The organism is Bradyrhizobium sp. 195 (genome assembly GCF_023101665.1).
Lineage (GTDB): Bacteria > Pseudomonadota > Alphaproteobacteria > Rhizobiales > Xanthobacteraceae > Bradyrhizobium.
Genome location: NZ_CP082161.1, coordinates 2283223 through 2508429, shown reverse-complemented (window position 1 = coordinate 2508429; position 225207 = coordinate 2283223). Strand labels below are relative to the sequence as shown.

212 protein-coding genes, 2 other RNA genes, 2 pseudogenes and 1 riboswitch (2 of these 217 cut by a window edge) are annotated in these 225207 nt (G+C 65.0%); of the genes and pseudogenes, 95 read left to right on the top strand and 121 right to left on the bottom strand.

Features of this window, described 5'->3' with window-relative positions; all coding sequences use genetic code 11:
• From IVB26_RS11620 to IVB26_RS11610, 3 genes are all read left to right on the top strand, one after another.
• On the top strand, positions 1-129 hold the end of the coding sequence (locus IVB26_RS11620) for an NUDIX domain-containing protein (RefSeq protein ID WP_247971778.1). The gene continues 453 nt to the left of window position 1, outside the view; only the last 129 of its 582 coding nucleotides appear in the window; the start codon falls outside the window, past its left edge; it ends in the stop codon at positions 127-129.
• 273 nt (positions 130-402) lie between these two features.
• Positions 403-1332 carry a glycine/sarcosine/betaine reductase selenoprotein B family protein gene (locus IVB26_RS11615; RefSeq protein ID WP_247971777.1) on the top strand — a complete coding sequence of 310 codons (930 nt, stop codon included), beginning with the start codon at positions 403-405 and terminating at the stop codon, positions 1330-1332.
• 136 nt (positions 1333-1468) lie between these two features.
• Positions 1469-2662 carry a CaiB/BaiF CoA transferase family protein gene (locus tag IVB26_RS11610; protein WP_247971776.1) on the top strand — a complete coding sequence of 398 codons (1194 nt, stop codon included), beginning with the start codon at positions 1469-1471 and terminating at the stop codon, positions 2660-2662.
• 202 nt (positions 2663-2864) lie between these two features.
• Here IVB26_RS11610 and IVB26_RS11605 read toward each other — a convergent pair whose 3' ends face one another.
• Positions 2865-3629 carry an SOS response-associated peptidase gene (locus IVB26_RS11605; protein ID WP_247971775.1) on the bottom strand — a complete coding sequence of 255 codons (765 nt, stop codon included), beginning with the start codon at positions 3627-3629 and terminating at the stop codon, positions 2865-2867.
• A gap of 63 nt (positions 3630-3692) precedes the next feature.
• Between IVB26_RS11605 and IVB26_RS11600 the strand changes: the two genes are divergently transcribed.
• From IVB26_RS11600 to IVB26_RS11580, 5 genes are all read left to right on the top strand, one after another.
• The gene (locus IVB26_RS11600) at positions 3693-4193 is read left to right on the top strand and encodes a hypothetical protein (protein WP_247529697.1); all 501 of its coding nucleotides are present in this window, start codon (positions 3693-3695) and stop codon (positions 4191-4193) included.
• A gap of 18 nt (positions 4194-4211) precedes the next feature.
• A complete protein-coding gene (locus IVB26_RS11595) occupies positions 4212-4646 on the top strand; it encodes an NUDIX hydrolase (RefSeq protein ID WP_247971774.1) in 435 nt (144 codons plus the stop codon).
• A 227-nt stretch (positions 4647-4873) separates the two neighbouring features.
• A complete protein-coding gene (locus IVB26_RS11590; protein ID WP_247971773.1) occupies positions 4874-5251 on the top strand; it encodes a TIGR02301 family protein in 378 nt (125 codons plus the stop codon).
• A gap of 277 nt (positions 5252-5528) precedes the next feature.
• Positions 5529-5795 (top strand): hypothetical protein, encoded by a 267-nt coding sequence (locus IVB26_RS11585; protein ID WP_028134933.1) that lies wholly within the window; start codon positions 5529-5531, stop codon positions 5793-5795.
• A 238-nt stretch (positions 5796-6033) separates the two neighbouring features.
• Entirely contained in the window at positions 6034-6339 is a 306-nt protein-coding gene (locus IVB26_RS11580; protein ID WP_247971772.1) for a hypothetical protein, read from the top strand.
• Positions 6340-6612: 273 nt separating this feature from the next.
• On the opposite strand, the gene IVB26_RS11575 is transcribed toward IVB26_RS11580, so the two are convergent.
• The 10 genes and pseudogenes from IVB26_RS11575 to IVB26_RS11530 form a co-directional block, all read right to left on the bottom strand.
• A complete protein-coding gene (locus IVB26_RS11575; protein WP_246926491.1) occupies positions 6613-6768 on the bottom strand; it encodes a hypothetical protein in 156 nt (51 codons plus the stop codon).
• An 89-nt stretch (positions 6769-6857) separates the two neighbouring features.
• The gene (locus IVB26_RS11570) at positions 6858-7376 is read right to left on the bottom strand and encodes a septal ring lytic transglycosylase RlpA family protein (protein WP_247971771.1); all 519 of its coding nucleotides are present in this window, start codon (positions 7374-7376) and stop codon (positions 6858-6860) included.
• A gap of 158 nt (positions 7377-7534) precedes the next feature.
• Positions 7535-8704 (bottom strand): serine hydrolase domain-containing protein, encoded by a 1170-nt coding sequence (locus IVB26_RS11565; protein ID WP_247971770.1) that lies wholly within the window; start codon positions 8702-8704, stop codon positions 7535-7537.
• 13 nt (positions 8705-8717) lie between these two features.
• Positions 8718-8873: a hypothetical protein gene (locus IVB26_RS11560; protein WP_247971769.1), complete on the bottom strand. Its 156-nt coding sequence runs from the start codon at positions 8871-8873 to the stop codon at positions 8718-8720.
• A 6-nt stretch (positions 8874-8879) separates the two neighbouring features.
• Positions 8880-10130 (bottom strand): DUF1501 domain-containing protein, encoded by a 1251-nt coding sequence (locus IVB26_RS11555; RefSeq protein ID WP_247971768.1) that lies wholly within the window; start codon positions 10128-10130, stop codon positions 8880-8882.
• A 2-nt stretch (positions 10131-10132) separates the two neighbouring features.
• Positions 10133-11599: a DUF1800 domain-containing protein gene (locus IVB26_RS11550; RefSeq protein WP_247971767.1), complete on the bottom strand. Its 1467-nt coding sequence runs from the start codon at positions 11597-11599 to the stop codon at positions 10133-10135.
• A gap of 289 nt (positions 11600-11888) precedes the next feature.
• Positions 11889-14408 (bottom strand): M56 family metallopeptidase, encoded by a 2520-nt coding sequence (locus tag IVB26_RS11545; protein ID WP_247971766.1) that lies wholly within the window; start codon positions 14406-14408, stop codon positions 11889-11891.
• Positions 14405-14797 (bottom strand): BlaI/MecI/CopY family transcriptional regulator, encoded by a 393-nt coding sequence (locus IVB26_RS11540; RefSeq protein ID WP_247971765.1) that lies wholly within the window; start codon positions 14795-14797, stop codon positions 14405-14407. Before IVB26_RS11540 ends, IVB26_RS11545 begins: the two co-directional genes overlap by 4 nt.
• A gap of 330 nt (positions 14798-15127) precedes the next feature.
• Positions 15128-16723 (bottom strand): NAD-dependent malic enzyme, encoded by a 1596-nt coding sequence (locus tag IVB26_RS11535; RefSeq protein WP_247973137.1) that lies wholly within the window; start codon positions 16721-16723, stop codon positions 15128-15130.
• A 217-nt stretch (positions 16724-16940) separates the two neighbouring features.
• Positions 16941-17887 (bottom strand): annotated as a pseudogene (locus IVB26_RS11530) (Bug family tripartite tricarboxylate transporter substrate binding protein).
• On the opposite strand from IVB26_RS11530, the gene IVB26_RS43510 reads away from it, so the two are divergent.
• Positions 17869-18063 (top strand): hypothetical protein, encoded by a 195-nt coding sequence (locus tag IVB26_RS43510; protein ID WP_458309385.1) that lies wholly within the window; start codon positions 17869-17871, stop codon positions 18061-18063. The pseudogene IVB26_RS11530 and the gene IVB26_RS43510 overlap by 19 nt on opposite strands.
• A gap of 133 nt (positions 18064-18196) precedes the next feature.
• On the opposite strand, the gene IVB26_RS11520 is transcribed toward IVB26_RS43510, so the two are convergent.
• Positions 18197-20521, bottom strand: a complete 2325-nt coding sequence (locus tag IVB26_RS11520) for a mechanosensitive ion channel domain-containing protein (RefSeq protein ID WP_247971764.1) — start codon at positions 20519-20521, stop codon at positions 18197-18199.
• Positions 20522-21456: 935 nt separating this feature from the next.
• Between IVB26_RS11520 and IVB26_RS11515 the strand changes: the two genes are divergently transcribed.
• Complete coding sequence (locus IVB26_RS11515; protein ID WP_247971763.1) at positions 21457-22359, top strand: MBL fold metallo-hydrolase; 903 nt, start codon at positions 21457-21459, stop codon at positions 22357-22359.
• 302 nt (positions 22360-22661) lie between these two features.
• On the opposite strand, the gene IVB26_RS11510 is transcribed toward IVB26_RS11515, so the two are convergent.
• From IVB26_RS11510 to IVB26_RS11470, 9 genes are all read right to left on the bottom strand, one after another.
• Positions 22662-23699: a patatin-like phospholipase family protein gene (locus tag IVB26_RS11510; protein ID WP_247971762.1), complete on the bottom strand. Its 1038-nt coding sequence runs from the start codon at positions 23697-23699 to the stop codon at positions 22662-22664.
• Positions 23696-24625, bottom strand: coding sequence for a polyphosphate kinase 2 family protein (locus IVB26_RS11505; protein WP_247971761.1), 930 nt, complete (start codon positions 24623-24625; stop codon positions 23696-23698). Before IVB26_RS11505 ends, IVB26_RS11510 begins: the two co-directional genes overlap by 4 nt.
• On the bottom strand, positions 24585-25604 hold the full coding sequence (locus tag IVB26_RS11500; RefSeq protein ID WP_247971760.1) for a branched-chain amino acid ABC transporter permease: 1020 nt from the start codon (positions 25602-25604) through the stop codon (positions 24585-24587). Before IVB26_RS11500 ends, IVB26_RS11505 begins: the two co-directional genes overlap by 41 nt.
• Positions 25601-26482 carry a branched-chain amino acid ABC transporter permease gene (locus IVB26_RS11495; protein ID WP_246929923.1) on the bottom strand — a complete coding sequence of 294 codons (882 nt, stop codon included), beginning with the start codon at positions 26480-26482 and terminating at the stop codon, positions 25601-25603. Before IVB26_RS11495 ends, IVB26_RS11500 begins: the two co-directional genes overlap by 4 nt.
• Positions 26483-26487: 5 nt before the next feature.
• Positions 26488-27192, bottom strand: a complete 705-nt coding sequence (locus IVB26_RS11490) for an ABC transporter ATP-binding protein (protein ID WP_247971759.1) — start codon at positions 27190-27192, stop codon at positions 26488-26490.
• A gap of 2 nt (positions 27193-27194) precedes the next feature.
• Positions 27195-27962: an ABC transporter ATP-binding protein gene (locus tag IVB26_RS11485; protein WP_247971758.1), complete on the bottom strand. Its 768-nt coding sequence runs from the start codon at positions 27960-27962 to the stop codon at positions 27195-27197.
• Positions 27963-27977: 15 nt separating this feature from the next.
• Positions 27978-29288, bottom strand: a complete 1311-nt coding sequence (locus IVB26_RS11480; RefSeq protein WP_247971757.1) for an ABC transporter substrate-binding protein — start codon at positions 29286-29288, stop codon at positions 27978-27980.
• 93 nt (positions 29289-29381) lie between these two features.
• Positions 29382-30086: an NUDIX hydrolase gene (locus tag IVB26_RS11475; protein WP_247971756.1), complete on the bottom strand. Its 705-nt coding sequence runs from the start codon at positions 30084-30086 to the stop codon at positions 29382-29384.
• 29 nt (positions 30087-30115) lie between these two features.
• Positions 30116-31141, bottom strand: coding sequence for an ABC transporter substrate-binding protein (locus IVB26_RS11470; protein WP_247971755.1), 1026 nt, complete (start codon positions 31139-31141; stop codon positions 30116-30118).
• Between the two features lie 136 nt (positions 31142-31277).
• Here IVB26_RS11470 and IVB26_RS11465 point away from each other — a divergent pair, with 136 nt between their 5' ends.
• Positions 31278-31727, top strand: coding sequence for a cupin domain-containing protein (locus IVB26_RS11465; RefSeq protein ID WP_247971754.1), 450 nt, complete (start codon positions 31278-31280; stop codon positions 31725-31727).
• 172 nt (positions 31728-31899) lie between these two features.
• On the opposite strand, the gene IVB26_RS11460 is transcribed toward IVB26_RS11465, so the two are convergent.
• Positions 31900-32688, bottom strand: coding sequence for an ABC transporter permease (locus tag IVB26_RS11460; protein ID WP_247971753.1), 789 nt, complete (start codon positions 32686-32688; stop codon positions 31900-31902).
• Positions 32688-33506, bottom strand: coding sequence for an ABC transporter ATP-binding protein (locus IVB26_RS11455; protein WP_247971752.1), 819 nt, complete (start codon positions 33504-33506; stop codon positions 32688-32690). The genes IVB26_RS11460 and IVB26_RS11455 overlap by 1 nt, the downstream gene beginning before the upstream one ends.
• A 106-nt stretch (positions 33507-33612) precedes the next feature.
• Between IVB26_RS11455 and IVB26_RS11450 the strand changes: the two genes are divergently transcribed.
• Both IVB26_RS11450 and IVB26_RS11445 read left to right on the top strand, forming a co-directional pair.
• Positions 33613-34395 carry an ATP-binding cassette domain-containing protein gene (locus IVB26_RS11450; protein WP_247971751.1) on the top strand — a complete coding sequence of 261 codons (783 nt, stop codon included), beginning with the start codon at positions 33613-33615 and terminating at the stop codon, positions 34393-34395.
• Entirely contained in the window at positions 34392-35951 is a 1560-nt protein-coding gene (locus IVB26_RS11445) for a glycine betaine ABC transporter substrate-binding protein (RefSeq protein ID WP_247971750.1), read from the top strand. The genes IVB26_RS11450 and IVB26_RS11445 overlap by 4 nt, the downstream gene beginning before the upstream one ends.
• Positions 35952-36146: 195 nt before the next feature.
• Here IVB26_RS11445 and IVB26_RS11440 read toward each other — a convergent pair whose 3' ends face one another.
• The 3 genes from IVB26_RS11440 to IVB26_RS11430 form a co-directional block, all read right to left on the bottom strand.
• Complete coding sequence (locus tag IVB26_RS11440; RefSeq protein ID WP_247968116.1) at positions 36147-37094, bottom strand: IS110 family RNA-guided transposase; 948 nt, start codon at positions 37092-37094, stop codon at positions 36147-36149.
• A 315-nt stretch (positions 37095-37409) separates the two neighbouring features.
• Positions 37410-39122: a sulfatase-like hydrolase/transferase gene (locus IVB26_RS11435; protein WP_247971749.1), complete on the bottom strand. Its 1713-nt coding sequence runs from the start codon at positions 39120-39122 to the stop codon at positions 37410-37412.
• Between the two features lie 187 nt (positions 39123-39309).
• Entirely contained in the window at positions 39310-39963 is a 654-nt protein-coding gene (locus IVB26_RS11430; protein WP_247971748.1) for a TetR/AcrR family transcriptional regulator, read from the bottom strand.
• A gap of 107 nt (positions 39964-40070) precedes the next feature.
• Between IVB26_RS11430 and IVB26_RS11425 the strand changes: the two genes are divergently transcribed.
• On the top strand, positions 40071-40691 hold the full coding sequence (locus tag IVB26_RS11425; protein ID WP_247971747.1) for a hypothetical protein: 621 nt from the start codon (positions 40071-40073) through the stop codon (positions 40689-40691).
• A 10-nt stretch (positions 40692-40701) separates the two neighbouring features.
• Here IVB26_RS11425 and IVB26_RS11420 read toward each other — a convergent pair whose 3' ends face one another.
• From IVB26_RS11420 to miaA, 8 genes are all read right to left on the bottom strand, one after another.
• On the bottom strand, positions 40702-41550 hold the full coding sequence (locus IVB26_RS11420; protein ID WP_247971746.1) for an SDR family oxidoreductase: 849 nt from the start codon (positions 41548-41550) through the stop codon (positions 40702-40704).
• Positions 41551-41699: 149 nt separating this feature from the next.
• Entirely contained in the window at positions 41700-42719 is a 1020-nt protein-coding gene (ilvC, locus tag IVB26_RS11415; RefSeq protein ID WP_194403842.1) for a ketol-acid reductoisomerase, read from the bottom strand.
• A gap of 133 nt (positions 42720-42852) precedes the next feature.
• Positions 42853-43455: a LysE family translocator gene (locus tag IVB26_RS11410; RefSeq protein ID WP_247971745.1), complete on the bottom strand. Its 603-nt coding sequence runs from the start codon at positions 43453-43455 to the stop codon at positions 42853-42855.
• Positions 43456-43462: 7 nt separating this feature from the next.
• On the bottom strand, positions 43463-44350 hold the full coding sequence (locus tag IVB26_RS11405) for an EamA family transporter (RefSeq protein WP_247971744.1): 888 nt from the start codon (positions 44348-44350) through the stop codon (positions 43463-43465).
• A gap of 169 nt (positions 44351-44519) precedes the next feature.
• On the bottom strand, positions 44520-45215 hold the full coding sequence (locus tag IVB26_RS11400; RefSeq protein ID WP_247971743.1) for a class I SAM-dependent methyltransferase: 696 nt from the start codon (positions 45213-45215) through the stop codon (positions 44520-44522).
• 3 nt (positions 45216-45218) lie between these two features.
• A complete protein-coding gene (gene ilvN / locus IVB26_RS11395) occupies positions 45219-45761 on the bottom strand; it encodes an acetolactate synthase small subunit (protein ID WP_247971742.1) in 543 nt (180 codons plus the stop codon).
• A gap of 24 nt (positions 45762-45785) precedes the next feature.
• Entirely contained in the window at positions 45786-47561 is a 1776-nt protein-coding gene (locus tag IVB26_RS11390) for an acetolactate synthase 3 large subunit (RefSeq protein ID WP_247971741.1), read from the bottom strand.
• A gap of 329 nt (positions 47562-47890) precedes the next feature.
• Complete coding sequence (gene miaA, locus IVB26_RS11385; protein WP_247971740.1) at positions 47891-48847, bottom strand: tRNA (adenosine(37)-N6)-dimethylallyltransferase MiaA; 957 nt, start codon at positions 48845-48847, stop codon at positions 47891-47893.
• Between the two features lie 11 nt (positions 48848-48858).
• On the opposite strand from miaA, the gene serB reads away from it, so the two are divergent.
• A complete protein-coding gene (serB, locus tag IVB26_RS11380) occupies positions 48859-49764 on the top strand; it encodes a phosphoserine phosphatase SerB (RefSeq protein WP_247971739.1) in 906 nt (301 codons plus the stop codon).
• A 137-nt stretch (positions 49765-49901) separates the two neighbouring features.
• On the opposite strand, the gene IVB26_RS11375 is transcribed toward serB, so the two are convergent.
• The 12 genes from IVB26_RS11375 to IVB26_RS11320 form a co-directional block, all read right to left on the bottom strand.
• The gene (locus tag IVB26_RS11375) at positions 49902-51395 is read right to left on the bottom strand and encodes a Do family serine endopeptidase (protein WP_247971738.1); all 1494 of its coding nucleotides are present in this window, start codon (positions 51393-51395) and stop codon (positions 49902-49904) included.
• A 142-nt stretch (positions 51396-51537) separates the two neighbouring features.
• The gene (locus IVB26_RS11370) at positions 51538-51744 is read right to left on the bottom strand and encodes a DUF2065 domain-containing protein (protein WP_246921794.1); all 207 of its coding nucleotides are present in this window, start codon (positions 51742-51744) and stop codon (positions 51538-51540) included.
• 69 nt (positions 51745-51813) lie between these two features.
• On the bottom strand, positions 51814-52710 hold the full coding sequence (gene hflC / locus IVB26_RS11365; RefSeq protein ID WP_247971737.1) for a protease modulator HflC: 897 nt from the start codon (positions 52708-52710) through the stop codon (positions 51814-51816).
• Positions 52707-53843 carry an FtsH protease activity modulator HflK gene (hflK, locus tag IVB26_RS11360; RefSeq protein WP_247971736.1) on the bottom strand — a complete coding sequence of 379 codons (1137 nt, stop codon included), beginning with the start codon at positions 53841-53843 and terminating at the stop codon, positions 52707-52709. Before hflK ends, hflC begins: the two co-directional genes overlap by 4 nt.
• A gap of 152 nt (positions 53844-53995) precedes the next feature.
• Positions 53996-54508 carry a dihydrofolate reductase gene (locus IVB26_RS11355; protein ID WP_247971735.1) on the bottom strand — a complete coding sequence of 171 codons (513 nt, stop codon included), beginning with the start codon at positions 54506-54508 and terminating at the stop codon, positions 53996-53998.
• The gene (locus IVB26_RS11350; RefSeq protein ID WP_247971734.1) at positions 54508-54993 is read right to left on the bottom strand and encodes a GNAT family N-acetyltransferase; all 486 of its coding nucleotides are present in this window, start codon (positions 54991-54993) and stop codon (positions 54508-54510) included. Before IVB26_RS11350 ends, IVB26_RS11355 begins: the two co-directional genes overlap by 1 nt.
• Before the next feature lie 5 nt (positions 54994-54998).
• A complete protein-coding gene (locus tag IVB26_RS11345) occupies positions 54999-55793 on the bottom strand; it encodes a thymidylate synthase (protein WP_246921783.1) in 795 nt (264 codons plus the stop codon).
• 173 nt (positions 55794-55966) lie between these two features.
• Positions 55967-56947: a tripartite tricarboxylate transporter substrate binding protein BugD gene (locus IVB26_RS11340; protein WP_247971733.1), complete on the bottom strand. Its 981-nt coding sequence runs from the start codon at positions 56945-56947 to the stop codon at positions 55967-55969.
• 119 nt (positions 56948-57066) lie between these two features.
• Positions 57067-58584: a tripartite tricarboxylate transporter permease gene (locus IVB26_RS11335; protein ID WP_247971732.1), complete on the bottom strand. Its 1518-nt coding sequence runs from the start codon at positions 58582-58584 to the stop codon at positions 57067-57069.
• 4 nt (positions 58585-58588) lie between these two features.
• Positions 58589-59350 (bottom strand): tripartite tricarboxylate transporter TctB family protein, encoded by a 762-nt coding sequence (locus IVB26_RS11330; RefSeq protein ID WP_247971731.1) that lies wholly within the window; start codon positions 59348-59350, stop codon positions 58589-58591.
• Between the two features lie 95 nt (positions 59351-59445).
• On the bottom strand, positions 59446-59976 hold the full coding sequence (locus tag IVB26_RS11325; protein WP_247971730.1) for a chromate transporter: 531 nt from the start codon (positions 59974-59976) through the stop codon (positions 59446-59448).
• Entirely contained in the window at positions 59973-60581 is a 609-nt protein-coding gene (locus IVB26_RS11320; RefSeq protein WP_247971729.1) for a chromate transporter, read from the bottom strand. Before IVB26_RS11320 ends, IVB26_RS11325 begins: the two co-directional genes overlap by 4 nt.
• 84 nt (positions 60582-60665) lie before the next feature.
• On the opposite strand from IVB26_RS11320, the gene ssrA reads away from it, so the two are divergent.
• The 10 genes from ssrA to IVB26_RS11270 all read left to right on the top strand — a co-directional run bounded on the left by ssrA (position 60666) and on the right by IVB26_RS11270 (position 68722).
• Positions 60666-61032, top strand: a transfer-messenger RNA (tmRNA) gene (ssrA, locus tag IVB26_RS11315).
• Positions 61033-61147: 115 nt separating this feature from the next.
• Complete coding sequence (locus IVB26_RS11310) at positions 61148-61666, top strand: SspB family protein (RefSeq protein WP_247971728.1); 519 nt, start codon at positions 61148-61150, stop codon at positions 61664-61666.
• Between the two features lie 88 nt (positions 61667-61754).
• Positions 61755-63188 carry a class II fumarate hydratase gene (gene fumC, locus IVB26_RS11305; protein ID WP_247971727.1) on the top strand — a complete coding sequence of 478 codons (1434 nt, stop codon included), beginning with the start codon at positions 61755-61757 and terminating at the stop codon, positions 63186-63188.
• A 282-nt stretch (positions 63189-63470) separates the two neighbouring features.
• Entirely contained in the window at positions 63471-63659 is a 189-nt protein-coding gene (locus IVB26_RS11300) for a DUF4169 family protein (protein WP_018640859.1), read from the top strand.
• Positions 63656-63907, top strand: a complete 252-nt coding sequence (locus IVB26_RS11295; RefSeq protein ID WP_025038043.1) for a ribbon-helix-helix domain-containing protein — start codon at positions 63656-63658, stop codon at positions 63905-63907. Before IVB26_RS11300 ends, IVB26_RS11295 begins: the two co-directional genes overlap by 4 nt.
• Before the next feature lie 117 nt (positions 63908-64024).
• Positions 64025-64300 carry a FeoA family protein gene (locus tag IVB26_RS11290; protein ID WP_018319701.1) on the top strand — a complete coding sequence of 92 codons (276 nt, stop codon included), beginning with the start codon at positions 64025-64027 and terminating at the stop codon, positions 64298-64300.
• 37 nt (positions 64301-64337) lie between these two features.
• On the top strand, positions 64338-66209 hold the full coding sequence (feoB, locus tag IVB26_RS11285) for a ferrous iron transporter B (protein ID WP_247971726.1): 1872 nt from the start codon (positions 64338-64340) through the stop codon (positions 66207-66209).
• A gap of 373 nt (positions 66210-66582) precedes the next feature.
• Positions 66583-66930, top strand: a complete 348-nt coding sequence (locus IVB26_RS11280; protein WP_346732873.1) for a hypothetical protein — start codon at positions 66583-66585, stop codon at positions 66928-66930.
• Between the two features lie 62 nt (positions 66931-66992).
• A complete protein-coding gene (gene cax, locus IVB26_RS11275) occupies positions 66993-68096 on the top strand; it encodes a calcium/proton exchanger (protein WP_247971725.1) in 1104 nt (367 codons plus the stop codon).
• 107 nt (positions 68097-68203) lie between these two features.
• On the top strand, positions 68204-68722 hold the full coding sequence (locus tag IVB26_RS11270) for a GNAT family N-acetyltransferase (protein ID WP_247971724.1): 519 nt from the start codon (positions 68204-68206) through the stop codon (positions 68720-68722).
• Positions 68723-68792: 70 nt separating this feature from the next.
• Here the strand turns inward: IVB26_RS11270 and IVB26_RS11265 are convergent, their stop codons facing one another.
• Positions 68793-68966 (bottom strand): hypothetical protein, encoded by a 174-nt coding sequence (locus IVB26_RS11265; RefSeq protein WP_247971723.1) that lies wholly within the window; start codon positions 68964-68966, stop codon positions 68793-68795.
• A gap of 488 nt (positions 68967-69454) precedes the next feature.
• Here IVB26_RS11265 and IVB26_RS11260 point away from each other — a divergent pair, with 488 nt between their 5' ends.
• Both IVB26_RS11260 and IVB26_RS11255 read left to right on the top strand, forming a co-directional pair.
• Positions 69455-70954, top strand: a complete 1500-nt coding sequence (locus IVB26_RS11260) for an ATPase domain-containing protein (RefSeq protein WP_247971722.1) — start codon at positions 69455-69457, stop codon at positions 70952-70954.
• Positions 70951-72657, top strand: a complete 1707-nt coding sequence (locus IVB26_RS11255) for an ATP-binding protein (protein ID WP_247971721.1) — start codon at positions 70951-70953, stop codon at positions 72655-72657. The genes IVB26_RS11260 and IVB26_RS11255 overlap by 4 nt, the downstream gene beginning before the upstream one ends.
• Positions 72658-72696: 39 nt before the next feature.
• Here IVB26_RS11255 and IVB26_RS11250 read toward each other — a convergent pair whose 3' ends face one another.
• From IVB26_RS11250 to IVB26_RS11235, 4 genes are all read right to left on the bottom strand, one after another.
• Entirely contained in the window at positions 72697-72939 is a 243-nt protein-coding gene (locus IVB26_RS11250; protein WP_247971720.1) for a hypothetical protein, read from the bottom strand.
• A 28-nt stretch (positions 72940-72967) separates the two neighbouring features.
• Positions 72968-74092 carry a DUF2336 domain-containing protein gene (locus IVB26_RS11245; RefSeq protein ID WP_246929990.1) on the bottom strand — a complete coding sequence of 375 codons (1125 nt, stop codon included), beginning with the start codon at positions 74090-74092 and terminating at the stop codon, positions 72968-72970.
• Between the two features lie 349 nt (positions 74093-74441).
• A complete protein-coding gene (locus IVB26_RS11240; protein ID WP_247971719.1) occupies positions 74442-78056 on the bottom strand; it encodes an AsmA family protein in 3615 nt (1204 codons plus the stop codon).
• A gap of 143 nt (positions 78057-78199) precedes the next feature.
• On the bottom strand, positions 78200-79432 hold the full coding sequence (locus IVB26_RS11235) for a cytochrome P450 (RefSeq protein ID WP_247971718.1): 1233 nt from the start codon (positions 79430-79432) through the stop codon (positions 78200-78202).
• Positions 79433-79563: 131 nt separating this feature from the next.
• Here IVB26_RS11235 and IVB26_RS11230 point away from each other — a divergent pair, with 131 nt between their 5' ends.
• On the top strand, positions 79564-80175 hold the full coding sequence (locus tag IVB26_RS11230; RefSeq protein WP_247971717.1) for a TetR/AcrR family transcriptional regulator: 612 nt from the start codon (positions 79564-79566) through the stop codon (positions 80173-80175).
• A gap of 60 nt (positions 80176-80235) precedes the next feature.
• Here IVB26_RS11230 and rpsU read toward each other — a convergent pair whose 3' ends face one another.
• Complete coding sequence (rpsU, locus tag IVB26_RS11225) at positions 80236-80511, bottom strand: 30S ribosomal protein S21 (protein WP_247971716.1); 276 nt, start codon at positions 80509-80511, stop codon at positions 80236-80238.
• A 436-nt stretch (positions 80512-80947) separates the two neighbouring features.
• Here rpsU and IVB26_RS11220 point away from each other — a divergent pair, with 436 nt between their 5' ends.
• The 3 genes from IVB26_RS11220 to IVB26_RS11210 all read left to right on the top strand — a co-directional run bounded on the left by IVB26_RS11220 (position 80948) and on the right by IVB26_RS11210 (position 81770).
• Positions 80948-81157: a cold-shock protein gene (locus IVB26_RS11220; protein WP_247971715.1), complete on the top strand. Its 210-nt coding sequence runs from the start codon at positions 80948-80950 to the stop codon at positions 81155-81157.
• A 97-nt stretch (positions 81158-81254) separates the two neighbouring features.
• Positions 81255-81497: a transcriptional regulator gene (locus tag IVB26_RS11215; protein WP_247971714.1), complete on the top strand. Its 243-nt coding sequence runs from the start codon at positions 81255-81257 to the stop codon at positions 81495-81497.
• Positions 81498-81548: 51 nt separating this feature from the next.
• Complete coding sequence (locus IVB26_RS11210) at positions 81549-81770, top strand: hypothetical protein (RefSeq protein WP_247322401.1); 222 nt, start codon at positions 81549-81551, stop codon at positions 81768-81770.
• Positions 81771-81786: 16 nt separating this feature from the next.
• On the opposite strand, the gene IVB26_RS11205 is transcribed toward IVB26_RS11210, so the two are convergent.
• On the bottom strand, positions 81787-84372 hold the full coding sequence (locus IVB26_RS11205) for an EAL domain-containing protein (protein WP_247971713.1): 2586 nt from the start codon (positions 84370-84372) through the stop codon (positions 81787-81789).
• Positions 84373-84759: 387 nt separating this feature from the next.
• Here IVB26_RS11205 and IVB26_RS11200 point away from each other — a divergent pair, with 387 nt between their 5' ends.
• Complete coding sequence (locus tag IVB26_RS11200; protein WP_247971712.1) at positions 84760-85158, top strand: YybH family protein; 399 nt, start codon at positions 84760-84762, stop codon at positions 85156-85158.
• Between the two features lie 43 nt (positions 85159-85201).
• A complete protein-coding gene (locus IVB26_RS11195) occupies positions 85202-88573 on the top strand; it encodes an adenylate/guanylate cyclase domain-containing protein (protein WP_247971711.1) in 3372 nt (1123 codons plus the stop codon).
• Positions 88574-88576: 3 nt separating this feature from the next.
• Here IVB26_RS11195 and IVB26_RS11190 read toward each other — a convergent pair whose 3' ends face one another.
• Both IVB26_RS11190 and IVB26_RS11185 read right to left on the bottom strand, forming a co-directional pair.
• Entirely contained in the window at positions 88577-89878 is a 1302-nt protein-coding gene (locus IVB26_RS11190; RefSeq protein WP_247971710.1) for an MFS transporter, read from the bottom strand.
• A 104-nt stretch (positions 89879-89982) separates the two neighbouring features.
• Positions 89983-92373 carry a bifunctional diguanylate cyclase/phosphodiesterase gene (locus IVB26_RS11185; protein ID WP_247971709.1) on the bottom strand — a complete coding sequence of 797 codons (2391 nt, stop codon included), beginning with the start codon at positions 92371-92373 and terminating at the stop codon, positions 89983-89985.
• Between the two features lie 330 nt (positions 92374-92703).
• On the opposite strand from IVB26_RS11185, the gene IVB26_RS11180 reads away from it, so the two are divergent.
• Complete coding sequence (locus tag IVB26_RS11180) at positions 92704-93870, top strand: ABC transporter substrate-binding protein (RefSeq protein ID WP_247971708.1); 1167 nt, start codon at positions 92704-92706, stop codon at positions 93868-93870.
• Here the strand turns inward: IVB26_RS11180 and IVB26_RS11175 are convergent.
• The 3 genes from IVB26_RS11175 to IVB26_RS11165 are packed head-to-tail and all read right to left on the bottom strand — an operon-like array spanning position 93867 to position 97764.
• Positions 93867-94844: an NAD(P)-dependent oxidoreductase gene (locus IVB26_RS11175; protein WP_247971707.1), complete on the bottom strand. Its 978-nt coding sequence runs from the start codon at positions 94842-94844 to the stop codon at positions 93867-93869. The genes IVB26_RS11180 and IVB26_RS11175 overlap by 4 nt on opposite strands.
• Before the next feature lie 12 nt (positions 94845-94856).
• On the bottom strand, positions 94857-96731 hold the full coding sequence (locus tag IVB26_RS11170; RefSeq protein WP_247971706.1) for a TRAP transporter large permease: 1875 nt from the start codon (positions 96729-96731) through the stop codon (positions 94857-94859).
• 1 nt (position 96732) lies between these two features.
• On the bottom strand, positions 96733-97764 hold the full coding sequence (locus tag IVB26_RS11165; protein ID WP_247971705.1) for a TRAP transporter substrate-binding protein: 1032 nt from the start codon (positions 97762-97764) through the stop codon (positions 96733-96735).
• A gap of 426 nt (positions 97765-98190) precedes the next feature.
• Between IVB26_RS11165 and IVB26_RS11160 the strand changes: the two genes are divergently transcribed.
• Positions 98191-99672, top strand: a complete 1482-nt coding sequence (locus IVB26_RS11160; protein ID WP_247971704.1) for a caspase family protein — start codon at positions 98191-98193, stop codon at positions 99670-99672.
• Positions 99673-99855: 183 nt separating this feature from the next.
• Here the strand turns inward: IVB26_RS11160 and IVB26_RS11155 are convergent, their stop codons facing one another.
• The 3 genes from IVB26_RS11155 to IVB26_RS11145 form a co-directional block, all read right to left on the bottom strand.
• Positions 99856-100227 (bottom strand): hypothetical protein, encoded by a 372-nt coding sequence (locus tag IVB26_RS11155; protein ID WP_247971703.1) that lies wholly within the window; start codon positions 100225-100227, stop codon positions 99856-99858.
• 35 nt (positions 100228-100262) lie between these two features.
• Positions 100263-101546, bottom strand: a complete 1284-nt coding sequence (locus IVB26_RS11150) for a Spy/CpxP family protein refolding chaperone (RefSeq protein WP_247971702.1) — start codon at positions 101544-101546, stop codon at positions 100263-100265.
• A gap of 101 nt (positions 101547-101647) precedes the next feature.
• Positions 101648-103072 carry an FAD-binding oxidoreductase gene (locus IVB26_RS11145; protein ID WP_247971701.1) on the bottom strand — a complete coding sequence of 475 codons (1425 nt, stop codon included), beginning with the start codon at positions 103070-103072 and terminating at the stop codon, positions 101648-101650.
• Between the two features lie 84 nt (positions 103073-103156).
• Here IVB26_RS11145 and IVB26_RS11140 point away from each other — a divergent pair, with 84 nt between their 5' ends.
• Complete coding sequence (locus tag IVB26_RS11140) at positions 103157-103663, top strand: thioesterase family protein (RefSeq protein WP_247971700.1); 507 nt, start codon at positions 103157-103159, stop codon at positions 103661-103663.
• Positions 103664-103702: 39 nt separating this feature from the next.
• Here the strand turns inward: IVB26_RS11140 and IVB26_RS11135 are convergent, their stop codons facing one another.
• Positions 103703-103876 (bottom strand): DUF1328 domain-containing protein, encoded by a 174-nt coding sequence (locus tag IVB26_RS11135; RefSeq protein WP_008556598.1) that lies wholly within the window; start codon positions 103874-103876, stop codon positions 103703-103705.
• A 240-nt stretch (positions 103877-104116) separates the two neighbouring features.
• On the opposite strand from IVB26_RS11135, the gene IVB26_RS11130 reads away from it, so the two are divergent.
• From IVB26_RS11130 to IVB26_RS11090, 9 genes are all read left to right on the top strand, one after another.
• The gene (locus tag IVB26_RS11130; protein WP_247971699.1) at positions 104117-106732 is read left to right on the top strand and encodes an ATP-dependent helicase; all 2616 of its coding nucleotides are present in this window, start codon (positions 104117-104119) and stop codon (positions 106730-106732) included.
• A gap of 9 nt (positions 106733-106741) precedes the next feature.
• Positions 106742-107029, top strand: coding sequence for a type II toxin-antitoxin system HicB family antitoxin (locus IVB26_RS11125; RefSeq protein WP_247971698.1), 288 nt, complete (start codon positions 106742-106744; stop codon positions 107027-107029).
• An 88-nt stretch (positions 107030-107117) separates the two neighbouring features.
• On the top strand, positions 107118-107531 hold the full coding sequence (locus IVB26_RS11120) for a hypothetical protein (protein WP_247973136.1): 414 nt from the start codon (positions 107118-107120) through the stop codon (positions 107529-107531).
• Positions 107531-108202, top strand: a complete 672-nt coding sequence (locus tag IVB26_RS11115) for an OmpA family protein (protein WP_247971697.1) — start codon at positions 107531-107533, stop codon at positions 108200-108202. The genes IVB26_RS11120 and IVB26_RS11115 overlap by 1 nt, the downstream gene beginning before the upstream one ends.
• A 170-nt stretch (positions 108203-108372) precedes the next feature.
• Positions 108373-108891: an Mpo1 family 2-hydroxy fatty acid dioxygenase gene (locus IVB26_RS11110; RefSeq protein WP_247971696.1), complete on the top strand. Its 519-nt coding sequence runs from the start codon at positions 108373-108375 to the stop codon at positions 108889-108891.
• Between the two features lie 28 nt (positions 108892-108919).
• Positions 108920-109951 (top strand): NAD-dependent epimerase/dehydratase family protein, encoded by a 1032-nt coding sequence (locus tag IVB26_RS11105; protein ID WP_247971695.1) that lies wholly within the window; start codon positions 108920-108922, stop codon positions 109949-109951.
• 27 nt (positions 109952-109978) lie between these two features.
• Positions 109979-110605, top strand: a complete 627-nt coding sequence (locus IVB26_RS11100) for a methyltransferase family protein (RefSeq protein WP_247971694.1) — start codon at positions 109979-109981, stop codon at positions 110603-110605.
• Positions 110606-110928: 323 nt separating this feature from the next.
• Positions 110929-111138 (top strand): hypothetical protein, encoded by a 210-nt coding sequence (locus tag IVB26_RS11095; protein ID WP_247971693.1) that lies wholly within the window; start codon positions 110929-110931, stop codon positions 111136-111138.
• Between the two features lie 141 nt (positions 111139-111279).
• Positions 111280-112584: a PQQ-dependent sugar dehydrogenase gene (locus IVB26_RS11090; RefSeq protein WP_247971692.1), complete on the top strand. Its 1305-nt coding sequence runs from the start codon at positions 111280-111282 to the stop codon at positions 112582-112584.
• Between the two features lie 207 nt (positions 112585-112791).
• Here the strand turns inward: IVB26_RS11090 and IVB26_RS11085 are convergent, their stop codons facing one another.
• Together IVB26_RS11085 and IVB26_RS11080 are read right to left on the bottom strand one after the other, a co-directional pair.
• Positions 112792-113607 (bottom strand): aspartate dehydrogenase, encoded by an 816-nt coding sequence (locus tag IVB26_RS11085; protein WP_247971691.1) that lies wholly within the window; start codon positions 113605-113607, stop codon positions 112792-112794.
• A 38-nt stretch (positions 113608-113645) separates the two neighbouring features.
• Positions 113646-114563 (bottom strand): LysR substrate-binding domain-containing protein, encoded by a 918-nt coding sequence (locus IVB26_RS11080; protein WP_247971690.1) that lies wholly within the window; start codon positions 114561-114563, stop codon positions 113646-113648.
• 149 nt (positions 114564-114712) lie between these two features.
• Here IVB26_RS11080 and IVB26_RS11075 point away from each other — a divergent pair, with 149 nt between their 5' ends.
• Positions 114713-115786 carry a tartrate dehydrogenase gene (locus tag IVB26_RS11075; RefSeq protein ID WP_247971689.1) on the top strand — a complete coding sequence of 358 codons (1074 nt, stop codon included), beginning with the start codon at positions 114713-114715 and terminating at the stop codon, positions 115784-115786.
• A 189-nt stretch (positions 115787-115975) separates the two neighbouring features.
• Here the strand turns inward: IVB26_RS11075 and IVB26_RS11070 are convergent, their stop codons facing one another.
• Positions 115976-116920, bottom strand: coding sequence for a LysM peptidoglycan-binding domain-containing protein (locus IVB26_RS11070; RefSeq protein WP_247971688.1), 945 nt, complete (start codon positions 116918-116920; stop codon positions 115976-115978).
• A 167-nt stretch (positions 116921-117087) separates the two neighbouring features.
• Entirely contained in the window at positions 117088-117567 is a 480-nt protein-coding gene (locus IVB26_RS11065) for a MarR family winged helix-turn-helix transcriptional regulator (protein ID WP_247971687.1), read from the bottom strand.
• A gap of 111 nt (positions 117568-117678) precedes the next feature.
• Here IVB26_RS11065 and IVB26_RS11060 point away from each other — a divergent pair, with 111 nt between their 5' ends.
• Positions 117679-118884, top strand: a complete 1206-nt coding sequence (locus tag IVB26_RS11060; RefSeq protein ID WP_247971686.1) for an ABC transporter substrate-binding protein — start codon at positions 117679-117681, stop codon at positions 118882-118884.
• Positions 118885-118903: 19 nt separating this feature from the next.
• The gene (locus IVB26_RS11055; RefSeq protein WP_247971685.1) at positions 118904-120082 is read left to right on the top strand and encodes a cytochrome P450; all 1179 of its coding nucleotides are present in this window, start codon (positions 118904-118906) and stop codon (positions 120080-120082) included.
• Here the strand turns inward: IVB26_RS11055 and IVB26_RS11050 are convergent.
• On the bottom strand, positions 120079-120795 hold the full coding sequence (locus IVB26_RS11050) for a hypothetical protein (RefSeq protein ID WP_247971684.1): 717 nt from the start codon (positions 120793-120795) through the stop codon (positions 120079-120081). The genes IVB26_RS11055 and IVB26_RS11050 overlap by 4 nt on opposite strands.
• 288 nt (positions 120796-121083) lie before the next feature.
• Here IVB26_RS11050 and IVB26_RS11045 point away from each other — a divergent pair, with 288 nt between their 5' ends.
• On the top strand, positions 121084-122007 hold the full coding sequence (locus tag IVB26_RS11045; RefSeq protein ID WP_247971683.1) for an ABC transporter ATP-binding protein: 924 nt from the start codon (positions 121084-121086) through the stop codon (positions 122005-122007).
• Positions 122004-122765: an ABC transporter permease gene (locus IVB26_RS11040; RefSeq protein WP_247971682.1), complete on the top strand. Its 762-nt coding sequence runs from the start codon at positions 122004-122006 to the stop codon at positions 122763-122765. The genes IVB26_RS11045 and IVB26_RS11040 overlap by 4 nt, the downstream gene beginning before the upstream one ends.
• A 115-nt stretch (positions 122766-122880) precedes the next feature.
• Here the strand turns inward: IVB26_RS11040 and IVB26_RS11035 are convergent, their stop codons facing one another.
• Entirely contained in the window at positions 122881-123204 is a 324-nt protein-coding gene (locus tag IVB26_RS11035; RefSeq protein WP_247971681.1) for a hypothetical protein, read from the bottom strand.
• 314 nt (positions 123205-123518) lie between these two features.
• Here IVB26_RS11035 and IVB26_RS11030 point away from each other — a divergent pair, with 314 nt between their 5' ends.
• Both IVB26_RS11030 and IVB26_RS11025 read left to right on the top strand, forming a co-directional pair.
• Positions 123519-124316, top strand: coding sequence for a L,D-transpeptidase (locus IVB26_RS11030; RefSeq protein WP_247971680.1), 798 nt, complete (start codon positions 123519-123521; stop codon positions 124314-124316).
• A gap of 72 nt (positions 124317-124388) precedes the next feature.
• Positions 124389-125372, top strand: coding sequence for a glycerophosphodiester phosphodiesterase (locus IVB26_RS11025; RefSeq protein WP_247971679.1), 984 nt, complete (start codon positions 124389-124391; stop codon positions 125370-125372).
• A gap of 145 nt (positions 125373-125517) precedes the next feature.
• Here IVB26_RS11025 and IVB26_RS11020 read toward each other — a convergent pair whose 3' ends face one another.
• Positions 125518-127797, bottom strand: a complete 2280-nt coding sequence (locus tag IVB26_RS11020) for a class I SAM-dependent methyltransferase (protein ID WP_247971678.1) — start codon at positions 127795-127797, stop codon at positions 125518-125520.
• 238 nt (positions 127798-128035) lie between these two features.
• Between IVB26_RS11020 and IVB26_RS11015 the strand changes: the two genes are divergently transcribed.
• Positions 128036-129646 carry a phytoene desaturase family protein gene (locus IVB26_RS11015; RefSeq protein ID WP_247971677.1) on the top strand — a complete coding sequence of 537 codons (1611 nt, stop codon included), beginning with the start codon at positions 128036-128038 and terminating at the stop codon, positions 129644-129646.
• 280 nt (positions 129647-129926) lie between these two features.
• Here IVB26_RS11015 and IVB26_RS11010 read toward each other — a convergent pair whose 3' ends face one another.
• Positions 129927-130082 carry a Flp family type IVb pilin gene (locus IVB26_RS11010; protein WP_404979164.1) on the bottom strand — a complete coding sequence of 52 codons (156 nt, stop codon included), beginning with the start codon at positions 130080-130082 and terminating at the stop codon, positions 129927-129929.
• 163 nt (positions 130083-130245) lie between these two features.
• Between IVB26_RS11010 and IVB26_RS11005 the strand changes: the two genes are divergently transcribed.
• Positions 130246-131148, top strand: coding sequence for a 50S ribosomal protein L11 methyltransferase (locus tag IVB26_RS11005; RefSeq protein ID WP_247971676.1), 903 nt, complete (start codon positions 130246-130248; stop codon positions 131146-131148).
• A 119-nt stretch (positions 131149-131267) separates the two neighbouring features.
• Here IVB26_RS11005 and IVB26_RS11000 read toward each other — a convergent pair whose 3' ends face one another.
• Positions 131268-131447, bottom strand: coding sequence for a hypothetical protein (locus IVB26_RS11000; RefSeq protein ID WP_247971675.1), 180 nt, complete (start codon positions 131445-131447; stop codon positions 131268-131270).
• Positions 131448-131633: 186 nt separating this feature from the next.
• On the opposite strand from IVB26_RS11000, the gene IVB26_RS10995 reads away from it, so the two are divergent.
• Positions 131634-133463, top strand: coding sequence for an aminopeptidase P family protein (locus tag IVB26_RS10995; protein ID WP_247971674.1), 1830 nt, complete (start codon positions 131634-131636; stop codon positions 133461-133463).
• A 309-nt stretch (positions 133464-133772) separates the two neighbouring features.
• Positions 133773-135116, top strand: a complete 1344-nt coding sequence (locus tag IVB26_RS10990) for a multidrug effflux MFS transporter (protein WP_247971673.1) — start codon at positions 133773-133775, stop codon at positions 135114-135116.
• Positions 135117-135278: 162 nt separating this feature from the next.
• Here IVB26_RS10990 and ligA read toward each other — a convergent pair whose 3' ends face one another.
• Complete coding sequence (ligA, locus tag IVB26_RS10985) at positions 135279-137426, bottom strand: NAD-dependent DNA ligase LigA (protein WP_247971672.1); 2148 nt, start codon at positions 137424-137426, stop codon at positions 135279-135281.
• 114 nt (positions 137427-137540) lie between these two features.
• Here ligA and IVB26_RS10980 point away from each other — a divergent pair.
• Positions 137541-137827: pseudogene (locus tag IVB26_RS10980) on the top strand (GIY-YIG nuclease family protein).
• Between the two features lie 93 nt (positions 137828-137920).
• Here the strand turns inward: IVB26_RS10980 and recN are convergent.
• From recN to rsmH, 18 genes are all read right to left on the bottom strand, one after another.
• Positions 137921-139594, bottom strand: a complete 1674-nt coding sequence (gene recN / locus IVB26_RS10975) for a DNA repair protein RecN (RefSeq protein WP_247971671.1) — start codon at positions 139592-139594, stop codon at positions 137921-137923.
• A gap of 13 nt (positions 139595-139607) precedes the next feature.
• Positions 139608-140498 carry an outer membrane protein assembly factor BamD gene (locus IVB26_RS10970; RefSeq protein WP_247971670.1) on the bottom strand — a complete coding sequence of 297 codons (891 nt, stop codon included), beginning with the start codon at positions 140496-140498 and terminating at the stop codon, positions 139608-139610.
• A 244-nt stretch (positions 140499-140742) separates the two neighbouring features.
• On the bottom strand, positions 140743-141705 hold the full coding sequence (gene lpxC / locus IVB26_RS10965) for a UDP-3-O-acyl-N-acetylglucosamine deacetylase (RefSeq protein ID WP_247971669.1): 963 nt from the start codon (positions 141703-141705) through the stop codon (positions 140743-140745).
• A 361-nt stretch (positions 141706-142066) separates the two neighbouring features.
• Entirely contained in the window at positions 142067-143860 is a 1794-nt protein-coding gene (gene ftsZ / locus IVB26_RS10960) for a cell division protein FtsZ (protein WP_247971668.1), read from the bottom strand.
• 90 nt (positions 143861-143950) lie between these two features.
• Positions 143951-145273: a cell division protein FtsA gene (ftsA, locus tag IVB26_RS10955; protein ID WP_247971667.1), complete on the bottom strand. Its 1323-nt coding sequence runs from the start codon at positions 145271-145273 to the stop codon at positions 143951-143953.
• Positions 145270-146286, bottom strand: coding sequence for a cell division protein FtsQ/DivIB (locus IVB26_RS10950; protein ID WP_247971666.1), 1017 nt, complete (start codon positions 146284-146286; stop codon positions 145270-145272). Before IVB26_RS10950 ends, ftsA begins: the two co-directional genes overlap by 4 nt.
• A 350-nt stretch (positions 146287-146636) precedes the next feature.
• Positions 146637-147623, bottom strand: a complete 987-nt coding sequence (locus tag IVB26_RS10945) for a D-alanine--D-alanine ligase family protein (RefSeq protein ID WP_247971665.1) — start codon at positions 147621-147623, stop codon at positions 146637-146639.
• Between the two features lie 122 nt (positions 147624-147745).
• Entirely contained in the window at positions 147746-148666 is a 921-nt protein-coding gene (gene murB / locus IVB26_RS10940) for a UDP-N-acetylmuramate dehydrogenase (protein WP_247971664.1), read from the bottom strand.
• A gap of 208 nt (positions 148667-148874) precedes the next feature.
• The gene (gene murC / locus IVB26_RS10935; protein WP_247971663.1) at positions 148875-150278 is read right to left on the bottom strand and encodes a UDP-N-acetylmuramate--L-alanine ligase; all 1404 of its coding nucleotides are present in this window, start codon (positions 150276-150278) and stop codon (positions 148875-148877) included.
• A 166-nt stretch (positions 150279-150444) separates the two neighbouring features.
• Positions 150445-151545, bottom strand: a complete 1101-nt coding sequence (murG, locus tag IVB26_RS10930; protein ID WP_247971662.1) for an undecaprenyldiphospho-muramoylpentapeptide beta-N-acetylglucosaminyltransferase — start codon at positions 151543-151545, stop codon at positions 150445-150447.
• 144 nt (positions 151546-151689) lie between these two features.
• Complete coding sequence (gene ftsW / locus IVB26_RS10925; protein WP_247971661.1) at positions 151690-152841, bottom strand: putative lipid II flippase FtsW; 1152 nt, start codon at positions 152839-152841, stop codon at positions 151690-151692.
• A gap of 235 nt (positions 152842-153076) precedes the next feature.
• Positions 153077-154477: a UDP-N-acetylmuramoyl-L-alanine--D-glutamate ligase gene (murD, locus tag IVB26_RS10920; protein WP_247971660.1), complete on the bottom strand. Its 1401-nt coding sequence runs from the start codon at positions 154475-154477 to the stop codon at positions 153077-153079.
• A 7-nt stretch (positions 154478-154484) separates the two neighbouring features.
• A complete protein-coding gene (gene mraY, locus IVB26_RS10915; protein WP_063202105.1) occupies positions 154485-155588 on the bottom strand; it encodes a phospho-N-acetylmuramoyl-pentapeptide-transferase in 1104 nt (367 codons plus the stop codon).
• A gap of 168 nt (positions 155589-155756) precedes the next feature.
• Positions 155757-157136: a UDP-N-acetylmuramoyl-tripeptide--D-alanyl-D-alanine ligase gene (locus IVB26_RS10910; RefSeq protein WP_247971659.1), complete on the bottom strand. Its 1380-nt coding sequence runs from the start codon at positions 157134-157136 to the stop codon at positions 155757-155759.
• Positions 157133-158590: a UDP-N-acetylmuramoyl-L-alanyl-D-glutamate--2,6-diaminopimelate ligase gene (locus tag IVB26_RS10905; protein ID WP_247971658.1), complete on the bottom strand. Its 1458-nt coding sequence runs from the start codon at positions 158588-158590 to the stop codon at positions 157133-157135. The genes IVB26_RS10910 and IVB26_RS10905 overlap by 4 nt, the downstream gene beginning before the upstream one ends.
• Before the next feature lie 85 nt (positions 158591-158675).
• Positions 158676-160418, bottom strand: coding sequence for a peptidoglycan D,D-transpeptidase FtsI family protein (locus tag IVB26_RS10900; RefSeq protein WP_247971657.1), 1743 nt, complete (start codon positions 160416-160418; stop codon positions 158676-158678).
• Positions 160415-160807, bottom strand: a complete 393-nt coding sequence (gene ftsL / locus IVB26_RS10895; protein WP_247007354.1) for a cell division protein FtsL — start codon at positions 160805-160807, stop codon at positions 160415-160417. The genes IVB26_RS10900 and ftsL overlap by 4 nt, the downstream gene beginning before the upstream one ends.
• 3 nt (positions 160808-160810) lie before the next feature.
• Complete coding sequence (rsmH, locus tag IVB26_RS10890; RefSeq protein WP_247971656.1) at positions 160811-161800, bottom strand: 16S rRNA (cytosine(1402)-N(4))-methyltransferase RsmH; 990 nt, start codon at positions 161798-161800, stop codon at positions 160811-160813.
• Positions 161801-162324: 524 nt separating this feature from the next.
• Between rsmH and IVB26_RS10885 the strand changes: the two genes are divergently transcribed.
• On the top strand, positions 162325-163107 hold the full coding sequence (locus IVB26_RS10885; protein ID WP_247971655.1) for an N-acetylmuramoyl-L-alanine amidase: 783 nt from the start codon (positions 162325-162327) through the stop codon (positions 163105-163107).
• A 118-nt stretch (positions 163108-163225) separates the two neighbouring features.
• Here the strand turns inward: IVB26_RS10885 and IVB26_RS10880 are convergent, their stop codons facing one another.
• Positions 163226-164458, bottom strand: a complete 1233-nt coding sequence (locus IVB26_RS10880) for an RNA polymerase sigma factor (protein ID WP_247971654.1) — start codon at positions 164456-164458, stop codon at positions 163226-163228.
• A 19-nt stretch (positions 164459-164477) separates the two neighbouring features.
• Positions 164478-164831 carry a YciI family protein gene (locus IVB26_RS10875; RefSeq protein WP_247971653.1) on the bottom strand — a complete coding sequence of 118 codons (354 nt, stop codon included), beginning with the start codon at positions 164829-164831 and terminating at the stop codon, positions 164478-164480.
• A gap of 150 nt (positions 164832-164981) precedes the next feature.
• Between IVB26_RS10875 and rnpB the strand changes: the two genes are divergently transcribed.
• Positions 164982-165398: RNase P RNA component class A (gene rnpB, locus IVB26_RS10870), an RNA gene on the top strand.
• 182 nt (positions 165399-165580) lie between these two features.
• On the opposite strand, the gene IVB26_RS10865 is transcribed toward rnpB, so the two are convergent.
• Complete coding sequence (locus tag IVB26_RS10865) at positions 165581-166294, bottom strand: alpha/beta fold hydrolase (RefSeq protein ID WP_247971652.1); 714 nt, start codon at positions 166292-166294, stop codon at positions 165581-165583.
• 72 nt (positions 166295-166366) lie between these two features.
• Complete coding sequence (locus IVB26_RS10860; RefSeq protein ID WP_458309346.1) at positions 166367-166822, bottom strand: DUF983 domain-containing protein; 456 nt, start codon at positions 166820-166822, stop codon at positions 166367-166369.
• Positions 166823-166871: 49 nt separating this feature from the next.
• Between IVB26_RS10860 and IVB26_RS10855 the strand changes: the two genes are divergently transcribed.
• Entirely contained in the window at positions 166872-168242 is a 1371-nt protein-coding gene (locus tag IVB26_RS10855) for an aminotransferase-like domain-containing protein (protein ID WP_247971650.1), read from the top strand.
• Position 168243: 1 nt separating this feature from the next.
• On the opposite strand, the gene IVB26_RS10850 is transcribed toward IVB26_RS10855, so the two are convergent.
• Positions 168244-168507 carry a hypothetical protein gene (locus IVB26_RS10850; RefSeq protein WP_247971649.1) on the bottom strand — a complete coding sequence of 88 codons (264 nt, stop codon included), beginning with the start codon at positions 168505-168507 and terminating at the stop codon, positions 168244-168246.
• Positions 168508-168732: 225 nt separating this feature from the next.
• Here IVB26_RS10850 and IVB26_RS10845 point away from each other — a divergent pair, with 225 nt between their 5' ends.
• Entirely contained in the window at positions 168733-169476 is a 744-nt protein-coding gene (locus IVB26_RS10845) for a sulfite exporter TauE/SafE family protein (protein WP_247973135.1), read from the top strand.
• On the opposite strand, the gene IVB26_RS10840 is transcribed toward IVB26_RS10845, so the two are convergent.
• The 5 genes from IVB26_RS10840 to IVB26_RS10820 form a co-directional block, all read right to left on the bottom strand.
• Positions 169435-170745 (bottom strand): O-antigen ligase family protein, encoded by a 1311-nt coding sequence (locus IVB26_RS10840; protein WP_247971648.1) that lies wholly within the window; start codon positions 170743-170745, stop codon positions 169435-169437. The two genes, IVB26_RS10845 and IVB26_RS10840, sit on opposite strands and share 42 nt — an antisense overlap.
• Positions 170746-170811: 66 nt before the next feature.
• Entirely contained in the window at positions 170812-172218 is a 1407-nt protein-coding gene (locus IVB26_RS10835) for an MATE family efflux transporter (protein ID WP_247971647.1), read from the bottom strand.
• Between the two features lie 55 nt (positions 172219-172273).
• Positions 172274-174073, bottom strand: coding sequence for an ABC transporter ATP-binding protein (locus tag IVB26_RS10830; RefSeq protein ID WP_247971646.1), 1800 nt, complete (start codon positions 174071-174073; stop codon positions 172274-172276).
• Between the two features lie 522 nt (positions 174074-174595).
• Entirely contained in the window at positions 174596-176179 is a 1584-nt protein-coding gene (locus tag IVB26_RS10825) for a DHA2 family efflux MFS transporter permease subunit (RefSeq protein ID WP_247971645.1), read from the bottom strand.
• Positions 176180-176209: 30 nt separating this feature from the next.
• Positions 176210-177511: an HlyD family secretion protein gene (locus IVB26_RS10820; protein ID WP_247971644.1), complete on the bottom strand. Its 1302-nt coding sequence runs from the start codon at positions 177509-177511 to the stop codon at positions 176210-176212.
• Positions 177512-177708: 197 nt separating this feature from the next.
• Here IVB26_RS10820 and IVB26_RS10815 point away from each other — a divergent pair, with 197 nt between their 5' ends.
• A complete protein-coding gene (locus tag IVB26_RS10815) occupies positions 177709-178344 on the top strand; it encodes a TetR/AcrR family transcriptional regulator (protein ID WP_247971643.1) in 636 nt (211 codons plus the stop codon).
• A gap of 55 nt (positions 178345-178399) precedes the next feature.
• Positions 178400-178735 (top strand): DUF6665 family protein, encoded by a 336-nt coding sequence (locus IVB26_RS10810; protein WP_247971642.1) that lies wholly within the window; start codon positions 178400-178402, stop codon positions 178733-178735.
• Positions 178736-178754: 19 nt separating this feature from the next.
• Here the strand turns inward: IVB26_RS10810 and IVB26_RS10805 are convergent, their stop codons facing one another.
• The 4 genes from IVB26_RS10805 to IVB26_RS10790 form a co-directional block, all read right to left on the bottom strand.
• Positions 178755-179336, bottom strand: coding sequence for a histidine phosphatase family protein (locus tag IVB26_RS10805; RefSeq protein ID WP_247971641.1), 582 nt, complete (start codon positions 179334-179336; stop codon positions 178755-178757).
• Between the two features lie 102 nt (positions 179337-179438).
• On the bottom strand, positions 179439-180653 hold the full coding sequence (locus IVB26_RS10800; RefSeq protein WP_247971640.1) for an extensin family protein: 1215 nt from the start codon (positions 180651-180653) through the stop codon (positions 179439-179441).
• Positions 180654-180676: 23 nt separating this feature from the next.
• Positions 180677-180934: a hypothetical protein gene (locus IVB26_RS10795; protein WP_247971639.1), complete on the bottom strand. Its 258-nt coding sequence runs from the start codon at positions 180932-180934 to the stop codon at positions 180677-180679.
• A gap of 70 nt (positions 180935-181004) precedes the next feature.
• Positions 181005-181859, bottom strand: a complete 855-nt coding sequence (locus IVB26_RS10790) for a DUF2147 domain-containing protein (protein WP_247971638.1) — start codon at positions 181857-181859, stop codon at positions 181005-181007.
• 195 nt (positions 181860-182054) lie between these two features.
• On the opposite strand from IVB26_RS10790, the gene IVB26_RS10785 reads away from it, so the two are divergent.
• Positions 182055-182837 carry a DUF2147 domain-containing protein gene (locus tag IVB26_RS10785; protein ID WP_247971637.1) on the top strand — a complete coding sequence of 261 codons (783 nt, stop codon included), beginning with the start codon at positions 182055-182057 and terminating at the stop codon, positions 182835-182837.
• Between the two features lie 298 nt (positions 182838-183135).
• A complete protein-coding gene (locus tag IVB26_RS10780; RefSeq protein WP_458309366.1) occupies positions 183136-184596 on the top strand; it encodes a FecR domain-containing protein in 1461 nt (486 codons plus the stop codon).
• 310 nt (positions 184597-184906) lie between these two features.
• On the opposite strand, the gene IVB26_RS10775 is transcribed toward IVB26_RS10780, so the two are convergent.
• Together IVB26_RS10775 and asd are read right to left on the bottom strand one after the other, a co-directional pair.
• The gene (locus IVB26_RS10775; protein ID WP_247971635.1) at positions 184907-185473 is read right to left on the bottom strand and encodes an NUDIX hydrolase; all 567 of its coding nucleotides are present in this window, start codon (positions 185471-185473) and stop codon (positions 184907-184909) included.
• A gap of 66 nt (positions 185474-185539) precedes the next feature.
• Positions 185540-186403 carry an archaetidylserine decarboxylase gene (gene asd, locus IVB26_RS10770; RefSeq protein WP_247971634.1) on the bottom strand — a complete coding sequence of 288 codons (864 nt, stop codon included), beginning with the start codon at positions 186401-186403 and terminating at the stop codon, positions 185540-185542.
• A 35-nt stretch (positions 186404-186438) separates the two neighbouring features.
• Here asd and IVB26_RS10765 point away from each other — a divergent pair, with 35 nt between their 5' ends.
• Positions 186439-188103, top strand: coding sequence for an aminotransferase class III-fold pyridoxal phosphate-dependent enzyme (locus IVB26_RS10765; protein ID WP_247971633.1), 1665 nt, complete (start codon positions 186439-186441; stop codon positions 188101-188103).
• Between the two features lie 242 nt (positions 188104-188345).
• Here IVB26_RS10765 and IVB26_RS10760 read toward each other — a convergent pair whose 3' ends face one another.
• The 3 genes from IVB26_RS10760 to IVB26_RS10750 form a co-directional block, all read right to left on the bottom strand.
• Positions 188346-189005 carry a hypothetical protein gene (locus tag IVB26_RS10760; RefSeq protein ID WP_247971632.1) on the bottom strand — a complete coding sequence of 220 codons (660 nt, stop codon included), beginning with the start codon at positions 189003-189005 and terminating at the stop codon, positions 188346-188348.
• A gap of 126 nt (positions 189006-189131) precedes the next feature.
• Positions 189132-189821, bottom strand: a complete 690-nt coding sequence (locus IVB26_RS10755; protein ID WP_247971631.1) for a class I SAM-dependent methyltransferase — start codon at positions 189819-189821, stop codon at positions 189132-189134.
• Between the two features lie 35 nt (positions 189822-189856).
• Entirely contained in the window at positions 189857-190909 is a 1053-nt protein-coding gene (locus IVB26_RS10750) for a glycosyltransferase family 4 protein (protein WP_247971630.1), read from the bottom strand.
• 274 nt (positions 190910-191183) lie between these two features.
• On the opposite strand from IVB26_RS10750, the gene IVB26_RS10745 reads away from it, so the two are divergent.
• Entirely contained in the window at positions 191184-191900 is a 717-nt protein-coding gene (locus IVB26_RS10745; protein WP_247971629.1) for a L,D-transpeptidase, read from the top strand.
• Positions 191901-192013: 113 nt separating this feature from the next.
• Positions 192014-192436, top strand: a complete 423-nt coding sequence (locus tag IVB26_RS10740; RefSeq protein ID WP_458309345.1) for a c-type cytochrome — start codon at positions 192014-192016, stop codon at positions 192434-192436.
• 38 nt (positions 192437-192474) lie between these two features.
• Here IVB26_RS10740 and IVB26_RS10735 read toward each other — a convergent pair whose 3' ends face one another.
• Complete coding sequence (locus tag IVB26_RS10735) at positions 192475-192738, bottom strand: hypothetical protein (RefSeq protein WP_247971627.1); 264 nt, start codon at positions 192736-192738, stop codon at positions 192475-192477.
• Positions 192735-193529 (bottom strand): DUF899 domain-containing protein, encoded by a 795-nt coding sequence (locus IVB26_RS10730; protein ID WP_247971626.1) that lies wholly within the window; start codon positions 193527-193529, stop codon positions 192735-192737. The genes IVB26_RS10735 and IVB26_RS10730 overlap by 4 nt, the downstream gene beginning before the upstream one ends.
• Positions 193530-193673: 144 nt before the next feature.
• On the opposite strand from IVB26_RS10730, the gene IVB26_RS10725 reads away from it, so the two are divergent.
• The 8 genes from IVB26_RS10725 to IVB26_RS10690 all read left to right on the top strand — a co-directional run bounded on the left by IVB26_RS10725 (position 193674) and on the right by IVB26_RS10690 (position 203526).
• Positions 193674-194894: a helix-turn-helix domain-containing protein gene (locus IVB26_RS10725; protein WP_247971625.1), complete on the top strand. Its 1221-nt coding sequence runs from the start codon at positions 193674-193676 to the stop codon at positions 194892-194894.
• 28 nt (positions 194895-194922) lie between these two features.
• A complete protein-coding gene (locus tag IVB26_RS10720; RefSeq protein WP_247971624.1) occupies positions 194923-195576 on the top strand; it encodes a Vgb family protein in 654 nt (217 codons plus the stop codon).
• Between the two features lie 121 nt (positions 195577-195697).
• Positions 195698-197260, top strand: a complete 1563-nt coding sequence (locus IVB26_RS10715) for a DUF4403 family protein (RefSeq protein WP_247971623.1) — start codon at positions 195698-195700, stop codon at positions 197258-197260.
• Between the two features lie 125 nt (positions 197261-197385).
• On the top strand, positions 197386-198495 hold the full coding sequence (locus IVB26_RS10710) for an ABC transporter ATP-binding protein (RefSeq protein WP_247971622.1): 1110 nt from the start codon (positions 197386-197388) through the stop codon (positions 198493-198495).
• 66 nt (positions 198496-198561) lie between these two features.
• Positions 198562-199620, top strand: a complete 1059-nt coding sequence (locus IVB26_RS10705; protein WP_247971621.1) for an ABC transporter substrate-binding protein — start codon at positions 198562-198564, stop codon at positions 199618-199620.
• Between the two features lie 264 nt (positions 199621-199884).
• The gene (locus IVB26_RS10700) at positions 199885-201147 is read left to right on the top strand and encodes an ABC transporter permease (RefSeq protein WP_247971620.1); all 1263 of its coding nucleotides are present in this window, start codon (positions 199885-199887) and stop codon (positions 201145-201147) included.
• Positions 201144-201971, top strand: coding sequence for an ABC transporter permease (locus IVB26_RS10695; protein WP_247971619.1), 828 nt, complete (start codon positions 201144-201146; stop codon positions 201969-201971). The genes IVB26_RS10700 and IVB26_RS10695 overlap by 4 nt, the downstream gene beginning before the upstream one ends.
• Positions 201972-202314: 343 nt before the next feature.
• Entirely contained in the window at positions 202315-203526 is a 1212-nt protein-coding gene (locus IVB26_RS10690) for an ABC transporter substrate-binding protein (RefSeq protein WP_247971618.1), read from the top strand.
• 128 nt (positions 203527-203654) lie between these two features.
• Here the strand turns inward: IVB26_RS10690 and IVB26_RS10685 are convergent, their stop codons facing one another.
• A complete protein-coding gene (locus tag IVB26_RS10685; protein ID WP_247971617.1) occupies positions 203655-204185 on the bottom strand; it encodes a PRC-barrel domain-containing protein in 531 nt (176 codons plus the stop codon).
• 216 nt (positions 204186-204401) lie between these two features.
• Positions 204402-204971 carry a hypothetical protein gene (locus IVB26_RS10680; RefSeq protein WP_247971616.1) on the bottom strand — a complete coding sequence of 190 codons (570 nt, stop codon included), beginning with the start codon at positions 204969-204971 and terminating at the stop codon, positions 204402-204404.
• A 180-nt stretch (positions 204972-205151) separates the two neighbouring features.
• Here IVB26_RS10680 and IVB26_RS10675 point away from each other — a divergent pair, with 180 nt between their 5' ends.
• Positions 205152-205925, top strand: a complete 774-nt coding sequence (locus tag IVB26_RS10675; protein WP_247971615.1) for a response regulator — start codon at positions 205152-205154, stop codon at positions 205923-205925.
• A gap of 12 nt (positions 205926-205937) precedes the next feature.
• Entirely contained in the window at positions 205938-207257 is a 1320-nt protein-coding gene (locus IVB26_RS10670; RefSeq protein WP_247971614.1) for an ATP-binding protein, read from the top strand.
• 9 nt (positions 207258-207266) lie between these two features.
• Here IVB26_RS10670 and IVB26_RS10665 read toward each other — a convergent pair whose 3' ends face one another.
• Complete coding sequence (locus tag IVB26_RS10665; protein WP_247971613.1) at positions 207267-207467, bottom strand: hypothetical protein; 201 nt, start codon at positions 207465-207467, stop codon at positions 207267-207269.
• Between the two features lie 238 nt (positions 207468-207705).
• Here IVB26_RS10665 and IVB26_RS10660 point away from each other — a divergent pair, with 238 nt between their 5' ends.
• From IVB26_RS10660 to IVB26_RS10630, 7 genes are all read left to right on the top strand, one after another.
• A complete protein-coding gene (locus IVB26_RS10660; RefSeq protein WP_247971612.1) occupies positions 207706-208254 on the top strand; it encodes a lytic transglycosylase domain-containing protein in 549 nt (182 codons plus the stop codon).
• A gap of 178 nt (positions 208255-208432) precedes the next feature.
• A riboswitch (TPP riboswitch) is annotated at positions 208433-208561 on the top strand.
• Positions 208549-209571 (top strand): FAD-dependent oxidoreductase, encoded by a 1023-nt coding sequence (locus tag IVB26_RS10655; RefSeq protein WP_247971611.1) that lies wholly within the window; start codon positions 208549-208551, stop codon positions 209569-209571. It overlaps the preceding riboswitch by 13 nt.
• The gene (gene thiS / locus IVB26_RS10650; RefSeq protein ID WP_247971610.1) at positions 209562-209759 is read left to right on the top strand and encodes a sulfur carrier protein ThiS; all 198 of its coding nucleotides are present in this window, start codon (positions 209562-209564) and stop codon (positions 209757-209759) included. The genes IVB26_RS10655 and thiS overlap by 10 nt, the downstream gene beginning before the upstream one ends.
• A 153-nt stretch (positions 209760-209912) precedes the next feature.
• The gene (locus IVB26_RS10645) at positions 209913-210695 is read left to right on the top strand and encodes a thiazole synthase (RefSeq protein ID WP_247971609.1); all 783 of its coding nucleotides are present in this window, start codon (positions 209913-209915) and stop codon (positions 210693-210695) included.
• Positions 210682-211287, top strand: a complete 606-nt coding sequence (locus IVB26_RS10640; RefSeq protein WP_247971608.1) for a thiamine phosphate synthase — start codon at positions 210682-210684, stop codon at positions 211285-211287. The genes IVB26_RS10645 and IVB26_RS10640 overlap by 14 nt, the downstream gene beginning before the upstream one ends.
• A gap of 182 nt (positions 211288-211469) precedes the next feature.
• Complete coding sequence (gene thiC, locus IVB26_RS10635; protein WP_247971607.1) at positions 211470-213368, top strand: phosphomethylpyrimidine synthase ThiC; 1899 nt, start codon at positions 211470-211472, stop codon at positions 213366-213368.
• Positions 213369-213858: 490 nt separating this feature from the next.
• Entirely contained in the window at positions 213859-214371 is a 513-nt protein-coding gene (locus tag IVB26_RS10630) for a mismatch-specific DNA-glycosylase (RefSeq protein ID WP_458309365.1), read from the top strand.
• A gap of 284 nt (positions 214372-214655) precedes the next feature.
• Here the strand turns inward: IVB26_RS10630 and IVB26_RS10625 are convergent, their stop codons facing one another.
• The gene (locus IVB26_RS10625) at positions 214656-215201 is read right to left on the bottom strand and encodes an HD domain-containing protein (protein WP_247973134.1); all 546 of its coding nucleotides are present in this window, start codon (positions 215199-215201) and stop codon (positions 214656-214658) included.
• A 327-nt stretch (positions 215202-215528) separates the two neighbouring features.
• On the opposite strand from IVB26_RS10625, the gene IVB26_RS10620 reads away from it, so the two are divergent.
• Positions 215529-216179 carry a glutathione S-transferase family protein gene (locus IVB26_RS10620; protein WP_247971605.1) on the top strand — a complete coding sequence of 217 codons (651 nt, stop codon included), beginning with the start codon at positions 215529-215531 and terminating at the stop codon, positions 216177-216179.
• A 103-nt stretch (positions 216180-216282) separates the two neighbouring features.
• Here IVB26_RS10620 and IVB26_RS10615 read toward each other — a convergent pair whose 3' ends face one another.
• Positions 216283-216717 carry a hypothetical protein gene (locus IVB26_RS10615; protein ID WP_247971604.1) on the bottom strand — a complete coding sequence of 145 codons (435 nt, stop codon included), beginning with the start codon at positions 216715-216717 and terminating at the stop codon, positions 216283-216285.
• A 452-nt stretch (positions 216718-217169) separates the two neighbouring features.
• On the opposite strand from IVB26_RS10615, the gene IVB26_RS10610 reads away from it, so the two are divergent.
• From IVB26_RS10610 to IVB26_RS10600, 3 genes are all read left to right on the top strand, one after another.
• Positions 217170-217553 (top strand): RidA family protein, encoded by a 384-nt coding sequence (locus tag IVB26_RS10610; RefSeq protein ID WP_247971603.1) that lies wholly within the window; start codon positions 217170-217172, stop codon positions 217551-217553.
• Positions 217554-217700: 147 nt separating this feature from the next.
• Complete coding sequence (locus IVB26_RS10605; RefSeq protein ID WP_247971602.1) at positions 217701-217961, top strand: hypothetical protein; 261 nt, start codon at positions 217701-217703, stop codon at positions 217959-217961.
• A gap of 236 nt (positions 217962-218197) precedes the next feature.
• On the top strand, positions 218198-218449 hold the full coding sequence (locus IVB26_RS10600) for a hypothetical protein (RefSeq protein ID WP_247971601.1): 252 nt from the start codon (positions 218198-218200) through the stop codon (positions 218447-218449).
• A gap of 209 nt (positions 218450-218658) precedes the next feature.
• On the opposite strand, the gene IVB26_RS10595 is transcribed toward IVB26_RS10600, so the two are convergent.
• Positions 218659-219156 (bottom strand): J domain-containing protein, encoded by a 498-nt coding sequence (locus tag IVB26_RS10595; protein ID WP_247971600.1) that lies wholly within the window; start codon positions 219154-219156, stop codon positions 218659-218661.
• 111 nt (positions 219157-219267) lie between these two features.
• On the opposite strand from IVB26_RS10595, the gene IVB26_RS10590 reads away from it, so the two are divergent.
• The 3 genes from IVB26_RS10590 (at position 219268) to IVB26_RS10580 (ending at position 221255) form a co-directional block, all read left to right on the top strand.
• Positions 219268-220035 (top strand): SDR family NAD(P)-dependent oxidoreductase, encoded by a 768-nt coding sequence (locus IVB26_RS10590; protein ID WP_247971599.1) that lies wholly within the window; start codon positions 219268-219270, stop codon positions 220033-220035.
• 337 nt (positions 220036-220372) lie between these two features.
• The gene (locus IVB26_RS10585; protein WP_063201937.1) at positions 220373-220621 is read left to right on the top strand and encodes a helix-turn-helix domain-containing protein; all 249 of its coding nucleotides are present in this window, start codon (positions 220373-220375) and stop codon (positions 220619-220621) included.
• 112 nt (positions 220622-220733) lie between these two features.
• Positions 220734-221255: a collagen-like protein gene (locus tag IVB26_RS10580; RefSeq protein ID WP_247971598.1), complete on the top strand. Its 522-nt coding sequence runs from the start codon at positions 220734-220736 to the stop codon at positions 221253-221255.
• 150 nt (positions 221256-221405) lie between these two features.
• On the opposite strand, the gene IVB26_RS10575 is transcribed toward IVB26_RS10580, so the two are convergent.
• Together IVB26_RS10575 and IVB26_RS10570 are read right to left on the bottom strand one after the other, a co-directional pair.
• Entirely contained in the window at positions 221406-221627 is a 222-nt protein-coding gene (locus IVB26_RS10575) for a hypothetical protein (protein ID WP_246930336.1), read from the bottom strand.
• 96 nt (positions 221628-221723) lie between these two features.
• Positions 221724-221990 carry a DUF2277 domain-containing protein gene (locus IVB26_RS10570; protein ID WP_246930334.1) on the bottom strand — a complete coding sequence of 89 codons (267 nt, stop codon included), beginning with the start codon at positions 221988-221990 and terminating at the stop codon, positions 221724-221726.
• A 129-nt stretch (positions 221991-222119) separates the two neighbouring features.
• On the opposite strand from IVB26_RS10570, the gene IVB26_RS10565 reads away from it, so the two are divergent.
• The 3 genes from IVB26_RS10565 (at position 222120) to IVB26_RS10555 (ending at position 224374) form a co-directional block, all read left to right on the top strand.
• Positions 222120-223181 carry an alpha/beta fold hydrolase gene (locus IVB26_RS10565; RefSeq protein WP_247971597.1) on the top strand — a complete coding sequence of 354 codons (1062 nt, stop codon included), beginning with the start codon at positions 222120-222122 and terminating at the stop codon, positions 223179-223181.
• 165 nt (positions 223182-223346) lie between these two features.
• Positions 223347-223700 carry a hypothetical protein gene (locus IVB26_RS10560; RefSeq protein WP_247971596.1) on the top strand — a complete coding sequence of 118 codons (354 nt, stop codon included), beginning with the start codon at positions 223347-223349 and terminating at the stop codon, positions 223698-223700.
• Positions 223701-223771: 71 nt separating this feature from the next.
• Positions 223772-224374 carry an MSMEG_1061 family FMN-dependent PPOX-type flavoprotein gene (locus IVB26_RS10555; protein ID WP_247971595.1) on the top strand — a complete coding sequence of 201 codons (603 nt, stop codon included), beginning with the start codon at positions 223772-223774 and terminating at the stop codon, positions 224372-224374.
• 198 nt (positions 224375-224572) lie between these two features.
• On the opposite strand, the gene bfr is transcribed toward IVB26_RS10555, so the two are convergent.
• Entirely contained in the window at positions 224573-225061 is a 489-nt protein-coding gene (bfr, locus tag IVB26_RS10550; protein ID WP_011089420.1) for a bacterioferritin, read from the bottom strand.
• Between the two features lie 133 nt (positions 225062-225194).
• On the bottom strand, positions 225195-225207 hold the 3' portion of the coding sequence (locus tag IVB26_RS10545; RefSeq protein WP_247006817.1) for a (2Fe-2S)-binding protein. Its footprint extends 260 nt past the window's final position; only the last 13 of its 273 coding nucleotides appear in the window; its start codon lies beyond the right edge, outside the window — the gene reads right to left on this strand; the stop codon is at positions 225195-225197.

Genomic DNA, 225207 nt, shown 5'->3' with positions numbered 1-225207 from the left:
GAGGGCGAGGACATCGAGGTGCTGGAGCTCTCGATCGACGAGGCCCTGGCGATGATCGCCGACGGCCGCATCATCGACGCCAAGGCGATCATGCTGCTGCAATACGCAGCGCTGCATGTGTTCAGGTAGGTTTGCTTTCTTCCTTCTCCCCTTGTGGGAGAAGGTGGCGCGAAGCGCCGGATGAGGGGTTGTCCGCGAATTCGAAAGCGCGGGTCGTGGAGATATACCCCTCACCCGTCTCGCCGCTACGCGGCGAGCCACCCTCTCCCACAAGGGGAGAGGGAAGACCGCGCGCCGCTCCATCCTCGTCTGCAATTCAGCCCTGCGCCGCCGCTCCCTCCATTGAGCACCCCCAAAACTATCTCTAGTCTGGCCCCAACCAAGAACCAGGAGACGCGCCCCATGTCCGCTCCGCGCGACGACGAATTCGGCTTTGCGCCCGACTACGATGCCCCAGTCCCCTACATGCAGCGCACGCGCGATTATTACGCGGCGATCGGCTACACCACGGCGTATCGCTGGGCGCATTACACCGAAGCGCCGTTCCAGCCGCTGAAGAAGCCTCTGGCAAAGTCGCGCGTGACGATCATCACGACGGCTGCGCCGTACGATCCCGCCAAGGGCGAGCAGGGGCCGGGCGCTGCGTATAACGGCAGCGCGAAGTTCTATGAAGTCTATGACGGCGACACGGCCAAGCAGCACGACCTTCGCATTTCGCACATCGGCTACGACCGCAAGCACACGAGCGCGACCGACAATGGCACCTGGTTTCCGCTGCCGCAGCTCCTGAAGGCGTCCGCCGCCGGGCGCATCGGCGAAGTCGCCCCGCGCTTCTTCGGCGCGCCGACCAACCGCAGCCATCGCGTCACCCTCGACACCGACGCGCCGGAGATTCTGGCGCGGGCCGTCGCCGATAAAGTCGATGTCGCGGTGCTGGTGCCGAACTGCCCGGTCTGCCACCAGACCACCGCGCTGGTGGCGCGGCATCTCGAAGCGGGCGGCATCCCGACCGTGATCATGGGCTGCGCCAAGGACATCATCGAGCACGCCGCTGTGCCGCGCTTCCTGTTCAGCGACTTCCCGCTCGGCAATTCCGCCGGCAAGCCGCACGACGTCGCCTCGCAGGCGCAGACGCTCGAACTGGCGCTCACGCTGCTGGAGACCGCGAGCGGCCCGCAGACCACGATGCAGTCGCCGCTGCGCTGGAGCGAGGACGCCTCCTGGAAGCTCGACTACAACAATGTCGCGCAGCTTTCGCCGGAAGAGCTGGCGCGCCGCCGCGCCGAGTTCGACAAGCAGAAGGAGATCGCGCGCGGCAACCGCGCCGCCTAAAGCGCGATGAGATTCGGATGGATCGTCATCGCGCTTTAGGTTGTTGTTTGCGCATGATCTTTCCGGAAAACCGCTTCGCACTTTTCCGGATCATGCTTTGACGTCCTCCGACAGCGATAACAATGAGGAGAGCGACGTGACGCGACCGTTCGATGGCGTGAAGGTCCTGGACTTCACGCAAGTGCTGGCCGGTCCTTATGCCAGCTACCAGCTCGCGTTGTTGGGGGCAGACGTCATCAAGGTCGAGCGGCGCGAGGGCGAGGACATGCGCCGCACGCCGCTGTCACGCGAATGGGCCGAGCGCGGGCTGGCCCCCGCGTTCCAGGCCATCAACGGCAACAAGCGCAGCCTGACGCTCGATTTGCAGAAGCCCGAGGCGATCGCGATCGTGAAGAAGCTTGCGAGCCGGGTCGACGTCATCATGGAGAATTTTCGCCCGGGCGTGATGGACAAGCTCGGCATCGGCTACGAAGCGCTCTCCGCGATCAATCCAAAACTGATCTATTGCGCGGTGTCCGGCTTCGGTCAGACCGGCCCGGATCGCTTGCGGCCCGGCTATGACGGCAAGATGCAGGCGCTGTCGGGCATCATGGCGATCACGGGCCATCCCGAGACCGGGCCGACGCGGGCAGGCTTTGCCGTCTGCGACGTGCTCTCGGGCGCCACCGCCGCGTTCGGCGTGTCGAGCGCGCTGTATCAGCGCGACCGCACCGGCAAGGGGCAGCTCATCGACGTCTCCATGCTGGAGGCGACGATGGCGTTTCTGTCCGGGCAGATCGCGGACTGGTCGGTCGCCGGCCATCGCCAGCAATTGTCGGGCAACCAGGCGGTCAGCCGCAGGACCACGGCGAATTTGTTTCGATGCGGCGACGGCCACATCTTGCTCGCCGTCAACAACGAGAAGCAGTATCGCGCGCTGATGAGCGCGCTCGGCCGCGAAGACACGCTCGCCGACCCGCGCTTTGCCGACTGGTTTGCGCGCAACGAGAACGAACCTGCGCTGCGCGCCATCATCGAGGAGGCGTTGGCGGCAAAACCTGCGCGCGAATGGGAGACTTTACTGGAAGACGCCGGCGCGCCCTGCGCCAGCATCTGGAAGGTCGAGGAAGTCATCGACCATCCGCAAATCAAGGCGCGCGGCGCGATTCAGGAGCTCGACACGCCCTATGGCCGTCTGCGCTTTGCCGGCAGCGGTTTCAAGCTCGCCCATGGCGGCGGCAGGCTGGACCGGATGGCGCCGGAGCTCGGCGCGGATACGGAGGCGGTGTTGGACGAGCTGGGGTTCGATGCGGCGGAGATCGCGGGGTTGAGAGCGAGGGAGATCGTGTGACGATAGCGTCGCATACTCTCCTCGTCGTCCCGGGGCGCGCGTAGCGCGAACCCGGGACCCATAGCCACAGGGTCGCGTTTGACGAAGACTCGTGGTGACCGGCTCGCGCCATAACCTCTCCCTGTGGCTATGGGTCCCGGATCTGCGCGCGCTTGGGGCGCGCTTGTCCGGGACGACGGCGGAGTGGGTGGCGGCACCGCAGCTAGAACAGCGAGCCCTGTCCGTCATCCGGCGAGCTGGCCGCCACCTTCCGCGCCACCTTCTTCGGCTTGGCCGCCTCTGCTTCCGCCGCCATCTCCTCCGCGCTGATCGGCAACAACAACTGATCGTCGTCATTGGCGACGCGGTTGACGCGGGTGGAGACCGGGTGCCAGGCGAATTCGCCGCGGCGCGGGGTCGTCATCAGCGGCAGGATCGCGTCGACCTCGTCGCCGCTGATGTCGAGCCAGCGCTCGAAATCGCGCTCGCCGATGGTGACGGGGACACGATCATGTAGCGCGGCGAGATCCTCGCCCGCCGCGGCCGTGACGATCGCGACCGTGTCGAGCTCCTCGCCGTTCGGCCCGGCCCAGGTCTCGAACAAAGCAGCGAAACCGAGCGGCGCACCGTCGGCACGGTGGATGAAGAAAGGCTGCTTGCGGCCGTCCTCCACCTTCCATTCGTAATAGCCGTCGGCCGGGATCAGCCCGCGCCGCCGGCGAATCGCTCGCTTGAACGCGGGCTTCTCCAGCACCGTCTCGGAGCGGGCGTTGATCAGGAGCGTAAAGCCCTTGGGGTCCTTGACCCATCCCGGCAAGAGGCCCCAGCGCATCAGCCGGAAATGCCGCGCGCCGTTCTCGATCAGAACGACCGGAATCGGTTGTGTCGGCGCCACGTTGTACCGAGGCGGGAAATTCGGCTGCTCGACATAGCCGAACAGTTGCCGCAAGGCCGCGGGGGCCGAAGTTATGACGAAGCGTCCACACATCCCAAGGCGTCTATATAGGGTCCGTTCAGGTCCTTTTAACCCCGAACGTTAACACTGCGGCGAATGAGCTCAATGGCCTCCCAACCCGCGCGGACGCACGTACAGACGGGCCCCGAGGCCTCCGCCTGGGCCGAGCGGCTGCGCGTGGCCAACATCAACCCGCGGACCGGGCTTGCCACCGACTATCTCAACCATTTCAATGAAGCCGTGATGCTGCTGGAAATGGTCCCGGACATGCCCGAATGCGCGGAAGATTTTCTGACCTGGTCGCCACTGTCCTATGCCGAGCATTTCACGGCCTCCAACTTCAAGGCGCGCGACCTCGCCATCGAAGCCTATGAGAAGGCCGATCCCAACGTCCGCGCCCAGTTCGACCACCTCACCGATACCATGACCTCGATCCTGACAGCGGTCGGCTCGGCCATGCGTGAGGTCGAGAAGGACACGACGCGCATCCGCCTCGCCGAGCAGGCCGCGCTCTGGGTCAAGCCGCTGATCGCGGCTTGCGGCGGCATCATCCATGGCGGGGCCGAAGCGGACGTCGATACCATCATGGCGAACTGAGCCAGGTCCTCTGAGAAAATGGTTTCAGCCGTCCAGCCCACCCATCCCCAGCTCGCCGTCAGCGCCGCCATTTTCCACGACGGCAAGGTGCTGCTGACCCGCCGCGCCCGCTCGCCCGCCAAGGGCTTCTATTCGCTCCCGGGCGGCCGGGTCGAATTCGGCGAATCGCTGCACCAGGCACTGAGCCGCGAGGTCGACGAGGAAACCGGGCTCGACATCGCGATCGTCGGCCTCGCCGGCTGGCGCGAGGTGCTGCCGGCTGCGGGCGGAGCCGGCCATTATTTGATCATGTCGTTTGCTGCCCGCTGGGTGGCCCGTGAGCCGGTCCTGAACGACGAGCTCGACGACTACCGCTGGATCGCGCCCGACGCCCTGGCCAGCCTCGGAGACCTCAAGCTGACCGGGGGGCTGGACGAGGTGATCCAGTCCGCCGCGCGGCTGATCGGGGCATAGAAGCGGCCGCGAACTCCGCTGCACCTCTCCCGTCTGCGGGAGAGGTCGGCGCGTTCGGCAGCGCAATTGCGCGCCGGTGCGCGACGGGTGAGGGCTTTCTCCTCTTGGGGGATTCTCGCCCGCGGAGACACCCCCTCCCCAACCCTCCCCCGCAAGCGGGAGAGGGAGCGCACCATCCGATTGCCCCGCCTTGCGTCCCCAGCCTTGAAGAGGCATACAGCCCGCCGATGTCCACGCGATTTCTCGCCATTTTTGCTCTCATTCTCGCCTGCGCCTCCGGGCCCACGAGGGCCCAGGACGTGGCGGCGCCGTTTGACGGCGATTTGCAGCGACTGGCGGAGATCCTCGGCGGGCTGCACTACCTGCGCGGCATCTGCGGAGCCAACGAGGGCAACAAATGGCGCAACGAGATGCAGGCGCTGATCGATGCCGAAACCCCTTCCGGCGAGCGCCGCACGCGCATGATCGCCGGCTTCAATCGCGGCTATAACGGCTTTCAACAGACCTACCGGAGCTGCACGCCGGCGGCGACGGTGGCGATCCGCCGCTATATCGAGGAAGGCTCGAAGATCTCGCGCGATCTGACGGCGCGCTACGCGAACTGATCTCTCTCCACGTGTCATTCCGGGGCTCGCGAAGCGAGAGCCCGGAATCCATTCATCCACCGACTCTGTAGCGCGATGGATTCCGGGTTCGCGCTGCGCGCGCCCCGGAATGACGAGAGAGAGGATCGACGCGTGCGCGCGCCGGGAACTCTGTCATGGAGTTTGTTCACAGCCGTTAACCGTTCTTAAAGATGTGGCCTAGCGGCCGTTAACGCCCGTGCTACACCTCTCGCACAGCGCATCGCCGTGGATCGCGCCCCAGCCCTGATCGAGTTTCATGAGCCAGCCGATTTCCTACGCCCCCGCACGCGCGCCGCTGCCCGATCACGAGCAGAAGCAGGCCGCACTGAGCTATCTCAACGAGGCCTGGGCCGAGGCGCGCCATGACGGCGTCGACGGCGACTGCCTGGCGCAGGCGAGTCTGTTTGCAGCCTTTGCCGAGCTCGTCGGCACCTATGGCGAGGACGCGGTCGCCAAGTTCGTCGAGGGCTTTCCCGGCCGCATCCGCAACGGCGAATTCTCGGTCGACATCTGCAGGCAGTAGGCACTGCCGAAAAATGACCCCGCCACGCGGGCGGGGCCAGTCGACGGATGAATGACTTTGCGAACAGGATTTGGCGAACAGGTTCGCGAAGTCTGCCGCTTTTATCGCACGGAAGCAGCTTTCCGCGGACAAGCATTAGTCTCGCGATCGCCGGGAGATATTCCCGCGCTGCGATTGGAACCTTTGTCCGGTTTTTCCCGTTGTCGGAAGATCGGAAGCCAAGGCGTGAGTGCCTCAGATGCTTGAAGTTGGCGTGCCCCCTCCTGTCGTGCCCTATGGCGCAGATCAGACCCTGTTCGTGGTCATCGATCGCCTCGACGAGGCGACGGAGATTCGCATCGAACGGAGCGATCTCGAAGCCACGATCGGCGAGCTCGTCGCTGGCTGCTTCAACGACCCCATCAAGGTGATTTCGTTCAACACGCTCGAACACTGGATGAAGGACATCTCGACCGATGTCGCCGGCGAGATCCGGGCGCGCTGCGATATCGACGGCACGACGATGCCCGACTATCTCAGCGACTTCGTCGAGAGCCACAGCTGATCGCGCGTCGTCGCACCAACGACACTCAGATCGCAGGCAACAAAAAGCACCGCTTCCGCGGCGCTTTTCGTGTGAATCGCCTAATGCTCAATGGTGCCAGAACAATGCCAGGAGCAAAACGATCGGCAGCGGCACGCCAAGCAACCAAAGCAAAGCACCTCGTCCAAAACCCATGATGTCCTCCTCTCGTATCGCCGGGAATGACGCCCGGAGAAAAGAGAAGTTCCGCGCCTCGCAGCGAAGGCGAATGCAGTCAGAGCATGGAACGCGGGGTTATGCGCTGCGGTGCTTGCCGGCGATGACCTCGATCTCGCGGCGGCGCTCGCCGGCGAAGCTCAGGAGCTTTTCGATCGTCAGCGTATCCGTGATCCGTTTGGCGAGCCGCTCGGCGCGCGCCGCCTGATCTTCGAGATACTGGATCGTGTTCAAGCGCCGCCTCCCCGAAAGCCCAGAATTGTTGGACAGGTATGGTGCGACAGAGCAACTAACAGCCGGTTAAGCGCCGCGCTGGCGGGAGCTCATTGCACGACGTCCAGCCTGACATTGGTGATGCCCTTGTCGACCATGCCGAGCGCCTCGGCCGCGGAGGGAGAAACGTCGACCACACGCCCGCGAACATAGGGACCGCGATCGTTGACCCTGACCGTGACGAAGCGACCGGAGTTGGTATCGGTGACGCGCAACTTGGTGCCGAATGGCAGGGTGGGATGCGCCGCGGTCAACTCGTTCTTGTCGAACCGCTCGCCGCTCGCGGTCTCCGTATCGGAATAGAAGCTGGCGACGCCATGCGACGCGGTCTGCTTTGCGTCACGGACGGGGACGCGCGCCCGGCTGATCGGGCGTGGGTGCAGCGCCGCCACACGGTGCGGGCGCTCGACCGCGGCCTGCCGGCTGGCGCCGGCGAGATCGGCCTTCTGGCGGCCGACCGGCGATTGCGCGCAGGCGGCAAGCGAGGCGGCGCCGGCGATGGCGAGCAACAGCCGGCACGAGGTTGCGAAGGAAATCCGGGCAGTTTCGGCACGTGCAATGCGAGACATGGTACGCCCCTCCGAACGACCCGATTTTCGGTGGGCAATGAGGGCAGAACCTTGTCGGAACAAAAGCAGGCCTGGGGCCGCCGCCGTTTCGCGTCAGCTGTGACGATTCCATCACAGTCCCTGTCCTGAATCGGCACAGAGAGGGCGACCGGCCCAGCTCAGGCCGGTGGCGGGATCGCGCGCAAGGCGTCGCGGAATACGCCGAACTGCAATCGAAACGCTTGCGGGCTGTAGTCCTGATAGTAACCCGCAGTCACCGCGACGACGAGATCGAGTTCGGGGACGATGCGGATCGACTGCCCGCCACGACCCAGCGCGCCGATCCAGTTCACCTTCCGGTCGTTGAGCCGCGCCTGGCCACGCCACCATAAATATCCGTAGGATTGATCGTCGGTCGCCTTGATCTTCTCTGCCGTGGAAGCGTCGATCCATGCCTTGGAAACGATCTGGCGGTCGTGCCAGCGGCCGCCCGCAAGGACGAGCTGGCCGATCTTGGCCATGTCGCGTGGCCGCAGGCGCAATCCCCCTCCGGCGTCGGTATCCCCCCTGTACCGACCCCACGCCGTGCCGGTGATCCCCAGAGGTTCGAACAACGTCTCACGCGCAAAGTCATCGAGGGGACGGCCGGTCGCCTTGCGGATGATGGCCGACACCAGCGTGAGCGCGCCGGTGTTATAGAAGAACTCCTTTCCCGCCGCGGCAGTCATGGGAAGACCGAGAACGTAACGGCACGGATCCCATGCCATATGCATGCGCTGCTCGTCGTTGTCGTCGTCTCCCGTTGTGGGCGTCGCTTCGATCCACTTCAGCCCCATCGACATGGTGAGCGCGTGTGCCAGCCGGATGCGGTCCTTTTCGGGGGAACGCAAGTCGGACAGCTCGGGAAAAAAGCTGAAGATCGGTTCGTCGACGCTGCGTATCAGCCCCCGGTCGATCGCGATCCCGACTGCGAGTGACGCAACGCTCTTCGACACCGATTTCATGTTGTGCAGCGTATCGGCATCAAAGGCGACGTTCTCCACGCGGCGGCCGAAAATACGGCCGGGTATCTCGTCGGCTCCCCTGAAGTAGTGCTCGAACACCAGCTTGCCATTGCGGGCGACCAGCACGGCATGGATGTTGGCATCGCTCGAGGCGAGGCGATCGGCCATCCCGCACAGCGCCTCGCGATTGACGAGACTGTTGTCATCGACGGAACCGACCGGCCAGCCGTCGTCCCGCACGAGCGGACCGCCGCAGCCGGCGGATGGGTTCGCGCCGACCGGCAAGGCCGAAAGCGGCGCCAGTGCGGCTCCCCCGAGGAGCGAAATGAATTGGCGCCGCCTCATTCGAGCCTCCCGCTTACATCCGCTCCGATGCCCGGCAGATCTCGGCACGAGCCTCGCCGGACTCGGCATATTCCCTGAGGATGCGCGCGAATTCGCGCCAATAGAGCTTTCGCCAGCTCGTCTTCAAGCTGGCGAGGAAATCGAGCTCGCGTTGCGTCAGTGTGCACATCGCTCTCTAGGCCACGAGGCCTCCCATCGGTTTGAGGTCGGCGCTGCCGGGGAAGACCGTCTCGGCGAGGACCTTTTCCTCAACGCGCAAATGATCCCTCAACAGGCCCTTCAGCACCGCGCGCAGATCGGTGGTCGGCTTGAGGTCGCGATCCTCGAACAGTTGCGCCGGCTTCAGCCCTGGCCAGTCCGCAATGACGCGACCGCCGGCGAGCCCGCCGCCGATCAGGAAGGCGACCGTACCCGTGCCGTGATCGGTGCCTTGCGTGCCATTGATGCGCGCAGTGCGCCCGAACTCGGTGACCACGGCGACCACAGTCTCCTTCCATGCCTCGCCCATGTTGGTCTCGATCGCGGCGAAAGCGCCGTCGAGCGCTCCGAGCAGATTGTAGAGCTGGCCCGAGGCCGCGCCTTCCGCGATGTGCGTATCCCACCCCACGAAGCCCATCGCGCCGACGCGCGGGCCGTCGGGCTTGGCGAGATAGCGCGCGGCGGTGCCGGCGGCTTCGGCGAAGTAGGCGCGCACGCGCGCGATCCCCGGCGGCGCCAAGGTCGGATCGTCCGACGTCGCTTCGCCCATGCTGGGTGCCGCGCTGAGCGAAGCGAGCTTCATGCGCGTCTGGAGCACGGTGGCAAGCTTCGGGTCGGTGTGCTGGTATAGATCGAGCAGGCGGCTCTGCGTGTCCTCACTCGCCGGCAGAAGCCTCTGCGGGACCCATGTCATCACAGGCGCGGAGCCGCGCACCACCAGCGGCGTCACCGAGCCGATGCCGAGCGCACGGCTGCCGCGCGGATCGACGCGGCCACCCCCTTCCAGCGAAAGCAGCGCGCGGTTGAGCCAGCCTGACGCGGTCGCGCCCGGCTTGCTGAAGCCGCTCTCCAGCACGTCCTGGCCGTCGAAATGCGAACGCTCTCGATAGGGCGTCGCCGTGGCATGGACGATCGCGGCCTTCCCGCTCTTGTAGAGCCGGTGCAGGTTCGGCATCGCCGGATTGAGCGCGAAGAAGGCATCAAGCGGCAGCGCCGGCGGCTTGCCGTCCAGCACCAGCGCGCGATCGCCGCGCAACGAGATCCAGTCGGGATCGCCGACCGGTGCGACTGCGCCGAGGCCGTCGAGCGCGCCGCGCAGGACGATGACGAGCAGGCGCGGATCGCGTCCTTCGGCGCGCGCGATCCTGGGCATCTGGCTCCACGCGAACAGCGCGCCGGAACCGACCAGAAGCTCGCGTCGCGTCGGCAGGTGATTGACGAAGCCCATGCTCACCTCCTCTGAAAATCCGCCGACATGAACAGCAACGCCAGCGCCTGCTGCCGGCTCTCGGCGCGGCCGACGGCCTGCTTCACCTCGCTCGCGATCTGCGATGCGAAGACATCCTCGATGATGGCTTGCGGATCGGCCATGCCGCTGATGCGCTCGGCAACATTGTTGGCGACGTCGAGCCGCCGGCCGACGCCGTCGATCCAGCTCGCCTCGTCATCCGGATAGCCTTTTGGCGCGGACGGACGCCACAGCGGTTCGCCGAGCAGCTCCTGGCCGCCGGTGAAGCGGACCGGATCGACCTGGGTGATGCCGGTCGCGCGCGCCAGGCCGACGACCCATTCGCCGGGACGCTTCAGCTTCGACGGCGGCGCGCGCCAGGACTCGTCCGACGACACCATCGCGATCGCGACCTGCTTGAGATCGCCCTCGGTGTCGCGAAAAGTCTTCGCCATCTGCTCGACGAGCGCCGGCGGCGGCTCGTCGGCGACGAAATGGCGCGCGAGCTTGGTCGCGACGTGGGTCGCGGTCGCCGGATGCGCTGCGAGGTCGCGCAGCACGGCGCGGCCCTGTTCGGCATCGTCCTGCTCGTAGCGTTTGCCGAGCACGGTCTGTCCGCCGGGCTCATGCAGCCGCGGATTGAAGGTGAACTCCCCGCCATGCTGGGGATCGGCGCCCGGCGGCACCAGTGTCCAGCCGGTCATGACGTTGGCGAAGCTGATGACGTCGTCCTGGGTGTAGCCCGTGCGCACACCGAGCGTGTGCAGCTCCATGATCTCGCGTGCGATGTTCTCGTTGAGACCGCGGTTGCGATTGATGCCTGCGACCGAGTTGGCGCCCATCGATTCCAGATTATCGAGATAGAACAGCATGGCCGGGTGGCCCTCGACGGCCTGCAGCAGGTCGACAAAGCGGCCGAGCGTATTGGCGCGGACCGCTTCGCGCTCATAGGCGCCGGACATGCTCTGGATCTTGTTGGCCGAGATGCAGAAATGATTGGACCAGAACCAGACCAGCCGCTCAGCAAAGCCGCTCTCGGCCGCGAGCGCGGCTTCCGTGCGCAGCTTGGCCTCCTGCAGATAGATCGGACGTCCGGGATCGGGAATGGCGTCAGCCGCCTGCTTGGCCGCCATCTCGGCAGCATCCTTCTCCTGGGCATAGCCCTGTGCTTGCCCCTCGGGCTGCGCCTGGGCCTGATCGCTCGATGCCGACGCCATCTGCTGCTTCTTGGCCTGCTGCTGCGCCTGCTTGGCCCGCGCCGTCCGCCGGGCATTGGCGTCGGCCACGGTGCGATAGGCCTTTGCGCTGGCGGGAAGGCTGGCTGCAGCACTCAGCGTGAGCGGCCGGTCGAGCTCGGCGATCAACGCCCCGCGCGGGTCGCTCCCGAGCGCGGCAATCGATCCCGGCCGCGGTCCCAATCCGAAGCGATGCAGCGCCAGCACAGCGTCGGCCTTTGCGGAATTGCTCATGGCGAATGCCCGATTATAGGCTACGATCTGTAATGCTACGTATCGTAGCATTCATGATGCGAGCCGACAAGCGGAGATTGCAGGACCTTCGTCAAGCCGTCGGAAGCCGCCGCTGCGCCCACGGAAGAATGCCCAGGTTGAATTCGTTGCCGCGGCTCGTTCACCTCTCCCGCTTGCGGGAGAGATCGCGCCGGAGGCGCGGGTGAGGGCTTTCTCCTCTTGGGGATTGTCCCATCGCGCAGAAACCCTCTCCCCGACCCTCTCCCGCAAGCGGGAGGCTCCGTTGTCCCTAGAAATTCGGCCCGAGCGCAATCTTCGTGATCGTGCCGTTCCTGACACCGATGCGCCATTCCGCCGAGCCGTTGGCGAACTGGGCGACGTAGATGTCGCTGTCGAGCGCGGTGACGCCGCGGAAGGAGACCGCACGCAACGCACCGAGCCGCGCCAGGATCGCCTGGTCGAACGGCAATTGCTGGCGCGTGATGTCGGCCACTTCCGACGTCATCTGCTCGTAGTCGGGCTGCCCCTTGCCGACGCCCTCGATATAGCGGCGCAGCATCTCTTCGCCGTTGGCGATCGGAACGGCGCGGCGCGCGGCGCGTCCCGGACGTGCACCGATATTCGAGGCTTCCACATTATGAAAGCGGGTCTGCCGCCCCGGCACCACGATCTCCAGGCACCGTCCCGACTTGTCGGCAATCATCCAGGGATTGTTCACGGTGGTGGTGGTGGCCCAGGTCATGTTCGGCCTGACGATCTGGGTCTTGCGATTGCCGTCCGCATCGAGATTGGACACCTGGATGTCGTCGCCCATCTCGTTATAGAGCATGATCCTGATCGGCGAGGTGCCGGCCCGGCCGCGAACGCTCACCTCCTCCGTGCAAGGCACGATGCCGCCGAGCTCGTCATTGCCGTCAGCCCGGAAGATAACGTCGCCGACCTTGCCGTCGGGCTCCAGCAGAAGACGGAATTCCGCCGTGCCGTTCTCGAATTTGGCACCATAGATGTCATAGCCGCCGGGGCCGACGCCGCGGAAGAAGATAGACTCGAGAGCGCCGAGCGCCACGAACGTGGCCTGCGTCTCGTTGAGCTGGCGGTGAATCTTTGTAGCCAGTGGCGCGCTCATGCGCTCGTAGTTCGGCGTGCCATGGCGCAGATCTTCGATGCCGTGCAGGATCATCTCCTTGCCGCCGGCAACCGGAACCTGCTCCCGGAAACGATCCGGGACTTCCGCAACACGGCGCGCGAAGTCGGCCTCGATCGCCTGCGCCACCGCCGCGTCGACCCGTGGGGCGAGGCGCGCACCGGAGACTGCGTTCTGAACCAGCACGCGCGAGACCTTGCCCTGCTCGTCGCGCAGGAAGATCAGGAGATTGCGGCCATGGATCGAGAAGGCGTCCACCCCCTCAGGGAGAAGGGGCGCCGGGCCTTGCAGGGTTTCCTGCACCAGGAGGCGATCCCCCTCATGGCGCACGGTGAGCACGCGGTTCGGCGCAACCTTGTACCAGCCGACATATTGATCGAACGCGGCGGAATCGGCTGCCGTCGTCGGCATCTCAGCGACGCGAACCGCGCGCACGTCGCGACCGTTCATGCGCAGCTTCAGCTCGGACGACCGGCGCTCCGCATCCAGCGCAAACGTGATCTCGCCGGACGTGGCCGCATAAGACGCCGTGCCGTCGCTCCCAACAGTCAGGCGCAATTTGCGTTGCCCGGTCAGCTGGCCGAAGAGATCGTCGCCCTCGCGGAAGATGGCGAACACCGAGGCCGGGCCCATGGCGTAGAAATTGACGAAGGGGCGGTAGTGCTGAACGGGTACTTCGCCAGCATCCGCCGCAACAGGCACCGGGTCCGGCGTGCGATAGGCGATCATGCCGGCGGACACGACCACTACCGGAACGATGGCGGCCGCGATCCACACTCGCTTGCGCCAGCTGACCGCAACGGGCATTGCGGCAGCCGCGATGATGCGCTCGACGCGCGCACGCACGGTCGAGGCCCGCGCCATCGCGAGCTCGGCCGGCCTCGGCTTCACGGTGCTGGCGAAATCGAGCAGGATCTCGGCATAGGAGAGCCGGTCGTCGATGATCTCGATCGCCTCTGCGTCGCTGATGATCTCGGCGAGCTCGGCGAGGCGCGCCAGCTGCCACCACGAGAACGGGCTGAACCAGAACACCGCGCGGTTGAGCGACGCCAGCAGGAGGACATAGAAATCCCGGTTGGCGACATGCGCGCCTTCATGCGCGAGCACGGCGAGGCGCTTCTTGGCGTCCCAGCTGGTGAATTGCGGCGGCACCAGAATGGTCGAGCCGAAGGTGACGGGGCCGCCGACATCGCGGCTGACGCGCACGTCGGCCTCGAGCATCTGCGGGCCCTTCATCGGCTTTGCCGCGCGCGCAAGACGCCAGGTCAGGCAGAGACCGATCGCGAGCCGCAGCAGCAACAAGCCGGCGATGCCGGCATAGACGATGGTGGCGATCAGCCACCAATTGATCGACAGCCCAGCTTTCGGCGGCGGCGGTGCGACGGCGACCCCGGGCGCCACGGGCAGCGCGGGCTGCGGCATCTCCAGCATCGAGATGTCCGCCGGCAGAAAATCAGTCGGCACGGAGACCGGCAAAGGCAGCCGGCTGATCGTGAGCGTCGGCCAATGCATCACGAAGGGCATCGCCAGCGACGCCAGCAGCACGACGACCCAGGCCGTCATGTGAACGTGCGGATTGCGCACGCGAAACAGGTTGAGACCGAACCAGACGACGCCTCCCAGCACAAGGGAGCGCAGTGCCGCCTCCGCCAGAGTTGCGATCATTCTTTCTTCACTCCCCTCGCCTTCTTCGCCTTGGCCACCTGATCGGCCAGCTCGCGCAATTGCTGCTGGTCGAGCATCTTGTTGTCCACCATGCCGACGAGGACCTCCTCGATCGAGCCGTTGCAGAACCAGTCGACGATGCGCTGCACTGCCTTGGCCGCCACCTTCGCGCGCTCCTCGGCGGCGTGATAGACATAGGTGCGGCCGTCCACGGTGTGGCGAGCATAGCCCTTTTCCTCGAGCCGGCGCAGCACGGTGCGGACCGTCGATTCCTTCAGACGCCGCGGCAGACGTTCACGCACGATCTCGGCCGTGACGGGACCATGGGCCCAAACCAATTGCATGACCTCGCGCTCGAGGTCGCCCAGTTCGGGCAAACGATCGTCCATGGCACCTGACCTTGCGGCTTGAGTTCTTCTTGTAACGCTACAGACTGTCGCATATGGGACCGCGCGGCACAACGGCGTTTCCACCTGAGATGGTGGCGCGATGCTGACCTAACGTGGAATGAGCTTAGGTTGGATCAAGAGCCCGCGGGCTCGGTGCACCTCTCCCGCCTGCGGGAGAGGTCGGCGCAACGCGCCGGGTGAGGGTTCTCTCCTCTTGGGGGCGCTCGATCGCGGAGATACCCTCTCCCCAGCCCTCCCCCGCAAGCGGGGGAGGGAGCACACCACCCTCGACGTCAGCGGGCTAACCGAGCCGTTTGGGATGTACAAGCCCTAGTAATGCGGCTCGTACATCTGGGACTGGACCAGGGCCTTGACGTCGTTGGGCGCCGGTCCGTCGGCGAGCCCGCGCTGATAGGCGACGTCGGCGACGGCCGCGGCGATGCGAACCGAGACCTCGCGGATACGCGGCAGCGCCGGATAGAGACTGCCTTGCGCGAGGTCGTCCTTGCCGACGCAATCGGCAAGCGTATGGGCGGCCGCCATGAACATCTCGTCGGTCACCAGCTTCGAGCCACTGGCGATGACGCCGAGCCCGACGCCGGGGAAGATGTAGGAATTGTTGCCCTGGCGCGGCACGAAGCTGCGGCCGTTGAGCTTGACCGGATCATACGGGCTGCCGCAGGCAAACAGCGCACGGCCCTCGGTGTAGCGATAGGCATCCTCCGCCGAGCATTCGGCCTTCGAGGTCGGGTTCGAGAGCGCGAACACGATCGGCTGTTCGTTGAGCGCCGCCATCGTCTTGAGCACCTCGGGCGTGAAAGCGCCGCCGACCGCGGCAACGCCGATGATCGCCGTCGGCTTCAGCGTCTTGATCGCGGTGAGGAAGTCGGCGATCGGCGCCTGCTCGGTGTGGGCGTAGCGGAGCTTGTGGCCGGACAGGCCATCACGACCGCTGACGACGAGGCCGCGGGAATCCACCAGCCAGTTGCGGCGGAGCGCGTCCGCCTCGGAAGCGCCCTCCGCCATCATCGCGGACACCACGAGATCGGCGATGCCGGTTGCCGCCTCGCCAGCACCGAGGAAGAGGATGCGCTGGTCCCTGAGCTTGCCGCCGGAGACGCGCAAGGCCGAGAACAAGCCGGCGAGCGCCACCGCCGCGGTGCCCTGGATGTCGTCGTTGAAGACGCAGGCTTCATCCCGATATTTGTGCAGCAGTTTGAACGCCGAATGGTTGGCGAAATCCTCGAACTGGATCAGCACGCCCGGAAACGTCTGTCGCGCAGCTTGCATGAACTCGTCGACGAAGCTGTCATAGGCTTCGCCCGTCAGCCGCCGCTCGCGCAGGCCAAGATAATAGGGGTCGTTCAGGAGCTCTTCGTTATTGGTGCCGACGTCGAGCACAATAGGCAGGCACGATTCCGGATGCACGCCGGCGCAGGCCGAATAGAGCGAGAGCTTGCCGACCGGAATGCCCATGCCGTTGGCACCGAGATCGCCAAGTCCCAAAATGCGCTCGCCGTCGGTGACGACGATCAGCTTGGCCGGATAGGGCCAGTTCTTCAGGATCTCCGCGATCTGACCGCGGTCGCGCGAGGAGATGAACATGCCGCGCGGCCGCTGGAAGATCAGGCCGTATTTCTGGCAGGCGAGCCCGACCGTCGGCGTGTAGATGATCGGCTGGATCTCGTCGATATTGTCGACGACGACGCGGAAGAACAGCGCCTCGTTGCGGTCATGCAGCGCGTTCAGCGCGACATATTTTTCGAGGTCCGTCGGCAGCGTGCGCAAATTGGTGAGGACGCGCTGAGCCTGCGTCTCCATCGTCAGCACGCAAGGCGGCAGGAGGCCGCGCAGGCCGAGTGCGTCGCGCTCGGATTCCGTGAAGGCGGTGCCCTTGTTGAGCAAGGGATCGCGCAGCAGCGCCATGCCTTGCGGCGGATTGGACGACGTCGATTGGGCAACGACCCGGGCAGGTCTATTCACGAATTCCCCCAAGAAGCTTCACATTGAACCGCGTACATTGTCGGCCAGCGCTCCAACGAGATCAAGGACGTAGAGACCGAAGCGCCGATTGTGATCTCGCACCGCAGCGAGATTGTCGCGAACGACAGGCGGCGCGCGAGAGAAGGTTAACGCGGCGAGGCTATTCAGGCTTGATGTTCGCGGCCTTCACGATCGGCCACCATTTCTCGGTCTCGGCCTTCTGGAAAACGGCGAGCTCTGCGGGTGTCTGCTGCTCCGGCGGCGGAATCTCCTGGCCCAGTTCGGCAAAGCGCTGCTTGACCGCGGCATTGGCGAGCACGGCGACGATTGCCGCGTTGAGCTTGGCGACGATGTCCTTCGGCGTGTTCTTCGTGCCCAGATGCCGTGCCAGTAGGAAATATAGAGCCCGGGCAAGCCCGCTTCGTCGACGGTCGGGATATCCGGGGCGGACGCAAGCCGCGTCGGCGAGGTCACTGCGAACGCCTTGATCGCACCGCTCTTGGCATGTGCCAGCGAGTTCGCCGCCTGGTCGAACATGATGTCGATCTGCCCTGCCACGAGATCGATCATGGCGGGCCCGGCGCCGCGATAGGGTACGAACTGGAAGTCGGTGCCGGTCTTGTCCTTGAAGAAGACGGCGGCGACATGCGCGCCTGTGCCCGCCCCTGAGGTCCCCGCGGTGGCCTTGCCGGGATTGGCCTTCAGCCACGCGATCAGCTCCTTCAGATCATTGGCCTCGAGCGACTTGCGGCCGACGATGAGCTGCGTGCCCATCGCGATCAACGCGATGGGTTCGAAATCACTTACGACGTCATAAGGCAGGTTGAGGATGGCGCCGTTCAGCACATGGGTGCCCCAATGGCCGATCGTGATGGTGGTTCCATCCGGCGTTGCGCGTGCGACGCGGGCGCCGGCGATGCTGCCGGAGGCGCCGGCGACGTTCTCGACCACGACCGTGGTGCGCAGCTCGGCGGCGATCCGCTCGGACAAGATCCGCGCCAGCGTATCGGTCGGGCCGCCCGCCGCGAACGGTACGATGAGGGTAATGGGGCGCGAGGGAAACGGCTGCGCCTGACCCGGCGTCGTCCATGCCGCAGATCCGGCCAACGCGGACCGCGATCAGCGCGACCTTCGAGGTCTCGAAGATGCCGAGCCAGAGGATGAACAGCGGCACCCAGGCCAGCGAGGGGATCGCGCGCCTGGGCAATGGTACCGTCGATGTCGGCGGTGTCGGTGTTGGTCATCGACTGCACGACGATCGGCGCACCGCCGCCGTCACATGACGGCGCAAGACGGCCCACAGCCCTCGTATCATTCCACCCACCCATTGTCGTCGCCCGCATTTTGGCAGCGAGCTGGAGGCAGAGTGAACGCTGCCGGGTCGATGGAGGCAAGCCGGAAATTTCCGCCGGGCGACTATCCGGCCGCGCGCCGCGGCGTCAGATGGGCCGAGCCATCTGCCGGCGGGGCGATATGCATCAAGATGGTCTGGGTGGCGGATGCGACGTCGATGCCGTTCTGCTGGAAGCGCAGCTTCATGCGGCGGTTGAATTCGCGCTGGACCGGCCAGCGGCCGGCCTCGGTGCAACGGATCTGGCCGACGATCGACACCATCGCGCCGTCGACCTTGTCGATGCCCCACAGATCGAGGTCGCCGCGGATCAGCGCGCGGAATTCGGGTTCGCGGCGCATCTCGTCGACGATGTCCTTGAGGATCTGACCCGCGCGGTCGGTATCTTCCTTGTAGGCGACGTTGACGCTGACCGAGGCGTTGCCCGCGCCGCGGCTGGCATTGGTGATGGTCGTGACGGCGCTGAACGGCACGATGTGCACGGCACCGTCACCGGCGCGCAGGCGGATGGTGCGGATCGAGACGTTCTCGACCACGCCCGAGAGCCCGGAGACGCTGACATTGTCGCCGACCTGAACCGTGTTCTCCAGCAGCAGGAACAGCCCGGTGATGAGATCCTGCACCAGCTTCTGCGAGCCGAAGCCGATGGCGATGCCGACGATGCCGGCTCCCGCGAGCAGCGGCGCGACGTTGACGCCGATCTCGCTCAGCGCGGTGAGGCCGACCACGGTTGCGATCAGGCAGAGCAGCGCGGTGCGCAGCATCGGCTGGAAGGTGCGCAAGCGCGCGGCGCGGGCATAGTGCCCGTCCCGCGACAGCGTGTTGATCTGACGGTCCAGCAGCGCGTTGCTGGCTTCCCAGATCGCCGCGGCGACGAGAACGGCGACGCCGATCGTCACCACGGCCGAGATCAGCCGGCTGCCGATCTGGCCGCCATAGAACCAGACGATGGCGTCCACGCCCCAGACTTCGAGCACGGCCACGAAGCCGATGAAGACGATCACGCCTGATACGATCTTGCGCAGCAGCGGCAGATAACGGTTGGCGCGGATTTCGAGGCCCGGAAAGCGCTGCAGGATCTCCGGCTTGATGCGGAAGCCCCGGTCGATCAGGCTCAGCGTCAGCATGATGGCGACACGCGTGATCACTGCGACCACGATGGTGCCGACGAAATATTGCAGCAGCAGCGAATAGCCGTTGCGGATGTTGAGCGCCCACACCGCCCAGAGTGCAAGATCGAGCGCGATCGCAAGATAATGCCAGCCGCCGGCGACGCGGTTGCGCAGCCGCGCCGCGATTCCCGCCTGGTCGGCGGGCGCGCGAATGGCGTCTGCGACCTGGCGGCGACACTGCAGGATGATGACGACGATGAAGAGATGCACGACCAGCATCACCATGCGGAGCAGCGCGGCGTAACCGGCACGATGCAGACCCAGCAGCAGCGCCACATTGGCGAAGGCGATGCCGGATACGCCGACGCCGACGATGCGGCGCGCCCAGATCTCGACATAGGCCGCCGTCTCGGCTCGAACGGGAAACAGGCCGAACGGCCCCGCCAGCGCACGGACCACGCAGATGAGCCCGCGCGAGAACGCATAGGCGTTGGCGACCGCGAGAATCACGAGGCGAACGGTCGTGGGCTCGCCGATCTCGGTGCCGAGCAGCGCGGTGGCGACGCCCATGAAGACGAACACCGGAAGCAGCTCGAGCACGAGGCGCCCGACCACGAAGGGCAGCCGCAGCAGGACCTGCCAGATGCGCGCCAGGCTGTGCCGGCGCTTTTGCAATTCAGGTACCGGCGTCACGTCGGCGACTGACGAGGGCGGATCGGCGATGGGCAGCGCCTGCGCCGGCAGGCGCGCGGCATGCGGCACGCGTCCTTCCAGAAACGCGACCGGACGCCGGATCAGCCGGAACAGCACCCATTCGGCGGCGAGCGCGCAACCGAGCACCAGTGCGAGCTTCCAGGCGATCTCGATCAGGAGATTGTAGGCCGCCGGATCGTTCGCGGTCCGCACGATCCAGTAATAGAACGCCGGGAAATGCGTGAGCGTCCGCGCCACACTGGCGATCTCGCTCGAGATCGCGCCGATCTCCTCCGACACGGTGAGCAGGAGCTGCGCGCCGAGGCCGTCGGCAGCGAGCGGGATCGGCGACTTCTGCTCGGGCGCTGGCGCTTGCGGACCAGACGCATTGGCGATCGTGCGCAGCGTGTCGATCATCTGCGCACGTTTTTTGTCGTCCTGGAGCGTCTCCAGCGCACGCTTGGCTTCCTCAGGCGACAGCGCGGCAGCACTGTTCGCGGCCGGCGGCTCGGCGCGGGCCGCGGAGAGAGATGAGATCGCGAGGAAGAGAGCGGCGAGGAGCGCCGGGGCAAGCTTATGCGACACGCTGTTTCCCTGAAAAAAATGAATGCGCCCGCGGTGTCGTGGCCGTCACCGCCGAAGCACATGCGTCATGTCGGATGGCTGCTATTCGCCCGTGGCCTGTGTCGGAAGTGGGCCTTTGAGGCGACATTCTCTTGGCATTTGCCGCAATGCGAAGATGGGGAACCGGGCGTCAGTGGGGCTAAACGCAACAGAACGCGATCCGTCTTTCCGTAGAATTCTCGCAGCTCGACTCACGAGAGGGCGTTATGCCCGGGCTTGTCCCGCCTGCGCGGCCGAGGCCGCTTCGGCGCGAAGGCCCGGGCATCCACATTCTTCGCACGGTGCGGCAAGTCGTGGATGGCCGGGACAAGCCCGGCCACGACGGCGTGACACACGTACCCTGCATGCCATGACTCCGTCATTCCGGGCGTTGGCCCGGAATGACGGCGAGGAGGAAGGAGGACAAAGCAGGATGTGAAAACACGCCTGTCACGGGGCCGCATCACGGCCACCCGACATGATCAACGTGATGCAAAATACAGCGCCGGGAAGGTAGGGGCTCTGCCTTACTGATGCAGCCCGCTAAACCTTGACCCGGCGTGCCGTTCGCGGTTTCTGCCGCTATGCGATAGTCCGAACGAGCTCCGTCGCAGTTAACGCGGCTGGATTTGCGGAGGTGGAGTCATAGACCTCCCCTTGCTCATGAGGTGGACGTTGCGCGTCGCTTTGTTTGCGACCATCGGTATGCTCCTCCCGTGCCACAAAACTGTCAAGCGGGATCAATCGGGTGAGAGATCACAATTGCGCGCCGGACCTTGGGGCGGCATGGGACCGCATCGTGCGTGTCGACCGCGATACCCTGCGACTCAATGCAGCGGAATAAAGTCTTCCCGCCAGCGTTTGTGACGGCGAGGATACGCCGTTCTCCTACCCTCGTTCATTTCCAGAAAGCCAACATGAAGATATCGATTTGCGTGACTGCTTGCGTGACTGCGCTCGCCGCACTCGTGGCCGGGCTCGGATCCGCCGCCGCACAAAATCCGCCGCAGACTTCGACCAGGAAGGTCGAGGGGACCGAGAATGTCTACGTCTTCCGCTATGGCGGCCATCAATCCGTGTTCGTGGTGACGCCGAAGGGCGTGATCGCGACCGACCCGATCTCGTACTTGCGTCCCGCAAAGCCTTATATCGACGCGATCAAGGCGGTCACAGACCAGCCGATCAAATACGTCATCTACAGCCACCATCATTACGACCACATCGCCGGCGGCCAGCCTTTCAAGGATCTCGGTGCCACCTTCATCGCGCACCGGCGAACCAAGGAGCGCTTCCTCGAACTGAAGAAGCAGAAGTCTCTGCCCGCCGACGTCGTGATGCCGGACCAGGTGGTGGACGACAAGAAGAGCATCACGCTCGGCGGCACCACGCTGGAGCTGAACTATGTCGGCCGCAACCATTCCGACAATTCGCTGGTGATGCGGCTGCCGAAAGAGAAGCTCGTGTTCGTGGTCGACTTCGCGCCGATCGAGCAGGTTCAGTTCCGCAACATCCCCGACAACGCCTCGCCGCTGGAGTACATCGCCTCACTGAAGAAGCTGGCGTCACTCGACTGGGAACGGATGATCCCCGGCCATCCGTATGCCGGCGGCCGCTTCGGCACCAAGAAGGACATCGAGGACGACATCGCCTACATGGAGGATCTTTCCGCCGAGGTGAAGAAGGCGGCGGACGCCGGCAAGTGCTTCGACACCGCGATGAAGGAGGTGAAGCTGCCGAAATACGAGAAATGGGCGAACTACGAGACCGCCCTTCCCGCCAATGTGGAGCGCTTCTGCTACTGGTGGGCGCGCGGGTATTGAGGGGGCGGCTTGCTCGCAGATCGTAGGGTGGGCAAAGGCGCTCTTGCACCGTGCCCACCATCTCTCCCGGATGAAGATGATGGGCACGCTTTCGCTTTGCCCACCCTACGGGATCGGAGATGGTGACATCATGCCCCTGTTTTGCCCGACGGGTCAAACGGCTTCGTAAAATCCGCAAGTACTCGCGGCGACCGCCAAGCCATTGATTCCGCTATTCCCGGCTACTGTGCATGGGGTTGTTTTCGCAGTTTTGTCCGCGACCACGTGCGCCGCGGGCCACAACGACTTGAGAACAAAGTCGCCTAGAGAAACATGTCTGTCAGATCGACCGTCGAGGACTCTCCGACCCGGTCGAAGTTTCGCGCCAGCCAGCTTCGCGCAGCCTCGCGCCCATCATCGCGCAGGCGGCACAACAGGCTCCATTCGGGATGGAATTGCGTGGCCGTGCCGAGTCGCGACATCAGCTGGTCGTTGCCGATCCAGTGCATGTACATGCGGCTATGTCTGTCGCTGTCGAGCTCGCCATTGTCGATCAGCCGCGTGGCAAAGGCGATCGCGCGCATCTCGCGCATCAGGGACGAATTGAAGCTGATTTCGTTGATGCGGTGGAGGACGTCGGCTGCACTGGCCGGCAGTTCGTCGCGCCGGATCGCCGTGACCTGCACGATGATGACGTCGTGACTGCCCCTGCGGTAGATCAACGGATAGATCGCGGGATTGCCGAGATAGCCGCCATCCCAATAATGCTCGCCGTCGATCTCGACGGCCTGGAAATAGGGCGGCAGGCAGGCCGAGGCGAGCACGGTTTCCGCGGTGAGAAGCGGGCTCTGGAACACCTTGATCTTGCCGGTGCGGACGTTGGTGGCGTTGAGAAACAGCTGCGGCGCCTCCGGCGAGGAATTGAGCCGGTCGAAATCCACCACGCGCTGCAGCAGCGATCGAAGCGGATTGAACTGGAAGGGATTGAGCAGGTTCGGCGGCAGCGTGTGCGTCAGCGTGTGGATGAAGGCGTGGACCGGATGATATTCCGGCGGCAGCTTCAGGGCCTGGATCCACTGGTTGAGCGGCGAGAACAGATCGTACGCCATGTCCATCCGCGACACTTCGTACCAGAATGCGTGCAGGTTCTGCCGCGCAGCCTCCGCGCCTCCGTTCGCCATGCCGGAGGCCATCGCCACCGCATTCATCGCGCCGGCGCTGGTGGCGCTGATCGCCTCGATCGCGAGCCTGCCATCCTCGAGCACCTGGTCGAGCACGCCCCAGACGAAGGCGCCGTGCGCGCCGCCGCCCTGGAGCGCGAAGCTGACGTTCTTCCGGTTCGCGGTCTCGTTCACTGTCACTTGGCTCGCTTCCTGCCCCCCTTCTCCTCTTTCTCCAGCGCCTTGCGCACCTCGTCGAATTCGCCCAGCGAGGCCTTGTCGGCGCGGGGAAAGCGCAGGTCCAGCTTTTCGAGCGCCGCATTGATCACCGAGCCGATCACGACGCGCGCGAACCATTTGTGATCAGCCGGCACGACGTACCACGGCGCATGAGACGTCGCCGTGTGCCGGACGATGTCCTGGTAGACCGCCTGGTAGCGCGGCCACAGCGCGCGCTCCTTGATGTCGTCCATGGAAAACTTCCACTGCTTGGCCGGCTCCTCCAGCCGGTCGAGGAAACGCTCGCGCTGCTCCTCCTTGGACAGATTGAGGAAGAACTTCAGCACCACGGTGCCGTTGCGGGAGAGGTAGCGTTCGAAGGCGGAGATGTCCTCGAACCGCTCCTTCCAGATGTTCTTGGTCACGAGCTTTTCCGGCAGTTTCTCCTTGGCAAGGATCTCCGGATGCACGCGCGTCACCAGGCATTCCTCGTAATGGGAGCGGTTGAAGATGCCGATGTGGCCGCGCTCCGGCAGCGCGATCACATGGCGCCACAGGAAATCGTGGTCGAGCTCCTTGCTGCTGGGCGCCTTGAAGGCGCTGACTTCGCAGCCTTGCGGATTGATGCCCTCGAAGATCGCCTTGATCGCACTATCCTTGCCGCCGGCGTCCATGGCCTGGAACACGATCAGCAGCGACCAGCGGTCCTGGGCGTAGAGCTTCTCCTGAAACTCGACCAGCCGCCTCTTGTTGGCGTCGAGGATCGCTTGCGCCTTCTCCTTGTCGAGGTCGCCCTTCTCGTCGGTCTTGTGGTCCTTGAGATGAAACTTGCCGGAGCCATCGTAGCGGAATGGCGTGATGTAACGGTCAAGTTCCTGGGCGAGCGATTTGGACGGCTTGTTGCTCATGAGCGCGGGGCACCTTGCGTTGCGGCTTCAATCGGTCGAGCACGCTACCAAGGATGCCCTTGGGAAGGAATATGATGAAAAGCACGAGCAGCACGCCGTAGACGAGATTGTCCCAGCCGACCGCCTTGGTGCCGAAGCCGATGCGAAGGGTTTCCGCCAGCAGGATGGTGATCACGGCACCGAAGGTCGGGCCGAGCGAGACGAACAGGCCGCCGACGATGGCCGCGAACACCATCTGGAGCGACACCGCAATGCCGCTGACCGTGTCCGGCGTGATGAACATCTGGTACTGGCAGTAGATCGCGCCCGCCAGAGCCGTCATCACCGCACTGAGCAGCGTGATCTTCAGCTTCTCCGCGGTGACGTCGACGCCGGCGGCGGCCGCGGCGTCCTCGTCCTCCGAAATCGCCTCCAGCGCGTAGCGTGCCATGCTGCGATCGACCCAATGCCAGACCACGATGCCGAACAACCAGACCCCGAGCGCGATCAGGTACCAGGTCGTCTTGTCGTCGAATTGCAGCGCCAACAGCTTGTTTCCCGAGGTCCGGTTCGGCGTATAGCCCAGCGAGCCGCCGGTATAGTCACGCGTTGCCGTGATGACCTGGAGCACGATGCCGGAGAGCGCCAGCGTCACCAGCACGAAATAGTGCCCGGTGATGCGGAAACGGAAGCAGGGATAACCGACGATCAGCGCCAGCGCGCCGGCCGCGACCATGCTGAGGGGAATGCCGATCCAGGGCGACACGCCGAGATGATTCCAGAGCAGCGCGGTGACATACGCGCCGATCCCCATGAAGCCGCCATGGCCCAGCGAGACGAGGCCGAACCGCCCCATCATCGACCAGGAGGTGTAGGCGAACGACCAGATCAGGATCAGCACCAGGATGTGCAGATGATAGGGATCACGATAGACGAAAGGCAGCGCGACCAGCGCCGCCAATCCTATCCCCCAGGCAGCAAGCCGCCCCTGCCCCATCATCGGCGCCTCGCGAGCAGGCCCGCAGGCCGGATGAACATCATGACGATGAAGAAGGCGAAGGCGAGCACATAACCCCATTCGAGATCGGAGAACAGGCCGCCGAGCGAGATGATCTCGGCGAAGACGAAGGCGGCAATGAAGCCGCCGATGAAATTGCCGAGGCCACCGAGCACGCAGATCAGGAAGGTGATCGGCCCGAAGGAGAGGCCGACGAAGGGATGCACGTCATATTGCAGCACCAGAAGGCAGGCGGCGAGCCCCGCCAGCGCGCCGCCGAGCGCCGAAGTGATGAGATAGATCCGCCTGGTGTCCACGCCCATCAGCGCCATGATCTGGCGGTCCTGCGAGATGGCACGGATCGCGGTGCCGGTGAAGGTGCGCGTCATGAACAGATAGACGGCGACCATGCCGACCAGCGCGGCCAGGAATGACAGGAGTCGCGCGTAGCTAAAGTTCATGTCGCCGAAGGCGAGCACCGGCAGGCGGATGCCGAGATTGCGGAAGTCGATGCCGAAAGCGACGGTGGCAAAGCTCTGCAGTACGAACAGCACCCCGCCGGTCGCGAGCAACTGGTTGATCGGCGGCGCGGTCAACAGCGGCGCGATCACGAGGTAATGCAGCGCCGCGCCGAGGACCGCGACCAGCAGAATGGTGAGAGGGGCCGCAACGAAATAGCTGATGCCGTAATACTGCACCATGAAATACATGGCGTACATGCCGATCATCACGAGCTCGGCATAGCAGATCCAGGTCACGTCGATGACGCCGAAGATCAGGTTGAGCCCGAGCGCCAGCAGCGCCAGCACGCCGCCGAGCAGGATGCCGTTGATCACGGCCTCCAGCAGATAGATGTCGAATATGTCCAGGAACGCCTGCATGCCCATCATACCCCGAGATACGCTTCCTTGACGGTGTCGCTTGCGAGCATCTCGGCCGAGGTGCCGGACGCCCTGATCGTGCCCGCCTCGATCAGATAGGCGCGATCGACCACTTTCAGGACCTGCTGCACGTTCTGCTCGACAATCAGCACCGTCAGCCCGCTGGCGCGGATCCGCTTCACCAGCTCGAACACCTGCTGCACCACGACCGGCGCCAGCCCCGCCGACGGCTCGTCCAGCAGCAGCAGTTTTGGATTCGACATCAGCGCACGGCCGATCGCGCACATCTGCTGCTCGCCGCCGGACATGGTGCCGGCCATCTGGTGGCGCCGTTCCTTCAGGCGCGGAAACAGGTCGAAAACGACTTCGATCCGCTCGGCATAATGACCGCGCGCCTCCTTCATGAAGGCGCCCATCTTGAGATTGTCGTCGACCGAGAGCTGCGGAAACAACCGCCGGTTTTCCGGCACATGCGCAATGCCGAGGCTGACGATCTTGTGCGGCGGCGTTGCCACGACGTCGACGCCCTCCATCCGGATCGACCCGCGCGAGGGCCGGATCAGGCCGGAGATGACGCGCATCAAGGTGGTCTTGCCGGCGCCGTTGGGGCCGATGACACCGACGGCCTCGCCGGCCTTCACGTCGAGATTGACGTCGAACAGCGCCTGGAACGTGCCATAGCCGGCATTGACGGCGCGGAGCTCCAGCATGCCTAGCCTCCCGCGCGGCGGCGCGCTTCGGCGGCCGCGGCCTGCGTGGTCTCGGCATCGGTGCCGAGATAGACCTCGATCACGCGCGGGTCGCCCGCGACCGCGCTCGGCAGGCCTTCCGAGATCTTCTCGCCGTGATCGAGCACCATGACGCGATCGACGACGCGCATCAAGACGCCCATGATGTGCTCGACCCAGATGATGGTGATGCCGAGCTCGTCGCGGATGTTGCGCAGCATGTTGGCGGCCTGATCCATCTCGGCCTCGTCGAGACCGCCGAGGCTCTCGTCGGCGAGCAGGAGCTTTGGCGAAGTGGCGAGCGCCTTGGCCAGCTCGAGCTTCTTCAGGCCGGCCGCGCCGAGGCCATCGACGCTGGCATGGCGATCGGTCGGCAGGCCGACCATCGCCAGCGATCGTTCGGCCGCCTCCTCCGCCCTGGCCCGGCTGTGGCGGCCCTGGCCGTAAAAGCCGGCGAGCGCGACGTTCTCGAAGATGGTCAGGCGGCGGAACGGCCGCGGTATTTGGAAGGTACGGCCAATGCCACTGTTGATGATCCGGTGCGGCGCGAGGCCTGCGATCTCGGAGCCGCCGAACATGATCGAGCCCGATGTCGGCGCCAGCGTGCCGGAAAGCATGTTGAAGATCGTGCTCTTGCCCGAACCGTTGGGACCGATCAGGCCGAGGATCTCGCCCTGATCGACCTGGAACGACACGTTGTTGACGGCGGTGAAGCCGCCGAACCGCTTCACCAGCCCGCTGACTTCCAGCACCAAAGCCCTCCGCTGCTACTGGTTGCTGTAGGTGGTGCCTTTCGGCAGCGGCAGCACGGCCTCGCGCTGCGCCTGGCTCTTCGGCCACACCACATGAGACTTGTCCTCGAGATACTGGATCACGACGGGGAACGAGCGCTCGTTCTGCCCGGCCATGGGCGTGCCCTCGCCGTAGAACTTCACGCCGAAGCCGAGCATGGTGCCACCCTCGGGAATGTCGGTGTCGAGCGCCGCCTTGCGCAGCGCATCGGGATCGACGCCACCGTACTTCTTGATCGCCCGCGGCAGCACATCCGCCATGAACACGTAGGTGTTGGACGCGCCGATGCCGACATGGGCGGAGCGGATGGCAACGCCGGGCCGGATCTTGTCGAACTCCTCGCCGACCATCTTGATGACGGGCGAGAGCTTCGGATCCATGGTCTTCTGGTTGGCCAGCCAGATCGAGATCGGGTCGGCGTTGAAGATATAAGTGGCGTCGGCCCCCATGCCTTCCTTCAGCTTCTCATAGACACCATAGCCCGCGCCATGCCCCATCAGCGCGCCGAACCTCAGGCCTTGCTCGCGCGCCTGGCGCAGCAGCAGGGTGATGTCCGGATTGTAGCCGGTGTGGAAGATCACGTCGGGCTTGGCGCGTTTCAGCTTGGTCACCAGCGGGGACAGATCAGGCGCTGTCGCCGAATAGCCTTCCTTGAGCACGACGTTGAATCCGGCTTTCTTCGCACCGGCCTCGTTGCCCTTGGAGACGTCGACGCCATAGGCGCCGTCCTCGTGGATGATGGCGACGCGCAGTTCCTTCGGTTCCTTGCCGAACTTCTCCTTGGCGTTCTGCGCGATGAAATCCATCGTCATCAGGCCGAACTGGTCGCCGCTCGCCTGCGGCCGGAACACGTATTTGTAGCCCTTCTCGTTGAACACGGCCGACGAGATGCAGGTCGTCATCCACATGAACTTCTTGAGCTGCTCGACGCGGGCGGCTACGGGCACGCACTGCGCCGAGGAGAAGAAGCCGAGCACCATGTCGACCTTCTCCTGCTCGAGCAGGCGAACGGATTCGTTGATGGCGATGTCGGGCTTGCTCTGCGCGTCGGCATAGACCGCCTCGATCTTGTAGCCCTCGACGCCGGACTTGGCGAAATGGTCGAGGATGATCTTTGTGCCGACATAATTGAGTTCGGAGCCACCGCCGGCCAAAGGCCCGGTCAAATCAAAAACGACGCCGATCTTGATCTTCTTGTCCTGAGCCTGGGCGGACACCACCAAGCCCGTCGCCGATATCGCGACCACCAGCCCACGTACCAACCGGGCAGCCATGCGCAGGCGCATCAAAACCTCCCTGGACGATTGTGCATTGCATTCGTCTTGCTTTTCGTTGCCCCCATCACATGGGCTGCGCGCAGCGATGTCAAGCCTTGCGCATCAGCGCGAAGCGAACTGCTGCTCGATAAAGGCCGTGACAAATCGCGGCATGGTCTGCGTGAGATCACTCATCCCGCGCACGAGATGAATGGCCGACAATTCAGGCTCGTCCTCACGGGCGAGATTGGCTTCGATCAGAGCGCGAGCCTGATCGCCGGGCATGTCCAGATTGAGCACCTGCATCATCGCAATCGTGGGGCCGCTGACGATGCAGTGCCAGTCCGGCTCGGCCCGATAGTCCGCCGCGGTCAGGCCGGTCTCCTCCTCGATTTCGCGGACGACGCTGCCGGGAATGTCCAGCCTGCCATCCCTGACGTCGTCGAGATCGGGCGTGCCCGACGGGAAATAGATGCGGCCTGCGTTGGCGGTGTGCTGGGCCATCTCGCCCATCACGAAGGCGCCGTCTGACGTGCGCAGCGCGCCCATGCCAAAACCGTTGAACACGGCGGGACCGGGAAAGCCCCAGTCGCGCCAGGCGAGGAAGCTTGCGAAATCGGTCTCGAAATAGGTCGAAGCGAAATGGCCGTCCGTGAATACGGGATCGCACCCGAGCAGCACGGGGCCATTCCAGATCTTCGGCCGTTCGTGCTGCTTTTCGGCGAAATGCGCCGCGATCTCGGCGCGCCGCTCCTCGGCGAACGGCCAGACGATCGGCCGCACGGCAAGATCGAGCGTCGTGACGCGATGAATGATTGGTGACGCCATGAGGGACGACTACCGCATCTTCGCGTCAGCTATTTGGCATTCCCCGTCGTCTTCTTGGCCTGCTCGACGAACTTGTTGGTGAAGGTCTTGCTGACGTCGATCTTGGCATTGGCCACCTCGGGCGAGCCGACGCTGAACACCGAAAGCACGGCGTCCGCGCCCTTCGGATCCATCTTCCCGGTCTCGGAGTACATCGGGATCGTGTTCTTCAGCGCGGCGAGATAGAGGTCCTTGTTCTTGCCGACCGTCTCTTCCGGCATCTTCGCCATGATCTCCTCAGGGCTGTGCGAATGGATCCAGGCGAGCGTGGCGAGGATCGCGTTGGTGAGCCCCTGCGTCTCCTTCTCGTGGCTATTGACCCAGGCCGCCGTCGAGTACAGCGCCCCGCCGGGATATTCGCCGCCGAAGGTCTCGAGCGTGTCCTTCTGCGTGCGGGTGTCGGAGAGGATGCGCAGATCCTTGTGGCTGCCCTGGAGCACGGTGACGGAGGGATCGAGCATCACGGCCGCATCGATCTGGCCCTGCTCCATCGCGGCGACGGCGGTGGCACCGAGGCCGACGCCGATCACAGCGGCGCTGGTGGGATCGATGCCGTTCTTTTTGAGCATGTACTTCAGGAAGAAGTCGGTGGAGGAGCCCGGCGCACTGACGCCGACCTTCTTGCCGGCGAGATCCTTGACCGACTTGATGTCGTTGGTTCGCGAGGGCGCGACCACGAGCACGAGGCCGGGATAGCGGTCATAGACCACGAAAGCCTGCAGCTCCTGCTTCTTGGCGGCCAGATTGACGCAGTGGTCGAAATAGCCGGACACCACGTCGGCGCTGCCGCCGAGCACGGCCTTGAGCGCGTCCGAACCGCCCTTGAGGTCGACCAGCTCGACATTGAGGCCGGCCTTCTCGTATTCGCCGAGTTGCTTTGCCAGCACCGTCGGCAGATAGCACAGGCAGGAGCCGCCGCCGATCGCGATGGTGACCTTGCTTTGCGCCGCGGCAAAACCGGTGGTGAGCGTCAGCGCGAGCAGCGCGCCGGCGAGCCTGGCAATCGTGTTCTTCATTGGTTTCCTCCGTTCGGCCGGCGGCACCATAAAGCAGCAGGGCTGGCTTGAGAAGCGCTGCCGGAGGCACTGGCCATCGGCCATTCGGCGCAATAGCATGCCCAGACAAGAATAATTCTCGATGGGAGGATCATCCATGAATCGCTTTACAGCCGGGCTGTCGATTGCCGCCGCCTTTGCCGCCGGATGCGGCGCGACCCATTTGCTCCGGCCGGCACTCGCCGCCGAAAATATCACCGCGCAGATCATCCATACCGGCGAGATGGAGGGCGATGCGCTCGGGTCTGCCAATGCCGTTGGCTTCCGCTCCAAGATGTTCGCCAGCGCGGACGGCGCCACCATCTCGATCCAGGTCGGCAACGTGCCCAAGCACATGCATCCCAACACCAACGAGATCCAGTACATCCTGGACGGCACCGGCACGATCTGGCTCGGCGACAAGGAGGTCACGGTGAAGCCCGGCGACCTCGTCATCATCCCCAAGGGCACGCCGCACGGCGGCACCAAGCCGATCAGCGGCCAAGTCAAGGCGATCGCGATCAAGACCCCGCCGCAGGCGCCCGACGATACCAAGCTGCTGGATTGAGCTTCCTTCACCTCTCCCGCTTGCGGGAGAGGTCGCGCCGAAGGCGCGGGTGAGGGCTCTTTCCTCTTGGAGGCTCTCGCAAGTGGAGACACCCTCTCCCCAACCCTCCCCCGCAAGCGGGGGAGGGAGCGCACCCTGGGTGCGGCTCGCAATCCGAAACCAACTTGCGCCCCTACCCCCGCCCGTCCGTCGCGGCCGGCCGCCACACCAGCAGCCGCCGCTCGACCAGCGTGACGCCATAGTCGATCAGGATCACGAACGCCGACAGCACGAACATGCCGGCGAACACGCCGGCGACGTCGAACACGCCCTCGGCCTGCTGGATCAGGTAGCCGAGCCCGGCCGCCGATCCCAGATATTCGCCGACGACCGCGCCGACCACGGCAAAGCCGACCGAGGTGTGCAGCGAGGAGAACATCCAGGACAGTGCCGAGGGCCAATAGACGTGCCGCATCAACTGCCGCTCGCTCATGCCGAGCATGCGGCCGTTGTCGAGCACGGTGCGGCTGACTTCCTTGACGCCCTGATAGACGTTGAAGAACACGATGAAGAAAACCAGCGTGACGCCAAGCGCGACCTTCGACCAGATGCCAAGCCCAAGCCACAGCGCGAAGATCGGCGCCAGCACGACGCGCGGCAGCGCGTTGACCATCTTGACGTAGGGGTCGAACACGGCGGCCACCAGCGGCTGGCGCGCGAACCAGAAGCCGACCAGCACGCCACCGGCTGATCCGATCACAAAGGCCAGGATCGATTCCGTCAGCGTGATGCCAAGATGCTTCCAGATCACGCCGGACGAGAACCACTTCACGATCTGGCTGAACACGTCGAACGGATTGGAGAAGAAGAACGGCGGCAGCAGGATCTTGCCGAACACCGGAACGGTCGACAGCACCTGCCACAGCACAATGCAGACGACCGCAACCAGAATTTGCAGCGCAAGCAGCGTCGGGCGCGACATCAGACCGCCTCCGCCGCGTGCGTGGACTGGGCGTAGCCCTTCATCACCTCGTCCTTGAGCACGCTCCAGATCTCGCGATGCAGCGCATGGAACTCCTTGTCGAGCCGCACCTCGAAGATGTCGCGCGGGCGCGGCAGGCTCACGCGCCAGTCGCCGATGATCCGCGAAGACGGCCCGGCCGACATGATCACGACGCGGTCGGCGAGCGCGATCGCCTCTTCGAGATCATGGGTGACGAACAGCACCGCCTTGCGGTCGGCGTTCCAGAGATCGAGCAGCAGATTGCCCATCACCTGGCGCGTCTGCGCATCGAGCGGCCCGAACGGCTCGTCCATCAGCAGGATCTTCGGGTCGCGGATCAGCACCTGCGCCAGCGCCACGCGCTTGCGCTGGCCGCCGGAGAGCATGTGCGGATAGCGACCCGCGAATGCGCCGAGGCCGACGGAGGTCAGCCATTTCTGGGCGCGCGGCAGCGCCTCAGTGCGCGGCGTGCCCTTGATCTCGAGCCCGATCGCGACGTTGTCGAGCGCGGTCTTCCACGGGAACAAGGCGTCGGCCTGGAACAGGTAGCCGGCATCCCGGTTCAGCCCCGCGAGCGGCCGGTCGAATATCTTGACGTTGCCGGCGGCAGGCTTCAGCAGCCCGGCCGCAACGTTGAGCAGCGTGGATTTCCCGCAGCCGGTGGGGCCGACGATGGCCACGAACTCGCCCTGCGCCACCGCGAGATGGGCTTTCTCCACCGCCGTATAGACCCGACCGTCCCCGAGCCGGAACGCGACCTTGGCATCTTCCAGCGCCACTGCCGTGGGCGTCGACATCTGTTTCCTCCGAAATTCGCTTGATGCCTTAGCCGCTCGCGCGGCCAAGTTCAATCAAGCCGCCAAGCGTGCTAGGCATGGGTAAGGAAAAAATGAGCCCCATCCAATGCCCTCGAAGCTGGCGATCAGCTACCACCACGTCACCAAGAGCTTCGGCCCGCTCAGGGCCGTCGACGATGTGTCGCTCGACATCGCCGAGGGCGAATTTCTGGCCGTCGTCGGCGGTTCGGGCTCCGGCAAGACGACGCTGCTACGGCTCGCCAACCGGCTGATCGAGGCCGATAGCGGCACGATCACCGTCGAGAGCGAGAACGTGCGAGACGTTGATCCGGTCGCGCTGCGGCGCCGGATCGGCTACGTGTTCCAGGCCGGCGGGCTATTTCCCCATTTGAGCGTCGCCGACAACATCGGGATCACGCCAAGGCTGCTGGGCGCGCCGGCAGCGGGTATCGCGACACGCGTCGACGAGCTGCTGGAGCTCGTGCAGCTCGATCGTGATGCGCACCGCGACCGCCTGCCGGAGGCGCTCTCGGGCGGTCAGCGCCAGCGCGTCGGCGTGGCGCGGGCACTCGCGGCGAAACCCCGCATCGTGCTGATGGACGAGCCCTTCGGCGCACTCGATCCCCTCACCCGCGATGCGCTCGGCGACGACTATCGTTCCCTGCATCGCAAGCTCGGCCTGACCACCGTGATGATCACCCATGACATGACCGAGGCGATCCTGCTCGCCGACCGCATCGCCGTGATGCGTGGCGGACAATTGCTCGCGCAGGGCACTCCCACCGAGCTTTCGAACAGCAGCGACGCTTACGTGCTGGAGCTGCTGCGTACGCCGCGGCGCCAGGTCGAGCGGTTGAACGCGCTGCTGCCAACGAGCGGTGCGGCATGAGCCTGCTCGCCGATCCGCGCTGGGGCGAGGCGCTGGCGCATCTGCCCGATTATCTCGGCAACCATGTGCGGGTAAGTCTCGCCGCGCTCGCGCTCGGTCTCGCGGTCAGCCTGCCGCTGGCGATCCTGACGCGTAACCGCCCGGCACCGCGAGCCATCCTGCTCGCAATCGCCAGCATCGTGCAGACGGTGCCGGGGCTGGCGCTGCTCGCGCTGTTCTATCCGCTGCTGCTGCTGGCCGCATCCGTCACGCTGGCCTGGTTCGGCGTATCCTTCTCGGCGTTCGGCTTCCTGCCGGCGATGCTGGCGCTGGCGCTCTATTCGATGCTGCCGGTGCTGCGCAACGGCATCACCGGGCTCAACGGCATCGATCCCGCGCTGATCGAGGCCGCCAAGGGCGTCGGCATGACCGCGCGGCAGTCGCTGCTGATGGTCGAGCTGCCACTGGCGCTTCCGGTGATGATGGCGGGCATCCGCACCGCCGCGGTGTGGGTGATCGGCACCGCGACGCTGTCGACGCCGATCGGGCAGACCAGCCTCGGCAATTACATCTTCGCCGGGCTTCAGACCCAGAACTGGGTGTTCGTGCTGTTCGGCTGCTTTGCCTCGGCCCTGCTGGCGCTTGCCGTCGATCAGCTGCTCGGCCTGATCGAGGCCGGCCTGCGTCACCGCAGCCACGCCCGCACCGCGCTCGGCGCGGCCGGCATCGCAGCGCTGGTCGCCGCAACGCTGGTCCCCTCGATGGGGCGCTCGTCGCAGGGTTATGTCGTCGGTGCCAAGACATTCGCCGAGCAATATGTGCTGTCGGCCCTGCTCAGGGACCGCCTTCAAGCCGTCGGCCTGTCCGCGACAGCGCGCTCGGGCCTCGGCTCCAGCGTGATCTTCCAGGCGCTGAAGGCCGGCGACATCGATCTCTATGTCGATTATTCCGGCACGCTTTGGGCCAACCAGCTGCATCGCACCGATATCAAGCCACGCGCCGAGCTGGTCGCCGAGCTGAAGACGGCGCTGGCCAAGGACAACATCACTTTGCTCGGCGAGCTCGGCTTCGAGAATGCCTATGCGCTGGTGATGCCGAAAAAGCGCGCCGAGGCGCTTGGCGTCCGTACCATCGCCGATCTCGCGGCACATGCATCGAGCCTGTCGATCGCGGGCGACTATGAATTCTTCTCGCGCCCGGAATGGGCCGCGCTGCAAAAGGCCTATGGCCTCTCCTTCCGCGCCCAGCGCCAGATGCAGCCCGATTTCATGTATGCGGCGGTTGCCAGCGGCGAGGTCGACGTGATCGCCGGTTACACCAGCGATGGGCTGATCGCGAAATACGATCTCGTCGCGCTCGAGGATCCCAGGCACGCGATCCCGCCCTATGATGCCATCCTGCTGCTCGCGCCGAAGCGCGCCGCTGACGAGAAGCTCGAGGCAGCGCTCAAGCCCCTGCTCGGCAAGATCGATATCGCCACCATGCGTGAAGCGAATTTGCGCGCCAGCGGCAACGACGCGAACTCGTCGCCGGATGCGGTGGCGAAGTGGCTGTGGGAGAAGGTAGGCGGGCGATAAATGCGCGACCCGTCATCCTGAGGTGCGAGTGATGGGGCGCGGAGCACCCCATCGGGGGCCTCGAAGGATGCACGGCCCCGTTGCCGATACAGCCGGGCTGTCGCCCTTCGAGGCTCAGCAAGCGGCTTACGCCCTGCTGAGCACCTCAGGCTGACGGTCGGAGCGCGATGCAGAACTCGTAGCAACCATTAAAGGCTAGGCGACTTTTTCGGTCCAGGGCGTGCCGCGTTGTACGACAGTATTGGCGTAGATCAGGAGTTTCCTGGCGCAGGCGATTAGTGCTGCGTTGTGGACTTTGCCCCTTGCCATGAGGCGTGCATAGAGCGCGATCAAGGCCTTGTTCCAGCGGAAGGCAGCTGGAAGGGCCGCGGCGAACAGGGAGCGCCGTAGGCGGCTGCGGCCTCCGGCGATCTTGCGCTGTCCTCTGTGCTGTCCGCTGTCGGAATCGAAGGGAGCCAGCCCGGCCAGGGCTGCGGCTTGCTCCCGGCTGACGCGTCCGAGTTCGGGCATGCGGATGACGATCGCCAGCGCCGTCCGCTCGCCGATGCCGGGAATGCTCAGCACCAGCTTGAGCCGCATGGCTAGGGCGTCGTGGGCACGAAGGCGCTTGGCAATGTCACGAATCTGCGCGGCCTTGCGTGCCTTCAACCGGGCGATGTCGCTGTTGACGATGCGTCGCAACGCAGGCTCGTCGATGTGCTCGAGACGCGTCTTGAAGCGCCGGATATCTTCCTCGATCTGCTCAAGGAAGGTCAGATAGTCGGCCAATTCCGTCAATCGCGGATCCGGCGCGATCTCAGGGGGATCGAGCGCCGCAGCACAGGCGGCGATCAATACGGCGTCGAGCGCATCGTTCTTGGCCCGGCGCAAATGGACCTTGGCGAAGGCCTTGACCTGAAGCGGCTGCAGCAACAGCACGGTAAAACCGGCCGATCGCAAATGCTCCACCACGCCACGTTCATAGCCGCCAGTGGCCTCGATCCCGATCCGCGTGACGCCGGCCTTGGCCAGGTTTGCTGCCAGAGCGCGCCAACCCGGTAAAGCATTGGCGACCTGCCAGCGTTCGGTTCGACCATGAACCGCGATGTCCAGTTTAGCCTTGGACGTATCGATCCCGGCCGTCGTTATGTTAGTCTGTGTCATCTTCGTCGACCCTGCCTTGTGAAGCGAACCAAGTTGTTCCGGCAACCATCCGGGTCCGATGAAGGTGCTGACGCGATCACGCTACGGGGCAGCCACAAACTGCTCTGGGTGGGCTCGATCCGATCGCCAGCGGCCTGTCGCGGGGTGCAAACCGCGGCAGGCCATTCCTCATGGAACGGGTCGAGAATAAACGATCGCGCTATTACAAGGGTGGGCAAAGGCGCGTAAGCGCCGTGCCCACGATCTCTTCAATGCGGTGAGAGATGGTGGGCACGCTCCGCTTTGCCCACCCTACAAGCTACGTAGCGATCGGGACTACAGCCCTCGGATCATCCCCGCGTCGATCAGCAGCCGGTTCAGCCGCCGCGCTTCGGCGCCGTCCTTGCAGCTGTAGAACATGCCCTTGCAGCGGAGCATGATCTCTCGCTGCTCGGCAAAGGACGGATCGAGCGGGATGCCGGCGGCCTCCTGGATGACCAGCGGCAGATAGGGGCCGTCGATCGTGTCCATCACGGCTTCGCTTCTGACTGGCGCGAAATTGACGGCGTCGATCGCATAGTAAGTCGCATAGAGGCGCGGATCGTAGGCGTCGAGCTTCTTGCCGATCGCGCCCTCGTCGAGCCCGGGCTCGAGTATAGCAGGCGCGAACTCCGGCTGATGATCGCCGTAACGCACGATCAGGAATGGCTCGCCGGGGAACGTCTTCTTCAGCCCCGCGACGAACGCCTTGTACTGCTCGGCGCTCATCGCCTGCCGGCGCAGATATTCGTCGATGGAGGGCACGTTGCCCGGCGCGCGCCAGTTCGGCAGCAGGTCGGGGCGGAAGCGTGTCTCCCAGGGGAAATGATTGGCGCCGAGATAGATGAAGGTGAAGAGCGGCTTGTTCGGCGGCTGCTGGCCGATCAGCTGGAGCACCTTGTCGTAGAAGAAGCTGTCGGGCTCGACATCCTTGGCACCGAGGTCCTTCGAATCGAGGAAGCGTTCGATGCCGGTCGTCAACTGGAAGCTGCGGGCGGCCATGAAGCCGCCATGGGCGGGATAGAGCGACATCGTGTCGTAGCCACAGCGGCGCAGCGCCAGCGGCAGCCCGCGCTCGACCCGGCTCGAGGCGATGCGCGTCACGAAATAAGCGAAGCGGCCGAACGAACGCGAGGAAAGTCCCGCGAGCACGTTGTATTCGGTGAACCAGCTCGGCCCGCCGTTGCTCTCGGCGAGGAACGTGCGCTGCTTGCCGTCCCAGGACCTGAAGTGATCGCCATAGCGCGGCGGCACCTTGATGCCCCGTGCGGCGCGGATGTCGAAGCTGGATTCATCATGGATCATGATGATGTTCGGCCGGCGGCCCGCGGGATGGCAGGAATCGAGCAGCGGCATGTTGAGCCGCTCATTGGTCGAAGCGGCCGATTCCATGAAGCCGTATTGCACGAAGTCGGAGACCGAGCTGACGCCGGAGCGGAAAAATTTAGACAGATAGCCATCGTCGTAATAGCCGCGCCAGGCCTCGTCCGGATGATAGAGCGAATAGCCGACCAGTGCGGCAAGACAGGCGAGCTTGCAGGCGAACGCCGGCAGGCGGCGGATACGGAACGGATCGAGCCACCACAGCGCATACATCAGCGGCAGCGTGACGAGGCCGGCCAGGATCACCGACCAGCGCAAATTCGGGAAGATCGTGAACAGGAATGCGACGGTGTCGCGGTCGATCATCATCAGATCGATGAAGTTGACCGTCATCTGCACCACGTCGTGCTTGAGCCGCGACAGCAGCACCAGCACGACGACCATGGTCAGCGACAGCGCGCCTGATAGCGCCGGCCGGCGCAGCAGCGTGATCCAGAAGAAGTTGAGGATGCCCCAGGCGAGCGCAAAGGAGAGGCGCGAGCCGAAATCGGTCTCGGTCTGGTACATCAGCGCGAGTGCGGCCAGATGCGGCGCGGCAACGGCGAGCAGCCGCCAGATGCCGAGCGCGGCGACGCTGGCGAGGGCGGCGGTGGCGGCAGAAGGACCTGGATTAGGCGCGGACGCCATCGACGACACGCAACAGCTGGTCCGGCGCAATTTTACCTAGCCGTCTGGCCGGCCTAGCGACGGCGAGGGCATCCGGCGCAGCCGGAAGCCTGCACCGTGTCATAAAACTGTAACGGAACCATCAAGCACAAGCAACGCGTGCCGTGATCCGAGTTTCGCTTATTGTTAGTGAGCGGCAGCAGCGACGCTAGGGTTTGGCAATCCCCGCGATGAAGAGGTCGAGCACCCCCTCCGCCATCCGCTCGATCTCGCCCTCCTCCACCCCCCAACGTGGAAAGTGGCCATCGAGGTTCATCCGGGCGAAACCGTAGACCAGGGCGCGGCCGGCGATCTGGATGCGCTTGAGGTCGGCCGACCGCAGCAGGCCCTGGTCTGCCGCTTCAGCCAGCATCTGCTCCGTCAGACCGATCAGCTCGGCATTGTCGCGGGTCAGCTCAATGGAGCTGCCATGGGCGAAATAGCGTCCAGTAGAGATGATCTCGAAATGCGAAGGGTTTCGCATCGCCCAGCGCAGGTAAGCGAGACCGAAGGCGCGGAAGCGGCCGAGCGGGTTGGTGGCCGATGCCTGGTCCAGCGCCACCTCGATCTCCACGCGAAAGCGCCGCTGCGCCTCCTCGGCCACCGCGGCCATCAGCGCGTCGCGGTTGGGGAAGTGCCGGAACGGTGCCCCCGGCGAAACCGCGGCCCGGCGTGCGGCCTCACGCACCGAGATTTCGGCACCCTCGGCGGCGAGTTGCAGCGCAGCATCGATCAACACGCGGCGGAGGTCGCCGTGATGATAGGGCCGGGCTTCGGAGCTGTTGCGGCGGGCGCGCGGCTTGGCCGTTTGTCGGGCGGGCATGGAGGGTTTCTAGCATCACCCGAACGTGAATGTAAGCAGCGATTACACCATTGACCCCGCCGCCATCCCGAAATGTAATCGATGATTACATCAGGGAGGAGATTGCCATGTCACAACGTCAAGGCTGGTTCGAGGGCTGGCGGCTGCTTGCCGTCCTCTCATTGAGCCTGATCATGCTCAGCCTGTGGATCGCCTCGATGCGGCAGTTCGAGGTCGAGGGCGTGCGGATGGTGATCCGTTTCACTGCACGAAGCTCGCTGCTGCTGTTCTGCCTTGCCTTCAGCGCCGCGGCGCTGGCGCGGCTGTGGCCCAATGCCTGGACGCGCTGGCAGCGCCGCAACCGCCGCTATCTCGGCTTGAGTTTTGCCGCTTCCCACGCCATCCACGCGGTCGCGATCGTCGCCTTCGCCAGGATGGATCCAGCCGGCTTCGCTGAGGCCACTTCGCCCGTCTCCTACATCTTCGGTGGCATCGGCTATGCCTTCATCATCGCGATGAGTGCGACCTCGTTCGATCGCTCGGCCGCACTGATCGGACCCCGCGTCTGGCGCGCGCTGCACCTTGCGGGCGGCTATTACCTCTGGTTCCAGTTCATGGTCTCGTTCGGCAAACGCGTGCCGGCGATGCCGCTCTACACCGCGTTCCTCATTCCGCTCCTCATCGTGATGGCGTTGCGCATGATCGCAATGGCCCGCCACCCGCGTGGACAGACCGTTGCGGCGGGCTGAAGAGCCTGCCTTACTGTGGCAATAGCCCGAGCCGCTTGGCGATGATCCGGTCGATCGTCCGTTTCGGCAGCACGGCCCCGATCAGATGGCGAACCGGGTCAGGCGTGATCTGGTAGCGCACCTTGGGGCTTGTCGCAGTCAGTGCCTCGAACACGATTTCGGCGATCCGTTCCGCCGGAAGGCCCTTCGCGCCGAGGTCCATCATGAAGGCCATGACCTTGTTCAGCGCCGGTAGATAGGGCGAGTTCTGGTAGACGGACAGATCGATCTGTTCGGCCTTGCTCCAGATCGGCGTCTTCACCGCGCCGGGGGCGACGATGATGACGTCGATGCCGAACAGCATCAATTCGCGGCGCAGGCTTTCCGACAGTCCCTCGACAGCGTGCTTGGAGGTGCAGTAGGGCGCCGATAGCGGATTGCCGTTCTTGCCCGCGACCGAGCTGATCATCACGATCCGCCCCTTCGGCCCCTTCAACGACGGATCGGCCCCGAGCAAGGGCCCGAACGCCTGGGTCGCGATGACGGGACCCATGACGTTGATGTCCATCTGGCGGCGGAAGTCATCGGCCGACAATTCGAGGACGGGACCGGCGACGGCGATACCGGCGTTGTTGACGAGACCCGCCAGCGTCTCGCCGCCCAGCGCCTCGCGCACCTCTCGTGCCGCGGCGAGCACGGCGGCCTCGTCGGTGACGTCGAACAGCAGCGGCGCGAAGTTCGCGCCGAACTCAGCCTTGAGCTTCTCGGCATCGGCCTGCTTGCGGACGCTGCCGAACACGCGAAAACCGCGTCCGATCAGAAATTTTGCAATGGCCCAGCCGATGCCGGTGGATGCGCCGGTGACGACGACAGATCGCATGGTTGCCCTCCCCTCAAGGTTCCCGCGATCATGTCGGAAAACGGCGGTGGTGCGAAGGGGGAAGCGCAGAGCCGGATCCAGAAGCCGCACTGGACCCCGGATCAGCAGCGCACCACTGACGTGATGCGCTGCGTCCGGAAAACGGCGACTTAGTTCTTCGACTTGTCGACCAGCGCGCCCTTCTTGATCCAGGGCATCATGTCGCGCAGCTTGGCGCCGACTTCCTCGATCGGATGCTGGGCGAGCTTGGCGCGGGTCGCCTTGAACGAGGTCTGGTTGACCTTGTTCTCGAGCATCCAGTCGCGGGCGAACTTGCCGCCCTGGATGTCGGCGAGAACGCGCTTCATCTCGGCCTTGGTCTCGGCGGTGACGATGCGGGGACCGGTGACGTACTCGCCATACTCCGCGGTGTTGGAGATCGAGTAGTTCATGTTGGCGATGCCGCCTTCGTAGATCAGGTCGACGATCAGCTTCACTTCGTGCAGGCACTCGAAATAGGCCATCTCCGGCGCGTAGCCGGCTTCGACCAGGGTCTCGTAGCCGCCCTTGATCAGCTCGACCAGGCCGCCGCAGAGCACGACCTGCTCGCCGAACAGGTCGGTCTCGCACTCTTCCTTGAAGGTGGTCTCAATGATGCCGGCGCGGCCGCCGCCGACAGCGGAGGCGTAGGACAGGCCGAGGTCATGGGCGTTGCCCGAGACGTCCTTGGCGATCGCGATCAGGCAGGGCACGCCGCCGCCGCGCTGATATTCGGAGCGAACGGTGTGGCCGGGGCCCTTCGGCGCGATCATCAGCACGTCGAGGTCGGCGCGCGGATCGAGCAGGTTGAAGTGGACGTTGAGGCCGTGCGCGAAGACGAGGGCGGCGCCCTTCTTCATGTTGTCGTGCAGGTGATCGCGATAGATGTCGCCCTGGAGCTCGTCAGGGGTCAGCATCATGACGAGGTCGGCCCATTTGGCGGCTTCGGCAACTTCCATCACCTTGAAGCCGGCGGCCTCCGCCTTCTTGACCGAGCCCGAGTCTTTGCGCAGCGCGATGGCGACTTCCTTGACGCCGGAATCCTTCAGGTTGAGCGCATGGGCGTGGCCCTGGCTGCCATAGCCGACGATGGCGACCTTCTTGCCCTTGATCAGGTTCAGGTCGGCGTCGCGATCGTAATAAACACGCATGGTCGTTTCCTCGTTCAGGGCCGAAAATCGGCCATTGGTCAGTGTCCGAAGGGTGAAATTTGCGGATTTCGGGGGCTGTCTAGAGCATTTTCAGCCCTTAGGGAAACCCGTTTCTGCATGGAAATCCGCGACATCATGCATCCATGAAAACGGGGTAGAGGGAGGCCAGCAGCAGGATCGCCATCAGGATATTGAAGGCGCGGACCAGCCGCTCCGAGGTCAGGACCGGCCGCAACGCGGAGCCGAACAGGGCCCAGACCACGGTCGAGACCGTGCCGACGATCAGGCTGATCAGGGTCTGGATCGCGATGTTGAGCGGGAATTGGGCGATCGCCGCATAGGCGGTGATGGTGCCGATCACGATCACCCAGCCCTTCGCGTTGATCCATTGGAACATCGCCGCGCCCCAGAAGGTCATCGGGCCGCGGCCGTCCCCCTCCCCCGACTTGGTCGGGCCGGACATGGCAATCGCGGCGGCAAGATAGATCAGGTAGGCGGCACCGGCATATTTCAGGATGGTCTGGAGGATCGGATAGGCCAGAAACACGGAGCCAAGCCCGAGACCGACAGCGCCGACCATGAAGGCGAAGCCGAGGACGATGCCGACGATGTGAGGGATGGTGCGCCGGAAGCCGTAGGTCAGGCCCGACGACAGCAGCATGATGTTGTTCGGCCCGGGCGTGAAATACATCACGACCATGAAGATGAGGAAGGCGTAGAACAGCGACTGGGACATGTTCACCTCACGCCGTCTTCGGCAGCGGTTTGGCTAACGCCTTGGGCCGGTTCGCCAGAACCATCACCGCGATACCAACGATCACGGTGAGCATGCCGGCGAGCCGCAAGGGCCCAAACCGCTCGCCGAACACGATGCTTGAGGCAGCCGAGCCGACGAACGGCACCAGCAGCGCGAACGGCACCACTTGCGCGGCGGGATAGTCGCGCAGCAGCCGGCCCCACAGCCAATAGGCGATGCTGGTGGAGATGGCGCCGATCGCCAGCAGGCAGATGAGGCCGGTGAGCGACATGTGGATGAGCGATTGGAAGGTCGGCGCGGGCCCATCGACGATCAGCGCGAGCGCGAATAGCGGCACCGCGGCGGTGAGGCAGAGCCAAGCAAACAAGTCGAACATCGGCGCACCGCGGGCGCCGCGCAGCAGGAGATTGCCGATCGCAAAGCAGATCGGAGCGATCATCAGCACCGCGAACGCACCGACACTGAAGTCATAACCGACGGTGCCGCAGATCATGAGAAGTCCAGCCGCCGCGATGACGATGCCGAGCGTCTGCACCGGCGTCGGCCGCTCCCCGAATGCGATCGCGGCAAAGCCTATGGTGAACAGCGCCTGGCTCTGCACCACGACGCTGGTCAGCCCCACAGGCACGCCATGGGCGATGCCGTAGGCCTGCGACAGGAACTGGCCGAGGAACAGCGTGAAGCTGATCGCGACCAGAAGCGACCAGGCGACCTTCGGCTTTGGAATGAACAGGCACGGCACCGCGGCGATGGCAAAGCGCATCGCCGTCATCAGCTCCGGCGAGAATTCGTCGAGCGCGATCCGACTCGCCACGAAGGCAAGCCCCCAGATAATCGCCACCAGGATAGCGATGAGGATATCGGCCGGCTTCATTCCACCCCCTAACCTCTCCCGCTTGCGGGAGAGGTCGCGCCGAAGGCGCGGGTGAGGGCTTTCTCCTCTGAGGGGCTCTCGCTTGTGGAGACACCCTCTCCCCAACCCTCCTCCGCAAGCGGGGGAGGGAGCGCAGCGACGTTGTCGTTGCAGCTTGCACTCACAGTTTCTAGCCTTGCTCGCCGGCTTTCGGTTTCCGCAACAGATAAGTCCCGTGCATCGGTGCGTGGTAATCGACCGAGACCAGGGTGAAGCCGACGTCGGTCAGCATCCGCTCCATCACCCAGCCGAAGGTGGAATATTCGTCGCGCATATGCGTCACCACGCTGTCGCGTGCGAAATCGTGGTTCTTGATCTGGAAGTCGGCCCATTGCTCGACGTCGCGCTCGACGGCATCGGGCATCGAGGCGTAAACGATGTCGCGCAGGTAGAAGCTCGCACCGGGCTTGAGCGCACGATAGATCCTCGACATCGCCACCACCTTCCAGAAATCCGGCAGATGATGCAGCGTGAATTCGCTGACGATCAAATCGTAGGATTCCGGCCGATAGGCGAAGCTGAGCAGGCCGGCCGATTGCGTGCGCACCGGCGCCTTGCGGTCGCGGGCGTAGATCTCGGCAAGCGCCAGCATCGCCGGCGAGATGTCGATGGCGTCGACCTCGGCGCCCATCAGGGCGGCTTCGGTGGCGAGCACGCCGTTGCCGCAGCCGATGTCGGCGATGCGCCAGCCGCGCTGCACCCCGAGCATTTTCAACGCGGCGCGCGCCCGCAGGTCGGCGTCATCATGGTTGTCGTAGATCGACGCCACTGCGGGCCCGATCCCCATCCGGTTCCGCTCGTTATAGTACCAGTCGCGCGCCAGCATGGTTTACATCCCTTCAGGCCCGCGACCGATCGCGGCAACGCCGGTGCGCGACACCTCGACAAGGCCGAGCGGGCGCATCAGGTCGATATATTGATTGATCTTGTCGGTATTGCCTGTGATCTCGAACACAAAGCTCTCGGTGGTGGCGTCGATCACCCGGGCGCGGAACGCATCCGCGAGCCTGAGCGCCTCGACCCGATGCTCGCCCTGCCCGCGCACCTTCACCATCGCGAGCTCCCGCTCGATCGAGCGCCTGGTCAGGGTCATGTCGACGACCCGGTAGACCGGGATCATGCGATCGAGCTGGTGCTTGATCTGCTCGATCACCATCGGCGTGCCCGTGGTGACGATGGTGATCCGCGACAGATGTTTCTGGCTCTCAGTCTCCGAGACCGTGAGGCTTTCGATGTTGTAGCCGCGGCCCGAGAACAGGCCGATGACGCGCGCGAGCACGCCCGGCTCGTTCTGCACGAGCACCGAGAGCGTATGCGTCTCGTTCGGATCGTGGCGATCCTCGATGAAGTAGGCGGATGCGGGCTGGTTCATTGTCGTCCCCTCAAATCTCTCTCGTCACACCAGCGCCTTGCCGCCGGCGAACGCCTTGGCGGTGGCCTCGTCGTTGGCCTGCTCCGGCAACAGCATCTCGTTGTGCGCCTTGCCGGACGGAATCATCGGGAAGCAGTTTTCGAGCGCCGCGACGCGGCAGTCGAACAGCACGGGCCGCTTGACCGAGATCATCTCCTGGATGGCGCCGTCGAGGTCGCCGGGCTTGTGCACCTGGATGCCGACGCCGCCATAGGCTTCCGCGAGCTTGACGAAATCCGGCAGCGCCTCCGAGTAGGAATGTGACAGGCGGTTGCCGTGCAGCAGCTGCTGCCACTGCCGCACCATGCCCATGTACTGGTTGTTCAGGATGAAGATCTTGATCGGCAGCTCGTACTGCACCGCCGTCGACATCTCCTGCATCGTCATCTGCACCGAGGCATCGCCCGCGATGTCGATGACGAGACTGTCGGGATGGGCCACCTGCACGCCCACCGCGGCCGGCAGGCCGTAGCCCATGGTGCCGAGACCGCCCGACGTCATCCAGCGATGCGGCTCCTCGAAGCCGAAGAACTGTGCCGCCCACATCTGGTGCTGGCCGACCTCGGTGGTGATGTAGGTGTCCTTGCCGCGCGTCGCCTCGAACAGGCTTTGGATCGCGTGCTGCGGCAGGATGACGTCGTTGCTCTTCTTGTAATAGAGCGAGTTGCGGGCACGCCACTGCGCGATCTGCTGCCACCACGCCTTGATGTCGGGCTTCTTCGCCTCCGCCTTGAACACCTGGAGGATGTCGCCGAGGATGTTGCCGCAATCGCCGATGATCGGCACGTCGACACGGATGTTCTTGTTGATCGAGGACGGGTCGATGTCGATGTGGATCTTCTTCGAGCCGGGCGAGAACGCATCGACGCGGCCGGTGATGCGGTCGTCGAAGCGCGCGCCGACGCACAGCATGACGTCGCAATCGTGCATCGTCATGTTGGCTTCGTAAGTGCCGTGCATGCCCAGCATGCCGAGCCAGTTCTTGCCCGACGCAGGGTACGCGCCGAGGCCCATCAGCGTGGAGGTGATCGGGAAACCGGTGACCTCGACCAGCTCGCGCAAGAGCCTGGTCGCCTCGGGGCCGGAATTGATGACGCCGCCACCGCTATAGATCACCGGGCGCTTGGCGTTGGCGAGCAGCGCGATGGCTTTGCGGATCTGCGTCGCATCGCCCTTTACGCGCGGCGCGTAGGAGCGGTGCACGTCGGACTTGCGCGGCGGATGATAGGTACCGGTCGCGAACTGCACGTCCTTGGGAACGTCGACGAGCACCGGGCCCGGACGGCCGGAGGTCGCGACATAGAAAGCTTCGTGCAGGACTTTTGCGAGATCGTTGACGTCGCGCACCAGCCAGTTGTGCTTGGTGCAGGGGCGCGTGATGCCGACCGTGTCGCATTCCTGGAACGCGTCGTTGCCGATCAGATGCGTCGGCACCTGGCCCGAGATGCAGACCAGCGGGATCGAGTCCATCAACGCGTCCGTCAGCGGCGTCACCATGTTGGTGGCACCGGGTCCGGAGGTCACCAGCGCGACGCCCGGTTTGCCGGTCGAGCGGGCATAACCCTCGGCGGCGTGGCCCGCGCCCTGCTCGTGACGAACCAGGATGTGCTGGACCTCGCTCTGCTGGAAGATCTCGTCATAGATCGGAAGCACGGCGCCGCCGGGATAGCCGAAAATGTCGGTCACGCCGTGATCGATGAGCGCGCGAACGATCATCGCGGCGCCGGTCATCTGGTTCGGATCGTGGCTCTTGTCGCTCATTGGCTTGCTCCGGATGCGCTGTTGTCAGCGGCTTTGGTCGTGTCGGGTTCGGGAAATAAAAAAGGCCCCGAAGAGGGCCCATGCACACCGCCTGTCATGTGGATGGCAGCTAGCCATCCCCGGCGGTGTGCCTGGGTACGACGGCGATAAGGAGTTTGGTAATAATGTTACGCATTGCAGGCGCTCGGCTTCCCAAAGGTTGCGCGAAACATAGCGGCCAAAGCTTGGATGTCAAGGCAATGCGGCCATTCCCACGCGATTTTGGCAGTGTAGCGGTGTTCCCTGAGTTCGGCGAGAGGTAAATTGTGGAACCCGGGCGGAAAAGGGCGTCAGTCTGGGTCGCGGGCAGTGCTCACAATGGCGGCGAGCCATGCCCTCGCCTCCTCCGGCTTTACCCATTCGAACTCCGGCAATTGATGCCGGAACCAGGTGAATTGCCGCTTGGCATAATGGCGGGTGTCGGCACGCCCGATCATGGCGGCCTGCTCCAGGCTGAGCTCACCGCGCAGGTGCCGGATCAAGGCCGGCACGCCATGGGCTTTCATCGCCGGCAGCAGCGGATCGAGGTGTCTGGCGGCGAGGTGCTCGACCTCGCTCAACGCGCCGGCTCCCAACATGGCATCGAAACGGGCATCGATCCGTGCATAGAGCTCATCACGGACGGGAGCGAGAAATACCGCGCGAAAACTGTCCTTCGGCAGCAGCGGCGGCTGGCCCTCCCGATGCCAGTCGAGCAGCGAACGGCCGGTCGCCTCGACCACTTCGAGCGCGCGCGCGATCCGGGTGCGGTCACGCGGGTTCAAGCGCTCGGCGGCGCGCGGATCGCGACGCGCCAGTTCCGCATGCAGCGCCTCCGCGCCGTTCAGTTCCAGCCGCGCGCGCACGGCCTCGCGCTCCTCGGCGGGAATCGGCGGCACCACGGAGAGGCCCGCCGTCAGCGCCTTGAAATAGAGCCCGGTGCCGCCGATGAAGATCGGCAGGCGGGCTTCCGCCTTCGCCTCGCCGAGCGCCTTTGCCGCGTCAGCCACCCAGGTGCCCGCCGAGAAGTTCACGGCCGCATCGACATGGCCATAGAGACGGTGCGGCGCGCGGGCCTCCTCGCCCTGTGTCGGCCGTGCCGTGATGATGCGGAGGTCACGATAGACCTGCATGGAATCGGCATTGATGACGATACCGCCGGTGGCGAGCGCAAGCTCCAGCGCCAGCGCCGACTTGCCGCTGGCGGTCGGGCCTGCGATAAGCACGGCCTCGCCAATAGGCCCTCTGCTGACCTGCTCCTCGTTCACGAAAACCTCAAATGTCCCTCGTCGCCACGCTGATCTGCAACCCTGACAATCCTGCGCTCGACTCGACCATCGTCGACGGCGCCCGCGCCGTGCTGCCGCAGGCAGCTCCCGCGCACTGGCTGTTCGACGGGGTCGCGGTCGACATCCCCTTCGGCGCTGACAGTAACCTCGAAGGCGACCGTCACGCCATCGAGCAGCGGCTCCGCGAGCTGCGCGGCGACCTGCCCATCGACATCGTCGTGCAGCCTGTCGGCGTCCGGCGCAAGAAGCTTTTTCTCGCCGACATGGATTCCACCATGATCGGCCAGGAATGCATCGACGAGCTCGCCGATCTCGTCGGGGTGAAGACGCATGTGGCCGCCATTACCGAACGCGCCATGCGCGGCGAGATCGAGTTCGAGCCGGCGCTGCGCGAGCGCGTCGCGCTGCTGAAGGACCTGCCCGCCAGCGCGGTCGACGAGGTGCTGGCCAAGCGCATCACGCTGACCCCGGGCGGCAGCACACTGGTCGCGACCATGCGCGCCAATGGCGCCTACACCTGCCTCGTCTCCGGCGGCTTCACGCTGTTCACGACCGCGGTCGCCGCCAAGATCGGCTTTCAGGAGAACCGGGCCAACGAACTCGTCGTGCGCGACGGCAAATTCACCGGCGAAGTGAAGGAGCCGATCCTGGGCCGCGCGGCCAAGCTCGCGACGCTGGTGGATTTGATGGAATCGTTCGATCTCGACGACATCGACTCGGTCGTGGTCGGCGACGGCGCCAATGATCTCGCCATGATCCAGGCGGCGGGGCTTGGCGTCGCCTATCACGCCAAGCCGGCGGTCGCCGCTGCGGCAGCTGCGCGGATCGATCACGGCGATCTCACCGCGCTGCTGTATGCGCAGGGATATCGGCGCGAGGAGTTCGTGGAGGGGTAGGCTCTTGCCGCACACTCCGCGGCCGTAGGGTGGGCAAAGGCGCACTTGCGCCGTGCCCTCCACCTGTCTCCGCAAGCGAATTTTGGTGGGCACGCTTCGCTTTGCCCACCCTACGGCACTACGGGACTGCCCAGGATTTACTGCACGCTCAGCGCAACAAACCGCAGCTCGCCGTCGGCATTCGAGACCAGCAGCAGCACCGACTTCTTGCCATCCTTCTTGAGCTGGTCGACCCGCTTCTGGATGTCGGCGCCGCTTGAAACGGCCTCCTGTGCGACCTCGACGATGACGTCGCCGGCGGAGAGCCGCTTCTCGGCGGCGTCGGAATTGGCGTCGACATTGGTGACCACCACGCCCTTCACGCTCTCCTTGATCTTGTAGCGCGTGCGCAGATCCTTGCTCAGCGCTGCCAGATCAAGGCCGAGCGCCTTCTGCGTCACCAGCTTCTCGGGCGCCGGCTCGTCGGTCTTCACCGCGGCCTGCACCTTTTCGGGATCCTGGAGGCGGCCGAGCGTGACCTTCTTGGTTTCTTCCTGGCCCTTGCGGATGATGACGACGTCGACCTCCTTGCCGACCGCCGTGTCGGCGACGACGCGGGACAGGTCCTTCGGGTCCTTGACGTCCTTGCCGTCGAACTTGATGACGACGTCGCCCGGCTCGATGCCGGCCGGCTTGGCCGGCCCCTTGTCGTCGACGCCGGCAACCAGCGCACCGCGCGGCGGCTTGATGTTGAGGCTTTCGGCGATCTCGTCGGTGACGCCCTGGATGCGCACGCCGAGCCAGCCGCGGCGCAGCTCGCCGAACTGACGGAGCTGGTCGACGACGCCCACCACCGTCTTCGACGGCACGGCGAAGCCGATGCCGATCGAGCCACCGGAGGGCGAGATGATCAGCGTGTTGACGCCGATGACGTCGCCGTCGAGGTTGAACAGCGGACCGCCGGAATTGCCGCGATTGATGGAGGCGTCGGTCTGGATATAGCTGTCGTAGGGCCCCGAGGAGATGTCGCGGTTCTTGGCCGAGACGATGCCGGCCGTCACGGTGCCTCCCAGGCTGAACGGGTTGCCGATCGCGACCACCCAGTCGCCGAGGCGAAGCTTGTCGCTATCACCGAACTTCACCGCGACCAGCGGCTTCGTCGGCTTGATCTTGAGCACGGCGAGATCGGTCTTCTTGTCGACCCCGACCAGCTCGGCCTTGATCTTGGTGCCATCGTTAAGGATGACGTGGATCTCGTCGGCGTCCGCAATGACATGGTTGTTGGTGACGACCACGCCTGCGGTGTCGATGATGAAACCGCTTCCGAGTGAATTGGTCTTGCGCGGCGCCGGACTATTTTCACCGCCCTTGCTGCCGCCGGGGCCCTTCCGGTTCTTGAAGAAGTCGTCGAAGAACTCCTCGAAGGGCGAGCCGGGCGGCAGTTGCGGCATGGTATTGCTGCCCCCGCCCTTGGCCTCGACGGTCTGCGAGGTCGAGATGTTGACGACCGCGTCGATCACCTTCTCTGCAACGTCGGCGATGCCATCCGGTCCACGCGCATGGGCCGGCGTGCCGAACACACTGAATGCACTGACGGCGAGCGCGGCCAGCCCTAAACGCAAGCGGGTCGGGGCAACGGTGGCAGCGGACATTGGTATCTCCAGGAAAGGGGTTCGGCGTCCAGACTGCGCTCGAACGGGGGGACGGCGCAAGCACGGAGCTTAATGGGCCTCAAGACCCCGACAATACGGCGAAAACCGGTCTTTCGCCTTCACTTTGGCGTTGGCGCGAGGACTAAACGGGGCGCCGCATAACCCAGATCAGGATCAGGCCGGCGATGGCCGAACCGATCCCGACCACCCGCAGGATGTTGTCGGGCGTGGCGATGGCGCTCTTCATGGCCTTGCGCATCCAGTTCGGACTGGCCGCGAACATCAAGCCTTCCAGCACGAACAAGATGCCCAGGCCGATGAGGAAGTCGGCGAACGCAATGGACCTCATCGGATTGGAACCTCCCGTGTGCTGTTCTTGTCTGGACGAAGGGCGGCAGACCTGCCGCCCTTGTCTAGCTTACGGTTTCGCCGGCGTCTCGGTTGCCGACTTGCCGGACGGGTTACCGAAATACCGGAAGAAATCCGAGTCCGGTTGCAGCAGGAAGCGGGTATCGCTCGACTTCAGCCCGTTCTCATAGGCCGTCATCGACCGGTAGAACGCGAAGAAGTCCGCGTCCTTGCCGTAGGCTTCCGCGAACAGGCGGTTGCGCTCGGCGTCGCCCGCACCGCGGGTCTGCTCCGCCTGCGAGTTGGCCTCCGCGATGATCACGGTCGCCTCGCGGTCAGCCTTGGAGCGGATCTCCTGGGCCTTCTGGCCGCCCTGCGCGCGGAACTCGGCGGCTTCGCGCTCGCGCTCGGTCTTCATGCGCAGGTAGACCGCCTGGCTGTTCTGCTCCGGCAGGTCGGCGCGCCGGATCCGGACGTCGACAACCTGGATGCCGTAGCCGTCGGCCTCACGATCGAGCTGCTCGCGGATGCGCTGCATCAGCTTCTCCCGATCGTCGCGCACCACGTTGATGAAGGTGACCTCGCCGAGCACGCGGCGCAACGCCGCGTTCAGGAGCGTGGTGAGCTGGATGTTCGCAGCCTGGATCGAGCCGACGCTCTGATAGAAGCGCAGCGCGTCCTTGATGCGATAGCGCGCGAAGGCATCGACCACGAGCCGCTTCTGGTCGGACGCGATCGCTTCCTGCGACGGGTTCTCGAGGTCGAGAATCCGCTTGTCGATGTTGATCACCGAATTCCACGGCGCCTTGAAGTGCAGGCCGGGTGCGGTGACGACGTCGACGGGCCGGCCGAACTGCAGCACGATGGTCTGCTCGGTCTGCTGCACCGTGAACAGCGACATGTAGCCGACGACCACGACGAGCAGGAGGGCGAGCAGCGTGACGATACCTGTGACCGGAGACCTCATCGGTTGCCTCCGCCCGACTGCGGACCGGTGGTAGGTGGCCGCTTGGTGGTCAATTCGTTCAGGGGCAGATAGGGCACGATACCTTGGCCCGAGCGGCCGCCGTCATAGACGAGCTTGTCCGCGCCGCCGAGCACGCGCTCCATTGTCTCCAGATAGATCCGTTCACGCGTCACACCGGGCGCCTTCTTGTATTCCTCGTAAACCTTCAGGAAGCGCGCGCTCTGGCCCTTGGCCTCGGCGACCGCCTGCTCCCTGTAGCCTTCGGCATCCTGCTGGATCTTCGCCGCGCGTCCGCGCGCCTGCGGCACGACCTGGTTGGCGTAGGTCTGCGCTTCGTTCTGCAGCTGCTCGAGATTGGCGCGCGCAGCCTGGACGTCGCGGAAGGCGTCGATCACCTGGGCCGGTGGATCGACCTTCTGCATCTGCACCTGGCTGATCTGAATGCCGGCGCCGTAGCTGTCCAGGGTCTTCTGGATCAGTTCCTGCACGCCCTGCTCGGTCACGTTGCGCGCGCCGGTCAGGATCGGCTGGATCTGCGAGCGGCCGATCACCTCGCGCATCGCGCTCTCGGCAACCGCCTTCACGGTGCCCTCGGGATTCTGGATGTTGAAGAGGAAGTCGCCGACACCATCCGGCTTGATACGCCAGAGGACGGTGAAGTCGACGTCGACGATGTTCTCGTCGCCGGTCAGCATCAGGCTCTCTTCCGGGACGTCACGAATGGAGCGGCCGCGCCGTGCCGGATCGTCGATCAGCGTCATGCCGATGGAGATCGTGGAGACGCGCAGCGCCTTGGGCAGCAGCACTGTCTCGATCGGATAGGGCAGATGATAGTTCAGGCCGGGCTGCACGGTGCGAACATGCTTGCCGAAGCGCAGCACCACGCCGAGCTCTTCGGACTGCACGCGGAAGAAGCCCGACAGCAGCCAGAACGCGACGATCAGCAGCACGATCAGCGTGATGCCGATGCCGGAGAAATAGCCGCCCGGCATGATCTGCTGGAGGCGGTCCTGGCCGCGCCGCAGAAGGTCTTCCAGATCCGGCGGCCTCGGCCCGACCGGTTGCGGGCCTGAGCCCCATGGTCCCTTTGGACCCGAGCCCCATGGGCCACCGCCCTGATTCTTCCACGGCATTCGACGCTCTCCTCGGCAGGGTGGAATTGCCCCGCCCGCTTTATCCGGTCCGGCTTTATAGGGGACAGGCAGGTCCCTTACAACGTAACCTCAGCCGCCTTTCGAGCTAAGCTCGGGGGCAGAAAAGTCAATGTTAACATTGGCGAATGCGGTTAATGGCGGGGCCGCCGACGATATGTCACATAGGAGAAATCGGCGCTGTCGGCGCCTCCGGCAGGATGGCGGACACGCGCGACCTCGTCCCACTCCGCCTTGTCGATGTCGAAATGCGTATCGCCTTCAGGCCGCGCGTGGACCTCGGTGATTTCGAGGCGATCGGCGCGATCGAGCCATTGCCGAAAGATCTCGGCACCGCCGATCACCGCGATCTCGGTGACCGAACGCCGCAGGGCATCGCCCCGCGCGACCGCGTCCGCATCCGCCGCCGATGTCGTGACGATGGCACCTGCGGCGCGATAGTCCGCATCGCGCGTGATCACGATATTGGTGCGGCCCGGCAGGGGACGGCGGGGCAGCGATTCGAAGGTCTTGCGGCCCATGATCACGGGCTTGCCGATCGTGAGCGCCTTGAAGCGCACCATGTCGGATTTTAGGCGCCACGGGATCGCGTTGCCCGCGCCGATGATGCCGTTCTCGGCGATCGCGACGACGAAGACGATCTCCATCAGGGTGCACTCCCAGCAAGCTGCGTCAGCGCTGGCCCGGTGACGCGGCACAGCGTCCAGTCGTCCATCATGACGGCGCCGAGCGATTTGTAGAACGCGATCGACGGCGCGTTCCAGTCGAGCACCGCCCATTGCAGGCGCGCCCAGCCATTGTCGACGCACTCCTTCGCGAGATGGACCAGCAACGCCTTGCCGAGACCCCTGCCCCGATGCGACGGCCGCACGTAGAGATCCTCGAGATAGATGCCGTGGCGGCCGCTGAAGGTGGAGAAATTCGTAAACCAGACCGCGAAGCCGACGGCGTCACCATTCCACTCGGCGATCGCGCAATGGACTTGCGGCCGCTCGCCGAACAGCGCTTCAGCGATGTCCGCCTCGGTCGCCTCGACCTCGTGCGAAAGCTTTTCGTACTCGGCAAGCTCGCGGATGAAGGAAAGAACGAGCCCGGCTTCTCCGGGCTGCGCGCGACGGATGCTAAGCGACATCTGCGTCAGACCGCGACTTCCGCCTTGATGTGCGGATGCGGGTCGTAGCCGACGAGCTCGAAATCCTCGAAGCGGAAGGAGAAAATGTCCTTCACGTCAGGATTGATCCGCATCACCGGCAGCGCACGCGGCGCACGGGTGAGCTGGAGCTTTGCCTGCTCCAGATGGTTGGAATAGAGATGGGTGTCGCCGAACGAATGCACGAAATCGCCGGGCTTCAGGCCGGTGACCTGCGCCACCATCATCGTCAGCAGCGCGTAGGAGGCGATGTTGAAGGGCACGCCGAGGAAGACGTCGGCCGAGCGCTGATAAAGCTGGCAGGACAGCTTGCCGCCTGCGACGTAAAACTGGAACAGGCAATGGCACGGCGGCAGCGCCATCTTGTCGACCTCGGCCGGATTCCAGGCCGAGACGATCAGGCGGCGCGAGTCCGGATTGCGCTTGATCATGTCGATCACGTTCGCAATCTGGTCGATGCTGCGGCCGTCAGGCGCCGGCCAGGAGCGCCACTGATGGCCGTAGACCGGGCCGAGATCGCCATTGGCATCCGCCCATTCGTCCCAGATGGTGACGCCGTTGTCGCGCAGATATTTGATGTTGGTGTCGCCCTTCAGGAACCACAACAGCTCGTGCACGATCGCCTTCAGCGGCAGCCGCTTGGTGGTCAGCATCGGGAAGCCGGCGGACAGATTGAAGCGCATCTGATGGCCGAACACCGAGAGCGTGCCGGTGCCGGTCCGATCGGTCTTCTCGGCGCCGTCTGAAAGAATCCGCTCGAGCAGGTCCTGATACTGGTGCATGTGCGACTGAGCCTTTGGGGAGACGGCGAACTTAGCGGCCGCCCCCGCGCTGCAACAGCGGCGATTCGCTGTGCGCACTGATTATACCCGGAAAAAGTGAGCGCTCCCGGCGCAAACGACAAGGGGGCGGAACTTGCGTCCCGCCCCCTTGCCTATCGGCTTGATAGCATTGCCTAAGTTGCCGGCTTGAGCACCGGGGTCCACTTCGCGATCTCGTTCTTGACGAGGCTCGCCAGCGCCTCCGGCGTCCGCTCGGCAGGGCCCGGGATGACGCTGCCGAGCTCGAGCAGGCGCTTGCGCACGGTCTCGTCGTCGAGCGCCTTGCTGGCCGCAGCGTTCAGGCGGGCCACGATCGCAGGCGAAGTTCCCTTGGGCGCGAACATCGCATTCCAGGCCTGGGCCTGGAATTTCGGCAGGCCAGCTTCCGCCGTGGTGGGCACGTTCGGCAGCGACGGATTGCGTTCGGGCGTTGCGATCGCATAGGCCTTGATGGTGCCGGCGTTGATCTGCGGCACGGCGTTGACGATCTGGTCGCACATGTAGTCGACCTGCCCCGCCACCAGCGCGTTCATCGCGGGTCCCGTGCCGTTGAAGGGTACGCCGACCGGCTTGACGTCGAGGATCGAGTGCAAGAGCTCGCAGGAGACATGCGAGACCGAGCCGACGCCGGCATGCGCGGCATTCACTTTCTCGGCGTTGGCCTTCACATAGGCCACGAACTCCTTCAGGTCCTTCGGCGGAAAGTCCTTGCGCGCCAGGATCAGGATCGGTGTGCCCGCGAGCAGCGCGATCGGCTCGAAATCCTTCTCGGGATGATAGGCAAGCTTCGGATAGAGCGGCACGGAGGCGGCATGCGTGCCCATATGCCCGGTGATCAGCGTATAGCCGTCATTGGCGGCGCGCGCGGCGCGCGTTGTGGCGGTGGTGCCGCCGGCGCCGACCACGTTCTCGATGATGATGCTCTGCCCCAGCGTCTGCGCCATGTGCGCGGTGACGATACGCGCGACGACGTCGGTCGGGCCGCCGGCCGCGAACGGCACGACCATGGTGATGCTGCGCGTAGGGTAGGTTTGCGCCTCAACTGGCGCGATGAAGGTGCTCAGCGATGCGAGCGCTGCGGCACATGCGCCCGTGAGCGCGCGAATGAAGGTCATGTCGATCCCCTTGGACACACACAAAAATGCCGGCCCAATGGCCGGCATTTTCATTTCATGAAGCCGTAACACAAGTCGATTCGACTTCTGAATGCGGCGCGCCGACGCAGGACGCGCCCTCAGTTCTCGGATTCGGTGAACACCTCGTCGCGCTTGGCGCGCAACGCCGGTAGCACCGTAAGGACAAGGAGGCTCGCCGCAACCGCAAGCAGCACCGCCGACAGCGGACGCGTCAGGAATACGCTCCAGTCGCCGCGCGAGATCAGCAGCGCGCGGCGCAGATTCTCTTCCATCAGCGGTCCCAGCACCATGCCGAGCAGCAGCGGCGCCGGCTCGAAATCGTGCTTGATCAGCCAGTAGCCGACGAGACCGAACACGCCGGCGAGGATCACGTCGACCGGTGCGTTGTTCACCGAGTAGATGCCGATCGCGCAGAAGATCACGATCGAGGGGAACATCAGCCGGTAGGGCACGCGAAGGAGACGGACCCAGATGCCGACGAGCGGCAGGTTGATGATGATCAGCATCAGATTGCCGATCCACATCGAGGCGATCATGCCCCAGACGAGGTCGGGTTGCTTCTGCATCACCTGCGGTCCCGGTACGATGCCGTGGATGGTCATCGCGCCCACCATCAGCGCCATCACCGCGTTCGGCGGGATGCCGAGCGTCAGCAGCGGGATGAAGGAGGTCTGCGCCGCAGCGTTGTTGGCGCTTTCCGGCCCCGCCACGCCCTCGATCGCGCCGCGACCGAACCGCGATGGGTTCTTGGCGAGCTTCTTCTCGAGCGTATAGGCGCCGAACGATGCGATCGTCGCACCGCCGCCGGGCAGGATGCCGAGGATCGAGCCGAGCACGGTGCCGCGCAGGATCGCGGGCGTCGAATCGACCAGGTCCTTCCTGGTCGGCATCAGGCCGGTGATCTTCTGCTGCACGAGATCGCGGCTCATTTCGGCGCCGGCGTCGAGATTGCGGATGATCTCGGCAAAGCCGAATACGCCCATCGCCACCGTCGCAAAGCCGAGACCGTCGGCGAGCTCCGGAATGTTGAAGGCCATGCGCGAGGCGCCGGTCTCGATGTCCGAGCCGACCATGGAGAGCAACAGGCCGAACACGATCATCGCGATCGCCTTCAGCACGGAGCCCTTGGCCAGCACCACCGCGAAGATCAGGCCGAGCACCATCAGCGAGAAATATTCGGCCGGGCCGAACGCCAGCGCGAGTTTTGTGAGCGGTGCGCCGAGGACGGCAATCAAGACGGTCGCGACGCAGCCGGCGAAGAACGAGCCGATCGCGGCGATCGCCAGCGCGGGGCCGGCGCGGCCTTGCCTCGCCATCTGGTGGCCGTCGATGGCGGTGACGACCGATGTCGCCTCGCCTGGTATGTTGACCAGGATCGACGTGGTCGAGCCGCCATATTGCGCGCCGTAATAGATGCCGGCGAGCATGATCAGGGCGCCGACCGGGGGCAGTCCGAAGGTGATCGGCAGCAGCATCGCGACCGTCGCGATGGTGCCGATGCCCGGGAGCACGCCGACCAGCGTGCCCACGAGGGCGCCGATCAGGCACATCAGAAGATTGATCGGAGTGAGCGCGACGGCAAAACCGTGAGCGAGGTTGGCAAAGATATCCATCACACCCTCACTGGATCAGGAAACGCGGAAACATCGGCATCGGCAGCCCGAGCACGTAGGGAAAGAGGATTGCGCAACCGACCGTCAGGCAGGCGCCGACGATGGCTGCTTCCAGCCAGCGCGTCTCCTGCGACCCCGTCGCCGCGATCATGAAGCTCGCAAAGGCCGTGACCACGAGGCCGAGCGGCCGGATCGCCAGCGCGAAGAACAGAATCGCCGCCACCACGAACAATGGCCCCCGCCAGGAATAATGAGCCATTGCCGGCCCATCGGCCACAAGGCCGGTCAAGGCGATGCCGGCGGACATGGCGACCAGCAGTCCGCCGAACATGCGCGGCGCGGTGCCCGCGCCGAACGAGAAGCCGCGCATGCCCTGCAAGTCGCTCCCTGCCCACAGCGCGAACAGGGCAACCGCCATCAGGACGACGCCGCCGACATAGTCCTGCGCCGACCGGATCGTCATGAACACCGTCAGGATCGCCACCGCGAACAGCGGATAGGAATAGATCAGCGCCAGCAGTACCTCGGACGACATCTTCTTGGTGCCGCCACCGAACGATCCGAAGATCGCACTGGGCGCGCCTGCGAGCAGCGCCGTCACGTGGCTGGTGATCACCGTCACCGGGCCGCGGCCGGCTCCCCAGCCGAAGATCGTCCCGATCGACCAGATCAATTCGAATATCTGCGGCGCAATCGCCAGCAGACAAAAGCCGAGCGCCAACCGGGTATTTCGGGTGGCTGTCGCTGAGTGGCCCATCGTGTCGGCCATGCATGTCTCCTCCGCGACCCGTAAGTCACGAGCACTGTTGTTCTAAATCGGCTGGAACTGGATCCCCCGCCCGGATCACTGCCTAGCGATTTTCATTACACAATGCCAGCAAAACCCAACAGCCCGCCGGCGAGCAGGAGCCAGAGTGGATTGATGCGCGAAACGGATGCGATCACCGCAACCATTGCGGTCAGAAGCACTGCAACAATTGTGCGATCGGTCGACTGGGCCAGGATCAGAGCACTCGCCGCCATCAATCCGATCGAGAGAGGAACCAGTGCAGCCTGAATCAGGCCGGGCCAGCGCGATTGGCTCGGCCGATTCAGCAGCCGGCTGACATAATAGGCAAGCAGCGCCGTTGGCAGGCACATCGCCAGCGTCGCCGCCAGCGCCCCGGGGATCCCGGCGACGGCATAGCCGATTAACGTCACGATAAGCACGTTCGGACCTGGCGAGAGCTGCGCGATCGCATAGGCATCCGTGAACTGCTTCTCGGTCATCCAGTGATGCACCTCGACCGCGATGCGCTGCATCTCGGGCACCGCCGCCGCGGCGCCGCCGACCGCGAACAGCGACATCAGGCCGAAGGTGGAGATCAGCACCCAGACCGGGTTCTCGGCGTTCATGCTGCTACTTTCCGCCGCAGGAAAAAAGTGGCGCCGATACTCACGGGGATCGCGACCAGCAGCACCACCTGGAGCGGCAGACGGAACACGCCAATGGCGGCGAACACGCCGAGCATCAGGGTGAGCGCGACGGCGTCCATCCGCTTCAACAGCGGGGTCATCATGCGGAAGACCACCGCGATCAACAGACCCACCGCCGCGCAGGAGATGCCGGCGAGGCTGCGGCGCAGCAGCTCCAATTCGCCGAACTGGGCGTAGATGATCGCAAGCACGGTCATGATCAATGTCGGCGGCAGCAGCAGCCCGGCAAAGGCGGCAACTCCCCCGGCAATCCCGCGTAGCCGCGCGCCGAACACCATCGACAGATTGACGATGTTGGGCCCCGGCAGGAAATGGCAGAGCGCGAAGGTCTCGTTGAACTCGTCCGCGGTCATCCAGCGGTGCTGCTCGACGATGGCCCGGCGGGCAAACACCAGCACGCCGCCGAAACCGGCCAGCGACATCCGGGCAAACGCCAGGAACAGCGCGGCCAGGCCCGGCGGCGCGGTGACGGGATCCGGCTCTTGATCTGATTCTTGGACGGCCGGTACTGAATCCGAGGACATCTCAGGAGCTTAGAACAGGGGTCGCGCCGCGGCCAAGACGGTCCGGAACCTATCCAAAGGGAACCGCACCGACCTCACGCGAAACCTCTGTTTTTCGAAACCTTTGCCCCCTATATTGGGGGTGCCGGTTCGCCGGCTATGGAAATAAACGGTCGTCGCAATAAACCATTCGGACCCGGGGGCGGTACCCGGCGCCTCCACCAAAGCCCACTCGGGGCATGCCCAAGAAGCGGGTTTTGGCGGGGGCGAAATAGGATCGACGAGGGCGTAAAGGGCGTACTTTTTCCCGGTATTGTTCCGCCGTTATCGGGCTACTGCAATAGTTGCCAACGACAACTTTGCTCCGGTTGCTCAGGCTGCGTAACGCAGTTTGAAAGACCATCTTAAAGTCCTAACGGGTTAAGCTCCGTTAGGCGGGGTTCGGAGGCACCTGGCAACAGAAGCCTCCACTTTACTCTTGATTTCTTCTCCGGCGGGGACTCCTGCTGACCCGTCAGGCGCGGTACTATTGCGACTTGGCGAGTCGGGGCGGCACGGTCCGGCTTCGGGGATGCAACAGGACCACCATGGCGACCGATCATATCCGATACGATGTGCTGGCCCGCGACGCGCTGCGCGGCGTGCTGCGGAAGGTGCTGACCGATGCCGCGGCCCATGGCCTGCCGGGCGAGCACCATTTCTTCATCACCTTCGTGTCGAAGGCCGAGGGCGTGAAGCTGTCGTCGCGGCTGCTCGCGCAATATCCGGAAGAGATGACGATCATCCTGCAGCACCAGTTCTGGGATCTGACCGTGCTCGAGGACCGCTTCGAGGTCGGCCTGTCCTTCGGCGGCATTCCGGAGCGGCTGATCGTGCCGTTCAGCGCCATCAAGAGCTTCCTCGACCCGTCCGTGAAGTTCGGCCTGCAGTTCGACACGTCCGACGTCGCCGAGGTCGCGCCCGAGACGCTGCCGACAGCTCCCGCGCCGTCGGCCGTCGCAGTGCAGACGCCTGCCCCTGAAGCGGCGGAAAGCACGGAGGAGCCGACGGCCCCGAACCAGGGCGGTGCCGAGGTCGTGCGGCTCGATCGTTTCCGCAAGAAATGATCTAGGTTGGGCGCGAAGCCATCGCGCCGGCCAGACTGCCTGTATAGAAGAGCACATGAAGAGGCCGTGCGGCGTTTCGCGCGGCAGAATGGATGTGCTCATGGCCAAAGCTTCCCGCTCGAAGACCGCCCGCCCCGCGACCCGCACCGAGACCGACAGCTTCGGTCCCATCGAGGTCGCCGCCGACCGCTATTGGGGCGCGCAGACCGAGCGCTCGCGCCAGAATTTTCGTATCGGCACGGATCGCATGCCGATCTCGCTCGTGCACGCGCTCGGCATCGTCAAGCTGGCCGCGGCGCAGTCCAACCTCGAGCTCGGCCTGCTCGACCGGCGCCGCGCGGGCGCCATCATCCGCGCCGCGCGCGAGGTGATCGAAGGCAGGCTGGACGATCATTTTCCGCTCGTCGTGTGGCAGACCGGCTCCGGTACGCAGAGCAACATGAACCTCAACGAGGTGATCGCCAACCGCGCCAACGAACTCCTGGGCGGCGAGCTCGGCGCCAAGAAGCCGGTGCATCCCAACGACCACGTCAACATGAGCCAGTCGTCGAACGACTCTTTCCCGACCGCGATGCACATCGCGGCCGCAAGCCGCATCAATGCCGACCTCGTCCCTGCGCTCGGTGAACTGCTCCGCGCGCTGCGCAAGAAAGAGAAGGCGTTCGCGAAGATCGTCAAGATCGGCCGCACCCACACCCAGGATGCGACGCCCCTGACGCTCGGCCAGGAGTTTTCCGGCTATGCCGCGCAGGTCGAGAGCGGCATCGCCCGGCTCAAGGTCGCGGCGAAGGATCTCCATCCGCTGGCGCAAGGCGGCACCGCCGTCGGCACCGGCCTCAATTCCAAGCCGCGCTTTGCAAAGCTGTTCGCAAAGCACGTCGCCGGCATCACGAAACTCCCCTTCACCAGCGCCGCCAACAAGTTCGAGGCGCTGGCCTCGAACGATGCCTATGTGCTGGTGCACGGCGCCATCAATTCGGTGGCGACCGGCCTGTTCAAGATCGCCAACGACATCCGCCTGCTGGGATCGGGCCCGCGCTCTGGCCTCGGCGAGCTGATCCTGCCAGAGAACGAGCCGGGCTCCTCGATCATGCCGGGCAAGGTCAACCCGACGCAGTGCGAGGCGATGACCATGGTGTGCTGCCAGGTGTTCGGCAATCACACCACGATCACGGTGGCCGGCAGCCAGGGCCATTTCGAGCTCAACGTCTACAAGCCCGTGCTCGCCTACAACATGCTGCACTCGATCCGCCTGATGGCGGATGCCGCGCGATCCTTCACCGAGCACTGCGTCAGCGGCATTCGCGCCGACGAAAAGCGCATCAATGAGCTGATGCAGCGCTCGCTGATGCTGGTGACGGCGCTCGCCCCGAAGATCGGCTACGACAACGCCGCCAAGGTGGCTAAGACGGCCCATGCCAACGGCACCACGTTGAAGGAGGAGGCGCTGCGGCTCGGCTTCGTCTCGGCGGATGAGTTCGATCGCCTGGTGCGGCCCGAGAAGATGACCAGCCCGGGATAGAACTCCGAATTCCGATAGCCATCCGTAATGATACGGACGCTCGACGCCTCAGAAATGTGCGGCTTTGGGGGCGGGATTTGATTACCGTCAATGTTCCGGCGGGACGGCGTGCTACGCAGCCTTTCCGCCCCCCTCGACGGGGCGAAATTCATCGTTTGATGGCCCAAGGGGCCGATTGACGAGGACGAGCGAATGGCGATCAAGTCTTGTGGGGCGCAAAGCGGCACCCTGTTTCTGAATGTTTCATCCAACCTGAAGAGGAGCGGATGATGGAGACTCGGCATGGGGAACGTCATCAACCTGAATCGCTTCAGGAAGCGCGCCGAGCGGGAAGCCTCGGCGAAACAGGCGGACGCCAACCGGACGAAGTTCGGCCGCACGAAGGCGGAACGGTCGGCGGAGGAGACGCGCGCGGACAAGGCGAAGGCGCACCTGGATCAGCATCAGATCGATCGCGAGGAGCAGCCATGAAGTCGCCCGTCGTGAAACGGTCGATCGTCGTCGCCGGGCACAAGACCAGCGTCAGCCTGGAAGAGGCTTTCTGGAACGGCATGAAGGAGATTTCCGGCCTGCGCAACATGACGTTGTCGGAGCTGGTCGGCGAGATCGACAACAATCGCCAGCAGGGCAACCTGTCGTCGGCGATCCGTTTGTTCGTCCTGGACTACTTCAAGAGCCGGGCCATGGCCGCCCAGCCGGACAAGGTCCCGGCCCAGTAGCCAACCCTCGGGGCGCCTTCGAGGCGTTCCGCGATCCGCACTTTAAAATCACTCTAAGGTGCGGTTTCGGCGAGCGTGCGCGCTTGACCTCCCTGCCCTGCGTTGAAAATACAGGGCATGACCGACACCAATGACACGCGCCCGCACATGCCGCTGGGTCTGGCCCAGCGCGGCTATACCGGCGTCATCCAGCATCTTTCCGCTCGCGAGGCGGGCTCGGCGCTCTCGGACATCGAGCTCGAGAGCCGCCTGATCGAGCTCGGCTTCGTCGAGGGCGCCCGGGTCGAGGTCCTGCACGAGGGGCTGGTCGGGCGCGACCCCATCGCCGTGCGGGTCGACAGCATCACGATCGCGGTCCGCCGCCGCGAAGCCATGGCCATCATCGTCGCCTAGACCGCGACCGGACTTCTGATCCCGGACCAGTGATTCCATGGAATTACCTCTGCTGCATCTCGCCCTGGTGGGCACGCCGAACAGCGGCAAGACTTCGCTGTTCAACGCCCTGACCGGCAGCCGGCAGAAGGTCGCGAACTATCCCGGCGTCACCGTCGAGCGCAAGGAAGGCTTCTTCGTCACCCCCTTGGGACGCCAGGTCTCGGTGGTCGACCTGCCCGGCACCTATTCGCTGCGCGGCCGCAGCCCGGACGAGGAGATCACCCGCGACTTCGTGCTCGGCAAGGCCTCCGGCGAGACGGTGCCCGATCTCGTGCTGTGCGTGGCCGATTCGACCAATCTGCGGCTGACCATCCGCCTGCTGCTCGAGCTCAAGCGCACGGGACGGCCGATGGTCCTCGTGCTCAACATGTTCGACATCGCCGCCCGCCGCGGCATCACCGTCGACGTCGAGCGGCTCGCCAAGGAGCTCGGCCTGCCCGTGGTCACCTCGATCGCGGTGCGCAAGGGCGGCACCGCCGACCTCTTGAGACTGACCGACGAGATCTCGGCAAAACTCGCCGCCGAGGCGGAGGCGAACAGCTGGCGCGCGCTCAGCGTCTCCGAATTGCGCGCGACCCAGCGCGAGGCCGACCGCATCATCGCCGACTGCGTCAGCCTGCCTGCTAGACCCGACACCTGGACCGCGCGGATCGACGCGGTCGTGCTGCATCCCGTCGGCGGCCTCATCGTGCTGACGCTGATCCTGTTCGTGATGTTCCAGGCGGTGTTCGCCTGGGCGCAACCGGCAATGGACGTGCTCAAGTCCGGCTTCGACGCGCTCGGGGAGCTCGTGCAGGCCACCCTGCCCGACGGCCTGTTGCAGAGCTTCCTGCAGAACGGCGTGATCTCGGGCGTCGGCAGCGTCATCGTGTTCCTGCCGCAGATCATCCTCATCTTCCTGTTCATCCTGCTCCTGGAAGATTTCGGCTACATGGCGCGCGCCGCGTTCCTGATGGACCGCATCATGGGCGGCGCGGGGCTGCACGGGCGCGCCTTCATTCCGCTGCTGTCGAGCTTTGCCTGCGCCATTCCCGGCATCATGGCGACGCGCGTCATCGACAACAAGCGCGACCGGCTGACCACGATCCTGATCGCGCCGCTGATGACCTGCTCGGCGCGCATTCCGGTCTACACGCTGATCATCTCCGCCTTCATCCCCGCGAAGGACGTCTGGGGCTTCATCAACCTGCAGGGCCTCGTGATGTTCGGTCTCTACGCCGCCGGCATCGTCAGCGCGCTTGCCGTCTCGTTCCTCATCAAGTTCTTCATGCTGCGCGACTATGCGCCGGCGCCATTCATGCTGGAGCTGCCGGACTACAAGATGCCGCGGCTGAAATCGATCGTGATCGGCATCTACACCCGCGCCAAGATGTTCCTGGTGCGCGCCGGCACCACGATCTTCTCGATGATGGTGCTGATCTGGTTCCTGGCCTCGTTCCCGCAGCCGCCGGCAGGCGCCACCGAGCCGGCCATCGACTTCAGCCTGGCTGCGATCATCGGCAAGGCGCTCGAGCCCCTGCTCGCTCCCGTCGGCTTCAACTGGCAGATCGCGGTCGCGCTGATCCCGGGCATGGCGGCGCGCGAGGTCGCGGTCGCGGCGCTCGGCACCGTCTACGCGATCGAGGGCGGCAAGGAAGCGGCCGAGCAGATCGGCCAGGTGCTCGCGACGAAATGGTCGCTCGCAACCGCGCTGTCGATGCTGGCCTGGTACATCTTCGCCCCGCAATGCGCCTCGACGCTGGCCGTGATCCGGCGCGAGACCGGAAGCTGGACCTGGATGGTCGTGACCTTCACCTACATGCTGGTGCTGGCCTATGCGGCGAGCCTTTTGACCTACAACGTCGCTGTGGCGCTCGGCGCAGGCTAGCGTCTCTCTCAAACTAAAACTGCGAAAACAACCCCATGCACAGTAGACGGGGGTTGAGAAATCAATGGCTTACGTGCGGGCAAGAACCATCCGGCAATAGCCCGGACCGAGCGCAGCAGGCGTCGCGCTCCAAATGCAGTGTTTCCCGGATTGCGCCGAATTCCATCCAAGAGACCGCCCTTGCCGGAATTCGGAAAATCAGTTGACCCGTCGGGCAAAGCATCGGCACAATGGCATTGTGGGAAAGCAAGGCAGGATGTGCCCACGGCGCGATGCTTGCGATCCCCAGGGAACTGCGACCATTGATGTCGATCAATGGTCCACCTCGTCGGCCTGTCACGCTTTCTCCTCGTCCTGCGAAGGGAGTGTCGACATGACGAGACATGCCAAGCTGATCGGACTGTTCGTAACGGCCGCGGTGTTCACGGCAGCGCCCCTGTCGTTCCGCTACGCGCCGGCGGATGTACTCGCCGTGTCCGTTGATACGGCCGAGGCCCGCGTCGGGCGCCCGCTTACGCCCGGGAGCGTTGCAGGCGTCAACCGCAGGGTCCATCGGCGCGCTTACTACGGTGCAGCAGCGGCAGGCGCTGCAGCCTATGGTGCTATGGTTATCGCCGGGCTTGTGGGTATTACCCCTATCGGCCCTGCTATTGAGGCGAAACTGCGCCAGGTCGAACTCGTCAACTCGCTGCACCATCCGCCGGGCGCGCAAAGCCATTGAGCTGGATCAATACCGGTCGTGTCTGCGGCGGCAGCCTCGTGCCTGACCGCGAAGGACGGCCCATGAATGCGCTGCTCAAGGAGATCCGGCACAGCCCGCTTCTGTGGACGCTGGTCTTCGTGCCGGTGGTGATCGCGCTCGCGCACATCATGCCGGAGGCGCATACGCTGCTGTTCGTGTTGGCGGTGATTGCCATCGTGCCGCTCGCGAGCCTGCTCAGTCACGCAACGGAGGCCGTGGCCGAGAAGACCGGCGATGCGGTCGGCGGGCTGTTGAATGCAACGCTTGGCAATCTCACGGAGCTCATCATCGCCGTCACGGCGTTGCAGGCCGGTCAATACATGCTGGTCAAAGCCTCAATCGCCGGTGCGATCGTGACCAACTCGCTCTTCATGCTGGGCGCATCGCTGTTTCTGGGCGGATTGAGACATCGCGTGCAGGAGTACAACCGGGCTGGCGGCAGGCTCCATTCCGCGCTGCTGCTGATGGCCACGATTGCCCTGTTGTCGCCCTCGGCCGTGGCCGACCTCAACTTTGCCGGACACGAGGCGACCGTGCAGCGCTTGAGCGCCGCCTTGGCGGTCCTGCTGATTGCGGCTTACGGTCTCAGCCTGCTGTTCTCGCTGAAGACGCACAAGGAGCTGTTTGCGAGCGGCGATCATGGCGAGGCAGGCGGCCCGGTGCTGCCGGTTGCGGTCGCCGTTCCGACACTGGGGGTCGTCACCGTGCTGGTTGCGCTCGTGAGCGAGATCTTCGTCGAGTCGGTGCAGAAGGCCGCCGAAACGCTCGGCATGACCCCGGCATTCGTCGGCTTCATCGTCGTCGCCCTGGTCGGCGCTGCGGCCGAGATGGCCGTGGCGTTTTCCGCGGCACGCCGGAACCGGCTCGACATGAGCGTGAGCATCGCGCTCGGAAGCGCAAGCCAGATCGCCTTGTTCGTCGCACCCGTTCTCGTGCTGCTGAGCTACGTTGTCGGGCCGCACCCCATGGACCTTCAGTTCTGGCCGGGAGCTGTGACCATGGTCACGATCGCCGCCGTGGTGACGAGCTTCATCACCAACGGCGGACGATCGGCCTGGTTCATCGGCGCGCTCTTGCTCTGCATCTACGCGATCTTCGCCATGACGCTTTACATGGTCCCGCCCGGCTCGCACGGCCCGGTCTAGGCTACGGGCTGCGAGCCGGTTGACCCGCCGGGCAAAACGGGAGCACGATAACATCATCGCCCTCAACGACGTCCAGATCGCGGCCAACTCTCCTGGCGACACCCTACATGAATCACTTCAGCACCAAGCGGCTCACCGCCGAGAGGCTGAACGAAAGTCACCTCGCCGACCTCGTCGCGCTGCATCTCGATGCCGAAGTCTCCCGCTATCTCGGTGGGGTGCGGACGCCCGAGATCACGAAGACCTATCTTGCGACCAACATGGCGCATTGGGACCAGCACGGCTTCGGACTCTGGACGCTACAAACCAAATGCGGGGCGTTCGCGGGGCGTGCGGGCATCCGGTACATTCTCGTCGATGACATCGACGAGATCGAGATCTTCTACGCGTTCAAACGTGAGTTCTGGGGCCAAGGATTTGCAAGCGAGATCGCGGCCGCGATGACAGACATCGGCCTGTCGCATTTCGAGCTGCCGTCCCTCATCGGCATCGTGAATGTCGGGAACGGTGCATCCCGCCGCGTGCTGGAGAGATCGGACTATCTCATCGACCGGAGTACGATGCGTCACGGCAAAGACGTCGTGATCTACCGCAAGGCGAAAGCCGCGCGTCCTCCTGCGCGGTGACGGCGACAGCACGCCACCGCGCAAGAGGTTGAGCCGCCCAGCCCTCAGTGCGGCCCAATGCGTGCCGCGATCACCACGCGTAACGCAACCGCGCGCTGCCGGCATAGGTCAGCGACCGCTCGGCGAACTCGCCATCGAACTTCGCCATGACCGAGATGCCGCTGCGGAACTTCCATTCCGCGCCGGCGGTGACCAGCGCCAGGTCACGGGCCCGCGTCGCGCCGTTGACCGCGAAGCTCGCCACCGGAAGGCCGACGAAGCTGACGTTCAGCCGGGGATCTGTCCCGAAATCCGGCGGCTTCGTTCCGCGGGTATGGGCCGAGAGCTTCGCGGCGATGCGCCAGGTGGTGATGGCGAGCGACGCGGTCGGCTGGGCGCCGATCCCGCTTCTGGAGCCGTACTGGCGCAGGCGCGAACTCGCCCATAAACACGCCGGATTGGCGGGTCAACGATCCGGATGCTTCGTCCAATTTTGGACCGACACGGCCCGACTGACGTCGCATCCTCAAGCATTGGCCCCTGAGCCGAGGAACGAGTGCGGTAAGCCGTTGCCACTCCCGGCCCCGACGTTCTTCTTCATTCAACCCATCCCGGGCGGCCGCGCTGACGGAACTCAATCCGAGTGTGTGAGTTCCATAGACGGACTTTGTCCGGTCCAGGGGGCTGCGCAGCCCTAAGACAAAGACGAGCCTTGTGGGATTGCTTTGAGGGGGTGCAATGACCGGTACGTCCATGGGTGCTTCCGACAGCAGCCCCAAAGATTTGCCAAGAGTTTCCACCGGCAGCGACGGTTTGGATGACATTCTGGGCGGCGGCCTCGACCCTAACCGGATGTACCTCTACGAGGGCCGGCCCGGCACCGGCAAGACCACCATGGCGCTGCAATTCCTGCTGCGGGGCGTGCATGACGGCGAACGCGTGCTCTACATCTCGCTGTCCGAAACGAGGCGTGAGCTCGATCTGGTCGCGCAACGGCACGGCTGGTCGCTGCAGGGGGTCGACATCTTCGAGCTGGTCCCGCCTGAGACGACCCTCGATCCCGACCGGGAGCTGACGGTCTTCCATCCCGCCGAGATGGAGCTGACCGAGACAACCAACCTGATCTTCAAGGAGGTCGAGCGGATCAATCCCACCCGCATCGTGCTCGACAGCCTGTCGGAATTGCGCCTGCTAGCCCAGAACCCACTGCGCTACAGGCGCCAAGTCCTGGCCCTCAAGCATTTCTTCACCAATCGCAACAGCACGGTCGTCCTGCTCGACGACCTTTCATCGTCCCAAGACGATTTGCAACTGCACTCGATCGCGCATGGCGTGGTCATGCTCGAACAGCTTGCCATCGACTACGGTTCGGAGCGGCGGCGGCTACGCGTGATCAAGATGCGGGGCATCCGATTTCGCGGTGGATTTCACGACTTCATCATTGAGCAAGGGGGCCTCAAGATCTTCCCTCGCCTGGTGGCGGCCGAACATCACAAATCCTTCGTCGGAGAGTTCACGCGGAGCGGCAACGCCGAACTCGACCAGCTCCTCGGAGGGGGCCTCGAGCGCGGCACCAATGCGCTTTTCATCGGTGCGGCCGGCGTGGGCAAATCGTCGCTTGCGCTGACGTACGCGATAGCAGCGGCAGAGCGCGGCGAGCACGCCGTGTTCTTCGCCTTCGACGAGGGCCGCGGCACGGTTGAGGCACGCGCGCGGACACTTGGTCTGCCCCTGCAAAGACACCTCGACTCCGGAAATGTCCGGTTTCAACAGATCGATCCAGCCGAGCTTTCACCGGGCGAGTTCGCTGCCAACGTGCGCCGGAGCGTCGAAATCGACAACGCGCGCGTCGTCATCATCGACAGCCTCAATGGCTATCTGAGCGCGATGCCGGACGAACGGTTTCTCGTCCTGCAAATGCACGAGCTGTTGACCTATCTAGGGCAGCAGGGGGTGCTGACCATCCTGGTCCTCGCTCAACATGGCCTCGTCGGCCCGATGGATACGCCTCTGGACATCAGCTATTTGAGCGACGCGGTGCTGATGTTGCGCTATTTCGAGGTGGGCGGCACCGTCCGGCGCGCCCTGTCGGTCGTCAAGAAGCGCAGCGGCCAGCACGAGCATACCATCCGTGAGTTTCGCCTCAGCAGCGAGGGCATCAAGCTCGGTCCCCCACTCAGGCACTTCAGCGGCATCTTTTCCGGCAATCCGCATTATACCGGCATGGAAATCCCGGAAGGACCAGCCGAATGAGCGCCGACCGGGACTATCGGGTTCTCATCTTTGCTCCGATCGGGCGCGACGGACCGGCATCGGCCGAACTCTTCCGCAACTCGAGCCTCGACGCGATCAGCTGTCGAAGCCTGCCCGAACTCGTCAGCGAGATGACTTCCGGCGCGGGTACCGTTTTCCTGGCCGAGGAAGGCCTGTTCGGGAGAGACACGGCGCCGCTGGCACAATGGATCGAGCGCCAGCCGCCATGGTCCGACCTCCCTTTCGTCGTTCTCACCAGCCACCGAGAGCAGCCCGCCGTCGTGGCGTGGCGACGCAGTATCGTCGAGCTTCTTCGTAACGTTTCGCTGCTCGAACGGCCGGTTCAGCCGATCACGCTGACCAGCGCCATCCAATCCGCGATGCGGGCACGCCGACGTCAATACGAGATTCGCGCGCTGCTCGCCGCACGCGAGCAAGCCGCGCAGGAGCTCGAACAATTGGTGATCGAGCGGACGCGAGAGCTGGAAGAAGCCAACGCCCAACTTCGCCTCGAGATGGAGGAGCGTGCGCGCGTCGAGGAGACGCTTCGCCAAGCCCAGAAAATCGAGGCCATCGGCCAGCTCACCGGCGGTGTCGCTCATGACTTCAACAACCTGCTGATGGTGATCTCCGGCGGCCTCGACATGCTCGACCGCCAGACGGATGCGAACCGCCGCCGCCGCTTGATGGAGGGGATGATTCAGGCGGCGCAGCGCGGTGCCAGCCTGACCAGGCAGCTTCTGGCATTTTCCCGCCGGCAGAAGCTTCGGCCGCAGCCCGTCGACGTCGCCGCTCAGATCGGCGGAATGCGTGAACTGCTCGATCGTAGCTTGCGGGGCGACGTTCACGTCGAGTTCGACTTTCCGGACTCGCAGTGGCCGGTGGAAGTCGACCCCGGAGAGCTCGAGCTCGTCATCCTCAATCTGGCCGTCAATGCCCGCGACGCCATGCCCAATGGCGGCACGATCGTCGTGCGCGGGGAAAACCTGCCTGGTTTCAACGACGAGCAGATCGCGGGCGACTACGTCCGGCTGTCCGTCATCGACACCGGTGTCGGCATGTCTCCCGAGATCCTGGCGCGCGTGTTCGAGCCGTTCTTCACGACCAAGGACGTGGGAAAGGGGTCGGGTCTCGGGCTCGCGCAGGTCCACGGATTTGCGACCCAGTCCCGGGGCACCGTGCGAATTCGATCGGAGGTCGGCCGAGGCACGAGCATCGAGCTTTACCTGCCGCGATCGTACGATCTTCCTTCCAGCGAGCGACATCTGATCGACCTCACCCGGGTGCGGCCGAAAAGAAGCAACCAGGGCCAGGTCTTGCTGGTGGAAGACGACGACGAAGTTGCCGCACTGGTCAGCGAGATGCTCGGTCAGCTCGGTTACGAGGTCACGCGTGCCGCCAGCGCTGCAGCGGCTCTCGGCGCTTTGGCTGACGGCCGCTCCGTCGATGTTGTTTTTTCGGACATCATGATGCCGGGCGGCATGAACGGCGTCGAGCTCGCACGCGAGATCAGAAATCGGCGAAGCGACATCCCGGTACTATTGACCAGCGGATATGCCGAAGCCTCAGCCCACGACGCCCACGCAGCGGGCATCCAGATCCTCGCGAAGCCCTACCACATCGACGAGCTGGCGGCAGCATTGAGCGCGGCGAGATCAAGTCTTCAGCTCGATGCAGGATCCAAGCGCTCCAATTCCGGCTGAGAGCGGTCCAGGATTCGCTGCACCATCCAGTACGAAGTCTTACCGAAAATATCCCAGCACGAGATCGATGTCCGAGCCGCCGGCCACCGTGCCGTTCAGCTCGGCGTCGATGACGCGGCGGCAGGCTTCGATCGCGGCGTGGTCGCCGAGATCATTTGCGGCTTCCAGCACGAGCCAGGCCGCGTCCACCGACGCCTTGTCCGGCGCTCCGCCGCCGATATCGGCGGTGACAACATTGTTGAGGTTCTTCTTGCGAACGGCGGTGCCGAATTGAGGCAACATTGCAAATACTCCCCTGTCGAATTCCCGCTCAGTGGACCTGAAGCTCGGGCTGACGGCCCGTAGCGGAATCGGCACCCGCGCTGTTCTTGCGCGACTGGTAGAACTTCAGAACGCTGCGCGAGGTCTCGATCTTGAGCCGGCCGAAATCGCGCTCGTTGTCGTGGAGCTCACGCGCCGTGATCAGATGATCCTTGGCGCCGAGGAACAACAACGACATGGTCGTGTCCCAGGAGAAGTCGAGCGCCTTGCACAGCACCAGAATCATCTCGCGGTTGCGGTCCATCATCGCGCGCTCGATCACGTCGACCGGCAGCGACGAGAGCAGCGACAGGCCGATCTGCACCTCGTCGAAGCGATGCTGGCGCGCATAGTTCGAGATCGAATCCTGATTGAGGTTGCCCTGGCGATACTGCGTCGTCACCACGCGCTTGGCGACGAAATAGCTGCGCGAGGACGGGCCGAACTTGGACTGGAGATCGCCGGTGACCTCGGTCACCGAGCTCTGGATCTGCGCCATCATTTCGGGCCGCTCGGTCTCGAGGCGGCGGCGGACGTCTTCCGACGCCTTCGAGATCAGCTGCTGGAAGATGTGGCGCGGCACGTCCTTGCGCAGGCCAAGCTGCTCGGCGAGGATCGAATCGCCCTCGGCGCGGCGGACCATGTGCAACAGGCCGGAGCCAGAGAAGCGCGCGCCCTCGTTCCTGGCCACCGATGTCACGACCTCCTGATCGCCGCGCTTGACCAGCACGTCGGTCACGGCCTCGCCGATCGACTTGCGCTGGGCGATCGCGAGCAGATGCGACTGTCCCTTGGTCATGGCGCTCTCGAGCAACATCTTCTCGTCGAGACGATTGGAGTCGCGCAGCACGGGGCCGGCGACCTCGATCTCGTCGTCGAGGGCGAGCTTTTCGATGACGTTCAGGGGAGCGTGATCGCACGCCGACATCAGCTCCGAGAGCTGCGCCCGCGCGGCGACCTCGATCTCTTCGGCGAGCCGACCGATGACCTCGCCGAACATGCTGATCTCGTCGTCGCTGTAGCGGCCGGTAATCAGAATGTCAGTCGCATGCCATAACGCCTTGGCCCGGCTTTCGTCGGTGCCGCGCGCGATCGCGTCGTCCAGATCCTGCAGAAGCGATTTCGCCCCGTTCATCTCGATTACCCCAGTTCTTGGCCGTTCTTACCGTTGCGCCTCGGTTGACGCGACGCCGAATTCCTCTGGAAACGACGCTAGAGATGAAACGCGAGAATTCAGTAAAATCGGCAAATCAGTTTTGCCGGGCAAAATTCATTCAAATGCGAGGGAATGCGTTAAGGGGCGCGAAAGGCGCTGCGCAGGAGGTGCGCTCCCTCTCCCGCTTGCGGGAGAGGGCTGGGGAGAGGGCTATCTCAATAGAGGGACTCCCTAAATGGAGAGAGCCCTCACCCGCGCCTTGGGCGCGACCTCTCCCGCAAGCGGGAGAAGTGAGCCCGCACGCGGCCCAATTCGCGCAAACCCAGCCTCACGGATTTTGCGGCGTCAGCACCAGCGGCGGCTTCGGCTTGGGCTTTGCGGGCGCAGGGCCCGGAGCAGGCTTGACGTCGATGGCCGGCGGCAGCGGCGCAAGCTGCTGGCTGGCAAGCGGCGGGCTCGGCGCGGCGGGAGCGGCCTGCGGGGCCTTCGGAGCCGGCGCGGCTTTCGGCTTTGCCGGCGCGCGGCGCGGATCCTGGCCCGGCAGCGGCACATTGGCCGGCGCCTGCTCGGGCGCTGTGTCCGGAGACACCAGCGTCGGCAGCGCCGCGGTCGCCGGTGGCGGCTCGCCGCGCTCGATGGCATCGAGCCGGCGCGTCTCGCGGTCGATCGTGCGCACCGCAAGCCACGAGGACAGCGGCGCGAGATCGATCGTGCGATTGAGCCTGTCGGGAGGTCCCGCCGCGAACAGCTGGATCTCCGGCGGGGCGCCGGAAAGGCCGGTCATGATCGGCGTCAGGCTGGCGCGGATGTCGGCCTGGTCGGCGGGAATGTCGTAGCCGCCGGAGACGATGGCGCGGGCGTTCTTCGCTTCCAGCGGAGTCGCGCCGACGCGCAGCCGTCCGTCGCGGATCGTGAACGGGATTTGCGCCGAGGCCACCGCGATCGGTGCGGCGGCGAGCGCGGGCTCGACGAGCTGCCGCAAGCGGTTGTCGTCGGCGACCTGGCCGCCGTCACTGGCGCGGATGGCGATCTCGAATGCGCGCGGATTGAGGCCGCTGATCTCCGCGGAGTCCAGCGTCACCGTGCCGTTGCCGGCGAGCGCGCCGGTGAGCGCCGCGACGCTGCGGCCCTGGCTGGTCAGCGCCATCTGCACCGAGACGCGCCCCTTCGGCAGCGCCAGATCGCGATAGCGCAGCGTCGCCGCATCGACATTGCCGAGCTCGATACGCGTATTCAACGCAAGACCACCCGCACCATTGCGCGCGTCAAAACTCGCCGACATCTCGCCGCCGCCAACGCCGCCTTTCAGCGCATCGAGCGCGAGCGACTGGCCGTCGCCGCGGATCGTGCCGCCGAAGGGGCGAAGCTCGATGCCGCCGGGCAACATCCCGCGCAACGCCTGGAACGCGATCCGGCCTCGCCAGCCCGTGATGAGCCCTGCGCTCAGCGGTTCGCCCGTATCATGCCCGGCCGCGCCGATCGCCATTGCGAGCGCCGGCGCAAGATCGAGCGTATCGAGACCGACTTCGCCGTCGACGCTCTTCTCCGGATCAAGCGTCACCGCCAGATGGCCGCGCAGATGCGAGCCGGCCGCATTGCCGTCGAGATCGTCGAAGGTCAGGCGATTGCCCGTCAGCCCGACGCGCGAGGACAGGCTGACGTTCCGCGCCGATTTGTCGGTCGGGCTGGTACCGAGCAGCGGCGCCAGATTGACGTTGCGCACTCGCAAATTCACGCTGCCTTTCGGCTCCGACAATTCGACGCTGCCCTGCGCATCGGCATCCAGACCGCCACCGCTGAGCTTTGCGTTCAATTGCAACGGCCGCCGCCATGCGCCGGTCAGCCTGCCCTCGAATTGCGAAGCGCCCTCGCCTGCGGCCACCACGCGATCGAGCCCGAGCAGCGCCAGCAGTGCGCCGGCCTGCGGCGTCGAGACCTTCGAATCCAGAGTGAAGTCGCTGCTGCGCAGCCGGTCGAGATCGATGCCGCCGATGGCGGCTGCTGGCATCTGCGCGGCCAGCGTCGCGGTCGCCTTGAGCTGCGGCGCGTCGAGGTCGAGCACGGCGCGGGCATTGCTGCGATCGGCATGCTCGGCATTCTTGTCGAGGCTGAGATCAAGCTTGAGGCGGGTCGTGCCCGGCAGTGCCGAGATGGCATCGAAGCGCGCGCGCACCGCGGGCGCAAACGGCTCGATCAGCGCGGTGAGCTCGCGCAGCGAATTGGCCGAGGATTTCAGCGCGAGCTTGCCGGTGGCTTTGGTGCGGTCGAAGCTGCCGCTCGCCTCGGTGGTCACGCCGCTGGCCTGGCCGAAGCGCAGCTGCTCCAACGACAGCGATGCGGGGCCGAAAGCGAGCTTCGCAGCGAACGGCCGCAGCTCCTGGCCGGCGGAGATCGCGCGGCCGATATCGAGCGAGAGTTTTGCCTCGTCCGGCCACTCGCCTTGCGGTCCCGCGAGCGCGCGCACGAAGCTTGCGGCGGCGTCGAGGTCGAGCCGGTCGGCCTTCAGCTCGGCGTCGATCCGCGAACCCTTGCTCGCGCCTGTCTGCACGAAGGCGATGCGCCCTTCGACGGCACCGCCTTCGATGTCGGCCTTGAGCCTGTCGATGGCGAGATGGTTGGCGGCGATCGTCACGTCGCCGGCCAGGCGCAGCGGCCGCGTGCTGCGGCGGTTGATCTCGCTGCGGCCCTGGAGCCAGGCCATCAGCGTATCCGGGTCGGACGATTCGACGCTGAGACGGCCGCTGAAACTGTCGGCGCCGGGCGTCGCGCCATTGAGCGAGAGCTGCGTCATGCCGGGTGCGCGCAGCTCGAGCCGCTGGAAGGTCCAGGATCGTCCGTCGGTTTGAAGCTCGGCGGAGATGTTCTGCAGTGGACGGCCGCCGAGCATGATCTGGTCGGAGTTGAACTCGATCTGCGCCGGGATCGGCGCCTGCGGAATTGCAGCGAGCCCTGCGCGCAGCGCCGGCAGGATGCGGAGCGGCTCGGCATCGCCCTTGGCCGTCAGCCTGTCGGCATCGACCTGGCGCGCCGACAGCACCGCGCGCAGCAGCGGCGAGGCACCGAATTTGAGGTCGCCGACACCGCCGAGCTTCAGCGCGGAGTCCTCAGTGCCGAAGCTCGCGTCGATCTGCTCGAATTTCGCGCCGGCCGGATCCGCCCTAAGCTTGGTCGTGAGCTTCCACGGCGTCGGCCCCGCCTCGCCGGCCTTCTTGACCGGCGGCACGGCCAGGGTCAGCGCGCCGTCGAATTTCGGCAGGCGGTTGTCGAAGGCGAGCACGCCTTCGAGATCGGCGAGGATGGCGCGCTCGCCCGGATCGATGTTGAGGTGCAGACGGGTGGCGTTGCCGTCGGCACTCGGGCCGGAGGAGACGCGGAACGGATAGCGCACCCCGGCGACGGTGAATCTGCCGTCGCCGCGCACCGAGCCCGCGAGCGAGCGGACGTCGCCGGAGAAGGCGATGTCGTTCAGCTCCAGCGTCGAGCGGCTGGCGGCATCGTGCAGGGCGATGCGGCCGGTGAGATTGAGCCGCTCGATGGCGAGGGATGCCAGATTGAAGGTGCCGCTCGCGGTGGAGGGCAAATCGACCCGTCCCCTCGCATCGAGGCCGAGATCGACCGCCATGCCGCCCACCGAAAGCTCAGTGGCGCGCCACTCGCCGCGCATTAGGGAGCTGAGGCTGAACTCGACGTCGAGCTTGTCGGCGCGCAGGCGGCCGAGATCGTTGTTGCCGCCGAAGGTGACAGAGCGCAGCCGCAGGGTCGGCGCCGGCAACAGCCGCGCGTCGAGCTCGCCCGCGACCCGCACCGGCACGCCGATGATCTTGCCAGCCTCCGCCTCGAACTGGGGCCTGAACTGGTTCCAGTCGACGTAGTAAGGCCCGATCAACGCGGCCAGCAGCGCAATGATGAAGGCAATCGCCAATCCGAGCAGCGTCGTCTGCACGGGTCTCCCCTCGGCCAAACCGGCAACCGGACCAAACCCTGGCCTTAGTGGACTTCAGGCGTGCCGGAACAGCCCCTTATATAGGGGGAAGTGTGGCGAAGTCACAGCGACTGTTGCGCGCGGAGGTTAACGCTGGGACGCCTTTACCAGCTCGCCGGCAGCCTCTTGAGGCCGCGCAGCACGAAGGTCGGCCGCCATTCCGGGTTTTCGACGTCGTCGATGCGCAAGTCGGGCAACCGCCGCAGCAGCGTGGCAATGGCGATCTCGGCCTCGATGCGCGCCAATTGGGCGCCGAGGCAGAAATGGATGCCGCCGCCGAACGACAGCGGCTTCACGTTCTGGCGGGTGACATCAAGCCGGTCCGGCCGATCGGGATAGACCGCCGGATCGCGGTTGGCCGAGCCGAGCAGGCACAGCACGGTCTCGCCCTTGGGGATCCTCTTGCCGCCGAGATCGTCGATATCCTCCAGCGCGACGCGTCCGGTCATCTGCACCGAGGAATCGTAGCGCAGGAATTCCTCGATCGCGCCTTCCATCAGCTCGGGCCGCGCCTTGAGCAGCGCAAGCTGGTCCGGATTGCGGTGAAGCGCCAGAAGGCCGTTGCCGATCAAGTTGACGGTGGTCTCGTGGCCGGCGCCGAACAGCAGGATGATGTTGGCGGTCAGCTCCTCGTTGGTGAGCTTGTTGCCGTCCTCCTCGGCCTGCACGAGCTGGGTGGTGAGATCGTCCCCGGGATTCCTGCGGCGCAGCTCGAACAGCTGTTGGAAATACATCTGCGCCATCAGGTTGCCCTCGTTGCCCTTCTTGATCTCCTCGGCTGACAAGGGCACGGGGTCGAGCAGCCGCCCGCCGTCGCGCGAGCTCTTGTAGAAGACCTCGCGATGATCTTCGGGGATGCCGAGCATCTCGCAGATGATGGTGACGGGCAGGCGGAAGGCGAAATCCTCGATCAGGTCCATGTGGCCGCGGTCGATCACGGCGTCGATGGCCTGGTCGACGATCTCCTGGATGCGCGGCCGCATGTCCTCGACGCGGCGGGCGGTGAAGGCCTTCACCACGAGGCCGCGCAGGCGGGTGTGGTCGGGCGGATCGGCCTGCAGCATCCAGTGGCTCATGCTGCGGAACACCGGCTCGTCCATGATCTTTTCGCTATAGCGGCGCTTGGAGCGTTCGACGAAATCCTTGCCGAAGCGCTTGTCGCGCATCACCAGGCTGACGTCGGCATGGCGGCTGGCAACGAACTGGCCGAACGGCGTCACATGGACCGGATCGATCGTGCGCAGCCGCTCATAGTGCGGATAGGGATCGCGGATGAAGTCCGGCGAGAGCGGGTTGAACAGCGGTGCGCCGCCGGCGCCTTGCACGTGCTCGTTCATGGTGACCTCAAATCGGTTGCCGCATGATACGAATACGCCGATCGCAGCCCCACTGCCCGGCGTAACCATCCCTGAATTTATCAACTCGATACATTATTGTATCGAGTTGCATTCTGCCTTAACCTCGTCCGATGTCAAGGGCGAGAACCAGGCCGACCAGGGACGACACGCGCGACAAGCTGTTCGAGGCGGCCGCGCGCGTGTTCGAGGAGGACGGCATCGGCGGCGCCAGCATCGAGGCGATCGCGGCGGCGGCAGGCTTCACCCGCGGCGCGTTCTATTCGAACTTCAGGAGCAAGGACGAGCTGATCATCGCCATGCTCGAGGACCATGTCGAGCAGTCGATCCGTCGCAACCTCGAGATCCTCGCCGAGCACGACAATCTCGATGATTTCATCGCGGCGCTGAAGACGATGGACCGCAGCCGGCAGGACCCGCTCGGCCGCTCGCCGCTGCTGCACATGGAGATGATCCTGTTCGTCGCGCGCGCCGAGAAGCGCCGCCCCGAACTTGCAAAACGCCTGCGCGCGCGGCGCAAGCTGGTGGCCGACATCGTCGAGGCGACCTTGAAGAGCAACGGCAAGAACGACAAGCTGAACCCGCCGTGGATGGCCTCAATCGTGCTCGCGCTCGAAGACGGCTTTCGCCTGCACCGGCTGATCGATCCGGAGACGACGCCGGCCGACAGTTTTCTGCGCGCGATCACGGATTTGCGGCGCAGGACGGGATTGGCGTCGGACTAGCGTCTTGTCTTCGTCAAGCGATCTCGGGGCGCATGATCGCAGCCAGTCCCAACGTTTTCTCTACTCCGTCCGTGCTTTGATCTCCGGCAAGGGCGCTTTGCGTTCAAAGGGCTTCTTTTTCGGCGGCGCGGGCAGCAACCCCTCTCTGATCGCCTGTTTCCTGGCAAGCTTGCGGGCGCGACGAATAGCATCGGATTTCTCGCGGGTCTTTCGCTCCGACGGCTTTTCATAGGAACGCCGTTGTTTCATTTCGCGGAAGACGCCCTCGCGCTGCATCTTCTTCTTGAGAACGCGGAGTGCCTGCTCAACATTGTTGTCTCTGACGAGTACTTGCAATTGATCCTCCGAGCTGGGGGCTGCGAATGCGACACGTCCTGCAGGGCAGCCAATTGCGCAGGAGCTTCATTGCGATGTTTGAGGATGGGTGCGGCGACACTCGTCGCGGCTTCGGACGAGCCGATCTGCTTGTCACAGCGATGCAGCTTGGCGGCGTGAACGTGACCACTGTCGTGCAGCGCTGTCAATCGCTAACGGCCCGCTTGCAGGTCGATGAACACAAAGCGTCTCGATCGGAACAGAAGAACTGCCTCGCAAGAGCCAGACTGGCTTAGCTCCTTGCAAAATCGTGAAAGTCATATATATTGAGCTGGTTCGATTAGCCGCTGTGCCTTGTTGAATGCGCCCGCGGGCTCCTTTTCCAGAGACATCGACGAAGTTGAAGATGGCCGCGTGATTGTCACGCGGGACGCGCTTGCGCGCTTTGGAGAAGAATATGACGACAGGTACTGTCAAGTGGTTCAATGGCCAAAAGGGCTTCGGTTTCATTCAGCCGGACGACGGTAGCAACGATGTGTTCGTTCACATCAGCGCCGTTGAAAGGGCCGGTCTTGCAGGTCTCGGAGAGGGCCAAAAGGTCAATTTCGAGATCAAGACCGATAAGATGCGAGGCAAGGTCAGCGCCGAGAACCTCTCGCTGGCTTGATATCGTGGCACCGTTTCACGGATGTACTGAAACGGTCGCCCTGCCCGCTCAATCCCAGGATTGAGCGGGTTTAATCGTTTTCGGAGCCGGGGGAACGATGAGCACCAAGAAGCCGGCAGAGCCGTCACCCGAAAGCGTCGCGCGGTCCGATCGCCGGCGCTTGGCCGCCGAAGACGGAGCGCAGGCATTGGCCGATGCCGAAAGGCAGGCCGTCGAGGTTCGCAAGAACATGGCGCGGCTCCGAGCGGCGCGCGAGGCCAAGGAAGCGGCTGACGAAGCTCTTCGACTCGCTTTGCCTACGCCGGCGCTCAAGAAGCGTTCACGGAAGCCGGCGCGATAGTCGTCTTCAGACTGCCGCCGAAATTTTGGGGGGCCGATCACATGCCGGAGAGTGCAGATCGTGCCTAGAATTAAACCAGATCACGGAACCATCACCTTTTTTCTCGCATCCGGTGCAGATCGGCAGATGTGCCGGCTTGCCACGACATTCAACACGCAGAAACAGGCCTTCAGCTATTTGCAGAAGCACCGAACCGAGTTCGAGCGCATGGCACGGGCGCGCCTTGCTTCAGGAGAGCTCGAAGACGGGATTGTCGTGCTTTCGATGCTCTAGCCGGAGCGAAGACGGACTATGCCGACTGCTTCACAGCAACCGCACCGACCGACTTGACATCAAGCCGCCCCAGCGTCGCCCTCGCCTGCTCGGCGCAGTGCTCGATCAGCCAGCGCTCAAAGGCGACGGGGGGAAGCGCGGGGGCGTAGAGGAAGCCTTGCACGACGTCGCAGCCGAGTTCGGCCAGCGTCTTGCGCTGGCCCTCGGTCTCGACGCCCTCGCCGACGACGTTCATGCCGAGGCCCTGGCCGACGCGCACCACGGCGGTGGCGATCGCGAGCGCGCCCGCGTCTTTCTCGATGTCGCGCATGAAACTGCGGTCGATCTTCAACTCGCGGATCGGCAGATGCGCGAGCCGGCTGAGGCTCGAATAGCCGGTGCCGAAATCGTCCACGGAGAGGCCGACGCCGAGTTCGCGGATCGCGTTCATCGTCTCCAGCGCCGCGACGCTGTCCTGCATGAACACGCCCTCGGTGATCTCCAGCATCAAAGCGTCCGCCGACAGATCGTATTCGGCGAGGATGTCCTTGAGCCGCGCGGCCAGGGTGACGTTACGGAAATTGATCGGCGACAGGTTCACCGAGACGCAGGGAATGTTGAACCCGGCGCGGCGCCAGCTCGCCATCTGGCGGCAGGCCTCGCGCACCGACCACAGGCCGATCTGCTCGATCAAGCCGCACTCCTCGGCAAGCGGGATGAACTTTGCCGGCGAGACGTCGCCGAGCACGGCATCACGCCAGCGCGACAGCGCCTCGACGCCGTGGATGGCGCCGTCGCAGCTGCGGATCTGCGGCTGGTAACTCAGGCTCAGCGCGCCTTCCGCGATGGCGCGGCGGAGCGCTGCGATCAGCGCCAGCCGCTGCTCGGTGAGTCCATTCATCTCGGCACTGAAGATGCGATGGGTCGAGCGTCCGGCCTGCTTGGCCATGTACATGGCGGCGTCGGCCTGCTGCATCAACGTGTCGATGTCGGTGGCATGGTCGGGATAGAGGCTGATGCCGATGCTGACCGACATCGGCATCAGCTTCGATCCGAGCCTCAAGGGTGCGGCCAGCGCTTCGGTGATTCCTGCCGCGACGCGCTCGGCACTCTCGGCGTTGCGTTGCGGCAGCAGAATGACAAACTCGTCGCCGCCGAGCCGTCCCAGCATATCTTCAGGGCCAATCCGCTCGCGCAGCCGTTGCGCGAGCTGGATCAGGAGCTCGTCGCCGGCGGCGTGACCCAGCGTGTCGTTGACGTCCTTGAAATGATCGACGTCGAGGAAGGCCAGCGCGACATGGCTGCCGGTCGGGCAGGCATCGATCGCGGTGGTGATGAGGTGCCGCAGCTGCGCGCGGTTCGGCAGGCCGGTGAGGATGTCGTGATAGGCGAGCCGCGCGATCTCGGCGCGCGCTTCCTTGCGCTCGATCGCGAAGGCGCCGAGATTGACGCAGGCCTCCACGATGCGCCGGTGCCAATTGCTCGGCGCGCGGGACTCCCGATAGTAGAAAGCGAACGTCGCGATGACCCGGCCGTCCTTGGCCTTGACCGGGGTCGACCAGCAAGCCCGCAGGCCGATCGACAGCGGCATGGCCTTGTAAGGCTGCCAGCGGGGATCGGTGTCGAGATCGGTTGCCAGCACCGGTTCGCCATAGAAGGCGGCGGTGCCGCAGGAGCCGACATTGGGGCCAATCGCAACACCGTCCAATGCGCGGGAATAATCCTCGGGCAGGCTGGGACCGCCGAGCGGGTGGATCAGGCCCGCGGCATCGACGTGAAGCAGCGAGCAGACCACGTCGGGCGCGATCTCCTCGACACGGCCACAGAGCCGGTCGGCGATCTCGCCGATCGGCACCTCGTCGGCGAGTGCGCCCATGATGAGCTGCTGGAGCGAGCGCAGCTGCTTGGTCTCGGTGATGTCGTCCAGCAGCGCGAAGATGTGCTTGACCCGGCCCTTCCTGTCGCGGAAGGCATCGATCCGGGCGCCAACCCAGATCTCCTCGCCGTCCTTGGTATAGATCAGGACCTCGGTCTCACCGCCCGGACCGCCCTTGACGAGACGCCGTCCGATCGTCGTCAGCGCTTTGCGGTTGGTGTGACGGCCGGCCAACAGATCGGTCGCCCGCCGCCCCTCAGCTTCCGCGGCGGAATAGCCGAACAGCGAGGTGAACGCTGCATTGGTGTAGCGGATGTCGAGCTCGGTGTCGGTGATGAGCACGGCGCGGTTGGTCTGATCCGAGACGGCGTCGAGCAGCGCGATCCGCGCGCGGCGTTCCGCTTCGGTGGTAACGTCGCGCGCGAACACGACGCGATGGGTCACACCGCCGCTTGCGAAAGACGAAAGCGAGACGGCCGCCCGAATCCGGCTGCCGTCGGGCCGTATGAGGCTGATCTCGTCGCGGCACTCTGCGATCGAATCGTCTTGAAGACACTTCAAGGTGAGAATGTCGACATCGCGGCCGAGCACGTTGGTGCGCGCAAGCTTCCAGATCCGCTCGGCACCGGCGTTGAAATGCGTGACGCGCCGCGCGCTGTCGACAATGACAATGGCGTCGTCGACGCGTTCCAGGGCGGCCAACAGCACGTCCGGCATTTCCGTTACAGCACAATCGGAGGCAGACATGGTTGGACCGGAGACATCGGGAAGTTGCGGCAATCCGCCGACGCTAGCGCTGCGATGGTGTCCAAGACGTTTTTGCAGACCCACCACACCCCGCCAAGACGCAACATACTTAACGGTCTGCGACAAAGGCGACGGTAAGTTAGCGCGTACGGAACCTTTCGGCGCCAGTTTCGCCCCGAACTCGTTCAGCCGCGCTCCCACACCGGCAATCCCGCCACAGCGCGCGGTCGACAGCTTCTACGTACGGTCACGGCGCTGAAAGCTACCGGGGGTGTCCTCATATGCGCGAGACGTTCGCTCCGCATGGTTCCCCACTTTCCAGATTTTCCCACCGTTTAGTTGGAGTATGATCCGGTGGTTACCAGGTTAACTTTGAGGGAGGGAATTATGACGAACTTGGCCTCCTCGACGAGCTTCGACGTCAAGGCCGGAATCATTGAAGCTTATGCTGCCTGGGATTCGGCATTCAACAAAGCCGACGCTAGAGCGGTTGCCACGGCGTACGTTTCGGACGCTAAAGTGCTGCCTCCAAACCATCAGGTCATATCGGGTCCAGCAGAAATCGAGAAATTCTTCGCCGGGCTTTTTTCGAGCGGATTCGTCGATCATAAGCTGACAATCATAGATGCGGGCGGAGACGACAAGATCGTCTACGGCACGGCGAGATGGAGCGCCAACGGCAAGGGAGCGGATGGGTCGCGCCAAGCTGCCGGCGGGATTGCTACGCACGTGTTTGAGCGTCAGGCGGACGGTTCGCTGAAGCTGAGGTTGCATACCTTCAACTAAGCTTGCCGTACGCGTCGCCTGACAGCTAGCGAGGAGGCGTCGCGTGAACATCGCGGAATGGCTTCGTGGTCTTGGGCTGGAGCGCTACTCCCAGGCCTTTCAGGATGCGGAAGTCACGCCTGAGGTCCTGCCAGAGCTGACCGAAGACGATCTGCGGGAACTTGGTCTGCCGCTCGGCCCGCGCAAGACCGTGCTGAAGGCGATCCACGCACTCGCGCTGCCGAGCGATCCCATACCTGTGGAGGTTCGTGCCTCGGCAGCACAGCCAATACTGCCACTGCCGTCGGAAGCAGACCGGCGGCAGCTCACAGTCATGTTTGTCGATCTGGTCGGATCGACTGCGCTCGCCTCGGGACGTGACCCCGAGGAAGTGCGGGACCTGATACAGGCCTACCACAACACCGTAGCGAGCGAGATCACCCGGTTCGAGGGACACGTTGCCAAATTTCTCGGCGACGGGGTTCTCGCTTACTTCGGCTGGCCGCGGGCGCATGAAGATGAGGCGGAGCGTGCAGTTCGCGCCGGGCTTCGGATATCCAAGGCAGTCGCGGCGCTTACCGGGCCGACCGGTGCAGCCCTTGCCGCTCGCGTCGGCATCGCAACCGGTCTGGTTGTCGTCGGCGAACTGATTGGCGAGGGAGAAGCCCGCGAGCGGTCGGTCATTGGAGAGACCCCGAATCTGGCGGCCCGCTTGCAAGGGCTCGCCGAACCCGGCGGCGTTCTCATCGCCGATTCAACGCACCGCCTGATCGGCGAGGCCTTCATATACCAGGACCTGGGGACAGTGCCTCTCAAGGGTTTCCCGGGGCCGGCGCAGGTGTGGCTCGTCACCGGCGAGGGCGCAGCAGAGAGTCGATTTGACGCCCAGCACGGGATGTCGACGACCGCGCTTGTCGGGCGCGACCAGGAACTTGCTCTTCTCCTGGACCGCTGGGAACAGGCGAAAGGGCAAGAAGGACAGATCGTCCTGCTCGGCGGCGAACCCGGCATCGGCAAATCCCACCTCGTGCGAGCGCTGCGCGACCGGCTCGCAGGCGTGCCGCACACGCGCCTCAGCCATTTCTGTTCGCCATTCCACACCAACAGCGCCCTGTATCCAATCGTAGGGCTCCTTGAACGGGCAGCGGGAATACGGCGGGAGGACCCTTCCGAAGAACAGCTCGATAACCTTGAGGCGATGCTCACGCTTGCGACGGACGACGTACGTGGCAGTGCGCCCGTTCTCGCGGATCTGTTGGCCATCCCGACGGGTAAGCGCTACTCTCCGCTGGAGCTAAGTCCACACCAAAAGAAAGAGCGAACGTTCCAGGCCCTGTTGGAGCAGATAAAGGGCTTAGCGGCAAAGCAACCGGTTCTTGCCATTTACGAGGACGTCCACTGGGCCGATCCCACCACGCTCGAACTCCTTGATCGGGCCGTTGACGAGGTGCAGCGTCACTCGATCCTGATGGTCGTTACTTTCCGATCGGAATTCGTTCCGCGCTGGACCGCGCATGGACATGTGGCAGCAATCTTTTTGAGCCGGCTGGGCCGCAGGCAAGGTGCGGCCGTGGTCGACCGGATAACCGGCGGCAAACTGCTTCCGCAGGAGGTGCTCGAGCAGATCTTGGCCAAGACGGACGGTGTGCCGTTGTTCGTCGAGGAGCTCACCAAGACCGTCCTCGAATCCGGGCTGCTTAAGGATCGGGGGAGTTGCTACGAGCTTATCGGTCCGTTGCCCCCGCTCGCGATCCCGACAACGCTCCAAGATTCGTTGATGGCGCGTCTTGATCGGTTGGCACCCGTCAAGGAGGTCGCCCAGATCGCGGCATGCATTGGGCGTGAGTTTGGGCACAACCTGCTGAAGGCAGTAACACCGCTCGATGAAGATGCCCTCCAGCGCGCGATCAATGAACTGCTGGAGGCGGAACTCATCTTCCGGCGTGGAGTGCCTCCGGATATCAGCTACAGCTTCAAACATGCGCTGGTCCAGGACATCGCGCACGAGAGCCTCTTGAAGAGCAAGCGACAGCAGATCCACACTCGGATCGCCGCAGCTCTAAAAGAACATTATCCTGCCCGCGCGGAGATGGAGCCGGAGACGATAGCTTTGCATCTCGCGGAGGCCGGACTTGTGGCCAACGCGGTCGGCTATTGGCTGCAGGCCGGTCGAAATGCCGCCGGGCGTTCCGCCAATCTCGAAGCAATCACTCACCTCACGAGGGGGCTGCAGGCGCTCAACGCCTGTCCAGAAGGGCCGGAGCGGGATCGCCAGGAACTCGCGCTCCAGACCGCAATTGGAGGTCCGCTGATCGCCATTCACGGATACACGGCTCCTCAGCTTGGCACTGCGTTCAGCAGGGCGCATGCGCTCTGCTACGAGCTCGATGACACGGATGCGTTGTTCGCGACGCTTAGCGGCAAGTATATTTTTCATTTCGTGAGAGGCGACTACGGCGCCATGCAGAGGCTGGTTGCCGAGGCACGCCATGCCGCCGAGCGTACCGGGGACACGGCACTGGAATTGGGTGCGCATCGTTTGGCGGCTCTCACAGCCATGCACGCGGGCGACTTTCTTACGGCCCACTCCGAGTTCGAGGCGATCCTAAGCCGCTATGACCCGGACGCCCATCGGCCAGCGCCTGTGCACTATGTCCATGACCCGAAGGCCTCCGCGTTACCTTACCTGGCCATCGTGCTCTGGGTTCTTGGCTATCCCGATCAGGCCCAGGGAACCAGCCGCGCGGCGTTTGAATACGCCGCGGAGCTGAATCAGACGAACCTTACCGCCCACGTCGCGGTCTATGGCGGAGCAGGACCTGCCGAGCTGATGGGTGACGTGGCAGCCGCGCATGCGCACGCTGACGCCATCATCAACCTCGCCGATCAGCACAGCTTGAACTACTGGCGGTTGAGCGGCCTCATCCTTCGGGGTTGGGCCATGGCGCAGGAAGGTGACCCGGAGGGCGGCCTGGCGCTCATGCGCCAGGGTTTGAATGATCGGGCCGGGCTCGGAGCCAGTTGGTACCAAGTCCGCTATTTGTGCATGCTGGCATCGGCCTATTTGCAACTTGGCGATGGCGAGAAAGGGCTCATTGCGCTGGCAGAGGCAAAGGATCTCGCCGCGCGCAATGGCGAACATATGTGGGAGGCAGAAGTTGCACGCATCGGCGGCGAACTGCAGCGCATTCGTGGAGCTCCGGCGGATGAGGTCGAGGCCTGTCTGCAAACTGCACTTGATGTGGCACGCAGGCAAGCCGCGAAGTCGTTCGAACTGCGTGCAGCCATGAGTCTGGCTCGGCTCTGGCGCGACGAAGGCAGGCTTATCGAAGCGCGAGCCCTCCTTGCCTCAACGTACGGATGGTTCACGGAAGGCTTCGAGACGTCCGATCTGCTTGCCGCCAAGGCACTCACCGCAGAATTGGCCGAGCACTAGGGCTTATCCGGCGCTGGTACCCGCCTGGAGCTCGTGCAGCCGGCCGGCCACAGCCCGCACCTTGCGCGGCGCAGCCTGCCAGATCGAGAGCGCCGACAATCCGCTCACGACCATCGCGATACCAAAGGCGAGCGTATAGTCGCCGGCGCGATCGTAGAGGAAGCCGGTCATCCAGGGACCAGCGGCACCGCCCGCCAGCGCCGCCAGCATGATCGTTCCGAAAATGCTGCCCTGGTGCCTGCCCTGGAAAATCTCGAACACCACCGCGCCCATGATCGAGGTGAGGCCATAGCCGAGCGCGCCTTGCGCGAACACCATCACATAGACAAGCCACAGCGACGGCTGGAACTTCAGTGCCATCAGCGCCGCAAAGCAGATCGCAAAGCCCGCGCAGCTGATCGCCCACACCCATTCCCGCCCGATCCGGTCGGAGACGTGGCCGAGCAGGATCTGGCCGGGAATGCCGAGCAGGCTGACGATGCCGAGCGCCCACACCGCGACGCCGGAGCTGAAGCCGATGTCGAGCAGGAATTTGGTCTGGTGCACCTGCACCGCATACCAGATGTACAGACCGCAGAAATAGCCGAGTGCGATCCACCAGAACCGCGCGGTTGCGACGGCGCGCTTCAGAGTCCAGTCGATATTGACCCAAACGGGATCGACAATGTTGGAGATCGGTTGGGCGCCGCCAACAGTCGGGGCGGCATCGCCATCGGGTTCGAGGCCGACGTCCTGCGGGCGCTTGTGCAGCAACAAATTGATCGGCGCCAGCACGATCAGGACGAGCAGTCCCATCGCGGTGCAGGCCGTGCGCCAGCCGGTCTGTTCGATCATGTGCTGCACCCAGGGCAGCAGCGTCACCGAGCCGATGCCGACGCCCGCAAAGGCGATGCCGATGGCGAAGCCGCGCTTGCGAATGAACCAGTTCGGCAGGAACAGCGACTGGCCGGAATAGCCAAGACACACCGAGCCGGCGCCGACCATGACGCCGATGGTGACATAGAGATGCCAGGGCGTGCTGGTGAGCGGCGCAAGCAGCAACCCGCCGCCCATCAGCACGACACCGAGCTCCATCACAGCGCGCGGCCCGGCGCGGTCCATCAGGCGGCCGATCAGCGGACTGACCACACCCGACACCACGAAGCCGAAGGAGAAGGCGCCGGCGGTGACGCCACGCTCCCAGCCGAATTCGGAGATGATGGGAGGAAAGAACAGTGAAAAGGCGGTACGCGCGTTGACGCCGATGGCCATGGTGACGAAGGTCACGACGACCACGACCCAGCCGTAGAAGAACGGAAGCCGCATGTTTTTGCTTATTTCATCCCTAGACGGTCTTTCCGACCATCTGAGGGTGTCCGGGTCAAGGGCTTTTCGCGCATGCCACTTGAGCGCGATGCTTCAGCCCGCCCTCAGGCGGCGTCGCGGCGTGACGATTTGACGGGCGCATCGAACAGGATCCGCTCGATCGGCTGCGGACGGCCGAACAGATAACCTTGCGCGAAATTGACGCCGAGCGCCTTCAGCCGGTCGAACTCCTCGCGGGTTTCGACGCCCTCCGCGGTGACCGACATGTCCAGCCCCCGCGCCAGCGTCACGATCGCGGAGATGATGGCAGAGCTGCGAGGCTGATGTGTGAGGTTGCGGATGAACGACTTGTCGATCTTGATCTTGTCGAACGGGAACGCCGTCAAATAGCTGAGCGAGGAATAGCCGGTGCCGAAATCGTCAAGCGCCAGCTCGATGCCGAGCTGCTTCAACCGCTGCATGAAGGCGTGGTTCTCGCTGCCGCGCTCCAGCAGCACGGATTCCGTGATCTCGATCTCCAGCCGCTGGGGCGGCAGACCGGAATCGGCGAGCGCCGCACAAATCATTTCGAATAGCTCGGCTTCCTTGAACTGGATCGGCGACAGGTTGACGGCGACCGCGAGGCCGGCGGGCCAGCCGGCCGCGTCCGCGCAGGCGCGCCGCAGCACGAACTCCCCGAGCGGCACGATCAGCCCGGTCTCCTCCGCAAGCGAAATGAACTGGTCCGGCGGAATCAGGCCGCGTGTCGGATGCCGCCAGCGCACCAGCGCCTCAAAGCCGCGCCGCTCGCCGCTGAGGGCGTCGACGAACGGCTGGTAATGCACCTCCAGCTGGCAGCGCGCGATGGCGTCGCGCAGATCGCCTTCCAGCGTGTTGCGGGCCTCCAGCTCGGCCGACATCGCCTCGTCGTAGATGGTGAAGCAGTTGCGGCCCGCCGATTTCGAACGATAGAGCGCAAGGTCCGCCTTCTTCAGGAGCTGCTCCTGGTCGCGGCCGTGATCCGGCGCGACGGCGATGCCGATGCTGGTGCCGATCTCGACGCGGTGACCGGGCAGGAGGAACGGTTCGGTCAAGAGCTTGGCGATCCGCGCCGCCAGCTCGGTCGAGCAGGCGCGCTGGTCCTGGCACCGCTCCTGGATGATGGCGAATTCGTCGCCGCCGAGCCGTGCCAGCACGTCGCTGGCGCCCACCGCCGATTTCAGCCGCTGCGCCACCTGGCGCAGCAGCGCATCGCCGGCGCCGTGACCGAGGGAGTCGTTGACGTTCTTGAAGCGGTCGAGGTCGAGCATCAGGATCGAGAAGGTCGACCCGCCGTCCTCCAGCCGGCCATTGAGCTCGTCGAGCCGGGCGAGGAAGAAGGCGCGGTTCGGCAGGCCGGTCAGGATGTCGGTCTGGGCGAGCTCGAGCACCCGCCGGTTAGCCAGCGACAGCCGCCGCGAATTGCGGCTCGCGAGCATGAGATAGGTCGACAGCGACAGCGTCAGCAGCATGCCGACGATCAGCACCGCGCCCGCGCGATCATAAGTCGTCTCCAGGGGGCCGCCGGCAGTTGGCACCGCCCGCACCTGCCAATCGGTATCGCCGATCTTGAGACTTCCCGACCAGTGCAGCGCCCGCGCGACGTCCCGCATCGACTGCGGCGCCGTGGCCGCCGACGAATAGTCCGGCAGCATCTGCTCCAGGCTGACGATCTGCGCGGTGAAGGGCGGATAGACGTTCATGCTGACCGCGGGGCTCGCTCCGGTGGTCACGCGAATGGTCTGGATCAGCAGCGGCAGGTCGAAGACGCCGACCACGAAGCCCGCGAGATTGCGGCGCCGGTCCGCGTCCGTCTCGCGCGACGTTCCCTTGGCGTAGACGGGAACGGCAACAAGGACATCGGGCAACCGGCCCCCTTCCCTCGGCTCGAACAGCCGCGTGCGAATGGCTGCGACCTTGTCGTTGTCGCGTGCACGCTCCAGAAACGCGCGGCGCTCCGGAACGGTGGCGTAATCCATGCCATAGACCGCCGAGGTCTTCGGCTGCGTCGAGTAGAACACCGGAAAATATTCATCGCTCTGCGGCGCAGTCGCGAAGCTCTCGCCCTGGAGCGACTTGATGCGATAGCCTGAAACGCCGTCCGTGATCGCCGCGGCCTCGTATTCGGAGCGCTCCTTGCGGTTGACACGCGGCAGCCAGGCGATGCGCAGCATGCCCGGATGGCGCTCGAACAGGCGGGCGCTGAAGGTCTCGAATTCACTACGGGTGACTTCGTCGTTGGTCGATTCGAACAGCGTGCGCAGCGCGATGAGTCTGGAGATGTATTCGCCCATGCCGTTCTGCATGACGATCGCTTCGGTTTCGGCCGCGTTCTCGAACTCGATCCTGTTGACGCGATCTTCCCACCGCGCCACGGCGGCCGCGCCCACGAGCGAGAACAGAAGACCGACGCCGGCCGCGACGAGCGCAGGGCGATAGAGTCCGAGCAGCGGCGCGGCACGCCACCATCCGGTCATGCGCCTCCGATCCTGATCGTTCTGGTCGCGATCGCCCATCCTGAAGCCGCCGTCCCCCATCTGCGACGAGCCGAACCTCTGGTTGAAGCACCGGCGCTGCTATCGGAACAAGACCGCGGTTAAGAACTGCACAATTTCGGAACCGGATCCGTTATGCAACGCGTGAATTAGTTAACGAAGTCCGTGAATGACCCGGCATTGTGGAAACAACTTGCCGGTTTTGCCCGGAGTACTACGGGCGGCCGATACGCCGCCGGTTAGCGAGCTATTCAGGCTGCGGGAGATATCTTGCAGAGGTCTTCTTCCATCCCTCCGGCAAGACCTCCCCCGATGTATCGATTTCGATCGGCGACATCCGTCGTCCTGACCATCGTGCTCCTGGCCGCGACCATGCTTCCGGCGAAAGCCGATGAAGCCGGGGTCAGCGAGGATGCGATCCTGTTCGGCCAGGCCGCCGCGCTGGAAGGCCCCTCCTCCGCGCTCGGACAGCGCCTACGGCAAGGCATCATCGCAGCGTTCACCGAGATCAACGCCAAGGGCGGCGTTTACGGCCGCAAGCTCCAGCTCATCAGCCGCGATGACGGCTACGACCCCGATCGTTCGGTGGCCCAGACGCTGCACCTGATCGAGGACGACAAGGTGTTCGCGCTGATCGGCGCGGTCGGCACGCCGACCGCGATGGCGACAATTCCGATCACCAGCGCCAGGAACGTTCCCTTCATCGGCCCGTTGAGCGGCGCTGAATTCCTGCGCGACCTCGAACTTGCAAACGTCGTCAACATCCGCGCGAGCTATGGTGCGGAGGCCGAAGCGTGGATCAAGCACCTCACCGAGGATCGCCACTTCACCCGCATCGGCATCTTCTACCAGGACGATTCCTTCGGCCGCGACGGTCTGACCGGCGTGAAGCGCGCGCTCGCCAGGCGCGGCCTGGAGCTGGCCGCCGAAGGCACCTTCGAGCGCAACACCCGCGCGGTCACGGCTGCCTGGCGAATGATCAAGCGCGCCGAACCCGAGGCCATCGTCATGGTCGGGACCTATGGTCCCTGCGCGGAGTTCATCAAGCTCGCGCATCGCCGCGGCTTCTATCCGACTTTCGTCAACATCTCCTTCGTCGGCGCCAATGCGCTCGCCAGGGAGCTCGGCCCCGACGGCGAAGGCGTCATCGTCTCGCAGGTCGTGCCGTTTCCGTGGGATCGCTCGCTCAAGCTCGTCGCCGACTACCAGGCGGCCCAGAAGGCGTTCGATCCGACGCTGACACCGGACTTCGTGTCGCTGGAAGGCTATCTCTCCGGCCGCCTCGCGGCCGCGGCGCTGGAAAAGGCCGGGCCGAAACCAACGCGCGCAAGCCTTCTCCGCGCCATCAACGATGTCGGCCGCTTCGACATCAGCGGCAGCATCGTCAGCGTCGGCCTACGCATGCTCGACACGCCACCGAAGGTGTTTTTGACCGTGATCCAGAAGGACGGGACGTTCAGGGCGGTGGATCGGCTTTAGGGCCGCCGCGTCCAGCGCTCGGCGTTGACGGCTCCCGGCGGGACCTCGCCTTTGACGATCGCCTCGACCTGCCGCACGGTTTCCAGCGACTGATATTCGATCGCCTGCGGCGTCAGGCCTCCGACATGCGGAGTCGCGATGACGTTGGGCAGCTTCGCCAGCTCCGGCGTCGGCATCTGGTCGGGCGCGCGGCCGACGTCCATCGCGGCGCCGGCGATGCGGTTTTCGCGCAGCGCCTTCGCAAGCGCCGCTTCGTCGACAAGATTGCCGCGCGAGAGATTGATGAACACGCCATGCTTCTGCATCCGTGCCAGCGCAGCCTCGCCGATCAGGTTCTCGGTCTGCTCGTTGGCGATCGCAAGGCAGACGACATAGTCCGATGCGGCGAGCAGCTCGTCGAGACCGACCTGCCGGATCGCGGCATCGCTGACGACGGCGAAAGGATCTGAGACCAGCACCTCCATACGCAGCACTTTTGCGACCTCGGCGAGATAGCGGCCGATGCTGCCATAGCCGATGATGCCAATCTGGCTGCCGGCGAGCTGGCGGCCCATCCGCGCCTCCGCCTTGCGGCCGGCCTGGTAGTCGGCGGTGGACCGCGAGACGCCGCGGGAGAGATTGACCATGAAGCCGAGTGCGAGCTCGGCGACGGCCTGAACGAAGCCGGGCCCGGCGCGGGTCACGAGCACGCCGGCCGCTGAAGCCGCCTCGACGTTGACGTTACGGATATCGACAGCGCAGCGGACGAAGGCCCGCAGATGCGGCAGCTGCGCAAAGATCTCGCCGCGTCCTTCCGTCATGCGGTCGGCGACGATGATGTCGACGTCTTTCGCCGCGCGCACGAGGCCGGCGGCGTCAAGGGGCGCGCCGCCCTCGTGCAGGATCACCTCCGCGGCCGCGCGAAGGCCGTTCAGGCTGCGATCGCCGTAATAGTTCCGCCGCATCTCCGGCGTGTGAGCCAACAGAACCTTCACGGCAAAACTCCTTCAGTAGCCGAATGCCCGCGGCAGCGCGGTGCTCAGCCACGGCACGAAGGCGATGACGAGCAGGCAGAGGAACAACAGGCCGAGATAGCCCATGATCGGCTTCACCGTCTGCTCGATCGGCACGTTGCCGATCAGGCAGGCGCCGTAGAGCCCGAGCCCGAGCGGCGGCGCGAACAGGCCGATGCCCATGGCGATGACCAGGACGACGCCGAAATGCAAGGGATCGACGCCGAGCTGCACCGCGACCGGCAACAGCAGCGGCCCGAAGATGATCAGCGCGGCCGCGCCTTCCAGCACCGAGCCCATCACGATCAGCACGGCGATCGCCAAGAGAATGAACAGCCAGACGCCTGAGGTCTTTGACAATCCGAGCATGAAATCGCCGACCGCATGCGGCACCTGCTGCAAGGTCAGCGTGAACGCCAGCGACTGCGCGGCGGCGACGATGAACAGCACGAGACCTGCGCGCGTCGCGGCCTGCACGAAACTGTGCGCCGCCGACTTGAAGCTGAGCTCGCGAAACACCACGCTGCCGACGACGAGCGCATAGGCCACTGCGAAGGCGGAGATTTCGGTCGCGGTGGCAAAGCCACTCTTGAAGCCGAAGAAGATCATGAAGATCAGGCCGAACGAGGCGATCGCGCCGCTCCACAGGCCCGACACCGGCATCTGCGGCTCGACCTCCTCGACCTGCGCCGGCCGCTTGCCGAAGATGATAGACACCGCGATCAGGACGGCCGCCATCAGCGCCGACGGCAGCAGGCCTGCGACGAACAGGCCGCCGATCGACAGATTGGCCACAAACCCGAGGATGATCAGGTTGATGCAGGGCGGGATGGTCTCCGCCATCACCGCGGAGGCCGCCAGCAGCGCCACCGCGCCGCCCGGATTCTGCTTGGAGCGGCGCGCCGCCGGAATCAGCACCGAGCCGACCGCGGCGACATCGGCCATCTTCGAGCCCGAGATGCCGGAGAACAGCACCATGGAAGCGACCATCACGACGTTCAGCCCGCCGCGCATGCGCCCGACCGCGCGCTGCAACAGCTCGATCAGCCGCACCGACATGCCGTTGGCTTCCATGAGGTAGCCGACGAGGATGAAGAAGGGGATCGCGAGCAGCACGAAATTGTCGATGCCGCGCGCCATCTGCTGGGCGAAGATGACGCCGGGCAGCGCGCCTTCGACCCAGATGAAAACCAGCGCGGCGAGCGCCAGCGCAAAGCCGATCGGCAAGCCGCCGAACAGCGTTGCGAAGAAGCCGATCAGCATCAACGTGCCCGCCGACGGCACCGAGGACGGCGACAGATAATCCCAGGCGAGATAAAGGCCGGACACGACGACGATGGCGACGAGGCCCCTGACGATGTCAGGGAGCGGCCGCGCGCAGAGATAATCGATCGCGAACACCGTCATGAAGAGCGCGCCGACGCCCATCGGATAGAACGTCAGCTCCAGCGGCAGGCCGGATCCGGTGGTCTGGCCCGCCGTGAGCGAACCCAGCTTGATCGCATGGTAGGCGACATAGCCGGAGATCAGCACGACGAGCAGGGCGCTCGCGGCATCGACCAGCGCACGCAACCGCACCGGCAGCAGGTCGCGGAAGAAGGACACGCCGACATTCTCGCCGCGCGCGAGCGCACTCGCCGCCCCGAAGAAGGCCGATCCGACCATCAGCCCGCGCGCAACGTCATCGGACCATTCGACCGGCGCGTTGAAGAAGAAGCGCAACAGCACGGAGGCGCAGACCACCACGAGATCGGCGGCCAGCAGGATGGCCGCGATCGCGTCGCTGGCGCGCAGCAGCAGAGCGATGCTCCCGTGGCGGCCGCCCGAGACGGGCACGGCGGCTGTCATCGCCAGCTCAGATTTGGTCATCTCAGGCTTGCGTCGCGCGGATGATGTCGATGACGGCCTTCGATTCAGGCCGCGCCTTGATGAAGTTCTCGGTCTGCGGCGCCACGCGCTTCCTGAACGCCTCGCGGTCGCATTCGGCCACCGTCACGCCCTTCTCGGTCAAAGCCGCCAGCGCCTCTTTCTCGACCGCAAGTCCATGGGAGCGCGTGTCGGCCGCGGCCTTCTTGGCGGCATCGAGAAACCCCTCGCGCAGCTTCGGATCCATGCGATTGTAGGTCACGTCGCTGAAATAAATCGCGAGCGGCGAGAAATTATGCTGCGTCAGCGCGTAGAACTTCGACGTTTCGAAGAACTTGCTGGCCAGGATCGTCGGCGGATCGTGCTCGAGGCCGTCAAGCACGCCGGCCTGCAACGCGGTGTAGATCTCGCCGAACGCCAGCGGCGTCGCCGCGGCGCCCATCAGCCGCAGGCATTCGGTGATGACGGGGTTCGGCAGCGTCCTGATCTTGAGGCCGGCGAGATCCTCCGGCGTCTTCACCGGCTTCTTCGCCAGCACGCTGCGCGAGCCGAAATTATAGGCCCAGGCGATGATACGGATGTTGCCGCCCTTGAGCAGAGCGTCTTCGATCGGCTTTGCGGCGCCGGCATCGAAGGCCTTGGTCTGCTGCGGAAAGCTCGAGAACAGGAAGCCGAGGTCGAAGGTGCCGACCAGCGGCACTAGATTCGCCGAGATCGACGAGCCCGACACCATGAGGTCGATGACGCCGAGCTTCACCGAGTTGATGACGTCGATCTCCTGGCCGAGCTGGTTATCGGGAAAGAAGGCGACCTCGATCTGCTCACCAAGCCCGTTCGCCTTCAGGCTCTTGACGAGATTGTCGTAGTAGACGCGGCCGTTGGCGAATTTGGGATCGTTCGGCAGCGAGGACGAGCATTTCAGCTTCAACGTCGCGGCTTCGGCGCGGCCGATGATGGCGGGGGAGAGCACGAGACCGGCGGTGACCGCCGCCGATGACTTGATGAACGCGCGACGGTTCACGGGCACGATGGTCATGGTGCGGTCTCTCCCACATTGTCTTTTTTGTTCGCCGCGGTCGTTGCCGCAGCCTGTTGCGTGGACTGTATGGCCAAAGCGACGACGCAGGCAAGCGTGGCTCCATCGCCTTCGACATGCCGCGCGAGACGGGTAGGGGCGTCCGCAAGCACGGCGAAACGATCAGGATTCCTGCGGACTTACGACGAGGATCGGCCTGCGGCCACACCCGCGCAACGGGGCGGTCGCGCAGGATCGACATCAATCCAATTGGAGCATGGATCAATGCGCAATTCACATGGGTGAACCTAGAACGATGCCTTCCGGTCCCAGCAGAGACCCTGCCCCATTTTGCCGCACGACGAACGTGATCCAGTGCACAGACGGCCTTCTGGCGGCCCCCTAGAAAAAGTGACATCATCGCGCATTGCCGATGGAGGTGACACCATGCGCCGTCCAGTCTTTTCCAATTTGCTGCTTGCATCCAGTCTTCTTGCGCTCACGCAAATGATGACGCCGACGGATGCCGCCGCCGAAGCGCGGCTCGCGCTGGTGATCGGCCAGTCCGCCTATCGCACTGTGCCGGAACTGCCCAACGCCGCCAACGACGCCAAGGGCATGACCGAGCTGCTCGGCAATGCCGGCTTCACCGTCACCACGGCCGCCAATCTGGCGCAGACCGAGATGCGGGCGGCGATCTCGGATTTCGCCGGCAAGGTCAGCGCCAGTGGCGCCGACACCGTGGCGCTGGTGTTCTATGCCGGCCATGGCCTGCAGATCGACGGCGAGAACTATCTCGTTCCTGTCGATCTCGACCCCAAGCGCGAGGCCGACATTCCGCTCCAGGGCGTCCGGCTGAACGACATGCTCAACACGCTCGGCGCGCTGCCGACGCGGGCGCGCATCTTCATGCTCGATGCCTGTCGCAACAATCCATTCCCCGCGCTGAGCGGCGCCGGCCACGGACTTGCGATCGTCGACACCAAGGCCGGTGCGCCCGGCTCCTTCATCTCCTATTCCACCTCGCCCGGCGCCGAAGCCGAGGACGGCTCCGGCATCGACAGCCCCTACACCACCGCAGCACTCACGGTCGCCAAGCAACCAAACCTTCCGATCGAGGAGGTGTTCAAGCGTATCCGCGTCGCCGTTGCGCAATCGACCGACGGACGGCAGATCCCATGGGAAAGCTCGTCGCTGACCACCGACTTCAAGTTCTTCGGCGAGAGCAGCGGCAGTCAGCCTTCCCTTCCGGGCGCAAATTCGATGGCGCTCGCCAGCGGCACGCGCAGCGTCGAGGAGTGGCGCAGGGACTTGCAGGGCAAGCCGGCCATGGTCGCCTATGAACTCGTCATCACCGACGACACGGTGCCGGCGTATCAGGCCTATATCGAGCTGTACGCACAGGACACCCGTACGCCGCGTCTGCGCACGGTGCTGGAACGACGGCGCCAGATGCTGGCCTGGGAGCGCGCAACCGCGATCAACACCCGCGCTTCGTTCGAGGCCTATCTCGCCAACTGGGACAACAGCGACCTCGCCGCGACCGCGCGCCGGCTGCTGCTCCGGGTGCAGAACCGCAATTATGGCGTGCCTGTTGCCGCAGCGGCGACCCCAGTTGCCGTCGCGATGGCCCCGACCTGCCCGTGCTCGACGCCGTCACCGCCGGCAACGCCGGTCAATCCGAGCGTCGCGCCTGTGATCAAGAAGCGTGTCGACGACACGCCGCCGAAGCGCAAGGTGGTCGAGACGCCGCCGAAGCGTCGCCCGCCGTCTGACCAAGTGGTCTACGAGCGCGCGCCACCGCCGGATCGCGGCCCGCCGCCCGAGGCTGTCATGCAAGGCATCGGCATCGGTGTCGGTATCGGCCTCGGCATGGGAATGGGCGGCCGAGGCGGCGGCGACCATTATCGCGGCGACCGCAGATACTGAGCCGCTTCCAGGCCACAATCCCGTTGGAGGATTGCACGAGGTCGTCATGCCCGGGCTTGTCCCGCCTGCCCAGGCCTTCGCCTCGCCGAAGCGGCTTCGGCCGCGCAGGCGGGACGAGCCCGGCCATGACGCTGTTGAGATGCCGGTGCTCACAGCACGCCTTACGTACGGCCGCCCTGCTCTCTATTGCGCCAGCGCCGGATGATCCCGCTGCACGGCCTCCCGGACCCAGCCGGCCTGGATCGCGCGAAACAGGATCTGCGCGGTCTTGAGATCATTGGCCTTCATGCAGAGTTCGACGATGCGGCGCACTGCATCGTCGCGCATCAGGTCGTCGGAAATCTTCATTGCGATTTCCATCGCGACGCGGGCGGCACGTTCGTAGCGTTCACGCTCGCGCTCAGCAGTCCGCGCTGAGGCTCCGACGGCCTCCGCGCCTGCCCTCGCAGCCTGGCAAATGTTCCGAATTCGCTCCGCCGCATCGATGTCGCCGATCGGCCCCTCGATCGGCTCGTCCCAAACGTCTGCAGGCTGCCGCCTTGCGAACCACTTCATCGCCCCCACCAATGGTCTCGTCAGCCTCGCGCCGTTCAGGAGATGCGGCGCGGCCCAATCGCTTCGAACTGCGCTTTCTGCTCGTCGTTCAGCGTGGCATAGAAATCATCGAGCGCCGCGCGCACCGACTTGATCCCCTCCAGCATCACGTCGAGGCGTTTGCGAATCGCGGCCATGCGTGCCGGCGGTGTCATCACGTCGTTGGGCTCGCAGGCCGCCTTGAGCGATGTGCTGACCTTGGCGCTGGTATCCTGGAGCACCTGGAGCGCCGCGCGCTGGGTATCGTTCGGACGAAGCCTCTCCTCGATCGTGGCGCCGGGCCAATCGAACGCGGCGGACGCGCTGCAAGTCTGCACCGACGGGCTCGCATTGCTCGACGCCGTCGCCCGACGCTGATCGTCAGCCAGCGCATTGAAGCGCGCTTTCTGTTCGTCAGTGAGCGAACCATAGAACTTGTCGAGCGCAGGCTGGACCAGATCGACCGCCTTCTGCATTGCTTCGACGCGCAGCTGCATCGCCGCGAGCCGGCCGGGGGCCGTCGCTGCGGCCTGCGTCGGGCAGGATGTGCGGATCAGCGCCGCGGCGTCAATCGAAGCATTGCCGAGCGCGTCAAGATCGGCTCCTTGCGCATCGCTTGGCTGCACCGCGGCTGCAATCTGGTCAATCGGCAGACCGACGATTGCGCGGCGGTCGCTGCCGCAGAGCTGATCGAGCGGCGCGCTGCGCGCCCGCCGCCGTCCCTGCGGCTGCTGTGGCAGATAGGCCGAGAGGCGATCATAGCCATAGGGACCAAACATGCCGGCATAGATGTCCGGATAGCCGTAACCCCAGAAGCCGAGCCCGTCGCCCCAGATCGTGTAGTCGTAGAGGTCGTTGTAGGCGAACGGCCAGAACAGCGGCCCGACCCAGCCGTAGCCGCCACCCGCATGTTGCCACCATCCGCTGCTTGCGCCGCTCCAGCCGGCCAGTGCGGCCGCGGCTACGAACTGCGCGCGCGCCGCCGGATTGCTGATCAGCCGGCCGCTGCGGAATGCGCTGGAGTTCAGGGCGTTGCGAAAGTTCGCCGGCCGTACCGCTGCATTGCGGATCTGACCGAAGTTCGGGCCGCCACGCCGGGCACCGGCCGTGAACCGCATCCCGCGATGATGCCGTCCGCCATGCACATGCCCACCGCCGTGGCCACGGAAATGTCCGCCGCCGTGATGGCCGCCGCCATGTCCACCCCCATGGCCACCACCATGCCCTCCCTTCGCCAGCGCCGCGCCCGCCAGCATGCAGGCAAATACCAGCGCCGCAATTCCGATGACCGGTCGCACCATCGCACCCTCCCGCGCAAAGCTCTGCCATTGAGGCATCGGAACTTGGCGGGAATTGGAACCGACAGGATTGCTGAAAGTTCCCGGTTCGGGAGTGTTGGGTGCTAGGCCTCCGGTACGATCTTGCCGGGGTTGAAGATATTGAGCGGATCGAGCGCCTTTTTGAGCGCCCGCATCGCATCCAGCGCTTCAGGGCCGAGTTCCGCCTTGAGATATTTCTGCTTGCCCTGGCCGATGCCGTGCTCGCCGGTGCAGGTGCCGTCCATCGCCTGGGCGCGCTCGACCAAGCGATGCATGAACTCCTCGCCGCGCGCCATCTCGCCCGCGTCGTTGGTGTCGCAGACCAGCGAGCAATGGAAATTGCCGTCGCCGACATGGCCGACGATCGGCGACAACAAATTGAGCCGCTTGAGATCCTCCTCGGTCTCGCTGACGCACTCGGCGAGCCGCGAGATCGGCACGCAGACGTCGGTCGCGACCACGCCGATGCTGTCACCGGGACGCAGCGCCTTCACCGACCAATAGGCGTCGTGCCGCGCCTGCCACAGTTTTGTGCGGTCCTCCGGCTTGGTGGTCCAGGAGAAATCACCGCCGCCGCAGTCCTTTGCGATCTCGCCGAAGGCCTTGGACTGCTCGGCGACCTCGATCTCGCTGCCGTGGAATTCCATCAGCAGCAGCGGCGTCTCCGGCAAGGTCAGCTTCGAATAGGCGTTGCAGGCCTGCACCTGCGCGGCGTTGAGCAACTCGATGCGGGCCACGGGAATGCCGGTCTGGATCGCCAGGATGACGGCCTGACAGGCCCCATGGACGCTCTCGAACGACACCGCGCCGGCCGCGATCGTCTCGGGGATGCCGCGCAGACGGATGGTCAGCTCCGAGATAATGCCGAGCGTGCCTTCGGCGCCGACGAACAGATGCGTCAGGTCGTAGCCCGCGGATGACTTCTTGGCGCGCGTGCCTGTCGTGATGATCTCGCCGTCGCCGCGCACCACCTTCAGCGCCAGCACGCTCTCGCGGATGGTGCCGTAACGCACCGCGTTGGTGCCGGAGGCGCGGGTCGAGGCCATGCCGCCAAGCGAGGCATCCGCGCCGGGATCGATCGGAAAGAACAGGCCCTGGTCACGCAGATGCTCGTTCAGCGCCTTGCGGGTGACGCCGGGCTGGATCACGCAGTCGAGGTCCTCGGCATGCACCGCGAGCACCTTGTTCATGTCGCGCAGATCGATCGAGATGCCGCCGGCGGGTGCGTTGACCTGGCCCTCGAGCGAGGTGCCGGTGCCGAAGGGAATAACGGGGACGCGGTTGTTGGCGCAGATCCGCACCACGTCCTGGATGTCGGCGGTCTCCCGCGCCATCACCACCCCATCGGGCGGCTGGTTGGGGAGCCAGGTGGTGGTATGGCCGTGCTGCTCGCGGACGGCCTGCGAGGTGATGAGGCGGTTGCCGAAGCGTGCGGCAAGCTGCTCCAGCGCGCTCGCAAGGGCTTTCGGCTCCGGCCGCGGCGGATTATTGGTGATGGTGGTACCCACGGAATCCTCCCGACAGAAGAACCGTGGCAAAGGACATAAAACCGGTCAAGTCAAGCGACCGGACGCATGGCTAGGGAAGAACATATGCCGGAGACTGCCGCCTCAGCGCCCCAAGCGGAGCCGTTCCGCGCCGCGATCATGCAGATCGAGCCGCAATGGATCGACTACAACGGCCATCTCAACATGGCCTACTACAACGTGATGTTCGACCGCGCGATCGACCAGCTCTGGCTCGAGCTTGGGATGGGGCCGGCCTACATGAAGGAGCGAGGCGGCTCGAGCTTCACCGCCGAGTGCCACGTGCGCTATTTGCGCGAAATCCACCTCGGCGATCCCGTGCAGATCTTCGTCTGGCTGCTCGAGGCCGACGACAAGCGGATCCACACATTCGAGGAGATGCGGCACGCCAGCGAAGGCTGGCTGTCGGCGACTTCCGAGAACATGTCACTGCATATGGACATGACTGCGCGGCGCGTCGCGCCGTTTCCGCCCGATATCCGTGAGCGTATCGCTGCGGTCACAAGGGCCCACAGCGCCGTACCGCGGCCCGAGGGCATCGGCCGGAACGTGGCGATGCCCTCGAAGCGGTGAAAGGTATTCCGCCTCTCCCCAGGGAGAGGTGGATCGCCGCTATATCCTGTTGCGACCGCGCGCCAAGCCGACGACGGCCGAGACCAGGAACAGAACGACCGCGATGAAGAAGATGATCTTGGCGATCTCGATCGAAGCGCCGGCGATGCCGCCGAAGCCGAGAATGCCGGCGATCAGTGCGATAACCAGAAACGTCACAACCCAGCCAAGCATGGTCAAACCCTCACGTTTGATATCTGTCTGCATCTAGCGCGGCTGGCCGCGCCACCTGCCCAGACAATCTCGACGCGGGAACGATGGTTCCGGCCCCTGCAACATCGAAATTCGCAGCCCCCAAAGGAACAAATTGACTTGCCGCGCACGTGGAAAACCTCGTTCGGCCGCCCCATATAGCCAACAATCCCTGTTAAGAAGGCTCCCTTCCGCCACCCCCCGGTGCCATCGTGGGGGCCAATGATTCGCATGACCGAGCCGAGCAAGATCACCAACGTACCCGACCATCAGCCCGCAGCCGGCGGCATCGCCGCGCGAGCGCGCGCCTCCGTGGGCCCGAAATACCTCTCCGGGCTCAATCCGGAGCAGCGCGAGGCGGTGGAGACGCTGGACGGCCCGGTCCTGGTGCTGGCAGGCGCCGGCACCGGCAAGACCCGCGTGCTGACCACGCGGATCGCCCACATCCTGAGCCAGGGCCGCGCCCGTCCCGCCGAGATCCTGTCGGTGACCTTCACCAACAAGGCCGCGCGCGAGATGAAGCACCGGCTCGGCCAGATGCTCGGCCACGCCGTCGAGGGCATGCCGTGGCTCGGCACCTTCCACTCCATCGGCGGCCGCATCCTGCGCGTCCATGCCGAGCTGGCGCAGCTCAAGTCGAATTTCACCGTGCTCGATGTCGACGACCAGGTGCGGCTCTTGAAGCAGCTGCTGCAGGCCGACAACATCGACGACAAGCGCTGGCCGGCACGGATGCTGGCCGGCCTGATCGACGGCTGGAAGAACCGCGGCCTGACGCCGTCGCAGGTGCCCTCAGGCGAAGCCGCCACCTTCGCCAACGGCAAGGGCGGCAAGCTCTATGCGAGCTATCAGGAGCGGCTGAAGATCCTGAACGCTGCCGATTTCGGCGATCTTCTGCTGGAGAACATCCGCATCTTCCGCGAGCATCCGGATATCCTCCGGCAGTACCAGCAGCGCTTCAAGTTCATTCTGGTCGACGAATATCAGGACACCAACGTCGCGCAATATCTGTGGCTGCGGCTGCTGTCGCAGGCGCCGGCGTCGGCGTCGGCAAAGCCAACGACACCAACCGTCATTCCGGGGCGCGTCGAAGACGCGAACCCGGAATCTAGAGATGAGTCCGACGATCGAGATTCCGGGTTCGATGCTACGCATCGCCCCGGAATGACGGAGCATGCGGTTAGCGCGCCGGTGGGCGCACTCCCCACCAAGAACATCTGCTGCGTCGGCGACGACGACCAGTCGATCTATGGCTGGCGCGGCGCCGAGGTCGACAACATCTTGCGCTTCGACCACGATTTCCCCGGCGCCAAGGTCATCCGCCTCGAGCGCAATTACCGCTCGACCGGCCACATCCTCGCCGCCGCATCGCATCTGATCGCGCATAACGAAGGCCGGCTCGGCAAGACGCTGCGCACCGAGGACCAGGACGGCGAGAAGGTCACGGTCACCGGGTCGTGGGATTCGGAAGAGGAAGCCCGCGGCATCGGCGAGGAGATCGAGCAGATCCAGCGCAAGGGCGAGAAGCTCAACGAGGTCGCGATCCTGGTGCGCGCCTCTTACCAGATGCGCGAGTTCGAAGACCGCTTCGTCACGCTCGGCCTGCCCTTTCGCGTCATCGGCGGCCCGCGCTTCTACGAGCGCGCAGAAATCCGCGACGCGCTCGCATACTTGCGCGTCATCAACTCGCCGGCCGACGACCTCGCCTTCGAGCGCATCGTCAACGTGCCCAAGCGGGGCCTCGGCGATGCCACCGTGCAGATGCTGCACGACCACGCCCGCAAGCGCCGCATTCCCCTGTTCGAAGCGGCCCGTGCGGTGGTCGAAACCGACGAGCTGAAGCCGAAGGCGCGCGGCTCGCTTCGCGACGTCGTCGCCCAGTTCGACCGCTGGCGCGCCCAGCGCGAGGTCACCGCCCACACTGATCTCGCCCAGATCGTGCTCGACGAGAGCGGCTATACCGAGATGTGGCAGAAGGACCGTTCGGCCGACGCCGCGGGCCGGCTGGAGAACCTGAAAGAGCTGGTGCGCTCGATGGAGGAGTTCGAAAACCTGCAAGGGTTTCTCGAGCACATCTCGCTGGTGATGGACCGCGACAGCGGCGCCGATGAGGATGCGGTGTCGCTGATGACGCTGCATTCGGCCAAGGGGCTGGAATTCGACAACGTGTTCCTGCCCGGTTGGGAAGAAGGCCTGTTCCCGAGCCAGCGCACGCTGGACGAACAGGGCCGCGCGGGGCTGGAAGAAGAGCGCCGGCTCGGCCATGTCGGCCTGACCCGCGCTCGCCGCCGCGCGATGATCTATTTCGCGACCAACCGGCGCATCCACGGCACCTGGTCGACCACGATCCCCTCGCGCTTCCTCGACGAATTGCCGGCGGCCAATGTCGAGATCACGGAATCCAAGGGCGGTTCGGCCTGGGGCGGCACCGGCGGCTACGGCGCCTCCCGCTTCGACGACATGGAGGCGTTCGGCTCGACCTATTCGACCCCGGGCTGGCAGCGCGCCCAGGCCAATCGCAACCGCGGCGGCGGCCGCAATGGCGGCGGCCGAAGCGGCGGCTTCGAAGAAGAAGCCGCGACGTTCTCCTCCTCCTCCTCGTCATCGGGTCCCGATTTCGGCAGCTTCTCCTCGCGCCGTCGCGGTCCCCTGACGATTGAGGGCGAGCTGGTGGCCAAATCCACCGGCACCACCTCGGAGTTCTCGCTGTCCGACCGCGTCTTCCACCAGAAATTCGGCTACGGCCGCGTCACCAAGATCGACGGCAACAAGCTCACCATCGCCTTCGACAAGGCCGGCGAGAAGAAGGTCGTGGACAGCTACGTGCAGCGGGCGTGAGCCCGCGGTATGGCTCAATACATCGCCATCATCGAGGACGCGGGCCCGGACCATGCGGTCAGCCTCTGGTTTCCGGACCTGCCCGGGTGCATTTCCGGCGGCGATGATGTCGAGGAGGCCCTGGAGAATGCGCCTGAGGCACTCGCATTCTATGCGCAGGAGCTGAGCGCGGAAAGTCGCGAGCTTCCCCCGCCGCGGACGCTGGACGAACTCAAGGCCGACCCCGATGTGGCCGACGATCTCAGAAACCATACCGTCGCCCTGATCGAATGGCCGCCCCTCGACGCCCCGGAGTGAGGACTGTTCGCCGCACTCGCCAGGCCTTCGACAGTTCTCCCCCGAACAGCCCTTGACCATCGCGAACTTCCCCGTATCAGATGCAGCCATGGTCCGGGGCATCGCACTGATCTTGCTGGCATTGGGGATGCCGTCGCTCGCGGCGGCGGAGACCATGAGCTTTGGCGATTCGATCGGGAAGCTGGCGGCGAGCTGCGGTGCGGAAATCGTCGCCAATTGCCGCGGCGTTAACCCGGACTCGACCCGCCTGAAGGAGTGCCTCTCGCGCAACCGCGACGTGCTGTCTCCGCAATGCGCGAGCGACTATCTCGGCGTGTTCGACGCCATCCAGAAGCGCATCGCCGCGCGCGTCACGGTGGCGAACGCCTGTCAACGCGAGATCGTCAAAGTCTGCGGCGGCTCGACCAAGGAGACCAGCAAGTCGATCCCCTGCCTGGTCTCGACGCCGAAGGGCATCAGCAACAATTGCCTGAAGGCCGTCGACGACGCGGGGTATCGCTGATGCGCGCCAAGAGGCTCTTCACTACCGGATTAAGCATCGCGCTGGGCTTCGCCCTGCTCGCGGGCGCTGCACGCGCGCAGACGGCGGCGCCGACACGCGACGACATCGTCGGCAAGCTCAACCATTTCGAAGAAGCCGCCGAGGTCGATCTTCCCGCGCTGAAGCAGCAGGTGATGGAGCGCGCCAAGGCCAGGATCAAGAACGATCCGGGACCGGTGAACCGGCCACCGATCGTGCCTGACCTCGCCAAGCTGCCCGCCTTCAACGTGCAGATCCAGTTCGATGCCGACACGCCGATCATCCAGCCGGCCTCCTACCAGACCGTCGGCCGCATCGCCGACGCCATGGTTCATTCCTCGCTGCTGCCCTACACGTTCCTGATCGTCGGTCACGTCGAATCCAATTCGAAGACACGCGAGGCGAACGCGATCCTGAGTCAGCGCCGCGCCGACGCGATCCGCGACGTGCTGGTGAACACGTTCAAGATCTCGACCAAGCGGCTGCACCCGATCGGCCTCGGCGAGGAGCAGTTTCTCGACCGGGCCAAGCCAACCTCGGCCGTCAACGGCCAGTTGCAAATCCTGACCTATGCCAAGCTGCCTGAAGAGGCGCCTGCGCATCCGGCTGCGGCGCCTGCGCCTGCGGCGAAAAAGCCCGCCAAGAAGCGCTGAGCGAACGCGGCTTCGCGCCCGACGGAACCCCTTGAAGTCGTGATCGTTTGTAGCCTGTCCGGGGCGCACCAATACGGTTTTGCGCGACAAAAGCGCCGGTTTGTGCACCGCCCGGTCCAGTGCTATAGCCTCTGTTCGCCCTTCCCGACCCCGTGCTGCATGAGACCGAAATGGGTGGCTATTTTCAGCGCCAACTTGCCGTTTATGTCGAGTACCATCGCGACCCCCGGAACACGGCGATGCATGTGGTCGGTATTCTTCTGTTGTTTACGGGCGCCGTGCTGCCGCTGACGCTGGTCAGGCTTCCGCTGTTTGGTTTCGATGTCAGCCTGGCGGTGATCCTGGCCTTGCCGGTTCTGCTCTATTGGCTGCTGCTCGACATGGCGCTCGGGATCGGCATCCTGGCCGTCTCGATCGTGCTGTTTTCGGTTGCGACGAGCATTGCGGCGCAAGTCAGCACCGCGACGATGTGGGCGATTTTCGCCGCGCTGGTGGCGCTCGGCTTCGCCGCGCAGGCCATCGGCCACAAGGTTTTTGAGGGCCGCGAAGCCTCGTTGTTCACTTTTCCTTCGCATCTTTTGCTTGGACCGATGTTCGTGATGGCAAAATTATTCATTGCATTGGGCTTCCGTCGCGACCTTGCCGCGATTCTGGCGCCTCTTCCGACCAATTCCCTTTCAACCCGATAGCTCTAGAAGCGAAACAGCAACCTTCTGCATGGCTCTCGTACTGGTTACCGGTGGCAGTGGCTTCATCGGACATCATCTCGTAGAAGCGCTCCGCGCCCGTGGGCAGCGGGTGCGTGTGCTCGACGTCCGTGCGCCGGCCGCCGCAAACACGGACGTTGAACATGTCCACGGCTCGGTGCTGGACAGCGCCGCGGTCGATACTGCGATCGCTGGGGTCGATCAGGTCTATCACCTCGCCGGCCTGCCGGGCATGTGGGTCGCCAACAAGCAGGACTTTCACGAGGTCAATTGCCGCGGCACGGAGATCGTGCTCGCGGCCGCAATGAAGCGCGGCGTCTCGCGCTTTTTGCACTGCTCGACGGAATCGATCCTGTTCCCCTATTCCGCTCTCAATGGCGTTCCCGCTGAAGAGGCGCTGCAGCCGGCCGATGCGATGCCGGGCGCCTATACGCGGTCGAAGTCGCTCGCCGAGCATCATGCCGCCAAGGCAGCAGCCAACGGCTTTCCGCTGGTGATCGGCACGCCGACCATGCCGATCGGCGCCGCCGACCACAATCTGACGCCGCCGACGGCGATGCTGTGGTACTTCCTTCAGAAGAAGGTGCAGCCGCATCTGAACTTCCTGGTCAACCTCGTTGACGTCCGCGACGTGGCCATGGGTCTGGTGCTGACCATGGAGCGCGGCCGCCTCGGCCAGCGCTACATCCTCGGCGGCGATTGCGTTCCGCTCGGCAACATCCTGCGGATGATGTCGGCGATGAGCGGCCGCCGGCAATATCCGGTCGTCGTGCCCGGCAGGATCGCCGAGCTCTCCGCGATCATGCTCGAATACATCTCCGATCATGTCACGCGCCGGCCGCCCAACGGCACCGCCGAGGGCGTGCGCATCGCGCTCGCCGCCAGCGACCTCTCGATCGGCAAGGCCCGCACCGAGCTCGGCTATTCGCCGCGTCCGATCGAGCCGGTCCTGCGCGAAACCATCACCCATCTGCTCGCTCGTAACGGCCAGCAGCCCTCCGGCGCCATCAAGCATCACGCCCTGTCCTCGCGCGCGAGCTGACGCCGCCGCCTAACGCAAAGAACCTTCATGTCCTTCGATTTCAGCAAGCTTCTCTCCGTGGCCTGGGGTGGCTGGACCACGGCCTGGCCGACCGAACTCCTCGCCCTGATCTGGCTTGCCTTTCTTGCCAGCTGGGTTGGCGCATCGTTCTGGCAGGGACAGACCAAGAAGCAGGTCATGACGCTGGAGTCGCAGCGCTATCGCCTGCCGATCCTGGTCGGCGGCATCCTGTACACGCCGTGGGTTGCACAGCTCATGGGCTGGAAGCCGCTCTGGGTGCTCGGCAACACCGGCATCACCATCGCCGCGGTCCTCTCGGCCGCCGGCATCGCCTTCGCCTGGTGGGGCCGGCTGCATCTCGGAAAGTTCTGGTCCAACACCATCACCCACAAGGAAGATCATCGCGTCATCGACACCGGCCCCTACGGCTTCGTGCGTCACCCGATCTACACCGGTCTGATCTTCGGCATGCTCGTCACCGGCATCGCGATCGGCCTCGTCACGACGATCCTTGGTGCGATCCTGATCTCGCTCGGCATGTGGCAGAAGGGCCGGATGGAAGAGGTGTTCCTCTCCAAGGAGCTCGGCGAAGACGCCTACGGCGCCTATTGCCGCCGCGTGCCGATGATCATTCCGTTCCTGTCGCCGCGGTAGGGCTCAGGCGAGACCTGTAGCCCGCATGAGCAAAGCGACATGCGGGACCAGTCGCCCCGGATATCGCTGCGCTCGCCCGGCTACGCAACGACTAGTCCCGTCATCCTGAGGTACGAGCTTCGCGGTGCGCAAGCATCGCGAGGCGAGCCTCGAAGGATGCGCGGCCGCGATGCAGCCGGGGCCGTACATCCTTCGAGGCCTTCGCTACGCTACGGCACCTCAGGATGACGGGGAAAGAGTCGGAAGGCGCCGTCTCGCAAGGAACCGCCCCTCGCCCGCCCCGTTACCCTCGACCCCTGCCACCAGCCGCAGAGCATCGAGCCATGTCGGATGCCTACGATTATTTTCGCGAGCATGCGATTGCCGCCGTCCGCAAGGCGCGGACGTTGCCGCCTGGGCGGCCGAAGCAGAAGCAGCGCACGGTGGCGCGGGTCTATCATCTGCTGTCCAAGGAGGCCGCACTGACGCCGAACCTCCATCATCTCGACGATTTTCGCGCGGCGCGGCGGCTGGAGCGGCAGATCCGCCGCTGATCAGCGGTCAGACCCGCCGGCGTTCGTCCCATGCAAATTCGATCGGCTGCCATTCCACGGGAATAGACCCCGCGGGTGTGCCGCACAGGTTGACGCGGGCCGCGTCAGCCAGTTGGATGCGCGCGCAAACAGGGGCGCCTCATGACATTTTCCAGCATCTTCGCGCAGTTCGTCGCAGTCCTCGGCGGCATGGCGCTGCAATGGCGCAAGATGACGGGCACCGAGCCGGCGCCGGCCTGGGGCGAGAAGCCCGCCATTCCCGAAGCGAAGCCGCAAGGCGCGATCCCGACGCTGAAGATGCCGACCGCGCGCGGCTGGAGCGAAGGACAGAAGCCGACGGTCGCGCCCGGGCTCAAGGTCAATGCATTCGCGACCGGTCTCGATCATCCGCGCTGGATCGAGGTGCTGCCGAATGGCGACGTGCTGATCGCGGAGGCGACACAAATCGCGGGCGCACCAAGGTCCGTGTTTCACTATGCGATGCAGGCGACGATGCGGCGCGCCGCCGCGCTCGGCGTTTCCGCCAACCGCATCACGCTGCTGCGCGACAAGGACGGCGACGGCGTTGCGGAGGTTCGCGGCACCTTCATGGAAAACCTCAGCCAACCCTTCGGCATGGCGCTGGTCGGCGACACTTTCTATGTTGGCAACACCGACGGCGTGATGGCGTTTCCCTATGTCGCGGGCGCCGACCGCATCATCGCGCCGGGCAAGCGGCTCACCACCTTCAAGCCAAACGGACACTGGACGCGCAGCCTGCTCGCAAGCCCCGACGGCAAGAAACTCTATGCCGGTGTCGGCTCGCTCAGCAACATCGCCGAGATGGGCATGGAGGTCGAGCAGGGCCGCGCGGCGGTGTACGAACTCGACCTCGTCGCCGGCACGCATCGCATTTTCGGCGCAGGCCTGCGCAATCCGGTGGGCCTTGCCTGGGAGCCCAACACGGGCGTGCTCTGGACCGTCGTCAACGAGCGCGATGGCCTCGGCGATGAGACACCGCCGGATTATCTCACCTCGGTGCGCGACGGCGGTTTCTACGGCTGGCCCTATTGCTACTGGGGCAAGACGGTGGACGATCGCGTGCCGCAGGATCCGGCAATGGTCGCCAAGGCGCTTCAACCGGACTACGCGCTCGGCGGCCACACCGCTTCGCTCGGCCTTTGCTGGATGCCCGCCGGCACCCTGCCGGGCTTCCCCGATGGCATGGTGATCGGCCAGCACGGATCGTGGAATCGCAGCAAGCTCTCAGGCTACAAGCTGGTGTTCATTCCGTTCGAGAACGGCAAGCCCTCCGGCCCCGGCCGCGACATCCTGTCGGGCTTCCTGTCCCCGGACGAGAAGGAATCCTACGGCCGCCCGGTCGGCGTCACGATCGGCCCCGACAAGACCTCGCTGCTGATGGCCGACGACGTCGGCAACGTGATCTGGCGCGTGACGGGGGCTTAGGTCGAGATTTGTTCAGGTCGGATGGGTAGCGCCGCGAGTGCGGTCACCTCTCCCGCTTGCGGGAGAGGTCGGCGCAACGCGCCGGGTGAGGGCTCTCTCCTCTTGGGGAGTGCCCCATTGCGGAAACACCCTCTCCCAGCCCTCCCCCCGCAAGCGAGGGAGGGAGCGCACCTACGCCGCCGCAGGAAGCGAGTCCATCCCAATCGCTCACGTCCCCACACACAGCGTGGCGCGCTGCTTGCGCAGCAGCGCGATCACCGAGAGCGCCGTGATCAGGCCGGTCTTGGGATTCTCCGACGGGATATTCTCGATCGCCATCGAGAAGCGCGCTGAATCCGCCTCGACCTCGATGCGGTGAACGTTGCGCGTCACGGTCGGATCGGCCCAGATCTGCACCTGGGTACGATCCGGCCCGACGCCCGCGAGCGACAGCGCCACGGCGACATTGAGATTGGCTGGAAAGCCCTTTGCTGCTTCCCGAGCGCTCCCCTCGAACAGTTTCAGCGGCTCGCTCAGCTTGTCGATGTCGATGTTGTTCGCGACGATGAACGGCGCGCCCTTCAGCCCGTCGATCGGCTTGCGCGTGACCATCCTGACCGAATGAATGGTGCCGACCGCGGCGGCATTGACGGCATCGAGCCCGATCAGGGCGCCTGTCGGCACGAGGATGCGGCCGCCATTGGCGCGGGCGAGATCGACGAGATCAAAATTATCGAGCAGCCCGCCGACGCTGACCACGACCGCGGCCTTGCCGCGCTTCACCGCGGGCTCAACGATCGCGCGCAACTGGTTGCTCGGCGCACATTCCACCACGATGTCGGCGGCTTCGCCGAGCTGGCCGATGGGCAGGACCTGCGGCGGGCGGCGGAGGCTATCGAGGAACGCCCGATGCTTTGCGGGATCCCGCACCGCCACCGCGGATAGCACTAGCCCTTCGATGCCCTGATCGAGCGCTGTCGCGATCTTGGTGCCGATCGAGCCCAAGCCCGCGATGGCAACCCGCAAGTCGTTTCGTTCGGTCATCGCATCCCACCCTCTCGTCACGCCAACGTCATAGCCTCTCAAGCCTCCCGCGCATAGCTGCGCAGGCGGGCATCGAGCACCTCCAGCATCGCATCGCGGGCCGGATCGCGCGAGCCGCGCAGCCATGCGGCAGCAAGCGGCAGCCGACCGACCGGGCCGCTCTGCTTCGGCCGCAGCGACACGAAGCGCACGCCCGTCACCGCCATCCGCGCGGTCCAGCGCGGCACGATCGCGACTCCGAGCTTCGTTGCGACAAGATTGATGATGGTTTGCTTCTCATCGGCAACCTGCACCATGCGCGGCGTCAACCCGGCCTGTTCGAACAGCTTCATCGTGAGGTCGTGGCTGTGCGGCCGCGAACGGCGGTCCGGTACCAGCATCGCCTCCTCGGCGATCTCGGCCAGCGTGATCGACGTCCTCTTGGCCAGCGCATGCCGCTGCGGGAATGCCACGATCGCGGTCTCCTGGAGCAGATCGCGGAATTCGAGCCGCTTGTCCGCACTGGTCGGCGGCCGAACAAAGGCGAGATCGAGCGCGCCGGTCAAAATCTTTGGCAGCAGCCGGACGGTCTTGTCCTCGAGAAGCTGCACCGCGATGTCAGGATGTTTTGCACGGAAGTCGCGCAAGAGCGCCGGCAACAGCCCGGCCGCGGCACTGTCGATGGCGCCGACCCGGAATTTTCGAGCAGCCCCCGCGCGCGAGCGATTGCGCAGATTGCTCGCGACCGCCTCGACGCGGGCGAGGATGGCGCGCGCATCGCGCAACAGCGTCGCGCCATCTTCCGTCAGCGACACCGCACGCGTCGTCCGCGCAAACAGCCGCGTGCCCAGATCCTCCTCCAGCAACCTGATCTGGCGGCCGAGCGCGGAGGGCAGCATCTGGAGATGCTGCGCCGCGCGGCCAAAATGCAACTGCTCGGCCGCCGCCACGAAGCATCGAAGCTGTTGCAATTCCATTCCGTATCCTCTCGTCCCGCGCCACGATGATTATATCATTTTTTTGTATAAACCAGCGTCAATTGAGTCTGCCCTGCACTCCCGTCTAGACTCGCCGGCAACGCAGACGGTCGGACAGGCCGGCGCGATCTCTCACACGGAGCATTCCCATGCGCACCCATTCGATCGCAGCAATCCCCGCCGACGGGATCGGCCCCGAGGTGATCTCGGCCGGTGTCCGCGTGCTGGAGGCGCTGGCGAAGCGCAGCGGCGACCTTACTTTCAACGTGAAGACGTTCGACTGGGGCTCGGACTATTACAAGAAGCACGGCGTCATGATGCCGGCTGACGGCCTCGCTGAACTGAAGAAGTTCGACGCGATCTATTTCGGCGCGGTCGGCGCGCCCGATGTGCTCGACCACATCACGCTGTGGGGCCTGCGGCTGCCGATCTGCCAGGGCTTTGACCAATATGCCAATGTGCGGCCAACCAAGATATTGCCGGGCGTCGCCTCGCCGCTGCGCAATGTCGGCGTCGGCGATCTCGACTGGGTGATCGTGCGCGAGAACTCGGAGGGCGAATATGCCGGCATGGGCGGCCGCGCGCACAAAGGCCTGCCGGAAGAGGTCGGCACCGAAGTGGCGGTCTTCACCCGCGTCGGCGTCACCCGCATCATGCGCTATGCGTTCCAGCTCGCGCAGTCGCGTCCGCGCAAATTCCTGACCGTCGTGACCAAGTCGAACGCGCAGCGCCACGGCATGGTGATGTGGGACGAGATCGCGGCCGAGGTCGCGACCGAATTCCCCGACGTCACCTGGGACAAGATGCTGGTCGACGCCATGACGGTGCGCATGACGCTGCATCCGAAGAGCCTCGACACCATCGTCGCGACCAATCTGCATGCCGACATCCTGTCCGACCTCGCCGGCGCGCTGGCCGGCAGCCTCGGCGTGGCGCCGACCGGCAATATCGATCCGCAGCGGCGCTTCCCCTCGATGTTCGAGCCGATCCACGGCTCGGCCTTCGACATCACCGGCAAGGGCATCGCCAATCCGGTCGCGACCTTCTGGACCGGCGCGCAGATGCTCGAGCATCTCGGCGAGATGGATGCCGCCTCGAGGCTGATGACCGCCGTCGAGCGCGTCTGCGCCGCCGGTGTGCTGACGCCCGACGTCGGCGGCAAGGCGACGACGAAGGAAGTGACGGACGCCGTGATCGACGCGATCCACGGGTCGAACGTCTAATTTGAGATTACACCCTCCACCGGTTCGGTGCACCTCTCCCGCTTGCGGGAGAGGTCGCCGCGTAGCGGCGGGTGAGGGTTCTCTCCTCTTGGGGGTTCTCGATTGCGGAGACACCCCCTCCCCAGCCCTCCCCCGCAAGCGCGAGAGAGGGAGCGGACCGTCTCCCCGACAGCGATGGGATAAGGCGCCCTACTTCCGCCCTGCCGGTGCTACCGCCGGCGGTGTCGCCATCGCGGCAGCCGGCTCGGGCGGCGTCAGATGGCGCGGCACGATGATGGTCTGGCCCGGGGTGAGCTGCGCGTTTTCCGGCAGCGAATTGCTCTGCGCGAGCGTCCACAGCGGCACGCGATTGGCGGCGGCGATGCTCTCCATGGTGTCGCCGCGGCGCACCGGCAGTCGCACGCCGCTATCCCACAATTCGACCAGGGTATTCGCTGGCACGAGATAGCGTAGCGGCACGGCATTGGCTTGGGTCTGCGGCGGAATGCGCGGCAACTGCGTCACCATCTCGACGATCTGGCGATGGATGTCGTCGGACTTCTCGATGTTGATGTGCGAGACGCGCGCGTTTTCCTTCAGGTCGTAACTCGCATAATGGCCGCGAAAGCCGGGGACCGCGACGACGTCGCCGCCGCCGAGCACGCTGTCGGACAGGAAGATGTTGATGAAGCGCTCGACATTGAGCGGCACGTCACCGGTCGCGTGCGCGGGATCGATGGCGATGACGAGGCTGATCGGGATGTTCTCCTTGGCCGCCATCTCGGAGATGACGATCGAGCACAGCCCGCCCATGGAGTGGCCGATCAGCACGATCGGCGCCGCCTTCTCCTTGTAGCTGGAGATGACGCGATTGCCGATGAACCGGCACAGGGTGAATTCATAGACGTCGGCGGAGAAGCCGGCCTGGGTCAGTTTCTCGCCGAGCCGGTCCATGCCGGTCGAGAAGATGGGGCCCATGGCACCACGGAACAGGTAGATATTCGGCGGCGGCAACGGCTCGAACGGCGGCGGCGGCGGCGCGGCAGGTACGGCCGCAGCGGGCTTCGACTTGGCGGGTGAGGCAGCGGCCATGCCGGGGCTCAAGGCGAGCAGTGCAACGGCTGCCAGCGCGACTAGTCGCCTCAGATCAATCATCAGTCCGCAGTCCCACCACGGGAGGCAAAGTCCCCCTCCGGGGGCTTAGTGACCACCGATTGGGTGGATTTTGGGGCACGGAACCGGCGGCCTCCTCTGGGTCCGCCGCGTATCCGCGGGGCGTAACGGGCTTTGCGACGATCGGCCTCAGGTCGGCTCCCCGAAGGCTAGAACGGCAGAATCCGGTTCAGCAGTTCGAGCAGCGTGCGTTGCTCGGCCTGACTGAGCGGCGCCAACATCCGTTCATTATAGGGCTGCGTCAGCCTTGCCCCGTCCTGAATGAGTTTTGCGCCCCTTGGCGTGAGCATCAGCTCGACGGCGCGGCGATCGGACTTCGAGCGATGGCGCTTGATGAAGCCGGATGATTCGAGCTCGTTCAGGATCTTGATCAGGTTCGGCAGGCGTAGCCGGAGCACGCTGGCGAGGCTGCTGGGGGGAACGCCGGGATTATCGCGAATGATCGCGAAGATCGCATAGGTCGCGGGAGTCAGGCCCAAGGCGGCGAACTCCTCGTAGAAGGCTTCGAAGAACTTCAGCTGAGCGAGGCGCAGCATGAAGCCGGGCGTCCGCTGCAGCGCGCGCAGGTCCAGCGGTGTCTCCGATGGCGGAGCGGACTTGGCTCCGGGTCTCAGTGCTTTCGAGCTCATGATCCTCGATCCGCGGCGGCGACCATAAGTCGACCGAATTGACACTCTCAGAAATAGCTATAAAATATAACTATTATATAGCGGCACCAAGACCGCTCATGGGAGGGAACAATGAACAGCAAATTCCTGCATAAACTATGCATGTTGGCGGCAATGCTGACGGCCGCACCGGCATTCGCCCAGGACGTGGTGAAGATCGGCATCCTGAACGACCAATCGGGTCCGTTCGCCAGCTATCAGGGCATCGGCTCGGTCGTGGCCGCCAAAATGGCGGTCGAAGACTATGGCGGAAAGGCCGCCGGCAAGCCGGTCGAGGTCGCCGCCGCCGACCATCAGAACAAGACCGATATCGGCATCGGTATCGCCCGGCGCTGGTACGAGAACGAGGGTGTCGATGCGATCTTCGACCTTCCGAACTCGTCGATCGCGCTGGCGGTGGCCGGCATGAGCGCCGAGAAGAACAAGGTCTTCGTCGGATCGGGCGCCGGAACGGTGCTCCTGACCGGCGAGAAATGCACGCCGAACACCGTGCACTGGACCTACGACACCTATGCCTATGGGCGCGGTCTCGGCAAGGCGATCGTGCAGCAGGGCGGCAAGAAGTGGTTCTTCATCACCGCCGACTATGCCTTCGGCCATGATCTCGAGAAGCAAGCCGCAGAGGCCGTGAAGGCGTCCGGCGGCGAGGTACTCGGCAGCGTGCGGCATCCGCTGGGAACGGCCGACTACGCCTCTTTCCTGCTCCAGGCCCAGGCGTCGGGCGCGAACGTCGTCGGCTTCGCCAATGCTGGCGACGATACCATCACCTCGATGAAGCAGGCCGCCGAGTTCGGGCTGACCAAGGACCGCAAGCTGGTCGGATTGATCCTCGGCATGAACGGCCTGCCCGCACTCGGCCTGAAGTTTGCGCAAGGCGCGCAGATCATGAACCCGTTCTATTGGGATCTGAACGACGGCACGCGTGCTTTCGCCAAACGCTTCGCCGAACGCATTCCCTCGAAGGCCTATCCGAACGACATGCAGGCCGGCGTCTATGCCTCGGTCATTCACTATCTCAAGGCCGTCGACAAGGTCGGCGGCGCCAAGGACGGCAAGGCCGTGGTCGCGGCGATGAAGGAGTTGCCGACCGACGATCCGCTGTTCGGCAAGGGCAATATCCGCAAGGACGGACGCAAGATCCATCCGCTCTACCTGCTCCAGGTCAAGGCCCCCGAGGAGTCGCATTCGGCCTGGGATCTGCTGAAGGTCGTCGCCACGATCAAAGGCGAGGACGCATTCCGCTCCGAGAGCGAAGGCCACTGCCCGCTGACCAAGTAATAGCGGCTGGGAGCTGACCATGAGCGGCATTGCATCCAGTCCGGTCGACCCGTTTGCGCCTGACTTCCTGATCGACCCCTATCCCGCCTATGAGGCGCTACGGGCGCTCGGGCCCGCATTCGCGTTGGAACGCTACGGCGTGTGGGCGATGGCAGGCTATGCCGAGGTCGAGCCGGCCCTGAAGGACTGGAAGACCTTCATCAGTGGGGAGGGCGTCGGGCTCCACGGGATGAACCCGGCGCTGCCAAAGCCGCTGACGCTGCAGATCGATCCGCCGGACCATGACAAGGGCCGGCGGGTGCTCGGCCGCACGCTGTCTCCGGGCGTTGCCAGGAAACTGCGCGAGACGTTCCAGCAGGAAGCGGAGAGAAAAGTTTCGGAGCTGATCGACAAGGGCACGTTCGATGCCGTGACCAATCTTGCCGAGGCCTATCCGATGAAGGTGTTTCCGGATGCGATCGGCATCCGGCCGGACGGCCGCGAGAAGCTGCTGGCCTGGAGCACGTTCGTGTTCGACAGCTTCGGCCCTGACAACGAGATCCAGGCCGCGTCGCGCAAGGCGGGCCTGGCGGCGCAGAGCTGGATCATGGAATGTTGCGCGCGAGCTGCGCTACAGCCCGACAGCCTCGGCATGATGATCTACCAGGCCGCCGACGACGGCGAGATCACCGAGCACGAGGCGACGCATCTGGTGCGTCCGTTCCTCACCGCGGGGATCGATACCACCGTCAACGGCATCGGCAACACCCTGCTCGCGCTCGCGAACCATCCGGAGGAATATCGCAAGCTGCATCACCGGCCTGAGCTGGCGCGCAATGCTTTCGAGGAGGGCCTGCGTTACGATTCACCGATACAGACGTTCTTTCGCACCACCTCGCGCGACGTCGAGATCGGTGGCGGCGTGATCCCGGCACACCGCAAGGTGCTGCTGTTCATGGCCTCCGCCAACCGCGATCCCGCGCGTTGGGACAAACCGGACCGTTTCGAGGTGGAACGGGTCGCGACCGGGCATGTCGGCTTCGGCGCAGGCATCCACGCCTGCGTCGGTCAGATGATCGCGCGCCTGGAAGGCGAATTGATCTTCAGCGAGCTCGCGAGGCGCGTGAAGACCATCGAGCTCACGGCGGAGCCGAAGCGCAGGCTCAATAACTCGCTGCGCGGGCTCGCGAGCATGCCGGTGCGGGTGACGGCTGCCTAGTTCCTTGCCGGAGCCGTCGCGGCCGCTGCGCGCGCGGGACGCGGTGCGCCGGGTTCGGCAACCGGCGCCGGGGCGCGTGAGCGCATGATCGCTGCGTCGATCTCGGCGATGACGCGGCGCTGGATCGCCTCGTTCTTGTCGATCGAGATATGGCCGACGCCAGTGCCGCGCACGTCGACATTGTCGAGCTTGCCGCGGAAACCGTCGGCGCGCTTCACCGGCTCGCCGGGACCATCGCCGATATAGATGTTGATGTAACGCTCCGCGCCGGTCGAGAGCCTGGTCTTGAACACGGAGTCGAGGCCGATCGCGAGCTTCACGGGCACGCCGAGCCGATTGAGTTTCGCGATCATGTCGGGCAGCGCGGTCGCGCCGGAGGAATGGCCGACCAGGACGATGGTCTTGAGCCGGCCGGCCTTGTAAGCGGTCGCGGCTTCATCGGCGAGCGAGGACCAGGAGACGAAATTGGCGACGGTCACCGGGACGCCCTGCGCCTGGAGCCGGGCACCGATCGTGTCGAGCCCAAGCGAGAAAATGTTGAGCACACCGCGAAGCAGGTAGACATGCGTGGTCGCGGCCGCGGCCTGGCTGGGCGCGGCCTTGGCGGTGGTCGGGTTGATAACAATAGCTGACAGCAGGAGCAGGCACATCGCCCACACGCGGAGGGCGGACAACTGGCTGGCGCCGGCGGTGTGACGGCCGTTCGGTCTCATCGATCTATTCCCTGGGGACAATACGCTTTGCGATTGGCCGGAATCGTAGCCACGGCCTGCTCGCAGACGCAACAAAGAGGCACGTGAACGGCAATCTTAGCCACAGCCCGTGACCATCGCGCAACACACCTGCCTGAAACATGCCACCAAAGGGCCTGTTTTGGGACCATTTTTCCCCGGGCAATTGCGGCCGGGCAAGTGCGTTCCTATTTCAGGGCTCCGCTGACCTCCCTCCCCGGACGGTTCCAGCCTCCCCTCCCAGCCTTTGCCCCCAGCCTTGCGGCCATCATGTCCTCAATCATTTCCGTCGCCAATCTGTCCAAGACCTATGGGTCCGGCTTCACGGCGCTCAAGAACGTCAATCTCGATATCAAGCGCGGCGAGATCTTCGCGCTGCTCGGTCCCAACGGTGCGGGCAAGACCACGCTGATCTCGATCATCTGCGGCATCGCCAATGCCAGCGAAGGCCGCGTCCTCGTCGGCGGCGAAGACATCCGGACCTCCTTCCGCAAGGCGCGCTCGCTGATCGGACTCGTGCCGCAGGAATTGCACACCGACTCCTTCGAGAGTGTGTGGGCCACCGTGAGCTTCTCCCGCGGCCTGTTCGGCAAGCCGAAGAATCCTGCCCATATCGAGAAGGTGTTGAAGGACCTCTCGCTCTGGGACAAGAAGGACAACAAGATCATCACGCTGTCCGGCGGCATGAAGCGCCGCGTGATGATCGCCAAAGCGCTGTCGCACGAGCCGCAGATCCTGTTCCTGGACGAGCCGACCGCCGGCGTCGACGTCGAGCTGCGCAAGGGCATGTGGGAGGTGGTGCGCACCCTCCAGCAGTCCGGCGTCACCATCATCCTCACCACGCATTACATCGAGGAAGCCGAGGAGATGGCCGACCGCATCGGCGTCATCAACAAGGGCGAGATCGTGCTGATCGAGGACAAGACGACCTTGATGCAGAAGCTCGGCAAGAAGCGGCTGACGCTGCATCTGCAGAACAAGATCACGTCGCTGCCGGAAAGCCTCAGCCATTACGAGCTCGAACTCTGCGATGCCGGCGCGACGCTGGTCTACGACTACGACACCAAGGGCGAGCGCACCGGCATCACCAGCCTGCTCGGCGATCTCCGCACCGCCGGCATCCGCTTCAACGATCTCGATACGACGCAATCGTCGCTCGAGGACATCTTCGTCGATCTCGTGAGGACGTCATGAACCACCGCGCCATCCGCGCCATCTATCTGTTCGAAATGGCGCGCACCTGGCGCACGCTGCTGCAAAGCATCGTCTCGCCGGTGGTTTCCACCTCGCTGTATTTCGTGGTGTTCGGCGCCGCGATCGGCTCGCGCATCAGCCAGGTCGAGGGCGTCAGCTACGGCACCTTCATCGTGCCGGGCCTGATCATGCTCTCGGTGCTGACCCAGAGCATCGCCAACGCCTCGTTCGGCATCTACTTTCCGAAATTCACCGGCACGATCTACGAGATCCTGTCGGCGCCGATCTCCTATTTCGAGATCGTGCTCGGCTATGTCGGTGCCGCCGCGACCAAATCGATCATTTTGGGCCTCATCATCCTGGCAACAGCCGGTCTGTTCGTGCCGCTGCACATCCAGCACCCGGTCTGGATGCTGGCCTTCCTGGTGCTGACGGCGGTAACGTTCAGCCTGTTCGGTTTCATCATCGGCATCTGGGCCGATGGGTTCGAAAAGCTGCAGATGATCCCGATGCTGGTGGTGACGCCACTGACCTTCCTCGGCGGCAGCTTCTATTCCATCGACATGCTGCCGCCCACCTGGCGCACGGTGGCGCTGCTCAACCCGGTCGTCTATCTGATCTCCGGCTTCCGCTGGAGCTTCTATGAGATCTCGGATGTCAGCGTGTCCGTCAGCATCGGCATGACGGTGGCGTTCCTAGTGATCTGCCTGGTCGTGATCTGGTGGATTTTCAGGACGGGGTACCGGCTGAAGAATTGAGCTGTCATTCCGGGGCGTGCGAAGCACGAGCCCGGAATCCATTCATCCACTAACTCTGCTGCCTGATGGATTCCGGGCTCGCGCTACGCGCGCCCCGGAATGACGGCGGTGGCCATCACCTATAGCAATGGAAGTGGTGATATCCGTGATAATAGCCGCGGCAGCGGTGGCGGTAATGACGGTGGGGAATTCCAAGCACGCCCTCGACTGCGCCAACGGCGCCGCCGACACCGGCACCGACGACGCCTCCAACAGCGCCGCCCACGGGGCCGGCGATCCGGTTACCTTCATAGGAGCCTTCCTGGGCGCCGCGTACGATGCCCTGGGCGTGGCCGGCTTGCGGCAGTGACAACAGCGCGAGCAGAAGGGCAGCTGCGAACAGCAGGCGGCCGGGCAAACTGGCCGGCAAAGGCACGGCGGCGAGACGGGCTTTGTTCATCTTCGGTCCCAGGGGCATCATGCGGGGTGAATGGCGGCGAGCGCGCCTGTCAAAGGTAGGCGATCATCAACGCACCGAGCGGCGGAATGGTTGCGCCTTTGTGACGAATTGTCGGCGTTGTGCACGCGCGCCGCTCGCGAAAATGTCAGCGCCGCCGCAAGCTACGCGGCACAAAGCGGCCTTGCTTACGCCCGCCGTCGCGTTAACGATGGGCAGGCAGGCCGCTGGAACCAAAGCCGGATTGCAGGCATATTGGACGCCGGGGACAGAGAGCCGCGGCGCCTAGCGTGAACAGGCCGGAGGCCAGAATTCAAATGCGTTTCCAGATACGTTCATTTTTCATTGCTTTCACATCCCTGATGCTTTTGAGCGCGGGCACCGCGCAGGCCAAGGTCGAGATCACCGTCGACAAGGACAACCAGCAGATGACCGTCGCCGTCGACGGCGTGGCGCGCTATCACTGGCCGGTGTCGACCGGCATCCCCTCGCGCGAGACGCCGAGCGGCGCGTTCCGTACCTTCCGGATGGAAGAGGATCACTACTCCAAGGAATTCGACGACGCGCCGATGCCGCACGCGATCTTCTTCACCAAAGTAGGTCACGCCATCCACGGTACGGACTCGGTTGGCCGCCTCGGCTCGCCCGCCTCCCATGGCTGCGTGCGGCTGTCGCGCCAGAATGCCTCGACGCTCTATGCGCTGGTGCAGCAGCAAGGCGTGCTCAACACCACGGTGACGCTGACCGGCTCGTCGCAAGTGGCCCTGGCACGTAATCCGCGTGGCCGCGCCAACACTGCGGTGGCGCGAGCTCCGCAGCAGCCCACTGAGGAGCAATACGCCACCACAGGCGATCCCGTGAACCTGACACCGCCGGCGCAGCCTGCCCGCCGCTACATGCCGCAGGACGACAACTACATCTATCCCGCTGACGGCAGCGACACCGGCGCGCGCTATCCCGCGCCGCGCTCGGCCAACCGTCCGCTCTACGACGCGCAGGTCTATCAGCAGCAGCCGCAGCAATACTACAATCAGGGCTACGGCGGTCAGCAGGGCTATTATCAGCCACAGCCCCGGCAGGTTTATCAGCCTCGCGGCTATTACTATCAGAACTGACGCGGCCGTCCGCGGTCGCCATCGACCGCTCTCGCCGATTAGCACGAGCAGCAGATATCCCTTCGAGGCACCATGCCATCACGTGCCGCGACCATCGTGACCGTGTTCTCGATTCTGATGGCGGGACAAGCCATGGGATTCGACCTCGAGGCGCATCGCGGCGGGCGGGCGCTATTGCCGGAAAACACCCTGCCGGCCTTCGCCAACGCGCTGTCGATGGGCGTGGACACGCTGGAGCTCGACGTCGGCGTGACCGCGGACGGCGAGGTCGTCGTCTCGCACGAGCGCGGGCTCAATCCTGATCTCGCGCGCGATGCAGGCGGTGCCTACGTCGCCGCACCCGGCACCCCGCTCGTGAAGCTGCGCCTCGACGAGGTCAGGACCTATGACGTCGGCCAGATCCGGCCGGACAGCGCCTATGCGAAACAATTCCCCGACCAGCGGGCCCTGCCGGGGACACGCATTCCCACCCTGAGCGAGCTGTTCGCGCTGGTGCGAAAATCCGGCAACTCGCGTGTACGCTTGAACATCGAGACCAAGATCGATCCGAACCATCCGGACCAATCCCTCGACCCGCAAGCCTTTGTCGCAAAGCTACTGGGACTGATCGAGACCGAAACGTTTTCCGACAGGGTCATGATCCAGTCCTTCGACTGGAGAACCTTGCAGCTCGTCCAGCAACAGGCTCCGAAGATCCCGACGGTGTACCTGACGCTCCAGCGCGGCTCAGGCCAGACGGTGGCGCTGGACAAGGCCACCAACTGGACGGCGGGCTTCAGCCCGGCCGATCACGGCGGTTCGCTGCCGTGGACGATCAAGGCTGCGGGCGGTGCGATCTGGTCGCCCTATTTCGGCGATGTGACCGCCGCGCTCATCTCGGAGGCCCACGACCTCGGATTGCGCGTGGTGGTGTGGACGGTCAACAAGCGCGAAGACATGACGCGGATGATCGAGCTCGGCGTCGACGGCATGATCTCGGACAGGCCGGACCTGTTGAGAGCCGTCGCGGGCGAGAACGGAATTGCGCTGCCGGCGGGGACGCCGGTCGAGCCGTAGAATCGCTCTCGTGTCCCGGACGCGGTGCAGCGTGCAACGCTGCTCCGCAGAGCCGGGACCCAGAACGCCGCAGCATGGGCCCCGGCTCTGCAGCGCATCACTTCGTGCTGCGCAGCCGGGGCACAAAGCACCCAGACTTGCAGCTCTACTCCCCGTCCCTCAAACGCCGATAAAGCGCGCCCAGGATGTTGGAATAGTCGTCGGTCCAGACCCGCACCCTGTCGTCGGCTTCGGTCTGCTCCCATGATTTGGAGGCGGCGAGCCGGCCGATATCGGCATCCTCGCGCGCGGAGATGACGACGTCGGTCGAGAAAATGTAGTCACCATCGCGTCCCGAATCCTCATTGAAGACCCAGCTCTTGAGATCGTTGGCATCCGCAATGCCGACCACGACGGTCTCGAGATCGAGGTGGCGGTTGGAGACGTGCATGACCACGGCACCGTGCGGCGCGAGCTTATCCTTGTAGATCTTCATCGCCTCTTCGGTGGCAAGATGGATCGGGATCGCATCCGACGAATAGGCATCGACGATGATGAGGTCGTAGGCGCCGTCGGGCTCCTTGGCGAAGGTGAGGCGCGCATCGCCGATCACCGGTTTCATGTCCGGCAGGCAGTTCGAGATGTAGCGGAAATTTTTGGGATCACGCGCGGCATCGACCATCGACTGGTCGATCTCAAAAAATGTCCAGTCCTCGCCAGGCGCGGCCGCACAGGCGAGCGTGCCCGATCCGACGCCGATTGCGGCGACCTTGAGCGGCGTAGCTTTGCGCTCGCGGATCGCGCTGACGGCCTGACCAATGCCGCCATCCTTGTGATAATAGGTGATCGGCTCGGGCCGGCCAGCGACCGGCGTGCCGTCATTGTTGCGGAAACGCTCGGCGCCGTGGATGGTGGTGCCGTGCATCAGCACATGGAAATAGCCACCGGGCGTCACCACGATCTTGTGCACGCCGAAGAAGCTGCGCACCGTGGTGACGCGGCCCTCGTCCGCCGGATAAACCCGGATCAACGCCAGCGCGAGCGCGACGGTCGCAAAAATCTTCCAGCGGCCGGCGTTGAGCGCCAGCGCGAGCAGCGCTGCGAGCACGCCGACGCTGCCAGCGACCCAGACGCGGTGATCTTCGAACCAGGTCGAGAGGCCGCCCGTGGTGGTGGACGGCACGACGAGCGCCACCGCGAGCGCGGCGAGTGCGAGCCAATACCATTTGACGATGCCCGCAAGCCGCTCGTTCGCAAGCGGCCGGCACAGCGCAGCAAGCGCGATCAGGATCGGATATTCGGCGATCCACGAGAAGGTGAACGGCGCGAGCAGCCCCGCGAACAGGCCACCGACCATGCCGCCGAACGACAGCGCGACATAGAAGCCGGTGAGATATTTGGCGGCCGGCCGCGTCCGCGCCAGCTCGCCATGGCACGCCATGGCGATGACGAAGAAGCAGAGCTGATGACCGCCGAGCGTCAGCAGCAGGTTCTGCTCGCCGCCGAAGGCCAGCAGGACGACGACGCCCGCGATCGCGACCGGCTGCAGCATCAGCATCCATTTGTGCGGCAATAGCGGCCGCGACTGGAACACCACCACCCAGGTGAGCAGATACAGCGACAGCGGCAGCACCCATAGCAGCGGCGCCGCCGCGACGTCGGTCGAGATGTGCGCTGTGACGGCGATGAGCAGGCCCGACGGCACGGCGGCGAGGAAGATCCAGCGCAGCCGCGTCACGAAGCCCGGCGCCGGCGCATGCGCGTCCTCGGCTCGCGCATCGACCTCAGCCAGCTTCGGCGAGCGCAACAACAGCACACCGCAGGCGCCGATCAGGAGGATCAGCAGGCCATAGCCGGCGGTCCAGAACCGGTTCTGCGTGTGCAGCGTGAATATCGGCTCCAGCAGGAACGGATAGGACAACAGCGCAAGGAAGCTGCCGATGTTGGAGGAGGCATAGAGGAAGTAGGGATCGTGTCCGGCCGGATGGCCGGTGCGGACGAACCAGGCTTGCAGCAGCGGATTGTTCGCGGCGAGCGCAAAGAACGGCAGGCCGATCGAGACCACGAACAGGCCGAGCAGCCAGAAGGCATAGCCCGAAGCGGGCGGCTCGCCATAGGCGGAGGCGATGCCGAGCGGCAGCGTGGCGAAGGCCGCGATCAGCAGCACCAGATGCACCGCGACCGGAACGATGCGGCGCCTCGCCTGCATCAGCAGATGCGCATAGGCGTAGCCCGCCAGCAGCAGCGACTGGAAGAACACCATTGCCACCGACCACACCGCCGGCGAGCCGCCGAGCCGCGGCAGCACCATTTTCGTGAACAGCGGCTGCACCGAGAACAACAGCAGAGCGCTGACGAAGATCGCCGCGGTGTAGACCGTCAGCAGCAGCCGGTTGCGCGACGAAGACGGCTGCTCCGTGGCGGCAGGTTGCACGATCGAATCCATGAGCGCTCCGGCAAACATTCCCCGGCGGGCGCCGGACGCGCGCAATGGAGCACAAGGCGCCTGAACGGGCAATAAAGGGGGTCGTGATGTTGCCGCGAGAAATGCCTGATATACAGATGTCGTTCCAGCGCGATGCGAAGCATCGAACCCGGAACCTCGAGATTCTCCGGTGCGGACCCCCCACCGTAGTCGCGCTCCGCAACGCCCGGAATGACGGTGGATTGGACTTGAACTGATCATGAGCGAAACCGACGTCGTCATCATCGGCGCGGGCCATAACGGCCTCACCTGCGCAGCCTATCTCGCGATGGCGGGCCTGCGCGTGCGCGTGGTCGAGCGCCGCAAGGTGGTCGGCGGTGCCGCGGTCACCGAGGAGTTTCACCCGGGATTCCGCAATTCGGTCGCGGCCTACACCGTGAGCCTGCTCAATCCGCAGGTGATCCGTGACCTCAAGCTCGCCGAGCAGGGCCTGCGGATCGTCGAACGGCGCGCCCAGAATTTCCTGCCCGCGCCTGACGGCAGCTATCTCCTCACCGGCGAGGGACGGACGCAGGCATCAGTCGCGCGGTTGAGCGCGCATGACGCGGTCGCGCTCGAGGGGTTTTCACGCGAGCTGGAAGACATCGCCGACGTGCTCAGGCAGTTCGTGCTGCGCGCGCCGCCGAACCTCGTCGACGGTTTTGGCACGGCGGCCGTCCGCGAAGGCGTCAACGCCTGGAAGACCGCCAACATCCTGCGGGGTCTCACCCTGGAACAGAGCCGTAGCCTGCTCGATCTCTTCACCCGCTCGGCCGGCGAGATGCTGGACGAGCGCTTCGAGCATGATCTGGTCAAGGCGCTGTTCGGCTTCGACGCCATCGTCGGCAACTATGCCAGCCCCTACGCCGCCGGCTCGGCCTATGTGATGCTGCATCACGCCTTCGGCGAGGTGAACGGCAAGAAGGGCGTCTGGGGCCATGCCATCGGCGGCATGGGCGCGATCACGCAAGCGATGGCGCGCGCGGCAGGCGACCGTGGCGCTGTGATCGACACCGACGCGGGCGTCCGCGAGATCATCGTCGAGCGCGACCGCGCCGTCGGAATTGTGCTGGAAAACGGCGAGACGATCCGCGCGAAATATGTCGCGGCCAATGTCAATCCAAAGCTGCTCTACACGCACCTGGTCGCGGCCGAGGCACTCCCTGCGGACTTCCTCGCACGCATCCGGCACTGGAAGAACGGCTCCGGCACCTTTCGCATGAACGTGGCGCTGGACCGACTGCCCTCCTTCACGGCGCTGCCGGGCGAAGGCGATCATCTCTCATCCGGCATCATCCTGGCGCCGAGCCTCGACTACATGGACCGCGCCTATCTCGATGCGCGTGCGCAAGGCTGGAGCCGGGAGCCGGTCGTCGAGATGCTGATCCCCTCCACGCTCGACGACACGCTGGCGCCTGCGGGAAAGCACGTCGCCAGCCTGTTCTGCCAGCACGTTGCTCCTAGGCTTCCCGCCGGAAAGTCGTGGGACGACCATCGCGACGAGGTCGCCGATCTCATGATCGCGACGGTGGATCAATACGCGCCGGGTTTTGCGGGAAGCGTGCTCGGCCGCCAGATCCTGTCCCCGCTCGATCTCGAACGGCAGTTCGGGCTGCTGGGCGGCGACATCTTCCACGGCGCGCTGACCTTGAACCAGTTGTTCTCGGCACGGCCGATGCTGGGCCACGCCGATTATCGCGGGCCGCTCAGGGGCCTCTACCATTGCGGCTCCGGCGCCCATCCCGGCGGCGGCGTCACCGGTGCCCCCGGCCATAACGCCGCGCAGGCGATCTTAAGGGATCACCGCTCGCTGTTCGGAAGCCGTGGATAGGTCTGTGGATCTCTTGTGGACGGGCTGTTGAATGGTCTGTGGAAAGACCGACCGATGCTCGACCAAAACGTCGAGGCGCCCTGGGGAAAGTCGGTGGAAGATCGCAGGGACAATGGCGGGAGAAGCCGGTGGATAGCGTCCCGTCAAGCAGCGGACAATCTGTGAATATCGAAAGCGCTCGCCAAAAAACGACCTCGCCCGCCAGGGGAATCCCCTCGCGGGCGGTGATCAGGAATAGCCTCAAAAGAAAAACAGCCCCCGCTGGGAAATGGGGCGGAAATTACTTCAAGGAGGTGCTAATCGAAGTGAACTTATCGTTCAGGGTGGTGCCCAGGTTGTTCACCACGGTGATGATCGCCAGAGCGATGCCCGCGGCAATCAGGCCGTACTCGATCGCGGTTGCACCGGACTCATCCGACCAGAACTTCTGAATCATGCTTTTCAAGTCTCGCCTCCGTTTCAATTCCGAGCTGTATTGGCTTAATTCGACACCCGGAAATGTACGGGACACAGCCTACGTCCCGGTTAACCCGGGAACCGCAAGTTATGCGGTAAATTGGGAACAAAAGTTCCAAAAATTGAACTCAACGGAACCCTGAATGCAGCCTTCTCCGACCCATCGCGCCAGCTTTTCGATCGGCAGCGAGGCCGACGCCAGGCGCGTCGTCGACGTGCTCACCGAGGTATTTTTCGAGGGCGATGCGGCGGTCGCCGCCTTCGAGCGCCCGGACGGACAATGGGACGTCACGCTGCATTTCGCCGAGGCGCCCGACCAGGTGCTATTGCGCGAACTCGTTGTAACTTCGGCAGGAAATGAGATTGCCGATACCCTCATCTTCGACACGATGGAGGCCAAGGACTGGGTCAAGGCCAGCCTGGAAGATCTCGTCCCGGTGCCGGCCGGCCGTTTTGTCGTGCACGGCAGCCACGACCGCGGCCGCGTGACGGCGAATAAGCTCAAGATCGAGATCGAGGCCGCGCTCGCCTTCGGCACCGGCCACCACGGCACCACCCGCGGCTGTTTACTGCTGCTTGACCATGTCCTGAAGAGTTCCCGTCCGAGGAACCTGCTCGACCTCGGCACCGGGACGGGCGTGCTGGCGATCGCCGCGGCGAAAGCATTGCACCGCCACGTGCTCGCCTCCGACATCGACCCGCCGTCGGTGCGGGTGGCGGCCGAGAATGCGGGGCTGAATGAAGTTGGCAACCTGGTGCGGGTGATTCGCGCCACCGGCTTCGCCGCGCCGGATTTTAGCCAGGCCGGTCCGTTCGACCTGGTGCTGGCCAACATCCTTGCCAACCCGCTCAGGCAATTGGCGGGCCCGATGGCGCGGCATCTCGCGCCCGGCGGACGCGTCATCCTCTCCGGCCTGCTGACGCACCAGGCCCCCGCCGTGATCGCCGCCTACCGCGCGCGCGGCCTCGTGCCGTTGAAGCATCTGCGGATCGAGGGGTGGAGCAGCTTGCTGCTGCGGAAGATGGGATGGCCAGCGGTGCCGTAGGGTGGGCAAAGCGAAGCGTGCCCACGCACTTTTTGCGACCGAGAGAGATGGTGGGCACGTCGCTTCGCGCCTTTGCCCACCCTACGAAGTTCGCCCACCCTTCGGCATCATCGATGCCGCTACTCCGCCAGCTTCTCGTCGCGGCGCATCGCGTGCTCGTCTTGCAACGTACGCCTTGCGCGGCGCTCGGCGATGCGGTCGATCATCTGGCTGATGACGCTGCGCGGCTTCTTCGGTGCCGCCGGAGTCGGAGCCCGACGCACCGGCGGCGAAATCTTCTCAAACGTGAACGCTGGCATCGTGTGTCCCCTCATCGTTGAGATGAACCACCTGCTCGAATTTCCCTGTTATCCGGACAAAGCGCGACTGCAGCATCCTTACTCCACTCGACTCGAGTGGAACCATTTCAAGCACGGTCCATGCCAGATGCGACGCAAATGCGCCCAGATTGCGGACTCGTCCCCATGATCCTAAAGTGATCCACCATGTTCGAAGCACACTTCCAGACATTCGAGGAGCCGGAGGCCGGCGTCGCATTGACCGCACGGCTGGCCGCACTTCGCGAAGAACTCGCCCGCCGCAAGCTGACCGGCTTCGTCATTCCACGCGCCGATCAGCAGCAGAACGAATATGTGCCGCCGTCGGAAGAGCGGCTGGCCTGGCTGACCGGGTTCACGGGTTCGGCGGGATTCGCGGTGGTTCTGACCCGGGAGGCCGCATTGTTCGTCGACGGCCGCTACACGCTTCAGGCCGCCAAGCAGGTCGATGCAAAGGCCTGGGCCGTGGAATCGCTGATTGACCCGCCGCCGGAGAGCTGGGTGTCGGCGCATCTGAAAGCCGGTGACCGCCTTGGATTTGATCCATGGCTGCACACTTTTACGGCAGCCGAACGCCTGTCCGCCGCCTGCGCCAAGGCCGGCGCCGAGCTGGTTGCGGTCGACAGCAATCCAATCGACGCGATCTGGCAGGACCGCCCGCAGCCGCCGCTCGCCCCCGTCGCCATCCACGGACTGGCACATGCCGGCGTTACGGAGGCTGAGAAGCTGACGCAGATCCGAAGCGAGATCGGAAAGCTCGGTGTCGATGCGCTGGTGCTATCTGACAGCCACGCGGTCGCCTGGACCTTCAACATCCGCGGCGCCGACGTCGCCCATACCCCGCTGCCGCTGTCCTACGCCCTCGTGCCGAAGGACGGACGTCCCACCATCTTCATCGACCATCGCAAGCTCTCCAACCTCACGCGCGACCATCTCGAGCAGGCCGCCGACGTGCGCGAGCCCGACGCGATGGCGCCGACGCTGATGGCGCTGGCCAAGAGCGGCGGATCGATCGCGCTCGACAGCGCCACCGCGGCCGACGCAATCAGTCGGCTGATCGCGGGCGCCGGCGGCAAGCCGGTGCGCGGCAGCGATCCGATTGCACTGCTCAAAGCGGTCAAGAACGCGACCGAGATCAAGGGCACGCAGACGGCGCATCGGCGCGACGCCGTGGCGCTGGCGCGCTTCCTCGCCTTCATCGACCGCGAGGCCGCAAGCGGCAAGCTCACCGAGATCGACGCGGTCGAGGCGCTGGAAACGTTTCGCCGCGACACCGGCGCGCTGAAGGACGTGTCGTTTCCGACCATCTCCGGCACCGGCCCGAACGGCGCCATCGTACACTACCGCGTCACCCGCAAGAGCAACCGGCGGATCGCCTCCGGCGACCTGCTGCTGATCGATTCCGGTGCGCAGTACGAAGACGGCACCACCGACGTCACACGCACCATGGCGGTGGGCGAGCCGACGGACGAGATGCGCGACCGCTTCACCCGCGTGCTGCGCGGCCATATCGCGATCGCGCGCGCGATCTTTCCGGACGGCACCACGGGCGCGCAGCTCGACACGCTGGCACGGCAATACCTCTGGGCCGCCGGCGTCGATTTCGAGCATGGCACCGGCCATGGCGTCGGCAGCTATCTCTCGGTGCACGAAGGTCCGGCGCGGATCTCGAAGCTCGGGACCACGCCGCTGAAGCGCGGCATGATCCTCTCCAACGAGCCCGGCTACTACAAGACCGACGGCTTCGGCATCCGCATCGAGAATCTCGAGCTGGTCGTCGCCGCCGACATCAAGAGCGCCGAGAAGCCGATGAACGCGTTCGAGACCCTGACCCTGGCGCCGATCGACCGCCGGCTCATCGACGCAGCGATGCTGAGCGAGGATGAGCTCGCCTGGCTCAATGCCTACCACGCCCGCGTTCGGGCCGAGGTGCGGCCGGCGCTCGATGAGGCGACGAAGGCCTGGCTCGATCAAGCGACGGCGGAGCTGACGGGTTAGGGCTCCTGTTTCGTAGCGCGCATAGCGCTACGCGATTTGCGCAAGGCTACTTCTCCAGCACAACTGTCATGCTCCGCGAAAGCGGGGCATCCAGTATTCCAGAGACGGCTAACGTGTTCGGATAAGCCGCGGCGTACTGGATTCCCCGCTTCCGCGGGGAATGACAGCGCACATGCCGCGCATGCAACGCACGCCCATCACTCCGGCATCATAACCATCCCGGAATCCGTATAGCCGCATTCCGAAACGCCGATATCGGACCTGTGCGAGCCCGCTACAGTCCGATTTGAATTCGAAAGACGGACGTTTATGCACGGCATCATCAGCAAGCCGCCAAAAGCGGCAACCAACCTTGCGACCTCGCGCGTGGTGTTGCTGCTGCTCGTCGTCATGACCGGGGTCGCGCCGATCTCGCTCTACATCCTGGTTCCGGCGCTGCCCGTGCTGGCGACGACGTTCGGGCGCGACATCTCGATCGCGCAGATGACGGTGTCGCTCTACATGGTCGGCATCGCGCTGTCGCAGCTCATCATGGGGCCATTGTCGGACAAGTTCGGCCGGCGCCCGGTGCTGCTCGGGGGCCTTGCGCTGATGGTCGTGGCGAGCATCGCCTGCATCTTCGCCGAAACCCTGCCGCAACTGATCGCAGCGCGTTTCTTCCAGGCGCTCGGCGGCGCCTCCGGCATGGTGGTGAGCCGCGCCATCATCCGCGACATCTACGCGCGCGACCGCGTCGCGTCCATGATCAGCCTCGTGGTCGCCGCGCTCATGATCGGCCAGATGGTCTCGCCGCTCACCGGCGGCCTGATCGAGACCGCATTCGGCTGGCGCGCGATCTTCTACGTCATCACCGTCGCCGCGATCATTGTCGCCGCTGGCATCGCGATCGCATTGCCGGAGACGCGCCGCGACCGCGCGGTCGGCAGCGGCGGCTTTCGCAGCGACGTCGGCACCCTGATCAAGAGCCGCGCCTTCATCGGCTACGTCATGTGCCAGGTGCTGGCGTCCCAGATCATCTTCACTTTTGCCGGTGGTGGGCCTTACATCGTCGTGACGCAGATGGGCCGAACCAGTGCCGAATACGGCGCGTGGTTCGCCACGACCGGTTTCGCCTATCTGGTCGGAAATCTGCTCTGCGTGCGCTTTGCGCCGCGGCACTCGCTGGCGAAGCTGATCTGGTTCGGGCTCGCGCTCCAGCTCGCCGGCAGCCTGTTGAATTTGCTGTGGAGTTTTACCGGCTGGAACGAAGCGCCCGCCTGGCTCTTCGGCACGCAGATGATCGTGATGGTCGGCAATGCCTTCGTGATGGCGAATTCCGCGGCCGGCGCGATCAGCATCCGCCCCGAAGCCGCCGGCACCGCGTCGGGCGCCATGGGCTTTCTGCAGCAGGGGATTGGCGCGCTGATGTCGCAATTCGGCGCCTATCTCGGCGGTCACTCGGCAACGACGCTGCCGCTGACCGCCGCGGTGCTGGCGATCTCGCTGCTCTGTGCCTGCATGATGTTCTTCGTCGTTCCCCGCCGCGAAGTCGTGGTCAGCGAGGCGCTGATCGGGCAGGCGGAAGAAGAAGAGACAGGGATGATGTGGGGGGTGGCGCGCTCCTCCGCGTCATTGCGAGCGCAGCGAAGCAATCCAGACTGCTACCTGCGGTAAGATTCTGGATTGCTTCGCTGCGCTCGCAATGACGACGGAGGGAGTCTCGTAGCCCGGATGGAGCGAAGCGCTATCCGGGGGCGCCGTTACCTGTGGCGCGAATCCCGGATTTCGCTGCGCTCCATCCGGGCTACGATCCTCCCGCGTTGACGAAAGTCGACCTCACTCCCCGATCAGCTTCAGCCACTCGTCCTCGGTCAGCACCTGGACGCCGTGCTTGTTGGCCTCGGCGAGCTTCGAGCCCGCGCCCGGGCCGGCGACGACGAGATCGGTCTTCTTCGAGACCGAGCCGGATACCTTGGCCCCTAACCGCTCAGCCGTCGCCTTGGCCTCGTCGCGCGTCATCTTCTCCAGCGATCCCGTGAACACCACGGTCTTGCCGGCAACGGCCGAGTTGCTCTTCGGCTTCTCGGCGTCGATGATCTCGATTTCGCTGGTCAACCGCTCGACAATGCCGCGATTGTGGCTCTCGCCGAAATAGTCGGCGATGCTCTTGATCACGGTGTCACCGATCTGGTCGAGCGCGTCCATGTCCGCCATCGCCTCCTCGTCACCGTGAGCGACCTTCAGGCAGGCGTCGTGGAAGGCGTCCCACGAGCCGTAGCCGCGTGCCAGCGCCAGCGCCGTGGTCTCGCCGACATGACGCATGCCGAGCGCGTAGACGAAGCGCTCCAGCGCGATTTTGCGCCGGCTCTCGATGGCGCCGAACAGGTTGCGCACCGAAGTCGCGCCGTAGCCCTCGATCTCCTCGAGCTTGAGCTTGGAATTGCGCTTCTCCAGCGTGAAGATCTCGGCGGGTTCCTTGACCCATCCTTCGTCGAAGAAATACTGGAGCTGCTTCTCGCCGAGACCATCAATGTCGAAGGCGCGACGCGACACGAACAGTTTCAAGTGCTCGATCTTCTGATAGGGGCAGGCGAACTCGCCGGTGCAACGGGATCGCGACTCCTCCTCGCCCGCCGCCGTCTCCCCGCGCACAACGTCGGTGTGCAGCGGGCAGGGACACTTCTTCGGGAGGTGAAACTCTCTTGCAGTCTTCGGCCGCTTGTCGAGGACGACGTCGACGACTTGCGGAATCACGTCGCCGGCGCGCTGGATCACGACGGTGTCGCCGATCCTGATGTCGCGGCCCTCGCGCAGCACCTCGCCCTTGTTGCCGATGCCCTTGATGTAGTCCTCGTTGTGCAGCGTGACGTTCTGCACGATCACGCCGCCGACCCCGACCGGTTCGAGCTTGCCGACCGGCGTGAACGAGCCGGTGCGGCCGACCTGGATCTCGATGTCACGCAGCACCGTCATGGCGCGCTCGGCCGGGAATTTGTGCGCGATGCCCCAGCGCGGCGTGCGCGAGACGAAGCCGAGCCGCTCCTGCCAGTCGATGCGGTCGACCTTGTAGACGACGCCATCAATATCGTAGTCGAGTTCGGCGCGCTCTTCCTCGATGCTCTGGTGGAACGCGATCAGCTCCTCCACGGAGTGGCACAACTTGGTCAGCGGATTGGTCTTGAAGCCGCAGCGCTCGAACCAGCCGATCATGCCGCTCTGCGTCCCCTCGGGCATCGCGCTCATCTCGCCCCAGGCATAGGCAAAGAAGCCGAGCGGACGCGAAGCGGTGATGGTCGGGTCCTTCTGCCGGAGCGAGCCCGCGGCCGAATTGCGTGGATTGGCGAAAATGGTATCGCCCGCCGCCTTCTGCCGCTCGTTGAGCGCGAGGAACGCCTTCTTGGTCATGTAGACCTCGCCGCGGACCTCGCAGATGTCGGGGACGTTGCGGCCTTTCAGCTTCTGCGGCACGTCTTCGAGGGTACGGATGTTGGCGGTGACGTCCTCGCCCACCGCGCCGTCGCCGCGCGTCGCCGCAGTGACGAGCTCGCCGCCCTCATAGCGTAGCGACATCGAGAGGCCGTCGATCTTCGGCTCGGCGGAGAAATTGACCTTGTCGTCGTCGAGCTTCAGAAAGCGCACGATACGGCCGACGAAGTCGCGCACGTCCTCTTCGGCAAAGGCATTGTCGAGCGACAGCATCGGGACGGAATGCCGGACCTTCTTGAAGCGGCCGGACGGCGCCGCGCCGACCTTCTGCGAGGGCGAGTCTGCCGTGACAAATTCCGGAAAGCGCTTCTCGATGGCATTGAAGCGCTGGCGTAACGCGTCGTATTCGGCGTCGGTGACGGTGGGCGCATCCTCCTGATAGTAGCGCTCGTTATGCCCCTCGATCTCGAGCGACAACCGCATGTGCTCGACCTTGGCCTGCGCCTTGGTGAGGTCGGCGACGTCGCGAAGTGGTTTCGATTTTGCTGCTCTTGCCATGATGATTAAGGTTCTAGCTCGTCGTTCCGGGATGGTCCGAAGGACCAGACCCGGAACCTCGAGATTCCGGGTTCGCACTTCGTGCGCCCCGGAATGACGGTTGGGGGAGAGACTATGGCTTACTACGTCTATATCCTAGCAAGCCGGCGCGACGGAGCAATCTATGTCGGCATCACCAATGACCTCGTGCGCCGCGTCTACGAGCATCGAATCAAAGGCGCGCCAGGCTTGACGGCCAAATACAACATCACGCAGCTCGTTTGGTTCGAAGTCTATGACGATCCGATCTCGGCAATCTCACGCGAGAAGGAGCTCAAGAAGTGGAAGCGGACTGGAAAATCAAGCTGATCGAGAAAGACAATCCAAACTGGGATGATCTGTACGAGTCGATCTGCAATTGAGAGGGTCATTTCGGGATGGTCCGAAGGACCAGGCCCGGAATCTCGAGATTCCGGGTTCGATGCTTCGCATCGCCCCGGAATGACGGTGAAAGCCTAAGCCGTGGCCGCCTTCAGCAGCCGTTCCGCCGCTGCCCTCGCCTCCGCCGTGATCTCGGCGCCGGCCAGCATGCGGGCGATTTCCTCGCGGCGGTGGTCGGCGGCGAGCGCATTGACGCGGGTGGCGACGCGCTTGCCCTTGTCGAGGGCATCCTTGGAGATGAGCAGATGCTGATCGGCGCGGGCGGCAACCTGCGGGGCGTGGGTCACGGCCATCACCTGGACCTTGCCGGCAAGCCGCGCCAGGCGCCCGCCGATGGCGTCGGCGACCGCACCGCCCACGCCGGTGTCGATTTCGTCGAACACCAGCGTCGGCGCCGAACCGCGGTCGGACAGCACGACCTTGAGCGCCAGCAGGAAGCGCGAGAGTTCGCCGCCGGAGGCGACCTTCATCATCGGTCCAGGCTTGGTGCCCGGATTGGTCTGCACCCAGAACTCGACGCGGTCGAAGCCTTGCGGCCCCGGAGCTGCCTCGTCGGTCGCAACCTGGGTCATGAATTTCGCGCGTTCGAGCTTCAGCGGCGCAAGCTCCGCGTTGACGGCCTTGTTGAGCTTCTCCGCCGATTTCTGCCGCACCAGCGACAGCTTCTTGGCGGCTGCGGCATAGCGGCTATCAGCCTCGATCGCGGCCTGCTCCAGCTTCTTCAGGCGCGAGGCACCGGCATCGATCAGCACGACGTCGGCGGCATATCTGGCGGCCAGCGCGGCGAGCCCGTCGACCGGCGTCGAATATTTGCGCGAGGCGGCCCTCAGCGCGAACAGGCGCTCCTCGATGCGTTCGAGCTCTGAAGGATCGAAATCGGTCGCGGCGAGCGCTGCCTGGAGGTGCTGGTCGGCCTCCTCCAGCGCGTTGATGGCGGCGTCGATCGCCTTCACGGCGGGCTCGACCAGCGCCGGCGAATTGACGCCACGTCGCTCCAGCCGGCGCACGGCGGCGGACAGCGAGGCGACCGGCGAATGGTTGCCGCCGACCGCTTCCTGCGCCTCGCGCAAATCGGAGGCGATCTTCTCGCCCTGCATCATGGTGGTGCGGCGGGACGCCAGCGAAGTCTCCTCGCCCTCCTTGGGCGCGAGCTGCTTGAGCTCGTCGGAGGCGTGGCGCAGATAGTCGGCCTCCCGCGCGGCGCGCTCCATGCCGGCGCGATGCTCCTCCAGCGCGGTGTTGGCGGTGCGGCGCGCGTCCCACAGTGCTTCGACCGCGGCGACGTCCTTCTCCAGGCCCGCGAACGCGTCGAGCAGGCGGCGGTGGGTGGCGGCATCGACGAGCGCGCGCTCGTCGTGCTGGCCGTGGATCTCGACCAGGGCGGCACCGACCGCCTTCAGCGTCTGCACGCTGATCGACTGGTCGTTGATGAAGGCCCGGGTGCGGCCGTCGGCGAGCTGCACGCGGCGGAGAATCATCTCGCCGGTGTCCTCCAGACCGTTCTCGGCGAGGATCTTCGTCGCGGGGTGATTCTTGGGGATATCGAACATGGCAGTGACCTGCCCCTGGTCCGCGCCGTGGCGCACGAGGCCGGCGTCGCCGCGGCCGCCGAGCGCAAGCGCAAAAGCATCGAGCAGGATGGATTTGCCCGCCCCAGTCTCGCCGGTCAAAACCGCAAGCCCGGTGGCGAATTCGATATCGAGCCGTTCGATCAGGACGATGTCACGGATCGACAGACGCGCCAGCATGGAACCAAATTTCCTAGCCGAGACCCATCTTCTTGAAGGTCCGGCTGATCCAAGACCCCTGATTCTCGCTCGGTTCGAGACCGCCGGATTTTACAAGATTATAGGCGTCCTTGTACCAGCGACTGTCAGGAAAATTGTGCCCAAGCACGGCTGCCGCGGTCTGCGCCTCGCCGACGATGCCGATCGCCAAATAGGCCTCGGTGAGCCGGAACAGCGCCTCCTCGACATGGCGGGTGGTCTGGTACTGCGTGACGACGGTCTTGTAGCGGTTGATCGCCGCCGTGTAGTCGCGCTTCTGTGCGTAGTAGCGGCCGACATTCATTTCCTTGCCGGCGAGCTGGTCGCGCGCACCCTCGATCTTGGCCTTGGCCGACGTCGCATATTCCGAGTTGGGATATTTGCGCACCACCTCTTCCAGAGCGGCGATCGCCTTCTCGGTGCGGGCCTGGTCGCGGCTGGTGTCCGGGATCTGGTCGTAATGGGAGGCCGCGATCAGATATTGCGCATAGGCCGCATCCGGGCTGCCGGGATGCAGCGTGACGTAGCGGGTGGCGGCGCCGATGCAGCCGTCGAAGTCGCCGCCCTGATAGGACGCATAGGCCGACATCAGCAGCGATTTGCGGGCCCATTCGGAATAAGGATGCTGGCGGTCGACCTCTTCGAACTTCCTGTTCGCCGCCTTCATGTCCTTCTTCTCGTTCATGAGGTACAGGCCCTCATTGTAGATCTTGTCGGCGGGCTCCTCGACGAAGGTGTCGTCCTTGGCAGTGAACTTGTCCCAGAGCGAGCCGGTGCCGCAGCCGGCGAGCGGCAGCGCGAGCATGATGAAGGTGACGGCCTGAAGCGGCCCACGGGCTCGCGGCGAGACCGAGAAATATCCGCGCGTCATACGCTGTGCCGACATGAGTTTAAGCCCTGACGCCCTGTGATGCGGTGCCCGCCAGCCCATGAACCCCGTCATGGGCGCGAAATGTAACCGTGGTGCCTGCCATGCGACCACGCCGATGTATCCGAAAAGCGATCTTTAACCAACCGGATAGGCAGGCATTTCGCCCGGATTAAGGCGAACGCGCCGCAATCCTAGCCGATCATGGTTACCGGGAGTTTCCCGGGGGCAGCCGCGGCCAGGGCCTGCGACAGCAGAGCCGTCAGGACACGTCGGGCCCGTAGGCCGCAGCGATCCGGCCGCCGACGATACCGCGACCGACTTCGCCCTGGAGACGCGTGGTGCGGCGGGCCGCCTCGCCCTCGACCACCCGCCAGGCGGTACGGTCGGCGAGCAACGCGGTCAGGACGGCGTGGTTGAGCTTGTGGCCGCCACGCACCGAGCGGTAGGCGCCAAGCAGCGGCAGGCCGGCCAGCGAGAGATCGCCAATCACGTCCAGCACCTTGTGGCGGGCGCATTCATCGGCGTAGCGCAGGCCCTCGGTGTTGAGCAGCCGCTCGTCGTCGAACACGACGGTGTTGTCGAAGGAGGCGCCGAGGGCATAACCCGCGCTCCAGAGCCGCGCGACGTCGGACATCAGGCCGAAGGTCCGGGCCCGGCCGACTTCGCGGCGGAAACGTTCCGGATTGAGGTCGAAAGCGTAAGCCTGCTGGCCGATGACGGGATTGGTAAAGTCGATCTCGACCTCGACGGAGAACCCGTTGGCGTAGGGCCTGATCTCGCCGAAGGAGTCGCCAACCTTGACCGAAACCGGCTTCAAAACCTGAATGAAGCGGCGCTGTGCCGATTGGGTCACGATACCGGCCTGGTCGATCGCCGCAATGAAGGCCGCAGCGCTGCCGTCCATGATCGGCACTTCCGGACCGTCGATCTCGATCGTGGCGTTGTCGACACCCATGCCCCGCAGTGCAGCAAGCACGTGCTCGGCAGTGGAGACCAGCGGACCGTTACGATCGCCGAGGACGGTGGCGAAGTCGGTCGCGATCACCTGGTCAGCGGTCGCCTGAACTTCGCGATCGCTTCCCTCAAGGCCCGTCCGGACAAAAATAAAGCCCGCGTCGACAGGTGCAGGCCCAAGCGTGAGGGTGACGGGAAGACCGGAATGAACGCCCACGCCTGCCACAGAGGCTTGCGCACGAAGCGTTGTTTGCCGGCTAAATTTCATCAGGAACCCGCCCCACTACGACCCACTGCGACTTATACTAGACCCACTTGGCCGGCCGGTGCCGGCGCCGCGAATCCGTATCCCCAAGTCACGGCAAACCATAGTCACTGCCTCAAACAGCGCCAACTCACGCTTTTTTACCGATTGTTACCCCAAACCTGCCGTATTCGCGCCAAGGCTTAACCAAATTGCGCCGAGGTTTTGGGCCGCTGCCGGCAGTTTTACTGAACACCCGAACACGTAATTAATGATTTAAAATCAGTTGTTTGACTGCGCAATCCGGGTATGCACGGGACAAAAGGAAAGGTCCCGGCAAGCTTGTTGCCGGGACCTTTTTTCGTCTGCCTTATTGTAACAATCCTCAGGTCGCCTGCCGCCGCAGGAAGGCCGGGATATCAAGATGGTCGTCGCCCTGTGGCGCCGGCGCAACAGGCGCGGGACGGCCGTGCATGTCCAGGCCCTGCGGCGCGGGTCGGCGGGCATACTCAGATACCGGTTCGCTCGACGCGATCTGCTGCGCCACGGTCTTCTGCTGCCGGCGCTCGGGCAGCGGCGGCATTGCGGGACCGGCGGTGCGGGCCGCGACCGGCGGCTCACTTTCCTCGTCGCGACGGCCGAGGCCGACATTGGCGAGGCGCTGGAGCAGCGACAGGCGGCTCTTCGGCGGCGTCTCCTCCTCGACCTCACCGCGAGCCTGGCGAAGCTCGGCCTGGGCCGGCATCGGCAGCTCGTCGATGCGCGGCATCCGCGGCGCACGGACCGGGCGCTCGGCCTGCGGCGGGATGAAGGTCTCGGGCGTCATCGGCTCCTGCATCGCGATCGGGGCCTGCTCAGGCTCCGGAAACAGGGTCGGCTTCTGAGCGATCGGGCGCACGGTGACGTCGCCGTAGGTCTGCATCGGCGCAGGTGCCTGCGGCACCTCCGCAACGGCGGCGGCGATCGCGGCGAGCGCAGCGCGCTCGACGTTCGGACGGGGCGCTGCAGCGACCGGAGGCTGTGCTGCGGCCGGCATCTGCGCTTCCAGCTTCTGGGCGCGCTCGGCCATGCGCTGATTGTCGGCGCGGAGCCGCGCGGTCAGGTCGGCGAGACGGCTCTCGGCAGCCACGGGCGGCGCTGCGGGAGCCTGCTGTGCCTGCGGCGCCGCGTTCGCGACGGGAGCGCTGGTCGCCTGGCTGTTACGGGCGATCGCGGCCTGCTCGATGCCGGTGGCAACGACCGAGACGCGGATCAGTCCGTCGAGCGCCTCGTCGAAGGTTGCGCCGACGATGATGTTGGCGTCCTGGTCCACTTCCTCGCGGATGCGGGTCGCGGCTTCGTCGACCTCGAACAGGGTGAGGTCCTTGCCGCCGGTGATCGAGATGAGGAGGCCCTTGGCGCCCTTCATCGAGCTATCGTCGATCAGCGGGTTCGCGATCGCAGCTTCGGCGGCGGTCAGCGCACGCTTGTCGCCGGAGGCTTCGCCCGTGCCCATCATCGCCTTGCCCATCTCGCGCATGACGGCGCGGACGTCGGCGAAGTCGAGGTTGATCAGGCCTTCCTTGACCATCAGGTCGGTGATGCAGGCAACGCCCGAATAGAGCACCTGGTCGGCCATCGCGAAGGCGTCGGCGAAGGTGGTCTTCTCGTTGGCGACCCGGAACAGGTTCTGGTTCGGGATGATCAGGAGCGTGTCCACGACCTTGTGAAGCTCGTTGATGCCGGATTCAGCGGTGCGCATGCGGCGGCCGCCCTCGAAGTGGAACGGCTTGGTCACGACGCCGACGGTGAGGATGCCCATGTCGCGCGCGGTCTTGGCGATCACGGGCGCTGCGCCGGTGCCGGTGCCGCCGCCCATGCCGGCGGTGACGAACACCATGTTGGCGCCCGAGAGATGGTCGCGCAGCTCGTCGATCACCTCTTCCGCCGCCGCGGCGCCGACGTTCGGCTGCGAGCCGGCGCCGAGCCCTTGCGTGACCGCGGTGCCCATCTGCACGATGCGCTGCGCCTTCGACATCGTCAGCGCCTGGGCGTCGGTGTTGGCGACCACGAAGTCGACGCCCTGAAGGCCCGCCGTGATCATGTTGTTGACCGCGTTGCCACCGGCGCCGCCGACGCCGAACACGGTGATCCGGGGCTTCAGTTCGTGAATATCAGGAACGTTGATGCTGATGGTCATGGTTGCTGCCTCTCGATCACGCGCGCGTGGGTTCGCCCCGGCCGGTGGCCGCGGGAGTTGGTGAAAATCGATAATTGCGGAAAGGAGTCATCAGAAGCCCTCGCGTAGCCATCGTCCGACCTTTCCGAAATAACCGCCCGTCCCTGTCCTGACCTGCTGCCGCGTATGCCGCGGTTCGACATGTTCGAGGTGAACATATTGCGGGTAGACGAGGAGTCCGGCCGGCACCGCGAACGCGGCGTTCTTCGCCTCGTTCGGCAGCCGGCCAAAGCCGAGCGGACGTCCGACCCGCACGGGCCGGCCGAGTATCTGGGTTCCGAGTTCGACGAGGCCAGTGAGCTGCGAGGCTCCGCCCGAGAGCACGACGCGGCCGTTGGGCTCTGCGGCGAAGGGCGAATCCTTCAGCTTGTCCCGAACCATTTCGAAGACTTCCTCGGCACGGTGCTTGACGATGTTGGCGATGGTGGCGCGGGAGACGATCTGCGGCAGATCCTGCTCGTCACCGGCTGTCGGCACAGACATCAGCTCACGCGAGTCCGATCCGCCGGTGATGACGGTCCCGTATAACGTCTTGATTCGCTCGGCATCGGCAATGGTCGCGGAGAGTCCGCGCGCGAGATCCATCGTGATGTGTTGCCCGCCGACCGCAAAACCCGCCGCATGCACGAAACGGCCGCCTGAATAAACGGCAATCGTGGTGGTGCCCGCGCCCATCTCGACGACCGCGGCGCCGAGATCGGCCTCGTCGTCGGTCAGCACCGACAGGCCGGCCACATACGAGCTCGCCGCCATGGCTTCGACATTGATGTGGCAGCGCTCGACCGCCAGCATCAGGTTCCGCGCAACGGTGGCGTCGCAGGTGACGACGTTCATGTCGATGCCGAACTGATGGGCAACCATGCCGCGGGGATCGCGGATGCCCTTGACGCCGTCGAGCGTGTAGCCGACCGGCAGCGCGTGCAGCACGGTGCGGCCTTCGCCCGTGGCGTGACGCATGCCGGTGGAGGTGACGCGGCTGACGTCGGCCTGCGTCACGGCGCCACCACGGATGTCGGCGGCGGCTTCGACCAGCTGGCCGGAAAGCCGGCCGCCGGAGACCGAGAGCAGCACGGACTCGACCCGCACCTTGGCCATCTTCTCCGCGAGCGCGACGGCCTGGCGCACCGCCTGCTCGCATTCACCGAGATCGATCACCGCGCCGGCCTTCATGCCGCGCGACTGGATCTGGCTGTAGCCGATCAGCTCCACCGCGTGGGTACGGCCGCGCAGCGCCTCGCTCGGCGCCGACGGCTTCAGCCGCGCGATCATGCAGGCGATCTTGCTGGTGCCGATATCGAGGCAGGCGACCAGGCCGCCGCGCTTGTGCGGCATCGGGCGCGTCTTCGGTGTCTGGGTGCGATCGAGACCGGTCATGCGGAATCCCCGGCCTTCTTTTTCTTCTTGTCCTTGAACAGATCCTCGCGCGCCTTGGCGGCGTCCTCGGACAGCTGCACCACCAACCGATCGGGCAGGCGCATGTCGACGGCGACGATGTCGCGGGAGAACAGCCGGTCCTCCTTGTCGAGCTTGGACAGCATCGCGAGCGCGTTGCCAACGTCCTGCTCGGGCAGGCGGATGTCGAGACCGTCCTTGAGCCTCAGATTCCAGCGCCGCTCGCCGACGAAGATCGCGGCCTTGGTCACCGAATTGACCTGCGGATAGCGCGCCAGCAGCGCGAGGAAGTCGCGAGCCTGGGTTTCGGCGCCCTTGCCGACCACGAGCGGCAACGACAGGAAACGGCGCGAGACGTAGGGCTCGAGCACGGCGCCGTCATCGGCGATGACCGAGAGCCGGCCAGCCTCCTGCCACAGCGCGAACGCCTTGCGCTCGGTGAGCTCGATCATGAGCTGGCCCGGATAGAGCTTCAGCACGGTCGCATCCGCGATCCAGGGATTGGCCTTGAGCTTGTCGCGCACCGCGTCGGCGTCGAGGAACAGCAGCGAGGAGCGGCCGCTGACGCCACCGATCGCCAGGATCTCGTCCTGGGTAAGCTGTTTGCGGCCGTTGATCACGACGGAGGTAATGCGGAACCCGGCGGAATTGGCCAGCGCGTTGCGAGTGTCGCTGACCGCGGTGATGAAATCCTGGAGATGGCCGCCCTTGACGATGCCGAAGCCGCAGCTTCCGATCAGCAGCAGCACGGTCATGCTGATCCCGACCCGGCGCGGCAGGTAGCGCTCGACGAGTGCGACCACGCGCGGCGGCGGCTCGCGCTCGACGACGGCCTTTGCTCTACTCTTGATCTTGGCGGCTGCGCGCCTCTCGTCACGCTTGTCCTGCAGCCACTCGCGCAGAAGCACGACCGCTCCGATCGCGGCCGCCTTCAGGTCAGCTTGGGGCCTCAGCGATCTGAAAAGGGACCGGGTGAGGCTTTCTGCTCCATCCATTGCACGAGCTCGTCAACAGTTTGCCCGCGACATCGCGCGGATCCTGGCGAACATGACGTCTTGGACATGCCGGGCGGGGTGCTGGTCTTCAGCAGAAGAAAACCTCTCCCCTTCAAAGCGTTCGCTGGAGGTGACATCACCCGCGACAGCTCACGCGCCGGCAGCCAAAGCGCCATATGCGCCGCCAGCGTTAACCTTCGGACGTCCTGGTAAACAAAAGGTAAAGTTCGTTAACGTCCGGCGCATTTTGCCCCGCTATGTGAGGCATTTATGCCGCGATGTCCGGCATTTTACTGGTTTTGGGCACCAAACCGGCCCGTTTTGCCCATTCGGCCGTTAACCAGTCCTAACTATTTCCGCACGCCTCGCCCGGCGAGCTCCACCAGGCCGCGCAGGAAGTCGACGAATTCGATCCCCTCGGCTTTCAGCGCCTTGGGGTAGAGCGAGGACTTGGTCAGCCCGGGCAGCGTGTTGGTCTCGAGATAGACCAGGCCCCTGTCCGAGACGATGAAGTCCGACCGGGAATAGCCAGTGCAGGACATCGCGCGGTGCGCCAGCATCGCCTGCGCCTTCAGCGCGGCGGTGATCTCGGGTGCGAAACGGCCGGGGCAGATCTCCTGGGTCGACTTCAGGAGATATTTTGCGGCGTAGTCGAAATTGCCCTCGCCCGGAATGATCTCGATCGGCGGCAGCGCGATGATCGAACCATCGGCGCGCTCCAGCACGCCGCAGGTCGCCTCGATGCCGGCGATATAAGGCTCGATCACATATTCTTCGTGCCTGGCCGCATTGCGGACGGCGACGAGATCCTGCTTGGCATTGACGAAGATCAGGCCATAGCTCGATCCGTCGCGCGCCGGCTTTGCGATCAGCCTCCCGTATTCGGCGAAGGCTTCGTCGATGTTGTCGAGCGCAACGTTCTCCGGCGGCGTCACGCCGCCGAGGGCGGCGAAATGCTTGGCCGCGATCTTGTCGAAGGCGAGATGCGAGGAAGCCGAGCCCGATCCGGTGAAGGCCACGCCGCGCGCCTCGCACATCACCTGCAATTCGCCGTTCTCGGCACGCCCGCCATGCAGACCGAGCACCAGCACACGATCCTCAGCCTTGGCCTGATCGAGTGCCTGCTCCAGCGGAATGCCTAATGTGCCCGGCTTGAACTCGTCCTCGAACGGACGGGTATGTTCGAGCAGTTGCTTCGCCTGCACGACATGCACCTTGTCCTCGACGTCCCACCACCAGAGATCAGCCTCGGGCAGCGCCTGATACAGCGCCTGGGCCGAGGCGACCGAAACCAGACGCTCCCGGTTGGAGCCGCCGAAGAGGATCGTGATGCGCATGTCTTCAGTTACCTATCCTAGTTGTCATTCCGGGATGCGCCGTAAGGCGCAGGCCCGGAATCCATAACCACGATCGTGAGTATGGATTCCGGGCTCTCGCTTTGCGAGCCCCGGAATGACACTCACGCGGGAATCCCGACCCGCTTGATTTCCCAGTGTAGCTCAATTCCGGAATTCGCCTTCACGCGTTCGCGCACGGTCTCGCCCAGCGTCTCGATATCGTGCGCCGTGGCATCGCCCGTGTTGATCAGGAAATTACAGTGCATCTCGGAAACCTGCGCGCCGCCGACACGCAAACCGCGGCAGCCGGCGGCATCGACCAGCTTCCAGGCGGAATGGCCGGGCGGATTCTTGAAGGTCGAGCCGCCGGTCTTTTCGCGGATCGGCTGCGCGGTTTCGCGATGGCTTTGCACCTCCGCCATGCGCGCGCGGATCGCCTCGGCATCTTTGATCTCACCGCGAAAGCGTGCCGAGGTGAAGATGATGGAGGGATCGACGCCGCTGTTGCGGTAGACGAACTTCATGTCGGCGTTGGAGAACGCGTGCTTGGTGCCGTCGCGCCCAACCCCTCGCGCCTCGATCAGAACGTCCTTGGTCTCGCCGCCATTGGCGCCCGCATTCATGCGCAGCGCGCCGCCGATGGTGCCGGGAATGCCGAAATAGAATTCGAGCCCGCCGATATTGGCCGACGCGGCAACCTCCGCCACGCGCTTGTCAAGCGCGGCAGCACCGGCGGCGACGATATCGCCGCTCGCGCTCGCCTCGCCGAAGGCGCGCGGCGCGAGCCGGATCACCACGCCCGCAATGCCGCCATCGCGCACGATGAGGTTGGAGCCGACGCCGACGACATAGACGGGAATGTCGGATGCGAGACGCGCGAGGAAGTAAGCGAGATCGTCCTCATCCGCCGGCGTGAACAGCATCTGCGCCGGACCGCCGACGCGAAACCAGGTGAGCTCGGCGAGCGACTGGTTGGCCAGCAGTCGGCCGCGGAGCTCGGGCATCGCGGCTTTGATCGAGGGAGTGATGTCGGGGAAGGTCATGTGAGGACAACGCCCCAGCAGGAGTTTGTCTCACGTGAGGAATGCACACTCTTTCCGTTCCCTCCCCCCTTGTGGGGGAGGGAACGGGAGGGGGGTAGCCCCAAGCGAGATCGGAGTTTGTGGCCACCCCTCTCCCCCGCCCTCCCCCACAAGGGGAGAGGGAGCGCAGTGTGCCGTGCAGCAAGCAGTGAGTGAAGCATCGCCACTCTTACCCCAGCGCCTTCAATTCGCCCGGCAGTGCATACGCCCATTGCGTGATGTTGCCGGCACCGAGGCACACGACGAGATCGCCGGATTTCGCCAGCCCCTTGACGATACCCGCAAGCTCCGACGCGGCCGGCAGCGGGACTACCTCGCGATGGCCATGGGCGCGCAGGCCTGCGACGAAATGCTCGCGGTCGATGCCGTCGATCGGCGCTTCGCCGGCGGCATAGACATCGGCGACAACAACCGCATCGGCATCGTTGAAACAGGTGCAGAATTCCTCAAACAACGATTGCAGGCGGGTGTAACGATGCGGCTGCACCACGGCGATGACCTTGCCGTCGTAGGAATCGCGCGCCGCTTTCAGCACTGCCGCGATCTCCACGGGGTGATGGCCGTAATCGTCGATGACGGTGACGCCGTTCCATTCACCGGTCTTGGTGAAGCGGCGCTTGACGCCGCCGAAGCCGGCCAGCGCCTTGCGGATGGCATCGTCCGACACGCCGAGCTCATGCGCGACCGCAATTGCAGCCGTCGCGTTCGAGGCGTTGTGCCGGCCCGGCATCGGCAGCGCGAGGTCGGCGATCTCTTGCACGGCGCCGCTCTTGCGGTCGCGGATCACGACCTTGAATTTCGAGCCGCCGCCGCCCGCGGTGAGATCAACCAGCCGCGCGTCCGCCTGCGGATTCTCGCCGTAAGTGATGATGCGGCGATCCTCGATCTTGCCGACGAGGGTCTGCACCACGGGATGATCGATGCACATCACGGCAAAGCCGTAGAACGGCAGGTTCTCGACGAAATGTCGGAATGCGTCCTGTACGGCGTCGAACGTCTTGAAGTGGTCGAGATGCTCGGGGTCGACATTGGTGACGATCGCGACATCGGTCGGCAGTTTCAAAAACGTGCCGTCGCTCTCGTCGGCCTCGACCACCATCCAGTCACCGGCCCCTAAGCGCGCGTTGGAGCCATAGGCATTGATGATGCCGCCGTTGATCACGGTGGGATCGAGCCCGCCGGCATCGAGCAGCGTTGCGACCATCGTGGTCGTCGTGGTCTTGCCGTGGGTGCCGGCGATGGCGACGCAGCTCTTCAGCCGCATCAGCTCGGCCAGCATCTCGGCGCGGCGCACCACGGGAATGCGGCGCTCGCGCGCCGCCATCAGTTCCGGATTGTCGCGCTTGATCGCGGTGGAGACGACAACGACCTCGGCCCCGTCGACATTCTCGGCCTTGTGGCCGACCGACACCTTCGCGCCCTTCTTGCGCAGACGGTCGAGATTGTAATTGTCGGAGGCGTCCGAGCCCTGCACGGCATAGCCGAGATTGACCAGCACCTCGGCGATGCCGCTCATGCCGATCCCGCCGATCCCGACGAAGTGGATGGGTCCGATCTCGCGCGGCAGTCTCATGCTCTATCCCGTCGTTCCGTCGTCATGCCCGGGCATAAGCGCGAAGCGCGTGTTTGCGCAAGGCGTCCCGGGCATCCACGAATCCCATGGTACTTCATGCAAGACGTGGATGGCCGGGACAAGCCCGGCCATGACGGCAAAAATACGAAAATCGGTCCGTTTAGGCTCAGATTCCTGCGACCTTGACCACCAGATCGGCCAGCCGCTCGGCGGCATCGAGCCGCCCTGCCCCCTTCGCGGCTTCGGCCATGGCGGCAAGGCGCGCGGGCTCGGCGGCGAAAGCGGAGATTTCGGCGGCAAGGCGATTGGAGGTGAATTCGGTCTGTGGGATGCGGATCGCGCCATCGACCTTGACCAGCACGCCGGCATTGGCGAACTGATCCTGGTCGATCGAACCGGGCAGCGGCACCAGGATCGAGGGCCGGCCGATCGCAGCGAGCTCGGCCACCGTGCCGGCGCCGGAGCGCGACACGATCAGATGGTTGGAAGCAAGCCGCGCCGGCAGATCCGTGAAGAACGGCGCAAGCTCTGCCTTGATCTTGAGCTTGTCGTAGACCGCGCGGACGCGGCTCATGTCCTCGTCGCGCACCTGCTGGGTGAGAACAAGCCGGCTCCACAGCGCGGGCTCGAGGCGCTCGATTGCGCCCGGCACGATGTCGGCCATGATGCGCGCGCCCTGGCTGCCGCCGACCACGAGCAGCCGCAGCGGTCCGTTCACCTCGGGCGCGGCATATGGCACAGCAGCGGCAGCGAGGACCGCGGGTCGCATCGGCGTACCGACCGTCGTGGTCTTGCCTGATAGCGCCGGATCCCGATCAAGCACGCCCGGGAGCGACGTCGCGATGGCGCGCACGCGGCTCGACAGGAACCGGTTGGCGCGGCCGAGCACCGCGTTGGCGTCGTGGATGATGCCGGGCACGCCGGCGAATTTCGCAGCGACCAGCGGCGGCAGCGTCGGATAGCCGCCAAAGCCGACGACGGCGACGGGCTTCAAGCGCTTGATCAGCGCGTAGGCTGATAGCGTGCCGGCAACGAGCGTGAAACCGGCGTAGGCAAGCTGAAACGGATTGCGGCCGCGTGCGGTCTCGCTGGCCACGACGTCGATCATGTCCTTGCTGAACAGCCCGCTATAGCGCAGCGCGCGCTCGTCGGTGACGAGGCGCACGCGAAAGCCGCGCCGGATCAGCTCGACGCCGAGCGCCTCGGCCGGAAACAGATGGCCGCCGGTGCCGCCCGCGGCGAGAAGAATCAGGGGGGAATTGTCCATAGTGGAGGCGTTTTACAGCCTATCCTCCGTCATTGCGAGCGCAGCGAAGCAATCCAGACTGCCTCCACGGACACAATCTGGATTGCTTCGTCGCCAGCGCAAAATTGCTACGCAATTTTGTCGCGGGCTCCTCGCAATGACGAGTTAGGCGTAACTCCGCATCGCGTCGGCGTGGCCGCTGGCCTCGACCTCGGTGCGGGGGCGCAGCCGTGTCAGCGCCAGCATCATACCGACGCCATAGGCCAGCGACACGATCGAGGAGCCACCATAGGAGATGAAGGGCAGCGTCATGCCCTTGGCGGGGATCAGCTGCAGGTTCACCGACATGTTGATTGCAGCCTGGACGCCGAACAGGATGGCGAGCCCTGAAGCCGCGAAGCGCGAGAACATGTCCTCGTTGGCATAGGCGCGCGACAGCGTGCGGATGACGACGAAGGCAAACAGCGTCAGCATCGCAAGACACAGGATGATGCCGAACTCCTCGGCTGCGACCGCGAACACGAAGTCGGTGTGGCTGTCCGGCAGGCTGCGCTTGGCGATGCCCTCACCCGGCCCGAGCCCGAACCATCCGCCGTTGTAGAAGGCCTCCATGGCGGTATCGACCTGGAAGGTGTCGCCGGAGGCCGGGTTCATGAAGCGCTTGATGCGCCCCGCCACGTGCGGGACGAACAGATAGGCGCTGAACAGGCCGGCCGCACCAAGCCCCGCGAGGCCGAACACCCAGATCATGCGCATGCCCGCGATGAAGAACAGCGAGCCCCACACCATCAGGATCAGCATGGTCTGGCCGAAGTCCGGCTCCATCACCAGCAGAGAGACCAGCATCAGGAGCAGCACCAGCGCCATCGAGGTCGCCGGCATCTCGGGCCGCTTGGTCGATTCCGCGAACAGCCAGGCCGCAATGACGACGAACGAGGGTTTTGCGATCTCGGAGGCCTGGATGTTGACGCCGAGCAGCGTGATCCAGCGCCGCGAGCCCTTCACTTCGGGCCCGATCGCGAGCGTCAGCACGATCAGGATGATGCTGGCCGCGAAGATGATCAGGGCCGAGCGGCGGATCGCGCGCGGCGACAGGAACGACACGCCGAGCAGCACCAGGCAGGACGGCGCCAGGAACAGCACGTGGCGGCTGAAGAAATGGAACGGATCGAGCCCGATGCGGGTCGCAACCGGCGGGCTCGCCGCCAGCGACAGGATCACCCCCGTCAGCATCAAGGCCAGGATCGCGCCCATCAGCGGCTTGTCGACGGTCCACCACCACTCGGAAAAGGGGGTGCGTTCTTCACGGGAGAGCATGGGCGGCCGCTTTCGGACAGAGGTCCGTCCATTGGTCGCCGAGGTTGGTTACCGGGGGGTTAAGGAAACGGGGATGTTTCGAGATGATCCCCGCTCGCACCTTAAACACGGTGTCATGCCCCGGCTTGACCGGGGCATCCAGTACGCCGCGGCCCCTCGGCTCAAGCACCGTCTCTGGAATACTGGGTCGCCCGGTCAAGCCGGGCGACGACAGCGGAGATTGTGAAGGCGGCCCTCACACCACCGGCTTCACGCCCGGCAGCGCCTGCACCAGGTCTCGAAACTTGGTGCCGCGGATCTCGAAGTTGCGATACTGGTCGAAGGAGGCGCAGGCCGGCGACAGCAGTACGACGGCATCAGTGAGGCCTGATGCTTCCGCATCGCGCGCGGCGTGCTCAACTGCGACGTCGAGCGTCTGGCTGATCTCGTGCGCCGCCTGCGTGCCCAGCGTGCCGGAAAATTCCTGCGCAGCCTCGCCGATCAGATAGGCTTTTCGGATGCGCGGGAAGTAGCCGGTGAGGCCAGTGATGCCGCCCGCCTTGGGCTTGCCGCCGGCGATCCAGAAGATGTCCGAGAAGGACGACAGCGCATGCGCGGTCGCATCCGCGTTGGTGCCCTTGGAATCGTTGACGAACAGCACGTTGCCGCGCCGGCCGACCTGCTCCATGCGATGCGCCAGGCCTGGAAAGCTGCGCAGGCCGTCCTGGAGAACATCGAGACTGATGCCCATCGCGAGCGCGGCGGCGGCGGCGCAAGCCGCGTTCTGCGCGTTGTGCTGGCCGCGCAGCGAGCCGATGCCGCCGAGCTTTGCGACCTCGCTGCGCGCGCCCCCCGAGGTGCGCACGATATTCCCGTGCTCGACATGGATGCCGGAGGCCAGTGGATTCCTGACGGAGATGCGCTCGACCTTCTTGCCGGCGCGGTCGAGCCGATCGGCGATGTCGCGGCAAAAGCCGTCGTCGACGCCGACGATCGCGGTGCCGCCGTCTTGCACGCCCGCAACAAGGCGCTCCTTCACCGCAGCGTAATGCGCGATGGTGCCGTGACGATCGATATGGTCTTCGCTGACATTGAGCAGGATGCCGACGGAGGGATCGAGCGAAGGCGTGAGGTCGATCTGGTAGGACGACATCTCGATGACGTGGACGCGGCCCATGCGCGGCGGCTCCAGCGAGAGGATCGCGGTGCCGATATTGCCGCCCATCTGGGTGTCGTAGCCGGCGACTTTTGTGAGATGCGCGATCAGCGCCGTCGTGGTCGACTTGCCGTTGGTTCCGGTGATGGCGACGAACGGTGCGTTCGGGGCGTGGCGCCGCCGCTCGCGGCAGAACAGCTCGATGTCGCCAATGACCTCAACGCCCGCCTCGCGCGCCTTCAGGACGCTCCAGTGCGGCACCGGATGCGTCAGCGGCACGCCGGGCGCGAGCACGAGCGCAGCAAGGTTTGCCCAGGACACCTTGCGCAAATCCGCGGTGATGAAACCGGCCTGCGCGGCCTTGGCGACGTTCTCGGCATTGTCGTCGGCGGCGATCACCTCGGCGCCCCCGGCCTTCAGCGCGTGGCAGGAGGCGAGCCCCGAACCGCCGAGGCCGAACACCGCGACGGTCTTGCCGGCAAAGAACGTGACGGGGATCATCGATCGATCACCGCAGCTTCAGCGTCGACAGGCCGGCGAGCGCCAGCATCACCGAGATGATCCAGAAGCGGATCACGATCTGCGGCTCGGTCCAGCCGAGCTGCTCGAAATGGTGATGGATCGGCGCCATGCGGAAGATGCGCTTGCCCGTTAGCTTGAACGACACCACCTGCACGATGACGGAGACCGCTTCCAGCACGAACAGGCCGCCGATCACCGCGAGCACGATCTCGTGCTTCACCGCTACCGCGATGGCGCCCAGCATGCCGCCGAGCGCGAGCGAGCCGGTGTCGCCCATGAAGATCGAGGCCGGCGGCGCGTTGAACCAGAGGAAGCCGAGGCCGGCGCCCAGCAGCGCTCCGCACAGCACCGCGAGCTCGCCGGTGCCGGCGACATATTTGATCTGGAGATATTCGGCGAACACCGCGTTGCCGGCGAGATAGGCGATCATCGCAAAGCTCGCGGTCGCGATCATCACGGGAACGATGGCGAGGCCGTCGAGACCGTCGGTGAGGTTCACCGCGTTGCCGGAGCCGACGATGACGAAGGCGCCGAAGATGACGAAGAACCAGCCGAAATGCAGCACGGTGTCCTTGAGGAAGGGAATCGTCAGCGCGGTCGAGGCAGGATCGCGGTTCAGCCGCACCAGGGCGTAGCAGGCCACCAGTGCGATGGCGGCTTCGATCAGCAGGCGGAGCTTGCTGCCGAACCCGGTCGTGGTCTGCTTGGTCACCTTGAGGTAATCGTCATAGAAGCCGACGAAGCCGAAGCCGAGCGTCACCGCCAGCACGATCCAGACATAGGGGTTGAGTGGATTGGCCCACAGCACCGTGCCGACGGTGAGGCCGGATAGGATCATCAGCCCGCCCATGGTGGGCGTGCCCTTCTTGGCGAGATGCGATTGCGGACCGTCGCTGCGGATCGGCTGGCCCTTGCCCTGGCGGATGCGCAAATGATCGATAATCCAGGGTCCGAACAGGAACACGAACAGCGCGCCGGTGACGACGGCGCCGCCGGTGCGGAAGGTGATGTAGCGGAAGACGTTCAGGAAGGTGCGAACGGCACCGAAGCCCGGAAATGTGTTGGAGAGCTCGATCAGCCAGTAAAACATTCAGTCGGTCCTATGGCGCCTATGCACGCGGTCTTGGCCTTGATCTTGGCCTCAACGTGTCTCACGCGCATTCGCTGGTCTTCATCATGGGTCGCGCGACCTCTGGGGAAACCGGGACGGCTTCGCGCCGCAAAGGGTGGGATTCGGGAACAGCGCCTTCCAAGCAGTTTACGCCTTTGCCTGCAAGGCGGCCACCAGGCCCGGCACAAACTTGTTGACCCAGAACATCTTCTTGCTGCCCTTGACAACCACGACATCGCCCGCCCTCAGCAGATTTGCGACCTCGCCCGGCTTCAGAGAGGCGGGATCGTCGTGCCAGCCGAGGCCCTTGCCGGCCGGGAGCACCTCGTAGAGGTGGCGCATCAGGGGGCCGACGCAGTAGACCCCGTCAATACCGTCGAGATGCTTGGCGAGGGCGGTGTGATAATCGGGCGCATCTTCGCCCAGTTCCAGCATGTCGCCGAGCACCGCAACGCGGCGGCCGCCGGTCACGTTGCGCGCCTGCAGGCTTTGCAGGGCGGCAGCAACGCTGGCCGGATTGCCGTTGAAACTGTCGTCGATCACGGTGATACCCCCGACCGCCTGCTCGACGCCGCGGCCTGTCATGATGCCGACCCGGTCGAGCTTGATCGCGAGCGTCGCCGCATCGAGATGAGCCGCACGGGCCGCGGCGAGCGCGGCCAGCGCATTCTGCACGCGGTGCGGCGCGCCCGGCGTCAGGCTGAAGGCGATCTCTTTCTTGCCGATCATGGCCACGACCTGCCAGCTCTCGCCATGCGGGGCGTGCGCGACCTCGTGCACCTCGGCATGCTCGCCGAAGCGAACGACCTTGCCTTTCCATTCCGACGCCTTGATCCCCGCGGGCAGCACCAGCACCCCGTCCTCGGCCAGGCCGAGCGCGATCGACACCTTCTCGCGCCTGATGGCGTCGAGCGAGCCGAGCTTTTCCAGATGCACCGGCTGGACGTTGACGACGAGCGCCACCGTCGGCCGGGTCAATTCGCTCAGCCGCGCGATCTCGCCTTTCTGGTTCATGCCCATCTCGACGACCCAGAGACTGGCGTCGGGCCGTGCATTGCACAGCGTCAGCGGCACGCCCCAGAAATTGTTGAAGCTCGACGGGCTCGCATAGGCGTTCGGGTAAGCCGCCAGAAATTCCTTGGTGCTGGTCTTGCCCGCGCTGCCGGTGAGCCCGATTACCGGCCCCTTGAAACGCGCGCGCGCGGCGCGGGCGAGGCCCCAGAGGCCGTCGATCAGCGTGTCCTTGACGACGATCTGGGGAATGCGAATGCCGGCGACCTCGTGCGGCACGATCATCGCGACCGCGCCGGAGGCTTCCGCCTTGTCCGCGAATTCCCAGCCGTCGCGCGCGCTGGCGAAGGCCGAGACGAAGCCGCCGCTCGGCGTGCCGCTCAGCGCGACGAACAGGCTGCCAGGCTTCACCAGCCGGCTGTCCTGGGTGACGAAGTCGATCGGAGTGTTCGGGAAGGACCCGTCAGCGCCCAGCGCGCGCGCCACTTCGGCAACCGTCCATATCGGCCCGCTCATGCAACCCTCGGCGCTAATGCGGCGGCGACCGCCTCGTGATCACTGAAGGGCAAGACCTCTGCCCCGACGATCTGCCCGGTCTCGTGGCCCTTGCCGGCGATGAGCAGCGCATCGCCATCCTGCAATTCCTCGATCGCGGCGCGGATCGCAGCAGTGCGGTCACCGATTTCGCGGGCGCCCTTCGCAGTGGCGAGGATCGCGGCGCGGATCGTTTCGGGCTTCTCGCTGCGCGGATTGTCGTCGGTGATGATGATGCCGTCGGCATTCTCGGCCGCGATCTCGCCCATGATCGGACGCTTGCCGGCATCGCGATCGCCGCCGGCACCGAACACGACCACCAGCCTGCGCTTGGCATAGGGACGCAGCGCCTGCAGCGCCTTCGCCAGCGCGTCAGGTTTGTGCGCATAGTCGACGAAGATTGGCGCGCCGTTGCGCTCGCCGACGCGTTCGAGCCTGCCTTTGGCGCCTTCGAGATGCTCCAGGCTCGCGAACACATTAGCCGCATCGCTGCCGGTGCCGATGGCAAGACCGGCCGACACCAGCGCGTTCTCGATCTGAAATTCGCCGACCAGCGGCAGCCGGATCGAATAGCTCTTGCCACGATGTTCGACCGTAAGCTTTTGCGAGAAACCTTCGACCACGGCTTCGGTGAGACGGATGCCCTCGCCCGCCCCGTCGCCGTTGCGGCCGACCGCCATCACGCGCAGGCCGCGCGAGCTTGCCGCGCCGATCACGTCTGCCGAGCAATCATGATCGGCCGAGATCACCGCCGCGCCGCCCGGTGAAACGAGTTCCCGGAACAGGCGGAGTTTCGCCGCAAGATAATGCGCGACGGTCGGATGATAATCCATGTGGTCGCGCGAGAGATTGGTGAAGCCGCCGGCGGAGACGCGCACGCCGTCGAGCCGGTACTGATCGAGCCCGTGCGAAGACGCTTCGAAAGCGAGATGTGTGACGCCCTCGCGCGCGATCTCATCGATCTGCCGGTGCAGCGCGATCGGGTCCGGCGTCGTCAGCGAACCGTAGACCGTGCGCTTTGGCGAGACGAGGCCGATGGTGCCGATGCTGGCGGAGGCATACCCCAGCCGCTCCCAGATCTGCCGCGTGAACGCGGCGACCGACGTCTTGCCGCTGGTCCCGGTCACGGCCGCGATGGTCGCGGGTTGGGCGGGGAAGAAGCTCGCCGCGGCCAGCGCCAGCGCGCGGCGCGGATTGGCAACCGTGATGAACGGCACCTTGCTGCCGTCAGGCGCATGATCACCGACGACGGCGACCGCACCTGCGGCAATCGCAGCATCGATGAAGCGTGCGCCGTCGGTCTTGCTGCCCGCAAGTGCGAAGAAGAGATCGCCCGGCCTGACCACGCGGCTGTCGAGCGCAAGGCCGGTCACGTCGAGCGCCGCGACAGCGGGCTCGATCGCGGCATCATTGCCTAGCAGGTCGGAGAGCTTCATGGTCTTCCAGTCGACATGCCCTCCCGCAAAGCCGAATCTCCGGGAAATGCCCCGACTCAGCAGCGGCGATGGCCTACCCCGTTGATTACTGGGTTGTCCTGGATGCTGCAAGAATAAGGCGTTCCGCAGGCGGCAGATCGAACCGCGGCTCGACGCCCAGAAGCGGCGCGATCCGCTCGATCACCTTGCCGCCGGTCGGCACCGCGTTCCAGCCCGAGGTGATGAAACCCTTCGTTTCGGGAATGGCCTGCGGCTCGTCCAGCATGATCAGGATCTGATACTTGGGGTCGTCGCAAGGCATGATCGCCGTGAAGGAGTTCAGCACACGCTTCTTGGCATAGCGGCCGTTGATGACCTTTTCGGACGTGCCGGTCTTGCCGCCGACATAGTAGCCCTTGATGTCAGCGGTCTTGGCCGTGCCGATTTCGGCGTTGAGCCGCATCAGGAACCGCATCTTGTCGCTCGTCTCCGGCTTGATGACGCGCTTGGCCATCGCCGCGGCCTCGGACTCGCTGCGCTTCATGAAGGTCGGCGGAATCAAATAACCGCCGTTCACCAGCGCGTTGATCCCCATCACCGCCTGGAGTGGCGCCACCGACATACCCTGGCCAAACGCGATGGTGACCGTGTTCAGCTCACCCCAACGTCGCGGCACCAGCGGAGCCGCGCTCTCCGGAAGCTCGGTGCGCAGCCGCGTCAGCTGGCCCATCTTGGCGAGGAAGGCCTTGTGTGCCTCGACGCCCTGGCTCAGCGCAATCCGCGCCGCGCCGATGTTGGACGAGTAGGTGAACACTTCCTTGGTATTGATGAAACGTCCGAGCGGGTGGCTGTCGTGGATGGTGAACTTGCCGTAGTGCAGGTTTCCGCGCGCGTCCCAAGACGTGTTCAAATTGATCCTGCCGGAATCGAGCGCCATCGCCAGCGTGAACGCCTTGAAGGTCGAGCCCATCTCATAGACGCCGGTGGTCAGGCGGTTGATACGGTCAGGATCGTGCGCTTCCTTCGGATTGTTGGGGTCGAAATCGGGAAGGGAAACCATCGCCACGAGCTCGCCGGTCTTGACGTTCGAGATGATGCCGGAGGCGGCCTTGGCGTGGAACTTGTCCTTGGCCTTCAAGAGCTCGTCGCGCAGCGCATGCTCGACGCGCAGATCGATCGAAAGCTCGATCGGCTTTTGGAGCCGGTCGGTGGCAAAGCCGGCGCGGTGGAGATCGGCGAGGCCCTGATTGTCGAGCCACTTCTCCATTCCGGCGATGCCCTGGTTGTCGATGTTGACGAGACCGATGAGGTGGGCGACCTCGTTGCCGGTGGGATAGACGCGCTTGTTCTCGCGCAGGAAACCGATGCCGGGAATGCCGAGCTTGTGGATGGCCTGCTGCTGCTTCGCGGTGACCTCGCGCTTGAGCCAGACGAAGCCCTTGCGCGTCCTCAGGCGCTCTCGCACCTCGGCCTCGTCGAGGTCGGGCACGGTGGCGGTGAGAAGCTCGATCGCCTCGTCCTTGTCGATGATGCGGCGCGGCTCGCCGAACAGGCTCGCAGCCTTGACGTCGGTCGCAAGGATGGCGCCGTTGCGGTCGACGATGTCGGGGCGTGCGGTCGCAACCACCTCCTGCGCCGCGGCTCGGCGTGCACCATGCGCATCCGCGCCGATCGCAAACATCACGAGCCGGCCGCCGATCAGGGCGTAGACCGAGGCGAAGGCGAGCATCGCCAGACCCACGCGCGCGCGCGCCTTCGCGGCGCGGTCGACATTGCGCCCGTACAGCAGGCTGCGGATCAGCCGCTGGCGCCAAGGTTCTGTGGGTTTGGCCGGAGTCGCAGCGCTCATTGCTTGTCCTCGGGCTGAGGCACGGAGCCCGTCACATTGTCAGGATCGCTCGCGGCTTCGATGGTGTTGAGCATGGCCCCGATCGGATCGGGCTCGCCCGGCCTGAACATCCGCGGCGGACGCTCCGGCAGATTCTTCAGCGAATCATATTGCGTGCCGTTGACCGGCTTGAGCTGCAGATGCCGGTCGGACAGGCCCTGCAACCGGTGGGGCGCATCGAGCTTGGCCCATTCGGAACGCAGCGAAGCGATCGCGTCGCGCTGCTCGCGGATTTCCGCATGCAGCCGCAGCACCTTCTCGGTGCGCGCCGTGGAATCCATCTTGATCCGGTAGACATAGGCCGCCGCGAAGATCAGCGCGCCGATGACGAGGAGGTGGATGATGCGCATGCGCTAGCCGCCCCTCATCACGTCGGAGAGCTTTGGCCAGGACGACGGTTCGCCATCGTCATGCGCCGGCGCTATGGTGCGCTCGGCTGCGCGCAGTTTTGCGGAACGCGCGCGCGGATTTTGCGCAACTTCGTCCTCTCCGGCGATGACAGGCCGCCGCGTCAGCAGCTGGAAGCTCGGCGGGACTTGCGCCACCTCCGGCAGATGCCGCGAACCGCCGCCGGTCTTGGAGCGCTCAGAGAGGAAATTCTTGACGATGCGGTCTTCCAGCGAATGGAACGAGACCACGACGAGGCGGCCACCCGGCTTGAGCACCCGCTCGGCCGCGGCCAGCGCGGTCTGGAGTTCCTCGAGCTCTTCGTTGACGAAGATGCGCAGCGCCTGAAACGTCCGCGTCGCCGGATGAATATCTCCGGGCTTTGAGCGGACGATCCTGCCGATGAGATCAGCGAGCGAACGCGTGGTCGTGAACGGTGTCTCTTGCCGGTCGGCGACGATGGCACGGGCGATGCGGCGCGACTGCCGCTCCTCACCTAGCTGATAGATGATGTCCGCAAGATCGCCTTCGGAGACGCGGGCAACCACGTCGGCCGCAGTCGGCCCGACCTGCCCCATCCGCATGTCGAGCGGGCCGTCGAGGCGGAAGGAGAAGCCGCGACCGGCCTGGTCGAGCTGCATCGAGGACACGCCGACATCCATCACGACGCCGTCGATCGTCTCGATGCCCTGCGCGGCGCAGACCTCGGCGAGGTTGGAGAAGCGGTCCTCGACCAGCGTCAGCCGGCCCGCCGAGCGTTCGACCAGTTCGGCGCCGCCCGTGATCGCAGTGTGGTCGCGGTCAATGGCAATGAGCCGGGTTCCCGGCACCTCCAGGATCGCACGGCTATAGCCGCCGGCGCCAAAAGTGGCGTCGACATAGATGCCGCCCTCGCGCGGGGCGAGATGGGCGATGGCCTCGCGGCCAAGAACGGGAATGTGCGGAGCCGAGCTCATGCGCCGCGCCGGCCGGAGGTCCAGCCCGACGTCCAAGCGAGATCGGGGACGAACAAGCCCATAACGCCTCGAATCACTCCGCGTCGCGGCGGTTCCACGACAAAGCCTCAGTCCAGCATGGTTACCGAACCCGGTCGTCCCGGGCTGCAAACCCAGTGTTGCCAGTGGAATTTGTCGGGCAGCCATGGGATTTCGAGCCAAAATACGCTTTGGCCGCCTCCGGGCACGGGTCGGCTCTTCATTCCTCAGTAACGGCCCTTAGCGTTAAGAAAGCGTTGATCGGCTCCTTACAAGACGAAAAGGTGCAGCGGCGGTGATGCTTCATCCACACACTGCGCCAAAATGCATCCGTTAACCGCGCCGCGCGATTGCGCGCGGTGGAGGGTAAAGGAATAGTAAAGAGAAGGGCTTGGTCCATTCTCGTTCGACTTGGTTTGTCTATGCCACCGTCCGGTTCGTCCACACCGTCTGGATCTGATTCGAAGCGTCAACGCGTTCTCCCGGTTCCCAAGGCCGCGGCGAACATGCGGACGTTTGAACCTGACTCCTCGATCGTCTCCGACATCATACCCTCGCCGAACCATGGCGAGCGCAACAAGGGCCGGCAGCCCGACATGATCGTGCTGCACTACACGGGTATGCCTGATGTCGAGGGCGCGCTGGCCCGGCTGTGCACGGCGGGCACCGAAGTCTCGGCGCACTACGTCGTGCTGGAGGACGGCCGCATCGTGCAATGCGTGCCCGAGACAAGGCGCGCCTGGCACGCCGGCGTCTCGTCCTGGGCCGGCGAGGACGACGTCAATTCCTGCTCGATCGGCATCGAGATCGTCAATCGCGGCCATGACTGGGGCTATCCCGAGTATCCGCTGCGCCAGATCGCCGCCGTGATCGCACTGTGCCGCGGCATCATGCTTCGCCGCAAGGTGCCGACCCACCGGGTGCTCGGCCATTCCGATGTCGCGCCCGCGCGCAAGAAGGACCCGGGCGAAAAATTTCCGTGGCATTCGCTGGCCAATTCCGGCGTCGGTCACTGGGTCACGCCCGCCCCTGTCGTGCGCGGCGAGACTCTGATGCTCGGCACCATCAGCGATGAGGTGCTGGGTCTGCAGCAGGCGCTCGCCAGATACGGCTACGGTGTGCCGCTGACCGGCAAATACGACGCCGCGACCATGGAAGTCGTCACCGCCTTCCAGCGCCATTTCCGCCCGGCGCGGCTCGACGGTGTCGCAGACCATTCGACGCTGTCGACCTTGCAGGCGCTGCTGGCGAGCTTGCCGACGGAGGGAACGACGGTCGCGTCGAAATGACGGAGGAAGCTCTATCCTCCGTCATTGCGAGGAGCTCTTGCGACGAAGCAATCCAGAATCCCTCCGCGGCGACAGTCTGGATTGCTTCGCTTCGCTCGCAATGACGGGTTGATAGAGCCTACTCCATCTCCCTCACTCTCCGCGCATACAATCTCCGCAGCGGCTCGAGCTGCGTCGCCTCCGTCGCTGCCTGATAAGCCTCGCGCGCCTCTTCCTTGCGGCTGAGACGCCGCAACAGATCCGCGCGCACCGCTGGCAGCAGCTCATAACCGCGGAGCCCGCCTCGGGCGCTGATCGCATCAACGAGATCGAGCGCCCGCCCCGGCCCATCGACCATCGACACGGCGGCAGCGTGGTTGAGCTCGATCACCGGAGAGGGGCCGATGCGCAGCAACACCTCGTAGAGCCCGGCGATCTGCCGCCAGTCGGTCTGCTCGAAGCTCGACGCACGCGCATGCAGCGCGGCAATCGCGGCCTGCACGGCATAAGGCTGCGGCCGGCCGGGGACGCGCAGCGCATCGTCGACCAAACGCAAGCCCTCTTCAATCTGCGCGCGATCCCACAGCATGCGGTCCTGCTCTTCCAGCAGCACGATATCGCCGGCCGTCGTCTCGCGCCCGGCACGGCGCGCATCGTGCAGCAGCATCAAAGCCAGCAGGCCCTTGATGCCGGCCCGATCCGGCATCAGCCGGTCGAGCAAGCGGCCGAGCCGGATGGCCTCAGCCGCAAGATCGGGCCGCATCAGATCCGCGCCGGCGGTCGCGACATAGCCCTCGGTGAAGACGAGATAGATCACGGCGAGCACGCCATCGAGCCGCGGCGCCAGCGCGCCGCGCTCGGGCACCTCATAGGGGATACCGGCGAGCCTGATCTTCTGCTTGGCGCGGACCAGCCGCTGCGCCATTGCCTCCTCACTGAGGAGAAAGGCGCGCGCGACCTGCGTGGTCGACAGCCCGCAGACCGTGCGCAGCGTGAGCGCGACCTGGACCTCGGCTGCGAACGCCGGATGGCAGCAGGTGAAGATCAGCCGCAGCATGTCGTCGTCGAGCACTGCCGGCAGTTCTTCGGGCGCCTGCGCGTTCAGCTCGAGCTCGTGCACCAGCGCCTGCTGCTTGCCGCGGAAGGTCGCCTGACGGCGAACCCTGTCGATCGCCTTGTGCTTGGCGACATTGACCAGCCAGGCGCGCGGATTGTCGGGCAGATCGCACGCCGGCCAGCGTTCGAGCGCAACCGCAAAGGCGTCCTGCAGCGCGTCCTCGGCGAGATCGAAATCGCCGACGAGGCGGATCAGCGTGGCCAGCGCCCGCCCCGCCTCGTCGCGGAAGATCTTTTCGATCTCGGAAGGGGTCATGCGACGCGCAGCTCAGCCGTCACTTGTCGTAAACCCAGATCGGCCGCACCTCGATCGAACCGACGCGCGCGCTCGGAATTCGCGCTGCGATCTCGATCGCGGCGTTGAGATCCTTGGCCTCGATCAGATAGTAGCCACCGAGCTGCTCGCGCGTTTCCGCGAACGGACCGTCGGTCGTTAGCGTCTTGCCATCGCGCACGCGGACCGTGGTCGCCGTCGTGGTCGGGCGGAGCCGATCGCCGGCCTTGAAATTGCCGTTCCGGATGATGGATTGCGTAAAGGCCTCATACTCCGCCGACATCTTCTGGGTGGTGCCCGTGTCAATCTTCGCGTACTCGGCCTCGTTCTGGTAGATCATCAGCAGATATTGCATCGCTTCACTCCTGTTGTTCGGCTCTGTCGCCGACACCCAGTCGAACGGGGCACGCTCCAAACGACATCTTCAGGATAATTTATTTCCGATGCCGCGTGCGCGGCGATCTCGGCTTGACGGAACCGTCACAAATGCCCCATGCGTAAGCCGTCAGTCGGCCGGACGGCCGCTCCGGCAAGCGCCGAAAGGCCGCCGGGGAGGAAAGTCCGGGCTCCCTTGACATGCGGTGCCGGATAACGTCCGGCGGGGGTGACCCCAGGGAAAGTGCCACAGAGAACGAACCGCTCCCTCCTCGGAGGAAGTAAGGGTGAAAAGGTGCGGTAAGAGCGCACCGCGGGTCCGGCAACGGAGCCGGCATGGCAAACCCCACCGGGAGCAAAACCGAATAGGGACGGCGTAGCGGGCTGTTCGCGCAAGCGATAACGCCGCGGGGCGATGTCAGGCCCGCCGTCCGGGTAGGTTGCTCGAGGCCGTGTGCAAACATGGTCCCAGAGGAATGGCCGTCACGTATCGTCCGCGCAAGCGGGCGGTGCCTTACAGAACCCGGCTTACAGGCCGGCTGATATCTTGCAACGAGGGGTTCGGCGTGAATGCGCCGGGCCCCTCACCATTTGGGCCGACGCACAGCCATTCAACCGGTGTCGTTCCGGGGCGTGCGCAGCACGAGCCCGGAATCCATTCATCCACCGGCCCTGCCGCCTGATGGATTCCGGGTTCTCGCTGCGCGAGCCCCGGAATGACGGCGAGAGTTACGCGACGATCTTCTCCAACACCGCCATCAGCGCCTCCGGCGCCGTCACATTCGGTGCATGACTGGCGTCGAGCTCGAAATAGCGCCAACCCTCCTCGCTCTTCGTCCGCGTCGCGAATTGCCCGAACACATCGCCCGGCGGAATGCGCGTGCAATAGATGTAGCTGCGCGGCATCGACGGCTCGCCATGTGCGAGCCTCAATCTCGTCTCGAAGCATTTGATCGGCATGTCCACCCGGCGGGCATTCAGCCAGTCGAGATCAGCTTGCGGCGTATCCGGCGGCGGCGGGTTTGGCGGAACACGATAGCCGTCGCCGGAGCTTGCGGCCTTGCGCATCGGCTCGCGTCCACCCCCGTGGAGATCGAACAGCGACTGGCCGTCACGCGGCACGAAGGCGTCGAGATAGATCAGTTGCGTCACATGCTCGCGGGCGCGATCGGCGATACCGGTCGCGACCATGCCGCCATAGCTGTGGCCGAGCAGCACTATGTCGTTGAGATCTTCGAATCTGATGACATTGAGGATGTCCTGGATATGCGTCTCGAGGTCAATCGAAGGACTGGCAAGATGCGCGCGCTCCCCAAGGCCGGTGTAGGTCGGCGCCACCAGGCGGTGACCGGCCTCAGCCATCAGCGGATGCATCTTCTTCCAGGCCCACCCGGCGGACCAGGCGCCATGACAGAGCAGGAAGGTCTTCGCACGTGTGGCCATCGGCGTTTCCATCGTTCTTGTTGATACGATGGAGTGTAGCGGCCGGTCGCGCGATGTAAACGCTGCGGCCGCCTATGCCGCGCGCGTGTCCGCCTTCACCAGCACCGGCGCAAGCTCATCCGCTTCGCGCCGCAGTTTGCTCGCCTCGAATCCGTGCATGCCGAGCTGCCATTGCAGCCCGACGATGGCGCCCTTGGTCGGCTGCAACAATGCGAGCGAGGCGAACAGCGTCACCGGCAGCCACACCGCGAGTTGCAACCACTCCGGCGGCGCGTAGGCGGTCTCGACCGCAAGGATCGCCGGCACCACGAGATGGCCGACCACGACCATTACGAGATAGGCCGGAAAGTCGTCTGCGCGCTGGTGAAACAACTCCTCGCCGCAATGGTCGCAAGCCTCCGTCACCTTCAGGAAGCGGCCGAACATGCGCCCTTCCCCGCAATTTGGACATTTGCCGCTGAAGCCGCGCCACATCGCCTTTGCCAGAGAGACCGCCATGACCACACCTCTTCCTTTCCAACGATCCATACAATATTATCTTGCATCCATACATTCAAAGGATATGGGCCTCAATTGCATGGATTGGACTCCTACAATCTCGGAGCTCTCAGGGCCGCGCTACCAGCGCATCGTCGACGCCATGGAGGCCGACATCGCCGCAGGAAGGCTGGTGCGCGGCCAGCAATTGCCGACCCAGCGCGCGCTCGCAAAAGCGCTCGGCATCGACCTCACCACGGTAACGCGCGCCTACACCGAGGCGCGGCGCCGCGGCATCATGGAAGCTCGCGTTGGGCAGGGCTCATTCGTGTCGGAGACCAGCGCACGCCGCGTGGCCGACCTGCCGCATCCCGTCGCGATCGATCTTTCGATGAACGTGCCGCCGCATCCGCTCGAGGCGCAGCTCGACGAACGCATCATCGCCGGGATGGAAGCGATCCGGGGGCAATCGGGCCTGACGGCCTATCTCAACTACCAGCCGCCCGGCGGCAGCACACATGAGCGCGAAGTCGCCGCGCGCTGGATGCGTGCTCGGGTGCCACACGCACAGGCCGACAAGCTCGTGATCTTTCCGGGCGCGCAGACGATCCTGTTCAACCTGCTCGCTTATCTCGCACGACCCGGCGACATCGTGCTGACGGAAGCGTTGACATTTCCCGGCATCAAGGCCGCAGCAATGCGGCTCGGCGTCAAGCTCGTCGGCGTCGCCATGGATGACGGCGGCATCCTGCCCGACGCGCTGGCAAAGGCCTGCCGCGTGCACCGGCCAAGGGCCGTCTATCTCATTCCGACGCTGCACAATCCGACCACCGCGACGCTTTCCCCCGAGCGGCGCAGCGCCATCGCAAGGATCATCCGCGATACCGACACGATTTTGATCGAGGACGACGCCTACGGCCTGCTCGACCGCTCGGCATCGCCGATCGCGGGCCTCATTCCGGAGCGGACTTATCTTGCGACCACGCTGTCGAAATGCATCGCGCCGGCGCTGCGCGTTGCCTATCTGGTGACGCCCGACAGCGACGCGCAGCGGGAGATGCGGACATATTTGCAGGCGACCGTGCAGATGCCGGCGCCGCTGATGGTCGCGCTGGTGACGCATTGGATCGAAAGCGGCATTGCCGATCGCATCATCACCGCCATCCGGAGCGAGGCGGTCGGACGTCAGCAGCTCGCGCAGCGCGCGCTGAAGGGCTTCCAGTTCCTGGCCAAGCCCGCCGCGCATCATCTGTGGCTGCGGCTGCCTGAGGACCGGCCCGATGTTGCCGCACATCTCCTGCGGAATGGACTTGCGGTCGTCGCCGGCGATGCCTTCACAGTCGATGGGACACCGCCGCACGCGGCACGCGTCTCGCTGGGGGCGGCACGCAACAGATCGGAATTGACGGAAGCGCTGCGCATCCTGGTCGGCGCGCTGCAGAAGCCCGCCGACACCAGGCAGATCGTCTAGATCATCGACGATGACGGCGATGGCTGGAGCGCACGGCCGGTGCCGCAGGCGACGGATAGACCTGCGATGCATACGCATCATCAGGCATTCCCTGCAGCCCGCGCGCCGCCCGCGCCGCAGGCGTGAGCTGGCCGCCATTCAGCACATCGCGGTCGGGATGGGCGGCCTGATAGGCCGCAGGCTCGGAGAGCTGCGCCTGGGCCATTGTCGGCGTCAGCGCCGCCGCCAGCAGCGCGGCTGCAACGGCAATCTTGGCGCGGGTCATGGTCATTCTCCATCATCGCATTCGGGACTGATCGATCCGAGCGGATGATCATTTCGGGCGGCCCCAAGATTGAGGTACGACCGTCATGTAGGCGCGTCTTCCGTAAAAGCCCGACGCCGCAGATCACGCTTGCGTGCAGCGTGGATTGACCTGCACGGCAGCAAGCGTGTTATGCGAGCCCTGGCGATCAACACTTCGGGATCGCCCGGCGAAGAGGACGATCTGTTGGAAACGCTCACCTACGTCCTGCTGCTGTTCGGCGCGCTGGCCGGAGGCTTCGTCTCGGGGCTGGCGGGATTCGGCACGGCATTGATGGCGCTCGGCATCTGGCTCTACGTGCTGCCGCCCTCCCTCGCCGTGCCGCTGGTGCTGATTTGCTCCGTGATCGCGCAGACCTCGACGCTGCCCTCGATGTGGAAGAGTTTTGATCTCTCGCTGGTCTGGCCCTTCCTGATCGGAGGACTGATCGGGGTACCGCTGGGCATCATGATGGTCGCCTCTGCCGATCCAAAAGTGTTCAAGCTAAGTGTCGGCGTGCTGCTCCTGATCTTTTCGAGCGCGCTGTACCTGAACAAGAAGCCGCTCGCCTTCAAGTTCGGCGGCCGCATCGCCGACGGCGCGATCGGCTTTGCCGGCGGCATCCTGGGCGGCCTTGCCGGCCTGTCCGGTCCGCTGCCGATCCTGTGGGCCAACATCCGCGGCTGGAACAAGCACGAACGGCGCGGCATCTTCCAGCTCTTCAATTTCACGGTGCTCGCCACCGCGCTGGTGCTGCAGACCGCCTCGGGCCTCGTCGCGTTCAAGGTGGTCTGGCTGGCGCTGATCGCGTTTCCGGGCACCTTGATCGGCGCATGGGCCGGTGCGCGCGTCTATCACGCGCTGAGCGACAAGCATTTTGGCGATGTCGTGCTCGGCCTCTTGTTTCTGTCAGGCCTCGGCCTGGTCTGGAACAGTTTTGGCGTGCACTAGCCTTGCGCCCCTTCTCGCCAGCGCCATGCCGCCGGCGACACCGACGCCGAGCACGTAGACCCAGCCCGGCGTGAAGTCGAACAAATGGGTGTTGAGCAGCGAGGTCAGCATGTTCTGCACCACGACCAGCAGGCCGATCCAAGCGGCCAGCCCCTCGCCGCGAAACAGCGAGAGGTGCGCAAACCAGAGCGCGTAGAGGATCAGGACGCCGACGACGCCCCACTGCACGGCGACGCTAAGGGTCTGATTGTGCGGGTTGCTGACGATCTCCCCGCGCAGTGGATCGATCCGCGCATCGGCAGCCACGCTTGCGAACAGGCCGCGGATCGAGCCGGTGCCATGGCCGACCAACGGCGCGTCGGCGATGAAGCCCAGGGACTTTCGCCAATACTCCAGGCGTGACCCCATACCACTGACCTGACCATCCTGCACGCTCGTCTCATAGTCTGCGCTGAACTTGGCCACCGTCGTGCGCAGATTCGGCGAGACGTTCCAGAGCAGCAGGGCCAATAGCACCATGGCGCCTACGACGAGCAGCGCCGTACGTCGGCGCAGATGCAGGAGCGCGAACACCATCACCAGGATCGGCAGCGTCACCAGCGCCGTGCGCGAAACCACGACAAAGATCATGTTGGCGAGGAATCCGATCGCGAGTGCCACCAACAGCACCGCGATGGTCATGCGGCGTTGTCGCAACAGCGCCACGATCGGATAGACCAGCGCCAGCGCACAGAGCGCGAATTCCTGACTCTGATCGATATAGTTGCGCACCGCGATCCCGCTTTCGACCTTGTAGGGTCCACGCGACAGATAGAGCTTCAGCGAGAGCGCCGGGTCGATGGCGACGGCGAAGGAATAGAGCATCAAGGCCGTGCAGGACACCAGGAACGCGTAAAACACCCAATGACCGTAGGGCCAGCGCTCGAACTGGTAGATCAGGAGCGGGATGACCAGCAGCTTCGTTGCCGGCCCTATCGCATGGATTCGTTCCGGCCATGGCGCATCCGACCAGAGCGTGCCGACGGCGGCGAGCGCGACCAGCGCGATCGGCAGCAGGCAGATCGGACGAAGCAGCGAACGCGGAAACTCGCGGAGATCGACGAACGCGAACGCGATCAGCCAGGGTATGAGCGCAAAGATCAGTCCGGTCGTGGTCCACGGCAGCAGCAGCGCGATCAGCGCGACGAAGCGGGCCGGCGTGCGATAGCGCGCCGCCCAGATTGCGGCGAGCCAAGACACCGCCTGCTGGTCGTTCGACACCCCGGTCATCGCGCCCCTTTGGCCACTCCACGGCGCGGCAAATTAGCCGGAGCCGTGGGCTGGTCACAAGCGTTGCTACGCCGGCGCACGCACGGGAGGCGTCACGGGATCGGCCTCGGCCTGCGCCGGAGCCTCGGCCTGCCGAATTGGCGGCAGGCGCTTCCTGAACTCGCGGCGCAACAGCCACAGGCTCAAGCCCGCCTGCAACATCGTCGCCGCGACCGAGAGGTACCAGACGTACTCCATGCGAAAGCCTGGCCGCGTCGAGAGCCAGATCGCCGGCAGCGAGTAAGTGAACACGCGCGTCGCCGAGCTCAAAAGCACCGGCTTGGTGTTGCCGAGGGCCTGGAACATGCTCGAGCAGGTGAAGATCAGCCCCTGCGCGATCATATTGAGCGAGATGATCCGCAGGAACAGATAGGCGATCTCCATGGTCTCGCGGTCGTTCGAGAATCCGCCGAGCAGCAACTCCGGCTTCACCTGGGCAACGGTCATGAAGCCGGCCATCACGGTCGTGACGATCAAAGCGGCTTTGACGAAAGTCTCCCGCACGCGCGCAGCGTTGACTGCGCCGACGTTCTGGCCGGCGATCGGCCCGGCCGCCAGCCCGACCGCGAGCGCAGGCATGTTGATCAGGCCGAGCACGCGCTGCCCGATGCCGAAGCCGGCCTGCGCCGCCGCGCCGAAATCGCGCAGCACGTAGTAGACCACCGCCATGAAGATGAACATCATCGCGAACTCGCCGCCGGCCGGCAGGCCGACATTGAGAATGCGCTTCAGATGGTGCGGCTGCGGACGCCACTGCGCCGGATTGAACGCGACATAGCGCTCGACCTTGCGGAAATAGGCCAGCAGCATCAGCGCGCCGATGGCGACCGCGATCGAGCTCGCCAGCCCCGCACCGGCGACGCCGAGCGCATGGCCGGTGCCCCAGCCCGTGATCAGGACCGGCGCCAGGGCGATATTGATGGCCACGGCAAGCGTCTGCACCAGCATGACGGGGCGAACGATACCGGTGGCGCGCAGCGCCGATCCCATCACCTGGGTCGCGAACTGCAACGCGAGCGCCGGCATGAACCACAGCAGGTAAGTGGTCCCCGCCTCGATCGTGGCTTGGTCCGCCGCGATCGCACGCATATAGAGGCGCGACAGCGCGGCACCTGCGACCAGGGTCGACAGTCCGAACAGCACCGACAGCACCATCGCCTGATTGAAGATCAGGTTTGCATCCGCCCGGTCCTTGCGTCCCACGGCATGCGCGATCAGCGCCACTGCGCCGACGCCGAGCACCTGCATCAGCCCGTTGACGAGGAAGCCGCCATTGCCGGCCGCGGCAACGCCCGCGACGGCGGCATCGCCCAGCCCCGACACGAAATAGAGGTCGACCAGCTGGCAGATCATGATCGTGACCATGCCGACCATGATTGGAGGTGCCATGGCCAGGATGTGTCTCACGATAGAGCCGTTCGTCAGGTCTTTCATGTCTTCCCCCTGAGGCGGAGCGACGGCGGAACGTTCGCCCCGCCGTCCCGCGCCCTCATTCCGCTGCTGCGATATGTCCGAGCTCCACCACCTGGCGCTCGAACAGGCCGCGATAGATGCCCCCTGGCTTGCCCGCGAGCACGGCATGCGTGCCCTGCTCGACGATCTCACCGCGGTCGAACACCAGGATCCGATCGAGGCTGCGCACCGTCGACAGCCGGTGCGCGATCACGATCGAGGTGCGGCCCTTCATCAACCGCTCCATCGCCTGCTGGATCAGCGCCTCCGATTCCGAATCGAGGCTCGAGGTCGCCTCGTCCAGGATCAGCACAGGCGCGTCCGCCAGGAACGCGCGCGCCAGCGCCACGCGCTGCCGCTCGCCGCCCGACAGTTTCACGCCGCGCTCGCCGACCAGCGTGCCGTAGCCCTTCGGCAGGCGCAGGATGAAGTCGTGCGCGTTCGCCAGCCGCGCCGCCTGCTCGATCGCCTCCAGGCTGGCGCCGGGCCGGCCATAAGCGATGTTCTCGGAGAGCGAACGGTGAAACAGGATCGGCTCCTGCTGCACGATCGCGACCTGGCTGCGCAGCGATTGCTGCGTGGCGTGCGCGATGTCCTGCCCGTCGATCAGCACGCGGCCGCCGCTGACGTCATAGAGCCGCTGCACCAGCTTGACGAAGGTGGTCTTGCCGGACCCGGAGCGTCCGACGAGACCCACACGTTCGCCGGCCCGGATCGTCACCGACAACCCGTCATAGAGCGGCGTGCGATGGCCGCCATAGTGGAACGTGACGTCGTCGAACACGATCTCGCCGCCCTCGATCGCGATCGGCCGCGCACCGGTTGCATCGGCGATGCCGATGGGCTCGGCATGGATCGCCACCAGCTCGTCCATGTCGTTGACTGAGCGCTGGAGGTTGTTGATGTGCATGCCGACGTCACGCAAATAGGCGTGGATGATGTAGTAGCTGGTCAGCACATAGGTCACGTCGCCAGGGGAGGCATGCCCCGACATCCACAACAGCACCGCGCCGCCGATCACGGACGTGCGGAGGCAGAGCAGCAGCGACAGCTGCGCCATGGCCGTGTAATTGTAGCGTAGCCAGGTCCGCCGCACCCGCACGCGCCATCGGTTGATGACGCGGCCGAGCCGCGTATCCTCGCGCGCTTCGGCGCCGAACGACTTCACCACCGCGTTGCACGTCAGCGCATCCGCAAGCGTGCCGCCGACCTTGGTGTCCCAGGCATTGGAGACTCGGGCGGCTGGCGCGATGTAGCGCGTCGAGAACACGACGGTGATGGTGACGTAGAAGAACGCGCCGACCGCGATCACCACGCCGAGCGAGGCCCAATGCATCCCGATCAGGACCATCGAGCCGATCAACACCAGCAGCGAGGGCGCCAACGCCATCAGGATGGTGTCGTTGAGCAGGTCGAGCGCCCACATGCCGCGCGTGATCTTGCGCACGGTGGAGCCCGCGAAGGAGTTTGCGTGCCAGTCGGTGGAGAAGCGCTGCACGCGGATGAAGGCCTCCTGTGCGACGTCCGACATGGTCTTGAGCGTGAACGGCACGATCGCCTGCAGGCCAGCCAGCCGCAGCACCACGGAGGCCGCGCCCAGCGCCACGATGGCGCCGAAGGCCACCAGGGCGGCATGCCGCGCGTCGGGATCCGACGGGCCGCGCGTCAGCGCATCCACCAGCCGGCCCGAGAAGACCGGCATGAACAGGTCGGCGATGGTCGCACCCAATAGGCCGCCGGCCACGATCAGCCCACGCCCGGGCTGCTTCAGCCAGTGCCGGAACACGAACGGCAGCACCACGCGTATCGCCGCGGGCCTTTTTGACAGAGCGGTCATGACATCATCCGGCCGCCTTTGGCGCGGGCCGGCTCCATCGATGGACGCAGGGCGGCCGCGAGGGCCGAGACGGCGTCACTTGAGACTGATTTTGACTTGGAAGCGGAGCGATCGGGGCGATGTGCCCAATCGAAGCTGGCGGAAAGGACCTCTAGGAGGTCGAGCAGGTACCGAGCCAGAACATCATCGAGCGCGGACGTGCGATCTGCGAATGCAACGAAATCATGCAAATCTCTCCCCGGTTCGATTGAATGAGGTGCGCTTTATAGATGTACCGCTCGCGGCTTGCAACGGGGCCCGTGCGAGATCACGGACGAGTGTTGCAATTTGGTGCGGGGGGCGCTGCTGTCGCGCCCGCTACCGCCTCAATCTCCGCCGTCATCCCCGCGAAAGCGGGGGATCCAGTACGCCGCGGCGGATGTGGCGAGAGCGAGGTCTCCAACACCGGCCTCTGGAATACTGGATCGTCCGGTCAAGCCGGACGATGACACCGAGTGTGTGGCTTGCGGGATTCGCGCAGCATCAATGCGCGTCGCCGCCACCGGTCATGGCGGCCGGCTTGTTCAGCAGCGTCACCAGCAGGCTGAGGCCGAGATAGAACAGCGTCAGGATGAAGAAGGCATCGCCGAAGCTCATCACCACGGCCTGGCGATGCACGATCTGGGAGAGCTGCTTCATCGCCATCAGCGTGGAATCGCCGAGCCCCTGGAATTTCTGCATGAACGTGGTCAGGGTTTCGGTCGCGGTCGCGTTGCCCCAGGTCACGCGCTCCTGCAGGCGGGTGATGTGCAGATCAGTGCGGTCGTTGAGCACGGTGTTGATGACGGCGAGGCCGACCGCGCCGCCGAGGTTGCGCATCAGGTTGAACAGGCCCGAGGCGTTCTTCACCCTGTCGGGCGCCAGCGTGCCGAGCGCGATGTTGTTGGTCGGCACCATCGCGAACATCATGCCGACGCCGCGCAGGATCTGAGGCACGAGCAGTTCGTAGAAATCGTAGTCGCGGGTGATCCAGGTCATCTGGTAGGAGCCGATCGCGAACACGACGAGGCCGAACGCGATCATGTAGCGCATGTCGACCTTCACCATGAGCCGGCCGACCAGCGGCGCGACCAGGAACATGGTGATGCCCGAGACGAACATGGTCTCGCCGATCATCAGCGCGCTGTAGCCGCGCACCTCGGCGAGATAGCGCGGATAGATGTAGGTCAGGCCGTAGAGGCCGATGCCGATGCAGAATTGCAGCACGCAGCCGACAGCGAAATTGCGGTTGGAGAAGGTGCGCAGATTGACGATCGGCTCGGCCGCCGTGAACACGCGCCAGAAGAAGGCGATCGCCGAGATGGCGCAGATCCAGGCGCAGATCGCGACCGAGGTGTCCTGCATCCATTCGTGCTGCGGACCTTCTTCCAGCACATATTCCAGTGTGCCGAGGAAGCCGGCCATGAACAGCAGGCCCCACCAATCGAAGCGGTCGAGCAGCTCGAAATGCGGCTCGTCGAAATCGACCAGCGCCAGCACGCCGATGGTGATGCCGATGCCGGGCACGACGTTGATGAAGAACAGCCAGTTCCACGACATCAGATCGGTGATGTAGCCGCCGACCGTCGGCCCGATCGTGGGCGCCAGGGTCGCGACCAGCCCGATGATAGGGCCGACGATGTGGAATTTGGAGCGCGGAAAGACGGTATAGGCCGAGGCGAACACCGTCGGGATCATCCCGGCGCCGAGAAAACCTTGCAGCGCGCGCCAGAGGATCATCTCCTCGATGGTCGTCGCAAAGCCGCAGAGCAGGCTCGAGGCGGTGAAGCCCGCCGCCGAGATCGCAAACAATAGCCGCGTGCCGAAGGCGCGCGACAGGAACCCCGACAGCGGGATCGCGATCACTTCGGCGATCAGATAGGCGGTCTGGACCCAGGCGACTTCGCTGGAGCTCGCCGACAGCCCGGCCTGGATTTCGCTGAGGGACGCCGAGACGATCTGGATGTCCAGGATCGACATGAACATCCCGAACACCATGATGATGAACGCGAACAGCCGCTTCGGCGCGATGCGCTCCGAAGCCGGGTCCGCCATCATGGCAGGTGAAGCAGTGGTGGCGTTGGCCATGGTCCGACCTCGCAGCGCTAGGGTCGCGATTTACTGCGGGTGGATTGCGGTGGGATCGTCGAGATCGACCTCGCTGTCGGCGTCGGCCGCGGCCTTGTTGGTGTCAACGGTCGCATAGACCGACATGCCGGCACGAAGCAGGTTCTGCTTCGCCACCGACTTCGGCACGCGGATGCGGACCGGAACGCGCTGCACGATCTTGGTGAAGTTGCCGGTGGCGTTGTCAGGCGGCAGCAGCGTGAACACCGAGCCCGCGCCTGCGGCGATGCTGTCGACCACGCCGGAGAATTTGCGCATGCCGTAGGCATCGACCTTGATCGTCACCGGCTGGCCAGGACGGATACGCTTGAGCTGGGTTTCCTTGAAGTTGGCGTCGATATAGACGTCGTCGAGCGGCACGACGTTGCCGAGCCGCTGGCCGACCGCGACGAAGTCGCCGGTGTTGACCAGGCGATTGGAGAACGTGCCGCCAACCGGCGCACGCACCGCGGTGAAGGCGAGGTCGCGCTCGGCCTTGGCGAGCGTGGTCTTGAGCTCGGCGAGCTGGGCCTGCGCCTCGGCCTGCTGCGCCTTGGCGACGTCGACATTGCTGACGGCAACGTCGTAGGCGGCCTGCGCGGCCTTGACCGCGGCGGCGCCCTGGTCGCGTCCGGCTTCCGAGCTCTCGAAGGTGGCACGCGAGGCAAAGCCCTTGTTGCTCAGCGCCTGCTGGCGCTCATAGTCGAGATCGGCCCGCTTGAGGCCCGCTTCGGCCGAGACGAGCTGCGCTCTGGCCTGCGCGACCTGGCTGTCGAGCGCGGCGACCTGACGTCCGATGCGATCGATGGTGGCCTGCTGGGTCGCGATTTTTGTCGCGGCGGCATCGACCGCAATCTTGTAATCACCGTCGTCGATGCGGAGGACGATGTCGCCGGCTTTCACCGGCGTGTTGTCGCCGGCGAGGATCGAGGAGATGTGGCCCGCAACGCGCGCGCCCAGCATGGTGTTGTTGGCGCGGACATAGGCGTCATCGGTGGAGATGTAGAAGCGGCCGACCAGCGTGTAATAGCCGGCATAGCTCGCGGCGGCGAGCGCGAGCACCAGGCCGACGCCCATCAGAACGAACTTGCGCTTGCCGGATTTGGGAGCGCCGGCGGCGGGTGCGTCGGGCGCAGGTGCGGCCGTCTTGTCGGTCACGGGCTTTTCCGGCGCCTCACCGGTGCGGCGTTTGGCTTCATCGGCCGCAGGCGCGCGCAGAGGTGCAGTGCCCTCGCTCGCAGCATCACCGCCCGCGTGCTCCTCCATCGCTTCAGGGCGTAGGACGCGCGCGGCCTGGTCTCTCGATACGGCCATAATGGCCTCCCCAAAAAAAGGCGCTCAAGGAGACGGCAGGCATGCGACCTGTTCCCCACTCGCTGAACCAAATATCATTGACCGAACGGTTCGGTCAATATAGATAATGGTCCCGGCCGGACCCTACGGACGAGAATCCTTTATTCGGGTTTCATGGCCGCAGACTCGACTCGAAAACCTACCGAGACCCTGAACCAATGGTTGTAGCTGCCAGCGAACATCTGCACGTCATCCAAGAGGAGGACAGCTCCAAACGCCGCCAGATTCTCGACGGGGCCCGCAAGGTGTTCATGAATCTCGGTTTTGACGGCGCCAGCATGGGCGAGATCGCGCGCGCGGCGCAGGTCTCCAAGGGCACGCTCTACGTCTACTTCGCCGACAAGACCGCGCTGTTCGAAGCCATCCTCGAGCAAGAGGCGCTTCAGCACGGCCAGGTCGTGTTCACTTTCGATCCCGCGCGCGATGCCGAGGCCACTCTGAAGGAGTTCGGCCGGGCCTACATCCACCTGCTCTGCCGGCCCGGCGGCGGATCGGCGATCCGCACCGTGATGGCGATCGCCGAACGCATGCCCGATGTCGGCCGCCGCTATTATGCGCGCGTGCTGGACAAAAGCATCAACCGCCTCTCCGACTATCTCAAAACTCGAGTCGCCTGCGGCGATCTCAGGATCGAAGATTGCTACCTTGCGGCGTCGCAGTTCATGGAACTGTGCAAGGCTTCACTGTTCCTGCCTTTCGTCTTCCAGGCCGCCCCCGCACCGTCGGAAGAGCGCATGACCGAAGTGGTCGACAGTGCGGCGCGGATGTTCCTGGCGGCGTATAAGGCGAAGTAACGGCGGAGCGGTCCGCGCGTTGCGCAGGCCGGACCGGCCCCATTATATTGCGCTCATGTCTCGTGATCTTCGCCCGCCGGTCGATATCCTCCAATATGAGATCGTCCAGGAACAAGCCTCGGCGCTTGGACGGATGGGCCGCACACTCGAGCAGGCGCTGGCGCGCTTGCGCGAGTTCGACGCTGCCCACGCGCAGGCCGAGATGCCCGCCTCGATGCAGCCGGCCAGACGCAAGCTGGTGATGGAAGCCGGCCAGGCACTCTGGATGTTCGTGGTGCAGCGTGAGGCGACCGGCTTGCGCGACAGCCGCCACATCATGCGCACCTACAACGTCCCTGGCGAGGTGCAGCTCTGCATGGGACTGGGCCCGGCGAAGCCGGCCGCGAAGTGAACGTCCGGCTCCGCTGAGCTTAAGTTCCGATCTCTTCCAGCCCGCGCCACCCGTGCAGGACGCGCCGCCCGTCCCGCGCGAACGTGAAGCAATTGCCGCCGCCGGCCGGCTGATCATGGATGCGCTCGATGGGATGGCCGGCATAGTGGCAGAACAGCAGCGTGCCGACCGCGCCGTGACCGACGAACAGGACGTCGCCGGGACGATCGCACGCCAGCACCGCCTCGACCTCGCGCACGATACGCGCCTGTGCGTCGATCGCGCGCTCCCACCCGCGGACGCTGAGATGCGGCTCCGCGAAGAACCGATCGGCGACAGCTTCGAACTCGGTTGGCTTCAGAAAGCCCGTCGCCGAGCGGTCGTTCTCATGCATGGCCTCGCGGACCTCGATCACCAGTCCGAGACGCGCGGCAATGATCTCGGCGGTCTCGATCGCCTTGCGTTCGCCGCTGGAGACTATCTGCGTGGTGTGCGCGAGCCAGTTCGCCTGCGCCGCCATTTCGGTGCGTGCGCGGCCGACCGGGGTCAGGTCCCATTGCGGCACCGGCACATCGGGATCGATTTGCACCTGCGGGTGGGTGAGATAGCGGACGATGGACATTCCGGTTGACGCGATCGTAGCCTGCATGAGCGCAGCGATATGCGGAAAGACTGTCCCGGATATCGCTGCGCTCATCCGGGCTACAAGAAAAGCTCGTTCCACCTAATCGTCGGCGTACTCGTCTTCCTCGTGCTTGCGCATCGTGCTCCTGCGCGCACCGAGCGAGCCGGTCACTGACGGATCGCGCGCATTGGCATAGGGACTGCGCGACTGCGCGCGTCCGGCAACCTCGTCGCCGGAGACGGCGGCCGGCTGGCAGATCAGGCGGCGGCTGGCGCGGCGCATCAGATCGACGTGGATGTGATCGTAGTGATAGACGTTGGAACCCGGCGCGAGCACCGTGGTGAAATGCGCACAGGCACCCGCCTGCACGTCGCGCAGGAATCCCTGCTCTTCCGGCATGCCGCGCCAGCCGTCCTTCACGGTGACGCGGCGGCCATCGGCAAGCACGAAGGCCGAGATGTCGAGCGCATTGCCGAAGGCGTGCTCGGAGATGTGGGCGCGCGAGTTACCGTTCATGCCGCGGCAGGAATAAGCGGAGATCTGCTTGATCTCGGCGACGCGGACGCCGAACCAGCGCATGGCCGAGGGCTGCACGGTGTCGGCGAGCCAGCGGTCGAGCTCGGACACGATCGGACAGGCCAGCGTCGCCGTCGGCTTGATCGCAACGGGACCGACCGCGGTGACGGGATTGCCCTGCGCCGGGCCAAGACGCGGCAGGGGTTGTTGTGCGGGTGCCTGCGAGTAGGGCGCCGGATTTGCCGGCCGTGCGGGATAGCTCGGCGCATTCATGTAGCGGGAGGCCCCCGCAGCATCGGTGCCCTCGGGCGGCAGATCAATCTCGTCTTCCTCCGGCGCGACGCCGGGCGCGTTCAGCGACATCGGCCCGGACGAGGTGCCGTAGCCGGACGGCTGACGCACCGCGCTTTCGGGATAGTTCGAGCGCGACGGGTAAGAGGATGACGGATTATTCTGGCTCTGCGGATAGTTCGAGCGCGGTTGCGTCACCGGCCAGCGCGGCTGGTTGCCGATGCTGCCGGGCGGGCGCGGTTGCTCGTCGGCAAAACCGTAAGTGCCGGAAGCTTCGCCGATGGCGGCGACCTTGAGTGGGAATTCGGCGCCGCACTGACCGGGGCCGGAAATGGGGTCGATCCGGACGAGATCCGGTCCCTCCTTCACCGCGCCCGATTTCAGGCAAGCGGCTTCCGCCTCGGCCCGCCACGGTTCGCGTTCGGCCTGGAAGAAGCCGCGTCCGCAACCCGCTAGCGAAACAAGGACGATGGAGCCGACGAGATACAAACGAACTCCGCGCGTCATGAACGCACGTTCGGTGAATTTACTTAAAGACTCTTCAACACGTTGATTTCATGATTCTTTAACCATGCCGGCCGGCGCGCGCCGAAACCTCGGCCGGCCTGAGCGACAGCAAGGCTGACTTTTTCGGAAAGACACTTTCTGTTAACCATAAGGTCGCGCGCGTAAGCAGTGCGCATTGAGGGAGGGACCTCATGACGTTCGCCGGGAGACTGAGCGTTGTCACCGCGTACCTCGCCATGGCCTTCGTCGGCGCCATCGTGCTCGGCATGATCTAGGCTCATCAAGCGCCTCGAAGACCTCTCTTCCCTTCTCCTCTTGCAGGAGCGGGAAAAACATTGCGCCATCGACGCGCTACGACCGTGCGCCCCACTGCGGCGATGCCGTGATCAGTTTCTCGCGCGGCTCCTCCACCCGAATCCAGTCATTGCTCGAGCACCAGAAGCGGCCGATCGCGCACGCCTCGACATGAAGCGTGCCCGAGCTCTTCAGCGTCATCCTTCCGTAATAGGTACTGCCGCTGGAACGACTGTAGATGCTGCCGGTCCAGACCTCGTGCGTCTTCGGCTTCATGTTGACGAGCACGCTCTCGCCCCGGTTCGACGCCTCCGTGAGCGCGAAACCGCACAGTGCAGGTCCACAGCGTTCGATTCGAACGGTGCCCTTGGCACCGAGGCTCTCCCATTCGCCGAGCGGCGAATAGGCCGGCGCGTCGTCGCTGCGCTGTGCGACCGGTGCCGCCTGCTTGATCTCGATCCTCGGCGCAACGACCGGCGGCTCCATGCGCGGCGGATCGAGCGTAACAGTCTTCGGCGGATCGACGCGCGGCAACTCAATCCGTGGCGACGCGGGCGGCGGCATAACCGGCTGCGCCGTCGTCGCGGCAAGAACGGGGGCTGGAGCTGCCGGCGGTGCCGCGACAATGGTCGCCTGTGGCGGCCGGACGGGAGCAACTGGATAGACCGGCTGCGGCACTTGGCCGACCGGCGCGGGCGCAGGCGGCGAAACGGGCCTGGTGTCGACATCCTCCGTCGGCCGCAGGCTGCGATTGGAGGAAATCGAAACGCAGGACGCGGATCGGCAACGCCTGGGCGCCTCGACGTGGAAGCGGTGGCCGCCGATCGAGAAGGAATAGGAACCGGCTTCGGCCGCGGGCACGACCGCCATCAAAGCGATCAATGTGCCAAGCGAAGTCACAAGCCGGGTCATCGGCGCCTCCTGTCGTGTCGCGATGAGATTAGGCGCAAGGACCACGGCTGAATGTGCGCTGCCTCACCCAGGCGCTCGCGAACCGTTGTGATGCTCATCACAGAACACCTGAGCAGCTGGGCGTAGGGTCGAACCACGCTTCATCCACCAGCGACTTTCGGTCCATACCGGGACCGCGCAATTTCGGAGGTTGTCATGAACAAGCTCACCATCGCCGCCACCGCGCTCTTCCTCGCATCGACCGCCGCCGCACATGCCGGCGGCAATTCGATCTCGTTCCAGATCGAGGGCCAGCACATCCGCATCGAGACGCCGCGCAACTGTGCCTCGCTCAACTGCGTGACCATCGTCGCGCCGGGCCTATCGGACAAGCCAATCAAGCTGAACAACATCGACCTCAAGGGCCTCGGCGGCTCCAAGGACGATGACATCGACACCACGCCGGCCCCGGCGACGACTGCGCAGCCCGCGCCGGCTCCGGTGCAGCAGCAGCCCGTGCAGCAGGCGCCGGTTCAGGCGACCGCACCGGCTGCTCCCGCCGCGCCCGTGACGACCGCAGCCGCCGCGCCATCCGCCAGCCTCGACAACACGACGCAGCCCGCGCCCGCTGCGGCTCCTGCTCCTGCACCCGCGCCGGTCGCGGTTGCTCCCGCGCCGGCTCCAGCTCCGGTGGCCGCTGCGCCGGTGGCCGCGCCGAACTCGCCGATCGGCGTCTGGGCGACCGAAGAGAACAAGGGCAATGTCCGCGTCGAACAGTGCGGCGCCAATCTCTGCGGCTATGCCGTGAATAGCAACGAGCGCATCCTGATCAACATGAAGCCCGAGGGCTCGAAGTGGAGCGGCCGCATCCACGATCCCGACTCCGGCCGCAATTACGACTCCACGATCGCCATGAAGGGCCCGAACGTGATGCGCGTGCAGGGCTGCGCCTTCGGCGGCATGTTCTGCGGCGGCCAGACCTGGAAGCGGGTGAGCTGACGCACGGAGCGGGTCAGCTCCAACACACCCACAAATCTTCGTCATGCCCGGGCAGAAGCGCGTCTTGGCGCTAGATGTCCCGGGCATCCACGTTCTTGGTGCCGCAAAACAAGGCGTGGATGGCCGGGACAAGCCGGCCATGACGGCGTCGAGACATTCGAGCCCTACCGCTAGCCTCGCCTGGCCTTTGAACACTCGCCCCTCCCTTGCAACACATGTTCATCCGCCGTTCAGCCTGATCCGGCTGATATCGCCCGATCTCGCCTCGCGTTCTCACCGGGACATCCTCGTGACTTCATTGGTGGCTTGGCGCCGCTTCGTCCTCGCGTTTGCTCTGGCCTTGCCGCTGGCGGGCAGCAGCGTGGCGTTCGCATCCGATGCCATCGAGCTTGCGCAGGCGCAGCCACAAGCGCAGCCGACACCGGATCCCTCCCCGACTCCATCGGCTTCCCCTACCCCCGCGCCAGACGCGCAATCCACGGCCGTCGAGCCGATCGGCAACGTCGCGACGGTCACGGGGATCGCGACCGTGATCCGCGACAAGAATTCCTATCCGCTGCGCGTGCGCGACGACATCTATCTCAACGACGTCGTGCAGACCTCGTCGAACTCCTCGCTCGGCATCACCTTCAACGACGCGACCACGTTCAATCTGTCGGCCAGCGCCAGGATCACCATCGACAATTACGTTTACGAGGATGGCGGCAAGCAGAACTCCGGGATCTTCGACGTCGGCAAGGGCACGGTCGCCTTCGTCGCGGCGGCGGTGGCGAAGACCGGCAACATGAAGATCACGACGCCGACGGCGACGCTCGGTATCCGCGGCACCACCGGCGTCATCGACGTGCCTGAAGGCGCGGCAGCGAACAGCGCGCGCAACGTCAACATCAAGCTCTATCCCGACGCCGACGGCCGCGTCGGTCACATCGACGTCGACGACCGCACCAGCGGCACGCGGCTCGGCGCGCTCACGCAAGCATCGAGCGGCTTTGCAATCCGGCCTGGCGCAGCCACTGCCGGAATCATGCGCTTCGCCGCGGTACCGATCACGATCGCGCCGCAGCAGATCGCGCGCGACCGCGGCTTCGTCGGCCAGGTGCATCTGGCGCAAACCACGGGCCGCCAGATCGTCACCGAGCAGCGCGACTTCCGCCGCGCCAATCCGACCGCGCTCAGCCGCATTCCGCGGCCAGCCCAGCCGCCGCAGCAGCAACAATTGCGGCCGAACGCGGTACCGGGACAGCAACCGCAGCGGCCGAACGGCCAGCCCGGCCTGAACAATCGTCCGGGTCAGCAGCAGCCTGGCACGCCGGGCCGGCAAGGCGCTCAGCCACCGCAGCGGCAGGGCCAGCAAGGACAACAAGGTGGCACTGTGCAGCCGGGCAACCCGCGCGCGGGTCAGGGTCAACAGCCGCGAGGCCGACAGGAGCGGGGCGAGAGGCCGCCGGGCCAGCAGCAAGGCGCGGGGCGTCCAGCGCGCCCCGGACAACGCCCCCTGCCGAACGGCACGGTGCAAACCCAGCCGCGACGCGGCGGGCAAATGCAGCCTGGCGGAGTCACGCCGCAGCCGGGCGTGGTGCCGCAGCCCGGCCCACAGCCGCAACTGCCACGCACCGGCATGCAGCCAGGCCAGCCGCCTGCGGCTCAACAGCCAGGCCTACAGCGCCCCGGCGGCTTCCAGCAGCGCCTCCCCGCCGCGCAGCGCCCTGCCGCGCCGCGCAAGCCGCCGCCCGCTCCGAAGGACAAGGAGCGGCGATGACCCTCGAGGCGGCGGTCGCTTCCGCACGATGAGTAGGGTGGGCAAAGCGCAGCGTGCCCACGCCTTGGATACTTGTTGGAAGACGTGGGCACGGCGCGAGTGCGCCTTTGCCCACCCTACAAGTTTTCGACGCGCGGAGGGATAGGCCTCACCCCGCTGGGTCCTCCGTCAGTGCGAGCGCAACGAAGCAATCCAGAGTCCCTCCGCGGAAAGATTCTGGGTTGCTTCGTTGCGCTCGCAATGACGACTTGTGGCGTTACCGCCAATGCACTGACTTGCAGATGCTGTCCTTGACCAGCACGCGGCGCGCTCACGCCTCGCCGCGCAGCCAGGCCTTCACCTTCTGCAACAGACCGTGCCGCAGCTCGTCGACCGAGGCGGCTTCGGCCGGTGTCAGCGTCCGCAAGGCTGCATCGATGTCGTCGGGCACAGCTGGCGTCGTCTCCGGCGCGGACGCAGACGCCAGTCCTGCTGCCGCGAGCGCGATCGGGCCGGTCTGCGTCAGGAACGCGCGCTCATATTCGCGCGACAGGCGCGCGAGCGCATCGTCCAGCGTCAGCCAGTCAACCGCCTTGATGTCATTCATCAGCTTGCGGACGGGACCGCCATTGGCCTCCATGCGCCAGAAATGCACGACCTTCGAGCGCCCGCCAGACTGGTAAACGAGGGTGCCGAGAAATTCATGCACGGCGACATCGTGGCCGGTCTCCTCCAGCACCTCGCGATGCGCGGCTTCCTTCGGCGTCTCACCGTCGTCGAGCTTACCCTTGGGCAGAACCCATTCGTTGCGCTTGCGCTGGCGCACGACCGCGATCAGCGGCACAGCGCCTCGCCGCAGCACAATACCACCCGCCGCCATCACCGGCGCCCGCGCCATCACCAAATCCGTGGTCTAGAATCGTCCCCACGGACGATATAGGCCGCGGACGCGGCGGATTGAAGGCTACTTTCTTGTCAACAGAGCTTGACCTGCGCGAATGCGCGTGCCCTCGGCGATGCCGTCGCAGAAGGCGAAATCGCCGGGCGCAAGGATGATGATGGTCGAGCCGTGCTCGAACCAGCCAAGCTCCTCGCCCTTGGTCACGCTGACGTCGCAGGGGAAGTTGACCGGGCCGCGCGTCTGCGCGTTCAGCACCATATCGAGGAAGTGCAGGCGGATGCTCGCGACCAGGATTGCCGCGACAGGCACCAGCGTCACCGCTTCGCCGGTCGCCAGATGCGTGCGGATCACGGCACGCTCGTTCTTGCAGAACAAGCGCTCGACGCGCTTCAAGGCAATCGGATTGACGTTCCAGACATCGCCATGGATCAGCGTGACGCGCTCGATATGCGCGTCATAGGGCGCATGGAAGCGGTGATACATGCTGGAGGTCAGCCGCAGCGTGACGAAGGAGCCGTTGCGGTGCTGGTCCACCAGCGCGGTATCGCCGACGAGGTCGAGCAGGGAATAGGGCGCGCCCTTGACCTGGAACAGTTCGGTGTCGGCGATCCGACCATGGGCACCGACGATACCGTCCGAGGGGCTGGCGACGATGGAAGGGTCCGGATCAAAGGGCCGCAGGCCCGGCTTCAGCTCCCGCGTGAAACAGTCATGCAGGCTGGTGAAGTGGGTCTTGCGCGCCTCCGACAAATCGAGGTCGGAGAACAGCTTCCACAGCGCGATCGAGAAGTCTCGCACAAGCGGATTCTCGATCTTGGAGAACCAGCCCATGAAGCGGGTCAGCGCGGCGCGGGGGATGCGATTGGTCAACAGGAAGTTGAGGTCTTCCTGCTGGGTGAAAGAGGCGATGAGGGCTTTGACTGTCATGAATCTGTCAGCTCACAGTATTAGCGCTTGTTGTCATGGAAACGACACTCCCGATTCTCTCGATGTCCGTGGCCGCCGCAGCGTCCGCTGCCGCCGTCCTTCCGAAGCTCAAGGCGCGGATCGAACTCTCCCGCGCCAAGCACCGCTCGCTCGCCGGGCACTCCAAGATGTCGCGGCGGGTGGCAAAGCTGCTCCCGTTCTACGAGTTCACGGGGGACCAATATTTCGGTTGCGACGGCGCGCCTGACAACGTGGTGAAGCAGCGCAAGGACGCCTTCTTCCGCCTTGCAGCTCTCTACGCCGATCGCTATCCGAAGGGCCGCGCGATGACGAAGGAAGCGGCAGAGACGATCTCCGACCTGCACTTCACCGAAAGCTACCGCGTGCCGTTCCAGTTCTCGCGTCTCGTGCGCGAGCACCTGGGCACTTCGACCTTCATGGAATCGTCGCGCGGCGTCACCGTCACGGACGTCGACGGCAACACCTCGTACGATCTCACGGGATCCTACGGCGTCAACATCTTCGGCAATGACTTCTACAAGGAATGCATCGAGGGCTCGGAGAAGCGAGCGCATGCGCTGGGTCCTGTGCTCGGCCCCTACCATCCCGTCATCCTCGAGAACGTGCAGCGGCTCTGCCAGATCTCGGGCCTCGACGAAGTCTCCTTCCACATGTCCGGCACCGAGGCCGTGATGCAGGCGGTGCGGCTGGCGCGCTACCACACCAAGCGCACGCATCTGGTTCGTTTCGCCGGCGCCTATCACGGCTGGTGGGGCGACGTGCAGCCCGGTGTCGGCAACCCTATTGCCGCGCACGAGACCTACACGCTCTCCGAGATGTCGGAGATGACGCTGCACGTGCTGCGTACGCGCAAGGACATCGCCTGCGTGCTGGTCAACCCGCTCCAGGGCCTGCATCCGAACGGCAACGCGCCCGGCGATTCCTCGCTGGTCGATTCCTCGCGCGGCGGCAATTTCGACCGCACGGCCTACACCGAATGGCTGAAGAAGCTGCGCGAGGTCTGCACCGAGCGCGGCATCGTGCTGATCTTCGACGAGGTGTTCGTTGGCTTCCGCCTCGCTGCCGGCGGCGCCCAGGAATACTTTGGCGTCAAGGCCGACATGGTGACTTACGGCAAGAGCCTCGCCGGCGGCCTGCCGGTCGGCGTGGTCTGCGGCAAGAAGGAATTGATGCGCCGCTTCCGCGACGACCGTCCCGCCGACATCTGCTTCGCCCGCGGCACCTTCAACTCGCACCCCTACGTCATGACGGCGATGGACGAGTTCTTGAGCCGCCTCGCCAGCCCGAATTTTCGCGCGGTCTATGAGGGTCTCGAAGAGACCTGGAATGGCCGCACCGAAAAGCTCAACCAGATGATGACGGACGCCGACCTGCCGGTGCGGTTCGCCAACTTCTCGTCGATCTGGACGGTGAAATACACCATTCCGTCCCGCTACAACTGGATGCTGCAATATTACCTGCGCGCAGAGGGTCTCGCACTGAGCTGGGTCGGCACCGGCCGGCTGATCTTCAGCCTCAACTACACCGACGCCGATTTCGCCGAGGTCGCCGAACGCTTCGTCCGCGCCGCCGGGAAGATGAAGGCCGATGGCTTCTGGTGGCACGACGGCGTGCTCACCAACAAGAATATCAAGCGGCAGATCCTGAAAGAGATGCTGGCCAAGCGCTTCGGGCGCTGAGGCCACCTTTCCCAACACAACAGTCGTCATTCCGGGGCGATGCGAAGCATCGAACTCCGGTGCGCAATTGCGCACCTGAGAATCTCGAGATTCCGGGTTCGGCTCTTCGAGCCGCCCCGGAATGACGGCGTTTGCGGCAAGCGCCACGGCGCTCAAGCGAGCCCCCAACACGTGTATGCCCGGGACGAGCCCGGGCATGACGTCACCATCAGACATCGGAGTGTCTTGTGAGACCAGCGCGCTCAGGCGTGCTGCTCTTCGAGCGTGGGCTCGCCGATGAGGCCCAGCGTGTGCTCGGGATTGAGGTGCAGGCCGGGATCCATCAGCTCGCCGCGCATCAGGGCAAGCGGAGCACTGCGATAGAGCATCAGGTCGTGGAACGGATCGGTCAGGATCTTGGTCATCCAGACGAGACCGGTCTCGACGTCGCGGATGAAGAACAGATGCACGGTGCGGAACAGAAGACCGCCGCCGCCAACCACGAGCCAGATCTTGGCAACCTGCCGCATGAAGTCGGTCACGCTCGCCCAGGGCGTGAACAGGCCGAACAGCGTCGGATCGACCAACAGCACCAGCGGCGACAACGCCCAGATCGCCATCAGCACCACCTTGCGCTGAAGGTTGTAGCCGACCTTGATCTCTTCCTTGTGCTCGTGCGTCGCCTGGTTGATGTGGTCGTAGCCATGCGGCTCGAAGAAAAAGTGACCGGCCTGGCGCGAGGTCATCGAGACCAGCCAGCCGACCAGCGCGGAGACCACGGGATCGATGAACAGCCAGACATAGGCGAAGAGAAAGCTCAGCGCGCTGACGAAGTGCAGGCTCTGATTGATGCGGCTGTGGTGATAGTAGCGATGGTCGTCCCAGCGCTGGATGCGCAGCTGCTCGAGATAATTCTTGATCATGCTCTTCCCCAAAATGCTTTCGGGTACGGGATTTAAAGGGATTCGATGTAGGCCGTGTGACATCATCATTTTGTCATGTGACGATGTGCAGCGGCGCGATGACGCACGCGACGCGTGAGCTTCAGGTCACGCCGCCTTGGCGATGTCGACCTTGCGGAAGCGCACCAGCGAGAAATGACCGAGCGGCGGAATCAAACGGCGCTCGGCGAGCTCGATGCCGTGGGCTCCGGCCAGCCACTTCGCATAACGCGACCAGGCGAACTCGGCGGTGCGGAAGCCGAGCGGGCGCACCACCGGCTGCAGCTTCTGCTCGATGAAGCGGCGCATGCCGGCATCCGCGCTGACGCGGGTGAGGATGATCAGCTCGCCGCCCGGACGCAGCACGCGGGCGAATTCGTCGAGCGCCTTTTCGGGGTTCGGCACCGCGGTGACGACATACTGCGCCATCACCACGTCGAAGGAATTGTCGGAGAATTCGAGCTTCTCGGCGTCCATCACGGCGAGGCCTTCGACGTTCTTCAGCCCGCCTTCGGCAACGCGCCGGCGCGCCTTGTCCAGCATCGCTTCCGAGATGTCGGTGCCGAAGATACGGAGGTTCGGGGCATAGAGCGGCAGCGAGATGCCGGTGCCGACGCCGACCTCGAGCACACGGCCGCCGATCTTGTTGGTGGCCGCGATCGCCGCCTGCCTGCCCTTGGCGAACACGCCACCAAACACGAGGTCGTAGACAGGCGCCCAGCGGTCATAGGCCTGCTCGACCGCGCCACGGGTGAGGTCGAGCTGCTGAGTGCCGTCAAGGTTCATGATCTTAGCCATCGGTGAGGTTCTCGCTGTGGTTCAAAACGGTGAGGTCAACCGCGCACCGGCCGCCGCGCCATCCGAGGCGAGGCGCGCAAGGCACGGCTGGGCTGAAGTGAGGTGAGATTGCCGACGAACTGGCGCGCGCTGTTCTCCCAGGAGCGCTCCAGCGCGAAGTTGCGGCAGGTCTCGCGCGACATGGTGAGTGCGCGCAGGCACGCGGCGCGCAAATCGTGGTCGATCGCGCCGATCGGATAATCGGCGATGACGTCCTTCGGACCCGTGACCGGAAACGCCGCAACAGGCGTGCCGCAGGCGAGCGCCTCGAGCTGCACCACGCCGAACGTATCGGTGAGGCTCGGAAACACGAACACATCGGCCGCGGCGAGATGCGCGGTGAGGTCCGCGCCCGTTTTCTCGCCGAGGAAGACCACGTCGGGATATTTCCGTTCGAGTGCGGCCTTCTGCGGGCCGTCGCCGACGACGACCTTGGTGCCGGGCAGGTCGAGCGAGAGGAATGCTTCGAGATTCTTCTCCACCGCCACGCGGCCCATGGTCATGAAGATCGGACCCGGCAGATCGAGCCCGGCCGGAGCATCTGGGTGGAACAGCTCGGTATTGACGCCGCGGGTCCAGAAGCCCAGCCGCTTGAAGCCGCGCTCAGACAGCTCCTGCCGCAGCGAGGGCGTCGCCACCATGGTCATCGCGGCGGCATCGTGGAAGTGGCGCAACACGGCATAGCCGACAGCGGCGGGGATGCCGGTCCGCACCGAAACATATTCCGGAAAGCGCGTGGTGTAGGAGGTGGTGAAGGCAAGCCGGTTGCGCCGGCAATATGCGCGTGCGGCCCAGCCGATCGGCCCTTCGGTTGCGATATGCAGGGCTTCGGGCGCGGCCTTCTCGATCCGGCGCGCGATCTCTTTGCTGTTCGGCAGCGCGAAGCGCAGGCCCGGATAGGTCGGCAGCGGCCAGGACGGAAAGCCGTCCGGCGTCAGAAAGTCGATTTCGACATCGAGGGCCTTGGCCGCATTCGCCAGCGAGGTCAGCGTCCGCACCACACCGTTGACCTGCGGATGCCAGGCGTCAGTCGCGATTAATACCCGCATGGGAAAATCCCGAGAGTTTGATGATTCTCAGGCATCGACCATCAACGAAGGATATTTCAGGCGTGTGACGTCATAGAAGTGTCGGCGGGCCGTTTTGTTCGTTAACGGGCCGGCACGGCCACGAAACTGTCATGAAACAATCCTTGCCGCCATGAAACCGTTTTCGGTTTTCCGCGCAAATGTCCCGAAACGTTTCCCCGTTAGTGATTGACGCAACGGAGCACCGAAACGGTGCCGCGGTGGTCAACGACACCGAGCAAACAGGGGCGATCAAATGTTCAATCTGGATACTTTCAAGACGTTTTCGCGTGCCGTTGCCTTTGGCGCAGTCGCGGTTTCCGCGATCGCATTCGCAGGAACGGCGAAGGCCGCGCCCGTGCAGCTCTTCCCCTTCTTCCAGCCGCTGCCGCCGCTCGCCGCGCCGCAGCCGTTCCAGCCCTATCAGCCCTACCAGGCGCCGACCTATCAGACCGAACCGTCCGACGATCAGGACGCGGTCGAGACGCCGGCGCGCTTCCGCCGCCAGACCGTCGCCTACGCGACGCGCGAGGCGCCGGGCACCATCATCATCGATACGCCCAACACCTACCTCTATTACGTGCTCGGCAATGGCCAGGCGCTGCGCTACGGCATCGGCGTCGGCCGCGACGGCTTCACCTGGTCCGGCGTCCAGTCCGTGACCCGGAAGGCCGAGTGGCCGGCCTGGACTCCTCCGCCGGAGATGATCGCCCGCCAGCCCTATCTGCCGCGCCACATGGCCGGCGGCCCCGGCAATCCGCTCGGTGCCCGCGCCATGTATCTCGGCGGCACCATCTACCGCATCCACGGCACCAATGCGCCCGACACCATCGGCAAGCGCGTGTCCTCCGGCTGCATCCGCCTGACCAATGACGACGTGTCCGACCTCTATTCCCGCGTCAACGTCGGCACCAAGGTGATCGTGCTGCCGATGACGGAGCGCCGTGCGGAGCTCGGATCTGCCACGCGCTAACGCGACAGGACATTCTGACGCAAACGGCCCCGGAACCCACCGGGGCCGTATTCGTTTGCCCTCGACATGTCGAGGCGCGCTTGCTGCGGCGCGGTTCTCTAATGGAGGCGCAAATGCAACCACGCCTGCAACCCTCGCCATATCAGTGGCTGCACGCGGTCGCCGGCGCCGGAGCACTGACGCTGCTCCTGTCCGCGCCTTCCTCGCTCGCACAGCAACCCGCCGGTGACGACCAAGGCCATCAGGCCTTCAACAATTCCTGCCGCACCTGCCATTCCGTGAAGGAAGGCGACAATCGCCTCGGTCCCAACCTCAACAAGATCGTCGGACGCAAGGCCGGCTCGCTGCCGAACTACAACTACTCCTCGTCGATGAAAGACGCCGGCTTCGTCTGGGACCAGGACAAGCTCACCCGCTTCATGGTCAAGCCCGACGAAGTCGTGTCCGGCAACAAGATGCAGCCATACGGCGGCGTCTCGGCGGAGGAAGCAGGCAAGGTGATGGCTTATCTGAAGGCGGCGGGTGGGCAGCAGTAACGGCCCGCGAAAAAGCGGTGTCGAGGTCGCCGGCCATCTCACCGTCGTTCCGCAATCAGCCGCAGCCATGCCGCCGAATGAAACGCGCTCATCAGCAGATACATCGGCACCATCCCGCCGAGCACGGAGCCGTGCCCTGCGGCGCACAGCATGTCCGCCGGGCCGCCGCCGATCATGGCCGTTAGCACGGCCATGATCGCGAAGGTCGGCGTGGCGGCCAGGCTGAGCCATCCGGCGAGGCGGCGCGCGGCTAAGACGCCATCGCCGCTTGCGTCAGAAGCCGCGCTGACGGGAGAGGTCATTTCCGTTCTCCCGCGGCCTCCTCGCGGAACGCCTTCTCGCCGGCGTCGGAGATCTCGACCCATTTCTTGTCGGGCGCGGCGCCTTCCGTGTAGCAATCGTGCCAGTTCCACCATTTGTAGGTCGGCGTCTGCGGATAGCCTTTCGGCGAATCCTCCCAGACCTCCTGACGGCCGAGCGGCGTGATGTCGAGGTAGTTCCAGGTGCCGCCCATCTGCTCGTCGCCCCGGCTCTTGACGAAATAGGTGCGGAAGATGCGCGTCCCGTCGCGGTAGAACACGTTGGTGCCGTGCCATTCGTCGACGCCGAAATCGGCGTCGAAACTGTCGGTGACGGTGACCCACGGCATGGTCCAGCCCATCCGCTGCTTCAGCCGCGCAATGTCGGCCTGCGGCGCGCGCGATGCGAACACTAGCGTGGTGTCGCGCGCGTTCAAATGCGCGACATGGGCGACCTGGTCGGCCACCATGGAGCAGCCCCGGCAGGCGTGATCGGGCCAGCCGAACACGCCGGGCTCGAAGAAGGCGCGGTAGACGATCAGCTGCCGCCGGCCCTGGAACAGGTCAGCCAGACTGAGCTTGCCGCCGGGCCCCTCGAACGCATAGGTTTTGGTCACTTCCATCCACGGCATGCGCCGGCGCTCGGCCGCCAGGGAGTCGCGGGCACGGGTATGCGCCTTTTCCTTCACGAGCAGTTGCTGACGGGCGGCCTCCCAATCCTGCGACGACACCAATGGCGGTGTCTGCATGGCGGTCTGTCCGTTGGTCCCTGCTTTGTCTGCTGACGTCATCATGGTTCTCCAAACTTCCTGTCCGGGCGGCCATTCCGCGTCTCGCAGACGCGGAACCGTTCGCCCCTCGCCGCATGGTGTCGGCCGTCAACGATTTCTGGCACCAAGCGGTTGCGCGGTGGGAGTAACAAGTGTGGCGGGATTGACATGGAGTCGCTGATCACGGCCGCAGCGCGGGCGTTGGAGGCGGGCGATCCGCTCGGCGCGCTGAACCGTGTTGCGCTGCGCAACGATGCGCCGTCGCTGGCGCTGCGCGGCATCGCGATGGCGCAGCTCGGCGATCTCGCCAAGGCCAAGTCGCTGCTGCGCAGCGCCGCGCGCGCGTTCGGTCCGCGCGAGGCGGTGGCGCGCGCCAGATGCGTGGTCGCCGAAGCCGAGATCGCGCTGGTCTCGCGCGACCTGAACTGGCCGGAAAAAACGCTCGCCGCGGCGCGTGCGACCCTCGAAAGGCACGGCGATCTCGCCAATGCAACGCATGCGCGCCACATCGAGGCCCGTCGTCTTCTTCTCCTCGGGTGCGCGGACGAGGCCGGGCGTACGCTGGCCGATCTCGGCCCCTTCCCCCTCCCGCCCGCATCGCAAGTCGCCCGCGAGCTCGTCGTCGCCGGCATCGCCATCAGGCAGCTCAGGACCAAAGACGCGCGCGCGGCAATCGGCCGCGCGGCTCGCGCAGCCCGACTGGCCGGCATCCCTGCGCTCACGGCCGAGGTCGAAAGCACGAGCCTTGTGCTCGATACGCCGGCGGCGCGGCTGATCACGCGCGGCGAGGAGCGGCCGCTGCTGCTCGAACAGGTCGAAGATCTCGCCACGTCAGCGGCGCTTGTCGTGGACACGTTCCATCATTCGGTTCGCAGGAAAGAGACCATCGTGCCGCTCGGCACGCGGCCGGTGCTGTTCGCACTCGCGCGCATCCTGGCGCAAGCATGGCCTGCGGATGTCTCGCGCGAGGCGCTGATCACAGCAGCGTTTCAGGCGAGACATCTGGATGAATCGCATCGCGCGCGGTTGCGGGTCGAGATCGGGCGGCTCCGCGCGAAGCTCAGGCCACTCGCCGATGTGATCGCGACGAAGCAGGGTTTTGCGCTGACACCGCGCAAGACGCGGCAGGTTCTCGTGCTGGCACGGCCCGTCGAGGAAAAGCACGCCACGATCCTCGCCCTGCTCTCCGATGGCGAGCCCTGGTCGAGCTCGGCGCTCGCGCTGGCGCTGGGAACGAGTGCACGCACGGTGCAGCGAGCCCTCGACGAGCTGACGCGATCGAACAAGGTGCAGTCCTTCGGACATGGGCGTGCGCGGCGCTGGATGAGACCGCCGATCCCCGGTTTCCCGACAGCCTTGTTACTCCCCTCGCCGCTGCTGAAGACGTAGGATGGGTGACATCACAGGGATCGAGCACATGAAACGTTCAGCCGCCGAGATCGTCAGGGAGTATGGGCCTTTTGCAGGCGTCGAGGCCGTGCATGGCGTCACCTATGACGGCAGCCATGTCTGGTTCGCCTCCGGCGACAAGCTCAATGCGGTCGATCCTGATAGCGGCAAGGTCGCGCGCTCGATCGATGTCGCTGCGCATGCGGGCACGGCGTTCGATGGCCGGCACCTGTTCCAGATCGCCGAGGATCGCATCCAGAAAATCGATGCGGCCACGGGCAAGGTGCTCACCACCATTCCGGCGCCGGGCGGCGGTGGCGATTCCGGCTTGGCCTGGGCCGAGGGCTCGCTGTGGGTCGGGCAATATCGCGAGCGCAAGATCCACCAGGTCGATCCGGAAACCGGCAAGGTTCTCCGCACCATCGAGAGCAAGCGCTTCGTGACCGGAGTGACCTGGGTCGACGGCGAGCTCTGGCATGGCACCTGGGAGAACGAAGAGAGCGACATCAGGCGGATCGACCCTGAAACGGGCAAGGTGATCGAGCAGCTCGACCTGCCCGCGGGGACGGGCGTGTCCGGGCTGGAGTCCGATGGTGGCGACCGCTTCTTCTGCGGTGGCGGTGCCAACGGCAATGTGAGAGCGGTCCGCCGTCCCCCGCGCGGCTGGCCGCCGATGGTCTGAATGCACGGCAGCGATGCGGTCGCTGCCGTTAACCCATTCGCCCCAATTCCACCCCATCGGTGCGCTCTAGCGCCCTCCTCGTCCGCCCTGTAAAATCCCTGCCGGGCGGCTTGGGGGACTGATGCGACTAACGTGGAACTTGAAGACCATCCTGATCGGCGTCGCGGTGCTCGCAGCGTCGTTCTTCGTCAGCTTGAAGGCGATGGACTGGCTGTCGCCGCGCGCAACGACAACGGCGCCGCCGGTTGCGCAACTGCCGCCGCTGCCGCCGGTCGCGAAGAGCTCGATCGTGATCGCCCCGGTCGCGATCGCGATATCGGCGATCCGCGAGCAGGCCGAAAAGGCCGCGCCGCGTAACTTCGCGGGCAAGGCCGACAACCCGATCTCGCAGATCCTGGAGAATGCAGACATCGGCTGGACCGCCGTGCGCGGGCCGATGGCAGCCAGCGGCGACAAGGACGTGCTGACGATCTCGACGCCGCTCAGCGGCAAGCTGAACGTGACAGGTTCGCTGTCCTCCAAAGCCACAGGTGCGCTCGGCGACGCGCTCGGCAGCGTGCTCGGCGGTGACGCCGCAAAACGGATCGGCGCCGTCAACATCAAGAATTTGAACGCCAGCGCGGAGATCAAGGGCAACGTGGTCGTCACCTCGCGCCCGAAGCTCGCGGCCAACTGGCATCTCGAGCCCAATCTCGGCGCGCAGGTCAATCTCGGCGATACCAACCTCAACGTCGCCGGCGCCAAGGTCAACGTACCGGCGCAAGTGAAGCCGCTGATCGACAAGAATGTCGGCGAGCAGATCAATGCAGTCTCAGAACGCATCCGCAACGATCCGAGCCTGCGCGAGAACGCGAAGCTGCAATGGGCCAAGGCGTGCCGCTCGATCCCGCTGCAGGGCTCGGGCTCTTCGGCCGGGCTTCCGCCGCTCTGGCTGGAGATGAAGCCGATCCGCGCCATCGCCGCGCAGCCGCGCGTCGATGCGCAGGCCGTGACGTTGCTGATGGGCCTGGAAGCGGAGACGCGCGTCACCTCGACGCCGACCAAGCCGGATTGTCCGTTCCCCGACAAGATCTCGATCGTGCCGCCGACCGGCACCGGCGTAAATATCGGCGTTCCCATCGACGTGCCCTTCACCGAGATCAACAAGCTGATCACGGCACAGATGGTCGGTCGCACCTATCCCGAAGACGGCTCCGGTCCGGTCGATGTCACCGTCAAGAGCGTCAATGTGACCCCGTCGGGCGAACGCCTGCTGATCTCGCTCCTGGTGCGCGCCAAGGAAAAGAAGAGCTGGCTCGGTCTCGGCGCCGAGGCGACCGTGCACATCTGGGGCCGGCCGGTGCTCGACCAGGCGCAACAGACGCTGCGGCTCACCGACATCCAGCTCGCGGTGGAATCCGAGGCGGCGTTCGGCCTCCTGGGCGCCGCGGCGCGCGCGGTCGTGCCGCAGATGCAGCAGGCGCTGCTTCAGAAGGCCACGCTCGATTTGAAGCCGATCGCCGCCAACGCCCGCGAGAAGATCGCCGCCGCAATCGCCGATTACCAGAAGAGCGAGGACGGCCTCAAGGTCGACGCCAAGATCGACAGCCTGACCCTCGCCGACATCGCCTTCGATTCCAAGACGCTGCGCGTGGTCGCGGAAGCCGGCGGCACGGTGAATGTGTCGGTGACGAAGCTGCCGTAGATGTAGCGCGGGCGCGCGCGTCTTCATCGCTTGCACCGCTGGCATTCTGATCGGAGGGTGCTAAGCTGTTCCTCGCAACCTCGAACGAGGTGCTGACAGCATCGTAGCGGCAAGCCGAGGATAACATGGAAGCCGGCATGGTCACGCCTGCGCCGGCATTGGTGCGCTTTTCCGGCATTCAGAAGACCTATGATGGCGAGCACCTCGTGGTGAAGAACCTCGATCTCGACATCAGGAAGGGCGAGTTCATCACCCTGCTTGGCCCGTCGGGCTCGGGCAAGACGACCACGTTGATGATGCTGGCCGGCTTCGAAGTTCCGACCCATGGCGAGATCTATCTCGCGGGCCGGCCGATCAAGAACATGCCGCCGCACAAGCGCGACATCGGCATGGTATTCCAGAACTATGCCTTGTTTCCGCACCTGACGATCGCGGAGAACATCGCCTTCCCGCTATCCGTTCGCAAGACGAGCAAGGCGGAAGCGCAGGAGCGCGTCAAGTCGGCGCTGCGCATGATCAAGATGGAAGCCCTGGCGCACCGGCGACCCGGACAACTCTCCGGCGGCCAGCAGCAGCGCGTGGCGCTGGCACGCGCGCTGGTCTTCAATCCGCAGCTGGTGCTGATGGACGAGCCCCTTGGCGCGCTGGACAAGCGCCTGCGGGAGCAGATGCAGCTGGAGATCAAGCAACTGCACGAGCGGATGGGCATCACCGTGGTCTACGTCACCCACGATCAGAGTGAAGCGCTCACCATGTCGGACCGTATCGCCGTGTTCAACGACGGCATCGTGCAGCAGATCGACAGGCCCGACGCGCTGTACGAGCATCCGGTGAACAGCTTCGTCGCTCACTTCATCGGCGAGAACAACGTGCTGGGCGGCACCGTCGAGACGGTCGACAAGGACTATTGCCGCGTCGCGCTGGCTGGTGGCGGCACTGTGACGGCACGGGCGGTCAACATAGCGGGCGCGGGCGCATCGACCTCGCTGTCGGTACGGCCGGAGCGCGTCACGCTACTTCCCGACGGCAGCTCCAGCGACGGACCCAACCGGCTACCGGCGAAAGTGCAGAACGCGATCTATCTCGGCGACCACGCGCTGGCCGTGCTCGATGTCGCCGGCAACGGGGAGTTCATGGTCAAGCTTCAGCCGGGAGCGCATCATGAGCTCACGCATGGTGAAAGCGTCTTCGTCAGCTTCCGTCCAGAAGACTGCCTGGCCCTCGATCCCGTCTGATCCAACACAAGCGGACCTGAGAACAATCAACCTCAACGCAACTCACACGAAGAAGGAACCAAGACCATGCTGAAGCGCAAGATTGGCAAGATTGCTCTGGGTTTCGCCGCGGCGTTCAGTGCCAGCGCTGCGCTCGCGACGGTCGCAGAGGCGCGTGACCTCACCGTCGTGTCGTGGGGCGGCGCCTATCAGGATGCTCAGAAGAAGGTCTACTTCGAGCCGTTCAAGAAGGCGGCCGGAATTGCCATGAACGACGAGTCCTGGGACGGCGGCGTCGGCGTGCTGCGCGCCAAGGTGCAGGGCGGCGCCGCCACCTGGGACGTCGTCCAGGTCGAGAGCGATGAGCTCGCCGTCGGCTGCGAGGAAGGCCTGTTCGAGAAGATGGACTATACCAAGATCGGCGGCGAGGCCGCCTATATCCCGCCGTCGGTCAATCCCTGCGGCGTCGGCGCCATCCTGTACGATTTCGTTCTCGGCTACGACAAGGACAAGCTGAAGGAGGCCCCGAGCGGCTGGGCCGACTTCTTCGACACCAAGAAGATTCCGGGCAAGCGCGGCTTGCGTCAGGGCCCGAAGACCACGCTGGAGATCGCGCTCATGGCCGACGGCGTCGCGCCGAAGGATGTCTACAAGGTGCTGGCGACCGACGAGGGCGTCGAGCGCGCTTTCAAGAAGCTCGACACCATCAAGGGCGACATCGTCTGGTGGAAGGCCGGCGCCCAGCCGCCGCAATTGCTCGCCTCCGGCGAGGTGGCGATGACCTCGGTCTACAATGGCCGCATCGACACCGCGAACAAGAACGAGAAGAAGAACTTCGGCATGGTGTGGGACGGCGCGCTGTTCACCCTCGACAGCTGGGTCATCCTGAAGGGCAGCCCGAACAAGGACGCGGCTTACAAGTTCCTCGACTTCGCGGGCAAGGCTGAGAACCAGTCGAAACTGTCGGAGAATATCGCCTATGGGACTTCGAACAAGGACGCAGCCGGCAAGCTCGCGCCCGCCGTCCTGAAAGACCTGCCGACAGCGCCTGACAACATCAAGAACGCGGTCGAGATCAACGTCGGCTTCTGGCTCGAGAACATCGACCGCCTGACCGAGCGCTTCAACAAATGGGCCGCGAAGTAGCGGGCGGCGGCACCGGCGTGCGACGCAGGTAGAGGGTGCGTGGCGGATATCTCGTCCATAGCGCATCCTTCGAGACGCCCGCCTATAGCGGGCCCTCAGGATGAGGTCTGAATCTGTGGCAGCATCTTCACAGGCGCCAATGTCGGTGAGCCTCATCCTGAGGAGACCGCCACCGGGTCCGCGCGAAGCGCGGCCCGATGACAGGCTCCGCGGTCGTCTCGAAGGACGAGGCGCTGGCTCAGACCGCGCCACAAGTCTCTCTGTATGACGGATGCGTCCCCGACCAGCGCCAATGCGTCGACCGAGGTGCCGCTCAAGCGCCGATTGCGGCGCGCTGAACGAACGCACCAGGTCAAGGCATTGGCACTGGTCGCACCGCTGCTGGTCTTTCTGCTCTTCACTTTCGCAGGGCCCATCGCCGGCATGCTGTGGCGCTCGGTCGACGACCGCGAGGTGCGTCAGGTTCTGCCTCAAACCGTAGCTGCCCTCGCCGACTGGGACGGCAAGGACCTGCCGGACGAAGCCACCTTTGCGGCGCTGGCAAGCGACATCCAGGCGGCTCGCGCCTCGGCCACCGTTGCCATCGCGGCCAAGCGGCTGAACTACGCACTCAACGGCTTTCGTACCATCCTGACCAGCACTGCACGCAATCTCAAAGCAACTCCCGAGCCCGGCACGGCCAAGGAAACGCTGGGCAAGATCAACCCGGCCTGGCGCGAACGCGCGACATGGACGACGATCAAGGACGCCAGCGGCCCCATCACGGGCTTCTACCTTCTGGCGGCGCTTGACCTGATGCGGAACGTCGACGGCGCGATCGTCGCAGCCGCGCCGGATCAGGCGATTTACCGCAGCCTGTTCACCCGCACCTTCATCATCAGTCTCAGCGTCACCGTTCTCTGCCTGATTCTCGGCTTCCCGGTCGCTTACCTCTTGGCGACGCTGCCGCCCGGCCGGTCAAACCTCCTGATGATCTTCGTCCTGCTGCCGTTCTGGACGTCGCTCCTGGTCCGCACCTGCGCCTGGATCGTGCTGCTGCAGAGCAAGGGCGTCGTGAACGACAGCCTGCACTGGCTTGGCATCATCGACGAGCCGTTGCGGCTGATCTACAACCGCTTCGGCGTCTGCGTGGCGATGACCCACGTTCTCCTGCCGTTCATGATCCTGCCGCTATACAGCAGCATGAAGGCGATCTCGCCGGCTTACATGCGCGCCGCCGCCTCCCTCGGTGCGCCGCCGGTCACCGCCTTTCTGCGAATCTACCTGCCGCAGACGCTGCCCGGCATCGGCGCGGGCAGCCTGCTCGTCTTCATCCTGGCGCTCGGCTACTACATCACGCCGGCCCTCGTCGGCGGCGCCGCCGATCAGATGATCAGCTACTTCATCGCCCTCTACACAACTGAGACTGCCAATTGGGGACTTGCTTCGGCGTTAGGTGCCGTGCTGCTGCTGGCCACCCTTCTGCTGGCGCTCGTTTATGGCAAGCTGGTGCAGGGACAGCAGGTCACGGGAGGCATGAAGAATTGAGCGGCAATTCCTCTCTCCGCACGCCCAGCCAGCGCATCGCGTGGACCGCGACCATCGTCGTCTCGACGCTGGTGTTCATTTTCCTCATCGCGCCGATCCTGGCGATCATGCCGCTGTCCTTCAGCTCCGGCTCGTACCTGACCTATCCGCTGCCCGGCTTGTCCTTGCGCTGGTACGACGACTTCATCACTTCGCCGCGCTGGATGAATTCGCTGAAGAACAGCGTGATCATCGGCGTCGCCTCGACGGCGCTGTCCATGGTGCTCGGCACGCTGGCCGCGCTGGGGCTGGCGCAGTGGAAGAGCCGGTTCAAACCGCTCGTGCTGGCTTTCGTGCTCTCGCCCGTCGTCGTGCCCGGTGTCATCACCGCGGTCGGTCTGTATTTCTTCTTCGCGCCGATCGGATTGACGGGCAGCTATCTCGGCTTGATCCTGGCCCACACCGCGCTGGCGACGCCTTTTGTGGTGATCACGGTCGGCGCGACGCTGCAAAGCTTCGACACCAATCTGGCACGCGCCGCCGCCTCGCTCGGCGCCTCGCCGCTGTATGCGTTCCGCCGCGTGATCCTGCCGCTGATCCTGCCCGGCCTCGCATCCGGCGCGCTGTTCGCCTTCGCGACCAGCTTCGACGAGGTGGTGATCGTGCTGTTCATGGCAGGTCCCGAGCAGCGCACCCTGCCGCGCGAGATGTTCAGCGGCATCCGCGAGAACATCAGTCCGACCATCACGGCAGCGGCGGTGATCCTGACGACGGTCTCGGTCATCCTCCTCGCCACCATGGAAGGCCTGCGCCGACGCAACGAACGGCTCAAGGGTGGCGGCTGAAGGGCGAGGTGACGCCTCCCTCTCCCGCAAGCGGGGTGAGGAGAGTTTCCGCAAGGACAGCAACAGTATCGTAGGGTGGGCAAAGCGAAGCGTGCCCACCCTTCTGTTGCAGTGTGAGACCGGTGATGGGCACGGCGCAAGTGCGCCTTTGCCCACCCTACGATTCCGGCTCCGCTGATGCTGCTCAACCTCATCGTTTACGGGAGTTGCGAAGGGAACACCGCTCGTCCCTTCCTATTTTGCATCCCGCCACAGCGGGGATCGCTTAGCTGCGCCTGCGATTAGGCGTTAAAACTCTCGTGCAACAAAGCCCAAACAACAACACACAGGGAGAACAACAACCATGCAAAAACTCATCGCCGCCATCGCGGCCGGTCTCGCCCTCGCCGTCACATCAGGCACCGCGCAGGCGCAGATTTCCGATGATGTCGTCAAGATCGGCGTGCTCACGGACATGTCGAGCCTCTATGCGGACGCGACCGGCAAGGGCTCGCTCGCGGCCGTCGAAATGGCGGTTGCCGATTACGGCGCCAAGGTCGCGGGCAAGCCGGTCGCCGTAGTCGCCGCCGACCACCAGAACAAGCCCGACGTCGGCGTCAACATCGCGCGGAACTGGTACGACAACGACAAGGTCGATGCGATCTTCGACGTGCCGACGTCCTCGGTGGCGCTGCCGGTCTCGGCGCTGACGCGGGAGAAGAACAAGATCAACATCAATTCCGGCGGCGGCTCGTCCGACATCACCGGCACTGCCTGCTCGCCCAACACGGTGCACTGGACCTACGACACCTATGCGCTGTCGAACGTCGCCGGCAAGGCGATGGTCAAACGCGGCGAGGACAGCTGGTTTTTCGTCACCGCCGACTACGCCTTCGGCATGGCGCTGCAGCGCGACGCCGCCAACGTCGTCAAGGAGAGCGGCGGCAAGGTGCTCGGCGAGGTCCGCCATCCGCTCAACTCATCGGACTTCTCCTCCTTCCTCCTGCAGGCCCAGGCCTCCAAGGCCAAGGTGGTCGCGCTGGCGAATGCCGGCGGCGACACCACCAACGCATTGAAGCAGGCTTCCGAGTTCGGCCTGACGCAAGGCGGCCAGAAGATGATCGCGCTGCTGCAGGAAATCACCGACACGCATTCGCTTGGCATCAAGGCGACGCAAGGCCTGATCGTCACCGACGCCTTCTACTGGGACATGAACGAGGAGACGCGTGCCTTCTCCAAGCGTTTCAACGAGAAGGTCGGCCACATGCCGACCATGATCCAGGCCGGCCTCTATTCGGCGACCATGCACTATCTGAAGGCGATCGACGCCATCAAGTCGGACGAGGCGCCGAAGGTGATGGAGCAGATGCGCAAGACGCCGATCAACGACTTCTTCGCCAAAAACGGCAAGATCCGCATCGACGGCCGCATGGTCCACGACATGTATCTGTTCGAGGTCAAGAAGCCCGAGGAATCCAAGGGCGCGTGGGACCTCTACAAGCTGATCGCCACCGTGCCCGGCGACGAGGCCTTCCGTCCGCTCGACAAGGGCGGCTGCCCCCTGGTGACGCACTAGTTTCCGCAATCTCCGTCATTGCGAGCGATTTGCCCGCGATAGCTCGAAGAGCGACGGCGGCAGCGAAACGACACGACAGCGCGCCCGGTGAAAACCAGGCGCGCGTCGTTTAGGTGATCAGAGTCGCATTACTCCGAGTACTTGAACTCGGGCATGCTCTTCAGCTCGTCCTTGCTCGCATTGAACACGACGTGATCCGGATACCACTTCGACGTGGTCGACGTCGCGGTCGCAGCAGGCTTGTTGTCGGTGCCGGTCGCAGCGCCCGTCGTCGTGGTCGCAGCGGGCTTGGCGCCCGGGTTCGTGCCGGTGCCGGTGTAGGCCACGGCCTCGTTCACGAACTTCAACTTCTCATAGGGCACGGCGACGAGATGCTCGCCCAGGCCGAGGAAGCCGCCGACGCCGATGACCGCGATCTTGATGTCGCCGTTCTTGTCCATCAGCAGGTCGTTGATCGTGCCGATGTTCTCGTTGGCTTCGTTATAGACCTTGAGGCCGTCCATCTTGGACGTGCGCCACTGGCCGGACGCGGTGGTGGACGTCGTCGTGGCGGTGGCCGCGGTCGGCGCCTTGTCGGTGGTGGCGGTCGGCGATTGCGCGAACGCAACGGTCGTGAGCAGTGCCGTGCCGGCAAGGCCGGCGATGATCGACTTCATCATTGTCCTCTCCTTCAACGAAAAACTCGTGTGGAGAAAACGGCGCTGATCACACGCAGTTCCGTGCGCGCGGCAATTTCGTCGCGCATTGCGCGAGCGCTCGCAAGGGCTGTTCCTGCGTCACTCAGGAACATATTGCGGCGCACGGTTCCCCGCCGACGATCGTGCGCCGTGAAGCAAGATCGCGGCGAGGACCGCGCCGACCCGCGTCGCTCAGGGTCAGCTCTTGTAGTCGATCAGAAGCGCGGAGAAGTCGGCATTGCCGGGTGAGCTGCCATTGGCGCCGTAGGACGATGCCGAGGATTGCGATTGCTGGAGCGCCTGGAGGAAGTGTTGCAGGATCTCGGCGGTGGTCTGGTCGCTGGATGCGCTGCTGGTCGTGTCAGTGGACGACGAATCCGAAGAGCTGTCGCCCGGCGGCGGACCGGGCGGCGGTCCGCCTGCGCCGCCGGGGCCACCCGCCCCGCCGGGACCGCTCGCGAAGGCGGACTGAAACACGCCCTTGAGGTCTTCGGCCTGGTCCGAGGTCAGCGTCCCGTTCGACACCTCGTTCGAGATGAGGTCGTCGATCTTCGACTTCATGTCCTCCTTGGAGGGACGCGTGCCGCTCGCCTCTCCGCTCGACCGGCTCTGCTGGAGCGCCGTGTCGATGTCGGTCAGCGCCGTCGAGAGCGCGGACTGGTCCGACGACGAGATCGTGCCGGCGGACACTTCCGATTGCAATTCCTGCTGCAGCCGCTGCAGCGGCGACTGGTGGCTGCCGGCGGAGGCTGCCGAAATCGAGGTCATGATGGCTCCGTGGATGTTGCGGGGTTTCGTCGCGGACCACGCCACGCTATGGTTAACGGCCCTAACGAGACCTTGCCGCTCCGCAGGCGTGCGATTGCCGCCTGTTGCGGGAAGCCGGACAGAAACAATCCGAAACAAAAATCTTCGCCATTTGGCCGGAATCTTGGACAAACAAAGCGCATGGCCATTCCCAATCCCAACATCCTGGTCGTCGAGGATGACCGCGAAACCCGGACGTTGATTGCGAAATACCTGCGCAACAACGCCTGCAACGTCACCGCCGTGAGCGACGGCCGCGAGATGTCGCGCGCCATGGCCGATCACCGCGTCGACCTCATCATCCTCGACGTCATGCTCCCCGGCGAGGACGGGCTCAGCCTGTGCCGCAAGGTTCGTGCCGAGGCGCAGACGCCGATCATCATGCTGACCGCGCGCGGCGAGGACGTCGACCGCATCGTCGGCCTCGAGATGGGCGCGGACGACTATTTGCCCAAGCCGTTCAACCCGCGCGAATTGCTCGCCCGCATCAACGCGGTGCTGCGCCGCCAGGCCGCAGCTCAAACGGCAAGTTCGATCGAAGGCGCCTCCAAGCTCGCCTTCGAGGGCTGGCACATCGATCTGCGCCTGCGCGAGCTGCGCAATCCGGAAGGCGCACGCGTCGCAGTGACCAGCGCCGAGTTTGATCTCCTGCGCGCGTTCTGCGAACGGCCCGGCCGCGTGCTGTCGCGCGACAGCCTGCTCGACCTCACGCAAGGGCGCAACACCGGCTCGTTCGAACGCTCCATCGACGTGCTGGTCAGCCGCATCCGCCGCAAGATCGAGCCCAATCCGGCCGATCCCACCCTCATCAAGACGGTGCGCTCCGGCGGCTATCTGTTCACGCCAAGAACTACTGAAGCAGCGAGCACCGAAGCGGCAAGAACTGAAGCGGTTGCGGCGTCCCTGAGCAGTTGAAGGGGACGGACGATGAAGCCATTCGGGTTCTTCCACCTCAAGGGTATCGGCGGGCAGATCGCCGCGCTGGTGCTGGCTTCGACCGTCGCGCTCCATCTCGTCGTCACCACCGCGTTCCTGATCAGCCGGCCGGACCGCTCCGACACGCCGCCGGACGGGGCCCATCAACTGACCGATGCCGCGCTGCTGCTCGGCTCGGCCGAGGCCGGCGAGCGTCCGCGCCTCGTCGCCGATCTCGCGCGCGCCTTCCCCAGGCTCGGCATCGAAATGCTCGCACCCGGCACCGCAAGCGGCGAGGAGAGCGACAGCCTGCACGGCATACGCCGCCATCTCGGGCGCGGCTACAAGGCGCTACAGCTTGCCCCTGACGGTGCCGCGCATCGCGTCGGTGTCGAACTGCCCGACGGCACATTGATCGCCGGCCGCGTCGATCGCGGGCCGCGGCCGTGGTTCTGGGGCGCCCCGTGGCTGATGGCGCTGATGACCGCCTTCATCTGTGTCAGCGTGCTTGGCCTGTGGGCAGCGCGCGCGCTGGCAGCACCGCTGTCGTCCTTCGCCAAGGCCGCCGAGAATTTCAGCCTGGACGGCGGGGCGGAGCCCCTGCCCGAACGCGGTCCGGAAGAGATCCGCTCGGTGGCGCGCGCGCTCAACCGCATGCATGAGCGGATCGCGCGGCTGATGTCGGATCGCACGCGGATGCTGGCCGCGATCAGCCACGATCTGCGCACGCCGATCACGCGTCTGCGCCTGCGTGCCGAGTTCATCGAGGACGAGGGCCACCGCAAGCGCATGCTGATGGACCTCGACCAGATGCGCGCGATGCTGGAATCGGTGCTGTCGCTGCTGCGCAACGATCGCAAGATCGAGGCCGTGACGCTGGTCGACATCGCGAGCACGCTCCAGCTCATCGCCGATCAGTTCGGCGACATGGGCCATGTCGTGCATTATGACGGGCCGGCGTCCGCGACCGCCGCCGCGCGGCCCGACGATCTGCATCGCGGCGTCACCAACCTCGTCGAGAACGCGGTGCGCTTCGGCGCCGAGGTGACGATCCGGCTCGATACATCGGGGACAGAACTCGTCATCGACGTCGAGGACGACGGCCCCGGCATTTCGGATGCACGCAAGCAGGAGATGCTGGAGCCGTTCGTGCGCGGCGACGACGCGCGCACCATGGACGAGTCCACCGGCTTCGGGCTCGGCCTGTCGATCGCGCGCGCGATCGCCCTCGCCCATGGCGGCGAGCTATCGCTGCACGACCGCGCGCCGCACGGATTGATCGTGCGGATGCAATTGCCGCTCAAGCAGCAGTCGCGCCTTGCGGCGGCTTGAAATCGCCCGTTACGCCGCGAGCGGCGGGTGCGGGACGGCGACCTCGTCGAAGATCGCCACCGCTTCGAAGCGATAATTGCAGGCGTGGCAGGTCCAGAGGTAGGAAACGCGCCCCTCGCCCGGCTCGATCCAGTCCGGCCGCGGGATTGGCGTGCCGCATTGGGCACAGGGGTTTTGCCTGGGGGTGTCGCTGAGGATTGCTTTTGTCATGGCACCTCTCCCGATTTGCAGAGTCTTCTCACTCGCTTTCGCCGGCACGCGCGAATAGACAGGCGTGCTGCCGCGAGCGGGCGTCCGCCTGAGGGATCTTGTACGCCGGCATTGAGTCGTAATGGCGGCTCGGCGCTGCAAAATCGTTAACGGCGGCGTTTGGTCACATCATCGCCGCGTTCGGAAGGCCTAACGGCAGCCGGAGGCAGGTCACGTCAGGGGACCTCAGGAATAGCAAATGAAAATTTTACGCATTGCCGCGCTGCTCGCGGCCGGATTGACATTGCCGCAGGCCGCATTTGCGGGTGAAGCCGAATATGCCGAGATGGTCGCGGCCCATGCCCGCGCCAACGGCGTGCCGGAAGCGCTGGTGCACCGCGTGATCATGCGCGAGAGCCGCTATCAGCCTCACCTCGTCGGCCGCGGCGGCACCATCGGGCTGATGCAGATCAAGCTCGCGACCGCCCGCGGGGTCGGCTACACCGGCGATGCCGCCGGCCTGCGCGATCCCAACACCAACCTCACTTATGCCGTGAAGTACCTCGCCGGCGCCTATCGCGCCGCCAACGGTGACCACGCCCGCGCCGTGCGCTATTTCGCAGGCGGCTATTACTACGCTGCCAAGCGGCAGCGGCAGGAGGCCGTGCAGGTCGCCAATATGGGCGCGACCGATATGGGTCAGCCTTGGCTCGAGCCGAACGGCAACCCGCAGCCGATGTTTGGCAATGTGCCGCATCGCAAGCTCGCCCAGCGCGTCCGCAACGCGCGGGCACAGGCGATGAAGTAGCTTCTCGTGTCCCGGACGCGCTGCAACGCGTAGCGTTGCTGCGCTGAGCCGGGACCCACGCCAGCCACGCATATGGGCCCCGGCTCAGCAGCACACCACTGCGTGATGCGCTGCGTCCGGGGCACGGCTGCGGTTCCCGCCAAACGCGTTGACACCGCCTGTCACTGGCATACATTAGAGCCGTTCCGAGGGGTGCTCCGAGGAGGAGCTGAGATACCGCTAAATGGGCAATACCGCCCAGGACCGCGGTGACCCTTTGAACCTGATCCGGGTCATGCCGGCGAAGGGACAGGGATGTTGCAGACGACCAAGCGACCGGATTCACCGGTATCCATCATCGGCGCAGGCATTGCGGGCGCCTGGCAGGCGCTACTGTTCGCACAGGCCGGCCATGCCGTGACCTTGCACGAGCGCGGTGACGAGGCGATGACGGACGCCACCAGCCATTGGGCCGGCGGCATGCTCGCGCCCTATTGCGAGGCCGAGGTCGCCGAACCCATCATCAGCCGCCTGGGGCTGCGCTCGCTCGACATCTGGCGGCGCGAGCTGCCCGACACGCCGTTCAACGGCTCGCTCGTCGTCGCCCATCCGCGGGAACGCAACGATTTCGAGCGTTTTGCGTGCATGACCGAGGACCACCGCCGGCTCGACGCCGCCGGGCTCGCCGAGCTCGAGCCGTCGCTGGAGGGCCGCTTCCGCGACGCGCTGTTCTTCCCGGCCGAAGGCCATGTCGAGCCGCGCCGCGTGCTGCCGCAGCTGCACGAGCGCATCCGCGCCGCCGGCGGCACCATCAGATTCTGCAGCGACGTCACCGCCACCGATCTCGCAAAGGATCCAGACGGCATCGTGATCGACTGCCGCGGCCTCGGTGCCCGCGACGAGCAGCCGGAGCTTCGCGGCGTCAAGGGCGAGATGATCCTGATCGAGACGGACGAGGTGCAGCTTGCGCGCCCGGTGCGGCTGATGCATCCGCGCTGGCCACTCTACGTGATCCCGCGCGAGAACAATCTGTTCATGCTGGGCGCGACCTCGATCGAGGCCGAGGATACCGGCGTCAGCGTCCGCTCCGCACTGGAGCTGCTCGGCGCGGCCTATACCGTGCACCCGGCATTCGGCGAGGCCCGCATCGTCGAATTCGGCTCGGGGCTTCGCCCCGCCTACCCCGACAATCTGCCGCGCATCGGCATTCGCGGCCGCAGGATCAGCGTCAACGGCCTGTATCGTCACGGCTTCCTGCTCGCGCCGGCGCTTGCCGAGCTGACGCTCAACTATGTCGAGCGCGGCCAGATCGACAACGAGGTGATGCAATGCGCGTGATCGTCAACGGTGAGGCGCGCGAGGTGAACTCGGGAAGCGTCGACGCGCTGCTCTCGGAGCTCGATTACGAGGGCACCCATTTCGCCATCGCGCTCAACTACGACGTCGTGCCGAAAAGCCGCTGGGCCGAGACGCCGCTGAAGGCCGGTGACGAGATCGAGATCATCACGCCGCGGCAGGGAGGGTGAGGTGATGCTCTCACCAAGCACTCTACTGTCATCGCCCGGCTTGACCGGGCGATCCAGTACGCCGCGGCTCCTCCGTGTCACGGCACGGCCTCTGGAATACTGGATCCCCGCCTTCGCGGGGATGACAGCTGCATTTGGGGAGACACCTGAGCCATGGTGACCTTCTACGGCAAAACCTTCGCCTCCCGCCTGCTGATCGGCAGCGCGCTCTATCCCTCGCCTGCGATCATGCAGTCAGCGATCCGCGCCTCCGGCTCGAGCATCGTCACGGTGTCGCTGCGGCGCGAATCCGCCGGCGGCAAGACTGGCGACGCGTTCTGGAATCTGATCCGCGAGCTCGACGTCACCGTGCTGCCGAACACCGCGGGATGCCGCACGGTGCGCGAGGCGGTGACGACCGCAAAACTCGCCCGCGAATTGTTCGGCACGTCCTGGATCAAGCTCGAAGTGATCGCCGACAACGACACGCTGCAGCCCGACGTCGTCGGCCTGGTCGAGGCCGCGACCATCCTGATCAAGGACGGCTTTGAAGTGTTCCCCTATTGCACCGAGGATCTCTCGGTCGCGAACCGCCTCGTTGACGCCGGCTGCAAGGTGGTGATGCCGTGGGCCGCGCCGATCGGCAGCGCCAAGGGCATCACCAACCGCGATGCGCTGAAGCTGCTGCGCGAACGGCTGCCGGACATCACGCTGGTGGTCGACGCCGGCATCGGTGCGCCCAGCCACGCGGCAGAGGCGCTCGAGCTTGGCTTCGACGCCGTGCTGCTCAACACCGCGATCGCCAAAGCGGCAGATCCTGTCGCGATGGCCAACGCCTTCCGCCTCGGCTGTGATGCCGGCCGCACCGCTTACGAAGCCGGGCTGATGAACGCCCGCGACTTCGCCTCCCCCTCCACCCCTGTCGTTGGGACCCCGTTCTGGCATGCCGTATCCTGATCGCTTCTATCCCGTCGTCGACAGCCTCAAATGGGTCGAACGCCTGACCAAGCTCGGCGTCGGCACCATCCAGCTGCGCGCGAAAGAGCTCAACGACGCCGACGCGCTGCAGATCGTCACCGACGCGCTGGCGATCACTGAGGGCACGCAGGCCAAGCTGGTCGTGAACGATTATTGGCGCGCGGCGGTCGTCGCCGGCGCGAAATATTTGCATCTTGGCCAGGAGGATCTGGCCGACGCGGACCTGAAAGCGATCCGCGAAGCCGGCCTGTCGCTCGGCATCTCCACCCACGACGACGCCGAGCTCGCAACCGCGCTCGAAGCCAAGCCCGACTACGTCGCGCTCGGTCCGATCTTCTTCACCACCTTGAAGTCGATGCGCTTCGAGCCGCAGGGCATTCCAAAGATCACCGAATGGAAGAAGCGCATCGGCACCATCCCGCTGGTCGCGATCGGCGGCATCAAGTTCGAGCACGCCGCGGAGATCTTTGCCGCCGGCGCGGATTCGATCGCTGTGGTCAGCGACGTCACGCAAAATGCCGACCCGGATGCGCGGGTGCGGCAATGGCTAGGCCTGAAGGAGGCTGCGTGATGCACTCGGCGCTCACACCCCACACGCGACTGTCATCGCCCGGCTTGACCGGGCGATCCAGTACGCCGCGGCCTATCCGCATCCCACCACCGCCTCTGGAATACTGGATCCCCGCCTTCGCGGGGATGACAGCGGTATTTGTCGCTCGCGCAGCGATGCCAACGAACTAAAAGGAGGATCCCATGAACATCCGCTCCAACCCCGACAAAACCGTCCCCGCCGTCACCACCGGCCCGCTCCCCTCCTCGCGAAAGATCTTCGCATCCCCAGATGCCGCGCCCGACCTGCGGGTGCCGCTGCGCGAGATCATCCTGTCCGAGGGCGCCGGCGAGCCCAACCTGCCGGTCTACGACACCTCGGGCCCTTACACCGATCCGTCCGTCACCATCGACGTCAACGCCGGCCTTGCGCGCAGCCGCAAGCAATGGGTGCTGGAGCGCAGCGGCGTCGAGGAATATGAGGGACGCCAGATCAAGCCGGAGGACAATGGCAGCGTCTCCACCGACAAGGCCGCGCGCGCGTTCAGCGCATATCACAAGCCGCTGCGCGGTCTCGACGGCCACAAGATCACCCAGCTCGAATTCGCCCGCGCCGGCATCATCACCAAGGAGATGATCTACGTCGCCGCCCGCGAAAATCTCGGCCGCAAGCAGCAGCTCGAGCGCGCGGAAGCCGCCCTCGCCGACGGCGAGAGCTTTGGCGCTTCGGTGCCCGCCTTCATCACCCCGGAGTTCGTGCGCGACGAGATCGCGCGCGGCCGCGCCATCATCCCCTCCAACATCAATCACAGTGAACTCGAGCCGATGATCATCGGCCGCAACTTCCTGACCAAGATCAACGCCAATATCGGCAACTCGGCGGTGACCTCGTCGGTCGAGGAAGAGGTCGAGAAGATGGTGTGGGCGATCCGCTGGGGCGCCGACACCGTGATGGACCTCTCGACCGGCCGCAACATCCACACCACGCGTGAGTGGATTTTGCGCAACTCGCCGGTGCCGATCGGCACGGTGCCGATCTACCAGGCGCTGGAGAAGTGCAACGGCGATCCCGTGCAGCTGACCTGGGAGCTCTACAAGGACACCTTGATCGAGCAGTGCGAGCAGGGCGTCGACTATTTCACCATCCACGCCGGCGTGCGCCTGCAATACATCCACCTCACCGCCAACCGCGTCACCGGCATCGTGTCGCGCGGCGGCTCGATCATGGCGAAGTGGTGCCTCGCGCATCACAAGGAGAGCTTCCTCTATACGCATTTCGACGAAATCTGCGACCTCATGCGCAAGTATGACGTCTCGTTCTCGCTCGGCGATGGCCTGCGTCCGGGCTCAATCGCAGACGCCAACGACCGCGCACAGTTTGCCGAACTCGAAACGCTCGGCGAATTGACAAAAATCGCGTGGGACAAGGGCTGCCAGGTCATGATCGAAGGCCCTGGCCACGTGCCGATGCACAAGATCAAGATCAACATGGACAAGCAGCTCAAGGAGTGCGGCGAGGCGCCGTTCTACACGCTTGGACCGCTGACCACCGACATCGCGCCGGGCTATGACCACATCACGTCGGGCATTGGTGCGGCCATGATCGGTTGGTTCGGCTGCGCCATGCTCTGCTACGTCACGCCGAAGGAGCATCTCGGCCTGCCCGATCGTAACGACGTCAAGACCGGCGTCATCACCTACAAGATCGCCGCCCACGCCAGCGATCTCGCCAAGGGCCACCCCGCAGCGCAACTGCGCGACGACGCCCTCTCCCGCGCGAGGTTCGACTTCCGCTGGAGCGACCAGTTCAACCTCGGCCTCGACCCTGATACCGCCAAGAACTTCCACGACGAGACCCTGCCGAAGGAAGCCCACAAGGTCGCGCATTTCTGCTCGATGTGCGGGCCAAAATTCTGCTCGATGAAGATCACGCAGGACGTGCGCGACTACGCGGCGACGCTGAACGATCCGAACAGCGTGGGCATGTCGATGGCCGGCACCGCCGAAGACGGCATGGCCAAGATGAGTGCGAAGTTCAAGGAGATGGGAAGCAGCGTTTATCTGGATGCGGAGAAGGTGAAGGAGAGCAATCGGGTGTTGTGAGCCTCTCGGCTCATTATGCGCGGACTTGTTCGAGCATCCATCAGAAACGAGAAGCCGGGCGAGAGCTCGGCTTCTTTTTGGTATCGCCGAGCCGTTACCAAGCAGATGAGAGGATGAGAGGAGATTGCAGCAGTGCAGCCAGCCGTCGAGCGCCTTACTCAAATCGGTCCGTTTCCGCTGCATCGATATTGCGGGAGCTTGAAGCTTTGCTCGGCAAAGTGCAAACACCGGTTACTGATGACGAGGCAAGGGCTTTGGTACGGCTGTTTGGGCCAGATGATTGTTTCGGCCTTGCTTGGTCGTTGCTTCACTTGATCGAGACATCTCGTGGCTGGCCCATCGAAGGTGCGCTCCACGGTCTCAAAGGCGAATGGATCGAGAAGCTGGCAGAGCGCAGCGCGTAGCCAGGATGAGCGAAGCGACATCCGGGATTGACAGCAACCCGCATGTCGCTGACGCTCTCTGGGCTACAACGTTAATGTTGGCCGATTTGCCCGCCTCCACGCCCCACCGCCTCCCGGACCAGCTCCGCCGCAACCTCCGCCTCGTCTTCGTCGGCACCGCCGCCTCGACGCGCTCGGCGGAGCTGGGGCACTATTACGCTCATCCCGGCAACCGCTTCTGGCGCGCGATCCATGAGGCCGGGATCACGCCGCGGCGCTATCAGCCGGGCGAGTTCGCGGCGTTGATCGAGCTCGGGGTCGGCTTCACCGATCTCTGCAAGACGGGCGCGGGGATGGATCACCAGATCGCGGCGGAGACGATCGACGTATCAGGCTTCAGGGCGAAGATGGACAAATACCGGCCACGGACGATTGCGTTCACGAGCAAGAAGGCGGCGAGCTTGTTTTACGGCAGGCCGTCGAGCAGGATTGCGCTGGGTCGGCAGCAGCGCGAGGGAAGCCTGCCCGAGATCTTCGTGCTGCCGTCGCCGTCGGGTGCGGCGTCCGGGCATTGGACGCTGGAGCCGTGGCGCGAGCTTGCTGCATGGATCGCGGCGTAGGGTAGGCAAAGGCGATCTTGCGCCGTGCCCACCATCTCTCCACGCATCCGGTAGAACGGTGGGTACAGCGCGCGAAGAGCGCGCCTTTGCCCACCCTACAACACTGACCGGCGTGGATCGGCCGTGCTTCGTAGATCCGTAGGGTGGGTTAGCTGCGCGGCTGCGCGAAGCGCAGGCGGCGCGGCGTAACCCACCGCTTCTGCCGCCGCGGTCGCACAAGAGAACGCCATCGGACTACGCTTCGCGTAGCCGCGAGCTAACCCACCCTACGCACCACCATTGCCTCAGCCCAGCGAGGCCAGCTCGCGCGCGAGGTTGGCGCGGGCTTGCCGGTCGAGGGTGGCGGCGAAGTCGGGATCGGGAAAGATCACCTCGCGCGCCGCGAAGTGGCGGAGCACGCGGGCGCGGCCGACGCGGTAGTCGTCTTCGCCGACATGGATGAATTCGCGGCGGATCGCGGCGGCATAGGCGTCGTATCGTGCGGGGTCGGTACCGAGAATGCTGAGGTCGATCGAGATCAGGATCGCCCCGAGGCGATCGCCGGCGGCAACGTCGTGCGTCTTGGTCAGGCGGATCAGGCGGCCGACCTCCTGGCGAAGCTCGGTGCGGACGCGCTGTTCGGCGAGCTCCGCGCTGCGCTCCTCGTTGTCCGACCGGGTCGGGTCGTAGACGACGTCGTGCCACCAGATCGCCTCCGACAGCGTCTCGCGCTCGGCGGCCGAAAGACCCTCGACGCGCGCGAGCGCGGCCAGGCAATCCTCGATATGCGAGAGATTGTGATAGTGACGGCCGGGCGCCGCATAGGCCGCGGCCAACTGTTCCCGATTCATCGGCAAGACCTCGTTCATCGAACAATTCCTTGAAGAGCCTCTTTGCGCGTTCCGTGCATGGGGAGATAAGGCAGGGCCCGGAGTGTCTGCATTGTAGCAAGGGTCATGCGGATCAGGCCACTTGTCCGCGACGACGGCGGACGTGTTATTCACCAATGGCGCTGGTTCCGCTGACGCCAAGGTGGTGGGTTACGCCTTGGGCCGTTACGTGTTGATGGACCGCGCATGTGAACGGCTAACCCACCCTACAAGGACAAGGCAGGATGTCGGAATCCGCAACCGTCGTTCGTCCTCAGGGGACAAAGTGCAATCAACCCGGAACCCCACATGCCCCCCATCATCACCGCGTTCGAAAACTCCCCCGACCGCGGCCGCGGACAGGCGCGCGACATGCGGGTCCGCTGGGCGCTGGAGGAGGTCGGCCAGCCCTACGATGTACGTCTTCTTTCATTCGAGGCGATGAAACAGCCCGTGCATCGCGCGCTGCATCCCTTCGGGCAGATCCCAACCTACGAGGACGGCGATCTCGCGCTGTTCGAATCCGGCGCGATCGTGCTTCATATCGCCGAGCGCCACGATGGCTTGCTGCCGAAGGATGCCAATGCGAGGAGCCGCGCGATCGCGTGGATGTTCGCCGCGCTCAGCACGGTGGAGCCGCCGATCATCGAGCTCACCATGGCGATGCTGTTCGAGCGCGACAAGAGCTGGTACGCGGAGCGCCTGCCCATGTTGCAGGACCGCGTCCGCGTCAGGCTCGGCGAACTCTCCCGCCGCCTCGACAATGCCGACTGGTTCGACGGCGCATTCAGCGCCGGCGATCTCATGATGGTGACGGTGCTGCGCCGGCTGAGCACATCGGGTTTGCTGGACGGGTATCCCGCTATCGCCGCCTATGTCGCGCGCGGCGAGGCGCGGCCGGCGTTCCGACGCGCGTTCGATGCGCAGCTTGCGGTGTTCACCGCCGCGTCACTCTCGTAGGGTGGGCAAAGCGAAAGCGTGCCCACCACCTGTTTCGTATTGTACTGACACCGATGGTGGGCACGGCGCTTGCGCGCCTTTGCCCACCCTACGGCACCTCGCCCTACCGCATCGTGATCGCAAGGCCGCTGAGATCGGCATTCGCCATCAACCCGACCTGCGTTCCCGTCAGCTCCAGCACCGCGCCCTTCTGGTTGGTCAGCACGATGGCGCGGGCGCCGCGGCCGACCGCAAGGCCGGCACCGGCGGCGCCGTAGACGCCGGCGACGTCGGAGGGACGGTTGATGTTGGAGACGCGGCCGCGCAGCACGGTTTTCGAGCCGCCGAACACGAGGCCGTAGTCGAGCCCGCCGGTGGAGAGCCCATAGGCGCGGCCGCGGAAGTTGAGCACGCCCGAGCCGCCGGACCCGCCGATGATCCAGCCCGCCTTGTAGATCGTCAGCGTCACGAAACCGCCGTCGGCCAAGGCCGAGGTCGAGAGCCCGGCTAGGGCGGCAATGCCGACCAGCGCGGCGCGGAAGGTGGATGCGATCTTCATGGACGTCTCCGGGGGCTATTTTTCAGGGAGGGGAATCGAATCAGATGCGGCGAATCTACCCGATCGATCGCGGCGGCAACATGATGGGGGCGCGTGGGCGCGCTCTTCGCCAAGCACTCAACTGTCATCGCCCGGTTTAACCGGGCGATCCAGTATTCCATAAGGCGGCGATGATTGAGCCGAGAAGCCGCAGCGTACTGGATGCCCCGGTCGAGCCGGGGCATGACGGCGGAGTTTGGGGCCGCAACTCGGGCCAACCGCATCATGCCATTCTGCCCCTGCTTTGCCCGACGGAGCAAGCGATTTGTTTCGCTCTTTCCGAATTCGAAAAAGACCAATGATTTCCGTCCGGCTCCTACTGTGCATGGGGTTGTTTTCGCATTTTTCGTTTTGAGCCGCCCTCGCCTGCCGCTACGCTTCCAGCGTCAGCGACCGTCTTTCGAGGTGATCCCATGCCGATCCAGCATTTCGCGCCCCCACCGCACGTCAAGGCGCCGCCGCTATCCTTTGCGACGCGCGTCGGCGATCTCCTGTTCGTCTCGGGCATTCCCGGCTTCGATGCCAATGGCGCGCTGCCCGATGGCTTCGAGGCGCAGTTCGCCAACGTCGTCGTCAACATCAAGCGCGTGCTCGGCGAGGCAGGCGCTGGTGTCCGCGACCTCGTCAAGGTCAACGTGCTCCTGACCCGCCCCTCCGATGTCGCCGCCATGAATGCGCTCTATGCCGGCGCCTTCGGCCCGCCGCCTTACCCGGCGCGCACCACTTGCGTGGTGCAGGCCCTGCCCGATCCGAAGATGCTGATCGAGATCGAGGCGGTGGCCTCGCTGTCGAAGTGAGCCGCGCGTGTGGCTTGTCGGGCACGCGGCCAAACCAAATGCGCGGCCGCGACTGACATGTCCGTGAACGGCCGCCCCCCGGCTTGCAAAGACCCTGCTTTTCCCGCACGAATTTTCGGATCCCACGTCCCCACAAGGAGATACTTCATGCGTCGCGTTCTCGCGCTCTGTGCCGTTGCCGGCATTGCCACCTCCGTCTTTGCCGTGCCGGCCTCGGCTGCGGTCGGCTATTACGTGATCCGCTGGGACAACACCGGCATCTGCCAGGTCTGGAACGAGGACCTGAAGTACAAGCCGTTCCAGTTTGGGGTGTCGACCTACAAGGTCGTCAGCAAGCCGCAGCCGACGTTCCAGGCCGCCTCCGACCTCCAGATCAAGATGCGCGCCGAGCGCCGCTGCACGCTCTAGGCTTGACGCGACAAAACGGTTTTCAAGGCGGATCGCGCGAGCGGTCCGCCTTTTCGTTTTTGCAGGACCCTCGCGTTTTTCGGCCGAAATCAGCCATCTGGCGCGCGCGTTCGTTGAACCTGATCAGCGTGCGGAACTACTCACATCTTGTCCGGCGCGCATTCCCAGAGCGTCCGGCATCAGCCCTCCCCGCATTCCCGGGAGGCGCATCACATCATTCATTTGAGGAGCTGATCATGCGTCGTATTTCCGTGCTGTGCGCTGCCGCCGGTCTTGCCGTCACCGCGTTCGTCGCCGCGAGCCCTGCACAGGCCAGCTATCACCTGATCCGCTGGCAGGACACCGGCTTCTGCCAGATCTGGGACGAGAGCATCCCGACCACGCCGTGGCCGGCCGGCTATCACCGCGCCAGCGCGACCGTGCCGACCTTCATCGACGCACTCGCGGCGAAGGACGCCGCGCTCAAGAACGGCAGCTGCACCTGGTAAAATTTCGATCGGCGGACGAAGAGCCGGGCAAGGACGCGGGCATGCGTTCTTGCCCGGTTTGTTTTTGCTCTCGGCTCCCGTAGTCGTAGGGTGGGCAAAGCGAAGCGTGCCCACCATTGTGCGCGACATGAGAAAGGACGTGGGCACGGCGCAAGTGCGCCTTTGCCCACCCTACGAGACCTTTTGCATCAGCAGAAGCGGACGCGCTCTCACGCGTCCTTGTGCGCGCCGGGATGGATCAGGACGTCGCGGGCGGCGGCGAGGTCGATGAAGGCTTGCGCGCTGCCGCCGTGGTCGGGATGCATGCCCTTGGCGGCGCGGCGATAGGCCTGGTTGATGTCCTCGCAGGTGAGCTGCACCGCGAGCGGCAAGCCGAGCATCTTGCGCGCGCGATCCTCGCTGGACAGCTTCTTCGGCGCGGCATTGCGGCGGCCGAAGCGCGGCGCGGTCAAATCATGGACGACCTCGAGCACCACACCGAGACGGCGCTGCGCCGCAAGCGTCACGCCGTGATCGTCATTGCCCGCGGCCTGGCGCAGCACCGGAAGCGCCTGCTCGGCGGCCTGACGCAGCATGGTGTCCGTGCTCATCCGCGCGATCTCGGCCACGAGCCGGCCCGCCTCGGCCCAATCGGGCGATTGCGCCGAGCGGAGGCGTTCGAGGGCGAGTTTCCAAGAATCGAGCCGAGGGTCGAGCCGTTCCATCATGCGCGCAACGTTTAGCAATGAAGATCAGTATGCCAAGGCTGCCGTTTCCGACCCCTTAATTTCGAGTTAGCGTTTCGTGAAACTTCGAAAACAAATCGGGAGGAATATGTCATGGCACTGCTTGCAAACCACATCGCCGTCGTCACCGGTGCCGGTTCCGGCATCGGCCGCGCCATCGCCGCCGGCTATGCGCGCGAGGGCGCGCAAGTGGTGCTGCTCGACGTCAATTCCGAAACCGTCGCGGACGCTGCCCAGGAGATCCGAAAATCGGGCGGTAAGGCCGAGAGCTTCGCACTCGACGTGACCCGGCGGGAGGATTGCTTCGCGCTGGCTAGCCAAGTCGCGGACAAGGTCGGACAGGTCTCGATCCTCGTCAACAATGCCGGCATCACCCGCCGCAACGCCTTCACCGCGGAGACCGAGACGGTGGCGAAGGACTGGAACGACATCATCTCGCTCAACCTCAACGGCGTCTTCAACATGACGCAGGCGTTTCTCGCCCCCTTGCGCGCGAGCAAAGGCCGCATCGTCAATATCGGCTCGATCCAGTCCTTCGTGCATCTGCGCACGCCGAGCTCGGCGGCCTACACCACCTCGAAACACGGCGTGCTCGGCTTCACCAAGGCGCTCGCGGTCGAGCTCGGCAAGGAGGGCGTGCGCGTCAACGCGATCGGCCCCGGCTTCATCGAGACCAACATCAACGCCAATGTGCGCGCCACCAATCCGGCGCTGGTGCAGGCCTTCGTCGATCACACCCCGCTGGCGCGCACCGGCAAGCCCGAGGACATCGTCGGACCCGCGATCTTCCTGGCGTCAGACCTGTCGGCCTATGTCACGGGAACCATCGTGATGGTGGACGGCGGCTATCGAACGGTGTGAGGGAGAACGCTTTCACCACACACGGTGTCATCACCCGCGAAAGCGGGTGATCCAGTATTCCAGAGACGCCAAACGTCCCACGAGGGGCCGCGGCGTACTGGATCGTCCGCTTGCGCGGACGATGACACCGTATTTGCCGCGCGAGATAGTCCCACATCACCCTGCATCTCGCACCAATCGCGGCGGCTTCGCGGCATTCCTGAGGTCATCTCGTGCGATCGGCCGTGGTTAACCTTTCATTAACCAAACCCGACCACCGTACATCTACGGCTAGGGGGTCGTTTGTTCTCGATCCGCTTCCAACGATGGAAGCGGGCGTTGATCGGGGAGTATGTTGATGACCACTGTTCATGTCGCCGCGTCCGAGCCGGGCGCACAATTTCTTGCTCCTAACCAGATCGTTCCGTTGCTGATCGGCGCGACCGTCGACGAGGTCGAGCGCGAGCTCGTGCTCCAGACGCTTGCGCGCTGCGACGGCAACCGCACGCGCGCCTCGCGCGTGCTCGGGCTGTCGGTACGCACGCTGCGCAACAAGATCAGGATCTATGCCGCCTCCGGCATCGACGTGCCCGCCTATCAGGATTAGCGCGCGGTTGCGGGCTGATTGATGTTGACCGATCCCGCGCGAAGCGCGGGCGGAATTGCTGCTGTCGTCAAACGCCGCTAAGTAACTTGCTTCCGGTCAGGGGAGCAGTGGCGTGGCAGACGATCAAGGACGACGGCAGGGATCTCAGGGACCGCGCGGGCGGCAGGGCGAGCCCGGACGGCCGGGACCGCAGGGTCATCCGGGCCGACGCGGGCCGGATGGCACGCGCGGCAAGCCTGGTCCACTGGGCAAGCCGGGGCCGATCGGAAAAGCGGGACCTCAGGGCAAGCCCGGTCCGCAAGGCAAGCAGGGCGAGGCCGGCCCGCGCGGGGCAATTGGCGCGCAGGGTCCCGCCGGACCACAGGGGCCGGTAGGGCCGCAAGGCCCGCGCGGCGAGGCCGGGCCGCCCGGTCAGTTGCCGTCGATCGAACAAGTGCTGCCGTGGCTCGATCAACTGTTCGACGCCTGGGACGAGCGCCGCCGCCAACGCGAACGCGAGGCCGCCGAGCGCGATGCGCTGGAGGCCGCCGTGCACGAGCCCGATGAGCCCGTCGTCGACGACGAGAGCGATGACGGCGACGGCGACGATCACAAGAAAAAGAAGAAAAGGAAGAAGCACGGCAAGGATCAGTGACACTCTCCTGCCCCGGACGCAGCGCGGCATGCAATGCTGCGGCGGTTGAGCCGGGGCTCATATACCGAGACGCGCGTGCATGGCTTCCAGGTCGCGGCTCTGCGTCGCACCGCTAACGCGCTGCGCCGCGTCCGGGACACGAGCCTCGGTTCAGGAAGCCGCCGATGAATCATCTTTGCGCGGCAGCATGCCCATGCGCTCGAACTGCCAGCGCATGGCGCGGTACCAGAGATAGCCGACCGCCGCGCCGCACAAGGCAAGGATGATCACGTTCGCGCTCGAGAACGAGCCGCTCCACCACATCATCCACGCCGTCCACAGCAGCGTGAAGATGATGGCACCTGCTTTCAGCGGAAGAAGGGGGCGGCTCATGATCGTGCTCCGGGCTGTCAAAACCCCGGCGAACATCATCGCGCACCAAGAGGCCTTCTTCCGTGAGCCAGATCACGGAATGGCTTTCTGCGATCGCTAGCCGAACCGAAGCCGTGAGCGTTCTCTCGCCCTTTCCGCCTCGATCTCGCGGTCGCGCGCCGGCGCATGGGTATGCAGCGAAGTCAGGAGGTTTCGCGCGGCCTCCGAGACCTCCGCCACCGCACGGTCGAACGCCGCCTCGTTGGCCTGCGACGGCTTGTTGAAACCGGACAGTTTTCGCACGAACTGGAGCGCGCTGGCGTGGATCTCATCCTCCGTCGCCGGCGGCTCGAAGTTGAACAGCGTCTTGATGTTGCGGCACATGCAGGGGTCTCTCCGGATGTTTCCTTGAAGACGAGCGGCGGAGCCGAAATCCTACATCCTTCCCCGCACTTCTGCTAAGTTCCCCCGCAACGCGGCCGCCGACCATGAGCCGCAATGGGGGAGAGAAACATGAAGGCTTCCTGCGCCGCATTGACGGCTGTCCTGCTGTCCTTTTCGACACCGATATGGGCCGCCGATCATCCGGCCCCCAAACAGGGCGATTGGATCGCCAGGGATTTCAAATTCCATACCGGCGAGACCATGCCGGAACTGAAGCTGCATTACACCACCGTCGGTGAACCCACCGGCCAGCCGGTGCTGGTGCTGCATGGAACGGGCGGCTCGGGCACCGGTATGCTGGGGCCCTCCTTCGGTGGCGAGCTGTTCGGCCCGGGGCAACCGCTCGACGCCTCCAAGTATTACATCATCATTCCCGACAATATCGGCCACGGCAAGTCATCGAAGCCGTCGGACGGCATGAAGACGAGCTTTCCGAAATACAATTACGACGACATGGTCGAGGCGCAGTATCGCCTGGTGACGGAAGGCCTCGGCGTCAAGCATCTGCGGCTCGTCATCGGCAATTCGATGGGCGGCATGCAGACCTGGCTGTGGGGCGAGAAATATCCGAAGGCGATGGATGCGCTGATCCCGATGGCCTCGCAGCCGACCGAGATGGCCTCGCGCAACTGGATGATGCGTCGGATCATGCTCGACACCATCCGCAACGATCCCGACTACAACGGCGGCAATTACACCAGCCAGCCGCGCATGATGAAATATGCCCTCACCGCCTACGGCATCGCGAGCATCGGCGGCACACTGGCCTATCAGGCGCAGGCGCCGACGGCAGCGAAGGCGGACAAGATGGTCGACGATCGACTTGCCACGCCGATCACGGCGGATGCCAACGACTTCGTCTATCAGTGGGAGTCCTCGCACGACTACAATGCCGGCGAGAAGCTGGAGGCCATCGAAGCGTCGCTGCTGCTGATCAATTCCGCCGATGACGAGCGCAACCCGCCCGAGACCGGCATCACCGACGCTGCGATGAAGCGGGTCAAGAACGGCCACCTGTTCCTGATCCCGGCGAGCGCCGAGACGCGCGGTCATGGCACCACCGGCAATGCGAAATTCTACGGCGAGCATATCAGGCAGTTGCTGCAAACCACGCCGCAACGCGCGATGTAGATCGCCGGGCGCGCCATCATATCGCAACGCATCATATGCGGCGCCCCGGCGCCGCATATTATTTGAGCATGCAATGCGCTGACAGCTCGGGCTTAATCGCGTCAACAATACGAATCGCCGCGCGGGACAATCGCGCCACTGGCACGACGCGACGAGGAGGATCGCATGCACAGGCTCGCACTGTGCGTTTGGCTGGCCGCGCTGACGGCGCTAACGAGCGCCGCATTCGCGTTCGACAACGGACAATACGACCACGTCCCGCCCGACATCCGCGCCTGGTTCAAGAGCGTGATCGCGCCGAACGGCGTGCCCTGCTGCGACATCTCCGACGGCCATCGCACCGACTACGACGTGCGGAGTGGCGCCTATTGGGTGCCGATCGAGGGACAATGGATGGAGGTGCCCGAACGCGCCATCATCCGCGGTCAGGGCAATCCGGTCGGCCAGGCGGTGGTCTGGTACGTTCACCACCGCGGCGCCATCATCATCAGCTGCTTCGTGCCGGCGGATGCGGTCTAGCATGATGGATTTCGTTGGCTGAGGCGGCGCGATCGGGTAGCTTGTCGCAAAGCTGATGCGGAGGCACGCCGTTGACCGATCTTTGCGCCGAAGACCTCGCCACCATCTATGCCAAGCCGAGCCCCCGCGTGATCGCGAAGGCGCGTCCCGCGATCGATGCGCATGCGAAGAAGTTCATCGAGATGTCGCCGTTCTGCGTGCTCGCGACATCGGGCGCGGACGGCAGCGTCGATGCCTCGCCACGCGGCGGCAGCATCGGCTTCGTCCACGTCGCAGGTCCCAACCAGCTATTGATGCCTGATCGCTCCGGCAACAACCGCATCGACAGTTTCCGCAACGTCGTCGAAGGCTCGGGTTTCGTGCATCTGCTGTTCTTCGTGCCCGGGATCGACGAGACGCTACGCGTCGGCGGACGCGGTACGCTGTCGGCCGATCCGGATCTGCTCGCTTCCATGGTGGAGTTCGGCAAGCCGCCGCGCGCGGTGTTGAACGTCGCGGTCAGCGAAGTCTATTTCCACTGCGGCAAGGCGCTGATGCGCTCGAAGCTGTGGTCGCCCGAGAAGGTGCAGCGCTCGGTGATGCCGAGCATCGTGACGGTCATTCACGACCAGACCGGCCTTGGGGAGCCGGCGAGCCAGGAGACCGTGGAAGAACTCTACAAGACACAGTTGTAGGTGGGGCGTAGTTGTAGCTGGCGCGGCAATCACAGTGTCGTCCCGGACAAGCGAAGCGCAGATCCGGGACCCATAACCACAGGATTGAGTTTGACGAAGACTCGGAGTTACTAGCTCATCCCACAACCACCCCTGTGGTTATGGGTCCCGCGTTCGCGGGGACGACAGCGGAGTGAGTAGCTACGTTGGTGCGCTAGCTCAGTGCCCCTCGCCTTCGAGGCCGCCGACGTGCTTCTGGGTGTAGAGCTCGAGGCCGATGCGGCCGATCAAATCGAGCTGGGTTTCGAGGAAGTCGATGTGGTGCTCCTCGTCGCTCATCAGCTTCTCGAACAGGTCACGCGTGACATAGTCCTTGACGCCGTGGCAGTAGGTCGCCGCTTCCTGGTAGAGCGCACGCGCGCTCATCTCGGCAGCGAGGTCGCACTCGATGATCTCCTTGACGTTCTGGCCGATGCGCAAGGGGTCGAGCACCTGCATGTTCGGGAAGCCGTCGAAGAACAAGATGCGCGCGGTGAGCTTGTCGGCGTGCTCCATCTCCTCGATGGACTCCTTGCGCCAGACCTTGGCCATGTCGAGGAGACCCCAATTGTCGAGGAAGCGGTAGTGCAGCCAGTACTGGTTGATCGCAGTCAGCTCGTGACGCAGTGCCTTGTTGAGATAGTCGATAACTTTTGCGTCGCCCTGCATGGTTCACTCCAGCTCTTGCAGTCCAAATCGGCCCTAACCGAGTTTAGAATGCTTCTAAGTCAGTTTGCGAATGAGGGCAACCGGCTACGGAGACGCAGCCGGGGAAAAGCTCAGCCGAGCTGGCGAAAGGCCTTCAGCAGGCCGCG

What these genes read in the sequence shown, in the direction of transcription:
- IVB26_RS11615 (WP_247971777.1), top strand. Translation starts at nt 403, where the DNA reads ATGTCCGCTCCGCGCGACGACGAATTCGGCTTTGCGCCCGACTACGAT.
- IVB26_RS11605 (WP_247971775.1), bottom strand. Translation starts at nt 3,629, where the DNA reads ATGTGTGGACGCTTCGTCATAACTTCGGCCCCCGCGGCCTTGCGGCAA.
- IVB26_RS11600 (WP_247529697.1), top strand. Translation starts at nt 3,693, where the DNA reads ATGAGCTCAATGGCCTCCCAACCCGCGCGGACGCACGTACAGACGGGC.
- IVB26_RS11595 (WP_247971774.1), top strand. Translation starts at nt 4,212, where the DNA reads ATGGTTTCAGCCGTCCAGCCCACCCATCCCCAGCTCGCCGTCAGCGCC.
- IVB26_RS11590 (WP_247971773.1), top strand. Translation starts at nt 4,874, where the DNA reads ATGTCCACGCGATTTCTCGCCATTTTTGCTCTCATTCTCGCCTGCGCC.
- IVB26_RS11585 (WP_028134933.1), top strand. Translation starts at nt 5,529, where the DNA reads ATGAGCCAGCCGATTTCCTACGCCCCCGCACGCGCGCCGCTGCCCGAT.
- IVB26_RS11580 (WP_247971772.1), top strand. Translation starts at nt 6,034, where the DNA reads ATGCTTGAAGTTGGCGTGCCCCCTCCTGTCGTGCCCTATGGCGCAGAT.
- IVB26_RS11570 (WP_247971771.1), bottom strand. Translation starts at nt 7,376, where the DNA reads ATGTCTCGCATTGCACGTGCCGAAACTGCCCGGATTTCCTTCGCAACC.
- IVB26_RS11565 (WP_247971770.1), bottom strand. Translation starts at nt 8,704, where the DNA reads ATGAGGCGGCGCCAATTCATTTCGCTCCTCGGGGGAGCCGCACTGGCG.
- IVB26_RS11560 (WP_247971769.1), bottom strand. Translation starts at nt 8,873, where the DNA reads ATGTGCACACTGACGCAACGCGAGCTCGATTTCCTCGCCAGCTTGAAG.
- IVB26_RS11555 (WP_247971768.1), bottom strand. Translation starts at nt 10,130, where the DNA reads ATGGGCTTCGTCAATCACCTGCCGACGCGACGCGAGCTTCTGGTCGGT.
- IVB26_RS11550 (WP_247971767.1), bottom strand. Translation starts at nt 11,599, where the DNA reads ATGAGCAATTCCGCAAAGGCCGACGCTGTGCTGGCGCTGCATCGCTTC.
- IVB26_RS11545 (WP_247971766.1), bottom strand. Translation starts at nt 14,408, where the DNA reads ATGATCGCAACTCTGGCGGAGGCGGCACTGCGCTCCCTTGTGCTGGGA.
- IVB26_RS11540 (WP_247971765.1), bottom strand. Translation starts at nt 14,797, where the DNA reads ATGGACGATCGTTTGCCCGAACTGGGCGACCTCGAGCGCGAGGTCATG.
- IVB26_RS11535 (WP_247973137.1), bottom strand. Translation starts at nt 16,723, where the DNA reads ATGGCGCTGCTGCGCGATCCCTTGCTCAACAAGGGCACCGCCTTCACG.
- IVB26_RS43510 (WP_458309385.1), top strand. Translation starts at nt 17,869, where the DNA reads ATGCCGCAGATCCGGCCAACGCGGACCGCGATCAGCGCGACCTTCGAG.
- IVB26_RS11515 (WP_247971763.1), top strand. Translation starts at nt 21,457, where the DNA reads ATGAAGATATCGATTTGCGTGACTGCTTGCGTGACTGCGCTCGCCGCA.
- IVB26_RS11505 (WP_247971761.1), bottom strand. Translation starts at nt 24,625, where the DNA reads ATGAGCAACAAGCCGTCCAAATCGCTCGCCCAGGAACTTGACCGTTAC.
- IVB26_RS11500 (WP_247971760.1), bottom strand. Translation starts at nt 25,604, where the DNA reads ATGATGGGGCAGGGGCGGCTTGCTGCCTGGGGGATAGGATTGGCGGCG.
- IVB26_RS11495 (WP_246929923.1), bottom strand. Translation starts at nt 26,482, where the DNA reads ATGCAGGCGTTCCTGGACATATTCGACATCTATCTGCTGGAGGCCGTG.
- IVB26_RS11490 (WP_247971759.1), bottom strand. Translation starts at nt 27,192, where the DNA reads ATGCTGGAGCTCCGCGCCGTCAATGCCGGCTATGGCACGTTCCAGGCG.
- IVB26_RS11480 (WP_247971757.1), bottom strand. Translation starts at nt 29,288, where the DNA reads ATGCGCCTGCGCATGGCTGCCCGGTTGGTACGTGGGCTGGTGGTCGCG.
- IVB26_RS11475 (WP_247971756.1), bottom strand. Translation starts at nt 30,086, where the DNA reads ATGGCGTCACCAATCATTCATCGCGTCACGACGCTCGATCTTGCCGTG.
- IVB26_RS11470 (WP_247971755.1), bottom strand. Translation starts at nt 31,141, where the DNA reads ATGAAGAACACGATTGCCAGGCTCGCCGGCGCGCTGCTCGCGCTGACG.
- IVB26_RS11465 (WP_247971754.1), top strand. Translation starts at nt 31,278, where the DNA reads ATGAATCGCTTTACAGCCGGGCTGTCGATTGCCGCCGCCTTTGCCGCC.
- IVB26_RS11460 (WP_247971753.1), bottom strand. Translation starts at nt 32,688, where the DNA reads ATGTCGCGCCCGACGCTGCTTGCGCTGCAAATTCTGGTTGCGGTCGTC.
- IVB26_RS11455 (WP_247971752.1), bottom strand. Translation starts at nt 33,506, where the DNA reads ATGTCGACGCCCACGGCAGTGGCGCTGGAAGATGCCAAGGTCGCGTTC.
- IVB26_RS11450 (WP_247971751.1), top strand. Translation starts at nt 33,613, where the DNA reads ATGCCCTCGAAGCTGGCGATCAGCTACCACCACGTCACCAAGAGCTTC.
- IVB26_RS11445 (WP_247971750.1), top strand. Translation starts at nt 34,392, where the DNA reads ATGAGCCTGCTCGCCGATCCGCGCTGGGGCGAGGCGCTGGCGCATCTG.
- IVB26_RS11440 (WP_247968116.1), bottom strand. Translation starts at nt 37,094, where the DNA reads ATGACACAGACTAACATAACGACGGCCGGGATCGATACGTCCAAGGCT.
- IVB26_RS11435 (WP_247971749.1), bottom strand. Translation starts at nt 39,122, where the DNA reads ATGGCGTCCGCGCCTAATCCAGGTCCTTCTGCCGCCACCGCCGCCCTC.
- IVB26_RS11430 (WP_247971748.1), bottom strand. Translation starts at nt 39,963, where the DNA reads ATGCCCGCCCGACAAACGGCCAAGCCGCGCGCCCGCCGCAACAGCTCC.
- IVB26_RS11425 (WP_247971747.1), top strand. Translation starts at nt 40,071, where the DNA reads ATGTCACAACGTCAAGGCTGGTTCGAGGGCTGGCGGCTGCTTGCCGTC.
- IVB26_RS11420 (WP_247971746.1), bottom strand. Translation starts at nt 41,550, where the DNA reads ATGCGATCTGTCGTCGTCACCGGCGCATCCACCGGCATCGGCTGGGCC.
- ilvC (WP_194403842.1), bottom strand. Translation starts at nt 42,719, where the DNA reads ATGCGTGTTTATTACGATCGCGACGCCGACCTGAACCTGATCAAGGGC.
- IVB26_RS11410 (WP_247971745.1), bottom strand. Translation starts at nt 43,455, where the DNA reads ATGTCCCAGTCGCTGTTCTACGCCTTCCTCATCTTCATGGTCGTGATG.
- IVB26_RS11405 (WP_247971744.1), bottom strand. Translation starts at nt 44,350, where the DNA reads ATGAAGCCGGCCGATATCCTCATCGCTATCCTGGTGGCGATTATCTGG.
- IVB26_RS11400 (WP_247971743.1), bottom strand. Translation starts at nt 45,215, where the DNA reads ATGCTGGCGCGCGACTGGTACTATAACGAGCGGAACCGGATGGGGATC.
- ilvN (WP_247971742.1), bottom strand. Translation starts at nt 45,761, where the DNA reads ATGAACCAGCCCGCATCCGCCTACTTCATCGAGGATCGCCACGATCCG.
- IVB26_RS11390 (WP_247971741.1), bottom strand. Translation starts at nt 47,561, where the DNA reads ATGAGCGACAAGAGCCACGATCCGAACCAGATGACCGGCGCCGCGATG.
- serB (WP_247971739.1), top strand. Translation starts at nt 48,859, where the DNA reads ATGTCCCTCGTCGCCACGCTGATCTGCAACCCTGACAATCCTGCGCTC.
- IVB26_RS11375 (WP_247971738.1), bottom strand. Translation starts at nt 51,395, where the DNA reads ATGTCCGCTGCCACCGTTGCCCCGACCCGCTTGCGTTTAGGGCTGGCC.
- IVB26_RS11370 (WP_246921794.1), bottom strand. Translation starts at nt 51,744, where the DNA reads ATGAGGTCCATTGCGTTCGCCGACTTCCTCATCGGCCTGGGCATCTTG.
- hflC (WP_247971737.1), bottom strand. Translation starts at nt 52,710, where the DNA reads ATGAGGTCTCCGGTCACAGGTATCGTCACGCTGCTCGCCCTCCTGCTC.
- hflK (WP_247971736.1), bottom strand. Translation starts at nt 53,843, where the DNA reads ATGCCGTGGAAGAATCAGGGCGGTGGCCCATGGGGCTCGGGTCCAAAG.
- IVB26_RS11355 (WP_247971735.1), bottom strand. Translation starts at nt 54,508, where the DNA reads ATGGAGATCGTCTTCGTCGTCGCGATCGCCGAGAACGGCATCATCGGC.
- IVB26_RS11350 (WP_247971734.1), bottom strand. Translation starts at nt 54,993, where the DNA reads ATGTCGCTTAGCATCCGTCGCGCGCAGCCCGGAGAAGCCGGGCTCGTT.
- IVB26_RS11345 (WP_246921783.1), bottom strand. Translation starts at nt 55,793, where the DNA reads ATGCACCAGTATCAGGACCTGCTCGAGCGGATTCTTTCAGACGGCGCC.
- IVB26_RS11340 (WP_247971733.1), bottom strand. Translation starts at nt 56,947, where the DNA reads ATGACCTTCATTCGCGCGCTCACGGGCGCATGTGCCGCAGCGCTCGCA.
- IVB26_RS11330 (WP_247971731.1), bottom strand. Translation starts at nt 59,350, where the DNA reads ATGGCCGACACGATGGGCCACTCAGCGACAGCCACCCGAAATACCCGG.
- IVB26_RS11325 (WP_247971730.1), bottom strand. Translation starts at nt 59,976, where the DNA reads ATGAACGCCGAGAACCCGGTCTGGGTGCTGATCTCCACCTTCGGCCTG.
- IVB26_RS11320 (WP_247971729.1), bottom strand. Translation starts at nt 60,581, where the DNA reads ATGTCCTCGGATTCAGTACCGGCCGTCCAAGAATCAGATCAAGAGCCG.
- IVB26_RS11310 (WP_247971728.1), top strand. Translation starts at nt 61,148, where the DNA reads ATGGCGACCGATCATATCCGATACGATGTGCTGGCCCGCGACGCGCTG.
- fumC (WP_247971727.1), top strand. Translation starts at nt 61,755, where the DNA reads ATGGATGTGCTCATGGCCAAAGCTTCCCGCTCGAAGACCGCCCGCCCC.
- IVB26_RS11300 (WP_018640859.1), top strand. Translation starts at nt 63,471, where the DNA reads ATGGGGAACGTCATCAACCTGAATCGCTTCAGGAAGCGCGCCGAGCGG.
- IVB26_RS11295 (WP_025038043.1), top strand. Translation starts at nt 63,656, where the DNA reads ATGAAGTCGCCCGTCGTGAAACGGTCGATCGTCGTCGCCGGGCACAAG.
- IVB26_RS11290 (WP_018319701.1), top strand. Translation starts at nt 64,025, where the DNA reads ATGACCGACACCAATGACACGCGCCCGCACATGCCGCTGGGTCTGGCC.
- feoB (WP_247971726.1), top strand. Translation starts at nt 64,338, where the DNA reads ATGGAATTACCTCTGCTGCATCTCGCCCTGGTGGGCACGCCGAACAGC.
- IVB26_RS11280 (WP_346732873.1), top strand. Translation starts at nt 66,583, where the DNA reads ATGACGAGACATGCCAAGCTGATCGGACTGTTCGTAACGGCCGCGGTG.
- cax (WP_247971725.1), top strand. Translation starts at nt 66,993, where the DNA reads ATGAATGCGCTGCTCAAGGAGATCCGGCACAGCCCGCTTCTGTGGACG.
- IVB26_RS11270 (WP_247971724.1), top strand. Translation starts at nt 68,204, where the DNA reads ATGAATCACTTCAGCACCAAGCGGCTCACCGCCGAGAGGCTGAACGAA.
- IVB26_RS11260 (WP_247971722.1), top strand. Translation starts at nt 69,455, where the DNA reads ATGGGTGCTTCCGACAGCAGCCCCAAAGATTTGCCAAGAGTTTCCACC.
- IVB26_RS11255 (WP_247971721.1), top strand. Translation starts at nt 70,951, where the DNA reads ATGAGCGCCGACCGGGACTATCGGGTTCTCATCTTTGCTCCGATCGGG.
- IVB26_RS11250 (WP_247971720.1), bottom strand. Translation starts at nt 72,939, where the DNA reads ATGTTGCCTCAATTCGGCACCGCCGTTCGCAAGAAGAACCTCAACAAT.
- IVB26_RS11245 (WP_246929990.1), bottom strand. Translation starts at nt 74,092, where the DNA reads ATGAACGGGGCGAAATCGCTTCTGCAGGATCTGGACGACGCGATCGCG.
- IVB26_RS11235 (WP_247971718.1), bottom strand. Translation starts at nt 79,432, where the DNA reads ATGAACGAGCACGTGCAAGGCGCCGGCGGCGCACCGCTGTTCAACCCG.
- IVB26_RS11230 (WP_247971717.1), top strand. Translation starts at nt 79,564, where the DNA reads ATGTCAAGGGCGAGAACCAGGCCGACCAGGGACGACACGCGCGACAAG.
- IVB26_RS11220 (WP_247971715.1), top strand. Translation starts at nt 80,948, where the DNA reads ATGACGACAGGTACTGTCAAGTGGTTCAATGGCCAAAAGGGCTTCGGT.
- IVB26_RS11215 (WP_247971714.1), top strand. Translation starts at nt 81,255, where the DNA reads ATGAGCACCAAGAAGCCGGCAGAGCCGTCACCCGAAAGCGTCGCGCGG.
- IVB26_RS11205 (WP_247971713.1), bottom strand. Translation starts at nt 84,372, where the DNA reads ATGTCTGCCTCCGATTGTGCTGTAACGGAAATGCCGGACGTGCTGTTG.
- IVB26_RS11200 (WP_247971712.1), top strand. Translation starts at nt 84,760, where the DNA reads ATGACGAACTTGGCCTCCTCGACGAGCTTCGACGTCAAGGCCGGAATC.
- IVB26_RS11190 (WP_247971710.1), bottom strand. Translation starts at nt 89,878, where the DNA reads ATGCGGCTTCCGTTCTTCTACGGCTGGGTCGTGGTCGTCGTGACCTTC.
- IVB26_RS11185 (WP_247971709.1), bottom strand. Translation starts at nt 92,373, where the DNA reads ATGACCGGATGGTGGCGTGCCGCGCCGCTGCTCGGACTCTATCGCCCT.
- IVB26_RS11180 (WP_247971708.1), top strand. Translation starts at nt 92,704, where the DNA reads ATGTATCGATTTCGATCGGCGACATCCGTCGTCCTGACCATCGTGCTC.
- IVB26_RS11170 (WP_247971706.1), bottom strand. Translation starts at nt 96,731, where the DNA reads ATGACCAAATCTGAGCTGGCGATGACAGCCGCCGTGCCCGTCTCGGGC.
- IVB26_RS11165 (WP_247971705.1), bottom strand. Translation starts at nt 97,764, where the DNA reads ATGACCATCGTGCCCGTGAACCGTCGCGCGTTCATCAAGTCATCGGCG.
- IVB26_RS11160 (WP_247971704.1), top strand. Translation starts at nt 98,191, where the DNA reads ATGCGCCGTCCAGTCTTTTCCAATTTGCTGCTTGCATCCAGTCTTCTT.
- IVB26_RS11155 (WP_247971703.1), bottom strand. Translation starts at nt 100,227, where the DNA reads ATGAAGTGGTTCGCAAGGCGGCAGCCTGCAGACGTTTGGGACGAGCCG.
- IVB26_RS11150 (WP_247971702.1), bottom strand. Translation starts at nt 101,546, where the DNA reads ATGGTGCGACCGGTCATCGGAATTGCGGCGCTGGTATTTGCCTGCATG.
- IVB26_RS11140 (WP_247971700.1), top strand. Translation starts at nt 103,157, where the DNA reads ATGCCGGAGACTGCCGCCTCAGCGCCCCAAGCGGAGCCGTTCCGCGCC.
- IVB26_RS11135 (WP_008556598.1), bottom strand. Translation starts at nt 103,876, where the DNA reads ATGCTTGGCTGGGTTGTGACGTTTCTGGTTATCGCACTGATCGCCGGC.
- IVB26_RS11130 (WP_247971699.1), top strand. Translation starts at nt 104,117, where the DNA reads ATGATTCGCATGACCGAGCCGAGCAAGATCACCAACGTACCCGACCAT.
- IVB26_RS11125 (WP_247971698.1), top strand. Translation starts at nt 106,742, where the DNA reads ATGGCTCAATACATCGCCATCATCGAGGACGCGGGCCCGGACCATGCG.
- IVB26_RS11120 (WP_247973136.1), top strand. Translation starts at nt 107,118, where the DNA reads ATGGTCCGGGGCATCGCACTGATCTTGCTGGCATTGGGGATGCCGTCG.
- IVB26_RS11115 (WP_247971697.1), top strand. Translation starts at nt 107,531, where the DNA reads ATGCGCGCCAAGAGGCTCTTCACTACCGGATTAAGCATCGCGCTGGGC.
- IVB26_RS11110 (WP_247971696.1), top strand. Translation starts at nt 108,373, where the DNA reads ATGGGTGGCTATTTTCAGCGCCAACTTGCCGTTTATGTCGAGTACCAT.
- IVB26_RS11105 (WP_247971695.1), top strand. Translation starts at nt 108,920, where the DNA reads ATGGCTCTCGTACTGGTTACCGGTGGCAGTGGCTTCATCGGACATCAT.
- IVB26_RS11100 (WP_247971694.1), top strand. Translation starts at nt 109,979, where the DNA reads ATGTCCTTCGATTTCAGCAAGCTTCTCTCCGTGGCCTGGGGTGGCTGG.
- IVB26_RS11095 (WP_247971693.1), top strand. Translation starts at nt 110,929, where the DNA reads ATGTCGGATGCCTACGATTATTTTCGCGAGCATGCGATTGCCGCCGTC.
- IVB26_RS11090 (WP_247971692.1), top strand. Translation starts at nt 111,280, where the DNA reads ATGACATTTTCCAGCATCTTCGCGCAGTTCGTCGCAGTCCTCGGCGGC.
- IVB26_RS11085 (WP_247971691.1), bottom strand. Translation starts at nt 113,607, where the DNA reads ATGACCGAACGAAACGACTTGCGGGTTGCCATCGCGGGCTTGGGCTCG.
- IVB26_RS11080 (WP_247971690.1), bottom strand. Translation starts at nt 114,563, where the DNA reads ATGGAATTGCAACAGCTTCGATGCTTCGTGGCGGCGGCCGAGCAGTTG.
- IVB26_RS11075 (WP_247971689.1), top strand. Translation starts at nt 114,713, where the DNA reads ATGCGCACCCATTCGATCGCAGCAATCCCCGCCGACGGGATCGGCCCC.
- IVB26_RS11070 (WP_247971688.1), bottom strand. Translation starts at nt 116,920, where the DNA reads ATGATTGATCTGAGGCGACTAGTCGCGCTGGCAGCCGTTGCACTGCTC.
- IVB26_RS11065 (WP_247971687.1), bottom strand. Translation starts at nt 117,567, where the DNA reads ATGAGCTCGAAAGCACTGAGACCCGGAGCCAAGTCCGCTCCGCCATCG.
- IVB26_RS11060 (WP_247971686.1), top strand. Translation starts at nt 117,679, where the DNA reads ATGAACAGCAAATTCCTGCATAAACTATGCATGTTGGCGGCAATGCTG.
- IVB26_RS11055 (WP_247971685.1), top strand. Translation starts at nt 118,904, where the DNA reads ATGAGCGGCATTGCATCCAGTCCGGTCGACCCGTTTGCGCCTGACTTC.
- IVB26_RS11050 (WP_247971684.1), bottom strand. Translation starts at nt 120,795, where the DNA reads ATGAGACCGAACGGCCGTCACACCGCCGGCGCCAGCCAGTTGTCCGCC.
- IVB26_RS11045 (WP_247971683.1), top strand. Translation starts at nt 121,084, where the DNA reads ATGTCCTCAATCATTTCCGTCGCCAATCTGTCCAAGACCTATGGGTCC.
- IVB26_RS11040 (WP_247971682.1), top strand. Translation starts at nt 122,004, where the DNA reads ATGAACCACCGCGCCATCCGCGCCATCTATCTGTTCGAAATGGCGCGC.
- IVB26_RS11035 (WP_247971681.1), bottom strand. Translation starts at nt 123,204, where the DNA reads ATGAACAAAGCCCGTCTCGCCGCCGTGCCTTTGCCGGCCAGTTTGCCC.
- IVB26_RS11030 (WP_247971680.1), top strand. Translation starts at nt 123,519, where the DNA reads ATGCGTTTCCAGATACGTTCATTTTTCATTGCTTTCACATCCCTGATG.
- IVB26_RS11025 (WP_247971679.1), top strand. Translation starts at nt 124,389, where the DNA reads ATGCCATCACGTGCCGCGACCATCGTGACCGTGTTCTCGATTCTGATG.
- IVB26_RS11020 (WP_247971678.1), bottom strand. Translation starts at nt 127,797, where the DNA reads ATGGATTCGATCGTGCAACCTGCCGCCACGGAGCAGCCGTCTTCGTCG.
- IVB26_RS11015 (WP_247971677.1), top strand. Translation starts at nt 128,036, where the DNA reads ATGAGCGAAACCGACGTCGTCATCATCGGCGCGGGCCATAACGGCCTC.
- IVB26_RS11010 (WP_404979164.1), bottom strand. Translation starts at nt 130,082, where the DNA reads ATGATTCAGAAGTTCTGGTCGGATGAGTCCGGTGCAACCGCGATCGAG.
- IVB26_RS11005 (WP_247971676.1), top strand. Translation starts at nt 130,246, where the DNA reads ATGCAGCCTTCTCCGACCCATCGCGCCAGCTTTTCGATCGGCAGCGAG.
- IVB26_RS11000 (WP_247971675.1), bottom strand. Translation starts at nt 131,447, where the DNA reads ATGCCAGCGTTCACGTTTGAGAAGATTTCGCCGCCGGTGCGTCGGGCT.
- IVB26_RS10995 (WP_247971674.1), top strand. Translation starts at nt 131,634, where the DNA reads ATGTTCGAAGCACACTTCCAGACATTCGAGGAGCCGGAGGCCGGCGTC.
- IVB26_RS10990 (WP_247971673.1), top strand. Translation starts at nt 133,773, where the DNA reads ATGCACGGCATCATCAGCAAGCCGCCAAAAGCGGCAACCAACCTTGCG.
- ligA (WP_247971672.1), bottom strand. Translation starts at nt 137,426, where the DNA reads ATGGCAAGAGCAGCAAAATCGAAACCACTTCGCGACGTCGCCGACCTC.
- recN (WP_247971671.1), bottom strand. Translation starts at nt 139,594, where the DNA reads ATGCTGGCGCGTCTGTCGATCCGTGACATCGTCCTGATCGAACGGCTC.
- IVB26_RS10970 (WP_247971670.1), bottom strand. Translation starts at nt 140,498, where the DNA reads ATGTCGGCACAGCGTATGACGCGCGGATATTTCTCGGTCTCGCCGCGA.
- lpxC (WP_247971669.1), bottom strand. Translation starts at nt 141,705, where the DNA reads ATGAAATTTAGCCGGCAAACAACGCTTCGTGCGCAAGCCTCTGTGGCA.
- ftsZ (WP_247971668.1), bottom strand. Translation starts at nt 143,860, where the DNA reads ATGACCATCAGCATCAACGTTCCTGATATTCACGAACTGAAGCCCCGG.
- ftsA (WP_247971667.1), bottom strand. Translation starts at nt 145,273, where the DNA reads ATGACCGGTCTCGATCGCACCCAGACACCGAAGACGCGCCCGATGCCG.
- IVB26_RS10950 (WP_247971666.1), bottom strand. Translation starts at nt 146,286, where the DNA reads ATGGATGGAGCAGAAAGCCTCACCCGGTCCCTTTTCAGATCGCTGAGG.
- IVB26_RS10945 (WP_247971665.1), bottom strand. Translation starts at nt 147,623, where the DNA reads ATGCGCATCACGATCCTCTTCGGCGGCTCCAACCGGGAGCGTCTGGTT.
- murB (WP_247971664.1), bottom strand. Translation starts at nt 148,666, where the DNA reads ATGACCTTCCCCGACATCACTCCCTCGATCAAAGCCGCGATGCCCGAG.
- murC (WP_247971663.1), bottom strand. Translation starts at nt 150,278, where the DNA reads ATGAGACTGCCGCGCGAGATCGGACCCATCCACTTCGTCGGGATCGGC.
- murG (WP_247971662.1), bottom strand. Translation starts at nt 151,545, where the DNA reads ATGGACAATTCCCCCCTGATTCTTCTCGCCGCGGGCGGCACCGGCGGC.
- ftsW (WP_247971661.1), bottom strand. Translation starts at nt 152,841, where the DNA reads ATGCTCTCCCGTGAAGAACGCACCCCCTTTTCCGAGTGGTGGTGGACC.
- murD (WP_247971660.1), bottom strand. Translation starts at nt 154,477, where the DNA reads ATGATCCCCGTCACGTTCTTTGCCGGCAAGACCGTCGCGGTGTTCGGC.
- mraY (WP_063202105.1), bottom strand. Translation starts at nt 155,588, where the DNA reads ATGTTTTACTGGCTGATCGAGCTCTCCAACACATTTCCGGGCTTCGGT.
- IVB26_RS10910 (WP_247971659.1), bottom strand. Translation starts at nt 157,136, where the DNA reads ATGAGCGGGCCGATATGGACGGTTGCCGAAGTGGCGCGCGCGCTGGGC.
- IVB26_RS10905 (WP_247971658.1), bottom strand. Translation starts at nt 158,590, where the DNA reads ATGAAGCTCTCCGACCTGCTAGGCAATGATGCCGCGATCGAGCCCGCT.
- IVB26_RS10900 (WP_247971657.1), bottom strand. Translation starts at nt 160,418, where the DNA reads ATGAGCGCTGCGACTCCGGCCAAACCCACAGAACCTTGGCGCCAGCGG.
- ftsL (WP_247007354.1), bottom strand. Translation starts at nt 160,807, where the DNA reads ATGCGCATCATCCACCTCCTCGTCATCGGCGCGCTGATCTTCGCGGCG.
- rsmH (WP_247971656.1), bottom strand. Translation starts at nt 161,800, where the DNA reads ATGAGCTCGGCTCCGCACATTCCCGTTCTTGGCCGCGAGGCCATCGCC.
- IVB26_RS10885 (WP_247971655.1), top strand. Translation starts at nt 162,325, where the DNA reads ATGCGGACGTTTGAACCTGACTCCTCGATCGTCTCCGACATCATACCC.
- IVB26_RS10880 (WP_247971654.1), bottom strand. Translation starts at nt 164,458, where the DNA reads ATGACCCCTTCCGAGATCGAAAAGATCTTCCGCGACGAGGCGGGGCGG.
- IVB26_RS10875 (WP_247971653.1), bottom strand. Translation starts at nt 164,831, where the DNA reads ATGCAATATCTGCTGATGATCTACCAGAACGAGGCCGAGTACGCGAAG.
- IVB26_RS10865 (WP_247971652.1), bottom strand. Translation starts at nt 166,294, where the DNA reads ATGGCCACACGTGCGAAGACCTTCCTGCTCTGTCATGGCGCCTGGTCC.
- IVB26_RS10860 (WP_458309346.1), bottom strand. Translation starts at nt 166,822, where the DNA reads ATGGATCGTTGGAAAGGAAGAGGTGTGGTCATGGCGGTCTCTCTGGCA.
- IVB26_RS10855 (WP_247971650.1), top strand. Translation starts at nt 166,872, where the DNA reads ATGGATTGGACTCCTACAATCTCGGAGCTCTCAGGGCCGCGCTACCAG.
- IVB26_RS10850 (WP_247971649.1), bottom strand. Translation starts at nt 168,507, where the DNA reads ATGACCCGCGCCAAGATTGCCGTTGCAGCCGCGCTGCTGGCGGCGGCG.
- IVB26_RS10840 (WP_247971648.1), bottom strand. Translation starts at nt 170,745, where the DNA reads ATGACCGGGGTGTCGAACGACCAGCAGGCGGTGTCTTGGCTCGCCGCA.
- IVB26_RS10835 (WP_247971647.1), bottom strand. Translation starts at nt 172,218, where the DNA reads ATGAAAGACCTGACGAACGGCTCTATCGTGAGACACATCCTGGCCATG.
- IVB26_RS10830 (WP_247971646.1), bottom strand. Translation starts at nt 174,073, where the DNA reads ATGACCGCTCTGTCAAAAAGGCCCGCGGCGATACGCGTGGTGCTGCCG.
- IVB26_RS10825 (WP_247971645.1), bottom strand. Translation starts at nt 176,179, where the DNA reads ATGGCCAACGCCACCACTGCTTCACCTGCCATGATGGCGGACCCGGCT.
- IVB26_RS10820 (WP_247971644.1), bottom strand. Translation starts at nt 177,511, where the DNA reads ATGGCCGTATCGAGAGACCAGGCCGCGCGCGTCCTACGCCCTGAAGCG.
- IVB26_RS10815 (WP_247971643.1), top strand. Translation starts at nt 177,709, where the DNA reads ATGGTTGTAGCTGCCAGCGAACATCTGCACGTCATCCAAGAGGAGGAC.
- IVB26_RS10810 (WP_247971642.1), top strand. Translation starts at nt 178,400, where the DNA reads ATGTCTCGTGATCTTCGCCCGCCGGTCGATATCCTCCAATATGAGATC.
- IVB26_RS10805 (WP_247971641.1), bottom strand. Translation starts at nt 179,336, where the DNA reads ATGTCCATCGTCCGCTATCTCACCCACCCGCAGGTGCAAATCGATCCC.
- IVB26_RS10800 (WP_247971640.1), bottom strand. Translation starts at nt 180,653, where the DNA reads ATGACGCGCGGAGTTCGTTTGTATCTCGTCGGCTCCATCGTCCTTGTT.
- IVB26_RS10795 (WP_247971639.1), bottom strand. Translation starts at nt 180,934, where the DNA reads ATGAGCCTAGATCATGCCGAGCACGATGGCGCCGACGAAGGCCATGGC.
- IVB26_RS10790 (WP_247971638.1), bottom strand. Translation starts at nt 181,859, where the DNA reads ATGACCCGGCTTGTGACTTCGCTTGGCACATTGATCGCTTTGATGGCG.
- IVB26_RS10785 (WP_247971637.1), top strand. Translation starts at nt 182,055, where the DNA reads ATGAACAAGCTCACCATCGCCGCCACCGCGCTCTTCCTCGCATCGACC.
- IVB26_RS10775 (WP_247971635.1), bottom strand. Translation starts at nt 185,473, where the DNA reads ATGGCGCGGGCGCCGGTGATGGCGGCGGGTGGTATTGTGCTGCGGCGA.
- asd (WP_247971634.1), bottom strand. Translation starts at nt 186,403, where the DNA reads ATGACAGTCAAAGCCCTCATCGCCTCTTTCACCCAGCAGGAAGACCTC.
- IVB26_RS10765 (WP_247971633.1), top strand. Translation starts at nt 186,439, where the DNA reads ATGGAAACGACACTCCCGATTCTCTCGATGTCCGTGGCCGCCGCAGCG.
- IVB26_RS10760 (WP_247971632.1), bottom strand. Translation starts at nt 189,005, where the DNA reads ATGATCAAGAATTATCTCGAGCAGCTGCGCATCCAGCGCTGGGACGAC.
- IVB26_RS10755 (WP_247971631.1), bottom strand. Translation starts at nt 189,821, where the DNA reads ATGGCTAAGATCATGAACCTTGACGGCACTCAGCAGCTCGACCTCACC.
- IVB26_RS10750 (WP_247971630.1), bottom strand. Translation starts at nt 190,909, where the DNA reads ATGCGGGTATTAATCGCGACTGACGCCTGGCATCCGCAGGTCAACGGT.
- IVB26_RS10745 (WP_247971629.1), top strand. Translation starts at nt 191,184, where the DNA reads ATGTTCAATCTGGATACTTTCAAGACGTTTTCGCGTGCCGTTGCCTTT.
- IVB26_RS10740 (WP_458309345.1), top strand. Translation starts at nt 192,014, where the DNA reads ATGCAACCACGCCTGCAACCCTCGCCATATCAGTGGCTGCACGCGGTC.
- IVB26_RS10735 (WP_247971627.1), bottom strand. Translation starts at nt 192,738, where the DNA reads ATGACCTCTCCCGTCAGCGCGGCTTCTGACGCAAGCGGCGATGGCGTC.
- IVB26_RS10730 (WP_247971626.1), bottom strand. Translation starts at nt 193,529, where the DNA reads ATGATGACGTCAGCAGACAAAGCAGGGACCAACGGACAGACCGCCATG.
- IVB26_RS10725 (WP_247971625.1), top strand. Translation starts at nt 193,674, where the DNA reads ATGGAGTCGCTGATCACGGCCGCAGCGCGGGCGTTGGAGGCGGGCGAT.
- IVB26_RS10720 (WP_247971624.1), top strand. Translation starts at nt 194,923, where the DNA reads ATGAAACGTTCAGCCGCCGAGATCGTCAGGGAGTATGGGCCTTTTGCA.
- IVB26_RS10715 (WP_247971623.1), top strand. Translation starts at nt 195,698, where the DNA reads ATGCGACTAACGTGGAACTTGAAGACCATCCTGATCGGCGTCGCGGTG.
- IVB26_RS10710 (WP_247971622.1), top strand. Translation starts at nt 197,386, where the DNA reads ATGGAAGCCGGCATGGTCACGCCTGCGCCGGCATTGGTGCGCTTTTCC.
- IVB26_RS10705 (WP_247971621.1), top strand. Translation starts at nt 198,562, where the DNA reads ATGCTGAAGCGCAAGATTGGCAAGATTGCTCTGGGTTTCGCCGCGGCG.
- IVB26_RS10700 (WP_247971620.1), top strand. Translation starts at nt 199,885, where the DNA reads ATGACGGATGCGTCCCCGACCAGCGCCAATGCGTCGACCGAGGTGCCG.
- IVB26_RS10690 (WP_247971618.1), top strand. Translation starts at nt 202,315, where the DNA reads ATGCAAAAACTCATCGCCGCCATCGCGGCCGGTCTCGCCCTCGCCGTC.
- IVB26_RS10685 (WP_247971617.1), bottom strand. Translation starts at nt 204,185, where the DNA reads ATGATGAAGTCGATCATCGCCGGCCTTGCCGGCACGGCACTGCTCACG.
- IVB26_RS10680 (WP_247971616.1), bottom strand. Translation starts at nt 204,971, where the DNA reads ATGACCTCGATTTCGGCAGCCTCCGCCGGCAGCCACCAGTCGCCGCTG.
- IVB26_RS10675 (WP_247971615.1), top strand. Translation starts at nt 205,152, where the DNA reads ATGGCCATTCCCAATCCCAACATCCTGGTCGTCGAGGATGACCGCGAA.
- IVB26_RS10670 (WP_247971614.1), top strand. Translation starts at nt 205,938, where the DNA reads ATGAAGCCATTCGGGTTCTTCCACCTCAAGGGTATCGGCGGGCAGATC.
- IVB26_RS10665 (WP_247971613.1), bottom strand. Translation starts at nt 207,467, where the DNA reads ATGACAAAAGCAATCCTCAGCGACACCCCCAGGCAAAACCCCTGTGCC.
- IVB26_RS10660 (WP_247971612.1), top strand. Translation starts at nt 207,706, where the DNA reads ATGAAAATTTTACGCATTGCCGCGCTGCTCGCGGCCGGATTGACATTG.
- IVB26_RS10655 (WP_247971611.1), top strand. Translation starts at nt 208,549, where the DNA reads ATGTTGCAGACGACCAAGCGACCGGATTCACCGGTATCCATCATCGGC.
- thiS (WP_247971610.1), top strand. Translation starts at nt 209,562, where the DNA reads ATGCGCGTGATCGTCAACGGTGAGGCGCGCGAGGTGAACTCGGGAAGC.
- IVB26_RS10645 (WP_247971609.1), top strand. Translation starts at nt 209,913, where the DNA reads ATGGTGACCTTCTACGGCAAAACCTTCGCCTCCCGCCTGCTGATCGGC.
- IVB26_RS10640 (WP_247971608.1), top strand. Translation starts at nt 210,682, where the DNA reads ATGCCGTATCCTGATCGCTTCTATCCCGTCGTCGACAGCCTCAAATGG.
- thiC (WP_247971607.1), top strand. Translation starts at nt 211,470, where the DNA reads ATGAACATCCGCTCCAACCCCGACAAAACCGTCCCCGCCGTCACCACC.
- IVB26_RS10625 (WP_247973134.1), bottom strand. Translation starts at nt 215,201, where the DNA reads ATGAATCGGGAACAGTTGGCCGCGGCCTATGCGGCGCCCGGCCGTCAC.
- IVB26_RS10620 (WP_247971605.1), top strand. Translation starts at nt 215,529, where the DNA reads ATGCCCCCCATCATCACCGCGTTCGAAAACTCCCCCGACCGCGGCCGC.
- IVB26_RS10615 (WP_247971604.1), bottom strand. Translation starts at nt 216,717, where the DNA reads ATGAAGATCGCATCCACCTTCCGCGCCGCGCTGGTCGGCATTGCCGCC.
- IVB26_RS10610 (WP_247971603.1), top strand. Translation starts at nt 217,170, where the DNA reads ATGCCGATCCAGCATTTCGCGCCCCCACCGCACGTCAAGGCGCCGCCG.
- IVB26_RS10605 (WP_247971602.1), top strand. Translation starts at nt 217,701, where the DNA reads ATGCGTCGCGTTCTCGCGCTCTGTGCCGTTGCCGGCATTGCCACCTCC.
- IVB26_RS10600 (WP_247971601.1), top strand. Translation starts at nt 218,198, where the DNA reads ATGCGTCGTATTTCCGTGCTGTGCGCTGCCGCCGGTCTTGCCGTCACC.
- IVB26_RS10595 (WP_247971600.1), bottom strand. Translation starts at nt 219,156, where the DNA reads ATGATGGAACGGCTCGACCCTCGGCTCGATTCTTGGAAACTCGCCCTC.
- IVB26_RS10590 (WP_247971599.1), top strand. Translation starts at nt 219,268, where the DNA reads ATGGCACTGCTTGCAAACCACATCGCCGTCGTCACCGGTGCCGGTTCC.
- IVB26_RS10585 (WP_063201937.1), top strand. Translation starts at nt 220,373, where the DNA reads ATGACCACTGTTCATGTCGCCGCGTCCGAGCCGGGCGCACAATTTCTT.
- IVB26_RS10575 (WP_246930336.1), bottom strand. Translation starts at nt 221,627, where the DNA reads ATGAGCCGCCCCCTTCTTCCGCTGAAAGCAGGTGCCATCATCTTCACG.
- IVB26_RS10570 (WP_246930334.1), bottom strand. Translation starts at nt 221,990, where the DNA reads ATGTGCCGCAACATCAAGACGCTGTTCAACTTCGAGCCGCCGGCGACG.
- IVB26_RS10565 (WP_247971597.1), top strand. Translation starts at nt 222,120, where the DNA reads ATGAAGGCTTCCTGCGCCGCATTGACGGCTGTCCTGCTGTCCTTTTCG.
- IVB26_RS10560 (WP_247971596.1), top strand. Translation starts at nt 223,347, where the DNA reads ATGCACAGGCTCGCACTGTGCGTTTGGCTGGCCGCGCTGACGGCGCTA.
- bfr (WP_011089420.1), bottom strand. Translation starts at nt 225,061, where the DNA reads ATGCAGGGCGACGCAAAAGTTATCGACTATCTCAACAAGGCACTGCGT.